General features: G+C 62.7%; 172 protein-coding genes, 20 tRNA genes and 1 pseudogene. 97 read left to right on the top strand and 96 right to left on the bottom strand.

Going from position 1 to position 187694, the window contains the following annotated elements:
- Positions 1-151: 151 nt before the first annotated feature.
- Together AC1DY9_RS15490 and AC1DY9_RS15485 are read left to right on the top strand one after the other, a co-directional pair.
- A complete protein-coding gene (locus tag AC1DY9_RS15490; protein WP_457282447.1) occupies positions 152-1885 on the top strand; it encodes a PglL family O-oligosaccharyltransferase in 1734 nt (577 codons plus the stop codon).
- 119 nt (positions 1886-2004) lie between these two features.
- On the top strand, positions 2005-3627 hold the full coding sequence (locus AC1DY9_RS15485) for a PglL family O-oligosaccharyltransferase (RefSeq protein WP_477666967.1): 1623 nt from the start codon (positions 2005-2007) through the stop codon (positions 3625-3627).
- 8 nt (positions 3628-3635) lie between these two features.
- Here the strand turns inward: AC1DY9_RS15485 and moaC are convergent, their stop codons facing one another.
- Positions 3636-4160: a cyclic pyranopterin monophosphate synthase MoaC gene (gene moaC, locus AC1DY9_RS15480; protein WP_477666966.1), complete on the bottom strand. Its 525-nt coding sequence runs from the start codon at positions 4158-4160 to the stop codon at positions 3636-3638.
- A 6-nt stretch (positions 4161-4166) separates the two neighbouring features.
- On the opposite strand from moaC, the gene tfpZ reads away from it, so the two are divergent.
- Positions 4167-4946 carry a TfpX/TfpZ family type IV pilin accessory protein gene (gene tfpZ / locus AC1DY9_RS15475; RefSeq protein ID WP_457282445.1) on the top strand — a complete coding sequence of 260 codons (780 nt, stop codon included), beginning with the start codon at positions 4167-4169 and terminating at the stop codon, positions 4944-4946.
- A 13-nt stretch (positions 4947-4959) separates the two neighbouring features.
- Positions 4960-6564 carry a M48 family metalloprotease gene (locus AC1DY9_RS15470; protein WP_477666965.1) on the top strand — a complete coding sequence of 535 codons (1605 nt, stop codon included), beginning with the start codon at positions 4960-4962 and terminating at the stop codon, positions 6562-6564.
- On the opposite strand, the gene AC1DY9_RS15465 is transcribed toward AC1DY9_RS15470, so the two are convergent.
- The 3 genes from AC1DY9_RS15465 to AC1DY9_RS15455 form a co-directional block, all read right to left on the bottom strand.
- Positions 6520-6873, bottom strand: a complete 354-nt coding sequence (locus tag AC1DY9_RS15465; RefSeq protein WP_457282444.1) for a phage holin family protein — start codon at positions 6871-6873, stop codon at positions 6520-6522. The two genes, AC1DY9_RS15470 and AC1DY9_RS15465, sit on opposite strands and share 45 nt — an antisense overlap.
- A 164-nt stretch (positions 6874-7037) precedes the next feature.
- Positions 7038-7487, bottom strand: coding sequence for a hypothetical protein (locus AC1DY9_RS15460; protein WP_457282443.1), 450 nt, complete (start codon positions 7485-7487; stop codon positions 7038-7040).
- A gap of 79 nt (positions 7488-7566) precedes the next feature.
- Complete coding sequence (locus tag AC1DY9_RS15455) at positions 7567-8295, bottom strand: TerC family protein (protein WP_457282442.1); 729 nt, start codon at positions 8293-8295, stop codon at positions 7567-7569.
- Positions 8296-8810: 515 nt separating this feature from the next.
- On the opposite strand from AC1DY9_RS15455, the gene AC1DY9_RS15450 reads away from it, so the two are divergent.
- Both AC1DY9_RS15450 and AC1DY9_RS15445 read left to right on the top strand, forming a co-directional pair.
- Complete coding sequence (locus AC1DY9_RS15450) at positions 8811-9278, top strand: DUF3717 domain-containing protein (RefSeq protein ID WP_477666964.1); 468 nt, start codon at positions 8811-8813, stop codon at positions 9276-9278.
- Between the two features lie 77 nt (positions 9279-9355).
- Positions 9356-9661 carry a DUF2007 domain-containing protein gene (locus AC1DY9_RS15445; RefSeq protein ID WP_457282440.1) on the top strand — a complete coding sequence of 102 codons (306 nt, stop codon included), beginning with the start codon at positions 9356-9358 and terminating at the stop codon, positions 9659-9661.
- Between the two features lie 294 nt (positions 9662-9955).
- Here AC1DY9_RS15445 and purB read toward each other — a convergent pair whose 3' ends face one another.
- Positions 9956-11347 carry an adenylosuccinate lyase gene (gene purB, locus AC1DY9_RS15440; protein ID WP_457282439.1) on the bottom strand — a complete coding sequence of 464 codons (1392 nt, stop codon included), beginning with the start codon at positions 11345-11347 and terminating at the stop codon, positions 9956-9958.
- Between the two features lie 176 nt (positions 11348-11523).
- Between purB and AC1DY9_RS15435 the strand changes: the two genes are divergently transcribed.
- The gene (locus AC1DY9_RS15435) at positions 11524-12141 is read left to right on the top strand and encodes a glutathione S-transferase family protein (RefSeq protein ID WP_457282438.1); all 618 of its coding nucleotides are present in this window, start codon (positions 11524-11526) and stop codon (positions 12139-12141) included.
- Positions 12142-12781: 640 nt separating this feature from the next.
- Here the strand turns inward: AC1DY9_RS15435 and AC1DY9_RS15430 are convergent.
- Entirely contained in the window at positions 12782-13366 is a 585-nt protein-coding gene (locus tag AC1DY9_RS15430; RefSeq protein WP_477666977.1) for a glutathione peroxidase, read from the bottom strand.
- 415 nt (positions 13367-13781) lie between these two features.
- On the opposite strand from AC1DY9_RS15430, the gene AC1DY9_RS15425 reads away from it, so the two are divergent.
- Positions 13782-14651: a ferritin family protein gene (locus AC1DY9_RS15425; protein WP_457282437.1), complete on the top strand. Its 870-nt coding sequence runs from the start codon at positions 13782-13784 to the stop codon at positions 14649-14651.
- A gap of 77 nt (positions 14652-14728) precedes the next feature.
- Positions 14729-15235 carry a D-glycero-beta-D-manno-heptose 1-phosphate adenylyltransferase gene (rfaE2, locus tag AC1DY9_RS15420; protein ID WP_457282436.1) on the top strand — a complete coding sequence of 169 codons (507 nt, stop codon included), beginning with the start codon at positions 14729-14731 and terminating at the stop codon, positions 15233-15235.
- A 66-nt stretch (positions 15236-15301) separates the two neighbouring features.
- On the opposite strand, the gene AC1DY9_RS15415 is transcribed toward rfaE2, so the two are convergent.
- From AC1DY9_RS15415 to glnE, 8 genes are all read right to left on the bottom strand, one after another.
- The gene (locus AC1DY9_RS15415) at positions 15302-16534 is read right to left on the bottom strand and encodes a beta-ketoacyl-[acyl-carrier-protein] synthase family protein (protein ID WP_457282435.1); all 1233 of its coding nucleotides are present in this window, start codon (positions 16532-16534) and stop codon (positions 15302-15304) included.
- A 26-nt stretch (positions 16535-16560) separates the two neighbouring features.
- Positions 16561-16800, bottom strand: a complete 240-nt coding sequence (locus AC1DY9_RS15410; protein WP_457282434.1) for an acyl carrier protein — start codon at positions 16798-16800, stop codon at positions 16561-16563.
- A gap of 114 nt (positions 16801-16914) precedes the next feature.
- Entirely contained in the window at positions 16915-17961 is a 1047-nt protein-coding gene (locus AC1DY9_RS15405; RefSeq protein WP_457282433.1) for an SDR family oxidoreductase, read from the bottom strand.
- 156 nt (positions 17962-18117) lie between these two features.
- Positions 18118-21240, bottom strand: coding sequence for an efflux RND transporter permease subunit (locus AC1DY9_RS15400; protein WP_477666963.1), 3123 nt, complete (start codon positions 21238-21240; stop codon positions 18118-18120).
- An 11-nt stretch (positions 21241-21251) separates the two neighbouring features.
- Positions 21252-22430: an efflux RND transporter periplasmic adaptor subunit gene (locus tag AC1DY9_RS15395; protein WP_457282431.1), complete on the bottom strand. Its 1179-nt coding sequence runs from the start codon at positions 22428-22430 to the stop codon at positions 21252-21254.
- Positions 22431-22480: 50 nt separating this feature from the next.
- The gene (locus tag AC1DY9_RS15390; RefSeq protein WP_477666962.1) at positions 22481-24007 is read right to left on the bottom strand and encodes an efflux transporter outer membrane subunit; all 1527 of its coding nucleotides are present in this window, start codon (positions 24005-24007) and stop codon (positions 22481-22483) included.
- On the bottom strand, positions 23994-24752 hold the full coding sequence (locus AC1DY9_RS15385) for a CerR family C-terminal domain-containing protein (protein ID WP_477666961.1): 759 nt from the start codon (positions 24750-24752) through the stop codon (positions 23994-23996). Before AC1DY9_RS15385 ends, AC1DY9_RS15390 begins: the two co-directional genes overlap by 14 nt.
- A gap of 45 nt (positions 24753-24797) precedes the next feature.
- The gene (glnE, locus tag AC1DY9_RS15380) at positions 24798-27620 is read right to left on the bottom strand and encodes a bifunctional [glutamate--ammonia ligase]-adenylyl-L-tyrosine phosphorylase/[glutamate--ammonia-ligase] adenylyltransferase (RefSeq protein WP_477666960.1); all 2823 of its coding nucleotides are present in this window, start codon (positions 27618-27620) and stop codon (positions 24798-24800) included.
- Positions 27621-27693: 73 nt separating this feature from the next.
- On the opposite strand from glnE, the gene AC1DY9_RS15375 reads away from it, so the two are divergent.
- The 6 genes from AC1DY9_RS15375 to AC1DY9_RS15350 all read left to right on the top strand — a co-directional run bounded on the left by AC1DY9_RS15375 (position 27694) and on the right by AC1DY9_RS15350 (position 37181).
- Positions 27694-31899, top strand: a complete 4206-nt coding sequence (locus AC1DY9_RS15375; protein ID WP_477666976.1) for a YhdP family protein — start codon at positions 27694-27696, stop codon at positions 31897-31899.
- 2 nt (positions 31900-31901) lie between these two features.
- Complete coding sequence (locus tag AC1DY9_RS15370; RefSeq protein WP_477666959.1) at positions 31902-32708, top strand: carbon-nitrogen hydrolase family protein; 807 nt, start codon at positions 31902-31904, stop codon at positions 32706-32708.
- Positions 32709-32718: 10 nt separating this feature from the next.
- Positions 32719-34812: a two-component system sensor histidine kinase NtrB gene (locus AC1DY9_RS15365; protein WP_477666958.1), complete on the top strand. Its 2094-nt coding sequence runs from the start codon at positions 32719-32721 to the stop codon at positions 34810-34812.
- A 10-nt stretch (positions 34813-34822) separates the two neighbouring features.
- Entirely contained in the window at positions 34823-35449 is a 627-nt protein-coding gene (locus AC1DY9_RS15360) for a response regulator transcription factor (protein WP_477666957.1), read from the top strand.
- 110 nt (positions 35450-35559) lie between these two features.
- Positions 35560-36807, top strand: coding sequence for a murein transglycosylase A (mltA, locus tag AC1DY9_RS15355; protein ID WP_477666956.1), 1248 nt, complete (start codon positions 35560-35562; stop codon positions 36805-36807).
- Positions 36808-36842: 35 nt separating this feature from the next.
- The gene (locus tag AC1DY9_RS15350; RefSeq protein ID WP_457282421.1) at positions 36843-37181 is read left to right on the top strand and encodes a hypothetical protein; all 339 of its coding nucleotides are present in this window, start codon (positions 36843-36845) and stop codon (positions 37179-37181) included.
- Between the two features lie 80 nt (positions 37182-37261).
- On the opposite strand, the gene AC1DY9_RS15345 is transcribed toward AC1DY9_RS15350, so the two are convergent.
- Together AC1DY9_RS15345 and AC1DY9_RS15340 are read right to left on the bottom strand one after the other, a co-directional pair.
- Entirely contained in the window at positions 37262-37918 is a 657-nt protein-coding gene (locus AC1DY9_RS15345; protein ID WP_477666955.1) for a hypothetical protein, read from the bottom strand.
- A 136-nt stretch (positions 37919-38054) separates the two neighbouring features.
- Positions 38055-38540, bottom strand: coding sequence for an Lrp/AsnC family transcriptional regulator (locus AC1DY9_RS15340; RefSeq protein WP_457282419.1), 486 nt, complete (start codon positions 38538-38540; stop codon positions 38055-38057).
- Between the two features lie 185 nt (positions 38541-38725).
- On the opposite strand from AC1DY9_RS15340, the gene AC1DY9_RS15335 reads away from it, so the two are divergent.
- From AC1DY9_RS15335 to AC1DY9_RS15315, 5 genes are all read left to right on the top strand, one after another.
- Positions 38726-42292, top strand: coding sequence for an indolepyruvate ferredoxin oxidoreductase family protein (locus AC1DY9_RS15335; RefSeq protein ID WP_477666954.1), 3567 nt, complete (start codon positions 38726-38728; stop codon positions 42290-42292).
- A gap of 229 nt (positions 42293-42521) precedes the next feature.
- Complete coding sequence (gene yajC, locus AC1DY9_RS15330; RefSeq protein WP_457282417.1) at positions 42522-42863, top strand: preprotein translocase subunit YajC; 342 nt, start codon at positions 42522-42524, stop codon at positions 42861-42863.
- A 68-nt stretch (positions 42864-42931) separates the two neighbouring features.
- Entirely contained in the window at positions 42932-44806 is a 1875-nt protein-coding gene (gene secD, locus AC1DY9_RS15325) for a protein translocase subunit SecD (protein ID WP_477666953.1), read from the top strand.
- Positions 44807-44848: 42 nt separating this feature from the next.
- On the top strand, positions 44849-45802 hold the full coding sequence (secF, locus tag AC1DY9_RS15320) for a protein translocase subunit SecF (RefSeq protein ID WP_477666952.1): 954 nt from the start codon (positions 44849-44851) through the stop codon (positions 45800-45802).
- A 28-nt stretch (positions 45803-45830) separates the two neighbouring features.
- A complete protein-coding gene (locus AC1DY9_RS15315) occupies positions 45831-48293 on the top strand; it encodes a DUF1631 family protein (RefSeq protein WP_477666951.1) in 2463 nt (820 codons plus the stop codon).
- Positions 48294-48359: 66 nt separating this feature from the next.
- Here AC1DY9_RS15315 and AC1DY9_RS15310 read toward each other — a convergent pair whose 3' ends face one another.
- The 3 genes from AC1DY9_RS15310 to AC1DY9_RS15300 all read right to left on the bottom strand — a co-directional run bounded on the left by AC1DY9_RS15310 (position 48360) and on the right by AC1DY9_RS15300 (position 51409).
- On the bottom strand, positions 48360-48872 hold the full coding sequence (locus tag AC1DY9_RS15310; protein WP_457282413.1) for a Smg family protein: 513 nt from the start codon (positions 48870-48872) through the stop codon (positions 48360-48362).
- Positions 48873-48931: 59 nt separating this feature from the next.
- Positions 48932-50080, bottom strand: a complete 1149-nt coding sequence (gene dprA / locus AC1DY9_RS15305) for a DNA-processing protein DprA (protein ID WP_457282412.1) — start codon at positions 50078-50080, stop codon at positions 48932-48934.
- Between the two features lie 105 nt (positions 50081-50185).
- On the bottom strand, positions 50186-51409 hold the full coding sequence (locus AC1DY9_RS15300; RefSeq protein WP_457282459.1) for a LysM peptidoglycan-binding domain-containing protein: 1224 nt from the start codon (positions 51407-51409) through the stop codon (positions 50186-50188).
- Positions 51410-51626: 217 nt separating this feature from the next.
- On the opposite strand from AC1DY9_RS15300, the gene def reads away from it, so the two are divergent.
- From def to AC1DY9_RS15255, 9 genes are all read left to right on the top strand, one after another.
- Entirely contained in the window at positions 51627-52148 is a 522-nt protein-coding gene (gene def / locus AC1DY9_RS15295; protein WP_477666950.1) for a peptide deformylase, read from the top strand.
- Between the two features lie 84 nt (positions 52149-52232).
- Positions 52233-53219: a methionyl-tRNA formyltransferase gene (gene fmt / locus AC1DY9_RS15290; RefSeq protein ID WP_477666949.1), complete on the top strand. Its 987-nt coding sequence runs from the start codon at positions 52233-52235 to the stop codon at positions 53217-53219.
- A gap of 34 nt (positions 53220-53253) precedes the next feature.
- The gene (locus tag AC1DY9_RS15285; protein WP_477666948.1) at positions 53254-54000 is read left to right on the top strand and encodes an AzlC family ABC transporter permease; all 747 of its coding nucleotides are present in this window, start codon (positions 53254-53256) and stop codon (positions 53998-54000) included.
- A complete protein-coding gene (locus AC1DY9_RS15280; RefSeq protein ID WP_477647217.1) occupies positions 53997-54332 on the top strand; it encodes an AzlD domain-containing protein in 336 nt (111 codons plus the stop codon). Before AC1DY9_RS15285 ends, AC1DY9_RS15280 begins: the two co-directional genes overlap by 4 nt.
- A gap of 323 nt (positions 54333-54655) precedes the next feature.
- Positions 54656-55849, top strand: coding sequence for a phosphoglycerate kinase (locus AC1DY9_RS15275; protein ID WP_477666947.1), 1194 nt, complete (start codon positions 54656-54658; stop codon positions 55847-55849).
- A 179-nt stretch (positions 55850-56028) separates the two neighbouring features.
- On the top strand, positions 56029-57462 hold the full coding sequence (pyk, locus tag AC1DY9_RS15270) for a pyruvate kinase (protein ID WP_457282458.1): 1434 nt from the start codon (positions 56029-56031) through the stop codon (positions 57460-57462).
- 500 nt (positions 57463-57962) lie between these two features.
- Positions 57963-59027, top strand: coding sequence for a class II fructose-bisphosphate aldolase (fba, locus tag AC1DY9_RS15265; protein ID WP_477666946.1), 1065 nt, complete (start codon positions 57963-57965; stop codon positions 59025-59027).
- Between the two features lie 127 nt (positions 59028-59154).
- Positions 59155-60063 carry a phosphoribosylaminoimidazolesuccinocarboxamide synthase gene (locus tag AC1DY9_RS15260; protein WP_457282405.1) on the top strand — a complete coding sequence of 303 codons (909 nt, stop codon included), beginning with the start codon at positions 59155-59157 and terminating at the stop codon, positions 60061-60063.
- 28 nt (positions 60064-60091) lie between these two features.
- On the top strand, positions 60092-60481 hold the full coding sequence (locus AC1DY9_RS15255; RefSeq protein WP_457282404.1) for a hypothetical protein: 390 nt from the start codon (positions 60092-60094) through the stop codon (positions 60479-60481).
- 3 nt (positions 60482-60484) lie between these two features.
- On the opposite strand, the gene trxA is transcribed toward AC1DY9_RS15255, so the two are convergent.
- Positions 60485-61384 carry a thioredoxin gene (gene trxA, locus AC1DY9_RS15250; RefSeq protein ID WP_457282403.1) on the bottom strand — a complete coding sequence of 300 codons (900 nt, stop codon included), beginning with the start codon at positions 61382-61384 and terminating at the stop codon, positions 60485-60487.
- A gap of 160 nt (positions 61385-61544) precedes the next feature.
- Between trxA and purE the strand changes: the two genes are divergently transcribed.
- The 4 genes from purE (at position 61545) to AC1DY9_RS15230 (ending at position 65311) form a co-directional block, all read left to right on the top strand.
- Positions 61545-62054: a 5-(carboxyamino)imidazole ribonucleotide mutase gene (gene purE, locus AC1DY9_RS15245; protein WP_457282402.1), complete on the top strand. Its 510-nt coding sequence runs from the start codon at positions 61545-61547 to the stop codon at positions 62052-62054.
- Positions 62051-63319 carry a 5-(carboxyamino)imidazole ribonucleotide synthase gene (locus tag AC1DY9_RS15240; RefSeq protein ID WP_477666945.1) on the top strand — a complete coding sequence of 423 codons (1269 nt, stop codon included), beginning with the start codon at positions 62051-62053 and terminating at the stop codon, positions 63317-63319. The genes purE and AC1DY9_RS15240 overlap by 4 nt, the downstream gene beginning before the upstream one ends.
- Positions 63319-64308, top strand: coding sequence for an L-threonylcarbamoyladenylate synthase (locus AC1DY9_RS15235; protein WP_477666944.1), 990 nt, complete (start codon positions 63319-63321; stop codon positions 64306-64308). The genes AC1DY9_RS15240 and AC1DY9_RS15235 overlap by 1 nt, the downstream gene beginning before the upstream one ends.
- A 379-nt stretch (positions 64309-64687) precedes the next feature.
- A complete protein-coding gene (locus tag AC1DY9_RS15230; RefSeq protein ID WP_477666943.1) occupies positions 64688-65311 on the top strand; it encodes a LysE family translocator in 624 nt (207 codons plus the stop codon).
- A 226-nt stretch (positions 65312-65537) separates the two neighbouring features.
- On the opposite strand, the gene AC1DY9_RS15225 is transcribed toward AC1DY9_RS15230, so the two are convergent.
- The gene (locus tag AC1DY9_RS15225) at positions 65538-65801 is read right to left on the bottom strand and encodes a SemiSWEET transporter (protein ID WP_457282398.1); all 264 of its coding nucleotides are present in this window, start codon (positions 65799-65801) and stop codon (positions 65538-65540) included.
- On the bottom strand, positions 65798-67303 hold the full coding sequence (gene dacB, locus AC1DY9_RS15220) for a D-alanyl-D-alanine carboxypeptidase/D-alanyl-D-alanine endopeptidase (RefSeq protein WP_477666942.1): 1506 nt from the start codon (positions 67301-67303) through the stop codon (positions 65798-65800). Before dacB ends, AC1DY9_RS15225 begins: the two co-directional genes overlap by 4 nt.
- 176 nt (positions 67304-67479) lie before the next feature.
- Between dacB and tsaB the strand changes: the two genes are divergently transcribed.
- From tsaB to AC1DY9_RS15205, 3 genes are read left to right on the top strand one after another with little or no spacing between them, the layout of a single operon-like run.
- Entirely contained in the window at positions 67480-68235 is a 756-nt protein-coding gene (tsaB, locus tag AC1DY9_RS15215; protein WP_477666941.1) for a tRNA (adenosine(37)-N6)-threonylcarbamoyltransferase complex dimerization subunit type 1 TsaB, read from the top strand.
- Positions 68232-68711, top strand: a complete 480-nt coding sequence (rimI, locus tag AC1DY9_RS15210; RefSeq protein ID WP_457282395.1) for a ribosomal protein S18-alanine N-acetyltransferase — start codon at positions 68232-68234, stop codon at positions 68709-68711. The genes tsaB and rimI overlap by 4 nt, the downstream gene beginning before the upstream one ends.
- Entirely contained in the window at positions 68708-69490 is a 783-nt protein-coding gene (locus AC1DY9_RS15205) for a uracil-DNA glycosylase family protein (RefSeq protein WP_477666940.1), read from the top strand. Before rimI ends, AC1DY9_RS15205 begins: the two co-directional genes overlap by 4 nt.
- A gap of 7 nt (positions 69491-69497) precedes the next feature.
- Here the strand turns inward: AC1DY9_RS15205 and AC1DY9_RS15200 are convergent, their stop codons facing one another.
- The 3 genes from AC1DY9_RS15200 to AC1DY9_RS15190 form a co-directional block, all read right to left on the bottom strand.
- On the bottom strand, positions 69498-70388 hold the full coding sequence (locus tag AC1DY9_RS15200) for a DMT family transporter (protein WP_477666939.1): 891 nt from the start codon (positions 70386-70388) through the stop codon (positions 69498-69500).
- 235 nt (positions 70389-70623) lie between these two features.
- Positions 70624-71403, bottom strand: coding sequence for a hypothetical protein (locus tag AC1DY9_RS15195; RefSeq protein WP_477666938.1), 780 nt, complete (start codon positions 71401-71403; stop codon positions 70624-70626).
- Positions 71404-71424: 21 nt separating this feature from the next.
- Complete coding sequence (locus AC1DY9_RS15190) at positions 71425-72249, bottom strand: cupin-like domain-containing protein (RefSeq protein ID WP_457282457.1); 825 nt, start codon at positions 72247-72249, stop codon at positions 71425-71427.
- 271 nt (positions 72250-72520) lie between these two features.
- On the opposite strand from AC1DY9_RS15190, the gene pyrF reads away from it, so the two are divergent.
- Positions 72521-73360 (top strand): orotidine-5'-phosphate decarboxylase, encoded by an 840-nt coding sequence (gene pyrF, locus AC1DY9_RS15185; protein WP_477666937.1) that lies wholly within the window; start codon positions 72521-72523, stop codon positions 73358-73360.
- Positions 73361-74067: 707 nt separating this feature from the next.
- Here the strand turns inward: pyrF and AC1DY9_RS15180 are convergent.
- Complete coding sequence (locus AC1DY9_RS15180) at positions 74068-74712, bottom strand: NAD(P)-dependent oxidoreductase (RefSeq protein ID WP_477666936.1); 645 nt, start codon at positions 74710-74712, stop codon at positions 74068-74070.
- 97 nt (positions 74713-74809) lie between these two features.
- Here AC1DY9_RS15180 and AC1DY9_RS15175 point away from each other — a divergent pair, with 97 nt between their 5' ends.
- Positions 74810-75736: a LysR family transcriptional regulator gene (locus AC1DY9_RS15175; RefSeq protein WP_477666935.1), complete on the top strand. Its 927-nt coding sequence runs from the start codon at positions 74810-74812 to the stop codon at positions 75734-75736.
- A gap of 94 nt (positions 75737-75830) precedes the next feature.
- Here AC1DY9_RS15175 and AC1DY9_RS15170 read toward each other — a convergent pair whose 3' ends face one another.
- From AC1DY9_RS15170 to AC1DY9_RS15135, 8 genes are all read right to left on the bottom strand, one after another.
- Entirely contained in the window at positions 75831-76277 is a 447-nt protein-coding gene (locus AC1DY9_RS15170; protein ID WP_457282388.1) for an acyl-CoA thioesterase, read from the bottom strand.
- Positions 76278-76304: 27 nt separating this feature from the next.
- Entirely contained in the window at positions 76305-77276 is a 972-nt protein-coding gene (locus tag AC1DY9_RS15165) for a dipeptidase (protein ID WP_477666934.1), read from the bottom strand.
- A 73-nt stretch (positions 77277-77349) separates the two neighbouring features.
- Entirely contained in the window at positions 77350-78114 is a 765-nt protein-coding gene (locus tag AC1DY9_RS15160) for an ABC transporter ATP-binding protein (protein WP_457282456.1), read from the bottom strand.
- A gap of 23 nt (positions 78115-78137) precedes the next feature.
- The gene (locus tag AC1DY9_RS15155; protein ID WP_477666933.1) at positions 78138-78986 is read right to left on the bottom strand and encodes an ABC transporter ATP-binding protein; all 849 of its coding nucleotides are present in this window, start codon (positions 78984-78986) and stop codon (positions 78138-78140) included.
- Positions 78983-79897: a nickel transporter permease gene (gene nikC, locus AC1DY9_RS15150; RefSeq protein WP_477666932.1), complete on the bottom strand. Its 915-nt coding sequence runs from the start codon at positions 79895-79897 to the stop codon at positions 78983-78985. Before nikC ends, AC1DY9_RS15155 begins: the two co-directional genes overlap by 4 nt.
- Positions 79894-80988: an ABC transporter permease gene (locus AC1DY9_RS15145; protein WP_477666931.1), complete on the bottom strand. Its 1095-nt coding sequence runs from the start codon at positions 80986-80988 to the stop codon at positions 79894-79896. The genes nikC and AC1DY9_RS15145 overlap by 4 nt, the downstream gene beginning before the upstream one ends.
- Before the next feature lie 13 nt (positions 80989-81001).
- On the bottom strand, positions 81002-82606 hold the full coding sequence (locus tag AC1DY9_RS15140; RefSeq protein WP_477666975.1) for an ABC transporter substrate-binding protein: 1605 nt from the start codon (positions 82604-82606) through the stop codon (positions 81002-81004).
- Positions 82607-83288: 682 nt separating this feature from the next.
- Positions 83289-84119 carry a YecA/YgfB family protein gene (locus AC1DY9_RS15135; protein WP_477666930.1) on the bottom strand — a complete coding sequence of 277 codons (831 nt, stop codon included), beginning with the start codon at positions 84117-84119 and terminating at the stop codon, positions 83289-83291.
- Between the two features lie 118 nt (positions 84120-84237).
- On the opposite strand from AC1DY9_RS15135, the gene AC1DY9_RS15130 reads away from it, so the two are divergent.
- On the top strand, positions 84238-85965 hold the full coding sequence (locus tag AC1DY9_RS15130; protein ID WP_477666929.1) for an FMN-binding glutamate synthase family protein: 1728 nt from the start codon (positions 84238-84240) through the stop codon (positions 85963-85965).
- Here AC1DY9_RS15130 and AC1DY9_RS15125 read toward each other — a convergent pair.
- Positions 85939-86334 (bottom strand): tautomerase family protein, encoded by a 396-nt coding sequence (locus AC1DY9_RS15125; RefSeq protein ID WP_457282381.1) that lies wholly within the window; start codon positions 86332-86334, stop codon positions 85939-85941. The genes AC1DY9_RS15130 and AC1DY9_RS15125 overlap by 27 nt on opposite strands.
- Before the next feature lie 105 nt (positions 86335-86439).
- Between AC1DY9_RS15125 and AC1DY9_RS15120 the strand changes: the two genes are divergently transcribed.
- Positions 86440-87345 (top strand): LysR family transcriptional regulator, encoded by a 906-nt coding sequence (locus AC1DY9_RS15120; protein WP_477666928.1) that lies wholly within the window; start codon positions 86440-86442, stop codon positions 87343-87345.
- Here the strand turns inward: AC1DY9_RS15120 and AC1DY9_RS15115 are convergent.
- From AC1DY9_RS15115 to argS, 8 genes are all read right to left on the bottom strand, one after another.
- Positions 87296-87742, bottom strand: a complete 447-nt coding sequence (locus AC1DY9_RS15115; protein WP_477666927.1) for a putative toxin-antitoxin system toxin component, PIN family — start codon at positions 87740-87742, stop codon at positions 87296-87298. The genes AC1DY9_RS15120 and AC1DY9_RS15115 overlap by 50 nt on opposite strands.
- Positions 87739-89169: a THUMP domain-containing class I SAM-dependent RNA methyltransferase gene (locus tag AC1DY9_RS15110; protein ID WP_457282378.1), complete on the bottom strand. Its 1431-nt coding sequence runs from the start codon at positions 89167-89169 to the stop codon at positions 87739-87741. Before AC1DY9_RS15110 ends, AC1DY9_RS15115 begins: the two co-directional genes overlap by 4 nt.
- 41 nt (positions 89170-89210) lie before the next feature.
- Positions 89211-90746, bottom strand: a complete 1536-nt coding sequence (locus tag AC1DY9_RS15105) for an RNA polymerase factor sigma-54 (protein WP_457282377.1) — start codon at positions 90744-90746, stop codon at positions 89211-89213.
- 145 nt (positions 90747-90891) lie between these two features.
- Complete coding sequence (gene lptB / locus AC1DY9_RS15100; RefSeq protein ID WP_457282376.1) at positions 90892-91683, bottom strand: LPS export ABC transporter ATP-binding protein; 792 nt, start codon at positions 91681-91683, stop codon at positions 90892-90894.
- A gap of 14 nt (positions 91684-91697) precedes the next feature.
- Positions 91698-92324 carry a lipopolysaccharide transport periplasmic protein LptA gene (gene lptA / locus AC1DY9_RS15095; protein ID WP_457282375.1) on the bottom strand — a complete coding sequence of 209 codons (627 nt, stop codon included), beginning with the start codon at positions 92322-92324 and terminating at the stop codon, positions 91698-91700.
- A gap of 159 nt (positions 92325-92483) precedes the next feature.
- Positions 92484-93131: a thiol:disulfide interchange protein DsbA/DsbL gene (locus tag AC1DY9_RS15090; RefSeq protein WP_477666926.1), complete on the bottom strand. Its 648-nt coding sequence runs from the start codon at positions 93129-93131 to the stop codon at positions 92484-92486.
- A 128-nt stretch (positions 93132-93259) separates the two neighbouring features.
- A complete protein-coding gene (locus tag AC1DY9_RS15085) occupies positions 93260-93892 on the bottom strand; it encodes an SPOR domain-containing protein (protein ID WP_457282373.1) in 633 nt (210 codons plus the stop codon).
- A 54-nt stretch (positions 93893-93946) separates the two neighbouring features.
- Positions 93947-95632 (bottom strand): arginine--tRNA ligase, encoded by a 1686-nt coding sequence (gene argS, locus AC1DY9_RS15080; protein ID WP_477666925.1) that lies wholly within the window; start codon positions 95630-95632, stop codon positions 93947-93949.
- A 134-nt stretch (positions 95633-95766) separates the two neighbouring features.
- Between argS and AC1DY9_RS15075 the strand changes: the two genes are divergently transcribed.
- Positions 95767-96063: a PsiF family protein gene (locus tag AC1DY9_RS15075; protein WP_457282371.1), complete on the top strand. Its 297-nt coding sequence runs from the start codon at positions 95767-95769 to the stop codon at positions 96061-96063.
- Between the two features lie 147 nt (positions 96064-96210).
- On the opposite strand, the gene AC1DY9_RS15070 is transcribed toward AC1DY9_RS15075, so the two are convergent.
- Entirely contained in the window at positions 96211-97131 is a 921-nt protein-coding gene (locus tag AC1DY9_RS15070; protein WP_457282370.1) for an HTH-type transcriptional regulator ArgP, read from the bottom strand.
- 96 nt (positions 97132-97227) lie between these two features.
- On the opposite strand from AC1DY9_RS15070, the gene AC1DY9_RS15065 reads away from it, so the two are divergent.
- Positions 97228-97869 (top strand): LysE/ArgO family amino acid transporter, encoded by a 642-nt coding sequence (locus AC1DY9_RS15065; protein ID WP_457282369.1) that lies wholly within the window; start codon positions 97228-97230, stop codon positions 97867-97869.
- Between the two features lie 21 nt (positions 97870-97890).
- On the opposite strand, the gene AC1DY9_RS15060 is transcribed toward AC1DY9_RS15065, so the two are convergent.
- The 15 genes and pseudogenes from AC1DY9_RS15060 to AC1DY9_RS14990 all read right to left on the bottom strand — a co-directional run.
- A complete protein-coding gene (locus AC1DY9_RS15060; RefSeq protein WP_477666924.1) occupies positions 97891-98340 on the bottom strand; it encodes a DUF2214 family protein in 450 nt (149 codons plus the stop codon).
- A gap of 18 nt (positions 98341-98358) precedes the next feature.
- Positions 98359-99291, bottom strand: coding sequence for a LysR family transcriptional regulator (locus AC1DY9_RS15055; protein ID WP_457282367.1), 933 nt, complete (start codon positions 99289-99291; stop codon positions 98359-98361).
- Positions 99292-99391: 100 nt separating this feature from the next.
- Positions 99392-100225, bottom strand: a complete 834-nt coding sequence (locus AC1DY9_RS15050) for a shikimate dehydrogenase family protein (protein WP_477666923.1) — start codon at positions 100223-100225, stop codon at positions 99392-99394.
- A 98-nt stretch (positions 100226-100323) separates the two neighbouring features.
- A complete protein-coding gene (locus AC1DY9_RS15045) occupies positions 100324-101112 on the bottom strand; it encodes an SDR family oxidoreductase (protein WP_457282365.1) in 789 nt (262 codons plus the stop codon).
- Positions 101113-101133: 21 nt separating this feature from the next.
- Positions 101134-101583 carry a type II 3-dehydroquinate dehydratase gene (gene aroQ / locus AC1DY9_RS15040; RefSeq protein ID WP_477647179.1) on the bottom strand — a complete coding sequence of 150 codons (450 nt, stop codon included), beginning with the start codon at positions 101581-101583 and terminating at the stop codon, positions 101134-101136.
- 69 nt (positions 101584-101652) lie between these two features.
- Positions 101653-102705, bottom strand: a complete 1053-nt coding sequence (locus AC1DY9_RS15035; protein WP_477666922.1) for a Gfo/Idh/MocA family protein — start codon at positions 102703-102705, stop codon at positions 101653-101655.
- Between the two features lie 82 nt (positions 102706-102787).
- Positions 102788-103795 (bottom strand): TRAP transporter substrate-binding protein, encoded by a 1008-nt coding sequence (locus tag AC1DY9_RS15030; protein ID WP_457282362.1) that lies wholly within the window; start codon positions 103793-103795, stop codon positions 102788-102790.
- Between the two features lie 99 nt (positions 103796-103894).
- Entirely contained in the window at positions 103895-105178 is a 1284-nt protein-coding gene (locus AC1DY9_RS15025) for a TRAP transporter large permease subunit (protein WP_477666921.1), read from the bottom strand.
- Positions 105175-105705 (bottom strand): TRAP transporter small permease, encoded by a 531-nt coding sequence (locus tag AC1DY9_RS15020; RefSeq protein WP_457282360.1) that lies wholly within the window; start codon positions 105703-105705, stop codon positions 105175-105177. The genes AC1DY9_RS15025 and AC1DY9_RS15020 overlap by 4 nt, the downstream gene beginning before the upstream one ends.
- A 150-nt stretch (positions 105706-105855) precedes the next feature.
- Positions 105856-106554 carry a TetR family transcriptional regulator gene (locus tag AC1DY9_RS15015; protein WP_457282359.1) on the bottom strand — a complete coding sequence of 233 codons (699 nt, stop codon included), beginning with the start codon at positions 106552-106554 and terminating at the stop codon, positions 105856-105858.
- A gap of 32 nt (positions 106555-106586) precedes the next feature.
- Positions 106587-107408 carry a shikimate dehydrogenase gene (aroE, locus tag AC1DY9_RS15010; RefSeq protein ID WP_457282358.1) on the bottom strand — a complete coding sequence of 274 codons (822 nt, stop codon included), beginning with the start codon at positions 107406-107408 and terminating at the stop codon, positions 106587-106589.
- Positions 107405-108628: a CaiB/BaiF CoA transferase family protein gene (locus AC1DY9_RS15005; protein WP_477666920.1), complete on the bottom strand. Its 1224-nt coding sequence runs from the start codon at positions 108626-108628 to the stop codon at positions 107405-107407. Before AC1DY9_RS15005 ends, aroE begins: the two co-directional genes overlap by 4 nt.
- Before the next feature lie 58 nt (positions 108629-108686).
- Positions 108687-109169 (bottom strand): MaoC family dehydratase, encoded by a 483-nt coding sequence (locus tag AC1DY9_RS15000; protein WP_477666919.1) that lies wholly within the window; start codon positions 109167-109169, stop codon positions 108687-108689.
- A 10-nt stretch (positions 109170-109179) separates the two neighbouring features.
- Entirely contained in the window at positions 109180-109590 is a 411-nt protein-coding gene (locus AC1DY9_RS14995; protein ID WP_457282454.1) for a VOC family protein, read from the bottom strand.
- A gap of 18 nt (positions 109591-109608) precedes the next feature.
- Positions 109609-110550: pseudogene (locus AC1DY9_RS14990) on the bottom strand (ketopantoate reductase family protein); the annotation flags it as partial.
- A gap of 101 nt (positions 110551-110651) precedes the next feature.
- Between AC1DY9_RS14990 and AC1DY9_RS14985 the strand changes: the two are divergent.
- Positions 110652-111584 carry a LysR family transcriptional regulator gene (locus AC1DY9_RS14985; protein WP_477666918.1) on the top strand — a complete coding sequence of 311 codons (933 nt, stop codon included), beginning with the start codon at positions 110652-110654 and terminating at the stop codon, positions 111582-111584.
- Positions 111585-111622: 38 nt separating this feature from the next.
- Here AC1DY9_RS14985 and AC1DY9_RS14980 read toward each other — a convergent pair whose 3' ends face one another.
- Together AC1DY9_RS14980 and AC1DY9_RS14975 are read right to left on the bottom strand one after the other, a co-directional pair.
- Positions 111623-112834: a CaiB/BaiF CoA transferase family protein gene (locus AC1DY9_RS14980; RefSeq protein WP_477666917.1), complete on the bottom strand. Its 1212-nt coding sequence runs from the start codon at positions 112832-112834 to the stop codon at positions 111623-111625.
- Positions 112827-113771, bottom strand: a complete 945-nt coding sequence (locus AC1DY9_RS14975; protein ID WP_477666916.1) for a hydroxymethylglutaryl-CoA lyase — start codon at positions 113769-113771, stop codon at positions 112827-112829. The genes AC1DY9_RS14980 and AC1DY9_RS14975 overlap by 8 nt, the downstream gene beginning before the upstream one ends.
- Before the next feature lie 107 nt (positions 113772-113878).
- Here AC1DY9_RS14975 and AC1DY9_RS14970 point away from each other — a divergent pair, with 107 nt between their 5' ends.
- Positions 113879-114607, top strand: coding sequence for an IclR family transcriptional regulator (locus tag AC1DY9_RS14970; RefSeq protein ID WP_477666915.1), 729 nt, complete (start codon positions 113879-113881; stop codon positions 114605-114607).
- Between the two features lie 14 nt (positions 114608-114621).
- On the opposite strand, the gene AC1DY9_RS14965 is transcribed toward AC1DY9_RS14970, so the two are convergent.
- Both AC1DY9_RS14965 and AC1DY9_RS14960 read right to left on the bottom strand, forming a co-directional pair.
- The gene (locus AC1DY9_RS14965) at positions 114622-115548 is read right to left on the bottom strand and encodes an aldose 1-epimerase (protein WP_477666914.1); all 927 of its coding nucleotides are present in this window, start codon (positions 115546-115548) and stop codon (positions 114622-114624) included.
- Between the two features lie 49 nt (positions 115549-115597).
- On the bottom strand, positions 115598-116488 hold the full coding sequence (locus AC1DY9_RS14960; protein WP_477666974.1) for an SMP-30/gluconolactonase/LRE family protein: 891 nt from the start codon (positions 116486-116488) through the stop codon (positions 115598-115600).
- Positions 116489-116679: 191 nt separating this feature from the next.
- Between AC1DY9_RS14960 and AC1DY9_RS14955 the strand changes: the two genes are divergently transcribed.
- The gene (locus AC1DY9_RS14955) at positions 116680-117465 is read left to right on the top strand and encodes an SDR family NAD(P)-dependent oxidoreductase (RefSeq protein WP_477666913.1); all 786 of its coding nucleotides are present in this window, start codon (positions 116680-116682) and stop codon (positions 117463-117465) included.
- A gap of 105 nt (positions 117466-117570) precedes the next feature.
- On the opposite strand, the gene AC1DY9_RS14950 is transcribed toward AC1DY9_RS14955, so the two are convergent.
- Entirely contained in the window at positions 117571-118530 is a 960-nt protein-coding gene (locus tag AC1DY9_RS14950) for a LysR family transcriptional regulator (protein ID WP_457282349.1), read from the bottom strand.
- Positions 118531-118640: 110 nt separating this feature from the next.
- Between AC1DY9_RS14950 and AC1DY9_RS14945 the strand changes: the two genes are divergently transcribed.
- The 10 genes from AC1DY9_RS14945 to AC1DY9_RS14900 all read left to right on the top strand — a co-directional run bounded on the left by AC1DY9_RS14945 (position 118641) and on the right by AC1DY9_RS14900 (position 131497).
- Positions 118641-120092: an aldehyde dehydrogenase family protein gene (locus AC1DY9_RS14945; RefSeq protein WP_457282348.1), complete on the top strand. Its 1452-nt coding sequence runs from the start codon at positions 118641-118643 to the stop codon at positions 120090-120092.
- A gap of 53 nt (positions 120093-120145) precedes the next feature.
- The gene (locus tag AC1DY9_RS14940; RefSeq protein ID WP_457282347.1) at positions 120146-121111 is read left to right on the top strand and encodes an ABC transporter substrate-binding protein; all 966 of its coding nucleotides are present in this window, start codon (positions 120146-120148) and stop codon (positions 121109-121111) included.
- A 65-nt stretch (positions 121112-121176) separates the two neighbouring features.
- Positions 121177-122247 (top strand): multiple monosaccharide ABC transporter substrate-binding protein, encoded by a 1071-nt coding sequence (chvE, locus tag AC1DY9_RS14935; RefSeq protein ID WP_457282346.1) that lies wholly within the window; start codon positions 121177-121179, stop codon positions 122245-122247.
- A gap of 129 nt (positions 122248-122376) precedes the next feature.
- Entirely contained in the window at positions 122377-123882 is a 1506-nt protein-coding gene (gene mmsA, locus AC1DY9_RS14930; protein WP_457282452.1) for a multiple monosaccharide ABC transporter ATP-binding protein, read from the top strand.
- A gap of 1 nt (position 123883) precedes the next feature.
- The gene (gene mmsB, locus AC1DY9_RS14925) at positions 123884-125101 is read left to right on the top strand and encodes a multiple monosaccharide ABC transporter permease (protein WP_457282345.1); all 1218 of its coding nucleotides are present in this window, start codon (positions 123884-123886) and stop codon (positions 125099-125101) included.
- A 55-nt stretch (positions 125102-125156) separates the two neighbouring features.
- Positions 125157-126683 carry a sugar ABC transporter ATP-binding protein gene (locus AC1DY9_RS14920; protein WP_477666912.1) on the top strand — a complete coding sequence of 509 codons (1527 nt, stop codon included), beginning with the start codon at positions 125157-125159 and terminating at the stop codon, positions 126681-126683.
- Complete coding sequence (locus AC1DY9_RS14915; protein WP_477666911.1) at positions 126676-127731, top strand: ABC transporter permease; 1056 nt, start codon at positions 126676-126678, stop codon at positions 127729-127731. Before AC1DY9_RS14920 ends, AC1DY9_RS14915 begins: the two co-directional genes overlap by 8 nt.
- Positions 127728-128762 carry a galactofuranose ABC transporter, permease protein YjfF gene (gene yjfF / locus AC1DY9_RS14910; protein ID WP_477666910.1) on the top strand — a complete coding sequence of 345 codons (1035 nt, stop codon included), beginning with the start codon at positions 127728-127730 and terminating at the stop codon, positions 128760-128762. Before AC1DY9_RS14915 ends, yjfF begins: the two co-directional genes overlap by 4 nt.
- Positions 128763-128783: 21 nt before the next feature.
- On the top strand, positions 128784-130517 hold the full coding sequence (locus AC1DY9_RS14905) for an IlvD/Edd family dehydratase (protein ID WP_457282341.1): 1734 nt from the start codon (positions 128784-128786) through the stop codon (positions 130515-130517).
- A 50-nt stretch (positions 130518-130567) separates the two neighbouring features.
- Entirely contained in the window at positions 130568-131497 is a 930-nt protein-coding gene (locus tag AC1DY9_RS14900; RefSeq protein WP_457282340.1) for a dihydrodipicolinate synthase family protein, read from the top strand.
- Between the two features lie 141 nt (positions 131498-131638).
- Here AC1DY9_RS14900 and AC1DY9_RS14895 read toward each other — a convergent pair whose 3' ends face one another.
- The 14 genes from AC1DY9_RS14895 to atzF form a co-directional block, all read right to left on the bottom strand.
- Positions 131639-132370 carry a GntR family transcriptional regulator gene (locus AC1DY9_RS14895; protein WP_457282339.1) on the bottom strand — a complete coding sequence of 244 codons (732 nt, stop codon included), beginning with the start codon at positions 132368-132370 and terminating at the stop codon, positions 131639-131641.
- A gap of 9 nt (positions 132371-132379) precedes the next feature.
- Positions 132380-133057, bottom strand: coding sequence for a cysteine hydrolase family protein (locus AC1DY9_RS14890; RefSeq protein ID WP_477666909.1), 678 nt, complete (start codon positions 133055-133057; stop codon positions 132380-132382).
- 100 nt (positions 133058-133157) lie between these two features.
- Positions 133158-134747: an ABC transporter ATP-binding protein gene (locus AC1DY9_RS14885; protein WP_457282337.1), complete on the bottom strand. Its 1590-nt coding sequence runs from the start codon at positions 134745-134747 to the stop codon at positions 133158-133160.
- Entirely contained in the window at positions 134744-135439 is a 696-nt protein-coding gene (gene biuH, locus AC1DY9_RS14880) for a biuret amidohydrolase (protein WP_477666973.1), read from the bottom strand. The genes AC1DY9_RS14885 and biuH overlap by 4 nt, the downstream gene beginning before the upstream one ends.
- Before the next feature lie 32 nt (positions 135440-135471).
- Complete coding sequence (locus AC1DY9_RS14875; protein ID WP_457282336.1) at positions 135472-136392, bottom strand: ABC transporter permease; 921 nt, start codon at positions 136390-136392, stop codon at positions 135472-135474.
- Positions 136389-137480 (bottom strand): ABC transporter permease, encoded by a 1092-nt coding sequence (locus AC1DY9_RS14870; RefSeq protein WP_457282335.1) that lies wholly within the window; start codon positions 137478-137480, stop codon positions 136389-136391. The genes AC1DY9_RS14875 and AC1DY9_RS14870 overlap by 4 nt, the downstream gene beginning before the upstream one ends.
- A gap of 40 nt (positions 137481-137520) precedes the next feature.
- Positions 137521-138624: a BMP family ABC transporter substrate-binding protein gene (locus tag AC1DY9_RS14865; RefSeq protein WP_477666908.1), complete on the bottom strand. Its 1104-nt coding sequence runs from the start codon at positions 138622-138624 to the stop codon at positions 137521-137523.
- A 40-nt stretch (positions 138625-138664) separates the two neighbouring features.
- Positions 138665-139051 carry an oxalurate catabolism protein HpxZ gene (hpxZ, locus tag AC1DY9_RS14860; protein ID WP_457282333.1) on the bottom strand — a complete coding sequence of 129 codons (387 nt, stop codon included), beginning with the start codon at positions 139049-139051 and terminating at the stop codon, positions 138665-138667.
- Complete coding sequence (locus AC1DY9_RS14855) at positions 139048-140445, bottom strand: AtzE family amidohydrolase (RefSeq protein ID WP_477666972.1); 1398 nt, start codon at positions 140443-140445, stop codon at positions 139048-139050. The genes hpxZ and AC1DY9_RS14855 overlap by 4 nt, the downstream gene beginning before the upstream one ends.
- A gap of 5 nt (positions 140446-140450) precedes the next feature.
- Entirely contained in the window at positions 140451-140675 is a 225-nt protein-coding gene (locus AC1DY9_RS14850) for an AtzG-like protein (RefSeq protein ID WP_457282332.1), read from the bottom strand.
- A 13-nt stretch (positions 140676-140688) separates the two neighbouring features.
- Positions 140689-141510 (bottom strand): ABC transporter ATP-binding protein, encoded by an 822-nt coding sequence (locus AC1DY9_RS14845; RefSeq protein ID WP_477666907.1) that lies wholly within the window; start codon positions 141508-141510, stop codon positions 140689-140691.
- Between the two features lie 158 nt (positions 141511-141668).
- A complete protein-coding gene (locus AC1DY9_RS14840) occupies positions 141669-142505 on the bottom strand; it encodes an ABC transporter permease (RefSeq protein ID WP_457282330.1) in 837 nt (278 codons plus the stop codon).
- A gap of 5 nt (positions 142506-142510) precedes the next feature.
- A complete protein-coding gene (locus AC1DY9_RS14835; RefSeq protein ID WP_477666906.1) occupies positions 142511-143530 on the bottom strand; it encodes an ABC transporter substrate-binding protein in 1020 nt (339 codons plus the stop codon).
- Between the two features lie 64 nt (positions 143531-143594).
- Positions 143595-145292, bottom strand: a complete 1698-nt coding sequence (gene atzF, locus AC1DY9_RS14830; protein WP_457282328.1) for an allophanate hydrolase — start codon at positions 145290-145292, stop codon at positions 143595-143597.
- Positions 145293-145540: 248 nt separating this feature from the next.
- On the opposite strand from atzF, the gene AC1DY9_RS14825 reads away from it, so the two are divergent.
- From AC1DY9_RS14825 to AC1DY9_RS14800, 6 genes are all read left to right on the top strand, one after another.
- Positions 145541-146248, top strand: coding sequence for a haloacid dehalogenase type II (locus tag AC1DY9_RS14825; protein WP_457282327.1), 708 nt, complete (start codon positions 145541-145543; stop codon positions 146246-146248).
- Between the two features lie 76 nt (positions 146249-146324).
- Positions 146325-148553, top strand: a complete 2229-nt coding sequence (locus AC1DY9_RS14820; RefSeq protein WP_477666905.1) for a malate synthase G — start codon at positions 146325-146327, stop codon at positions 148551-148553.
- A gap of 494 nt (positions 148554-149047) precedes the next feature.
- Positions 149048-151591, top strand: coding sequence for a DUF1631 family protein (locus AC1DY9_RS14815; protein WP_477666904.1), 2544 nt, complete (start codon positions 149048-149050; stop codon positions 151589-151591).
- A gap of 76 nt (positions 151592-151667) precedes the next feature.
- Positions 151668-152486, top strand: coding sequence for a fused MFS/spermidine synthase (locus AC1DY9_RS14810; RefSeq protein WP_477666903.1), 819 nt, complete (start codon positions 151668-151670; stop codon positions 152484-152486).
- 172 nt (positions 152487-152658) lie between these two features.
- Positions 152659-153096, top strand: coding sequence for an OsmC family protein (locus AC1DY9_RS14805; protein WP_457282323.1), 438 nt, complete (start codon positions 152659-152661; stop codon positions 153094-153096).
- 29 nt (positions 153097-153125) lie between these two features.
- Entirely contained in the window at positions 153126-153404 is a 279-nt protein-coding gene (locus tag AC1DY9_RS14800; protein ID WP_457282322.1) for a hypothetical protein, read from the top strand.
- Between the two features lie 21 nt (positions 153405-153425).
- Here the strand turns inward: AC1DY9_RS14800 and AC1DY9_RS14795 are convergent, their stop codons facing one another.
- Both AC1DY9_RS14795 and AC1DY9_RS14790 read right to left on the bottom strand, forming a co-directional pair.
- A complete protein-coding gene (locus AC1DY9_RS14795; RefSeq protein WP_457282321.1) occupies positions 153426-153761 on the bottom strand; it encodes a hypothetical protein in 336 nt (111 codons plus the stop codon).
- A gap of 133 nt (positions 153762-153894) precedes the next feature.
- Positions 153895-155274, bottom strand: coding sequence for a zinc-binding metallopeptidase family protein (locus AC1DY9_RS14790; RefSeq protein ID WP_477666902.1), 1380 nt, complete (start codon positions 155272-155274; stop codon positions 153895-153897).
- 277 nt (positions 155275-155551) lie between these two features.
- On the opposite strand from AC1DY9_RS14790, the gene AC1DY9_RS14785 reads away from it, so the two are divergent.
- Genes AC1DY9_RS14785 through AC1DY9_RS14775 form a run of 3 tightly spaced genes read left to right on the top strand, consistent with a single transcriptional unit; the run spans position 155552 to position 158044 of the window.
- On the top strand, positions 155552-155743 hold the full coding sequence (locus tag AC1DY9_RS14785) for a 4-oxalocrotonate tautomerase (RefSeq protein WP_411881369.1): 192 nt from the start codon (positions 155552-155554) through the stop codon (positions 155741-155743).
- A gap of 17 nt (positions 155744-155760) precedes the next feature.
- Positions 155761-157248, top strand: coding sequence for an MFS transporter (locus AC1DY9_RS14780; protein ID WP_457282319.1), 1488 nt, complete (start codon positions 155761-155763; stop codon positions 157246-157248).
- Position 157249: 1 nt separating this feature from the next.
- Positions 157250-158044, top strand: coding sequence for a class II glutamine amidotransferase (locus AC1DY9_RS14775; RefSeq protein ID WP_457282318.1), 795 nt, complete (start codon positions 157250-157252; stop codon positions 158042-158044).
- Between the two features lie 19 nt (positions 158045-158063).
- Here AC1DY9_RS14775 and gshB read toward each other — a convergent pair whose 3' ends face one another.
- The 9 genes from gshB to AC1DY9_RS14730 all read right to left on the bottom strand — a co-directional run bounded on the left by gshB (position 158064) and on the right by AC1DY9_RS14730 (position 165022).
- Positions 158064-159029, bottom strand: a complete 966-nt coding sequence (gene gshB, locus AC1DY9_RS14770) for a glutathione synthase (protein ID WP_457282317.1) — start codon at positions 159027-159029, stop codon at positions 158064-158066.
- Positions 159026-160273 carry a benzoate/H(+) symporter BenE family transporter gene (locus tag AC1DY9_RS14765; RefSeq protein WP_477666901.1) on the bottom strand — a complete coding sequence of 416 codons (1248 nt, stop codon included), beginning with the start codon at positions 160271-160273 and terminating at the stop codon, positions 159026-159028. Before AC1DY9_RS14765 ends, gshB begins: the two co-directional genes overlap by 4 nt.
- A gap of 136 nt (positions 160274-160409) precedes the next feature.
- Positions 160410-161027 carry a DUF2238 domain-containing protein gene (locus AC1DY9_RS14760; RefSeq protein WP_477666900.1) on the bottom strand — a complete coding sequence of 206 codons (618 nt, stop codon included), beginning with the start codon at positions 161025-161027 and terminating at the stop codon, positions 160410-160412.
- Complete coding sequence (locus AC1DY9_RS14755) at positions 161024-161497, bottom strand: OsmC family protein (protein WP_477666899.1); 474 nt, start codon at positions 161495-161497, stop codon at positions 161024-161026. Before AC1DY9_RS14755 ends, AC1DY9_RS14760 begins: the two co-directional genes overlap by 4 nt.
- A gap of 15 nt (positions 161498-161512) precedes the next feature.
- Positions 161513-162445 carry an alpha/beta hydrolase gene (locus AC1DY9_RS14750; protein ID WP_457282313.1) on the bottom strand — a complete coding sequence of 311 codons (933 nt, stop codon included), beginning with the start codon at positions 162443-162445 and terminating at the stop codon, positions 161513-161515.
- A 34-nt stretch (positions 162446-162479) separates the two neighbouring features.
- Complete coding sequence (locus AC1DY9_RS14745) at positions 162480-162968, bottom strand: nuclear transport factor 2 family protein (protein WP_457282312.1); 489 nt, start codon at positions 162966-162968, stop codon at positions 162480-162482.
- A gap of 85 nt (positions 162969-163053) precedes the next feature.
- A complete protein-coding gene (locus AC1DY9_RS14740; RefSeq protein ID WP_477666898.1) occupies positions 163054-163569 on the bottom strand; it encodes a CinA family protein in 516 nt (171 codons plus the stop codon).
- Positions 163566-164102: a phosphatidylglycerophosphatase A family protein gene (locus AC1DY9_RS14735; RefSeq protein ID WP_477666897.1), complete on the bottom strand. Its 537-nt coding sequence runs from the start codon at positions 164100-164102 to the stop codon at positions 163566-163568. Before AC1DY9_RS14735 ends, AC1DY9_RS14740 begins: the two co-directional genes overlap by 4 nt.
- Before the next feature lie 5 nt (positions 164103-164107).
- The gene (locus AC1DY9_RS14730; RefSeq protein WP_457282309.1) at positions 164108-165022 is read right to left on the bottom strand and encodes a LysR family transcriptional regulator; all 915 of its coding nucleotides are present in this window, start codon (positions 165020-165022) and stop codon (positions 164108-164110) included.
- A 147-nt stretch (positions 165023-165169) separates the two neighbouring features.
- Here AC1DY9_RS14730 and AC1DY9_RS14725 point away from each other — a divergent pair, with 147 nt between their 5' ends.
- Positions 165170-165361, top strand: coding sequence for a hypothetical protein (locus tag AC1DY9_RS14725; protein ID WP_457282308.1), 192 nt, complete (start codon positions 165170-165172; stop codon positions 165359-165361).
- 78 nt (positions 165362-165439) lie between these two features.
- A complete protein-coding gene (locus AC1DY9_RS14720) occupies positions 165440-166837 on the top strand; it encodes an esterase-like activity of phytase family protein (protein ID WP_457282307.1) in 1398 nt (465 codons plus the stop codon).
- A 28-nt stretch (positions 166838-166865) separates the two neighbouring features.
- Here AC1DY9_RS14720 and thiL read toward each other — a convergent pair whose 3' ends face one another.
- From thiL to apaG, 5 genes are all read right to left on the bottom strand, one after another.
- The gene (thiL, locus tag AC1DY9_RS14715) at positions 166866-167858 is read right to left on the bottom strand and encodes a thiamine-phosphate kinase (protein ID WP_457282306.1); all 993 of its coding nucleotides are present in this window, start codon (positions 167856-167858) and stop codon (positions 166866-166868) included.
- Between the two features lie 35 nt (positions 167859-167893).
- Positions 167894-169033: a YbdK family carboxylate-amine ligase gene (locus AC1DY9_RS14710; RefSeq protein WP_457282305.1), complete on the bottom strand. Its 1140-nt coding sequence runs from the start codon at positions 169031-169033 to the stop codon at positions 167894-167896.
- The gene (locus AC1DY9_RS14705; protein ID WP_457282304.1) at positions 169023-170282 is read right to left on the bottom strand and encodes a cation:proton antiporter; all 1260 of its coding nucleotides are present in this window, start codon (positions 170280-170282) and stop codon (positions 169023-169025) included. Before AC1DY9_RS14705 ends, AC1DY9_RS14710 begins: the two co-directional genes overlap by 11 nt.
- A 398-nt stretch (positions 170283-170680) precedes the next feature.
- Positions 170681-172642, bottom strand: a complete 1962-nt coding sequence (locus AC1DY9_RS14700) for a site-specific recombinase (RefSeq protein ID WP_457282303.1) — start codon at positions 172640-172642, stop codon at positions 170681-170683.
- A gap of 21 nt (positions 172643-172663) precedes the next feature.
- Positions 172664-173059 carry a Co2+/Mg2+ efflux protein ApaG gene (gene apaG, locus AC1DY9_RS14695; protein WP_457282449.1) on the bottom strand — a complete coding sequence of 132 codons (396 nt, stop codon included), beginning with the start codon at positions 173057-173059 and terminating at the stop codon, positions 172664-172666.
- A gap of 97 nt (positions 173060-173156) precedes the next feature.
- Between apaG and rpe the strand changes: the two genes are divergently transcribed.
- The 4 genes from rpe (at position 173157) to AC1DY9_RS14675 (ending at position 178980) form a co-directional block, all read left to right on the top strand.
- Positions 173157-173852 carry a ribulose-phosphate 3-epimerase gene (gene rpe / locus AC1DY9_RS14690; protein ID WP_457282302.1) on the top strand — a complete coding sequence of 232 codons (696 nt, stop codon included), beginning with the start codon at positions 173157-173159 and terminating at the stop codon, positions 173850-173852.
- 97 nt (positions 173853-173949) lie between these two features.
- On the top strand, positions 173950-175530 hold the full coding sequence (locus AC1DY9_RS14685; protein ID WP_457282301.1) for an adenylate/guanylate cyclase domain-containing protein: 1581 nt from the start codon (positions 173950-173952) through the stop codon (positions 175528-175530).
- 126 nt (positions 175531-175656) lie between these two features.
- Positions 175657-176409 (top strand): response regulator, encoded by a 753-nt coding sequence (locus AC1DY9_RS14680; protein ID WP_457282300.1) that lies wholly within the window; start codon positions 175657-175659, stop codon positions 176407-176409.
- A gap of 42 nt (positions 176410-176451) precedes the next feature.
- A complete protein-coding gene (locus AC1DY9_RS14675; RefSeq protein WP_477666896.1) occupies positions 176452-178980 on the top strand; it encodes a PAS domain S-box protein in 2529 nt (842 codons plus the stop codon).
- A gap of 157 nt (positions 178981-179137) precedes the next feature.
- Here the strand turns inward: AC1DY9_RS14675 and AC1DY9_RS14670 are convergent, their stop codons facing one another.
- Entirely contained in the window at positions 179138-179569 is a 432-nt protein-coding gene (locus tag AC1DY9_RS14670) for a hypothetical protein (protein WP_457282298.1), read from the bottom strand.
- A gap of 5 nt (positions 179570-179574) precedes the next feature.
- Between AC1DY9_RS14670 and AC1DY9_RS14665 the strand changes: the two genes are divergently transcribed.
- The 24 genes from AC1DY9_RS14665 (at position 179575) to gph (ending at position 184157) form a co-directional block, all read left to right on the top strand.
- Entirely contained in the window at positions 179575-179871 is a 297-nt protein-coding gene (locus AC1DY9_RS14665) for a hypothetical protein (protein ID WP_457306609.1), read from the top strand.
- A 173-nt stretch (positions 179872-180044) separates the two neighbouring features.
- A tRNA-Gly gene (locus AC1DY9_RS14660) sits at positions 180045-180120 on the top strand.
- Between the two features lie 174 nt (positions 180121-180294).
- Positions 180295-180379, top strand: a tRNA-Thr gene (locus AC1DY9_RS14655).
- An 8-nt stretch (positions 180380-180387) separates the two neighbouring features.
- Positions 180388-180465, top strand: a tRNA-Glu gene (locus tag AC1DY9_RS14650).
- Positions 180466-180595: 130 nt separating this feature from the next.
- A tRNA-Ser gene (locus AC1DY9_RS14645) sits at positions 180596-180686 on the top strand.
- Between the two features lie 10 nt (positions 180687-180696).
- Positions 180697-180775: transfer RNA gene (locus tag AC1DY9_RS14640), tRNA-Gln, on the top strand.
- A gap of 9 nt (positions 180776-180784) precedes the next feature.
- Positions 180785-180859 (top strand) — tRNA-Ile (locus AC1DY9_RS14635).
- A gap of 21 nt (positions 180860-180880) precedes the next feature.
- Positions 180881-180959 (top strand) — tRNA-Arg (locus AC1DY9_RS14630).
- A gap of 21 nt (positions 180960-180980) precedes the next feature.
- Positions 180981-181060, top strand: a tRNA-Arg gene (locus AC1DY9_RS14625).
- 27 nt (positions 181061-181087) lie between these two features.
- A tRNA-Pro gene (locus AC1DY9_RS14620) sits at positions 181088-181163 on the top strand.
- A 28-nt stretch (positions 181164-181191) separates the two neighbouring features.
- Positions 181192-181267: transfer RNA gene (locus AC1DY9_RS14615), tRNA-Asp, on the top strand.
- Positions 181268-181347: 80 nt separating this feature from the next.
- A tRNA-Leu gene (locus AC1DY9_RS14610) sits at positions 181348-181425 on the top strand.
- An 11-nt stretch (positions 181426-181436) separates the two neighbouring features.
- Positions 181437-181521: transfer RNA gene (locus AC1DY9_RS14605), tRNA-Leu, on the top strand.
- Positions 181522-181598: 77 nt separating this feature from the next.
- A tRNA-Trp gene (locus AC1DY9_RS14600) sits at positions 181599-181675 on the top strand.
- A gap of 9 nt (positions 181676-181684) precedes the next feature.
- Positions 181685-181770 (top strand) — tRNA-Cys (locus tag AC1DY9_RS14595).
- 14 nt (positions 181771-181784) lie between these two features.
- Positions 181785-181863, top strand: a tRNA-Arg gene (locus tag AC1DY9_RS14590).
- A gap of 35 nt (positions 181864-181898) precedes the next feature.
- Positions 181899-182084: a hypothetical protein gene (locus AC1DY9_RS14585; protein ID WP_457282297.1), complete on the top strand. Its 186-nt coding sequence runs from the start codon at positions 181899-181901 to the stop codon at positions 182082-182084.
- 27 nt (positions 182085-182111) lie between these two features.
- A tRNA-Asn gene (locus tag AC1DY9_RS14580) sits at positions 182112-182187 on the top strand.
- Positions 182188-182200: 13 nt separating this feature from the next.
- Positions 182201-182275: transfer RNA gene (locus AC1DY9_RS14575), tRNA-Ile, on the top strand.
- Positions 182276-182290: 15 nt separating this feature from the next.
- A tRNA-His gene (locus AC1DY9_RS14570) sits at positions 182291-182366 on the top strand.
- 7 nt (positions 182367-182373) lie between these two features.
- Positions 182374-182448 (top strand) — tRNA-Lys (locus tag AC1DY9_RS14565).
- 27 nt (positions 182449-182475) lie between these two features.
- Positions 182476-182551: transfer RNA gene (locus AC1DY9_RS14560), tRNA-Val, on the top strand.
- A gap of 31 nt (positions 182552-182582) precedes the next feature.
- On the top strand, positions 182583-183143 hold the full coding sequence (locus AC1DY9_RS14555) for an HNH endonuclease (RefSeq protein ID WP_477666895.1): 561 nt from the start codon (positions 182583-182585) through the stop codon (positions 183141-183143).
- 303 nt (positions 183144-183446) lie between these two features.
- The gene (gph, locus tag AC1DY9_RS14550; RefSeq protein WP_477666894.1) at positions 183447-184157 is read left to right on the top strand and encodes a phosphoglycolate phosphatase; all 711 of its coding nucleotides are present in this window, start codon (positions 183447-183449) and stop codon (positions 184155-184157) included.
- A gap of 46 nt (positions 184158-184203) precedes the next feature.
- On the opposite strand, the gene AC1DY9_RS14545 is transcribed toward gph, so the two are convergent.
- The gene (locus AC1DY9_RS14545; protein WP_477666893.1) at positions 184204-184791 is read right to left on the bottom strand and encodes a chalcone isomerase family protein; all 588 of its coding nucleotides are present in this window, start codon (positions 184789-184791) and stop codon (positions 184204-184206) included.
- A gap of 464 nt (positions 184792-185255) precedes the next feature.
- Here AC1DY9_RS14545 and trpE point away from each other — a divergent pair, with 464 nt between their 5' ends.
- The 3 genes from trpE to AC1DY9_RS14530 are packed head-to-tail and all read left to right on the top strand — an operon-like array spanning position 185256 to position 187657.
- On the top strand, positions 185256-186755 hold the full coding sequence (gene trpE / locus AC1DY9_RS14540; protein ID WP_457282293.1) for an anthranilate synthase component I: 1500 nt from the start codon (positions 185256-185258) through the stop codon (positions 186753-186755).
- Positions 186752-187072 carry a chorismate mutase gene (locus AC1DY9_RS14535; protein ID WP_477666892.1) on the top strand — a complete coding sequence of 107 codons (321 nt, stop codon included), beginning with the start codon at positions 186752-186754 and terminating at the stop codon, positions 187070-187072. Before trpE ends, AC1DY9_RS14535 begins: the two co-directional genes overlap by 4 nt.
- A 3-nt stretch (positions 187073-187075) precedes the next feature.
- A complete protein-coding gene (locus AC1DY9_RS14530) occupies positions 187076-187657 on the top strand; it encodes an aminodeoxychorismate/anthranilate synthase component II (RefSeq protein ID WP_457282291.1) in 582 nt (193 codons plus the stop codon).
- Positions 187658-187694: the final 37 nt, after the last annotated feature.

The raw sequence follows: 187694 nt of genomic DNA, 5'->3' as shown, positions 1-187694 counted from the left end.
GGGTACCGCAATGCCTACGAAATACCTCCCAGGTTCTTGCCGGGGCTAAAACCTGATTGCTGCGTAACGCAGCAATTCATGGGTTAACAAGCGGCGCGTCTTTGACGCGCCGCTTTTATTTGGGCAAAAGTTGTCCGATGGAGTCCGACAGTTGATTTCTGAAACTTCAGTGCGAGTCAGGCTATTTGCATGGTTGTCTGTGTTGGCATTCCTTGCGTATCTGTTGCCGAATCATTACTCTCCCTGGCTCTCTGCGCATCAGGAATCGGCGATGGCGGTGGCTTTTTTGCCTCTGGTTATGTGGGTGGCCTTTTACAGAACAGTGAATGTGCCAATACTGGCGGTGGCCGCTTGGGCCCTGGCAGTAGTTCCATTTTTTCAATTGGGTACGGGGCTGATTGTTTATCGGAGTGATGCCCTGATGGCGTTCCTCTACCTGTCTGGGTTCGGGCTGGTCGTTTTGACGGGTTTTCGCTACGCAAGGTCGAGCGATAAAGATTTAATCGACCTCACCCGCATTACGGCGTTGTGGGTCGCCATTCTGCTGGCTGGAATTGTTTCCATGGGAATTGCATTTCACCAGTGGCTGGACCTTCGGTTGCTGGGACTCTTTTTGATCGAACTCCCCCCGAATGCCCGTGTTTACGCGAATTTGGCGCAACCTAACCATTTCGCAACGCTCCTGCTCCTCAGCCTTACAGGGCTTCTGTTTCTATTCGAAGCCGGGAAAATTCGCCCATCTATAGGTCTGATAGCTGCTTTCCTGCTGGCATTTGGGCTTGTCATGACTGGCTCTCGCTCCGTGTTATTGGCGTGGTGCTGGTTTCTGCTTCTGTTCATAACGCTACGACGACGATGTCAATTGCGCGTCAAGTGGGAGGGCATTGCTGCGGTCGCTTCGTTTTACCTGGTTATCTCTTTGATGTGGTCTTCGATTAACGAATGGCTACTGCTAGGCGATGGAGTGACCAGTGCGGTGGATCGGCTTAACCCCGGCGTAAGAACCATTTACTGGGAGTCCATGCTGAAAGCAATTTCTCTGGCGCCATGGCAGGGGTATGGTTGGGGGCAGATACCTGCGGCGCAACAAGCTACCGCATTGGCCTATCCGCCAACACACACCTTTTTTGAGAGCTCTCACAATCTTTTTCTTGACTTGATATTGTGGAATGGACTACCTATAGGGCTCGCTGTTGTGCTGTTGCTCTCGGGCTGGTTTTTTTTGCAATATCGCAAAGTTCATGACGCCTTGTCTTGGTGTCTTTTGCTCGGTGTGGGTTTTGTGTTCAGTCACGCCATGGTTGAATTGCCCTTGAACTACGCTTACTTTCTGTTTCCTGTCGGCTTTTGGATGGGAGTTTTGAATGCTAACTCCGGTTGGGTCCTGCGTGATTGGCGCCCGTGGGCTGCCAAGCGGATAGTACGTCCGGCATTGATTTCTATCGTTATCGCGACGGCGGTCCTCTTTATTCTTGTTTTAAGGGAATATCCGGCATTTGAAGAGGACTGGCAAAACATGCGCTATGAGGAAGCGCGCATTGGGAACAATGTATCCCCGCCGGCACGGGCGCTATTGTTAAACCAACTGGAGGAATTACTCCGCTTTACGCGAACCCAGGCTAGCCCCGGTATGACAGCAGAGCAGTTGAACTGGATGCGAGAAGTATCAAGGCGATATGCATATTCCTCCGCATTGTTTCGCTATGCTACGGCTGCGGGTTTGAATGGAGATAAAGTGGAAGCAAAACGTGCGCTGCAACTTCTTTGCAGCCTGCATCCGGTTGCAACATGTTCTGAGGCAAGAATGTCGTGGACGGAGCTATCCAAAAGTAAATGGCCACAACTTTCGGATATCCAGTTTCCTGCGATGCCCCCGGAAAAATGAATTTACCATCAGCTGTACCAGTTAAAAAAACAACGAGATATGCCAGAGAAGCTGACCTATCCAGTGCAAGTGAACGCGTGCTATAGAGCTAAATCGCCTGTGATGGATTGCGACAGGTGATGGTGACAGGAAAAGGGAAGCTTCTTGCTGGCACATGGAAGGGGCTCGTTACCTTACTCATCACGTTGCCCTGGCTTAATCCAATCGCGGGAGGGCCCTCCCCCAATGTTGTTCCGTTGCTGATGAGTCTCGCCGCTGGTGCTGGCCTGATGTTTCTTCACTCCTTCTTGCCGAATATATATAAGGATAAGGCGACGAGCGAGGCTCCGTTTTGCGGGTACTGGACAGCCCCGGTTTCCCTGGCATGGCTTCTGGCGGGGACGATCAGCAGCATCTTTGCCTTGTTGCAATACTCCGGGCATGCCGATGCCCTCGCCCCCTGGGTGGCCAATGCCGGACTGGGTGAGGCCTTCGCAAACTTGCGCCAGCGCAATCAATTTGCCACCCTTAGCAATATTTCCCTGGCTGCCGTGATTTGGTGGGTGACGAAGGATACGGGGCCCCGTGGCCCCGCTGTGAAGGCCTACAGCTGGCGGTTACTTGCACTTGTCTCGGCTGCGGGAGTACTTGCGTTGGGAAATGCCGCTTCTTCCTCCCGCACGGGAATGGTTCAGCTATTTTTCGTAGCTGGATTGTGGTGGTACTGGGGGGCGATGCGACTACCCCGCGTTCGCCGGCTGCTATGGGTATCAGTGGCTGTGTACGTGTTGGGCATACTCTTCCTCCCATGGATGGCCGGGCTGGATCCCTTGTTGTACGGGGCGGCAGCCCGATTTCTGGCCGGCGATGAACTCTGCGTTAGCCGCTGGACGCTCTGGTCGAACGTGTTGAATCTGATTGCCCAAAAACCGTGGTTTGGCTGGGGATGGGGTGAACTGGATTACGCGCATTACATCACCCTTTACAACGGTCCCCGGTTCTGTCAAATACTCGACAACGCGCACAACTTACCTCTGCAACTGGCTGTTGAGCTAGGGCTTCCCGCGTCGCTATTCGTTTGCGGTGCCTTTGCGTATTGGACAATCCGCCGTGCACCATGGCGCGAAACTAATCCGACACGCCAGCTCGCATGGACCGTGCTTCTAGTGATTCTGCTCCACAGCATGCTCGAATATCCGCTATGGTATGGCCCATTTCAGATGGCTTTCTGTCTTTGCATCGCAATGCTCTGGAGGCGGGAGAATGCGGCCCCGATGGCGGCGAATCTGCCAAAACCTGTATTAGCCCGCCGTGTATCGGTCATAGGCATGCCTTTGCTGGGAGGTGCTCTGGCAATAGCCGTTGTCTATGCTGCGTGGGACTATCGCCGCGTCAGCCAGATCTATCTTCCCGTGGACGAACGATCTACCGTCTATCGCAGCGACACGCTTGCCAAAATTGAGGGCTCGTGGCTATTCGCCGATCAAGTGCGCTTTGCCCAGATATCTCTCACGCCTCTGACTCCGGCAAACGCCCAATGGACATTTAATACCGCAAGCGCATTGCTGCATTATTCGCCGGAGCCACGAGTTATCGAAAAGCTCATTGAAAGTGCAGTGATGCTCGGCTCTGATGATGTAGCTGTCGAGCATCTGGCGCGTTACAAGGCCGCTTTCCCGACGGAATACGCACAATGGACGCGGCAAAACAGCAAATTTGTACCGGGGCAGGCGCCACCGACGGGAGCGGCGGCCGCCAGATGAGGACGGTACTACAAGGGCTCGTGGACGAAACTGCCTGATTTACCGCCGTGTTTCTCAAGCACATGCACGTCGGTGATGGTCATGCTTCGATCTACGGCCTTGCACATGTCATAGATCGTCAAGAGAGAAATTTGCACCGCAGTCAGTGCTTCCATTTCGACGCCCGTTGGACCAACGGTCTCTACTGTTGCGGAACAGGCGATGCAGGAGACTTTCTCATCCGGGGTGAATTTGATGGTTACCCGTGTCAGAGCCAAAGGATGACATAGCGGTATCAGGTCGCTGGTTCTTTTGGCCGCCATGATCCCGGCGACGCGAGCAATGCCCAGCACATCCCCTTTTTTTGCGCTACCGGCAAGGATGATGGACAGCGTCGCTGAATTCATTACTATACGGCCCTGCGCGATGGCCACACGGTGCGTGGCAGTTTTGCCGGATACATCCACCATATGGGCCTGGCCCTGAGCGTCAAAATGAGTGAGTGTTGGGTCGGACATCTTGCGGCAAGAACCTTTACATGTATCCATCATCATAAGACCATGTTCAAAAATCCAAAGTTTTGGAGGAGCCGGCTTAAGGCTTCCGGTATTCATCTAGGTGTTAGCCTGGCAATAGCCTTGTGCGCGGCTTTGCTGGTTTTTATCATTTGGTATCCCTATCCCTATCGCGAGATATCCGGGGGGCGCGAGCTCTTCCTGTTGGTCATTGTGGTGGATGTGATCATGGGCCCGCTGATGACCCTTGCCGTGTTCAACACCGCCAAGCCGCGTAAGGAGTTGTGTCTGGATTTGTGTGTGATCGGGCTGTTGCAGTTGGCCGCGCTTGCTTACGGTCTCTGGACGGTTGCAGTGGCCCGTCCTGTGCATCTGGTTTTTGAATTCGACCGTTTTCGGGTGGTTCATGCCATTGAAGTTGACCCGGGGCTTCTTTCTCTTGCGCCTGAAGGGCTGCGGCAACTGCCGTTGACCGGGCCGACACTGTTGTCAGTGCGGGAGTTCAAGGACGCCAAGGAAAGTTTCGACGCAACCATGGCGGCGCTGGACGGCGCGCCTCTGGGTGCTCGTCCCGATCTATGGCAAAACTATGAAATGGCCAAGCCCCAGATCCTGAGACAGGCCAAGCCTCTTGCAGAACTCAAAACCCGTTTTCCTGCGGACATTGTTGGTATCGATAACGCATTGGCATCAGCGTTGGCATCGGGTCGCAAGATTAGCGATATTGGCTATATTCCAATGATCGGGCGCAAGACTTTTTGGACTGTCCTCATCGATACCAAAACCGCAGAGGTAATTGCATTTGTACCCATTGACTCCTTCTAGGCGAACTGTGTCCGTGAAGCCGCGTCCGGCCCTGAACCGCCTTGCTCTGGCCTGCATTGTTTTCATGGCTTTGGGCGGTTCCTCGCTGGCTCAGGCGCCCGTCGGTACGACCGGAGGCTCAACGGGTTCATTGCCATCGCTGGGTGAAACTTCCGACCTCGCAGCGGCAGCAGAGCGCCGTATTGGAGACCGCATCGCCGTCAGCATCTACCGCGACCCTGACTACATTGATGATCCGGTGCTCGGCGATTACCTCCAGAGTATCTGGTTGCCGCTGGTAGCCGCCGCAAGGACCCGGGGCGAGCTCAATGCCGAACTTGAAGAGCGTTTTGCCTGGCAGGTTTTTCTGATCCGGGACCGCAGCATCAATGCCTTTGCATTGCCCGGGGGCTACTTTGGCGTACACCTGGGCCTGCTGGCCGCGGTGAGCAGTTCCGATGAGGTGGCCGCAGTGATGGGCCATGAACTCAGCCATGTGACCCAGCGGCACATTGCGCGCATGCTGACGCAACAGTCGCGCCAGACCCCCTGGATGATTGCCGCCATGATTCTTGGCGTGCTGGCTGCCGGGAAGAGCAGCAATGCCGGCAGCGCCGCCGTGGTCGGCGGGCAGGCGGTCGCGATGCAGAACCAGCTCAACTTTTCCAGGGACATGGAGCGGGAGGCCGACCGCGTGGGTTTCGGGGTCATGACCGATGCGGGTTTTGAAAGCCGCGGTGTTTCGGCCATGTTCGAAAAGCTGCAGCAGGCCTCGCGCCTGAACGACAACGGCTCCTTTCCCTATTTGAGATCCCATCCGTTGACGACCGAGCGAATTGCCGAAGCGCGGGCGCGCGTGCAACTGTCTTCAACGGACGCGGCAAAACCCTCGCGCGAAAAAGAAACCGAGGCCGGCAGAGCCCGCGTGTTACACGCCATGATGGCATCGCGGGCGCGTATCCTGGCAGCCCCGGGGGTTGATGTTCTGCGCTCCATGGTGGCGGAGGCCCAGCGCCAGACAGGCCCTGTTGCCGCACTGCAACCGCTTCCCACGGCCGACAATGTGCGTGATGCTGGAGTTGTGTATGGTGGCGCTTTTGCGGCGGCCCGGCTGCGCGATTTCACCACGGCGAAAAGCTTGCTGGAACGGTTGAAACCGCTTGCTGTGGGTGCGCCGCATGCCGCCAATGCGGTGGATCTGCTGGCCGTTGAAATTGACTTGATGGCCGGCTTGGTTCCCCCGACAGCGGCATCTGCCGACATTTCCAGGGCGACATCTCGCGCTGAGGTACTGCTGCAGTCCCAGTCGTTGATGGCCGCGAACCGTGCGCAGGACGTTTCGGGCCGGCTACAAAGCTGGGTGACGCTGCATCCCAAGGACGCGATGGCCTGGCAGCTGCTTGCGGTCGCGTACGGCAAGCAAAACAAGCAGGTTCAGGCGATTCGCGCTGATGCGGAAAGCCGCGCCGCCCAGCTGGACTACCCGGCGGCGCTGGACCGCTTCAAGGCGGCGCAGGGCTTGATGCGCAGCAACCCCGGCAACGCAGATTACGTGGAGGGTTCGATCATCGACACACGAACCCGTCAGACCGAACTACTTGTTAAAGAGCAGGCGCTCCAGGACAAAGTCGATCGCTAGCTGCAGCACCGAATAAATCAGTGAGCCTATCAGCGCTGCGGCAAAACCCGTGACGTTCAGACTGCTGATCAGGCTGGCCGCGGCCCAGAACATCAGCGCGTTGATGACAAACAGGAACAAGCCCAGCGTCACCAGCGTGACGGGCAGCGTCAGCAGAACCAGGATCGGGCGCACCACCATGTTGAGCGCACCGAGCACCGCCGCGGCAATCAGCGCGCCGGTGAAGCTGGTCACCACGACCCCGGGGTAGAGATAGGCAACGGCCAGCAAGGCCGCTGCGCTTAAAAGCCATTTGAGGATAAGTTTCATGGGCAAAGAATACCACCGGCCTGCCCGATTCGGCCCCCATCCCTCTGGCAAGCAGAAGCCGCGTGCCCGGGGTTGTACACGGTCTTTTGTGTCCGTGTGCAACCCGATTCAGCGGATCAAGCCGGGGAGGTGGCCCTCCCGACTTCAGCACGAAGTGAAAGCCGTCAGTCGCTTGCGACCAGCAGCCCGGCACCTGCCAGTGCCGTGGCATAACCCAGGATGCCGTGGCTTTCCTGGGCCTGCGTTGCCGTGACCGGTTGCATGTCCTGGCCGAATTTCGGCCGCCGGGCATCCAGCACGCGTGCAACGCCATACTGCTTGATGAGGCCCTCGGTCTGGGTGATCAGGGTGGCCTGCGCCAGCTGGGTCAACACGGTGTTGCCTTCTTTTTGAAGAAGAGGCGTCAACTGTGCGAACACCTTTTCGGCCCACTTGCCGCGCCAGCTTTCCCGCGCACTGTGTGTTACCCATTTGCTGACGCGGTGCGTCACGCGGGGTGCGCAGCCGACCACGATCCAGCGAGTAGGGCTGTGGGCCTCGCCGGCCGGCAGCATGGGTTGCAGCATCTGCAGGGCATATGCGGCATCGTCAATGTACACAATGATGTTGTCCATAAAGTTCTCCTTGAGTTGTCGTCGTTTTAGAAGCTTGCTGGCTGAAAGAGGGGCATACGCCCCCCACGGGTTGCTGGTTTCAATGTGGAATCAGGTCGGCATCCTGCGCGGACCGTGAGCGTCGTGTGGCCCACCACCCTGCGCCCAGCACGCCCGCCACCGCAAGGGCGTAGGTTGCCCACTGCGCTGCAAGGTGCAGGGTTTCAGCCGAAGGCATGGTGCCCGGGCCGCCGTAGATCGGGTCGAGCAGCTGCTCGCTCACAATCATCTTCGCGGCGGTAAAGGCCAGAACGGCGGCGCCGATATTGATGATGATGGGGAAACGCTCCACCAGCTTGAGCACCATGGTGCTGCCAAACACCACGATCGGGATGCTGACCAGCAGGCCGATGACCACCAGGTCAAACGAGCCGTGCGCAGCACCGGCCACGCCCAGCACGTTGTCGATGCCCATCAGGGCGTCGGCCACCACGATGGTTTTCATGGCGCCCCAGAAGGTGTGGGCAACCGGGCCGTCGTGCTCCTTGTCGCCCTGGTCGGCCAGCAGCTTGTAGGCAATCCACAGCAGCCCCAGGCCGCCCACCAGCATCAGGCCGGGAATTTTCAGCAGCCACACTACGCCAACCGTCATGGCAGAGCGGACCACAATGGCGCCGACCGTACCCCAGACGATGGCTTTTTTCTGCAGGTGGGATGGCAGGTTGCGCGCGGCCAGTGCGATCACGATGGCGTTGTCGCCGGCGAGCACCAGGTCAATGAGGATGATCGCCAGCAGGGCGGACCACCAGGGGGTAGTAAATAGTTCCACGTCACACTCCATGTCAAGTTTCGACTTGGAAATCCGCGCGACGGCGCACGACGGATTCCCGGCTTCGTGAAACCGGAACGGGTGTGATGGGTGGCTGGGGTCGGCGCCAATGGACGCCGCAGATACCTCGATCAAACCTGTTCAGGTTTCAATCGAAGGTCTGGCTCGACATGCAGTGTCGCTGCATGCCCAACAAGCCGGAAGTGTCAACTTCGTAATGACGACTTGTTGTTAGCGATTTTGCTGTGGTGTCTGTTTTCGTATATTGCAGCAAAACGAGGGAGTTACTCCCCTTCGTCTGGGTATTTGACAATAAAAAAAGATTTTTTGCAACCCGGTCTTTGCCGCGCAGCGGCGCGATGCGGGGACATGCCCCAATTTCCCCCATAGGCGGCTGGCCCGCCCGTCTGGCCGATAATGAACGGCCCGGCGCTGCCTCTTTGCTTCCTCGCCTTTCTTCGCCTCCTTGCGCTCGCTCCATCCGCTCAGCGGCAGCCCCTTAGACCCACCGTTCCATGCCCGGCATCCACATCACCGATATTGAAGCCGCCATCAATTACTGGCGTGACAAAAAACCTTCGCCCGACGGGGTGACGCTGGCGCCCGAGTTGCGTGCGCTCGCCGAGGTCTACGCGCTCCTGGTTTTTTACCATGAGGACGAGGCCGACGAAAAAAGCTTTCCGCCCAAGGCACTGGCGGCGTGGCGGACCTGGTATGACACAACCGCCGACACGCCCTGCATTGCCATTTGTTCAACCAGCCAGGGAGATGCCCTGTGCAAGGGTTGCGGCCGCACGTTTGACGAAGTACAGCACTGGCCCGAGATGACGCCCGCCGAGAAACGCGGTACCTGGCGGCGCATCACGCAGGAAGCAACTGCCTGGCGGTTTGGCCGCTACGCTGACCGCGCCCTTGAAAACAAGGACAAGGACGCACAGAAAGATGCCACCGCGGAGGCGCCGGCAGTCGCGCCAAAAAAATAAGCCTTTTTGGCTCCTGGCCCATACACAGCAAGCGCAAGCAGCTATGAATTTGATAGTGATCCCGCTACACTGACGGCATGCTCCGACTGACGCGCGCCCCTAATATCGCCATCGCCGCGCTGTGGGTCGACGTGTTGCAGCAGGCCGGTATTGCCGCCAGCGTGCAGCGCTATTTTTTGGGCAGCGTCGCCGGGGAGCTTCCACCCGACCAATGCCAGCCCGAAGTCTGGCTCACCCACCACGAAGAAGAACCCCGCGCGCGCGAGTTGCTCGACCACCTGCAAAATATGCCGCAGCGGCGCTGGCTGTGCGTCTGCGGTGAAGTCGTTGAAGGTGGCTTTGAGCAGTGCTGGAATTGTGGATTAGCCCCCACGGTGGGGTAAGCACCCCCACGCTCCCCCACTTCGTGTGGGTCGCTGCCCCCGGAGGGGGCCGCCCGCCTGTGGCCCGGCAAAGCCGAACAATGGGCACACCCCTATCGGGCTCACTGCGTGTAGCCCTTTTCCCCTTGCAGGGGACGGTGCCTGCGGCCCGGCAAAGCCGGTTCCGCGGCCCCTGCTTGCTCGAAGAGTTCTGTGGGCACAACCAGTGGTGCCGCGGGACTGGCTTTGCCAGACCGCAGGCGCCGCCCCCTTGCAAGGGGGGAACAGGCTACACGCAGTGAGCCTGGACGGGGGTTAGACCCTCTTGGCCAGTTCGGCAGCCATGCCGACATAGCTGCCGGGCGTCATCTTCAGCAGGCGTTCCTTCTCCGCTGCAGGAATTTCCAGCGAACGGATCAACGCGTGCAGGTCTTCGGCCTTCACGGTTTTGCCGCGCGTGACTTCCTTCAACTTCTCGTAAGCGCCCTGCACGCCGTAACGGCGCATCACCGTCTGGATCGGTTCGGCCAGCACTTCCCAGGAGGCGTTCAGGTCGTCGCCCAGCGCTTCGCGGTTGAGTTCGAGCTTGTTCAGCCCCACACCCATTGAGTTGTAGGCCAGCACGGCGTAGCCCAGCGCCACGCCCATGTTGCGCAGCACGGTCGAGTCGGTCAGGTCGCGCTGCCAGCGGGAAATCGGCAGCTTTTCGCTCAGGTGGCGCAGCAACGCGTTGGCCAGGCCCAGGTTGCCCTCGGCGTTTTCGAAGTCAATCGGGTTGACCTTGTGCGGCATGGTCGAGGAACCGATCTCGCCGTCTTTCAGGCGCTGCTTGAAGTAGCCCACGCTCACGTAGCCCCAGATGTCGCGGGCCAGGTCGATCAGGATGGTGTTGGTGCGGGCTACCGCGTCAAACAGCTCGGCCATGTAGTCGTGCGGCTCGATCTGGATGCTGTAGGGCTGGAAGGTCAGGCCCAGGCCCAGTGGTTCCGGCGTTTCGATCACGTTGCGGCTGAAGGCCTCCCAGTCGAAGTCGGGCCAGGCCGAGAGATGCGCGTTGTAGTTGCCCACCGCGCCGTTCATCTTGGCCATCAGCTTGATGCCGGCGATCTTGTCACGCGCATTGGCCAGGCGCACCACCACGTTGGCGATTTCCTTGCCGACCGTGGTCGGGCTGGCCGTCTGGCCGTGCGTGCGGCTCAGCATGGGTTCTTCGGCATAGATGTGGGCCATTTCGCGCAGCTGCGCAATGACCTTGTCCAGCGCCGGCAACACCACCAGGTCGCGGCTGCTTTTAAGCTGCAGCGCGTGGCTGGTGTTGTTGATGTCTTCGCTGGTGCAGGCAAAGTGCACAAATTCGCTGGCGCCCTGCAGCTCCGGCCGGGCTTCGAATTTCGACTTGATCCAGTACTCGACGGCTTTCACGTCATGGTTGGTGGTTTTTTCGATTTCCTTGATGGCCGACGCATCGGCCTCCGAGAAGTTTTTGACCAGACCCAGCAAATAAGTGCGGGCGCCCGGGCTCAGCGGCTTGAATTCGGCGAATTTGGCATCGGAAAGCGCGATGAACCACGCCACTTCGACCTGAACGCGGCGGTGCATATAGCCCTGTTCGGACATCAGGGGACGTAACTGGTTCAGTTTGTTCGCATAGCGGCCGTCCAGCGGGGACAGGGCGTTGATCGTGGAAAAGGGGGGGGAAGAGCTCATGGCCCAATTGTAGGCCGGGTGCCTGCCGCGCCAGCCGTGCCGGGAGCCGCTGCCGCGAGCCCGAAAAGATGTGCATATTTGCGAATCTTCTTGCCCGGCGCGTTACACCCCCGTCAGCCCGGCTGCCGGCTTACTCGATAGAATGCTCTTCCCCCGGACCACGATCTCACACCATCATGAAACTCATCGGATCCGCTACCAGCCCCTATGTGCGCAAAGTGCGCATAGTGATGGCCGAGAAAAAGCTCGACTACCAGTTTGTCCTGGAAGATGTCTGGGCAGCCAACACCACCATCCAGGCCTCCAACCCGCTCGGCAAGGTGCCCTGCCTGGTCATGGAAGGCGGCGAAGCCGTATTTGATTCCCGCGTGATCGTCGAATACCTCGACACCCTGTCACCTGTCGGCAAGCTCATCCCCAGCCAGGGCCGCGAGCGCGCTGAAGTCAAAACCTGGGAAGCCCTGGCCGACGGCCTGATCGACGCCGCCATCCTGGCGCGCCTCGAAGCCACCTGGGCCGGCCGCAGCGTCAAGCAACGCAGCGACGCCTGGATCGACCGCCAGATGGGCAAGATCGAAGCCACCCTCAAGGCCATGAGCACCGGCCTGGGCGACAAGTCGTTCTGCAGCGGCATTCACTTCAGCCTGTCCGACGTCGCGGTCGGCTGCGCGCTCGGCTACCTCGACCTGCGGTTTGCGCAAATCAACTGGCGTGAGATGTATCCGAACCTGACCAAGCTGCAGGACAAGCTGATGCAACGGCCCAGCTTTGCGGAAAGCATTCCGCCGGGCTGATGCGGTGCTGAATGGTGGAGGCGACAACATTTCTCGCTGACGCCAAATCACCAAATCGCATACAAACTCCAGACGCCGCCGGATATTGCTATGTATTTAATAGCTGCTTGCGCCCATCTTTATTGGGCTCTGGCTACTATTGGCGTTTGAAAGCAGTTCAAAAACAGGCTCAAGGCCTCTTTCAACGCCTCTTTGGGCGGTCCTTTTCAGGTGTTTTGAGGTCGAGACAGCCTGATTTCAGGCATCAAAATGGCTCCTGACCCAATCAGAACAAGCGCAAGCAGCTATCAAAATAATAGCTCTTGCGGGGGCTTCACGGGTTTCACGCTCATCACGGTGAAAGTCCACCAGGCCATCGGCGGTGAACTTCAGGCGGGCGCAACGCATGCGTTGGCCCTGGCCCGGCAAGGGGGCCGGAATATAAAAATGCTGCGAAGCGCCCCGGCGCGAACGAGGGAGGGAGGGAGGAGGAGGAGCGCCCCGGGATTGCAGCTGAACCTGGACGGCTCAGAAGGCTTCGCAACAATGAAACTGTTCTCTTGCCAGCGCTACCGGTGAAGGCAAATCGCGCTTGCAGAAGTATGAGAGCACAAGTGCGGGGTAGTTCCCGCAAATAAAAGATCCCTCAGGTAAATTTTTGTTAACGGGCCGCGGGCTTGATGGCCAGCTGTTTTTCGATTTCTTTGACCAGCGCGCCGCCGGCCGGGTCAGCCATGGAGTTGAAGCTGGTGACGCCGACACCATCGCGTGCAATGACGTATTTGTAAAAATTCCAGCGCGGTGTGGTGCCTGTTGTGGCCGCCAGCTTCTGGAACAGGGGGTTGGCGTCCTTCCCGGTCACGCTGGTCTTGGTGAACATGGGGAACTTCACGCCGAAGGTGTTTTCGCAGAAGTCCGCGATCTCCTTGTTGCTGCCCGTTTCCTGCGAAAAATCATTGGACGGAAAACCCAGCACCACCAGGCCCTGGTCCTTGTATTTGGCATAGAGCGCTTCAAGCCCCTGGTACTGCGGGGTAAAGCCGCAAAAGCTGGCGGTGTTGACCACGACCACCACTTTTCCACTGTATTGGCAAAGCGTCTGGGGCTTTTCATCCTGCAGCCGAAAAAACGTCTGCTGCAGCAGCGCGGGGCAGGTTGCCGGTGCGGAGCCGGCGGGCGCTACGGCAGGTGCCGGTGGCGCTGCCAGCGCGCCGCGGGAGGCCAGCAGCGCAGGGGCAGCCAGCATGATCAGCAAAAGGAACTGGGCCGCCTGACGAGGGGCGCAAAAAGAGGCAGTGGCAGTCATTGGCTAAACTCGCGGGCTGGTGATCGGGCCGATTCAGGTTTATTTGGCGCTGTCATACATGTTTCACAACATGCCCTGACGATACGCCCGTATCGCGGTGAATGGATTCAGCGGGAATTCAGCCCCGGACTATCCGGGGTCTGCATGGCTTTATTTGGCACAATGCAGTCCGAAAAAGAGCACTTGTGTGGTCCAACACGCCGGAATGGGGTCCGAATTACCCTGATTTGCCGGTAAATAGCGCATAAGTCGCCCGTTGTCACATTAGCCGCCTAAAATCGTTACAAGTACCCAGGATGCTCCCGCAGGACATCCGAGGCAGATATATCTGCATATCCCTTGCGAAGGAGTTCTCATGCTTTATCCCGAACTGTTCAAACAACTTGAATCCGTCCGCTGGGACATGGACAAGGACATTCCATGGGCAAGTTTTGACGCGTCCAAGCTGACCGACGAGCAGGCCCAGACCATCAAGATGAATGCCATCACGGAATGGTCTGCGCTGCCCGCCACGGAAATGTTCCTGCGCGACAACAAGGACGACAGCGATTTCTCGGCCTTCATGTCCATCTGGTTCTTTGAAGAGCAAAAACACTCGCTGGTGTTGATGGAATACCTCAAGCGCTTCCGCCCGGACCTCGCTCCCACGGAAAAAGAATTGCACGAAGTGCGTTTCGAGTTCGAACCCGCACCCGCGCTGGAAACGCTGATGCTGCATTTCTGCGGCGAGATCCGCCTGAACCACTGGTACCGCCGCGCCAGCGAATGGCATACCGAACCCGTCATCAAGCAGATCTATACCCAGCTGAGCCAGGACGAAGCCCGCCATGGTGGCGCTTACCTGCGCTACATGAAGCGCGCCATCAACAACTTCGGCAATGAAGCCAAGTCCGCCTTCACCAAGGTGGGCGTGCTGATGGCCAGCGCACGGCGTACCGCCCAGGCGCTGCACCCGACCAACCTGCATGTGAACAAAAGCCTCTTTCCGCGCGACACCATCCAGAGCCGCCTGCCCAACCCCGAGTGGCTGGAGCACTGGCTCGACACGCAGATCAAGTTTGACGCGGTGTGGGAGGGCAAGGTGGTCGAACGCATCCTGCACAACCTGAGCCTGCTGTTGAACCAGAGCTTCAAGACCGTGCAGGAACTGAACCGCTACCGCAAGGAAGTCGCCAAGGAACTGGCGGAGTCCATCGCCGCCAAGCCGGCACCTGCCGGCGCCTGATGCACGACGTCCGCTGGCCGGGTGCCTCGGGCGGCAGAAGCCGGGTGGTGGTCCAGGCCTTCCGTTAAAGTGGCGGGATGCCCAGCGAGCCCCCTACCCCCTCCTCTACCCACTTCCTGCAAAAAATAGTCCCCCGCGAAGAAGCGCGGCAGCGGCTTGCTTCAATGCCGCATCCCGTTGTCTTTACCAATGGGGTGTTTGATGTCTTGCACCGCGGGCATGTCACCTACCTGGCCGACGCACGCGCGCTGGGCGCAAGCCTGGTGGTGGCGCTGAACACCGATGCCTCGGCGCGGCGGCTGGGCAAGGGCCCTGACCGGCCGCTCAACAACGAACACGACCGCGCCGCCATGATGGCTGCGCTGGAGTCGGTGAGCCTGGTCACCTGGTTTGACGAAGACACGCCGCTTGAACTGATCCGTGAGCTCCAGCCGGATCTGCTGGTGAAGGGCGGAGACTACGACATGGACAAACTGGCAGAGACCGCGGTGGTCAAGGCGTATGGCGGCAGTGCCCGGGCGATCCCGTTTGTGGATGGCTATTCGACGACGGCCCTGGTGAAAAAAATCCGCGCCACGCGCTGATCCGCTGATATCAGCCGGTATCTGGGAGAGCCCGGCCGGCTCTTCTTCGGAGGGTGATGATCGCCCTCAGGCGGACTTCGCCACCAGCACGGCGTTGGAGCCGCCAAAGGCAAACGAGTTGGACATCACCGCGCGCAGGCCGTTCGCATCGCGCGCTTCCAGCGGTATGTAGTCCAGGTCACAACGCGGATCGGGGTTCACCAGGAATGCTGTTGGCGGCAGCTGCCCCGCGCGCAGTGCCATCACACTCGCAATGAATTCCATGGCGCCCGCAGCGCCCATGGCGTGGCCGTGCACCCCTTTGCTGGAGCTGATGGGCAGGCGCCCGGCCAGGTCCTTGAAGGCCAGCTTGATGGCGCTGGTTTCGATGACATCACCGACATCGGTGGCGGTTCCGTGGGCATTGAGGTAACCGATGTCGGCGGCCTGCAGTCCCGCGTCTTTCAGCGCCAGCGTCATGGCGAGTGATTGCCCCTGGGCGTCGGGCTGCGTCAGGTGATGGGCGTCGGTGGTGGATGCGTAGCCGCAAAGTTCGGCCAGGATATTGGCGCCGCGCCGTTTGGCGCTTTCCCATTCTTCCAGGACCAGCATGGCGGCGCCTTCGGCCAGCACCAGACCGGAGCGGTCAACCGAAAATGGACGGCACGAGGTTTCGGCGCCTTCGGCATGGGGCTTGGCCAGCGTGTGCATGGCTTGCCAGGCCTTGATGGTGCCGCGGTTCAGCAATGCCTCGGAACCTCCGGCCAGCATGGCGTCGGCATAACCGTGGCGGATCTGCCGGAAAGCTTCGCCAATGGAGGTGGCCGACGATGCGCAGGCATTGGAAACTGTGCTGCTGGGGCCCTTCAACCCGAACTCCATGGACACATGGGCGGCAATGGCGTTGTGCATGGCCAGCACGACCGTCATGGGGCGCAGCCGCGCCACTTTTTGCTCCAGCAATGCCGTGTAAGCCACATCCGTCGATCCTGCGCCGCCGCTGCCTGTGCCCAGCGAGACGCCGAAACGCTCGGGTGCGAAGCCGCCCTCAGGGCCCCATCCAGCCTGCGCCATGGCTTCGCGGCCAGCCACCACTGCGAGCTGGCTGACCCGGTCCATGGTCAGGAGACGGGCGCGAGGGAAATGCTGGTCCGGGTCGAACTGGACGGCGCCGGCCAGCACGCTTTCGCTGCCGGTGGGAAAGCCAATGTCAATGCCCCGGATGCCGGAGCGGGCGGAAAGCAGGGACCCGAAGAATGCGGGAGTGCCGGTTCCAACGGCGGAAACAACGCCAAGACCCGTGATGGCTACGCGACGCATGGGCGGTCTGGCGGGCCCGGCAGGGCTCAGGCGGCAGGCTTGCCTGATGGCAGCAGGGGCTCAATCAGCTGGACCATTTCGGCGAGGGTGCGCGGCGGGCTGGCCTGGTCCGGAATCTGGATGCCAAACTGGTCTTCAATCTGGAACAGAAATTCGATGACGGCGAGGGAGTCAAGACCCAGGCTCTCCAGCGTGGCATCCGGCAGCAGTTTTTCTTCGCTGATGCCAAATGTCTCGGCAAAAAGATTAATCAAATCAGAATTCATCACGAACCAGTAAATATGTAATGCGAACCGCCATTGTCCCACCATCGATATGACGGCCGGCCTCTTCGGGCCTGTAGGGGCATTTTACAAAAGCAGCCGCGTTGTTTTCGTACCTCAGGGCGTGTACATCTGCCTGACGGCGTCCGACAGGCTGAAGGTCCCCAACAATTCACCCAGATAACTAATGGGCGCAGGCGCGACAGCTGCCGCGCCAATTTCCGCCCGCAGGCGCGCATTGCTGAACACCGCATCTGCCGTAAGGAAAGGCAAATACGGCTGCAATGCTTCAAACATCCAGCGTTGGCGGGCAAACTTCGGCGTGGGCACGAAATCCCTGCCGCGCATCACCATCTTGCCGATGCCGGGCATGCTGGCTTTCAATTCTTCGGCCAGCGCTGCGAAGGTCATGGAGTCTTCGCCCGTGGACACGTGGTAGCAATCGTGCCGGAGCTCGTCCTTGAGCAGCATTTCGGCAAAGGCGCCCGCGATGAAATCCACCGGCGCGAAATCGAGTTTGCCCAGGGAATCCAGCGGCACATCACCGAGTTCGGCCATGACCGGGATGGACCACAACATGTTGCGGGCCAGTTTGGCGTCGTCAATCCCGCGCGACAGCACAATGCCCGGGCGCAAACTTACAAAAGGATGGCCTTTGCCGCGCAGCAGTGTTTCGGCATCGCGTTTGGAGCGGATGTAGTCGTTGGCATAGCCGGCAAACGGCATGTCTTCGGTAATGACGCCGCGCGGCTCGGTGGTCACTGCCGCCGTCCCGACAAAAAAACCGCGTTGTGAGGGCCGCAGGTCTTTCAGGATGCCGGAAAAATGCTCGGCGGCCCTGAGATTGATGGGATAAACCCCGGCACCGGGCTTGAACGAGGTACTGGCCGCCGAATGCAGGATGACATCGGCCGATTGGAGAACTGCCGCGCTGAGGCCAAAACCGGGCTCGACCACATCGCCGGCCTCGGCAGACACCATGTCGGCAAATTCGGGCTTCCAGAGGATGCTCTTTTTCAGGCGATCCAGCAGACGGTCACGGGCCTGGTTCGAATCGGCAGCGCGCACCACAGCAGTGCTGTAAACGCCGCGCGCAGCCAAAAGAAGCATTAATTCGCCGCCAATCAGGCCTGTTGCGCCCGAAAGCAGTACGCGTTTTGACATGTTAAGAAATGTAAAGCTGAACCTGCAAGTATAAGCGAGGGGTATTGGACGGTCAGCCCTAATTCACTCGGACGGACCTGTCCAAATCAGCAAAATTACACGTCTGATCCGCCTTTTACAAAGCGGTACGCGGCTGTATGTGCATTACTTTGCAGCTTATGGGGCACCTGATTCAGCGGCGGGCCGGCCGTTTTCAGGCTTTTCACTGCCGTGGCCGCGCAATCTTGCCGCCATGCGCTTGATCAGCCGCTCCAGGTCGTCGATATAGGTAAACACGGCAGGCACCACCAGCAGGCTGAGCACGGTGGAGGTGATCAGGCCGCCGATCACCGCGATCGACATCGGTGAGCGAAAGCTGGAGTCGGCCGCGCCGAAGCCCAGGGCAATCGGCATCATGCCCGCCCCCATGGCCAGCGTGGTCATGATGATGGGCCGCGCCCGCTTGTGGCAGGCGTCCAGCAGGGCGTCCCAGCGCGACAGGTTGTGGTCGCGCCGCGCGACGATGGCGTATTCCACCAGCAGGATGGAATTCTTGGTCGCGATCCCCATCAGCATGATCAGCCCGATCAGCGAGGGCATGGAAAAACTCTTCTGCGCGATCAGCAGGCCGACAAAGGCGCCGCCCAGGGAAAGGGGTAGAGCGGCAAGAATGGTCACCGGGTGCAGGAAATCCTTGAACAGCAGCACCAGCACGATGTAAATGCAGAGCACGCCTGTCAGCATGGCCAGGCCGAAGCTGGCAAACAGCTCGCCCATGACCTCGGCATCGCCGACCTCCACCACCTTGACGCCGGCCGGCAGGTTCTTGACGGACGGCAGCAGTTTCACGGCTTCGGTGATGTCCCCCAGCGCCCGGCCCGACAGCTCGATCTCGAACTTGACATTTCGGGAACGGTCGTAGCGGTCAATCACGGCCGGGCCGGCTGTGATTTCCAGGCTCGCCACCTGACCCAGCATGACGGGCCCGACACCCGGCTTGACGCTTGGAACCGCGAGGCGCTCCAGCACGCTGAGGTCCTTGCGTGCTGCTTCGTCCAGCTTGACGACGATAGGCACCTGTCGCTGCGAAAGGTTGAGCTTGGGAAGCGACTCTTCGTAGTCGCCTACCGTGGCGATGCGCAGGGTTTCACCCATGGCTGAACTGGTGACACCCAGGTCTGCTGCCCGGGCGAAATCCGGCTTGATGGCAATCTCGGGGCGCACCAGGCTGGCGCTGGACGAGATATTGCCCAGGCCGGGAATGGTTCGCAGGTCTTTTTCAATCGCGAGCGCCGCAGTTTGCAGGGCATTGGAGTCTTCGGCGGTCAGCATGAGGATGTACGCCTCTCCTGAGCCGCCCAGCCCCACCTTGCTGCGTACGCCCGGAAGGGTTTCCAGCGCCGTCCGCATCTTGCTTTCAATGCCCTGCTTGCGCGGCCGTTCGCTGCGCTCGTCCAGCAGTACGGTGAGCGTGGCTTTGCGGGTTTCTGCCGCGCCCTGCATGGCAAACGGGTCTGTACCAGCTGATCCGCCGCCGATGGTGGTGTAGACGCTCTTGACGTGCTCGACCTTGCTGATCAGCAGGCGTGCATGCTCAGCCGAGGCTTTGGTCTGCGCCAGCGAAGCGCCCGGGGGAAGCTCAAGGTAGACCTGGGTTTGCGAATTGTCATCGGGCGGGATGAAGCCGGTCGGCAGCAACGGGATCAGCATGACCGAACCGAAGAAAAATACCGTGGCCGCCGCCATGGTCGCCACGCGGTGCTTCATGCACCAGGCCGCTGCGCGCATATAGGTGTTCATCCACTTCGGGTCGGAATGAGCGCCGACCACGGGCTTGAGGATGTAGGCCGCCATCATGGGAGTCAGTACGCGCGCCACCACCAGCGAAGCAAACACCGCCAGCGAGGCCGTCCAGCCGAACTGCTTGAAGAATTTTCCCGCTACGCCGCTCATGAAGGCGGTGGGCAGGAACACGGCGATCAGCGTGAACGTGGTGGCCACCACGGCCAGGCCGATTTCGTCGGCCGCCTCCATGGCGGCTTCGTACGGCGACTTGCCCATGCGCAGGTGCCGCACGATGTTTTCGACCTCCACAATGGCATCGTCGACCAGGATACCGATCACCAGCGACAGCGCGAGCAGGGTGATGACGTTGATCGAAAAGCCGAGCAGGTGCATGCCGATGAAAGCCGGGATCACCGACAGCGGCAACGCAACGGCTGACACAAAGGTGGCGCGCCAGTCCCGCAGGAACAGCCACACCACCAGCACCGCCAGAATGCCGCCTTCGTACAGCAGGTGCATGGAGCCGTCATATTCCTCCTGCACTGGCGTGACGAAATTGAAGGCTTCGTGGACTTCCACTTCAGGGTACTGCTGCTTCAGTTCGGCCAGCGCCGCCTGCACGGCCGCGCCGACCGCCACTTCGCTTTCGCCCCGGCTGCGGGACACCTCAAAGCCAACGACAGGCTTGCCGTCGAGCAGCGCGGCGGCGCGCGGTTCGGCGGTCGTGTCGCTCACGGTGGCGACCTCGCTGAGGCGGATACGCCGTCCGTCGCTGAGCGCCAGCTCAAGCTGGGCCAGCTCCTGCGCGGACTTGACCGTCGCCAGCGTGCGCATGGGTTGTTCGCTGCCGCCCAGGTCGGCGCGCCCACCTGCGCTTTCGGTTTGCACCTGCCGCAACTGGCGGGAAATGTCGGAAGCTGTCGCGCCCAAGGCCTGCAGCTTGGAGGGATCCAGCGCGATGCGGACTTCGCGTGAGACGCCGCCCACGCGGTTCACCGCACCGACGCCGCGCACCGCCAGCAGCTTGCGCGAGATGTCGTTGTCGACAAACCACGACAGCGCCTCCTCGTCCATGCGCGGTGAGCGGATGGTGAAAGCCAGCACCGGCTGGCTGGCCAGGTCCATCTTGCTGACCACCGGATCGCGCACGTCGCCGGGCAATTCGCTGCGCACTTTCGACACGGCCGCGCGCACATCGTCCACGGCTTCCTGTACCGGCTTTTCAAGCCGGAATTCGGCGGTCACGGTCACGCCGCCGTCCTGCACCTTGGTGTAGATGTGCTTGAGGCCCTGCACGGTGGCAATGGAATTTTCAAGCTTGCGGGCCACTTCCGTCTCGAGCTGGGCGGGGGCGGCGCCCGGCAGCGATGCCGCAACCGTCACGGTCGGCAGGTCGATGTCGGGAAAGTTCTGCACCTTCATCGCCTTGAACGACAGCATGCCGGCGAATGTCAGCAGCACAAACAGCATGACGGCGGGTATCGGGTTCTTGATTGACCAGGAGGAGACGTTCATCGAGTCGCTCCTTATTTGATAGCTGCTTGCGCACGACTGGCGGGCGCTACGGCTGGATTTACCGTAATTCCAGGGGTGGCGTCGCTGACCCGGACCAGGTCGCCGTCATTGAGGAAGCCCGCCCCGCTGACGATCACCCTGGTATCGGCGGTGAGGCCGGAGGTAATTTCGACCCGGTCGCCCGCAAGCCGGCCGGTCTGCACCTTGAGCTGGCTGATGCGGTTGTCCGGGTTGAGGCGAAAGACGTAGTTGAACCCGTCGCGCACGACCAGCGCAGGTTGCGGGATGGTCAGCGCGGAGGTGCTGCCCAGATCGAATTCGCCGCGGGCAAACATGCCGGCCTTGGCCGGAGAGGCCATGCCGGCCGAAACCGGAAGGTCCACATAGACCAGCGCCGCGCGGGTCTGCGGGTCCACGCTCGGAGCGATCATGCGCACCCGGCCCTTGAGTTCGGCGCCGCTGGCCGCCACCACGCTGGCAACCGTGCCGGCCTTGATCCTGCCCAGCTCAGCCGAGGTGACTTCCGCGCGCCATTCGAGGCGGCCGCCCCGGATCAGGCGGAACAGCTCGGTGCCTGCCGGCACCACCGAGCCTACCGTTGCGGTGCGTGCGGAGATCACGCCGTTGTCGGGCGCCAGCACCTGCGTGTTTTTACCGCGTACCTGCTGCACCTCAAGGAGTGCCCTGGCTGCCTCGACACGTGCCTTGGCGGTTTGCTCGGCGGTGTTGTACTGGTTGATCTGCTGCTCGCTTAAAGCGCCCGAACTCGCCAGCGTGCGCGCACGCGCGGCGTTGTCCGCCGCATCGGCCGCGTTGGCCTGGGCCTCGATCAGGCTGGCTCTGGCTTGGGCCGTGTCCGCCTGCACGCTGTCGCCCGAGAACACCGCCAGCACTTGCCCGGCCTTGACCTGGTCGCCCACATTGGCCTGCACCTGCACCAGCCGCAAGCCGTTCGATTCGGAGCCGATCACGGCCTCCTGCCAGGCGGTGATATTGCCGTTGGCGCTGAGTTTCACCGGCAAGGTCACTTGAGACGGCAGCGCGGTGGCGACAGTCAGTGCCGGCTTTGCGGTGACTGCCTTGTCTTCTTTTGCGTTGGCCTTCAGAAGAAAAAAAGCTGCGGCCCCGGCAACGAGCACGGCACCGGCGATCACAGCGAGAGCGACGGGTTTTAGTTTGAAGTTTGGCATGGTGTTCAAAGGATCTGTCAATAGGTGTGGCAGGGTCGGCAAACCGCGCCTCAGGGGGCAGTGAGGGCAGCAGGGGTGAAAGGTGCCGGCACATCGGAGACCAGCGGCGGCACAGGGGGTTCGGCGGTGGTCCAGCCGCCGCCGAGCGCCCGGTACAGCGCAACCCAGGCGCTGCGCCGGTCACGTTGCAGCGTGACCAGGGCGCTTTGTGCGGCCAGCAGGGTGCGACGGGCGTCTTCAAGTTCGACCAGGCTCGCCAGCCCGCTCTTGTAACGGGCTTCGGTGCCGACGAATGACGCGCGGTAGCCTTGTGTGGCGACCAATGCATCCTGGCTGCGCTCGGCCGTACTTTGTAGATTGACCAGCGCTTCCTCGACTTCCCGCACGGCCTTTCGCACGCTGCCGCGGTATTGGGCGGCGGCGTCCTCGTAGCGCGCCTTGGCGGCTTCTACATTGGCCTCACTGGCGCCGCCGTCAAAGATCGGGATGGTCAGCTGCAGTGGCCCGACGGTCCAGGTGTCAAAGCGTTGCGTGGTGCTGGCCGTGTATGACTTGTTGGCCGCAACCGAGCCGCTCAGGTTGAGCCTTGGAAAGCGCTGCGCGCGTGCACTGCCGACTTCCAGGTGGGCGGCGTCCACTTCGCGTGCCGCATTGAAGATATCGGGCCGCTGGGCCAGCACTTCCGCCGGCACGCTGATGACAGGCGCTACCGATTCCAGTGTCAGGTCGACCGGTGTGCTGGCCAGTTTTTGCCGCAGTGCGGGTTCATCGATGGCAGTCAGGGCCACCAGTGCCTTGACATCCAGGTCGCACAGTGCGCGCTGCTGGATGGCGTTGCTGTTGCCTTCGGCCGCGCTGGCCCTGGCCAATGCCGCGGTGGCGGGCGCCTGAAAACCTGCCTTGGTGCTGAGTTCCGCCAAACGCGCAGTTTCACCCCGGGATGTGGCATCGGAGCGCGCTACCTCGAGCAGCTTTTCGCAAGCGCGCAGGCTGTAGTACTGGGTGGCGACCTCGGCGGCGACCGATACGCGTGCCGAATGCCACAGCGCCTGGGAGCCTTCCAGCCGCCGCTGATCGGCATCCCGGCTCGCGGCGTACTGACCGAAGAGGTCGATTTCCCAGGAGGTCTGCAAACCCGCCTGGGCGGTTGTGGAAATAGGTGGCGCTGCACGGTTCACGGGCGCCGAGCGTCCGCGGCTGACGCTGGCGGTGCCATCGAGTGTGGGCAGCATGGCCGCGCCCGAGGCCACGCGTGAAGCCCGCGCCTGTTCGATGTTGGAGCGTGCGGTGGAAACAGTCGGACTGACCGATTCCGCCGCCATGATCAGTTCCACCAGCAAGGGATCATTTTGCTGCTGCCACCATTGCGACAGCCCTTTCAGGCTGCCGCCGTGGGGCAATGCGGCTGTGGTGCCCGCCGCCGGCAAGGGTGTTTGCCAATGCGCGGGAATCGAGACAGAAGGTGGCGTGTGCGGATTGTCGGAAGCGCAGCCGCCCAGCAACAGCGCGCATGCGCCGAACAGCGGCGCCGCTGTCAGCAAGCGCAAGCGTTCGCGTCCGGAGTCAGTTTTTTTCATGGTGTGCTGTTTTCAATCGCGGCGTGGCGGCCACGGGGTAATCGGAAAGGTGATTTCGGCGTGCCATTTCGACGCCCACCATGGCTTCGGCATACGCCACCAGGCTGACAGCCCACTGCTCCAGGGCTTCAGGTGTTCCGAACAGCTGGGGCCGGATCGCTTCCACGACCTCGCGGCTGAGGAACATCTGAAGTGCCAGACCGGTGATGGAAAACGCCAGCCTGTGCACCTCGTCGTCGGCTTTTGTGACGTCTAAATGGCGGCACAGCACAATAACCAGCGCGGTATGCGCCGGCTTGATGCCCTGGTCGATTTCTTCGGCCCACAGGCCTGTGGGTTCCAGCATCTCGCGAAAGTGGAGCTTCATGCACAACTGCACCAGTTCACCCTGGCGCAAAGGTTCGAGGAAGCTCGAAAAAAAGCCTTCAAGGGACTGCCGCAAGGTGAAATGGGGCTGGTTGTACAGCGCAATGTCATCGCGCGCGCTGCCCAGCGGTTCGGTGAAAACGGCCCGGTACAAGCCGGCCTTGTCGCCAAAGTAATAGCTGATCGCCGCCACGTTGGCCCCTGCAGCATGGGCGATATCGCGAATCGAGGTTTTGGCAAATCCTTTTTCGGAAAACAGCCTGAGTGCCGCGAGCAACAGGTGCGCCCTGGCATGCGCGCCGTCGGAGCGCTGTTTTCGGCTTTCGCCTTCAGGCTTGGCTGAGCGCGAAGGTGTTTGAGAGGGCAGGTCGGGTGTCATGTGCCCGGATTAGAGCACATTAATCAAACAGTCGATTGAATTAAATCAATTGTTTGATTTGAAGGTGGCGACCCACAGTTGCTGGATCGCGCCGCGCTCTGCCTCAAGCGCAGGCGGGTTGACCTGGGTGGGTTCTTCGTTGAGGCGTGCGCGGTGCTGCACACGCCGCAGTTCGCGGTAGGCGCTTGCCGCCCGCTGGCCGACGCCGGTCGGCAGCAGGCCGGCCGTTTCTGCGCGTTGCAGGAGCGAGATGTTGCCGACGTTGTCCCTCAGTTCCGGGTGCCGGGCTGATTGGGAAAGCACCAGGAACTGCACGGCGAACTCGGCGTCCACCATGCCGCCCGCACTGTGCTTGACGTCAAATTTTTCAGCCTTGAGCGGAGGCGGGCCTGAGACGGATCCGCCTGTGGGGCTTGGCGTTGCGTGGAGGCTTTTGATCGGATGGGCGTCGCGAACCTTTTCGCGCATGGCCACAATTTCGTTGCGCAGCGCAACGATGTCGCGCGGGGCGGTGATGACGGTCTGCCGGACTTCGTCAAACCGCAGGCGCAGCGACTCGTCACCCAACACGAAGCGCGCACGTGTCATGGCCTGGTGTTCCCAGGTCCAGGCGGTATTGCTGCCGCGCTGCTGCTGGTAGCGGGTATAGGCCTCAAAACTGGTGACCAGCAAGCCTGAATTGCCGTTGGGGCGCAAAGCGGTATCGATTTCAAACAGGTCGCCTTCGCCGGTCTTGATGGTCAACCAGTTGATCAGCTTGCGCACAAATGCCGCATAGACTTCGGGGGCCCGCTCGTCGTCGTCCTCATAGACGAACACGATGTCGAGATCGCTGCCGTAACCCAGTTCTTTGCCGCCCAGCTTGCCGTAGGCAATGATGGCGAACTGCGGTGTTTCACGGTGCCGGTTCTTCAGGCGCTGCCAGCACCAGTCGGTGGTGATGCTCAGCACCGCTTCGGCGAGAGCCGTCAGATCATCGGCCACCTGCTCGACGGTGAGTACATCTTCCAGGTCGCGCGCCAGGGTGCGGAACACTTCCGCATGGTGGGCGCGGCGCAGCAGGTTCAGGCAGGTTTCCTCGTCGTCCTCGCCGGTGCTCCTGAGTGCGGCCAGGCGCTGTTGCAGGTCACGCGCGAAGGCTGTGCCGTCAAAGCGTTCCCTGAGCAGCTCGTCGCTGGCCAGTTCATCAATGACGCCGGGGTGCTGCAGCAGGTAGCGTGCGGGCCATTTGGCGGCCCCCAGCAGGCGCAGCAGGCGCTCATGCACCGCAGGCCGTTCCAGCAGCAGCGCCAGGTAGCTCTCCCGCCTCAGGAGCGGCTCTATCCAGTCGATGATGCGCACCGCCGCTTCCTCGGTGACCGTGCCTTCCGCCAGCCAGGCGGCGGTGCGCTGCACCAGCCGCGCCAGGCGGGCGCGGGAATCTTCGCGCAAGGCCAGCACCCGCGGATGCTGGCGCCACAGCGCCAGGCGCGCGCGAAACTGTTCCGGCCATTGTTCCGACAATTGCTCCAGCAAGTCTTCGAGCTGCTGCGGCGCTGCCTTGGCCGTTTTTCCGCAGCCTTTGCAGTCGGGCTTGCCGCCCAGCAATTTGTCGAATTCCCCGGCCACCAGCTCCCGGTGGGTGTCCAGTTCGCTGAGGAAAAGGCAGCAATTGCTGTAGCCCAGCGTTTCTGCGATCCACGCCAGGTCGTCATCACGCGTGGGCAGGACATGGGTCTGCTGGTCATCGAGGTACTGGATGCGATGCTCCACGCGGCGAAGAAAATCATAGGCCCGTGCCAGCGCATCGGCGGTTTCCTGCAGCATCAGGCCCGCGCGCGCCACACGCTGCAAGGCGTCGACCGTGGGGCGGGTGCGCAGCTCGGGAAACTGCCCGCCGCGCACCACCTGGAGCAATTGCACGGTGAATTCAATTTCGCGAATGCCGCCGCGCGACATCTTCACGTCGTTGGCCCGCTCCGGGTGGCCGGCGCAGCGCTTGGCGGCATGCTCGCGGATTTGCCGGTGCAAGGTGCGCAGCGCATCGAAGACGTTGTAGTCAAGGTAGCGCCTGAAGACGAAGGGCAGCACGGAGCCGCGCAGGGCCTGCGCCGAGCCGTCCTGCACGCATTCAAGCGGCGCCACCACCCGGCTCTTGAGCCAGGCAAAGCGTTCCCATTCACGACCCTGTGCCTGGAAATACTCCTCAAGCGCGCTCAGCGAAATGGCCGCCGGCCCGGAGCTTCCGTTGGGCCGGAGCGCCAGGTCCACCCGAAACACAAAACCATGCTCCGTGGCATCACCAATCAGGCTGAAGACGGCCTTGACCTGGTGCGCGAAGTACTCGTGGTTGGATATCTGCCCGCGGCCATCGCTGCGCCCCCGGGTTTCGCCGTCGTGGTCGTAGACATAAATGAGGTCGATGTCGCTGGAAACGTTGAGTTCGCGCGCACCCAGCTTGCCCATGCCTACGACCCACATGCGGGCACGCTCCCCGTCGGGGCCTTGCGGTGCGCCATGCAGCCCGTCAAGTTCGGCGCCCGACTCGCGCATGGCGACATCCAGGGCCAGCTCGGCCAGCTCGGTCATGGCGCAGGTCACCACGGCAAGCGGGGCCTGGCTTTCGAGGGCACCGTCACAGTCGAGCACCACCAGCCTTTCCATGACCAGCTGGCGAAGCACCCGCAGCGCCGCGCCTGTCGCCATGCCCTGCGCCAGCAGCGCGTCCAGCGCGACCTGCATGGCGGCGCGCACGGGGGCGCCCGCAGGCAGGAGGAAAAGTTGATCGGCGTAGCGGCGGCGGATGCGCTGAACGAACCGTGAATAGTCCGACGCGGCCGGCCCGGCGGCGAGTAAGGTATCAGGGCAGGCGGTTTGGGCGACGGTCATCACACTACTTCACAAAACTTCATGGTTCACCGCCGGGCGAACACTGGCCCCGGCGGTCATAATTCTCATGTCAATGGAGCCAACGATCCCCAGCCTGCCTACCCCGCCGCCGCAACGACTGCGATGGCTTGCTCTTACCCTGCGCGTGTTGCTGTGGCTTGTTGCCACGGCCTGGGTGCTCTTTGGCCTGACCTGGTTCGTGCTGCATGGCTGGATTGTGCCGCGAATCGGGGAGTTTCGTCCGCGCCTGGAAATAGAGGCCAGCAAGGCTTTGGGGGTGCCTGTTCGCATTGGCGGAATCACCGCATATTCCCAGGGGATGATTCCGTCGTTCGAGTTGCGCGACGTGACCCTGCTCGACGCCCAAGGGCGCGAGGCCCTGCGGCTGCCGGTGATTCTCGGCGCCCTGTCTGCCTCTTCGATCTGGGGGTTGGGCTTTGAGCAGCTTTACATCGACAAGCCCGAGCTGGACATACGCCGAACCGCTGACGGGAAGATCTATGTCGGCGGCCTCGATGTTTCGCAGGACCGGGCGGCCGGCGAGAGCGCCGCTGCCGACTGGTTCTTCTCGCAGACCGAGTTTGTCATGCGAGGCGGCACCGTGCGCTGGACAGATGAAATGAATCCGGCCCCCCCCCTGGCGTTGACGCAGGTTGACTGGGTGATGCGCAATACGCGGCGGCGCCACCTCATGCGCCTGGATGCCACACCCCCTGCAGAATGGGGTGACCGCTTCACTGTCAGGGGCATATTCCGCCAATCGCTGCTATCAAGCAGCGCCGGTGATTTTGATGCCTGGACAGGCCAGCTATTTGCCGGGTTCGACCGGGTGGATGCGTCCCGCATCAGGCCGTACCTCAATCTGGACGCACTGGGCATTGAGCTGACCCGCGGGAATGGCGCGCTCCGCGCATGGGCAGATATTTCCCAGGGCCGGGTGACCGGCGGCACGGCCGATGTGGCACTGCAGGATGTAGATGCTCGCCTGGGTGCCAAGCTGCAGCCTTTGGCCTTTGATTTTGTCGCCGGGCGTGTGGGCGGCGGCCAGCGTACCAATGGGTTTGATTTCAATACCGAAGGCCTGCGCTTTCGCACCCGCGATGGCCTGCAGTGGCCGGGCGGCAATGTGGCGCTGGTGCATACGGGGGACGAGGCCGGCGTTGCGCAGCACACTGAACTCAAGGCAGACAAGCTCGATCTTGCAGCGCTCGCGCAGATTGCCAATCGCCTGCCGCTCGATGCTCCCGTCCATGGGCTGATCACTTCTTTTGCCCCGAAGGGACTGGTCGAAAGCGTAGAGGCCCGCTGGCAGGGACCGCTGGATGCCCCCACCACCTATGCCGCAAAGGGACGCGTTGCCGGGCTGAGTATTGCTGCCCTGCCCGCGCCGCCCAGTCCGGCGTCAGCGCATCCCAAGCCCGGCAGGCCGGGAATCAGCGGCGCCACCATTGACTTTGACCTGACGCAAGCGGGTGGACGGGCCGGCGTCAAGATACTCAACGGCTCGCTCGACCTGCCGGGGGTGTTTGAGGATTCGCTGGTGCCGTTTGACCAGCTTTCCGCCGAGACGCAATGGAAGTTTGCGGGCCGGAAAATCGAAGCGCAGCTGAACAACCTGCGATTTGCCAATGCCGACGCGCAGGGAGAAGCGCAAGCCGCATGGCATACCGACGACGTGGTTTCCAGCAAGCCGCATGCTGCAGATGCAGCAGACCCCAGATTCCCGGGTGTGCTGGATCTGCAGGGCGTTTTGAGCCGCGGTGATGGCGAGCGGGTACACCGTTATTTGCCGCTGGTATTGCCGGACCGGGTGCGCCACTATGTGCGTGACGCGGTCGTGCAAGGCCAGGTCAGCGACGTGAAGTTCAAGGTCAAGGGGCCGCTGGCGCAATTGCCTTTCACCAACCCGGCACAAGGGGACTTCCGGGTGACCGCCAAGGTGCGGAACGGGCACTATGCCTATGTGCCCAAATCCATACAGCCGGCCGGAGCCGCGGGGTGGCCGGCCTTGACTGAACTCAACGGCGAACTGGTGTTTAACCATGCGGCACTTGAGGTCAACGACGTCACCGGCAAGGTCAATGGCCTGCCGGGTTTGCAGCTGGTCAAGGGTAATGCGCGCATCCCTGACCTGACCCATGACACCACTGTCGAGGTGAACACACACCTCAAGGGGCCGCTTGCTGATGCGCTGGGGTTCGTCAACCAGTCCCCGGTTGCCGGCATGACGAACCATGTGCTGGCCAAGGCGGTTGCGGCCGGGCCGGGCGAATACCGGTTCCGGCTGGACTTGCCTATCCACACCATCGATAAATCCCGGGTGGACGGAACCGTCACGCTGCCCGGCAATGACGTGCAGTTTGGTGCGGATACTCCAGCGTTGACAAAACTCAAGGGTGTAGTGACCGTGAACGAGCGCGGCTTCACCGTGGCAGGTGCCCAGGCGCGGCTGCTCGGCGGTGACGTCCGTTTTGACGGTGGCACGCGGGTGCAGGCGCGATCATCCGGCAATGCTGAACAGGAAAGCCAGGTAGCGTTCAAAGCGCAAGGCGTCGTCACCGCGGAAGGGCTGCGCCAGGCCAGGGAGCTCGGCGCGCTTTCGCGCATGGCCCAAAATGCCACGGGCAGCGCGGCTTACACCGCCTCGTTGGGTTTTCGCCGTGGCGTGCCTGAGCTGGTTGTCGCCAGCAGCCTGCAAGGCATGGCGCTCAACCTCCCCGCGCCCCTGAGCAAGACCGCAGAAGCGGCATTACCACTGCGGTTTGAGAATTCGCTTTTGCCGGCGTCCATGGGGCCAGGGCAAAAACTGGAGGACCAGTTATCGGTAACCATTGGCCGTGTGGCGTCCATCATGTATGTGCGGGACGTCAGCGGCAGCGAACCTCGTGTGATACGGGGCGGAATCGGCGTCGGGCTTGAGCCCGGGGAGACGGTGCCTGTGCAGGAAGCCGGTGTGGCGGCCAATATCAACCTGGCCCACGTGGACCTCGATGCCTGGCAAAAAATACTGGCGGATTCTTCTTCCGGCAGCGCGCTCCAGACACCTCCGCCGGTGGCTGCCACTGCGGCGACCAATCGGGCGGCCGCGAACGCGTCCCTGACTTATCTGCCGACCTCCATGGCCATTCGCGCAAAGGAGCTGGTGGTTGAAGGGCGCAAGCTGAACAACGTGGTGGTGGGCGGCTCCCGTGAAGGCCTGACATGGCGTGCGAATATCGACGCCTCGGAGCTCAACGGATACGTCGAATTCCGGCAGCCTGGCGGCATAGGCGCGGGGCGGGTCTATGCGCGGCTTTCCCGTTTGAGTCTGGCCCCAGGTACGGCCAGTGACGTGGAAGCGATCCTGAACGAGCAGCCCGCCAGCATCCCTGCCCTGGACATCGTGGTGGAAGACCTGGAACTGCGCGGCAAAAAACTGGGGCGGGTCGAGATCGACGCCGTCAACCGCGGAGCGTCTGCCGCGGCCCGCGAGGGCGTGCGCGAATGGCGCCTGAACAAGTTCAATGTGATCCTTCCCGAGGCGGTGCTGACGGCAACGGGCAACTGGGTGGCGATCAATGCCCAGAGCGTTGCGGCAAATGCGCCGCGTGCCGCGCGCGCGGTTGCCGAGCGCCGCCGCACCGTGATGAATTTCAAGCTGGACATCGCCGACTCGGGTGAGCTGCTCAAGCGCTTTGGCATGGGTGAGGTCATTCGCCGCGGCAAGGGCAAACTGGAGGGGCAGGTCGCGTGGATGGGGTCACCTCTCAGCCTGGACTATCCCAGCATGAGCGGACAGTTCAATGTCAATGTGGAGTCGGGGCAGTTTGTCAAGGCTGACCCGGGCATCACAAAACTGCTGGGCGTGCTGAGCCTGCAGTCTTTGCCCAGGCGGCTGACCCTGGATTTCCGGGACGTTTTTTCCGAAGGCTTTGCCTTTGACTTTGTCCGCGGCGACATCAATATCAACCAGGGCGTTGCCTATACCAACAACCTGCAGATGAAGGGCGTGAATGCGGCCGTGCTGATGGAAGGCAGTGCCGATATTGCCAAGGAGACGCAGAACATCAAGGCGGTCGTGGTGCCGGAAATCAATGCCGGTACGGCTTCCCTGATTGCCACAGTCATCAATCCGGCCATCGGCCTGGGCAGCTTCCTTGCCCAGATGTTCCTGCGCCGGCCTTTGATGCAGGCGGCGACCCAGGAATTCCACATTGAAGGAACCTGGTCTGACCCGAAAATCATCAAGGTGGATCGCAAGGCACAGGCTGCAGCAGAGCCTGTTCAGGAGGTTCGTTAACCATGAAGATAGCTGCCATCCAGATGGTCTCAGGTACGCGCGTGCAGGACAACCTTGCCGCAGCCCGCAGCCTGCTTGAGCAGGCTGCGGCGCAGGGCGCCGAACTGGCCGTGCTGCCGGAGTATTTCTGCATCATGGGCTTCAAGGACACCGACAAGCTGAAAGTCCAGGAGAGCGCCGGGACGGGCTTGATACAGGACTTCCTGGGCCGGTCGGCGCGTGAGCTCGGCTTGTGGATCGTGGGCGGCACGCTGCCCATGGCCACGTCTGATCCGGCGCGCGCGCGCAACTGTTCGCTGGCCTATGCGCCGACGGGCCAATGCATCGCGCGGTACGACAAGATCCATCTTTTTCGCTTTGCGCAGGGAAAGGAAGACTATGACGAGACGCGTGTGCTGGAGCCTGGCGCGCAGCCCGTCCGGTTTGATCTGGCTTCCCGCGATGGCCATGTCTACGCTGTCGGCATGAGCATTTGTTATGACCTGCGTTTCCCGGAGCTTTACCGCGCGCTGAAGGCCGATGTGCTGCTGGTGCCCAGCGCGTTTACCTACACCACCGGGCAGGCGCATTGGGAAGTGCTGCTGCGTGCACGCGCCATTGAAAACCAGGCCTATGTCATTGCGGCGGCGCAGGGCGGCACGCATGAAAACGGCCGCCGTACCTGGGGCCACAGCATGCTGGTGGATCCCTGGGGTGAGGTGATGGCTCAGCAGGGTGAAGGCGCAGGCGTTGTTCTGGGTGAAATCTCCAGCACTCACACGGAAGGTGTGCGAAGCCGTTTGCCTGCATTGAACCATCGTTTCCTATGAGGCCGGCCGCGTGAGGCTTCCGTTTGCAAACGGCGTCAGCCGCGCCAGCAAGCGCTGGTCCCTGTGGGCGCTGCTGGTGGCGCTGCTGGTGGCGCTGCTGGGCATTCTGGTGTGGCTGGCGGGACGTTATGAGTCCAGCATGGTGCAAAGCCGGCTGGAGCATGACGCAGCGGAAGCCGTAACAGACATCCGCTCGGGGCTGACGCGCAATATCCAGACCTTGCAGGCGCTGCAGTCCAGCGACCGCACGCCGGAGCCGTGGCATTCATCCGCCGCCGAGCTGCTTCGCGAGCGCCGTGAAATCATGCGGCTTGAATGGCGCAACGAAGCGCTCGATGTGCTCGGGTTTGTGGAGACGCCCTATCGCACCTCGGTGTTCGAGCGGCTCGGGCGGGGCAGTTTGCAAACCGACGTGGGCCTGACCTGCACCACGGCCCGGCGCCTGAGCGGTGCGGCTTACTCCATCAGTTATTTCATGCCGCAGCGCGATGGCCTGGGCCTGGAAGTGCTCGACATGTGCCTGCCCGTCGTGGTGGCGGGGCGACTCACGGGGTATAGCGTGGTCACCTATTCGCTGCAGGACATTCTGGGGGAACTGGTTGGCCGCCAGCTCGCCCGGGGCATCGGCCTGTCTTTTACCGAAGCTGACGGCACGCGCCTGGCCCTGCAAGGCGTGCCTTCGCGCGGCAGCCGTATCTATATTGCGCAACAGCTGCTGGACCTGCCCGGCAATACGCTGGTGGTCAGGATGGAAAGCCGGCTGGGCACGCCGGCCCTTTTCCCCAATGTGCTCACCGCGCTGGTCACGGCCATGTCACTGGCGCTGCTTGCCGTGCTGTACCTCCTCGCCAGGGATATGCGCCGCAGGCTGAAAGTCGAGCATGACCTCGGCGAGGCCCTGGCTTTTCGCAAGGCCATGGAGGACTCCGTGCTGACCGGCCTGCGCGCGCGCGACCTGCAAGGGCGCATCACTTACGTGAACCCGGCGTTTTGCAAGATGGTTGGCGTGGACGCCAAGGACCTGCTCAACCAGAGCTTTCCCTCACCCTACTGGCCACCCGAACTGGCCGGCGTGTACCAGCAGCGCCAGGAAATCCGGCTGGCAGGTAACAGCCTGCCCAGGGAGGGCCACGAGTCGGTGTTCATGCGGCGCGATGGCACGCGGTTCCCGGTGCTGATCATGGAGGCCCCGCTGATCAATGCCGTGGGCAAGCACACCGGCTGGATGAGCGCGATTCTGGACGTCAGTGAACAGCGCCGGGTGGAAGAGCTTTCCCGTGCCAGCCAGGACCGCCTGCAGGCCACCGCACGGCTGGCGATGGTTGGCGAGATGGCCTCGCTGCTCAGCCACGAACTCAACCAGCCGCTGGCCGCCATTTCAAGCTACGCCACCGGCTCACTCAACCTGCTGCAGGATGGCATGGACCATGACAAGCCGCTGGCAGCGAACGCCAGCTCAGCGGTGGCGCCGTTGTCGGAAGATTTGCAGCTGGCCATGCGCCGCATTGCGGAGCAGGCCGAACGCGCGGGAAAGGTCATCAAGAGCGTGCATGACTTCGTGAGGCGCCGCGATCAGGTGCGCGAAGCCGTGCAGCCTCGCGCCCTGCTGGACGCCATCATGCCGCTGGTGACCCTTCAGGCACGCAAGCTCGGCGTGCGCGTGGTGATCGAGGTCGACGAGACCTGCACGCCCGTGCTGTGTGACCGCACCATGGTTGAGCAAGTGCTTCTCAACCTCTCGCGCAACGGCATGCAGGCCATGCAGGCTGTGACCCATGAAGGCGGGGCGGCGGAGGCGGCTTCGCGGGAAAAAGTGCTGACGCTGCGTATCCGTCCGGCCGCATCGAACGCGCAGAGCCGCTGGGTGGAATTTTCGGTGACGGATTGCGGTGAAGGCATTCCCAGTGAAGTGGCCGAGCAGCTCTTCACGCCATTTTTCACCACCAAGGAAGAGGGCATGGGGCTGGGCCTGAGCCTGTGCCGCACGGTGATTGAGCAGCACGGCGGCTTCCTGGGGTTTGAGCCCGGCCAGCCGCGGGGTACGATTTTCAGTTTCACCTTGCCGGCGGCCCTGCCGCATGATGCAGGTGCGGATACAGCCTGAAGGACACAGCATGGAACCCATTCAAAATGCCACGGTATATATCGTCGACGACGATGCCAGCGTGCGCGACGCGCTGGCCTGGCTGCTGCGCTCGCGCCGCCTGTTGAGCGAAACCTTCGACAGTGCAGAGGCGTTCGATGCGCGCGTATCCCAGCAATTCGCGGTCAAGTCGCCTTCATGTGTGCTGCTGGATGTACGCATGGCGGGCCTGAGCGGTCTGGCCATGTTTGAGAAGCTGATTGCTTACGGCTTGCTGCCCACGCTGCCGGTGATCTTTTTGACGGGCCATGCGGACGTTCCAACGGCGGTCGACGCGGTCAAGCGCGGTGCTTTTGATTTTTGCGAAAAGCCCTTTTCAGACAACGCATTGGTAGACCGCATTGAACAGGCGCTGAACCATTCCGCCGGGGCCCTGGCGCAGCACAGCGAGTCGAYGGGCCTGCAGGCCCGTCTCGACGGCCTGACAGACCGTGAGCGTGACGTGATGAAGCTGGTGGTGGGTGGGTTGCCCAACAAGCTGGTGGCGGACCAGCTTGACATCAGCGTGCGCACGGTGGAGGTCCACCGAGCCCGGGTTTTTGACAAAATGGGTGTCAAGTCGGCGGTGGAACTGGCCAATCTGCTGCGTAACCTGTAATTGCAGCGCTGCGCAGGGCTTATTTTTTTTCGGACTTTGCAGGGGTCTCTGAGTGGACAGATTCCTTCAGTTCGCCATTTTTACGGCCCGAAAACATCGTCCACCACACAATGAACACCAGCAGCAGCAACGCCCCCAGGGCTTCGAGCAAAAGTAGGGCCATGACATTTCCTTGGATTTCAAAAGAGGCTTCGATGCCTGTGCTGCCGTCAATGCGTTCCATGCGGCTTGTCCCAATTATCGCCATGGCGGCGCTGCTTGCTTCCTGCGCAAGCCCGCCCCGGCCGCCTTCGACCGTCCCTGCGGGCGAGCCCACAGCCCCGGGCGTGCGCGCCGGCGATACCGGCCCATTGCCTGCGCCCATGGTGCAGGGGAAAAGCCGCTGGGTCGCGGTCCGCTGGGCCGAGTTGCCCGGCTTCGAGGAAGACGCGCTGTTTGAGGCCTGGAACGCCTGGCTCAAAAGCTGCGAGCGTCCCGGCCCGGGTTTTGCGCCGCTATGCGGCGATATCCGGCGCCTCAGCATTGCGTCTGCCGATGAGCAGCGCAACTGGATGGTCAGGCGGCTGCAGCCCTACCGGGTGGAGAGCCTGCAAGGCGTAACCGAGGGGCTGTTGACCAGTTACTACGAGCCTGTGCTCAGGGCCAGCCGGCAGCCCGTTGCGGGTTACGAGGTGCCGCTGTACCGTCCTCCCGCATCGCTGGGCAGCCGCAAACCGTGGTTCTCCCGGCAGGAAATCGACACCCTTGCTGAAGCCAAAGCGGCGCTGCGCGGCCGCGAGATCGCCTGGCTGGCCGACCCGGTTGAGGCGATGTCGCTGCACATACAAGGCTCGGGCCGGCTGAACATCACCGAAGCCGACGGCTCGCAGCGTGTCGTGCGCGTGGCCTACGCAGGCACGAACGAGCAGCCGTTTCGCAGCGTGACCCAGTGGCTGCTGGAGCAGGGCGAAGGCCGCATGACGGCGCCCTGGGTGGAGTCCACCAAGGCATGGGTTGCGAAAAATCCGCAGCGCGCCCAGCAAATGCTCTGGAGCAACCCGCGCTACACTTTTTTCCAGGAGCAGCCGCTGAGTGAACTGGATACCGCCTTTGGACCCAAAGGTGCGCAGGGCGTGGCGCTGACACCGGGCCGTTCCATTGCAGTTGACCCGGGAAGCATTCCCTACGGCACGCCGGTGTGGCTGGCGTCCCGTGGCGGTGCGGCCAACCTGCAGAAGCTGGTGCTGGCGCAGGACACCGGCAGCGCCATTGTGGGTGCGGTCAGGGCCGATTATTTTGCCGGAACCGGCCCCGAAGCCGGCCTGCTGGCGGCACGTGTCAACCAGCCGCTGCGGCTCTGGGTGCTCTGGCCGAAGTGAGTGCTCAAAACGTTGGGCAAGCTGAAGGAGATTCCATGAAACAACTGTCGGCCCGAACCGGGATGGCCTTGGTGGGGGTGACCGGAGCGCTTGTGCTGGCAGCCTGCGCGGCGGGTGGCGGGCCTTCGCCTGCCGCGCAGTACCGCTGCGAACACGGCGCTGACTTCAAGGTGAAGTTTGTGGACGACACCGCCGTGCTGGATAGCGCCGGCGGCTCGGACCTGCTGTTTCGTGACGCAGGCGGCCAGGGTGCGCAGCAGACGGTGTACAGCAATCCGCGGATGCGCGCCGAGTTTGGCCTGGGCGCCAGCGGCCGCGAGGCGGTGCTGCGTTATCCGCTGCTGCCGCTGACGGCACACTGCGTGCGCGACTGATTCCCTGTAAAACCTCTTTGCGTTGTTGTGCGGACCTGCCGTGCCAAAACCGCTTCACCGCGATTTGTGGGCGGCTTCTTCTAGCGCACGGAGAGGCGGACTTCCACCCTCATACCGTCCCGACGGGTCGATTGCCGGCTGTCGGCGATGCCGCTGCTGCTGCCGGCGCTCGCATCGTCCGACTCGGCCACGGTGACCCATTCCCCGAGGCGAACGGTCAGCGAGGTGCTGGTGGACGATGAGGACAGGGGAGCCTGCGGCGACGAGCCTGTGCGGCTGGCCTGCCCCGCGGCCAGTTCCAGCTCCACGCTGTCGCCGCCGTACCAGGTGGGCCTGGCTGAAAAGCCGCTGTTAGCCTCGATGAACACGGTGCCGGCCTGGCGCGCCTGTACCAGCCGCAGCGGCTGGCTGTTGCCCAGGTTGATGTTGGCGTTGCGGCCATTGAGTACCAGCACGCGCTGCACCAGGTCGCGTGAATCGCTGCGCTGGCTGTCCTGGGCTGTGATCTGGGCATTGAGGCCCGAGCGGCCCGGTTGCAGCACAACACCGCCCTGCGCGCCCAAGGCACTCTGGGAGCGCAGGCTGCTACCGGCCTGCCGCACTTCGATCTGCAGGTTGCGCATGGGTAGCGCCTCCGGACTTGCTCCTGAATTGATAGCGGGTTGCGCTTGCAGGGCGGGTGCCAGGGCCATAAAAAGCATAAAGGCCAAAGAGGCGGGGCTGGAAGATGGTTTCATGCGGGGCTCCTTGAAGCGTTGTCTTGCAGGTGTTTCATGCGCTGGCTGTTGTGAACAGTGAGCGAATTTGGTGCTATTAAATCAATAGCTGATTGCGCCCGTCAGTAAAGGGTTGCAAGCACTATTTACTTGAATTTTAGACTGTAACCCGCGTCAGGTGCCCGAGCGGCAGTGCGCTGCTCGCCTTGACCTCACCCAGCGAAAAACTGGTGTGCAGGTCTTTCACATTGGGCAGGTTGATCAGGTTTTGCAGCGCAAACTTGCTGAAAGCCTCCAGGTCTTGCGCCACCACCTGCAGCTCGAAAGTGCCGGTGCCGCTGATGTAGTGGCAAGAGACGATCTCCGGCAGCTTCTTGATGGCCTCTTCCAGCTGGCGCGTTGCGTCGCCACTGTTGCGGTCAGCGTCCAGCCGCACAAAGGCCAGAACGCCCAGCCCGATCTTGTGGCGGTTGATCTCGGCACGGTAGCCGGTGATGAAGCCCGATTCTTCCAGCGCCCGCACCCGCCGCCAGCAGGGCGCGGCCGACAGGCCCACACGGGAGGCCAATTCCGTGTTCGTCAACCGGGCGTCGAGTTGCAACTCATTCAGGATCGCGATGTCAAACTTGTCTAATGTTTCCATGTTTGCCACTTTACAGCAATATCCTTTCTAGAAGTGCCCTAAATCGGGCAAACAAAGCAAAGACATATCACGGCTGGCGGCATACACTTTGCATGCAACTAGAGGGCGCCCCCTATCCGGGGGTGACCCTTCTGCCGGCCTGCCCACAAGGCGGTACTAAAAAACAGTCCTGGAGACCCACGAACATGAACGCGCCCCTACCTGAACACATCCGCAAAGCGCTAGAGACCGTCACGCTTGACGATAAATATTCTTTAGGCCACGGCCGCGCTTTCATGAGCGGTGTCCAGGCGCTGGTCCGCCTGCCCATGCTGCAGCGCACGCGCGATGCGATCGAAGGGTTGAACACGGCGGGTTTTATCAGTGGCTACCGCGGCTCGCCGCTGGGCGGCTATGACCAGGCCCTGTGGGCCGCCAAAAAGCACCTGGCTGCACAAAACATCGTGTTCCAGCCCGGTGTCAATGAAGAGCTGGGTGCCACGGCCGTCTGGGGCACGCAGCAACTCGACCTGTACCCGCAAAGCAAAAAATTCGACGGCGTATTCGGCATCTGGTACGGCAAGGGCCCAGGCGTGGACCGCTGCTCCGACGTCTTCAAGCATGCCAACATGGCGGGCACGGCCAAACACGGCGGCGTGATCGCCATTGCCGGCGACGACCATGTCTCCAAGAGTTCCACCGCCGCCCACCAGAGCGACCACATCTTCAAGGCCYGCGGCCTGCCGGTGTTCTTTCCTTCCAATGTGCAGGACATCCTCGACATGGGGCTGCATGCGTTTGCCATGAGCCGCTTTTCCGGCGTCTGGTCGGGCATGAAAACCATCCAGGAAGTTGTCGAGTCGTCCAGCTCCATCCTGGTCGATCCGGACCGCGTGAAGATCATCATCCCCGAAGATTTCGAGATGCCGGCCGGCGGCCTGCACATCCGCTGGCCCGACGCGCCGCTGGAGCAGGAAGCGCGGCTGATGGACTACAAGTGGTACGCGGCGCTCGCGTACATTCGCGCCAACAAGCTGAACTACAACGTCATCGCCGGCCCCAAAGACCGGTTCGGCCTGATCGCCAGCGGCAAGGCCTTCAACGACACGCGCCAGGCCCTGGCCGACCTGGGCCTGGACGAAGAGACCTGCCACCAGCTCGGCATTCGCCTGCACAAGGTCAACGTTGTCTGGCCGCTGGAGGCCACCATCACGCGCGACTTCGCCGAAGGCCTGCAGGAAATCCTGGTGGTCGAGGAAAAACGCCAGGTCATCGAATACCAGATCAAGGAAGAGCTCTACAACTGGCGTGCCGATGTGCGCCCCAATGTGCTGGGCAAGTTCGATGAACCTGAAGGCGACCAGTCGGGCGGCGAATGGGGCCGTTCCAACCCGAGCGACAACTGGCTGCTGCGCGCCAAGGCCGACCTGACGCCGGCCATCATCGCCAAGGCGATTGCCAAGCGGTTGAAGAAACTGGGCGTGCCCGCAGACATCATCTCCCGCATGGACGAGCGCCTGGCCGTCATCGAAGGGCGCGAGCGCGCCCTGGCCGCCGGCAAAGCCGACACCGGCGAGCGCGCGCCCTGGTTTTGCAGCGGCTGCCCGCACAACACCAGCACGCGCGTGCCCGAAGGCTCGCGCGCCGTGGCCGGCATCGGCTGCCACTACATGGCAACCTGGATGGACCGATCCACCTCCACCTTCACCCAGATGGGCGGCGAGGGCGTGACATGGGTGGGCCAGGCGGCTTTTACGACCGACGAACACATCTTTGCCAACCTGGGCGACGGCACCTACTTCCACAGCGGGCTGCTGGCGATCCGCCAGGCCATCGCCTCGGGTGTGAACATCACTTACAAGATCCTCTACAACGACGCGGTCGCCATGACGGGCGGCCAGCAGGTCGGCGAGCGGCCCGAAGGCCATTCGGTGCTTCAGATCATGCAAAGCCTGCGTGCCGAAGGCGTGGCCAAACTGGTCATCGTGACCGATGAGCCGCAGAAATACGACGGCGCGCCGCTGCTCGAAGGCGTGACGGTGCACCACCGCGACGAGCTGGACCGCATCCAGCGCGAGTTCCGCGAGATCAAGGGCACGACCGCGATCATTTACGACCAGACCTGCGCGACCGAAAAGCGCCGCCGCCGCAAACGCGGCACCCTGGTGGACCCTGAAAAGCGCGTGGTGATCAACGAGCTTGTCTGCGAAGGCTGCGGCGATTGCTCAGTGCAGTCCAACTGCCTGTCAGTGGAGCCGCTGGAAACCGAGTTCGGCCGCAAACGCCGCATCAACCAGAACACCTGCAACAAGGATTACTCCTGCGTGAAGGGCTTTTGCCCCAGCTTTGTCACTGTCGAAGGCGGGCAGCTGAAGAAGCCAAAAAAAGACAAGAAAGGCGCACCCAGCAGCCTGTTTGTGGTTCCCGAGCCCGTGTTGCCGGTGGCGGAAAACGCCTGGGGTATCGTGGTAGGCGGCGTGGGAGGCACCGGCGTCATCACCATCGGCCAATTGCTGGGCATGGCAGCCCACATTGAGGGCAAGGGTGTGGTCACGCAGGATGCGGGCGGCCTGGCGCAAAAAGGCGGCGCCACCTGGAGCCACATCCAGATCGCCAACCGGCCGGAAGCCATCTACACCACCAAGGTCGACACCGCCAAGGCCGACCTGGTGATTGGCTGCGACCCGATCGTGGCGGCCAGCAAGTACACGCTCACCGTCATGCAGCCGGGCCGCACCTATGTGGCGATGAACTCGCACGGTACGCCGACGGCTGCCTTTGTGACCAACCCCGCCTGGCAGTTCCCTGGCGGCAACTGCGAGACGGCCGTGACTGCTGCAGTGGGCGCTGACTTGCTCGGTAGCTTCGATGCAGAGCAGGTGGCGGTGCAATTGGTCGGTGACTCGATCTATACCAACCCGCTCATGCTCGGCTTTGCCTGGCAAAAAGGCCGGGTGCCGCTGTCGCATGCTGCGTTGATGCGGGCCATTGAACTCAATGGCGTGCAAATCGACAACAACAAGGCAGCTTTTGAGTGGGGCCGGCGCTGCGCGCACGACCTGGCTGCTGTGCAGGCCTTGTTCAAGGCAGCCCAGGTGATCGAGTTCGTCAAACGGCCCGCACTGGCCGACATGCTGGCCAAGCGGGTTGACTTCCTGACGGCCTACCAGAATGCGGCTTATGCGCAGACCTACCAGGCCTTCGTCGAGAAGGTGCGCGCCGCGGAAGCGCCGCTGGGCAAGACGCTGCTGACCGAGGCGGTGGCTCGCTACCTCTTCAAATTGATGGCCTACAAAGACGAGTATGAAGTGGCGCGCCTGCACACCGACACTGGTTTCCTGAACAAAGTCAACGGCATGTTTGAAGGCGACTTCAAGCTCAATTACCACCTGGCGCCGCCCATGATTGCGTCCAAAAACGACAAGGGCGAGCTGCAGAAGAAGCAGTTCGGCCCCTGGATGCTGGGCGCATTCAAGGTGTTGGCTCGCCTGAAAGGTCTGCGCGGCACGCCGCTGGATGTCTTTGGCCGCACGGAGGAGCGGCGCACCGAGCGGGCCCTGATTGAGGAATACAAGGCGAGCCTGCAGGACGTGATGGCAGGCCTGACGGCCGAAAACCACGCCACGGCGCTGGAAATTGCCCGGATTCCGGAAATGATCAAGGGTTATGGCCATGTCAAGGCACGCCACCTGGCCGCAGCGCGGCCCCAGTGGGCCGCGTTGATGGAATCCTTTCGTACCCCCGGATCTACCGTTCAGCGGGAAGCGGCTTAAAGCCTGGACCGGCGCCGGCCTCGCCGCCGGTCCGGTGTTTCCTTCATGGAGCGGCTTTGCTGCGGAGCTTGCAGCGGCCCTTTGCGCGCAACCCGGCTTGAAAAGCCCCTGGCGCGCGCCAGTTACCCCCTTCTGCGGATGCCCCGCCGCATACAATCGTGAACTCTGTGCGCTGTCCGTGCCGGATGGCGCGCGCCAGTGTGTCTTTTAAATCGTTGTGGAGTTAGCCGTGTTCATTTCTTCTGCCTTTGCCCAAACCGCTCCCGCTGCTGCCGCCGGCGGCGACATGATGTCCTCGCTGACGGGCATGCTGCCTCTGGTGCTGATGTTCGTAGTCCTGTACTTCGTCATGATCCGCCCGCAGATGAAAAAGCAGAAAGAGCATCGCGCCATGATTGAGGCGCTGGCCAAGGGCGATGAAGTCGCCACCGCTGGCGGCCTGCTGGGCAAGGTGACCAAGCTGGGCGACGTGTACCTGACCCTCGAACTGGCGCCAGGCGTCGAAGTCCAGCTGCAGCGCAGCGCGATCATTCAGGTGCTGCCCAAAGGCGCTATCACCCCAGCCAAATAAGGCTTTCGCCGGCCGCAACGGCCGGCAGGCCTGACTTTGTTCATCCGTCCACCAGGAACAGCCCTCTCATGAATCGTTATCCGGCCTGGAAGTACGCCATCATTGTGATTGCGCTCATCGTCGCAGCCCTGTACACGCTGCCCAACTTTTTCGGCGAAGCGCCTGCGGTCCAGGTTTCCAGCGCCAAGTCCACCGTCAAGATCGACAGTACGACGATGGCGAAAGTGGAGCAAATATTGAAGGAAGCCGGCGTTACGGCGGATGTCATCGCCCTGGACGGCAATTCCGTCAAGGCGCGGTTTGGCGATACCGACACGCAACTCAAGGCCAAGGACGCGATTCAGAAAGCGCTGGCCCCTGATGCGGGGGACTCCGGTTATGTGGTGGCGCTTAACCTGTTGTCCCGATCGCCTGCATGGCTGACATCGTTGCATGCAAACCCCATGTATCTGGGGCTGGATTTGCGTGGAGGCGTGCACTTCATGCTGCAGGTAGACATGCAGGCCGCGCTGGCCAAGCGTGCCGAGTCCCTGGCCGGAGATGTCCGGATGTCGTTGCGCGAAAAAAATATCCGGCACGGTGGCATCGCCCGCAACGGCCAGGCTATTGACATCAAGGTGCGTGACTCGGCCACGCTGGCATCTGCCAAAGGCCTGATTCAGGACCAGTTTCCAGACCTGCAGACGGTGGAGGTGCCGGAAGGAACCGAGTACAAACTGACGGCCACGATCAAGCCCGAGGCTGCGCGCCGCATCCAGGACCAGGCCCTCAAGCAGAACATGGTGACGCTGCACAACCGGATCAACGAGCTTGGGGTGGCTGAGCCGGTGATCCAGCAACAGGGCGCAGACCGCATTGTGGTGCAGCTGCCGGGCGTGCAGGACACGGCCAAGGCCAAGGATATTCTGGGGCGCACGGCGACCCTGGAAATGCGTCTGGTGGATGACAGCGCTGAGGCCCGTGCAGCCATGACCGGGGGAGGCATGGTTCCCTTCGGCTCGGAAAAATTCCCTGATATCAGCGGCAATCCGGTGATTGTGAAGAAGCAGGTCCTTGTCACCGGCGAGAGCCTGACGGATGCCCAGGCCGGCTTCGATTCGCAAAAGCAGGAACCCAATGTATCCCTGACGCTGGATGCCAAGGGTGGACGGGTGATGCGCGAAACAAGCCGCGAGAACATGGACAAGCCGATGGCCATCCTGCTGTTCGAAAAGGGCAAAGGGCAGGCTATTTCGGTGGCAACCATTCGCGGGGAATTGGGTACACGGTTCAGCATCTCGGGTGCCATGAATATCAACGCAGCCAACGATCTCGCCCTGTTGCTGCGTGCGGGCTCGCTGGCCGCTCCCATGGAAATCATTGAAGAGCGCACCATTGGCCCGACGCTGGGCGCCGATAACATTGCCAAGGGCTTTCACAGCGTGTCGTGGGGCTTTGTCGTGATCGTGGCGTTTATGGCGATCTACTACATGCTTTTTGGCCTGTTTTCCGGCCTGGCGCTTGCCGTCAACCTGCTGTTGCTGGTCGCGGTGCTGTCCATGCTGCAGGCTACCTTGACCTTGCCTGGCATGGCGGCGATGGCGCTTGCGCTGGGCATGGCCATCGACTCCAATGTGCTGATCAATGAGCGTGTGCGCGAAGAATTGCGAAACGGTGCCTCCGCGCAAGCGGCGATTCATGCAGGCTATGAGCGGGCCTGGGCAACCATTCTGGATTCCAACACCTCGACATTGATTGTGGGTCTTGCGTTGCTGGCTTTTGGGTCCGGCCCGGTCCGCGGCTTCGCCGTGGTGCATTGCATCGGTATCCTGACCAGCATGTTCTCGGCGGTGTTTTTCTCGCGCGGCCTGGTCAACCTCTGGTATGGCCGCCAGAAGAAGCTCAAGACGGTTTCCATTGGCACTGTGTGGCGGCCCACCACTTCGGGTGCGGTGGCGAAGTAAGCCCACGCCCGGCCCTTTTCCTGAATTTCCCAAGGACTCCAGATGGAATTTTTCAAAATCCAGCGTGACATTCCGTTTATGCGGCACGCCCTGATCTTCAATGCCATCAGCTTTGCCACGTTCGCTTTGGCCGTATTCTTCCTGTTCTCGCGCGGCTTGCACCTGTCCGTCGAATTCACCGGCGGCACCCTGATGGAGGTGAACTACACCCAGGCTGCCGACGTCGGGAAAATCCGCGATACGGTGGCAGGGCTGGGCTTCGCCGATGTGCAGGTCCAGAATTTCGGCACCTCACGCGACGTGATGATTCGCTTGCCGGCACAAAAGGGCGTAAGCACTGCGCAGCAAAGCGACAAGGTGCTTGCGGCCCTGAAGGCTGCCAGCCCGGATGTGACGCTGCGGCGCACTGAATTCGTCGGCCCACAGGTGGGCGAGGAGCTTGCCCACGACGGGCTGAAGGCGCTCGCCATGGTGGTCTTCGGCATCATGGTCTATCTGGCTTTCCGCTTTGAATGGAAATATGCCGTGGCGGCCATCATCGCCAATTTGCACGACGTCGTGATCATTTTGGGGTTCTTCGCTTTCTTCCAGTGGGAGTTTTCACTGGCTGTGCTGGCTGCTGTGCTGGCGGTGCTGGGCTACTCCGTCAATGAGTCGGTAGTGATCTTTGACCGGATTCGCGAGAACTTTCGACGCTATCGCAAGATGAATACCACCGAGATCATCGACAACGCGATCACGTCCACCATCAGCCGTACCATCATTACCCACGGTTCCACCCAGATCATGGTGCTGTCCATGCTTCTCTTTGGCGGGCCGACCCTGTTTTACTTTGCCCTGGCGTTGACCATCGGCATCCTGTTCGGGATCTATTCGTCGGTGTTTGTTGCCGCTGCAATCGCCATGTGGCTTGGCATTCGGCGTGAGGACCTGATGAAAGGGCCGGCCAAAAAAGACGAGGATCCCAACGACCCCAACGCCGGGGCCACGGTGTAAGCTATGACTTAATCATCCTAGGGCGGCTGTGGCTCCAAGTAACAAAAATAGCAGGGTTCTGGTCGAGCAGGCACGTGCGCTGTTTGCGGAGCGTGCTGTACGCGTACTGCCTGCACTGGCGAAAACCATTCAAGACAGGCTCACTGCCGCAGTTGATCAGCCCGGCGGTGTCCGGGAAATGCAGGACCGGCGTGATGCCTGGATGGCTTTCCAGAAAAGTGGTGCCACCTGGGTTCGTGGCACAACCGCCGCATGGACCACTGCCCAGACGATTCCTGCGCCAAACTCGCCCTCGAGGTTTGCCGACAGCGGCAAATTTGAATTGATGGGTAACGACGTGATGGAGGACAAAATCCTTGCTTCGCGGCTCGCGCTTCGGTTGCTGGACTTCGCAAGCTGGGAGTTGAACGACCTCCGGTTGCGCATCCAAAACCTGGAGGCCGTCACGGAATTGCACAAGCAGGACATTCTTCGCCCCGAGGTGCTTGCCCAGCACATGGTTGAGCAATGGAGTCTTGCATCGCTGCCACGGGATGTCTGGCTCGTTGTCCAGGATGTCATCCAGAAGGACATGGGCACACACCTGCTAGAGACTTACCATGCCACCAACGAGTTTTTGGTGCAGCAGGGGGTGATGGCGGAAATCGACTTACGGCCGCTGGTCAAACGCACTCCCTCCGCTGCGGATGCCGGAGCGTCTGCCAGGAAAGCCTCCACTTCCGAGAAGGAACGCGGCAAATTCGGCGGCGAAACCGGCTCCAGGACCGGCGGGTCTGAAGGCGGTGGCGCACGTGGTTTTGGCGGAGGCCAGGGCGATGGGCCTGATAGCCGGGTTCAGGGTGTGGGTGGCGGGCGATCTTCAGCTTCTGCCGGCCGTCAGGGTGCAGCTTCTCCAGGTGCGGCGTCCGAAGGAGCAGGGTCGCAGCCAGGCGTATCCAGGCAAGGCGGCGCAGTCTACGATGAAACCCGCATGCAAACGGCGACGACGCCGCTCGCCAGGGCACGCATGAGGGCCCAGGGTGTGATGGGGCACCTCAAGCGTTTGCTGTCGAACCAGGTCGCAGGCTTCGACGATACCCACCCCACACAGGCGTCGCCTCAGCTCGCGCAGGCCATGGTGAGTGTGCAGAAGCAGGAAGAAACCGGTGCAGAGCGTACCTTGCTCGCAGATGCGCAAGGGCAGATCTATGGCCAGGTGCATGTCGACAATGCTGCTACTGCCTTGCGGGAACGAACCAATACGCTCAAGCAGGCGGCGTCCACCTCATCCGAGAAGGCGACGATTGAAATCGTCGCCCTGATGTTCCAGAGCATTCTTGCCGAAGACCGCATTCCGCCTGTGATCCGGGTCTGGTTTGCCCGTTTGCAGATGCCGGTATTGCGTGTGGCGATTTCCGAGCCAGAGTTCTTTGAGTCGCTGCAGCATCCTGCACGCCGGTTGATCGACCGCATGGGCTCCTGCGTATTGGGCTTTGACGTCACGGTGGCCGGCGGCGCCATGGAATCTGAAGTCAAGCGCATTGTGCAAGTGATAGAGCAGTATCCCGAAACAGGGCGCCGGGTGTTTCAGCTGGTTTATGACGAGTTCGAAAAGTTTTTATCCAAATTCCTTTCCGAGCATGGCAGCGCCGCCCGTGTTGTGAGCGTCGCGCAACAGGTCGAACAAAAAGAGACCATGACGATCCAGTACACCATTGAGATGCGGAACATGCTCAATGACATGCCGGTTCGTGACGAGATCCGCGAATTCCTCTTCAAGGTATGGGCCGAAGTACTGGCCATCGCCGCGATGAAGAACGGGCCGCAGCACGAGGAAACCATCACGCTCAAGCGGGCTGCCGCTGATCTGGTGTGGGCCGCGAGCGCCAAACCGAACCGCAATGATCGCGCCCGTGTGATTGCAGACCTGCCGAAATTGCTGCAGCTGCTGCGCCTGGGCATGTCCATGCTGGGCTTGGGTGTGTCTGACCAGGACGGGCACCTGAAGACCATCAGCGATACGCTGGCCGATGCATTCATGTCCAAAACCGACACCATTTCCCAGGAGCGGGTGGAGATCATGGCCAAACGGCTGATGAACCTGGAAGACTATCTTTCCGATGAGGACGTCGGCGACCTGCCGCTAGATACTGACAGCCTGGTCACCATGATCGGGATCGATGCTACCGACATTGAAGTGATCGCCGATGGTGGCAGCCAGCCCACGGAAGCCATGCGCGCATGGGCCCGGGAGCTCCAGGTAGGTACATGGTTCAGCCTGGACCACAACGGCAAGATCAGTCATGTGCAGTTTGCCTGGTGCAGTGATCGCAAGCAGTTGCACCTGTTTGCTTCTGCCGATGGCCGGAACTTCCTGATCCAGGCTCGTCGGCTCGCGGCCTACCTGCAGTCGGGTTTGCTGGTGCCTACGGAAGAGGAAGCGCTCACGGTACGTGCCACGCGCGACGCGCTTGCCAAGCTGGATGCAAATCCCGAGCGGTTGCTCGGCTAAGGGCCTCGTTGTCCGGCGTGCCCGGGCAACCGGTTCAAAAATGTCGTTTTTGTGCCGCAGTGCTATTCAGTGAGCAAGGCGACCTTCCGCGTCGTCGCACAATTCGTCCAGAACCAGCGCATCGGGTTCTTCGCCGAAGCTCCAATAGACCATCAATACGATGATTTTCAGGTCATCCAGCGTGACGGGGTCGCCCGGTGCCGCCATGGCACGGTCAATCACAATCTCGCGCATGTGCGGAGGCAATACGCCGGACGACTCAAGGAAGCTCACAAATCCCAGGCTCTGTGCGCCGAGTTGTGTTTGCTCGGCAACCGAATAAACGCGAAGGCTGTCGGGGGATTGGGGCTGAATGACCGGATGCGCACCGGGCTCGGTGAGCTCTGACGGGGCACTGGCCGGCAGACTGATTTGCGTGCCTTGGGCGGCGATATTCAAGCCGTCGAGCCAGACGAGGGCCGCTTGGATTTCTTCCGCCTCAAAACCCGCTGCTGTCAGTTTGCGGCCGAGCCGCTGAAGTTCGGGGCAAGCGTCACCTTGCCAGTAATTTTCGTAGACGTACACGAGTACTTCGAACATGCGTCCAATATAACGCAGTTGGCGGCAGCATTGTCAAGCCGGTGAAAAGAGTGCGGTGTTTATGCGTCAGCGCGTCGCTGGAACAGGCCGCCGGGAAGCCTGAACACCTGTCCGTCGAGTTCCAGCTCAAGTAGCTGTGCCTGCAGCATGGCTGTTTCGATCCCGGTTCGCGCCTGTAGTGTGTCCAGGCTCACCACGTCGAATCCCAGTGCGGCGATCAGGGCGGTAGATGAGGGGGACTCGACCAGGAGACCGGTTTCTTTCTCTGTTGACGTATATGCCGCTGCACCCGGCGCCACACCCCGCGCAGGGAGATTTAATTCCTCCAATATGTCCTGCGCAGTTTCCACCAGCTTGGCTCCCTGCTTGATCAGTGCGTGGCAGCCGCGTGACTGGGGCGAATGGATGGAGCCGGGTATGGCAAACACCTCTTTGCCCTGTTCGGCCGCCAGCCGCGCGGTGATCAGCGAGCCGGATTGCAGAGCCGCCTCGATGACCAGAGTGCCCAGCGACAGGCCGGAAATGATGCGGTTGCGTCTCGGGAAGTTCGCGGTCAGCGGTGGCGTGCCGAGCGGGAATTCGCTGATGATCATGCCTTGCTGCGCAATACGGTGCGCCAGCTCGAGATGTTTTTTGGGATAGACACGGTCTAGTCCGGTACCCACCACGGCAATGGTATCTCCGCCGGCTTGCATGGCGCCGTCGTGCGCCGCACCGTCGATACCCAAGGCCAGGCCTGACACAACGCAGAGTTTGGCACCGGCCAGGGCCTTGGCGAATTGGCGCGCATTAGCTTCGCCCTGCGGCGTCGGGTTGCGGCTGCCTACGATGGCTATATGGGCCACGGGGGATGGCGATAACGCCTGCGGCTGGGGTGCATGCTTGCCGAGCATGTAGAGCATCAGCGGGGGATCGGCGATGTCGAGCAAGGCCGCGGGGTAGGCCGCGTCTCCAATCGCGACCACCCGCCGGTGCTCGCCGGCCTGCAACCAGTCCAGCGTCATTTGCAGCTGGGCTGCCAGATTTGGAGGCTCTGCCCTGAGTGCGCGGGCCAATTTCTCCGAACCCAACTGTTCCAGCGCGGCTGAACTCTGGTCAAAAATCGCCTGCACTGATCCAAAAGCGGCTAGCAGCTTGCGGGAATTCTCATTTCCTACGCCCGTTGAGAGGGTCAGGCGCAACCAGGCCTGGAGCTCATGTTTTTCCACGTGATAGCCAGAGCTGAAAGGAAGAAAGGGTCAACGACTTCGAGAACTTGCCCCGAATGTAGGTGGGCTCGGATTACCGACGCCGGTGCGTTGCTTGTCCGCCGGTTAATTGGGGTTGGCGAAACGGTCCCCTACCTTCACGCCGTCAGTCACCTGAAGGACGAGAGCATAGGAAACGGCATCAAAAGTGCGAAACACCATCAACAGGCCATTTCGTTCGTTGGGCAACTTGATCTGCGTGCGGTTACTGTCGGTTTTGTCTTTCAGTCGTTCCCCGTCCTTGAGAATGGCCATGACATGGCCACGTTCCAGGCCATCCCTGGCGCCACGATTGATGACCACGACCTGGTTCTCCGCAGCATTGGTCACGGCACTTCCATAGATAGACACAATCTGTCCGGCAACGGCAGAAGAAGGCGCGTGCGGTATGTAATTCAGCAACTCGCGTGGCGGTTCAACCAACAGCCGGTCACCCACACGCATCTCTTCTTTGGTAGCAACGATGTCGATCGTCGCCGGCACGATTTCGGATTGCAGCTTGCCGTCTTTACCGGCTATTTCCGCAACCGATTCGCCGCGTGCTATTTCCGCCTTGCCGACGTATTGCGCCTCGTAGCCCAGAATCGCCTGGGTCGTCGGATCTTTCAGCGGCGTTGCGTTGCGAAACACCCGGTAATTGACCGGTTCGCCTTTTTCAATGCTCAGGGGTTTGCCGGTGGTGCTGCCGGTGCCGTATTGGCTACGCGCATAGGCGCGATCTCCGCGGCTAAGCAGAACGCGGCCTTCCTGGGCCGCCACAATGCGGGGCGCATTGGAAAGCATGGCCTCGTCGACGATCAAGGCCTCATTCAGGAAGGGCTCGATCAGGTTGGGCGCGATCGTGGGAATGGAGGTGTCTGCCAGGGTTTCAAAGCGGGTGCGCGGAGAAACTCGTACGGTGTCTGTCGGCGGGCCATCGGTTTGGGCCTGGCGGGTTCGCAAAACGGCACGCCCATCGGATTTCTCCAGATAGAGCTGTTGCCCCGGGTAAATGCGGTGAGGGTTGCGGATGTCCTGGAGGTTCATGCCCCATAGCTCGGGCCAGCGCCAGGCGTTTTTCAGAAATAAACCGGAAATTGCCCACAAGGTGTCGCCGCGCTTCACGGTGTAGGTATCGGGCGCATTGGGAGCCAGATCGCCCAGGGGAACGCCTGTCTGGGCCACTTGGGCTGCCGTGGCTTTTTGGTCGGCCGTGATGGGGAAGTTCTGAGCATGCAAGCCGACCGAAATGCCCAAAAGAGCTGCAGCGGCTATTGAAATTTGACTGAAACGACCAGAAATTGTTTGCATCTTGTAGGCCTTCGGCGCTTTTATGGGGCTAGGACGGCGTTTTCGGGGTGCAACCCCGCGAAAAAAACCGTGTTTATATCTTGATAAATCACTAACGATTTTGTACCTAAGCCCTTGATTAAGCAACGAATACACGATTCTGGGAATATCAGGATGCCGAAAAACAGAGAAAAGTGGCGAAAATAGCGACATCTCACCCATTGCCCAGCCTTCCTCCATGAGCCAGTTAACCATTCTTCGTTACCCCGACCCCCGCCTCCACACCGTTGCCAAGCCTGTGGCGGCCGTTGATGCGCGCCTGCGCAAGCTGGTCGACGACATGCTCGAAACCATGCACGAAGCGGCGGGCATCGGCCTGGCGGCAACCCAGGTGGATGTGCATGAGCGCCTGGTCGTGATTGATGTCAGCGAAGACCGGACCCAGCCCCTGGTGCTGATCAATCCCGAGATTGTCTGGGCCAGCGAAGAAACACGCGTGGGCGACGAAGGCTGCCTGTCGGTGCCTGGTATTTATGACGGCGTGGAACGCTCTACCGCCATCAAGGTACAGGCGCTGGATCTAGACGGGAAGCTGCAGGTGCACGCAGCCGAAGGCATGCTGGCGGTTTGCATCCAGCATGAAATGGATCATCTGATGGGCAAGGTGTTTGTGGAGTACCTGTCCCCGCTGAAACGCAACCGCATCAAAACCAAGATGATCAAGCAGAAAAAGGACGAGGAGCGCGACTCGCCCCGTTAACCTGTCCGTACGTACGGACGTCGGCCGTCAGTACCGCGTGCCGGAACCACGGGATTTCCCTAGGAGTCTTTAGAATCGGACTCCATGCGTGTCATTTTTGCCGGTACCCCTGAGTTCGCCCGTGTGGCCCTTGAAAAGCTGCATGCAGCCGGTTTTGAGATTCCCCTCGTACTGAGCCAGCCTGACCGCCCCGCAGGCCGCGGCATGAAACTGCAGGCTTCGCCCGTCAAGCAATGGGCCGAAACCTCACACACGCCCATCGCCCAACCCAGAAGCTTGCGGCTGGACGGCAAATTCCCTGACGATGCCGCCGCGGCGCGCGAAGCCATCACCGCAGCACGCGCGGACGTCATGGTGGTGGCGGCCTACGGACTCATTCTTCCGCTGTGGGTTCTGGATGTACCGCGGTTGGGCTGCCTCAATATCCACGCGTCGCTGTTGCCGAGATGGCGCGGTGCCGCGCCGATTCACCGGGCCATCGAAGCCGGTGATCCGGAAACCGGCGTCACCATCATGCAAATGGATGCCGGGCTGGACACGGGCGACATGCTCCTGACGGAAAAGCTGCGCATCGCACCCGGCGACACCACGGCTTCGCTGCACGACAGGCTGGCCAATCTGGGCGGGCGGCTCATCGTGGAGGCCCTCGAGATCGCTGCGTGCGGAGGCCTGCAGGCGGTCTCTCAGCCCGCAGAGGGCATCACTTACGCACACAAAATTGAAAAACATGAAGCATTGCTGGATTGGTCGCAAAGCGCTGCCGTACTCGAGCGGCGCATCCGGGCGTTCAACCCGTTTCCCGGCGCGGCCGGTGTTGTAGACGGGCAAACCCTCAAGTTCTGGCGTGCCGAAGTTCTGGCGGATGTGCGCCGGCCGGGTGGGGCCGAGGCCGGTGAAGTCCTTGCCGCAGGGCCACAAGGTGTGGACATTTGTGCCGCCGATGGCGTTCTGCGCATGAGCCGGCTTCAAAAAGCCGGCGGCAAGGCGCTGGATGCATCCGAATTTTTGCGGGGATTTGAGATCCGTCCCGGCATGGTCTTCATTCAACCGGATATCGCCAGACAGGGGTGAAAAAAATGACGGGACAGAAAAGGGTGGGGTTTTTGTGAAGACATTCTTCAAGCATCCGGACTTCCGGCTCGGGGTGAGTGAGCTCGCCACCGTCGCGCCGGGTATCGCCGCCTGGGGCCTGATGACAGGCGTGGCGATGGTCAAGTCGGGCATGAGTCTTATCGAGGTGCTGCTGATGGCGGTGCTGGTTTTTGCCGGCAGTTCCCAACTGGCAGCCTTGCCACTTATCGTGGCTGGCGCACCCATGTGGGTGATTCTGGCCACCTCGTTTTGCGTCAACCTGCGCTTCATGGTCTTCAGCGCCCACCTGCGCCCCTATGTGATGCACCAGAGCTTGTGGCGCCGCATGGCTTTTGGCTACGGCATGGCCGACCTGAACTATGTGCTTTTTACCAAACGCTTCCCGCACCCGGCCGCCGATGCTGCCGGCATTGAAGCCCAGGACGCCTACTGGGTAGGCAGCTGCGGCATGAGCTGGGTCAGCTGGGTGGGCGCCACGCTGGTGGGAATCGCGCTGGCCAATTCCATTCCGCTGTCCTGGGGCCTGGGCTTTGCCGGCATCCTGGCGCTGCTGGGCATCATGTGGTCGCTGGCCACCACCCGACTGCGCGCGGTGTCTGCAGCCATCGCGGGTGCCGCCGCTGTCGCCACCTTCGCCTTGCCGCTCAAGCTCAATATCCTGGTGGGCATTGCCGTGGCCGTCATCGTCTGCCTGGTGCTGGAAAAATCAGCGCCGGCCAAGCCTGCGGTATCCACTCCCGGAACCGGAGACGCAGCATGAACCAGACGGATCTCTGGACGGTGGTGACCATCATCGGCATGACGCTGATGACCGTCCTCACGCGCTCCTTCTTTTTTCTCTCCAGCAAGCCCTGGACGCTGCCCGGCTGGGCGCAGCGCGGCCTGCATTACGCGCCCATTGCTGCGCTGGCCGCAGTGATCGTGCCGGAAATGGTGATGACGCAGGGCCACTTCATCGCAACCTGGAAAGACGCGCGGCTCTTTGCAGTAGTCGCCGGCACCGCCTGGTATTACTGGCGTCACGGCGTGCTGGGCACCATCCTGGCCGGCATGGCGGTGTATTTGCCGTTGCATATGGGGTTGGGCTGGTAGCCCCACGGTAAAAATTAGCACACCCCTATCGGGCTCACTGCGTGTAGCCCTTTTCCCCTTGCAGGGGACGGCGCCTGCGGCCCGGCAAAGCCGGTTCCGCGGCCCCCGCTGGCCTTGGCGTTACTCGCTTCGCATCGTGTTTGGTGTCGACTGCTATCAAATCAGTAGCTGTTTGCGCTGGTTCTGCGCGGGCTGGAGGCCGATTTGATGCCTAAATTTACGCTTTCCCGGCTTTGTCTGACGCGCCCAGGTACATGCGGCAACCTACAATTTGGGGCTTTGGGCGCTGTGGCCCAAAGCCTTTTTTCATTTGTGAGCCCTCCATGAACTTCATCCGTTTCTCCGACCTGTGCGCTAGCGGCAAAGTTGCCGGCAAGCGCGTGTTCATCCGTGCCGACCTCAACGTGCCGCAGGATGACAGCGGCAACATCACCGAAGACACGCGCATCCGCGCCTCGATTCCCTGCATCCAGATGGCGCTGGATGCCGGCGCCGCCGTGATGGTGACTTCCCACCTCGGTCGGCCGGTGGAGGGTGAATTCAAGCCGGCCGATTCGCTGGCGCCTGTGGCCAAACGCATGGGCGAGTTGATGAAGCGCGACATTCCCCTGGCCTCCGGCTGGGTAGACGGTGTGGATGTCAAACCCGGCCAGCTGGTGATGCTGGAGAACTGCCGGCTCAACAAGGGCGAGAAGAAAAACAGCGAAGAGCTGGCGCGCAAGATGGCTGCGCTCTGCGATATTTTTGTGCACGATGCGTTCGGCACGGCGCACCGCGCTGAAGCCTCCACCTATGGCATTGCGCAGTACGCGCCCGTCGCCAGCGCCGGCCCGCTGCTGGCCGCCGAGATGGACGCCATCTCCAAAGCCCTTTCCAGCCCGCGCAGGCCGCTGGTTGCCATCGTGGCCGGCAGCAAGGTCTCGACCAAACTCACCATCCTCAAGTCGCTCGCCGCCAATGTTGACCAGCTCATCGTGGGCGGCGGTATTGCCAACACCTTCATGCTGGCCGCCGGTTTGAAAATCGGCAAAAGCCTGGCCGAAGCCGATCTGCTGGCCGAAGCCAAAGCCGTGATTGACGCCATGAAGGCGCGCGGCGCCGAGGTGCCCATTCCGACGGACGTTGTCACCGCCAAAACCTTTGCCGCTGACGCGCCGGCCACCGTCAAGGCGGCCACTGATGTCGCCGATGACGACCTGATTCTTGATATCGGCCCGCAAACCACCGCGAGACTTGCGGCGCAGCTCAAGGCGGCCGGCACCATCGTGTGGAACGGCCCGGTCGGCGTGTTTGAGTTTGACGCGTTCGCCAAAGGCACCGAAGGCATTGCGCGCGCCGTTGCGGACAGCAGCGGGTTCTCTATCGCCGGAGGCGGGGACACGCTGGCCGCCATTGCCAAATACGGCATTGAAAAGCAGGTCGACTACATCTCGACCGGCGGCGGCGCTTTTCTGGAGGTGCTGGAAGGCAAGACGCTTCCGGCCTTTGAAATCCTGCAAAAGCGCGCGGGCCATTGAGGCGCTACTTGCAAAATACGGCAAACCGCGGTTTGCAGGTTCAGGGCGCGACACGCTGCATGCAGCGGGCCACCCTCCGGCTTCTGGCCAATACCCCGGCTGCGGCGATGGCTTGGTAACCGCTACGTAACTCATTCGTGTAAAAATAAGAAACTAAATTACAGGAGACAGACATGAAGATGCAGCGCCGCGGCACCAAAATCGTTGCCACCCTTGGCCCCGCCTCCAGCGATCCGGCCTTGCTGGAGCAGATGATTCGCGCTGGCGTCAATTGCGTGCGGCTGAATTTCAGCCACGGCACGGCGCAAGACCACATCGACCGTGCCAGGCTGGTGCGGGAGGCCGCCACCCGCGCCGGGCGTGAGGTCGCCATCATGGCCGACCTGCAGGGCCCGAAAATCCGTGTCGGTAAATTTGCCGAGGGCAAGGTGCAGCTCGAGCAAGGCATGAAGTTTGTGCTCGACGCGTCCCGCACCGAGCTGGGTGACATCAACGGCGTGGGCCTGGACTACAAGGAACTGCCGCGCGACGTCAAGGCCGGCGACACCCTGCTGCTCAACGACGGCCTGATCGTCATGACCGTGGACAAAGTAAAGGGCGAGCAGGTCCATGCGACGGTCAAGATCGGCGGCGTGTTGTCCAACAACAAGGGCATCAACAAGCAGGGCGGCGGCCTGACGGCGCCGGCGCTGACGGCCAAGGACATGGAAGACATTCGCACTGCGATGAGTTTCCAGGCCGACTATGTTGCGGTGAGCTTTCCGCAGAACGCCAGCGACATGGAAATGGCGCGCCAGCTGTGCAACGTGGCCGGTGCCGAGCACCGCCACAAGCCGGGCTTGATCGCCAAGATCGAGCGTGCTGAGGCGATCCCCAATCTGGAAGCCATCTGCAGGGCCAGCGACGGCATCATGGTCGCGCGCGGCGACCTGGCCATCGAGGTCGGCAATGCCGCTGTGCCGGCGCTGCAAAAACGCATGATCCGCATGGCCCGTGAGCTGGACAAGGTGGTCATCACCGCGACCCACATGATGGAATCCATGATCACCAACCCGGTGCCTACGCGCGCCGAGGTCAGCGACGTGGCCAACGCGGTGCTCGACGGCACCGACGCCGTCATGACCTCGGCCGAGACCGCCGCCGGCCGTTATCCGCTGGAGACCATTGTCGAGATGGCCAATATCTGCGCCGAAGCCGAAAAAGCCGAGGACGTGAAACTGGATGCCGACTTCACCGGCATGACCTTTGACCGCATTGACCAGTCCATCGCCATGGGCGCCCTGTTCACGGCCCACCACCTGGGTTGCAAGGCCATTGTGGCGCTGACCGACTCGGGCTCTACGGCGCTGTGGATGAGCCGCCACCGTATCCATATCCCCATCTACGCACTGACGCCCAAACTGGCGACCCAGCGCAAGATGGCGCTGTACCGCAATGTCAGGCCGCTGCTGATGGACCAGAGTGTCGAGCGCGACACTGCGCTCGGCGATGCCGAGGCCCACCTGAAAAAACGCGGCATCGTCGAAAGCGGTGACATTTATGCCATCACCTGCGGCGAACCCATGGGCGCGCCAGGCGGCACCAATATGCTGAAGATTTGCAGGGTAGCTTGAGCCCCCACGCTTTTCACTTCGTGTAATGCGCTGCCCCCCGAGGGGGCCGCCCGCCCTACGGCCCGGCAAAGCCGAAAAATTGGCACACCCCTATCGGGCTCACTGCGTGTAGCCCTTTTCCCCTTGCAGGGGACCGCGCCTGCGGCCCGGCAAAGCCGGTTCCGCGGCCCATGCTGGCATGAAGAATCAGTAGCGTAACCAGCGGGGGTTTTCACCAGTGGGGGCCAAGGGTCCGGCTTCGCCGGCCCAAGGCGCCGCCCCCTCGAGGGGGGAACAGGCTACACGCAGTGAGCCTGGACGGGGGTGGACGATGTTTACACGCCGTTACGGCATGCATTCAGACACAAGTTCGGTTATCCCACCCTATTCGGGTAAACGTTAGAATCAAGGCTTCGGTTACTTCGTGGTTACGGGCGTTTCCAGGCGGCTTTTACGCCGCACGGCCCTCGCGAGGAACCCGCCTTTTGGCAGTGTTTTTCTAACTTCTGGGGATATCACACATGGCACTCGTTTCTATGCGCGAGCTGCTGGACCATGCGGCAGTCAACGGCTACGGCATTCCGGCTTTTAACGTCAACAACCTTGAGCAGGTGCAAGCCGTGATGGAAGCGGCCAAAGAGACCGGCGCGCCCGTCATCCTGCAGGCCAGCGCAGGCGCCCGCAAGTACGCCGGTGAACCCTTCATCAAACACCTGATCGAGGCGGCTATCGAGATGTATCCCAACATCCCGCTGGTCATGCATCAGGACCACGGCCAGAACCCTGCCGTTTGCCAGGGCGCCATCGACCTTGGTTTTTCGTCCGTGATGATGGACGGCTCGCTCGAAGCCGACGGCAAGACCATCGCCAGCTATGAATACAACGTCGAGGTGACGAAGAAGGTCTCGCAGCTGGCCCACAAATACGGAGTTACCGTCGAAGGTGAGCTCGGCTGCCTGGGTTCGCTGGAGACCATGAAGGGCGACAAGGAAGACGGCCACGGCACCGACGCCACCATGACGCGCGAGCAGCTGTTGACCGACCCCGAGCAGGCCGCCGACTTCGTCAAGCGCACGCAAATTGACGCGCTGGCGATTGCCATCGGCACCAGCCACGGCGCCTATAAATTCACCCGCAAGCCCACCGGCGACATCCTGGCGATTGACCGCATCAAGGAAATCCACAAGCGCATCCCGAGCACCCACCTGGTGATGCACGGCTCGTCCTCGGTGCCGCAGGAAATGCTGGCTGTCATTCGCCAGTACGGCGGCCAGATGAAGGAAACCTACGGCGTGCCCGTCGAGGAAATCCAGGAAGCCATCAAGCACGGCGTGCGCAAGATCAACATCGATACCGACATCCGCCTGGCCATGACCGGCGCGGTGCGCAAGTTCCTGGCTGAAAACCCCGAGAAATTCGACGCCCGCGAATGGCTCAAGCCCGCCCGTGAAGCCGCCAAGGCTCTGTGCAAGCAGCGCTACATCGAATTTGGCTGTGAAGGCCAGGGCGCCAAGATCAAGGGTGACGCCCTGCAGGTCGTGGCCGCCAAGTACGCCAAGGGCGAGCTCGCCCAGGTCGTGCATTAAAAAGCACCGAAAATTCCCGCCGCCCGCCCGCGCGGATTGGCGATAATTCAAAGCCCGTGGACTCTTTCGAGTCGCGCGGGCTTTTTACTTTGACTCCCTCTGCCACCCTGTCATCCTGCCTCCCACCATGACCCAAGCACTCCATACCTCCGCCCTGACCTCCCTGCCCCTGCTGGCGCGCGGCAAAGTGCGCGACAACTACGCTGTGGGCAAGAACAGGCTGCTGATGGTGGCCAGCGACCGGCTGAGTGCATTCGATGTCATCCTGGGTGAGCCAATCCCCGGCAAGGGCGCGCTGCTCACGCAGATGGCGCTGTTCTGGTTTGGCAAGCTCGGCCACATTTGCCCCAACCACCTGACCGGCGAGACACCCGAAAGCGTGGTCACCCCGGCCGAGGTGCCGCAGGTCGTCAACCGCTCCATGCTGGTCAAGCGCCTCAAGCCCATCCCGGTCGAGGCCGTGGTGCGCGGTTACCTGGCCGGCAGCGGCTGGAAAGAATACCAGGAGAGCCAGGCCGTCTGCGGCGTACCGCTACCCGCGGGCCTGAAGAACGCAGGCAAACTGCCGGAGCCCATCTTCACACCGGCCGCCAAAGCCGAAGCCGGCGAGCACGACGAAAACATCAGCTACGAGCAGGTGGTGAAAGTAGTTGGCGCCGACATGGCCGCGCAGATCAAAAAGATCAGCATCGAGATCTATAGCACCGCCGCCGCCTTCGCCCTGACCAAGGGCATCATCATTGCCGACACCAAATTCGAATTCGGCCTTGATGAGAATGGCGTGCTTACGCTGATGGACGAGGTGCTGACGCCCGACTCCTCACGCTATTGGCCGATCGAAGGCTATGAAGCGGCGTATGCCGCCGGCCAGAACCCGCCCAGTTACGACAAGCAGTTTGTGCGCGACTGGCTTGAAAGCGTGCGCATCAACGGCAAGCCCTGGGACAAAACCCCGCCTGCGCCGCACCTGCCGGCCGATGTGGTTGCCAAGACTGCTGCCAAGTACCAGGAAGCCTTGGCCCGCCTGACGGCCTGAGGCACGGCAGCAGTCGCCGGCGCCCTCCATGGAGTTCCTGCTCGAGTTGCTGTTCGAATTTTTCGGTGAACTGTTTTTGCAGCTCTTCGGTGAGTTTTTTGGCGGTGTTTTCAAGGCGGCCTGGTACAAGCTGCACGGACGCGACCATGAGCTCACTCCCGTGCAGGAAGCTGCCTGGTCTGTGGCTACAGGTGTTGGCGCCGGCCTCCTCACCGTGCTGGTGGTGCCTCATCTGGCGATTCGCCTGCACTGGCTGCAAATTCTCAATCTGCTGCTTGCCCCTTTGCTGGCGGGGCTGCTGGTCGAAAGGGCTCGTGCGTGGCGCGAATCGCGCCGTGAATTCAGCGTTGAGGTGGCAGGCTATGCCGCGCTGTTCGGGTTTGCTTTTGCCTTGACGCGCTGGCTGTTTGGCCAATAAGCCCTAGCTCAAGACGACGCTGCTGAGGCGCCGACGATACGTCGCCACGGTCGCATCTTCCGGCGGGATTTGCCCATCAGCCACCTTGGGCTTGGGCGCTTCCATGACGTCGAGCACGGCGATGTAGGTCTTGCGTGCCAGGTCTTCGTTCCAGGCCTTGTCGCGCATCAGGATTTCCAGCAACTCGTCCAGCGCCTCAGTCCAGCGCTGCTGCGCCATGAGCCAGCGGGCTTTGTCAAAACGTGCTTCGAAATCGCGTTTGTTGGCCGTAATCCTTGCATCAAAACCGGCTGCAGCACCCACTCCATGAGCGCCGGTAGCTACAAAATCCATAGCATCCATCCAGCGCTTGAGCGAGTCAAAGCGCCGCACCACGGTGGTCTGGGCGATCACAGGCGCAAACGCCACCTTGGCGTCGTCTTCGCGGCCCAGCTGCAGCAGCAGCTTCACATAGTCAAAGCGGGCGTTGTCGTCGGCCGGGTTGGCGGCGACGGCATGCTGGAGTTTTTCCAGCACGGCAGTGGGGTCCGTGTTTTCTTCTTCGAGCGCGAGTTCCTGCTCTTCGGGCTGCTCTTCAGCCGGCGGCAAATGCTTGTCGAGGAATTCCTTGACCTTGCCTTCGGGCAGGGCGCCGGCAAAACCGTCCACCGGCTGGCCGTTCATCATCAATATGCAGGTGGGGATGCTCCGGATGCCGAAAGCGGCACCCAGTTGCTGCTCCTGGTCGGAGTCGATCTTGACCAGCTTGAAGCGCCCGGCATATTCCACTTCCACTTTTTCAAGGATGGGCCCGAGCGACTTGCAGGGGCCGCACCAGGGCGCCCAGAAGTCGATCAGCACAGGCGTGGTCATGGATGCGGCAACGACTTCCGCTTCAAAGTTGGCAATGGTGACGTCGATCATGGTCTGGCAGAGTTGGGGTATCGGGGCCGGTTTTCAACCGGGTCGGCGCAGCTGGACGCCTGAGAGGCAAGAGCGTAGCACGCACGGCACGGCCCTTGCGGTGGCCTGCCCTTAAAATCATGGGGTTAGAACCTGCAACCCCGGCCTTGAAGGTCCCCGCATGACAACAAGCAACAATTCGGCAAAACCCCTGGTGGGTGTGGTGATGGGCTCCAGCAGCGACTGGGAGACCATGCAGCACGCCGTGCAGATCCTGACGCAATTCGGCATTGCGCACGAAGCCCGGGTGGTGTCGGCCCACCGCATGCCCGACGAGCTGTTTGCCTATGCCGAAGGTGCCGGCGGTCGCGGCTTGCAGGCCATCATTGCCGGCGCCGGCGGCGCAGCGCACCTGCCCGGCATGCTGGCCGCCAAAACCACCGTGCCGGTGCTGGGTGTTCCCGTGGCCAGCAAGCATTTGCAGGGCGTGGACTCGCTGCACAGCATCGTGCAGATGCCCAAGGGCATTCCGGTCGCCACCTTTGCCATCGGCAACGCCGGCGCAGCCAATGCAGCCCTGTTCGCGGTGGCCATGCTGGCCCTGCACAACCCGGCGCTGGCCGCCCAATTGCAGGCTTTCCGTGCAGAGCAAACCGCTGCCGCGCACGCCATGACGCTGCCGCCCGCATGACCGCCTCCACCTCTTCCCGGGCCGCCTCCAGCCTGCCGGAGTTGCCTATTTTTCCCGGCACGGCCTCGGCCTTCGGCCAGCCCGCTACCCTCGGCGTGATGGGCGGCGGCCAGCTGGGCCGCATGTTTGTGCATGCCGCGCAGCGCCTGGGTTATTTCACGGCGGTGCTGGACCCCGATCCGCAAAGCCCCGCGGGCCTGGTGAGCCATCACCACATCCAGGCCGGCTACAGCGATGAAAAAGGGCTGACCCAACTGGCCGCACTGTGCGCCGCCGTCACCACCGAATTTGAAAACGTGCCCGCCGGCGCGCTGCAGGCGCTGGCCGCCAGCCGCCCCGTGGCACCCGGCGCTGCCGCCGTGGCCATCGCGCAAAACCGCATCGAGGAAAAATCCCACTTCACCGCCAGCGCCGCCGAATCCGGCGTGCTGGCCGGCGTTACCTGCGCACCCTACGCCGTGATTGAAACAGCCGGGCAGCTGAAGGCGGTGCCCGCCGGTTTGCTGCCCGGCATCCTCAAGACCGCGCGCATGGGCTACGACGGCAAGGGCCAGGTCCGCGTCAAGAATGCGGACGAACTGGCCACCGCCTGGGCCGGCCTGAAGCAGGTGCCCTGTGTGCTCGAAAAAATGCTGCCACTCAAGGCCGAGTGCTCGGTCATCGTGGCGCGCGGCTGGGACGGCAGCGTCGTGAGTTTTGCGCCCCAGCTGAATGTGCATGTCGACGGCATTCTCGCGGTGACGCAGGCTTATGAAGGAAATATGCCTGCAGCGCTTGCTGGTCGTGCGCAAGCAGCTACCAAAACCATAGCAAAACACATTGACTATGTCGGCGTGCTCTGCGTCGAGTTTTTCCTGGTGGACGACGGCAGCGCCGATGGCGCGCTCATCGTCAATGAAATGGCGCCACGCCCGCACAACAGCGGCCACTACACGATGGACGCCTGTGACGTGTCGCAGTTCGACCTGCAGGTGCATGCCATGGCCGGCCTGCCGCTGCCGCAGCCGCGCCAGCATTCACCGGCCATCATGCTCAACCTGCTGGGAGATGTGTGGTTTGACACCCATGGAAAGATGCGCACACCCGACTGGCAGGCCGTGCTGGCACTGCCCGGCACGCACCTGCATCTCTACGGCAAAACCGAAGCCCGCATCGGCCGCAAGATGGGCCATCTCAACATCACGGGCCCCGACGTCGCTTCAGTCAAGGCCACGGCACGCCAGGTTGCATCCATCCTGGGCCTGCCCGGCCTGGACGCCCTCTGATGATTCTTCCCGGTACGGACCCTGAAGCCATTCTTGAAGCCGCACGCCGCATCCGGGCCGGTGGGCTGGTGGGCTTCCCGACGGAGACGGTGTACGGCCTGGGCGCCGACGCTTCCAGCGATCAAGCCGTCGCCGGAATTTTTGAAGCCAAGGGCCGTCCGTCCGACCATCCGCTCATCGTGCACGTGGCCGATGCGGCGCACGTAGACGCTTACGCCAGCAGCGTGCCGCCGTTTGCCGCGCGCCTGATGAAAGCCTTCTGGCCCGGGCCGCTCACCGTGATCCTGCCGCGCAAGGAAGGCGTGGCAGCGGCCGCGGCCGGCGGCCAGGATTCGATCGGCCTGCGCTGCCCCTCACACCCTGTCGCGCTGGCTTTTTTGAAAGCATGTGACACGGGTGTTGCCGGCCCCAGCGCCAACCGTTTCGGCCGCGTCAGCCCCACCACTGCGCAGCATGTGCAGCAGGAGTTTGGCGACAGCCTGCTGGTGCTCGACGGCGGGCCCTGCGATGTCGGCATCGAATCCAGCATCGTCGACTGCACGCGCGGGCGGCCTGTGTTGCTGCGCCCGGGCATCCTCACGCGCGCGCAACTCGAAGCCGCGTGCGGCGAGGCCGTGCTGGGGAAAGACGAATTCGAGCAAGAGGCTCCGGGCGATGCGCCGCGCGCTTCCGGCACGCTCGAAGCGCACTACGCGCCCGACGCCAAGGTGCGCCTGATGGACGCCGGCCCCATACAAACCGCACTCGATTTGCTGGGCGCCGAGGCCGCCCACATCGCCGTTTACGCGCGCAGCATCGTGCGCATCAAGTCAGAAAAAGTGTTGTACCGCCGCATGCCCGACGACGCGCTGGCCACCGCGCAGCAACTGTTTGCCGTGTTGCGCGACTTTGATGCCAAAGGCGTCAAGCTGATCTGGATTGAAAACCCACCGGCGGCCGCCGAGTGGGATGGCGTGCGCGACCGGCTGCAACGGGCTGCCGCGAGCTGAAGCGTCAAGAATCGGCTGCCATGTTGGATGGAACCATCGCTTGTCTCCTCATCGGTGCCGCCGTCGGGTTGTGGATGATGTGGCGCGAGCGCAGGAGCGACCGGCGGAACACTGGCGGGTGTTGCTACCAATGCGGAAGAGCGCTTGGCTTTGACTTCAAGACCGTCACGCGAAGGTACGAAGGAGGGTCAACCAAGCGCGTTGACTTCTGCGCGAAGTGTGCACGCCACCGGCTTGTCTGGGGCTGGCTCGTCCTTGGGCTCGTGATCATTTTTGTTGGGCTAATGTGGTATCACTTGCATCACTCGGGCTGATGCATACCGGCGCATCACATCGAATTTGTCCCCATGTACCTGGGACATCAGGAAAGAGGTAACCCATGCTCTCCATCCTCCTCACCATCTGGTTCCTCCACGTCGCGGCCATGATGAGCCCCGGCGCCAATGTGCTGCTGGTCTCGCAACTCGCTGCCAGCGATAGGGCGCGTAGCGCGGTGTTCGCGGCGCTGGGTGTGACGGCCGGGGCTGCCATCTGGGCGCTGTGCGCGGTGCTGGGCGTCAACGCCATCTTCCAAATTTTTCCGGGGCTGCGCCTGGTGCTGCAGGTGGCCGGTGGCCTGTATCTGCTCTATGTGGCGAGCCGGCTCTGGCGCTCGGGCGGCCTTGCACTGGGCGATGGCGGCCCGGCGGTGTCATCGGCAGCGGCGTTTCGCCTGGGGTTTCTCACCAATATCACCAACCCCAAGTCGGCGCTCTTTTTCGGCAGCGTGTTTGCCGCCTCGTTTCCGGCCGCTCCCAGCCCGGCATTGCAGGCCGCGGCCGTGGCCATGATCGTGGTCAACGCGCTGTGCTGGCACACGCTGCTGGCCTATTTGTTTTCGCGCGAGCGGGTGCGGTTTGCGTATGCCCGTACGCGGGGCACGGCGGACCGCATCGCCTCGGTGGCTGTCGGCGCATTGGGCCTGGGGCTGCTGGCGGCATCATTGCGCGAAGCGCGCTCCTAGAGCCGGTTCTCAGGGCAGCGCGAATTGCCCGTCAGGCTCCGTGACGGGCCAGGCAGGCAGTTGCCCAAATTTCGGGCATTGTGGCGCAATGCCGCGCCAAGTGGTGTTTTCGTCCACAAGTCCCGCCGCCATCAACAGCCTTGTCCACAGGCGGCAGGGATAACTTGCAGGCACATTGATGAAGCATCCGTGCCTGCCGCGCTGGGCGTCTGTGGTACCGGGCTATTCAGTCGCCGCGCCCGTATACCAGCTTCATCACCAGAATGGCCAGCGCCAGGCCCAGCGTGACCGCGTTCGCCAGCACGATGGGCCAGGCGCCCGCCAGCACACCGTAGGCCAGCCACAGTGCCACGCCAACCGTAAAGGCGCTGTACATCGCCAGTGAAATGCCGCTGACATCGCGGCTGCGAAAGGTCAACCAGGCCTGCGGCGCAAAGCTCGCCGTGGTCAGCACGGCCGCCAGAAAGCCCACGATGTCTGTTGCGTTCATCGCTTGCCCTCCTTGACGGCCCATTCCAGCATCGCATCCAGTGCCGGGCGCGCAGCGGGCGCGTTCGCGTGGTTGATCAGCCCCACCACGATGTAGCGTGCGCCGCTGTCGCCATTGGCATAACCGGCAACCGCGGTCACGTCGCGCAGCGAGCCGGTCTTGACGAAAGCCAGCCCGGCCACCGGCCTGGCGCGTTCGCGCATGGTGGCGTCGGTGCCGGCCACCGGCAGCGAATCGGCGAGATCGGCGGCAAAAGGGCTTTTGGCGGCATGCTGCAGCAGGGCCGACAGGCTGGCAGCACTGATGCGCTCCTCGCGGCTCAGGCCCGAGCCGTTGTCCATCAGCGGGGGTGTGCTGCCGGGCAGGCTTTTGCGCCACCAGGCGGTGAGCGCTGCGCGGGCGGATTCAAGCGTGCCGGCTTTGGGCTGGCCCAGGCCGGCCCAAAGCCCGAGTGTCAAAAAGAGGTGTTGGGCCATGATGTTGTTGGAGTATTTGTTGACGTCGCGCACCATTTCCAGCAACGGCGGCGACTGGTATTCAAACCGCACCGCGGCCTTTTCGCCCGAGAGGGTACCGGTCCTGCGCAGCATGGCCAGCTCTGCCGGCGTGGCGTCGCGCACTGTGCCCGTCAGCAGGCCACCCAGTTGCCGCCACGACCCTTCGATGGCGCGCGCCGCAAAACTCGCGGGGTCGGCATAGGCGCTGGGCCACACTTTTTCGCCGCAGGCCGAAGAATAGGTACCCAGGAATTCGATGTTGACGGGGTTTTCAACGCTGGCACGCAGCTCGCTGCGCCAGTCGCCGCAGCGCGCCACACGCACGATCGGTACCGTCGCGCCCACCTGCACACCCGCCAGCGGCGGCTCATAGCGCACCAGCGCACGGCCATTTGGAAGGTCCGGCGTGAATGTCATCACAATGGTTTTGAAATTGATCAGCAACGCATCGGGCCGGGCGTTGTAGGGCCGCAGCGGCTCGCCGTCAAATTCGCCCGGATCGGTGGGCGGCACGCTGAAGGCGCTGCGGTCCAGCACGATGTCGCCGCGGATCGCCCGCGCCCCTCCGGCCTGCACCTCGGCCAGCAAGGCCTGCAGGCGTTCAACGACCAGCTTGGGGTCGCCGCCGCCCTGCACCACCATGTTGCCGTTGAGCAGGCCGCCCGAGGCGCTGCCGTCCAGTATCACCTTCGTCTTCCAGGTGAAGTCGCGGCCCAACGCGTCGAGCGCCGAGTACGTGGTCACCAGTTTCATGACGGAGGCAGGGTTCATTGGCACATCGGCGCGCCAGCTCAGGCGCGGCACCGGTTTGCCGCTGCCGGCTTCCACCACCAGCATGGACACCGCATCGCGCGGCACCCTGGCGCGCGACAGGGCTTTTTCAATCGGGGCCGGCAGGCGTGCGGTTTGTGCCAGGCCGGGGCTTGCGGCCAGGGCTGCCATGGCCGCCAGGGCAGCCAGCGCAACAGTGTGTGTCGTGCGCGGGCGCAGCAAGTCGTGGGTCATGCGGGGATTATCGCGGTTGAGCGTTCTGCAAGGCGCTGCCGGTGGGCGCCGGGGTGGCCGGCCATTGGCGCGGATAATCAGGGCTTACCCATCGGCCCCAGCCTCCGGGTACTCGCAGATTGCTATGAATTTAATAGCTGCTTGCGCCTGATATATAAGGGCTTGAGCCCGATTTAATGCCTGAACTTGTGAAATTCCTCGCTTTTGACACCAGCACCGACCGCATGTCCGTGGCGCTGACCGACGGTGCGCACGTCTGGCAGCACAACGGCCCAGGCGGCGCGCAGGCTTCCACCACGCTGATCCCCGCCATCCTGGCGTTGCTGGCCGAGGCTGGCCTGGCGCTGGGCGAGCTGGATGCCATCGCCTTCGGGCGCGGCCCCGGCTCCTTTACCGGCCTGCGCACCGCCTGCGCGGTGGCGCAAGGCCTGGCCCTGGGCGCCAACCAGGGTGCCGGTATTCCCGTGCTGCCTGTCGACACGCTGATGGCTGTGGTCGAAGAAGCGCGCTTTCAGCAGCAGGGTGATGGCGAAGCGTCCCTGCGCGTCACCGCGCTGCTGGATGCGCGCATGGACGAAATGTATGTGCAGGGTTTTGAGTTCAGCGGCGGGCACTGCCGGGCGCTCGGCGAATGCGTGCTGGTCCGGCCTGAAAACCTGGTGCCGGACACTGCGGCCGGTTTGTTCGCGGGCAATGTTTTTGCGGTGTACGCCGGGCGTTTGCCGGGCAGCCTTGCGGCATTTGCGCAGGCCGAGGCCTTGCCCACAGCCACCGCCATGCTGCGCCTGGCGCCGCAACTGGCTGCTGCCGGGCAATACGTCAGCGCCGACCTCGCCCTGCCACTCTACGTTCGCGATAAAGTAGCGCTGACCACCGAAGAGCGCGACCAGGTCAGGGCCGCCAAGCTGGCCGCCGCTCCACCCCTTTCATGAACGCCATCCTCAAGCCCCTCGAAGCCCAGTTCGAAGCCATGACACCTGCATGGCTGGATGAGGTGGTGCGCGTGGAAAAAACCGCGTATGGCCACCCCTGGACGCACGGCAATTTCAACGATTCGCTCAATGCCGGCTACCAGGCACAACTGCTCACCGCCGGCAATGCGCCCGACGCCGTGCTACTGGGCTATTTCGTGGCCATGAAGGGCGTTGACGAAGTGCACCTGCTCAACATCACCGTGGCCCCCGAACACCAGCGCCAGGGCTGGGCCCGCATCATGCTGGATGCGCTGGCCCTCTGGTCGCGCGGGCAGGGCGCGCAGTGGCTGTGGCTGGAAGTGCGCGTGAGCAATGTGCGGGCCAAGGCCATCTACGAACGATACGGCTTTCGCCATGTTGGCACGCGCCGCAACTACTACCCGGACGGCGCTTCCACGCGCGAAGATGCGGTCGTCATGAGCCTGGCGCTATGAGCCTGGACCTCGACAAACGCCAGCGCGCCATGCTGCGCGAAATGGGTGTGCGCGTGTGGCTGCCGGTTGCCGCTGCGCCTGTTGAAACTGCCACTGCTACTGATTTGGTAGCTGCTGGCGCACGGTCAGTAACGCCTGCAAGTGAAGTTGATCAAAAAGTCAGTGCGCCTTCCACGTCCGCTGCACCGCGAGAGGCTGCGCCGCTCGTGCGGCCTGTGCAGGCGCCGGTTCGCCCGCAGGTCGAAGTGCGCGAAACCGCTGTACCCGGCACAACGGCTGCGTGGCGGATGGGCGACGCGCAAGCCCTGTACGCTGACGCCGCCCATGCCGAAGGCGCGCGCTGGCTGGTGCTGGCCGAAACGCCGGCGGCTGCGCTGCAGCGGCAGTCTTTCAACCCCTTTGAAGGCGATGCCGGCAAGCTGCTCGACAACATGCTGCGCGCTACGCGCCTGCACAAGGCCGGCATGGTGCTGCTGGCCCCGCTGGTCCGGCAGGCGGCATCCGGTGCGGGCGCCGGCCTGCCTGAAGCGCTGCCCGCCCTGGTGGCCAGCGCGCAACCCGATGTCGTGCTCGTCATGGGCCGCCTGGCCGCGCAGGCGGTGTTGCAATCGACAGAGCCTTTCGGCAAACAGCGCGGCCAATTGCACAGCCTGCATGGAGCCCGCATGGTCGTGACCTACGACGCCACCTATTTACTGCGCAACCCGGCCGACAAGGGCAAGGCCTGGGACGACCTGTGCCTGGCCATGAGCTTGGTCGTTACTCCCGGCGTCGCCTGATTTTCCTTCAGGCCTTTTCAGGTACTGTGCGGCTGGGCGCCAGCACTGAAGCAATCGCCACCACCATCAGCACCACGGCAGCCCAGTCTTGCCAGTGCAGCACTTCGCCCAGGCCCAGAGCGCCTGAAAACACCCCGAGGACGGGAATCATCATCACGCTCAGCGTGGAAGCCACCGGCGGCAGCGCGCGCGCCAGCGTGAACCACGCCGCATGCGCGAAACCGAAGATCAGCACCGCGTTGTAAAGAATCGCGCCCCAGGTCGTGGGCGAAGGTGCCTTCCACTGCGGCATCTCAAACACGACACCCAACATGGTCAGCATCACGGCAGTCATCACCGTCATCCAGAACGACAACGTCAGCGTCGCGGCCGGTATCGTGGTCTTGCGCAGCAGCTGCGTGCCCAGCGCCCACACCGCGGCCGCCACCAGCGCGCACAGCACACCCAGGGGGCTGCCCGACAGGTTGGTCATTTCATTCCATAGCAGCAGCGCCACGCCCAGTGCAGCAGCTGCCACACCCAGCCAGTTGCGGGGCTTGAGCTTCGCGCCAAAAAACCACGCGCCCAGCAGCGCCGAAAAAATCGGCATGGTGTAGCCCAGAATCGCCGCGCGCCCGCTGCTGAGGTTTTTCACGGCGAGGATGATCAGTGCATGCCAGACAAACATGTTGGCCGCAGCCAGCCAGAAGAGCTCACGCCACTTGCCCCGCGGCACCCCAAACGGCACCTTCAGCACCACCATGGCAATGCCCAGCACCGGAATGCCCAGCCAGATCGACATCGCCCGGAACGTCAAGGGTGGAAAGTCCGCAATCCCCAGTTTCATCACCGGCCAGTTCAGGCCCCAGACGAGGGTGAGCAGAACCAGCAGGATGAGTTGGCGTTGCGAGAGTTGCATGGAACTATTGTGCCCCCACGGTCGCTCACTTCGTGTAGCTTCCTGCCCCCCGAGGGGGCCGCCCGCCTGCGGTCTGGCAAAGCCAGTCCCGCGGCTCATGCTGGCTTGAAGAATTCTGTGAGTACGGCCAGTGATGGAGGTATTTCACCAGCGGGCAGCTGTGGGACTGGCTTGCGCCGGGCCGGCATAGCGTGCGCCCAAAGTCTGGCTGGGTTGCGCAACACGGGTTGAATTGCTACGCCGCTTCTGGCTCAGCGGCAGACTCTGTTCGTGCTGGCACCCTGTCGTCTTCTGGAATGGCGTAGCGCGGCGCCAGTGCGGCAAGCGACCTCAACACTGGGACGGGTGTCCAGCGAAATAGCGGCGTGAGCCATGGATACGGCACCCTGGATTTCAGAATGGCGCCGTAATCACACGAGGCTTCGTGGGGGAAGTAGTTCTCACGCACGGCCACAAGCTCACAAAAGCCCTTGCCGTGGTAGTAGCGCAGCTGTGGATCAACCGGCAAACCGGCCCGCGTAGCCTGTGCATAGGCCTCTACCGATGCGCCTGGTTTGCGCTGCAAATGACGCCTGAGCCCGGGCATGGGAGAGCCCAGAAACACTTCGCGATTGCCGCATTTCACCGCATACAGATAGTTAAAGGCGATCAGCTGCAAGGCCGCGCCGGCATCCACGCTGGTCAGGCTGATGCCGAACAGGCAGCGGGAGGCGTGCTTGTTCGTTGGCACCTTGCCGTCCAGAGCGGCACTCTTTTGCCAGTCGCCCGGGTTGACCCACTCTGCCTCCGTGGTGGGCTTGCAAAAGAGCGACGCCAGCAATTCACCCGTTTCTGCGCAAAATGCACCCCCGCTCAAATCGGGATGCGCGGCAATGCGTGATCGAAAGTCTTCTGCGGTGGCTTGCTGCTCTTGCGTCCATTGCTTGCGCTCCAGATCCAGCAAGGCTGGAATATCGCCAATACGCAAATTGCGGGTGATGTAGCTGCGCTTTTTGATGGTCGGTTTGGTTGTCATGGGTAACGGTATGCGTGGGTGTTAAAGGAGTTGACTGCCCGGAACGTCGGGGACTGGTGGCGGGTGTGCGGTACCCGAATGGCAGGCGCAATTGCGAGTGCCCAAGGGCTGGAAGTCATGCATCAGCTGCACAGCACCTGTGGTGAGCCACAGCCGGGTGACCCGGGCCTTGTTGCCGAAAAATCCGCTCAGAAAAATGCTGGCTTGCAAATTCACCACCTCATGCCACCAGCCATGAGGCACGTAGATGGCATCACCCGGATACAGATCGACGGCAAACAGTGCGTCTGTTGGCACATCGCTTTGTGCCAGGTCGCGCATGCCCACCGATGCCAGCTTGGCCCAGCGGTCATACTTAGTTGACAACGCACCCAGGTGTTCCACGGTGCCGGGGCGTGCCAGGTAAAAGCGTTTGACTCCGCGCGTGAGCACCGCCAGGTTGTCCAGCAAGTCGTAATGCAAACCCGTGTGTGCACCTTGCGGGCCAATCCATGCGCTGCTGGAGACGATGTTGCCTGGCGGGAATAATGCGTCTTGCTGCACGTCCTGGCGCAATGAGGGTATCTCCTTGAGCAGATCAAACTCTTTGAGGTAGCCGATATGCGAGCCTTCTTCCTGCGCGGCTGTCTGCAACTCCAGCTGTGCCACATAGCGGTCAAGTGTGGACGTCACAAACCGGGTACTGGACCTCTCCCGATTCCCCACTACCAAGGTCACAGGCCTGGCCCCGCCCAGATGGGCAAGGTGCTGAAACGTCCAACGCTCCAGCGCGGCCCAGTTGCGCCCCATGCCCCGCAAAACAACAGGGCCATGACCTATCCACTCATGCCCCCGGGGGGACACCATCTCTGGCACAGCCCCGAGCCTGGAGCGAGGTATTCCTAGCGGGCATTCGCCTTGGGTAATCCACAAATTCACAACGACCTTCAGCACTTGCAATGCGGTGATCGTAAAAATCCACTGTGAAATCCTGATGACGCTAGCGCTTGTTTTTTTGTTGCATCGTGTAAAACGCCGGACAGGTAGCCGCTGGAGACAATCGCGCGTTTGGCATACAGGGGGTTTTCCATCGGGGCCCGGTGCAAGCTGCGGAGATGGTGGGAGCTTAAAATGGGACATGACTTTTCTCGACATGCTGGGCGCCGCAGAACGCCAGAACCGCTCCATGCTCTGCGTCGGCCTGGACCCTGAACCTACGAAATTCCCCGGCAAGCTCAAGGGCGATGCCAACAAGATCTACGATTTCTGCGCGGCGATTGTTGACGCCACCGCCGACCTGGTGATTTCCTTCAAGCCGCAAATCGCCTACTTCGCCGCGCACCGCGCCGAAGGCCAGCTTGAACGCCTGATGGAACACATGCGCCGCGTGGCGCCGCAAGTGCCCATCATCCTGGACGCCAAGCGCGGCGATATCGGCAGCACGGCGGAGCAATATGCCAAGGAAGCCTTTGAGCGCTACGGTGCCGACGCGGTGACGCTCTCGCCCTTCATGGGGTTTGATTCGGTCGCACCATATTTGAAGTACGAAGGCAAGGGCGCATTTTTGCTGTGCCGCACCTCCAACCCCGGCGGCGACGATCTGCAGAACCAGCGCTTCGCCTCGATTGAAGGCCAGCCGCTGTTGTACGAGCATGTGGCGCGTCTGGCGCAAGGTCCCTGGAACCTCAATGGCCAGTTGGGCCTGGTGGTGGGGGCGACTTATCCGGCCGAGATCGAGCGTGTGCGTTCGGTGGCGCCGACCTTGCCGCTGCTGATTCCGGGTGTGGGGGCGCAGGGTGGCGATGCCGTCGCGACCGTCAAAGCGGGCTGGCGGGCCGGCGCGCCAATCATCGTGAACTCGTCGCGTGCGATTATCTATGCCTCTTCGGCGGATGATTTTGCGGAGGCTGCGCGGCGCGAGGCGGTGAAGACTCGGGATATGTTGGAAGCGGCTCGGGGTGAGGCTCTGAAGCTGTAGTCTTTCTTGTTCCAGCGCTTTTTGCTGAGGGTTGCTGGCCGGGGGTTGCCCGGCATGCAACTCACTTTTCTTTGCTTCGCCAAAGAAAAGTAAGCAAAAGAAAGGCGACCCTGGTTCCTGCGTCCCTTCGCCGCGCTACGGGCAACCTGCGGTGCTCGGTCCAGCCGGGGTCAAAAACAACTCGCTTCGCTCAAACAAGTTTTTGCCCTGATCCGTCTGGCCCTGCGCTCCTCGGCGCATCCACAAGGGCCAATCGGGAGCGGGGACAAAAATACAAAAYCAACACAAATACCAACAAGGACTCGCCACGGCGAGTCCTTGTTTCTTCAGGYATTCGGATTCCTGTCTTCGGCTGTTGGTATTCCTTCTCCCCATCCCTTCTGTMTGCGCCGAGGAGCGCAGGKYCAGGCGGATCAGGGATCGCGATTGTCTGAGCGAAGCGAGTTCGAGCGAGACCCCGCCTGRACCGAGCACCGCAGGTTGCCCGTAGCGAAGCGGAGGGTCGCAGACAGCAGGGTCGCCTTTTCTTTTGCTTACTTTTCTTTTGGCGAAGCAAAAGAAAAGTGAGTAGCCGCCGGGCTACCCCCGGCCAGCAACCCTCAGCAAAGACCGCAAACACCGAAACAACAACAACCAAAAAAGAAAATAGCTATTAATTTAGGAGCTGCCTGCGCCCGTCCCTATTGGGCGTAAGGCCAATAAGACGATTAATTGGCAACCGTGAACCGGCGCCGAACATGCCGCGCGTTTTCAATCTCGTCCACGATGGCCACAGCCAGGTCAGGCACCGAAATACCGGCCGGCTTGTCACCCTGGCCAGGCAGCAGGTCGTCCGCACCCAGCCGGTATTTGCCGGTGCGCTCACCGGGTGCCAGGCCAATGGGAGGCGAGACAAAGCTCCAGTCCAGTGAGGTTTCGAGCTTGAGCTGGTTCAGCGCCTCGCGTGCGGCGAGCGCGCCCTGCTTGTATTGCGCGGGAAACTCCGGCGTGTCCACGAGTTGCAGGCCGGGCGCCACATACAGGCTGCCGGCGCCACCCACCACGAGCAGGCGTTTGACGCCCGCCTGCTTGACGCCATTCACGATGGCTTTGCTGGCCTCAAGGTGCAGGTCGTGGATTTTCGGCTCGCTCCAGCCGGGGTTGTAGGCGCTGATGACGGCATCGTGGCCCGCCACGGCTTTGGCCACCTGGCCGGCATTCAGTGCGTCGGCGGCGACCACGGTCAGGCCGGTTTGCGGGTTGACCTTGCCAGGGTTGCGGGCCAGTACGGTGACCTTGTGGCCGCGGCTCAGCAGTTCGGAAAGAATGGGTGCGCCGATAAAACCTGTGGCGCCGATCAGTGCGATGTTCATAAAAACTCCTATGGGTAAAAGAGTCTCTAGTTTCATTACTTCACAACGGCCTGAATAGACGGCAAAATTCGCTAACACTGTGAAGTAGAGCTAACTAATGAGCGATAAATCCATGGACCAGCTCAAGCGCATGGCCATTTTTGCCGAGGTGGTTGCCAAAGGGTCCCTGACCGCGGCTGCTCGGCAGCTGGGCATGACGCCTTCGGCCGTGAGCCAGCATTTGCGGCAGCTTGAGCAGTCGCTCGGCCTGGCCCTGCTGCACCGGTCCACGCGGCGCCTGACGCTGACAGAAGCGGGGGAGCGCTACCACGCCGGTTGTGCCGCCATGGTGGCGGCTGCGCGCTCGGCGGAACAGGCGCTGGTGCGGCTGCGCGACGAACCCGAAGGCGAGCTGCGCCTGGCCGCGCCGGCCGGCTTTGGCAGCCTGCTGGCAGCGGCGCTGGCGCCGCTGCGCGGCTACCCCCGGCTCACGCTGCGTCTGCTGCTGGACGACAAGCTGGTGGACCTGATCGGCGAACGCGTGGATATCGCGGTGCGCGTGGGGGAGTTGGCCGACTCCAGCCTGGTGGCACGCAAGCTGGGCGATATGACGCGCCAGCTCTGCGCCTCGCCGGCCTACCTGGCCGAACGCGGCTGGCCCGCCACGCCGCAGGATTTGCTGCGCCACGACTGGCTGGCCAGCAAACCCAACAGCAGCAACAGCGCGGACATGCTGGAGCTGCTGGGCCCGTCCGGCGAACGCGAAACCCTGAGGCTGGAAGGCCGGGTGCAGGCCTCGCAGGTCACGGCGCTGCATGCGCTGGCCATAGCCGGCTGGGGCATCAGCATGGGTGTGAGCGAGGACGACCGCAAAGCGATGGCCGAAGGCCGCTTGCTGCCGATACTGCCGGGCTGGCGCATGGCGGATGTTCCGGTCTACGCCGTCACGCCGCGGCGCGGCGAGCAGCCGGCCAAGGTGCGGTACACGCTGGAGTTGCTGGCGGCCTGGTTCGTAGGTGTCAGGCCTGTTACGGACGCGGCCTGAGCACCAGCCCGCCCAGCATCACACAAGCCAGTGCGGCCGTCAGGTCAAGGCGCATCAGGCGTTGCTTCGCATCCGGTAGCGTTGTGCGGCGGGCTCAGGTCAGTTGCATGGAGCGCGCGGCATCCAGGTGCGCCTTCACACGCTGGGCCAGTGCGACGTCGCCGGGGGTCTCCGGCCGCCATTCCTGGGCGGGCAAGGCCTTGCCGTCCAGGTCCACCGCGACAAACACCACCAGGCATTCGGTGATGACCTGCATCTGCCCGACTTTCATGTCGCCGGCGCGCACTTCCACCGAGATGTTCAGGCTGGTCGTGCCGGTGTAGGCCAGGCGGGCTTCGACTTCGACCAGGTCGCCGATCATGATGGGACGCTGAAAACGTATGCTGCCCACCGACACGGTGACGCAATAGCGCTTGGCCCAGCTGGTGGCGCAGGCGTAGCCGGCTTCGTCAATCCATTTCATGACGGTGCCGCCGTGCACTTTGCCGCCGAAGTTGACGGTACTGGGTTCGGCCAGGAAGCGGAGGGTGATGGAGGACATGGGGGCTGCCGGTGTGTTGTGGGTTGTTCAGGCGTGCTGCCAGGCGACGGCGGCGACACGCATCATATTGTCGCCCATCACGCCCTCTACCTCAGTTGCGCTCAGGCCCACCCGGCGCAGCGCTTCGGGCAGCAGTTGCCAGGTTTCAACCGGCGTGTAAGTCATGCGCTGCACGGCGCGGTCGTAGCCGGCCGACCTGGGCCACCAGTAGGTGGGGTCATAGTCGCCCGGCGGGTTGTCATTGAGCTCATCCTGCCGGAAGCTGATGTCCAGGCCGATGCCCGCATGCTGCGCGCCGACCAGGCCCGCCACATGGGCCACATGCCGCGCCATATCGTCAGCCGTAGGAGTGCGCGTACCCAGGAATGCAGAGACGCCCGAGACGCACACCACCCCGCCGGTTGCGGCGCAGGCGCGTATTTGCTCGTCGGTGATGTTGCGCCCGTGCTCGACCAGCGCCAGCGGGTTGGCGTGGCTGAAGATCACCGGCTTGGCCGAGGCGGCCATGATGTCGAGGCTGCAGCGGCGGCCGGTATGGGAGCAGTCCATCAAGAGGCCCGCCTCATTCACGGCCTGCACCATGCGCACACCCAGCGGCATGAGGCCGCGTGCTTCGTCGTGGCAGCCGTCGGCCACGCTGTTGTTGCGGTTGTAGGCGAAATGGATTTGCCGCACGCCGAGTTCGCGGTACAGGGTCACCATCTCGGGCCGCTCCTGCAAGGGCATCGCACCTTCCAGGTCAAAGCCGATGGCAAGCTGGCTCGCCGCCGCGGCTTCGCGGATCTCGTCCACGCTGGATACCAGCCGGTAGCGCCCGGGGTTCGCGGCGATCTTCGCGCGGAAGGCCGCAATGACCGCCATGATTTGCGCCACCGGGTTCATGTCCATGCCGACATTGACGGATACATAGTTCACGCCCGCGGCGCGCAACGCGTCCATCGGCGAAAAATCGGCTGCCGGGTGCAATGGCAGGCAGGCGTGGGCTTCCCAGTGGATCATGGCGTGGCGTGTGGTGTTGAAGAGAAATTAAAGCATGCGGCGCTGCGGCGCGCCAGACCTGCCTGGTAACGATTTACGCCGTAGCGGACACGTCGTCCGCTGCGCGGCGTTTGAACCCGGTGGAAGCCTCCATCAGGCTCAGCGTATAGGCATTCGTGACTTTGTGTGCCGCCAGGTCGGCCGCAGGCAGCATCTCCACCGTCTGGCCGCGCTGCATCACCATGAGCCGCTCGCACAGGTGGGTGACGACGGCCAGGTCGTGGCTCACCATGATGAAGGTCAGGCCGCGCCGGCGGCGCAGTTCCTCGAGCAGGTTGAGCACCTCGGCCTGCACTGAGGCGTCCAGTGCCGAAGTGGGCTCGTCCAGCAACAGGATTTGCGGCTCGAGGATCAAAGCGCGCGCAATTGCGATGCGCTGGCGCTGCCCACCCGAGAGTTGGTGCGGGTAACGGAAGCGAAAACCCGTGCCCAGGCCGACTTCTTCCAGCGCACGTTCGATGCGCGCTTCCGCATCGCTGATGCCGTGGATGGCCAGCGGCTCGGCGAGGATGCGGTCTACGGTGTGGCGCGGGTGCAGCGAGCCGTACGGGTCCTGGAACACCATCTGCACCTGCCGCCTGAAGGCCTTGCTGCCGGGCGCGCTGTCCTGGCCCAGCAACCTGACCGTGCCGGCCGTGCGCGGCGCGAGCCCGCAGATGGCGCGTAGCACGGTGGATTTGCCGGAACCCGATTCGCCGACGATGCCGAAGCTTTCGCCGGGGTTCACGATGAAGGAGGTATCGGCGACGGCGACAAAGCTGTCGTACACCACGCGCAGGCTGCTGACTTCCAGGCCCAGCGATGCGGATGAAGCCACTGGGTTCACAGCGCCCACTCCGGTTGCCTGTCCAGCGTCGCCAGCGGATGCGTGGACGCGCCCAGCTGCGGCAGACAAGCCATCAGGCCGCGTGTGTACGGGTGCTGCGCATTCGCCAGGCCGCCGGCGGCCAGCTCTTCCACCACCCGGCCGGCATACATCACCAGGATGCGGTCGCAAAAGGTGGACACCAGCCGCAGGTCGTGCGAGACCAAAATCAAGCCCATGCCGCGCTCGGCCACCAGCGTGTCGAGGATGGACAGCACCTGTAGCTGCACCGTCACGTCCAGCGCCGAGGTCGGCTCGTCGGCGATCAGCAGGTCCGGGTCGGCAATCAGCATCATCGCGATCATCGCGCGCTGACCCATGCCGCCCGACACCTCATGCGGATACAACTTGTAGACGCGCGCCGGGTCGTCGATGCGCACGGATTCGAGCGCGGCCAGTGCGCGCTTTTTGGCTTCGGCCGACGAGACGCGGGTGTGGGCCTGCAGCGTTTCCACGATCTGTGCGCCTATCGTCATGACGGGGTTCAGCGAAAACTTCGGGTCCTGCAGCACCATGGCAACACGGCCGCCGCGCAGCGCACGGCGTTGGGCGGGCGGGCAGTTGAGCAAGTCCACACCGGAAAATTCGAGACGCTTGGCGCTGATGCGGCCTTCGGGTGCGGTCAGGCCCATGATGGCGCGGCCGGTTTGTGATTTGCCCGAACCCGACTCGCCCACGATGCCCAGGCGCTCACGGCCCAGCGTGAAGGACACGCCGCGCACCGCCTCCGTCATGCCGCCGTCACGGCGCGGAAAGCTGACGCGCAGGTCGTCAACCACCAGCAGGGGAGCGTTGGCGCCCGTCATTTGGCGGCCTTCGGGTCCAGCGCATCGCGCAGGCCGTCACCCAGCAGGTTGAAGGCCAGGCTCACGACAAAAATCGCCGCACCGGGCGCGGCCGCCACCCACCACTGGTCCAGCACATAGAGGCGGCCGTTGGCGATCATCGCGCCCCACTCCGGCATGGGCGGCTGCGCGCCCAGGCCCAGAAAACCCAGCCCGGCGGCGGTCAGGATGATGCCGGCCATGTCCAGCGTGACGCGCACGATCACCGACGACACGCACAACGGCATGATGTGGCTGAGCACGATGCGCCAGGGGGAGGCGCCCAGCAATTGCACGGCCGCGATGTAGTCGGTCTGGCGTATCGTCAGCGTCTCGGCCCGCGCCATGCGCGCATAGGGCGGCCAGGAGGTGATGGCGATGGCAATCACCGCGTTCTGGATGCCGGGCCCCAGCGCCGCGACAAACGCCAGCGCCAGGATAAGGCGCGGAAACGCCAGAAAAATATCAGTGATGCGCATCAGCACTGCGTCGATCCAGCCGCCGGCATAACCGGCCACAGTGCCGACGATGAGGCCGAGCGGCGCGGCCAGCACCGCCACCAGAATCACCACCATCAGCGTGATGCGCGAGCCGATGATGATGCGTGAGAGGATGTCCCGCCCCTGGTCGTCGGTGCCGAACCAGTGTGCCCACGAGGGCGGCAGCAGCCGTGTGGTGCGCAGGTCGCCGGTGTAGGCCGAATACGGCGCGAGCAGGTCGGCAAAAATCGCCACGAGGACCAGACCCAGCACGATGAAGAGGCCCAGCATCGCCAGCCGGTTGCGCGAAAAATCGTGGCAGCCGTGGTACATGCGGCCCATGAAAGCCTGGCGGCGCGAGGCAGGGCGGTCGGTGTTCAGCCAGTCGCGCAAAGATGCAACCTTTGAAGTCATCGGATTCGCGTCCTTGGGTCGAGCAGCTTGTACAAGACATCTGACAATAAATTCAAACCGACAAAGATCGACCCCACCACAATCGTGCCGCCCAACACCGCGTTCATGTCGGCGTTCTGCAGCGAGTTGGTGATGTACAGGCCCAGCCCCGGCCAGGCAAAGACGGTTTCGGTCAGTACCGAGCCCTCGAGCAGACCCGCGTACGACAGCGCGATCACCGTGACCAGCGGCACCATGGCGTTGCGCAGCGCATGGCGCCAGATAATGCGCGACTCCGACAGGCCCTTGGCGCGCGCAGCAATCACGTATTCCTGGGCGAGTTCGTTGAGCATGAAGGAACGCGTCATGCGGCTGATATAGGCCAGCGCGAAATAGCCGAGCAGCGAAGCCGGCAGGATGAGGTGCGAAAACACATTGCGAAAAGCCTCCCACTCGCCGGTCATGGCCGTGTCGAGCAGCAACAACCCGGTGATGGGCTTGAGTGTGTATTCATAACTCACGTCAATGCGGCCCGGCCCGGAGACCCAGCCCAGTCGCGCATAAAACACCACCAGCGCCATCAGCCCCAGCCAGAAGATGGGCACCGAATAGCCCACCAGGCCGATCACGCGCACCACCTGGTCCACCAGCTTGCCGCGCCGCACTGCGGCCCAGACGCCCAGCGGCACGCCCAGGCCCGCGCCTATCAGGATGCCCAGGCTCGCCAGCTCCAGCGTGGCCGGAAAGGCGCGCTTGATGTCCGTCATCACCGGGTTGRCTGTCAGCACCGAGACGCCGAAGTCGCCCTTGAGCACCTTGCCGATGTAGATGTAGAACTGCTCATACAGCGGCTTGTCCAGCCCCAGCTCCTGGCGCGCCCGCTCGATCACATGCGCCGGCGCGCGGTCGCCCACGATGGCCAGCACCGGGTCGATCGGGATCACGCGGCCGATAAAAAACGTGACCGCGAGCAGGCCCAGGTAGGTGAGCAAAATCACCACCAGGAAGTTGCCAAAGCTTTTGGCGTGCGGCGTCAAGCGCTGGCCTGCCGTGCGTGTGGCTACCGCGCTGAGCGGTGCCACGCCGGCAGCCGTGGGGTCGGGGATGGCCAAAGTCGTGGAGCTATCAGCGCTTGGAGGCGTTGAACATGTAGTTGGTGTCGAAGGTGGGGCCCAGCTTCAGGCCGTCCACGTTGGTGCGATAAGCCGCCACCTCGGTCTGCTGGTAGAGCATGACAAAGGGGCTGGTCTTGCGGAACTCGGCCTGCAGGTCCTCGTACATCTTCTTGCGCTTGCCGGCGTCGCGCTCCAGCACGGCGGCATCCGACTGCTTGGTCAGCTCAGGAATCGCCCAGGCATTGCGCCAGGCCAGCGGCTTGGCCTTGGCATCGTCGGCGTTGTCGGGGTTGCGCGTGAAGGTGTCGGCGTTCGAATGCGGGTCCCAGTAGTCGGCGCCCCACTGGCCGATGTACATGTCGTGGGTGCGGGCACGGTACTTGGTCAATGTTTGCTTGCCGTCACCGGGAATGATCTCGACGTCAATGCCGGCCTGCTTGGCTGTTTGCTGGAAGGCCTCGGTGATGCCTTGCACCGGCTGGATGGTGCGCATGTCGATGGTGACCTTGAAGCCGTTGGCCAGGCCCGCTTTGGCCAGCAGCGCCTTGGCCTTGGCCACGTCGAGCTTGTACGGCTTGACGGTGCTGGCGCCCAGCAGGCCCTGCGGCAAGAAGTTCTGGTTGATCACGCCGATGTTCTTGACCAGCGTGTCGCCGATCGCGTCGTAGTCGACCAGGTATTTCAGGGCCTCGCGCACCTCGGGCTTGGCCAGGTTGGCGTTCTTCTGGTTCAGGCTGATGTAGTAGACCGTGCCTTTGGGCGTGGAGGTCATCTTCACGTCCTTGTTGGCCGAGAGCGCCGCGATGTCCTGCGGGCTCAGGTTGCGGGCGATGTCGATGTCGCCTTTTTCCAGCAGCAGGCGCTGCGTGGCCGATTCCTTCACGTGGCGGTAGATCACGCGGGCCAGTTTGGGCTTGGCGCCGTAGTAGTTGTCGTTGCGTTCCAGCGCCACGATTTCATTGGCACGCCATTCGCGCAGCTTGAGCGGGCCGGAGCCGGCGTAATTGGTTTTCAGCCAGGCGTAACCCCAGTCACCGTTGACCTCTTTCGATTGCACCAGCTTCATGTCGACAATGCCGGCCACGTTGGCCGTCAGGCAGTTGAAGACAAAGGTGGGTGCATAAGCCTTGTCGGTTTCCAGGGTCACCACGGTCGGGCTGGTGGCCTTGATCTTGTCCTTGACGTTGGTCTTGGAGAAACCGAACTGGGTCAGGATGAAAGCGGGGGACTTGTCGAGCATCACGGCGCGCTGCAGCGAATACGCCACTTCTTCAGCCGTGAGCGGATTGCCGGAGGCGAACTTGATCCCGGGCTTGAGCTCGAAGGTATAGGTCTTGCCGTCGGCCGAGACGGTCCAGGATTTGGCCACGTCGCCCACCAGTTTGGACGGGTCGTTCACATCCAGGCGCAGCAGGCGGTCATAGGTGTTGCCCATGATTTCGCCGGCGGACAGCTCAAAGGCCTCGGCCGGGTCCATGGTGATGATGTCATCGAAACCGAAGGCCAGCACCAGGGTGTCTTTGGGCGTGGCGGCCAGCACGGCGCCGGCGCTGCAGGCCAGCATGGCGGCTGCGGCAGTGGCGCAAAGAACGCGGCGGCTGAGGTGGGGAAGCATGTGGTTCAAGATGATTTCCTTCGGTTGGACAGTCAAACAAACATTGCGCCTGACCGCTTGTGGCGGCCGCGCCCGGGGGTCTCAGGGGTGAGCAGGAATCATGCCCATACCGCTGGTGGTTGCCGCCGGTAACTTGTACATACAAGTCAGGGACCTGTTCACGGTCCAGGGCGACTGATGCATTCTGCGCCGCCGACCGCGCGCGTCAAGACCCGGGTTTTCCGCGATTGCTGACCTCATGAAAACCGGCGGTCCGGCGGCGGACCGCTTGGCCGTCGCCTATGTAGCCAACACCGTTGCCCCAAAAAAGTGTCCAGAAGCCGCCTTCCAGGGTGAAGCGTTACGACCTGCTGCTCGGCGGAATATCCTGGTGGACAACCGGCTGGACTCTGCGGGTTTTACCGGTGTTTGTTGTTGCTATTAAAAGCATAGCTGCTGGCGCCCATCCATATTGGGCTTAAGGCCGAAACCTCCCCTGAAAACAGCCTGAACCGGGTCTGGTTTCAGTTTGGGGGGAAGTCCCTTCTTCTGGCGTGCGTTCGGGGGGGGCGTGGGCCTTGTTTTTTCGGGTCAAAAGTGGCTAGAGGCCAATTAAATCGGGCGCGACAAGCTATGAAATTGATAGCGATTATTCAATGCGCCCGAATCCGGCAAAGGACACATGCCGTCAGATCACCGGCCTTTACCCCGCCCCGTGACATTTCTTGTATTTCTTCCCGCTACCGCAATAACACAGGTCGTTGCGCCCGGGCGTGGCCTCCACCCGCACCGTCTCGACCTTGGGGCCCATGGTCTTCCACAGCTCACGCAAGTCATACACCGCCCAGATGGCCTCGCCAAACGCGTTGAGCCTGGCAATGCTGGTGCTGGGCGTGCCGTCTTCGCTCAGGGGTGACACCTCGGGCGGGGCGTTGTCGTCTTCGGTCATGGCGACCACGGCCTGCAGGGCACCATCGAGCCATTTGGCGGCGTCTTTGTCACGCGGCGCCATCCACTCGTCGGGCCAGCTTTCGACGGCAAACATGAAACCCAGCGCCCAGACCTGCGCGAATGCGGGCAGGTCTTCACCCTTGAAGGCGGCACGTTCGTCGGGCGGCATGTCGGCCACGGCGCCGCGTATGTCCATGACCTCGGGGTGGTAGCAGTTGTCGTCTTCAAGCGAGTCCACTTCGGCGTCCAGCGCCGTTTCGACTTCCTGCCAGCGCTGGTTCAAGAGCATGAGAAAGCGTTCACGTTGCGCCTCGCTGGCGAACGAGCCGCCTTCCGGATCTGGCGCCTCGCCCTCAGCGGGGACGGCGAGCAGCACGGGCAGGTATTCGGCTGCCTCGATGGGCCGGCGCGAGCAGATCACGGCGGCCATGAAGCCTTCGCAGAATTCCCACTGCGGTGTTTCGTCGTAACGGATGCGCAGGTCGTCGAGGATGGCATCGAGCTCGTCGAACGCCTCGACTTCCAGGAAAACCGGCTCCGGCGAGGGCTTAGAGGGGATGACGGATTTGGGGGTGGGCTTCATGAAAAAAACAGTTCTGAGCGTCACGTGAGGCTCTTATGATGCAAAGTGTATCTGGCGCGTCGCGGCTGCATGCCTGTGTTTTGTGCCCTTTTGTGACCCCTCCCACGGAAGCCCCGTCATGTTTCTTCAGCGCCTGGATGCCTGGTTCCCCGTCCGTTACACCTTTATGGCCCTGTGCGGGCTTGCCGCGCTGCTGGGCTTGCTCGGCCTGATGGTTTTTGGCGTCGGGAAGCTGGCCCTGGTATCCCTGGTGGCCGGCGTGGTGCTGGTTTGTGTCGGTGTGCGCGACCTGCGGCAAACGCGCCATGCCGTGCTGCGCAACTACCCGGTCATCGGCCACATGCGTTTCCTGTTTGAGTACATCCGGCCCGAAATGCGCCAGTACTTCATCGAAAGCGACAGCGAGGCCACGCCATTTTCACGCGCCCAGCGCTCGCTGGTGTACCAGCGCGCCAAGGGCGAACCCGATAACCGGCCGTTCGGTACGCAGCTCGACGTGGGCGCGCAGGGTTATGAATGGGTCAACCATTCGATGTCGCCGACCAAACTGCCAACCCACGACTTCCGCGTCTGGATAGGCGGCACGCCCGATCACCCGTCGCCCTCGGTGGAGCCCTGCACGCAGCCTTACCACGCCAGCGTGTTCAACATCTCGGCGCTGAGCTTCGGATCGCTCTCGGCCAATGCCATCATGGCGCTGAACAAGGGCGCCAAGCTCGGCGGCTTCGCGCACGACACGGGCGAGGGCTCGATCTCGCAGCACCACCGGCTGCATGGCGGTGACCTGATCTGGGAAATCGGCTCGGGTTACTTTGGTTGCCGCAACGAGGACGGCACGTTCAGCGAAAAGCGCTTCGCCGCCAACGCACGCGACCCGCAGGTCAAGCTGATCGAGCTCAAGATGAGCCAGGGCGCCAAGCCCGGCCACGGCGGCATTCTGCCCGGCCCCAAGGTCACCGAGGAAATCTCGGCGGCGCGCGGTGTACCGCAGGGCAAGGACTGCATTTCGCCCTCCAGTCACAGCGCATTTTCCACGCCGGTCGAGATGATGCATTTCATCGCCAAACTGCGAAAGCTGTCGGGCGGCAAGCCGACGGGCTTCAAGTTCTGCATCGGACACCCGTGGGAATGGTTTGCGATTGTGAAAGCCATGCTGGAGACCGGCATCACGCCGGATTTCATCGTGGTGGACGGCGCCGAGGGCGGCACGGGCGCTGCGCCCGTCGAGTTCACCGACCACGTGGGCGCACCGCTGCAAGAGGGCCTGCTGCTGGTGCACAACACGCTGATCGGCGTGAACCTGCGCAGCCGCGTGTCCATCGGTGCCGCCGGCAAGGTGGTGAGCGCTTTTGACATGGTGCGGCTGATGGCGCTGGGCGCCGACTGGTGCAATGCCGGGCGCGGCTTCATGATGGCGCTGGGCTGCATCCAGGCGCAAAGCTGCCACACCGGCAAATGCCCGACGGGCGTCACCACACAAGACCCGGTGCGCCAGCAGGCACTGGTGGTGCCCGACAAGGCCGAACGCGTGCGCAACTTTCACCGCAGCACGCTGCATGCGCTGCAAGAACTGGTGCAGGCCGCGGGCCTGTGCCACCCGCGCGAAGTCAACGCGCATCACATCGTGCGGCGCCTGACCGATACCGAGGTGCGGCTGCTGAGCAACCTCATCATGCAAGTCGAGCCCGGTGCGCTGCTGGGCTCGCTGGAAAAGCAGAACACGGTCTTCAGCTACTACTGGCCACTGGCCAGCGCGCACAGTTTTCGCGCCAACGGCGCCGCGATGCAGGCACCCGCCGGACCCGATGGCGCCGCGACTTCAGGCACCCGCGTCGCAGTGGCCTGAATACGCCTGGCCACGGCCAAGCGACCAGTCGATCGGCGAATTTTCCGTCAGCGCGATCATGATGTCGTCCGGCGAAAAGCCGGCGGCGACCGCCTTAGCGACCACGCGGGCGTAGAGCTCACGCTTGCGCGCGTCGTTGCGGCCACCCAGAAAAGTGATTTCCACAATGCAGGCGCCGGCCGAGCGGCTCACGTCCGGAAACGTCGGATCCAGGATCATCGCGTCGGGCTGGAAACGCGAAACCAGTTGAAACCGGTCACCGGGCGGCACACCGCATGTCTCAACCAACCCCTGGTGAACAGCATCAGCAAGGGCCATGATGAACTCCTGCGAAAGGTGCGCGGGCACCGAAATACGGGCGAGTGGCATGGTCAGGACTCCTTGAAAATGTGGAAATCCGACTTTATAGAGACCAAAAATTAGATAAAGATGCGCATTGGTCAGTCATTGCGACTGAAAACGACATAATGAGGGATGCAGTGCACCGATGACATCGCCATCTTTGTTCGCACGGTGGATTTAGGGGCATTTGCTGCGGCCGGCAAAGAGGCGGGGCTCACCGCTTCGGCGGTCGCGCGTATCGTGTCGCGGCTCGAAAGCCGGCTTGGCGCCAAGCTATTGCATCGTTCAACACGGCGGCTTGTACTCACGCAGGAAGGCGAAACCTATCTCCACCATGCCCGCGCGATCATTGCTCGGGTTGAAGAAGCACAGGCCCAGATCGGGGCGGTCAAGGGCCGCCCGCAGGGCTTGATTCGCATCAATACCGGTACCGCTTTTGCGAAACACAAGCTGGTGCGCCTGCTGCCGGAGTTTCAGGCCCTATACCCGGATATTTCTGTCGCACTAACCGTCGGTGATCAGCGCATAGACCCCCTGCTCGACCAGACCGATGTCACCATCCGGGTAGGCCCCTTGCAGGATTCCGGACTTGTGCTGCTGCGGCTGGGAACTGTTCATCGCGTCATGGTCGCCAGCCCAGGCTACCTGGCCAGGCACGGAGTTCCGCAGCATCCCCGTGAGCTTCTCGCGCACAACTGCCTGCAATTAAGTGGATTCACGCGTCTGGCGGAATGGCCGGTGCTGGAGGACGGCAAGCGTGTCATGCTGCCGGTCAAAGGTTCCATCACATGCGACAGCGCCGACCTGCTGCTTGACCTGGCCCTGGCCGGCGTTGGCATTGTCCGCCTCGGTGATTTCCTGGGGGAACAGGCGCTCGCTGACGGACGGCTGGTGCCGCTACTGACGACGCTCCACGACAGCGACCCGACGCCCCTGTCAGCCCTGGTTCTTCCCGGCCGGCAGAACATTCCTCGCGTACGCGCCTTCCTCACCTTCCTGAAGGCTGCTTGCCGTCAGACATCGAGCGCTGCACCCTGACGCCGAGGTTGCCGAGCCGTTTGGTCATGGAAAGCACATGCCGGTCCTTGCTGAGCAGCAAGGCCTTGCCGGCCACCGCCAGGTCGATGAACTTCTGGTCGTCGGGGTCGCTGCAAGTGACACCGGCCTTGGCTGCCACATCCGTCAGGCGAGCATGCCGGTCAAAGGCAGCGAGCACGTCACCGGCGCTTAATTCGTAAAACGCCAGGCGGGGAATGATTTGCGGATAAGCCAGCACGCGCTCAAGTTCGTCGCGCATGGCCCGCGTGGCCAGCCAGTCGAGCTCGCCGGCCTCCAGCGCTTTTTTCAGTGGCTGCGCTGCCGCATCGTTGAAAACAAACACGTCGAGGACGATGTTGGTGTCCAGCACGACAGGCTGGCGCACTGAGGCCGTCACGCCGCCGGCTCGTTCGGTGGAGTGGGGGTGGCTGCGCCGGGCTTGCCGCGTGCGGAGCCCGCCACCATGTCAAAGCGGAACAGGCGGCATTCGATGGGACCATTCCACATCGGCACGCGCCGCGATTCTTTCAGGCGCATCTTGCCCGGCAGTTTGAGGTCGGGCGTGAGCACGTGAGCGGTCCAGCCGGCGTAGTTTTTCTTCCAGTGCGCGGCCAGTTGCGGAAAAAACTCCGTCGCTTCTTCGCCCCAGGCGTTTTGTGCCTGTTCGCGGCCGGGATTGGCAGAACGGTCGCGCGAAGTCTCGAAGGCGGGCTCTTCACGCGTGTCGCCCCGATCGCCGCTGTCCCGGTTCAGCGGCTGGCCAAATTCATCGATGGGTTGGTTGCGGTGGTCCTGCTGCACGCGTCCTTCGGCATGTCCTTGCTGGCGGCGCTGGTCGCGTCCCTGCAGGCCGGTGATGCCGGCCACGCCTGCCACATCGATCCGTTCGCCGTAAGGCGGGTTCACCAGCATCACGCCCGAAGGCGCAGGTGGCATACGCTGCAGCGCGTCGCCGCCGCGGAATTCCACCGCATTGGCCACACCGGCACGTTCGGCATTGCGCTCGGCAAAGTCAACCATGCGGAAAGACACGTCGCTGCCGAACACCGGCGCGGTAGGTTCGGTGATGGCGGCTTCGGCCTGGTCGAGCAGACCGTCCCAGACATGGCCCTGGAAAGGCAGGTACTTCTGGAAGGCAAAACGGCGGTTGATGCCGGGTGCGATGTTGCACGCGATCTGCGCGGCTTCAATCGCGATGGTGCCCGAGCCGCAGCAGGGGTCATAGAGCGGCACGCCTTCTTTGCAGAGCTGGTCCCAGCCGCTGGCGGCAATCATGGCGGCGGCCAGGGTTTCCTTCAGCGGGGCATCACCCTTGTCTTCACGCCAGCCGCGCTTGAAGAGCGGCTCACCCGAGGTGTCGATGTAGACCGTGACGGTGTCCGTCGTCAGGTGCACGTAGACGCGCACGTCGGGCCAGCGCGTGTCGACGCTGGGGCGCACGTCGTCGAACTTGGCGCGAAAGCGGTCGGCGATCGCGTCCTTGATCTTCAGCGCCGCGAAGTTCAGGCTTTGCAGCGGGCTGTGCTGGGCGGTGATCTCGACCTTGAAGGTCTGCTTGGGCGTGAACCAGATTTCCCAGGCCACGTTGGCAGCAGCGTTGTAGAGGTCTTGCTCACTGCGGTACTGGTTATGCTGCAGTTCGATCAGTACACGCTGCGCCAGCCGGCTGTGCAGGTTGAGCTGCAACGCGTCGCGCCACGACGCCTGCAGCTGCACGCCGGCGCGCCAGGCTTTGCCGTCGATCCCGGTGACACGCTTGACCTCGGTGGCCAGCAGGGTTTCGACGCCTGCGGCGCACGGTAAAAACAATTGGAGTTGATTCATGACTGACTTTGAGGGACGGGCAGCGCGGCCTGATTGGGCGGCTAGAGTGATTTGCGCAGGTTGGCGGGCGCTATGCGCAGGGCTTCGCGGTACTTGGCCACGGTGCGGCGTGCGCATTCAATGCCCTGCTCCTTGAGCATTTCGGAAATCTGGTTGTCGCTGAGCGGTTTCTTGAGGCTTTCGGACGAGACAAATTGTTTGATGAGCGCGCGTACCGCCGTGCTGGAAGCATTGCCGCCGGTTTCGGTGCCGAGCGCGGAGCCGAAGAAATACTTGAGCTCAAAGGTGCCGAAAGGGGTGCCCATGTACTTGGCCGTGGTCACGCGGGAGATGGTGGACTCATGCAGGCCCAGCTCGTCGGCGATTTCGCGCAGCACCAGCGGGCGCATGGCGAGTTCACCGTGCGTGAAGAAATTTTTCTGCCGTTCCACAATCGCACTGCTCACGCGCAGGATGGTGTCAAAGCGCTGCTGGATGTTCTTGATGAACCAGCGGGCCTCCTGCAGGCGCTGCTGCAGCGCCTGGCCGCCCTGGCCCTTGTGCTGCTTGAGGGCATTGGCATAAATGTCGTGCACGCGCAGGCGCGGCATGACGTCGCCATTGAGCGAAACCTTGAAGCCCCGGCCCGACTTGATGACGATGACGTCGGGCACGATCAGGTTGCGCTCCACGTTCACGAAGCGGCGCCCGGGCTTGGGATCGAGCCGGCCTATCACCGTGATCGCGCCCTTGATGGCGGCTTCGGTGAAACCGCACAGGTGCGACAGGCGTTTCACGTCGCGCTTGGCCAGCAGCTCCATCGGTTGCTTGCACATGGCAATGGCTGCGCGGGTTTCTTCGCAGTCCTTGCAGTCCAGCAGCTGCAGGCTCAGGCATTCCGCCAGGTTGCGCGCACCGACACCGGCAGGCTCCATGTGGTGCAGCAGCTTGAGCGCCATCGCAAAACGCTGCTCCAGTTCTTCCGCCTGCGCCATGTCATCTCTTGCAAGACCGGCCGCGAGCGACGCCAGGCTGTCTTCAAGGTAGCCGTCGTCGTTGAGCGATTCAATGAGGAAGTGCAGCGCGGCACGGTCTTCCTCCGACAGGCGCAAGCTCAGCGATTGCCGGTGCAGGTGGTCCTGCAGCGACTCATGGCTGCCCGTGAGGTCGGAGGCCTCGGCTTCGCTCTCTTCATTGTTGTTCTTGCGCGCCGGTGCGTCGCTTCCCCACTCGCTGTCGTCGGGCGTGGTTTCTACCGTGCCATCGCCTTCCCAGCTTTCCTCGAGCTTGGGCTCCGCACTGACTTCTGCGTCATTCGGGGCTGTAGCGCTAGTCTCGTCTGCGCCGCCAGCTATCGAATCCGTAGCAGATTCAAACTCGCGGCTGTCCTGGCTTACCGGCGTGTTGATGTGCTCCAGCCCAAACTCTTCGCGCACCGCCGTCTCTTCCGACACTTCCAGAAACGGGTTTTCGTCGAGCATCTGCTCGACCTCCTGGCTCAACTCAAGCGTCGACAGCTGCAACAGCCGGATCGACTGCTGTAGTTGAGGTGTCAGCGCAAGATGCTGCGAGACGCGGAGTGACAGACCTTGTTTCACTGGATTTTCAAACTTGCGGAAGGTTGAGGCAATACGTCTTTAACCAGCGGGCGCCGCGGAACTGGCTTTGCCAGGCCGCAGGCGCCGTCCCCGGAGGGGGAGAGGGAGCTACACGAAGTGAGCGACAACAGGGGGGAACCATGTTCTACATCTTGAAGTGTTCGCCGAGATAGACGCGGCGCACATCGGCGTTATTCACGATCTCGGACGGTGTGCCTTGCGCCAGCACGTGGCCGTCGCTGATGATGTAGGCGTGGTCGCAAATGCCCAGTGTTTCACGCACGTTGTGGTCGGTGATCAGCACGCCGATGCCGCGCGATTTGAGGAAACCGATGATGCGCTGGATTTCGATCACGGCAATGGGGTCGATACCGGCAAAGGGCTCATCCAGCAGGATGAAGCGCGGCTGGGTTGCCAGCGCCCGCGCGATTTCGACCCGGCGGCGCTCGCCGCCCGAGAGCGCCGGTGCCGGTGAATTGCGCAAATGATCTACCCGCAAATCCTGCAGCAGGGCGTCGAGCCGCGACTCGATGTCTGCGCGCCCCAGCGGTTTTCCGGTTTTGTCGAGCTGCAGCTCCAGCACGGCACGCACGTTTTCTTCCACCGTGAGCTTGCGGAAAATCGACGCTTCCTGCGGCAGGTAGCTCAGGCCCAGGCGGGCACGCAGGTGAATCGGCATGTGCTCGACCGACTCGCCGTCGATGGAAATTTCGCCTGCATCGGCGCGCACCAGGCCCACGATCATGTAGAACGAGGTCGTTTTGCCCGCGCCGTTGGGGCCCAGCAGGCCCACGACTTCGCCTTTTTGCACGGACAGCGAAACGTCCTGCACCACCTTGCGGCTGCCGTACGATTTTTGCAGACCTTGCGCAACAAGGCGGCTGGGGGTCAGGGCAGGAGCGGCCGGGGCCGCTGAAGTGTCAGTCACCACATCCATCTGTGCAGGTCTTTCTAGTTCTTTTCATTGCCCAGCGTCGTGCTGGGGCGCAGAACCGGGGCTGGGCCCGCGGGCGGTGCCGCAACGGGTGCCGAGGCTGTCGCGCGGGGTGACAGCATGGCGCGAACCCGCCCCGTGGGGTTGCTGGCCGTACGGTTTTGCGCGCCCCCATCCACGGTGAAGACGTCGGTGTTGTTGTCATAAACAATCAGGCTGCCGGTGGTTTCGTCCACCAGGGTGGCACCGTTGTAGCGGCGCACCACCGCCCGCTTGATGAACTTCACCAGGTCGGCGCGGCTGTCATATTCAATGCGTTCGCCTTCGCCTTCGATGTACTCGTCTACGCCGTCACGCTTTTTCCGGTAAAACGCCAGCTTGCCGGGCGCCGCGACGGACACCGCCTGCTGGTAGCCCTCGGGATCCTGCATGACGTCAACGCGCTCGCCGCGCACGATGGTCGTGCCCTTGGTGATCACCACATTGCCGGTAAAAACGCTGGTTTGCTTCAGGTCGTCATAACGCAGGGCATCTGCCTCCGCGTTCATGGGTTTGTCCCGATCAGCTTTTTCGGCAGCGGCCGGGAAAGCCGACCCCAGCGCCAGGATGACCGGCAGGATGAGGGAAAAAATGGGGTGTTTCATAAGGCACGAATCTTGCTGCTTGGTGTTGGGTCATTGTAGCCATGCCAGCTGCGGGAATGGCTTGCACGGGGAATATTAGGGGCATAAAAAAACCCGCCGGAAATCGGGCGGGTTTTTTGAGCCGGTGTTTGGCGCGGCGCACGGCCGCGGGCGCTTTCTTTATTTGGCCTTGCGGGATTGGGCGATCAGGTGATCTGTGACCTGCAGCGCGCGGGTCATGGTTTGGGTCTGGTCCGACGAGGTGTAATAACGCCCGGCGATACCCAGCGACGGCACGCCGGCCACTTTGTAGCTGTCCTGCAGCTGTGTGGCCTTGCGCGCCTTGGAGGCGACCGAAAAGGAGTTGTAGAACTCAACGAATTTGGCCTTGTTGAGGCCCTGCTTTTCAGCCCATGCAGCTATCAGCTCGGGCGTGTTAAGCGGTTGTTTTTCCACATGAATCGTGGCAAACACCTTCTTGTGAAGTTCCTCAATTTTTCCCATGGCCTCAAGCACGTAATACAGGCGCTGCTGAGGTTCGAAATCGGGCCGGAAGGACACTGGAACACGCCGCACGGACACGTCCTTGGGGATCTGCTTCATCCAGGCTTCGAATTGCGGCTCGAAGGCGTTGCAATGGGGGCAGTTGTACCAGAAGAATTCCACCACCTCGACCCGGCCGGCGGCGGCTTCGGTCGGCGCCGGCTTGTCCAGCGTCAGGTAATCCTCGCCGTCCTTGAAGGCCTTGGCCTGGGCTTGTGCCAGGGTGGGCAGGGCGGCGATGCCGCCCAGGGCGGCGGCTGAAAACGAAAACTCACGGCGTTGCATCAGATTTTTCTCCTGGAATGACAGAAATAGCCCGGAAACCGCCCCTCTGGCGGATGCCTCGTGGCGCGGGGTATAGGGGTTTGTACACCAGCCTCGTGAAAAGTTCAGCCTATCGTTGGACGAGGGCTTCAGCGCTGGACCCGGACCAGCGCGGTTTCAATGGAATTGTTGTCCAGGCGCTCCTTGGCCTTGTCGGCATCTTCCTTCTTGTCGAAAGGGCCAAGACGCACGCGGTACACGGTGCGGCCAGCCTGCTCGCGTTCCGTCACTTTGGCCTGCATGCCCAGCAGCAGCAACTTGGCGCGTTGCTGTTCCGCATCTTCCGGCGTGCGAAAGGCACCGGCCTGAATGAAATAGCTGAAGGGATCCGCTCCCGGACCGGATGACAGGCCTTCGACCTTGGCCTTTGCCAGATCGCCCAGCGGATCGGCAGGCGCTGGTTTGGCCACTTTGGCCGGCGCTGAAGCGGCGGCCTTGGGGGTGGCTCCGGCGGAGGGGTCGGGTACTGGAACACCAGGCACCTCAACCGCTGCCGGAGGAGGCGGCTTGGGCTGGTTTTTGCCGGCCAGCGGGGCGTTCGGGTTCCAGTCCTTGTTTTTCTTGGCTTCAACAGCGTCGCTGTCGGGGTTGCGTGCCTGGCTCTTGTTCATGAAAGGAACCGGCACCTTGGTGATGTAAACCGCTACCGCCAGCGCCGCGCCCAGGCCGATCAGCGCGCCAATGATCAACCCCAACAGGGTTCCGCCTCGTTGTGTATTCATACCTTGCCCACGTTCATTGCCTTGTCCTGAAATTCGCATGGTTTTCGCCACGGTTTACATCTTGCGCGGGGCGCTCACGCCCAGCACTGCGAGGCCATTGTGCAACACCTGCGCAGTCGCGGCGACCAGCGCCAGACGGGCAAGCTTCACAGCTTCGTCGTCCACCAGGATGCGCTCGGCATCGTAATAGCTGTGATAACTGGCCGCCAGCTCACGAAGGTAAAAAGCCACGTCGTGCGGTGCAAATCCGTCAGCCGCGTTGGTCAGCATGTCGGGGTACTTGGCCAGCAGCAGCATCAATGACTGCGCCTGCGGGCTGTCCAGCGCCGAGAGGTCGACAGCTTTGAGGCTGGCTTCGTCGCCACCCTGGCCGGCCCAGGTGGTGAGGATGGAGCAGATGCGCGCATGCGCGTACTGCACGTAATACACCGGGTTTTCATTGTTTTTGGCCAGCGCCAGGTCAATGTCGAAGATGTATTCGGTGTCCGGCTTGCGGCTGAGCAAAAAGAAGCGCACGGCGTCGGCGCTGGTCCATTCGATCAGGTCGCGCAAGGTGACGTAGCTTCCGGCGCGCTTGGAAATTTTGACCTCTTCGCCGTTGCGCACCACGCGCACCATGGTGTGCAGGACGTAGTCGGGGTAGCCCTGGGGAATGCCTTCGCCGGCGGCCTGCAGCCCGGCGCGCACGCGGGCAATGGTGCCGTGGTGGTCCATGCCCTGGATGTTGATGGCCTTGCCGAAGCCGCGCTCCCACTTGGCCAGGTGGTAGGCCACGTCGGGGACGAAGTAGGTGTAGCTGCCGTCGCTCTTTTTCATCACGCGGTCTTTGTCGTCGCCGTAGTCGGTCGACTTCAGCCACAGCGCGCCATCCTGCTCGTAGGTCTTGCCGGCCTCTTTCAGTCTGGCCACGGCGCTATCGACACGGCCCGAGCTGTACAGGCTGGACTCAAGGTAGTAGTTGTCGAACTTCACCGAGAAGGCCTTCAAGTCCAGGTCCTGCTCGTGGCGCAGATAGGCCACGGCGAACTGGCGTATCGAGTCCATGTCTTCCACGTCGCCCGAGGCGGTGTATTCGCGGTCGTCCGACTTGACGGTCTTTTTGGCCAGAAAGTCGGCCGCGATGTCGGCGATGTAGTCGCCGTTGTAGGCCGACTCGGGCCAGCCGGCGTCACCGGGCTTGATGCCTTTGGCGCGCGCCTGTGTGCTGGTGGCCAGGGTCTGGATCTGCACGCCCGCGTCGTTGTAATAAAACTCGCGCCAGACCTTGGCGCCTTGCGTGGCGAACAGGTTGCAGATCGCATCGCCCAGCGCGGCCTGGCGGCCGTGGCCCACATGCAGCGGGCCGGTCGGGTTGGCCGAGACGAACTCGACGATCATCTTGCGGGCCGGGTCGGCCGGCTGCACGCCGAACTGCGCGCCGGCGGCCAGCACTTCGCGCACGGTCTCCTGCTTGGCGGCGGGCTTCAGGCGGATGTTGATGAAACCGGGGCCGGCGATTTCGATGGCGTCTACCCAGCGTTCAAACGCGGGCTTCTTGAGCAGGTTGGCGCGCAGGCTTTCGGCCACCTGGCGCGGGTTGAGCTTGAGCGGCTTGGCCAGCTGCATGGCGGCCGTGCAGGCGAAGTCGCCATGGGCCGCCACCTTGGGGGATTCAAAGGCAGCTTTGTCGCCTGCGCCGGGGGAAAGTTCATCCAGCCCCGCGGCCAGAGCCGCGAGCAGGTCTTTTTTAATCGAGAGCATGGTCTGATTTTACGGTTAAGCCATCTGCCGTTCGGACCCCTCAGATACCCGGTCATCGAATTTGCCCGGCGCGGCGTTATGTGTTGGAATTCCAGCCGGAACTCAAACCTGTTTCCCAACCCAATGGAGCCACCATGAAAAAGCTGTTATCCCTGATCGCCGCCGTTTTTGCCGTCTCGATGGCCTTGTCTCCGGTGGCGCACGCCGCGGACGCTCCAGCCAAAACCGCACAGCAAACCAAAATGGGCGCCTGCAACAAGGACGCTGAAGGCAAGAAGGGCGATGAGCGCAAGGCATTCATGAAAGAGTGCCTGAGCGCCAAGAAAGAAGCACCAACGCAGCAAACCAAAATGAAAACCTGCAACGTCGACGCCAAGGGCAAAAAAGGCGACGAACGCAAAGCCTTCATGAAAGAGTGCCTGAGCAAGTAAGCCGGTCTTTTCAGATCAAACCAGCCCGCCATGAATGTCATGGCGGGCTTTTTTTGTGCCAATATTCCTCCTGGGCGCTATTAATTCGATAGCTGTTTGCGCTTGTCTACAAAGCGCTAGCGGTACTTTTCATCTATAAACGCACCGTCACACCTGCAGCAGCTGCCCCTGCGCCGCCTGCTTGACCGCCTGTGTCAATCGCTGCGCCGCAACGGATTCACGTGCCCAGTGCTGCCAGTACAGCCGCACGTCGACCGTGCTGCCCGGCAGCACTTCCTGCAGCGGCGGCTTGCGGGTGCGCGCGGCCAGCAACAGGTCGGGCACCATGCCCCAGCCCATGCCAAGCTCCAGCGCAAGCTCGAACGCATCCACCGCCGGCACGAAGTGGCGCGGGTACAGCGCGTCGCGCAGCCCGAAATGCTGTTCAAGAAAAGTATCCTGCAGCGCGTCCTTGCGGTTGAAGATCACGGCAGGGCTGGCCAGCAGGCGATGGGCCAGCCGGTTCGGTGCGGCCTTGCCACCCGCCGCGGGCTCGTTCCACTGCGCCACCAGCGCGGGCGAGGCCATGCAGCGGTAACGCATCACGCCCAGCGGTTCAGCCACGCAGCCCCGCATGGCCTGCGCCAATGCGGTGACGCAGCCCGTGACATCCCCGCTTTTCAGGGCTTCCTGGGTGTGGTCCTGATCGTCCACCACGACATCGAGCAGCAGGCCGTTAGCGTGCAGGGCTGAGGCCACGCCCGGCAAGAACCACGTGCTCAGGGAGTCGGCGTTCACCGCCACGCTGAGGCTTTGCAGGCGAGCGGGCTTTCCCCCGCCCTGCAGCCCGGCCAGCAGATCACCCTCCATGAGGCGAACCTGCCGGGTGTGCCCGAGCAAAGCCTGGCCGGCCGACGTGGCGCGTACCTGTTTGCCGCGCACCAGAAGCCGCTGCCCCAGTGCGTTTTCAAGTGACTTGATGCGCAGGGACACGGCAGCCAGCGTCAGGCTCAGGGCCTTGGCGGCTTCGCCGAAACTGCCGTGCTCAATCACGGCGGCCAATGCTTCAAGTTGTCGGGCATCGAGCATGTTGTTAGGCGCCTACTAAATCAATTAATAATTGACTAAAGCTAATTTTAGTTAATTCTATTTAACTATTATGAGCCCTGGCACACACTTGCGGCCATGAACCCGCTCACCGCCCCCGCCTTCCTGACTGGCATGGTCCTCAGCCTCTCGCTCATCATGGCCATAGGCCCGCAGAACGCTCACGTGATCCGAATGGGCCTGCTACGCCAGCATCTCTGGCTCACCGTCGCCGTCTGTGTGCTGACCGATGTGGCCCTGATCGCCGCAGGCGTTGCCGGCCTTGCGCAACTGGGCGGTCTTTCCGACAAGCTGCTGGGCGCCATGACCGGCGCGGGCGCGCTGGTGCTGCTGGTGTATGGCGCCCAGGCCATGCGGCGCTTTCTGCAGCCTGCGCACGCGTCTGCCCAGAACCCCGATATGGCCGGCGCAGAGGCCATGCCGCGCCGCAAGGCCATCGGGCTGGCACTGGCGCTGTCGTGGCTCAACCCCCATGCATGGCTGGACACCGCCGTGGTCATCGGCACCGCATCACTGGCTTACGCCCGGCCGGACAACGCCGTCTTCGGCCTGGGCGCCATCACGGGTTCATTGCTGTGGTTTACCGGCCTGGGTGTGGCGCTGTGGTGCGTGGGGCGCAGGCTCAACACACCGGCCATATGGCGCGCGATGGACCTGTTGGTAGCGCTGATGATGTGGGGCACCGCCTTCTGGCTGGTGCATGGCCTGTTTTCAGCCTGACGCTGCAGCGCGGGTGTGTGCCTAACCAAAGCCTCGGGCCAGAAAGACGGCGGCCAGCGGAATGAACGGCAGGATGTGCGCCTGCACCATCACCAGCCGCCGCGCTTGTTTGACTTCCAGCGCATCGGGCAGGGCGCCGCTGGCGCGCAACTCACGGCGCCAGCGCAAAAACATCATGGTCGGCTTGATGGAAATCAGCCCAATCGCCAGGAACATGACGAGCTTGACGTACAGCAAGGGGTTGTGGACGTACCAGGCCGCGCCCTTGCTGCCCAGAAACACGCGCGCCAGGCCGGTCAGGAAAACCGCGCCGGCCGAGATGCCGTAGACCATGTCGATCTTGCCGAGCCTCTCGATCACGGCGGCGTTCAGCCACTCGGTGCGGCACAGCGCCGCCTCGCTCGCCAGAAAAACCACCATGGTGAGAATCGCCAGCAGGTGGGCATAGGCCAAAAGAGATTCGAGAACCATCGTCGGGATCCTTTCCAGTCAGGGTTTTGTGGTGGTGGCGGCTGGCGACGAGCACCAGAACTCCGGTTGGCTGTAATGGTGTTTCAGAAAATCCAGCCAAAGGCGAACCCGCAGCGGCAAGTGTTTGCGTTGCGGAAATACGGCGTAAATACCGTTGGGCGGCGCGGCAAAATCCTCCAGCACCGCCACCAGCTGGCCGGCGGCAATTTCTGCCTCGACCTCCCAGGTGCTGCGCCAGGCAATGCCGTACCCTCCCAGGCACCAGTCATGCAGGACCTGGCCGTCCGAGCAGTCGAGCGGCCCGCCCGGCTTGAGATGGATCAATTCGTCCTGGACCCGGAACGCCCAGCCCCGCGTTTGCGAGGCGTCGCTGGACAGCGTCAGGCAGTCGAATTTCGCCAGCTCGCTGGGGTGCTGGGGCGTGCCGTGGCGGGCCAGGTAGACCGGCGTGGCCACGCACAGCCGGCGGTTGTCAGCCATGCGCACGCTCACCAGCGAAGAGTCCGGCATGTCGCCGACGCGCACTGCGCAGTCAAAACCCTCGCCGGCCAGGTCAACTACCCGGTCGCTCAGGTTCAGCGAGATCGTGACATCGGCATGCACTTCGCGAAAGCGTGTGACCAGTGGCGCCACGTGGCGGCGGCCAAAGCCGGCCGGCGCGGTGATGCGCAGATGCCCGCTGGCCTTGACGCCGCCGGCCGAAACGCTGGCTTCGGCGTTGGCAAAATCAATCAGCAGGCGCTGGCAGTCTTCAAGAAAGGCGCTGCCTTCGTGTGTGAGCGTGATGCGCCGGGTGGTGCGTACCAACAGCTTGACGCCCAGGCGGCCTTCCAGTGCATCAAGCCGACGCCCCATGATGGCCGGCGCCACGCCTTCGGCGTTCGCGGCAGCGGTCAGGCTGCCGCGTGTCGCAACCGACACGAACGATTCAAGCTGCTTGAGTTTGTCCATGCTGGATTATGTCCATGAACGTCTGAAATCAGCCGTTTTTAGCATTGATTCCAACACTTCCCACCCAGGACGCACGGTGCGCGCGTCCTCTTACACTTTTTTAATAACTCAGCCGGGCCACCGATCGCAAGACGTCCGGTGTGGTGGTCGGCAGGCCAAAAAACTCGAGGTAGGCCGGGATCTGCTCGAACAGCATGTCGGACCCCACTTGCACCGTACAGCCACGCGCCTTGGCCGCTGCCAGAAACGCGGTCATCTCCGACTTCATGACCACTTCGCCCACAAAACTGTTGGCGGCGATACGTGAAACGTCCATGGGCAGCGGATCGCCTTCGTTCATGCCCATGGGCGTGGCGTTGACCACCAGGTCGTAACCCGCCGGGTCGTTTGAGCCTGTGAGGAGTTCCAGCGTTGCGTAATGCTGGCGCAGCCGCCCAGCCAGCGCCTGCGCGGAGGCCGCATTGACGTCGCACAGCCCTAGCGCGCGCGCGCCGGCCTTGGCCAGCGAAGCAGCGATTGCCGAGCCCACGCCGCCGCTGCCGACGACCAGGGCACGCTTGCCGCGCGGATCAAAGCCCTTGCGTTGCACGCCGCGCACAAACCCTTCCCCGTCGAACATGTCGCCCACGAGCTTGTCATTGGCGTCGCGTTTGACGGCATTGCAGGCGCCGGCGATGCGTACTGTGGGTGTGGCTTCGTCCAGCAAATCGACAGTCGTAACCTTGTGCGGCATGGTGATCAGCGCGCCGCGGAAATTCTCCAGGCAAGACACCGACCGCAGAAAGGCCGGGTAGTCTTCGGTCTTGCAACCCATGGGCACGACCACCGCGTTCACTCCCGCCTGTTCAAAGTAGGGGTTGTAGATCATCGGCGCCTTGAAAGAATGCGTCGGGTAGCCGATGTGGGCGATGAGTTCGGTATGGCCGTTGATCATGGAGGTTCCAGAAATTTGCAGTTAAAACCGCTGTTGAAAATAATGCCGAATGATCAGTGCTGACGGTCATTCGCCTGCAACAAAGATGCCTTTGACGATCAATACAGGCCAGGGGTGCCACCGCCGTCCACAGCGATGGCCGTGCCTTGAATGTGGCGGGCACTCTCCGAACACAGGAATATCGCAAGTGCGGCGACATCCTCGGGTGTCCCCAGCCGGCTGAGTCCCTCGCGTGCGATTTGTGCCTGTCGTTCTTCTTCGACGGGCTTTCCACTTGCGGCTGCACGCTGCTGAAACAGTTGCGCTACACGGCCGGTTTCAGTCAAGCCCGGAAGAATGGCGTTGACATTGACGCCGTCCCGCTTTCCAAGACCGGACAGGCCCTTGGTGAAGTTGTGCATCGCAGCGTTGACCGACCCACCGATCAGGAAGCCCGGGTCGGGCGTACGGGCAGCGCCGCCAATGATGTTGACAACGTGCCCACCCGCAGTTTTCAGCATCGGCCAAAACAGGCGGCACAAGTTCACACAGCCGAAGAACTTCAATGCAAAGCCGTCATGCCATGCGTCCTCCGGAAGGTCCAGAAACGCACCGGCGCGCGTGGCACCCGCGGAATTAACCAACACGTCACAGCGTCCAAATTTTTCGGACACCAGGGTGAATACCGCTTTGCAACCTTCTTCGCCTCGAAGATCCGCAGCACATACCTCAGGGCGGAGTGCTCCAGTGCCTGCAATTGCATCTGCTGCAGTCTTCAGGTTCTCAATGGACGATGCGGCCAAAACGGTTTGCGCACCGCGTGCGGCAAACGCAGCGGCGATGCCATGGCCGATGCCCCGGCTGGCGCCACTTATAACGATGACTTTTCCAGCGAACTCCTGTGACATGGCCGCTCTCTTTCTGATGATTTACGAAACCCTTGCGGCATTGATCGCCGAAACAGCGGCGCGCAAAGCCAGCAGGTAGCTGTCAGCGCCAAAGCCGCAGATCTGCCCCTTGACGATTTCAGCGAACACCGACACATGGCGGAAAGGCTCGCGGGCATGGATGTTCGACATGTGAAGCTCGACAACCGGCACCGTGAGGATGGCCAGGGCGTCGCGGATGCCGTAGCTGTAATGCGTCCAGGCACCGGCGTTGATCAGCACGGCGTCGACCTTGTCGGTGAATGCCTGGTGAATCCGTTCGCACATGTCACATTCGCTGTTGGTCTGGAAATGTTCCACCTCGGCGCCGAGCTCCCGGCCCAAAGCCTGCAGGCTGGTGTTGATCTCGTCCAGCGTGATGGTGCCGTACTGCGCCGGGTCGCGTTTGCCGAACATGTTGTGGTTGATGCCGTGAAGCATGAGCACTTTCATGGTGATTTCTTTCCTGGTTGTTGACGTTGTTTGTCGTGGTTTGATTTGTATGTGGGAGGGTCGAGCTGCTTAACCAACGGGCAACTCGATCACCTGGCCGGTTTGGGCGGCCTGCGCGATGGCTTCGGTGATGCGCAGGTTCAGCAGGCCGTCGCGGGCACTGACCAGCGGCGGTGCTTCACCACGAATGACGGCGCCGAAGTGCTCCAGCTGGTGCTTGAGGGGATCGTCGCGCACCATGTCGGCCACGCTCTCGTCAAACGGCTTCCACCAGGAGCGATCTTCCGGCCTGGCGTAGGTTTTCAGGCGCATGGTCGGAACCGACAGGCTTCCGTTGGTGCCCGAAATCACGTAGCAGTCTTCGTCGCCATAGCTTGGGTAGGCCTTGTTTTCCTGGGAGGTCTGCTCCCAGCTGCGCGCGCATGCGGCGGTGTCCGACAGCATGAAGCTGCCCAGCGCACCGTTGGCAAAACGCAGATTGATGGCCACCGTGTCTTCCACCGGAAAACCGCGTGTGGCATTGGAGGCAAAGGCCTGCACTGCCACGATGTCACCGCACAGCATGCGCAGGTTATGCACCTCGTGAATCATGTTCAGGAGGATGGGGCCGCCGCCGATCTCGCGGCGCCATGACGCGTCTTCGTAGTAGCGGTCGGGCTTGAAGAATGTGGCACTGCCCGTCACGGCAACCAGCTTGCCGAGTTTTCCCGAATCCACGATTTCTTTCGCTTTGGCCATGATGGGGCTGTGCGCGCGATGGTGGCCGATCAGTACCTTGGCGCCCGTCTCAGCGACCGCCTTGACCAGCTGCTCGCCTTCGGCCAGCGTGGGTGCAATGGGCTTTTCCAGCAGGATGGGCACCCCGGCCTTGATGCATTGCAGGGCCTGCGGCACATGCAGCTGGTTCGGCGTCGCAAGGATCACGCCGTCAGGGCGGTCCTTGCTGAGCAGCTCATCCAGCGATGGGTACAGCGGAACACCCGCCCTGGCGGCGATAGCCTTTGCCGCCGGCGCAGGATCGACAATGGCCGAAAGGACGCAGGTTGGGCTCTCTTGAGCCACATCCATGTGGGCCAGGCCGATGTAGCCGGCCCCTGCGACAGCGATGCGGATTTTGCTCATGAAGGAAAGATACCCGGAACCGGAATGAAAGAACAGGCCAGCCCGGCGCTCCGGTGCGCTGGGCCGGCCGGGGCGTGAAATCCTATTTACGCAGTTTGGCGAGCTCTGCCTGCAGTGCGCCGACCACATCGGCACCCACGATGGCCGAGTGCTTCTCGATAACGGGCTTCATCTTCTCGCGGAATTTGGCCATTTCTGCGGGGCTGAACTCGCTGACCTGCATGCCGTTCTTCTTCAGGTTTTCGAGCGCGGTGCCGGACTGTTCACGCGAGGCCTTGCGCTGGTACGCAGCAGCTTCGGCGGCCGCATCCGAGAAGATTTTTTTCTCATCATTGCTCAGGGTGTCCCACAGCTTTTTGCTGACGATGACGGTTTGCGGGTTGTACTGGTGGTTGGTCACCGCCAGGTACTTTTGCACTTCGTAGAACTTGTTCGCGTTGATGACCGTGAACGGGTTTTCATGGCCATCAATGGCTTTCTGTTCCATCGCGGCATAAACCTCGGGAAAAGCCATGGGCGTCGGGTTGGCGCCCAGTGCGGTCACCCAGTCGATGTTGATGGCGTTCGGAATCACGCGCAGTTTCAGGCCGGCAATGTCGTCCACCTTGGTGATGAGGCGCTTGCTGTTTGTGATGTTGCGAAAGCCGAGTTCCCAGTAGGCCAGCCCATGGATGTTTTTGGCATCGAGCTTGGTGAGCATCATTTTCCCGAAAGGCCCATCCACCACGGCATCGGCTTCCTGCGAGCTTGCAAACATGAACGGAAAATCGAAAACGGCAAATTCCTTGGCCTGGCTGGCCAGGATGCCGGAATTCATCACCACCATTTCCAGCGTGCCGCCTTGCAGCGCGGAGATGTTCGGTGCATCGCCGCCCAGCACACCGCCGGGGAAGAGGTTGACCTTGATCTTGCCGCCCGATTTCGCTGCCACGGTTTCAGCGAATTTTTTCATGCCCAGCACAATCGGGTGGCCGTCCGGGTTTTGCGTGGCGAACTTGACGGTGCGTTCCTTGATGTCCTGGGCTGAGGCCATGCCGAAGGCCGCCAGGGCGACGGTAGCGAGGACGGATTTGATAAACAGGCGTTTCATGGTTGTCTCCGGTTTTTTGAGGGGATGAGGTGTCACGGTACGCTTTGACGTGGCTGCCGGCCGTGGCGTACCCAGCACGCCCGGCAGCGCGGAAAGTTGTCAGCCGCCGTAAAACCAGCGCGCCGGGATGATGACGATTTGCGGAAAAGCCACCATCAGGAACATGATGGCGAACTGGGCCCACATAAAGGGCAACACGCCCTTGGTGACTTCGTCCATGCTCACCTTGCCCACCCCGGCCACCGTGTTCAGCACCGTGCCCACCGGCGGGGTGATCAGCCCGATGGCGTTGTTGATGATGAACAACACGCCAAAGTACACCGGGTCAATGCCGGCGGCCTTGACGACCGGCATGAGCACCGGCGTCAGCAGCAAGATGGTGGGTGTCATGTCCAGCGCGGTTCCCACCACCATCACCAGCACCATGATGGCCAGCATCAGCAACTTCGGGCTGTCCAGAAGCGGCTGCAGCAGGGCAACCACCTGGCCCGGTATCTGCGCCACCGTGATCAGCCAGGCCGACACCATGGCCGCGGCCACCAGGAACATCACGATCGCGCTGGTCTTGGCGGCGCCCACGAACAGCGGATAGAGCTTCCTCAGCGTGAGCTCCTTGTAGATTAGTACGGAAACCAGCGTTGCGTACACCGCGGCAACCACAGCGGCCTCGGTCGGCGTGAAGATGCCGAACTTCAGGCCGAACACCACAATCAGCGGCAGCACCAGCGCCCAGGTCGACTCCTTCAACGCCACCAGGACTTCTGCACGGCTCTTGCGCGGCGGGGCTTTCACCACTTCCTTGCGCACCAGCCACCACCAGGTGAGCCACAGCGACAACCCCAGCAAGAGACCGGGAAAGATGCCGGCCAGGAACAATTTGGAAATTGACACATTGGCTGCCACACCGAAGATGACAAAGGCAATCGAAGGCGGGATGACCGGCGCGATAATGCCCGCCGATGCGATCAGCCCTGCGGAGCGCGCCTTGTCATGGCCGGCGGCCACCATCATGGGCAGCAAAAGCGACGCCAGCGCAGCCGCATCGGCCACGGCAGAGCCCGACAGCGCCGCCATGATGACTGCCGCCACAATCGTGACATAGCCCAGGCCGCCCTTGATGTGGCCGACCAGGGCCATGGCGAGGTTGACGATGCGGCGCGACAGGCCACCTGCGTTCATGACCTCGCCGGCGAGCATGAAAAAGGGCACGGCCAGCAGCGGAAAGCTGTCGGCGCCGTTCACGACGTTCTGTGCCAGGATCTGCGCGTCAAACATGTCGAGGTGCCACATCAGCGCCGCGCCGCACAGCAGCAATGAAAACGCGATCGGGATGCCCAGCGCCATGGCGGCAAGCAGCGATCCGAGGAATATAGCGATGGTCATGCCGGACCTCCTTCATGCGGCTGGTCTTCGGATTCCCTGATCATCATCAGCTCACCGTCCCCGGTCTTGCCGCTGAGCAGCCGGACCAGGTCCCGCAGCAGCAACAGGCCGCCGAGCACGGCGAACACCATGCCCGAGCCGTAGAACCAGCTCATGGACACTTCCATCACGGCACTGGTGGTGGTCCAGTTGATCTTGACCTGCTCCCACGCACCACGGAACATCAGCCAACAGGCAAAAAGCATGAGCAGGTAACTGATGCCGAGGCAAATTTTCTTGCCCCTGGGGCCCAGGCGACCCACCAGCATGTCGGTGCCCAGATGCCCGCGCTCGTTGATCGCCACCACGGCACCGAGAAAGGTCAGCCAGACGAACAGCCAGCGAGACAGCTCCTCTGACAGATTGATGCCCGAGTTGAAGCCATAGCGCAACACCACGTTGCCGAACACCAGCACCACCATCAGCGCCAGGAACAGCGCAATCACGCCGTCCAGCACCCGGCAAAACCGGTCTATCCACTTGTCCATGTTGTCTCCTTTTTATGCGTGGCTGCGCGCGCAGCCGTCCAGCCCTGAGCCTGTTGAAGATTGCTTTAATCCATAATGTACGAACTAGTTAGTTTTAAACGAATCGGTAGAAACCCGACATGCCGGCCCCTGGCCGGCGCGATCCGGAAGTTACTTGCGCACGAAGCGCACGATCATTTCGATGATGCTGTCGCGCCGCGCCGTCATGGCGCGCCCCGACTGGGTGTCGCTCTTGAAGATCAGTCCGAAGGTGTGCTGGTTGGAGACATTGAAGAATGTCAGCGCAGAAATCGACGCATGGATGTCGATCGGGTCCAGGCCTATGCGAAATATGCCCGCCGCCACGCCGCGCTCGTAAAGCTTGCGGATGGCATCGATGGCCGGCACATTGAGCTGCTGGATGATCTTGCTTTGGGCCAGGTAGCTGCCGCGCTCCATGTTCTCGGACATCACCAGCCGGATATAGCCCGGATTGCTGTGGTGATGGTCGAAGGTAAAGCCCACCAGGCGGCGCAGCGCATCTTCCGGCAGCAGGTCTTCCAGGTGCAGTTCCGCCTCGATGCTGCGCATGCGCCGGTACGACTCCTCCAGCACGGCGAGGTACAGCCCCTCTTTGCTGCCGAAGTAGTAATAGATCATGCGCTTGCTGGTCTTGGTGGCCGCCGCGATCTCGTCGATGCGCGCGCCGCTCAGGCCCTTCTCGGCGAATTCGGCCGTTGCCACTTCGAGGATGCCGGCCATCGTGCGTGCCGGGTCGTTGGTGCGCGTGGCCGTCTGCACAGCCGGGGCCTTGCTTTTGCGCCCACGCACCTTGGTCGAAGCTGCCTGCGAATGTACTGTTTCGTCCATTCGCGCAGTATAGGGGGCAGGCTGAGGTCATGTCATACCAGCGCAATGGTGATGCGTTCAATCGCAGCGCGTGTATCGGGCCGCACGCCGCGCCACCATGCAAAGGCTTCGGCTGCCTGCTCCACCAGCATGCCCACGCCATCGGCCAGCCGCCGGGTTCCCGCGTTTTGCGCCAGGCGCAAAAACGGCGTGAGCCCTTTTCCGTACGCCAGTTCGTAGGCCAGGCAACCAGGAGCAAACACGCTTGCCGGCACCGGCGGCAGTTCGGCGCGCAGGCTTGCCGAGGTGGCATTGAACACCACGTCAAAGGTTTGCCCCGCCAGATCCGGATAGCCGCAGCCGCGGACGTTTGCCTGGGCCGCGCCCATGGCCTGCAGTTCATGTGCCCGGGCAACCGTGCGGTTGGCAATCACCAGTTCGGCCGGAGCCTGCGCCAGAAACGGCAGCAACGCGCCCCGGGCCGCTCCGCCGGCGCCCAGCAGCAGCACGCGTTTGCCTTGCAGCTGGCAGCCCAGGTTGTGCGTGACGTCGCGCACCAGGCCCACGCCGTCGAAGTTTTCGGCAATCACGCGTGTGCCTTCAAACCTCATGGCATTGGCCGCCCCCGCGAGCTGCGCCCGCTCCGAGCGTTCGGTGGCATAGGCAAAGGCGTCGAGCTTGAATGGCGCGGTAATGTTCATGCCTTTGCCGCCCAGGGCGCGGAAGGCATCAACGGCCCCGGTGAATCCGCCTGGCGGCCCTTCGATAGCCGTGTATTCCATGTCCTGCCCGGTAGCCTGCGCGAACATGCCGTGGATCAGCGGCGATTTGCTGAACCCTATCGGGTTGCCGATGACGGCATAGCGGTCGGTCATGGCTGCACCTCTGCATACAGCACGCCGTCGTGCTCCATCGCCTCAATGTCGGCAGCGCTATAACCAACGCTCGCGGCGATCTCGCGGTTGTGTTGACCCATGCCGGGTGCAACGCAGGCAGGTGAGGTGTCGCACTCCGAAAACCTGAAAGGCAGGTTGGGCAGGCGGATCTTGCCCAGCACCGGGTGGTCCTGCTCAATCACCATGTTGCGCGCCTGAATTTGCGGATCGTTCAGCACTTCCTCGATGTTCTGCACCTTGGCGCAGGGCACGTCAATCGCATCCAGCGCAGCCAGGCACTCGGCCACAGTACGGCCCGCTACCCAGGCTTTCGCCAGGGCAAGTATTTCGGTGCGGTTTTCGTTGCGCCCTGCGGCGCTGTGAAAGCGCGCGTCAAGCGCCAGAGCTTCGCCGCCTATCAGCAAAGCAAAACGCTTCCATGCGTCGTCGACCTGCGCGGCAATCACGAGGTAACCGTTGCTGGCGGCAAATACGCCGTACAACGTGCTTTGAGGCATGTCGTGGCCGGTTTGCTGCGGAATTTCCTTGCCGCCTGAGAGGGTGTAACACTGCACCGCATAGTCATGCATGGACACCAGGCAGTCGTAGAGGGACAAGTCAATATGCTGACCCCTGCCCGACTTGATGCGGCCCAGCAGTGCGGCACATACCGCCGCCACGCCGTGGATGCCGGTGTACATGTCGCCCAGTGAAACGCGCAGCAGCGGCGGCACGCCGCCGGGCTCGCCGACCATGGCCATGATGCCGCTCTTGGCCTCGGCAATCAGGCCGAAGCCGGCACGGTGCGCGTCGGGGCCGGTATGGCCATAGGCGGAGATCGAGCAGTACACCAGGCCAGGGTTGCGCCGGGACAGCTCTTCGTAGCCCAGGCCGAGCTTTTTCAACGCACCGGGGCGGTAGTTCTCGACGAACACGTCAGCTGTGTCGGTGAGCTTGTGCATCATTTCCAGGCCGCGCGGGTCCTTGAGGTTGATGCACAAGCCCTTCTTGCCCATGTTCTGCTGCAAAAAGTAGCCGCTTTGTCCCTTGATGAAGTAAGCGTGAGCGCGTCCCGCATCCCCGTCCCTGGGCCGCTCGACCTTGATGACGTCTGCACCCATCGCTGCCAGGCAGCGCGACAAATAGGGCCCGGCCAGGAAATGGCTGTAATCGACGACGCGGATGCCCGCCAGCGGCAGCGCTTGGGTAGCTTTATTCATAAAAACCTGAATTCATCTTTGTATATCGGGCGCAAGCAGCTATGTTTTTGATAGCAAATCATTTTTCAGACGATGGCCGGCGCGGCACCATCAGGCGGTGCTCGCCCTTTTGCACCACCTGCCCGGCCTGGTTGATCAGCTCGGCCGGCAGCACCACGATGCCCCAGCCCGGCTTGCTTTTGGAGGGCCGCATGCTGGCCACACGAAATTTCACGTGCAGCGTGTCATTGATCTTGATCGGCAGCAGGAAGTCCCAGGTCCAGCCCAGCGACATGCCGGGCAGGAAGCGGTATTCGCTCTGGGTTTTCAGGCCGTCGGCAACCGACAGCCCCATCAGGCCGTGCGCAACACGGCAGCCGAAGTGCGAGGCATTGGCGTAGGCTTCATCCACATGCACGGGCGTGAAGTCGCCCGTGAGTTCGGCGTAGGCATCGATGCGCGCGGCGGTGAAGGTATAGGACGGGCTGGTGCACTCGTCGCCGACCTGGGCGTCGTCCCAGTATTTTTCCGGCGTGGCGAACTGGATGTTGGGGTTGGGCATGAGGCGCCTTTCAGGCAGTGGTGGCTCTGGGATTGACTGCCAATACAGCAGACACGCAGCCGGTGCTGGCCTGGATCAGCTCGACGGCCAGGCCATCGGGCAGTTGCAGCCAGTTGCGGCCCTGGGGCAGTTGCTTCACGCCCCATGTCTTCGCCCCGGCCAAGGCGGCCTCCAGGTCGTCCACCATGATGCCCAGATGCGCCAGCCAGCCGGCGTCGTTCGACGGCGGCGCTGCAAAGCCTGGCGTACTCATGAGCTGCAGGCCGCCGATCGTCCAGTACTGGTGCGGTGCATCGGCGGGTCCGTCGATCTCGCGCACATCCATGCCCAGCACCTCCAGGAAGAAGTTGATATGCCACCGGATGTCTTTGACGCGCACCGCAACGTGTTCTACATAGGATTTTTGTTTGTGGGGGGCCAAGGTGTGCTCTTTTGAATCGCGTTGACGCGGCTGTGCGCGCTCAATACCCTTGATGCAGGCCACCAGGGCCTGGTTGACGGGTGTGGGTACGCCGCATTTCGCGCCCTGGCGCACCACCGCGCCGTTCACAAAGTCGATCTCGGTGATGGAGCCCTTCTCCAGGCTTTGCAGCATCGAGGTCTTGAACGCGTAGGGCAGGCCTTCGCCCGCCTTGACCCACGGCTGGCGCGGGTCAGTGGTGGCGAGCGTGATGCCGCTGGCTTGTGCCACCGCCATCGCTTCGGCCACGGCCGCAATGCCGCAGGCCTCAAGCTCAGGCACCTGGTACATATCGCCGTAGGTCAGGCGCGTGATGGCGCTCACGGCGCCGGTGGCCACATTGACCAGCAGCTTGTCCCAGATGGTGCCGATGATGTTGCGGCTGACGATGGTGTCGAGCCCGGCGGCGTTGAAGGCGGCGGCGATGCGCTGCACGCGCTCCGTGATGCGGCCATCCAGTTCACCCAGGTGGGTGTCCTTGCCGCGCGTTCCAATCAGCACATGCCCGGCGCCGAGCTGCGTGCCGCCCGCATAGGTTTTGCCGGCCAGCACGCGCTCGCGGCCCACGATGCTGCCCAGGATGTCTTCGTGTCCCAGCCCGTTTTGCAGTGACAGCACCACCGTGTCCGGCCCCAGCAGCGACAGGGCTGCCTCCATGGCCGGGCGGGTGTCGAAGGACTTGACCAGCACGATCACCAGGTCCACCGCACCGGTGTTCATGGCCACGCCTGCGGCGGAGGTCGCGGCATGCACCTGCACGCAGCGGTCTACACCGCCGTCGCGCAGGATCAGCCCGCGGCTGTTCATGGCCTCGACCTGGGCAGCATTGCGGTTGATGAGCCAGACCTCGTGACCAGCCTCCGTCAGCACGCCGCCTAGTGCACAGCCCAGCGCGCCGGCGCCCAGAACACAAATCTTCACTGCACAACTCCTTCGTGATTCAGGAGCGAATTCTGGGTGGGTCCGACCATGTCGTCCATGCAATGAGGGCAATACCAATCATTGCGTATCACAATAGAGGTATGGAAAAGGACCTGGATCTGCTGGACATCAAGCTGCTGCGGCTGCTGGACCAGCTCTACACCACCCGCAGCGTCACCCGGTCGGCCGAGGCCTTGGGGCAAAGCCAGCCCACGGTCAGCATCTGGCTGGCGCGCCTGCGCAAGCAGCTTGGCGACCCGCTGTTTGTGCGTACGGCAGGCGGCATGCTGCCCACGCCGCGCACCGATATGCTGATTGCCACGGTGCGCGAGGTGCTGGGCGGATTGCAGCGACTGGCCCAGTCAGAGGCTGCCTTTGAACCGTCTACGGCGCAGCGGCGCTTTCGCATCTGTATGACCGACGCCAGCCACGTCACGCTGTTGCCCCGGCTGCTGTCCCACGTGCGGGCGGTGGCGCCGGGCGTGGCGCTGGAAGCCGCGCGTATCGATGCCGGCCTGGCGCATGCCCTGCAAGCAGGTGAGGCCGATCTTGCCGTCGGCTTTCTGCCCTGGCTCGACACGGGCTTCTACCAGCAGACGCTGTACGGCCAGGACTGGATTTGCCTGGCCAATGCCCGGCATCCGCGGGTGGGCAGCGAATTGGGTGCCGACTGGAGCCTGGCTGTCTACCAGGCCGAGGCGCACATCGGCATCAGTTCCGGCACCGGCTACCAGCTGCTGGACAGCGCCCTGGCGTCACAAAACATCTCGCGCCGCGTGTTGCTGGAGCTGCCGGGCTTTCTGGGCCTCTCGGCCATTTTGTCCACCACCGACCTGATCGCCACGCTGCCGCGCCACATCGGCGAAACCCTGGCCCGCGCCGTCGGCCTCCAGGTGCTGCCCTGCCCGCTGGCGATTCCCGGATTTACCGTGAAGCAACACTGGCATGCCCGCTACCACCACGACCCGGCCTCCCGCTGGCTGCGCAGCGTGTGTGCCGAGTTGTTTATGAAAAGTGCCACCAGCCCTTTATAGCTGTGCGCGAGCAGCTACATTTTTTATAGCAACAAAACTCAGCGCGTCACCCGGTTGGCTTGCAGAGCCTGGATGGCGTCGTCGTCATAACCGAGCTCCCGCAGCAGTTCGCGCGTGTGCTCGCCCAGCCTGGGCGGGTTCAGGCGCACCCCGGGACGTTTGCCGCCCAGGGTCAGCGGCAGCAGGACGGTGGCGCTTGTTTGCCCGGTGCGGGCGCCGTCGGTCAAGGTGATGGGCGCCAGCCCGCCCGTGGCCTTGAGATGCGGGTCGTCAAACAAATCCTGCGGCCGGGTGATGGGCGCAAACGGCAATGCATGTTTTTCGAACACGGCACCCAATTCGGCCGCGCTGTGCCCAGCCAGATGTGAGCGCAGCAGGGGCATCAGCCACTCGCGCGCAAGTACCCGGTCGTTGTTGGTCAGCAGCCGCGGGTCGGCCCGCAGGTCTTGCAGCCCAAAAGCCCCGCAAAAAATGGCCCACTGCGTGTCGCTGACCACGGCCAGGAAAATCTGCTCACCGTCCCTGACCGTGAACACGTCGTAAATCGCCCACGCCGAAATGCGGCTCGGCATGGGCGCGGCAGGCTGCCCCGTCACCGCGAACTGCATCATGTGCTGGGCGACCAGGAAAACATTGTTTTCAAACAGCGCGGCCTGCACTTCCTGGCCCTTGCCGGTTTTTTCGCGCGCGGCCAGCGCGGCCATGGCGCCGATGGCGCCGAACATGCCGCCCATGATGTCGTTGACACTGCTGCCGGCGCGCAGCGGATCGCCGGCCCGGCCTGTCATATACGCCAGCCCGCCCATCATCTGCACCACTTCATCGAGCGCAGTGCGATGGTCGTAAGGGCCGGGCAAAAAGCCTTTGTGGCTTACATAGATCAAGCGCTCGTTGAGCTGCGAGAGGCTGGCGTAATCCAGGCCAAGCTTCTTCATGGTGCCGGGCTTGAAGTTCTCGCTCACGATGTCGGCGGTGGCAACCAGCTTGAGCACCAGCTCGCGGCCCTCGGGGGTCTGCAGGTCGACGGCGATGCTTTTTTTGTTGCGATTGAACAGGGGGAAAAATCCCGCACCGGAGCCGAGCAGCTTGCGGGTGTTGTCCCCCGAGATCGGCTCGACCTTGATGACCTCGGCCCCCAGGTCGGCCAGCAGCATGCCGCAGGTCGGCCCCATGACCATATGGGTGAATTCGACGACACGCAGCCCTGCATAGGGCAGGCTTTGTTCGCCGGATACGCTGGCTTCAGGCATGCAAACGTCCTTGTACAAAATCTTTGGGGAGGCCCGCCTCGGGTGTCATGCCATAAAGCGGTTCGCCCGGCAATCCGGCCTTGAGCGGCTCGCGCGCAGCCATCAACTTGACGAGATCCACTCCCGTGGAAATACCCATGGCCTCAAACATGAAAACCAGGTCTTCAGTGACCACATTGCCTGACGCCCCCGGTGCATAGGGGCAGCCGCCGAGACCGCCCTGCGAAGCATCGAAGGTGCGCACGCCTTCTTCATACGCAGCCAGGCAGTTGGCCAGGCCCAGTCCGCGTGTGTTGTGCATGTGTGCAGCACCGGCCTTGTCGCCAAGCTCGGCGCGCAGGCGCCTGAAGAGGCGGCGCACCTGCACGGGGTTGGCATAACCCACGGTGTCCGATAAACCTGATTCATCAGCACCGGCAGTGATGCATTGCGCGGCCAGCCAGATCACATCGTCCTCCGGTACTTCGCCCTGCAGCGTGCAGCCGAAAGCGGTTGAAATGGCGGCTTCAAGTTTGACATGCGGTGCCAATTCGCGGCGCAGGCCGGCAATGGCCCGCACTTCTTCGACCATCTCTTCGCGCGTCTTGCGCACATTGGCCAGCGAATGCGCCGCGCTGGCCGACACCGGCATGGTCAGCTTGTGCACGCCGGCCTGCAGTGCTGCTTCAGCGCCGCGGCGGTTGGGCACCAGCGCCATCACGGTGAGGCCGGGCAAGGTGAGCGCATGCCGTACCACCTCCGCCACGTCGGCCATTTGCGGCAACAGTTTGGCGGGGACGAACGAACCCACCTCGATTTCGCGCAGGCCGGCCGCGTGCAGGGCGGTGATCCAGCGCAATTTGTCGGCGGTCGCCATCGTGCGGGAAACACTTTGAAGACCATCGCGTGGGCCGACTTCACTGATCAGCACCTGGCTGGGCTGGGTGGTTTGCATCATTCCCGATATTCTGTAAGATAGAACTATATTCTCTCTAATGAAATGATGAAGCAGGTTGCCGGCACTGTCAAGCAGGCAATCGACACGAAAGCCCAGGAGATCGAGCCATGCCGCGCAAAGCCCAGACCGAATCCGTTGCAGACGCCCATGCCGCTCCCGGCGGTGCCGCGGCAGTGGACCGCGCCCTGTCGCTGCTGTCGGCGTTCAGGGCGGGTGACATCTCACTGGGCCTGAGCGAACTGGCGGAACGCACGCAGCTTTACAAGAGCACGGTGCTGCGGCTGCTGGCTTCGCTGGAGCATGCGCGACTGGTCCAGAAACTCGGCGACGGCCGCTACGCGCTGGGCGCCGAGGTGGCGCGCCTGCATGGTGTGTACGCCGCCTCGTTTTCGCTGGACCGGGTGGTGCTGCCGGTGCTGCGCGAGCTGGTTGCGGCCACTGGCGAGAGCGCGGCCTACCATGTGCGCCAGGGCGAGGCCCGCCTGTGCCTGTACCGCGTGGACTCGCCGCACCCGATCCGCGACCACATCAAGGCCGGCGATCTGCTACCCGCCGACCGCGGCACGGGCGCTCGCATTTTGATAGCGTTCGGCGCAGGACAGCTAAGGGTTGGAGGCCAAAAAGACCGTCAGCTATACGCCAAAATCCGCGAACAGGGTTACTACACGGCTGTGGGCGACCGGCTGGCCGAGGTGGCCGGCATTTCGGCCCCGGTGTTTGGGGCCGATGGCGCACTGGCGGGCGCACTGACGCTGACCATGCCCGGCAACCGTTACAGCCAACGCCATGTCAAGCCGGTACTGGAAGCGGCCCGCCGCCTGACAGGCCGGGTTTAAAGGCTTCCCCCGGTTCAGCCTTGCGCCGAAGTGGGCTCGATGCGCCACTGGATGTTGAGCGAAAACTGTTCCCCTGGGCCCAGCACACGCAAGCCGGGCTGCCCTGGCAAATGAAAGGCATCGATAGGCTGCGTGATGGGCTCAAAACAAAACGCGGGCCCTTGCGGTGGGCGGTAAACCAGGCAGAAGTGCTGCGCAGCACCGCCGTCACGCGCAAAGTCCGGCATGCTGGCCGTGACCTGCAGGCCCAGCTCGGGCCAGGCAACGAAGGCCTTGCCGCCCCAGCCGGTGTAGCCGTTGTCGATGAGCGGGCCGTTGGCCGGCGCACCCTTGTTCAGGTCCCAGCCCGCCGGAAAGTCGGTCGTGTGCGCAACCGGCAGCGGGTCGTCGCCGCAGAGCCAAAGGCCCTCCACCGGCGCGGTAATCCGTGTTTGCGGGGTGCGGGGAAACCAGGGATGCACGCCCAAGCCATATGGCAGCGGCTTGACGCCCAGGTGGCGCACCTGCACCTGCTGGTCCAGCCCGCCTTCGACCAGCCGGAAGGTCTGCACGGCTTCGTAGTCATAAGGATTGCCGTCGAACCCGTATGACACCAGCGTCATCACCAGCGTATCGCCCTGCGGTTGCGAAATTTGCCAGGGCTGCAGCCAGCCGTCGCCATGAATGGGATAGGGTTCGCCCGCGCGATTCGGGCGCATGGCGTGGAATTGCCCCTCATGCGTGAAGCCTCCGCCGCTGATACGGTTGGACCACGGCACCATGGCAAATGAAGCGGTCTGGTAGAGATCGTCTGTTTTGCCGTCCCAAGGCCGCCAGAGGTCCAGCGGCCCTTGCGGACGGTCAAGCTGCCAGGCGGCCACACTGCCGCCGAGCGAGGGAACCAGTCCCAGGCGCTGGCCGGAATGGCGCAGCCAGACTACAGGATGTGCGGAATCGGTCATTGAAGGTCTTTCACGGTGAGGGCAGGTAGATGGTGCTTTGTCCGTGGCATCAGCCGGCGAACAAACCGGCAGGCACACCTGGGCTGTCAATCGCCACCGCGAACAGGCCGCCGGCCAGCGGCTGGTCTGCGAGCTGCCCGGGCGTGAGCCCGGTGCGTGCCGTGCTGATAAAAAGCGTGCGCATGTCCGGCCCGCCAAAGGCGCAGTTGGTCACATGGCCTGTCGGCAGCGGCACGCGGCACAGCTCCAGTGCAGTGACCGGGTCATGGCAGCTGATGCAGGCACCGCCCCAATGGGCAATCCACAGGCGGCCAGCGGCGTCGGTGGTCATGCCGTCGGGTACGCCGTCGCCAGCCGCAAAGGCCAGCCACAGCCGCTTGCCTGACAAGGTTCCCGCCGCGCTGTCGAAGTCATACGCATGGATGCGGCCATTGACGGTATCGTTGAAATACAGGGTGCGTCCGTCGGCGGACCAGGTGGGGCCGTTGGTCACCGCAAAACCTTCTTCATGGCGCGTGCAGCGGCCATCAGGGTCATAGCGATACAGCGAGCCGGTGGGGGCCACGCAGTCAAAGTCCATCGTCCCCGCCCAAAAGCGGCCTTGCCTGTCGCACTTGCCATCGTTGAAGCGATTGCCCGGCAACGCAGCCTCGGGTTGGTGCAGGTAGCGTGGTTCGCCGCCCAAAGCGGGGTCAAACAGCGCGAAGCCGCGCCGCAGGGTCACGATCAGACCGGGCGCATGCGCCCGCTCGGCCAGCGCGGAAATTTCCTCGTCAAAGGCCCAGCTGCTGCGCGCGCCGGTAGCGGGGTGAAAGCGGTGCAGGCGACAGCCAAGAATGTCCACCCAATACAGGGATTGCTCCCGCGGCGACCACAAGGTACCCTCACCCAGCAGGGCCCCCGCCGGATGGACGCAATGCACCTTGCCAGGGACCGGCATGGCCAGCCGCTGCTGATACACGCCTGCGGGCGTGTCTGGAATCAATGTCACTAATGTCTCCGTATTGCGGGGCTGTGCGGTGGCCTCTTGACGCGGTGGATGATATCAATGCATAGTGATGTTGGAAACTTATTCTTTTTATATTAATTGATACACAACTTGCAATGTCAAACATTTCCAGCTCTGCCCCCATGCGTGCCGCTCCCGCAAGCGAGACCCTCTCCGTCTTTCCCAGCCTGAACAAGCGGTCGGTGTTTGTCACCGGCGGAGGCAGCGGCATAGGCGCCGCCATCGTGACAGCCTTTGCGCAGCAGGGCGCGCGCGTTGCCTTCATCGATGTCGCGAAGGAGGCCAGTGAAGCGCTTGCGCAGGAACTGGCGGATGCGGGGCACGCCCGCCCATGGTGGCGCGCCTGTGATGTGCGGGACGTGGCCGCGCTGCAGTCGGCAATCACCGACGCGGCAAGCGCGCTGGGCGACTTCTCGGTGCTGGTCAACAATGTGGCCAGCGATGACCGCCACAGCCTGGAGTCTGTAACGCCCGCCTACTACGATGACCGCATCGCGATCAATGAACGGCCCGCTTTTTTTGCAATCCAGTCGGTGGTGCCGGGCATGCAACGCCTCGGTGCCGGCTCCATCATCAACCTGGGTTCCACCGGCTGGCAAGGCAAGGGCGCAGGCTACCCCTGTTATGCCATCGCCAAATCGTCGGTGAACGGCCTGACGCGTGGACTCGCGAAAACGCTGGGCCGGGACCGCATCCGCATCAACACCGTGTCGCCGGGCTGGGTCATGACCGAGCGGCAGATCAAGCTCTGGCTGGATGCCGAAGGCGAGAAGGAGCTCCAGCGTAACCAGTGCCTGCCCGACAAGCTGCTGCCCCACGACATCGCGCGCATGGTGCTGTTCCTGGCATCCGACGACGCCGCCATGTGCACCGCGCAGGAGTTCACGGTGGATGCCGGCTGGGTGTAGACCTCCCCCCCGAAGCGCCTCCGGCGCCTCCCCCCTCAGGGGGCGACACTGGCGGCCCGGCAAAGCCGGTTCCGCGGTGTCTCTGGCCTAAGTCCGCTGGGGCTCTCAGTCCATCTCGAGTTTCCGCCCGTAGAGTGTGAGACTTGCAGTCTTCAGGGCCTTCATCATGACCTTGGCGGCTGGCGATGGCAGCCGGTCGGTACGGGTGATGATGCCGAAGGCGTCCATGTGGCAGGGCATGTCCAGCGGCAGCACCGAGACGATACCGTGCGCGGCGTAATACCGCGCCACATCGGCGGCGACCACGGCCACCATGTCGCTTTGCTGCAGCATGCGCGTGATGAAAAGCAGGGCTGAAGACTCCACCACGTTGATCGGCGGTGCAAGCCCATCCTCCCGGAACATCAGCTCGAACCGGTGCCGCAGGACACTGCCCGCGGGCGGCACAATCCAGGCGGCCGCCACCACGTCGCGCAGGGTGAGGCCAGACACACCCAGCAGCGGGTGCCCCGGCCTCGCCATGGCGCACACCGGCTCCTCGACCAGGGGCTCATAGCGCAAATTGGTCTTGTCATGTTCGGCAAAGAGGCGTGCCACCAGGATGTCGAGCTTGCCCTGCTCCAGGCGCTCGAGCAGTACCGGGCTGGTTTCGATGTCCAGCGAAATGCGCAGGCTCGGGTGCTCCTGTTTGACCACGGCCACCGCAGACGGCAACAAGGCCAGCCCCGGCGACGTGATGGCGCCGATGCCGACCTGGCCGAAGTGCCCGGTTTTGAGGGCGGTGAGCTCGTCATGTGCCTGGTTCAGGCTGGCCAGTGCCATGCGCGCGTGCCGGATCATGGTTTCGCCATACCAGGTTGGCCGCATGCCGCGGGGCAAGCGCTCAAAAAGCTGTACCTCCAAGACATCTTCCAGATCCTTGAGCAACTTGGACGCCGCCGGCTGGGTCATGCTGAGAACCTGTGCTGCGCGATGAATATTGCCTTCTTCGGCCAGTGCAACCAGCAACAGCAATTGCCGTGTTTTGAGCCGTGCGCGTATGAACCAGTGGTTGTAGGTGCTCATCGGGTTTTCCAGAATGCGTAGAACGATATCTATTTTGTCAAAAAAACGATTGGATTGATATCAAAATTAATTCTAGACTGCAGCGCTATGAAGACGAGGCTCTCACTCTCATGAAATTCGGCGAACTGCAACAAAACGCCCGGCATTACATCAATGGGCGCTGGGAAACCGGCACCACCACCGGCACCAGCACCAACCCCTCGGATACCCGGGAGGTGGTCAGCGAGTACGCACGTGCCGACCGCAACCAGACCGAACTTGCGATCCGGGCCGCGGCCGAGGCATTGCCGCACTGGAGCCACAGTACGCCGCAACGCCGGGCCGATGTGCTTGACCAGATCGGCAGCGAGATCCTGGCGCGCAAGGATGAGCTGGGCATGCTGCTGGCACGGGAAGAAGGAAAAACCTTGCCCGAAGGCGTGGGCGAAGCGGCACGGGCCGGCCAGATATTCAAGTTTTTCGCAGGCGAAGCATTGCGTGTTCAGGGGGAGACCATGGCATCGGTCCGGCCCGGCATCCAGGTCGACGTGACGCGTGAGCCTGTCGGCGTGGTGGGAATCATCGCGCCATGGAATTTCCCGTTGGCGATTCCGGCCTGGAAAATCGCGCCGGCACTGGCCTATGGGAACACGGTGATTTTCAAACCGGCCGAGCTGGTGCCCACCTGTGGTTGGGCTCTGGCCGAAATCATCAGCCGCTGCGGGCTGCCTGCGGGCGTCTTCAACCTTGTCATGGGAAGCGGCCGGGAAGTCGGGCAAACGCTGGTCGACCATCCCCTGGTCAATGCGCTGAGCTTCACGGGCTCGGTGACAACCGGCGAACGCATCCTTCAGTCGGCTTCCGCGCGCCGCGCGAAAGTGCAGCTTGAAATGGGTGGCAAAAATCCGCTGGTGATACTGGCTGATGCCGATCTTGACCAGGCCGTCGAATGCGCCGTGCAAGGCTCGTACTTTTCGACCGGCCAGCGCTGCACCGCGTCAAGCCGGCTCATCGTGGAAGCGCCTGTACACGATGCATTCGTTGCGCGCCTGCGCCACCGCATTGCCGGGCTCAAGGTGGGCCACGCGCTGGAGCGGGGCATCGATATGGGTCCGGTGGTTGACCGCAGCCAGCTCGAACAGAACCAGTCGTATCTGGACATAGGGCGCAACGAGGGCGCCGAGCATGTCTGGGGCGGCGAATTGCTGGAGCGCCCGACACCGGGGCATTACATGAATCCGGCGCTCTTCCTGGCCCGGCCGGAACACCGCATTGCGCGCGAAGAGATTTTTGGACCCATAGCGTGTGTGTTGCAGGCCGATGACTTTGAACACGCGCTGGCCCTGGCCAACGACACCCCCTTCGGCCTCTGTGCAGGCATCTGCACGACGTCCCTCAAGCACGCCATGCACTTCAAGCGTCACGCAGAAGTCGGCATGACCATGGTGAACCTGCCTACTGCGGGTGTCGACTTCCACGTTCCGTTCGGCGGGCGCAAAGGGTCGAGTTATGGCTCACGCGAACAAGGCCGCTACGCTGCCGAGTTCTACACCACCGTCAAGACCGGTTACGTGCTAGCCTGAGCCATTGAAGATCACCAGAGAGCTGTCAGTTCCATTTCAACCAAGGAGACAAAATGAAAATCCATCGCCGCACCCTCGCCGTCGCACTCGCCTGCGCCCCCCTTGCCGGCCTGTTGCCGGTTTCAGCATGGGCACAAAAGCCCATCGTGCTGGGCTTTAGCCAGGTCGGCGCAGAGAGCGAATGGCGCACCGCCAATACCGAATCCATCAAATCGGCCGCCAAGGACGCGGGTATCGAACTCAAATTCTCCGATGCCCAGCAGAAGCAGGAAAACCAGATCAAGGCGATTCGCTCCTTCATTGCCCAAAAGGTGGACGTGATCGCGTTCTCGCCCGTGGTCGAGTCGGGCTGGGAAACCGTTTTGCGTGAAGCCAAGGCCGCCAAAATTCCGGTGGTGCTGACTGACCGCTCCGTGAACGTCAAAGACACCTCTCTGTATGTTTCCTTCATGGGCTCGGACTTTGTGGAGGAAGGCCGCAAGGCAGGCCGCTGGCTTGTCGAAAAAATGAAGGGTACAAGCGGCCAGGTCAACATCGTTGAGTTGCAGGGAACCGTGGGTTCCGCACCGGCGATTGACCGGAAAAAAGGATTTGAAGAAATCATCAAGGCCGACCCGAAGTTCAAAATCATCCGCTCGCAGACGGGTGATTTCACCCGGGCCAAGGGCAAGGAAGTGATGGAAGCCTTTCTCAAGGCCGAAGGCAAGAAGATCAATGTGCTTTTCGCGCACAACGACGACATGGCTATCGGTGCGATCCAGGCGATTGAAGAGGCTGGCATGAAGCCGGCCAAGGACATCACCATCATCTCGATCGATGCCGTCAAGGGCGCTTTCGAAGCCATGATGGCCGGCAAGCTTAACGTCTCCGTGGAGTGCAGCCCCTTGCTGGGCCCGCAACTGATGGCGGCAGTCAAGGATATCAAGGCCGGCAAGTCCGTTCAGAAACGTATCGTTACCGAAGAGGGTATTTTCCCGATGGAAGTAGCCGCCAAGGAATTCCCCAAGCGTAAATACTGATCAGCATCCGGGCCGGCGCCTCGATACTGGGGCGCTCTTTCAAACCTCCAGAAGGAAACTATTTCATGAAGCGTACATTTCTCCAGACTCTGCTCGCCGGCCTCGTGCTGGGAACCCTCGGTATTGCACCGTCAGTCCAGGCGCAGGACAAAGGCAGCATCGGCATTTCGATGCCCACCAAATCCTCTGCCCGCTGGATCGCCGACGGCGACAACATGGTCAAGGTACTCAAGGAGCGCGGCTACAAAACCGACCTGCAATATGCCGATGACGACATCCCGAACCAGCTTGCCCAGATCGAGAACATGATCACCAAGGGCGCGAAGGTGCTGGTGATCGCCTCCATCGACGGCACCACGCTGTCCAAGGCGTTGCAGAACGCGGCCGACAAGGGTGTCAAGGTCATCGCCTACGACCGTCTCATCAAGGGTTCGAAGAACGTGGATTACTACGCCACCTTCGACAACTTCCAGGTTGGCGTGCTGCAGGCTACTTCCATCGTCGACAAGCTGGGCCTGAAGCAGGGCAAGGGCCCTTTCAACATTGAACTCTTCGGCGGCTCCCCGGACGACAACAATGCATTTTTCTTCTACGACGGTGCCATGAGCGTGCTCAAGCCCTACATCGACAGCGGCAAGCTGGTGGTGCGCAGCAAGCAAATGGGCATGAACAAGGTCGGCACGCTGCGCTGGGACGGTGCGGTGGCCCAGGCACGCATGGACAACCTGCTCTCGGCCTACTACGGCAAGGAAAAAGTCCACGCAGTCCTGTCGCCATATGACGGCCTGTCCATCGGCATTCTGTCCTCGCTCAAAGGTGTCGGCTACTGCACGGCGCAGCAGCCTTGCCCGGTGGTCAGCGGGCAGGACGCCGAAATTCCTTCGGTCAAGTCCATCCTGAAAGGCGAGCAGTACTCGACGGTGTTCAAGGACACGCGCGAGCTGGCCAAGGTGACGGCCAACATGGTGGACGCCACCCTCTCTGGCAAGCAGCCCGAGATCAATGACACCAAGACCTACAACAACGGCGTGAAAGTGGTGCCCTCCTACCTGCTCAAACCGGTGGCTGTGGATGCCTCTAACTGGAACCAGGTTCTGATTGGCAGCGGTTACTACAAAGAGTCACAAATCAAGTAACCCCGGCTGAAGGGTGAAAGCACGACGGTCCCGTGCCGGGGAGGCGCGGGACTGTTTACGCCCATCGGTGTCAGTCGCCGTCGGAGCGATTTTTGTACCAAAGGACAGGCATTGGAAACGATTCTCGAGATGCGCGACATCCGCAAAACCTTCCCAGGGGTGGTCGCGCTGAACAAGGTCAACCTGCGCGTGCGCGCGGGTGAGATTCATGCCATCGTCGGTGAAAACGGCGCCGGAAAATCGACCTTGATGAAAGTGCTCTCGGGGGTCTATCCGCACGGCTCCTACAGCGGGGACATCGTCTACGAAGGCCAGGAGCGCCAGTTCCTCGGAATCCACGACAGCGAGCAGCTGGGCGTCATCATCATCCACCAGGAACTGGCGCTGGTGCCGCTGCTATCCATTGCCGAGAACATTTTCCTCGGCAACGAGACTGCACAGCGCGGCGTGATCGACTGGATGGCTGCGCACAGCAAGACGCAGGACCTGCTGAAAAAAGTGGGCCTCAAGGAATCGCCCGCCACGCTGATCACGGACATCGGCGTGGGCAAGCAGCAACTGGTGGAAATTGCCAAGGCCTTGTCCAGGCAGGTCAAGTTGCTGATCCTTGACGAGCCGACGGCGAGCCTCAACGAAAACGACAGCCAGGCCTTGCTGGACCTGTTGCTGGAACTCAAGGGGCAGGGCATTACCTGCATCCTTATTTCACACAAGCTCAACGAAATTTCACGCGTGGCGGACGCCATCACCATCCTGCGCGACGGCAGCACCGTCGAAACACTGGACTGCCGTGCCGAAGCCATCAGCGAAGACCGCGTCATTCGCGGCATGGTGGGCCGCGAGATGGCTGACCGATATCCGCCGCGCCAGCCGAAAATTGGCGAGACCGTGTTTGAAGTGCGCGACTGGAACGTCTACCACCCGCTGCACACGGACAGGAAATTCATCAAAGGCGTCAGCCTGCAGGTGCGGCGCGGTGAAATCGTCGGCATTGCCGGGCTGATGGGGGCGGGGCGCACGGAACTTGCCATGAGCATCTTTGGCCGTTCGTGGGGGCGCCGCATCAGCGGCCAGGTCCTTCTGAACGGCCAGCCTGTTGATGTCGGCACGGTAGAGAAAGCCGTTCGCCATGGTCTGGCCTATGTGACCGAAGACCGCAAGGGCAACGGGCTGATATTGAACGAAGACATCCAGTTCAACGTCTCGCTGGCCAACCTCAAGGGCGTTTCAAGTGCCTCCGTCATCGACAGCGGCCGCGAATACCAGGTCGCGCAGAGCTACCGCGAAAAACTCCGCATCCGGTGCTCAAGCGTCGGCCAGAAAGTCCTCAACCTCTCGGGCGGGAACCAGCAGAAAGTGGTGCTCGGGAAATGGCTGTTCACCAGTCCCGAAGTGCTCATCCTCGACGAGCCCACGCGCGGCATCGACGTGGGCGCCAAGTACGAGATTTACACCCTGATGGCCCAGCTCGCGGCAGAAGGGAAATGCATCATCATGATTTCCTCGGAAATGCCGGAATTGCTGGGCATGACGGACCGGATCTACGTCATGAACGAAGGCCGCTTCATCGCCGAGATGCCGACGGCCGAAGCCTCCCAGGAAAAGATCATGCGCGCGATCATGAAAGCAAGCTGAAATGAACAACGAGTCCTCCAACGCCACCGCGATTGCGGCAAAAACCGCCGCTGCCAGCGGCAAATCGCCGCTCGACTACCTGAAGCACAACTTCCGCGAGTACGGCATGCTGATCACGCTGGTGGCCATCATGGGCTTCTTCCAGTACATGACCGAGGGCACGCTCATGCAGCCCCTCAACCTCACCAACCTGGTCCTGCAGAACAGCTACATCGTCATCATGGCGCTGGGTATGCTGATGGTGATCGTGGCCGGGCATATCGACCTGTCGGTCGGTTCGGTGTGCGGCTTCATCGGCGCGCTGGCGGCCGTGCTGATGGTGGAGTACGGCTGGCATTTCGTGCCGGCCTCGCTGGTGTGCCTGCTCTGCGGCGCGCTGATAGGCGGGGTTCAGGGCTGGTTTGTCGCGTTCTTCCGCATCCCTTCTTTTATCGTCACGCTGGCCGGCATGCTGGTGTTCAAAGGGCTGGCGTTGGCACTGCTGCAAGGCCAGTCGGTCGGCCCCTTCCCCGATTCATTCCAGATGCTCAGCTCGGGTTTCATGCCCGACCTGCTGAGCAGCGAAGGCCTGCGCATGACTTCGCTGCTGCTGGGCGTGGCGCTGGCCGCCGTGCTCGCCGTGGCCGGCATACGCGCGCGGGCCAAGCAGCTCAAGCACGGCATCCAGGCCGAGCCCGCCGCCATTTTCTTCGTCAAAACGGCGATGTTCTCGGCGCTGCTGATCTATTTCAGCTACCTGCTGGCTTCCTACAGGGGGCTGCCGAATGTGCTGATCGTGATGGCCGCGCTGATTTTCCTGTTCCACTTCATCACGGGTCGCACCACTATCGGGCGGCGCGTCTATGCGCTGGGCGGCAACGAAAAGGCCGCCAAGCTGTCGGGCATCAAGACCGAGCGCCTGGCCTTCTATACCTTCGTGAACATGGGCGTGCTGGCGGCGCTGGCAGGCTTGGTGTTCGCCGCGCGCCTGAATACCGCGACGCCCAAGGCCGGCCTGGGCTTTGAGCTCGACGTCATCGCCGCCTGCTTTATCGGCGGGGCCTCGGCCTCGGGCGGTGTCGGCAAGGTCATGGGCGCGGTGATCGGTGCGTTTGTGATGGGCGTGATGAACAACGGCATGTCCATCCTGGGCATCGGCATCGACTACCAGCAGGTCATCAAGGGCGTGGTGTTGCTGGCCGCCGTGTTTGTCGACGTCTACAACAAGAACAAGGCATGAACCTCCTGGCCGTTCTGAAGGCGAATATCGTGGCGCGTGGCGCGAAGGCCGCTCCATGACCGTGGCCGACGCCGCCCCCGTGCTGGAGCTTGCGGGCATCCACAAACAGTTCGCGGGTATTCCGGCCTTGCAGGATGTGCGTTTGCGCCTGTATCCCGGTGAAATCCATGCCTTGATGGGGCAAAACGGCGCCGGCAAGTCCACGCTCATCAAGGTGTTGACAGGCGTGCTGGAAGCCAGCGGCGGTCAGATGCAACTTGCCGGAAAACCGGTATGGCCGGACTCTCCCCTGGCCGCGCAGCGGCTGGGTATCAGCACGGTCTACCAGGAAGTCAATCTCTGCCCCAACCTGTCGGTAGCGGAAAACATCTTTGCGGGCCGCTATCCGCGGTACGGCTTTGCGCAGGGGTCTCGCATCGATTGGACCACCGTGAACCGCCGTGCGCGCGAACTGGTCGCGCGCATGGGCCTGGACATCGACGTCACGCGCCTGTTGTCCAGCTACCCGGTCGCCGTGCAGCAACTGGTGGCCATCGCGCGCGCCATCGGCATTGAATCCAAAGTGCTGATCCTCGACGAGCCGACCTCCAGCCTCGACGATGACGAGGTGCAAAAACTCTTTGAGGTGCTGCGTCGCTTGCGTGGCGAGGGGCTGGCCATTGTTTTTGTCACTCATTTCCTCAACCAGGTGTATGCGGTGTCGGATCGCATCACCGTTCTGCGCAACGGCAGTTGGGTCGGCGAGTGGCGTGCCAGTGAACTGGGGCCGCAGGCACTGATCGCGGCCATGCTGGGCCGGGAACTGGCCGCGCAATCCGCCACCGCCGCCGTGCCTCCGGAATTTGACGATGCTGCGCCGGCGCTTTTGCAAGCTGAAGGTCTGGGCCAGACCGGTCAGTTGCAGCCTGTGGACCTGCGCGTGCGTGCCGGCGAGGTCGTGGGCCTGGMCGGGCTGCTGGGCTCGGGCCGCACTGAACTGGCGCGCCTGCTGTTCGGCCTGGAGACGCCGGACCGCGGCATGCTCAGAATCGACGGCGAGGCGGTCACGTTTTCCAATCCCGCCGAGGCGATCCGGCAGGGCCTCGCCCTATGTCCCGAGGAGCGCAAGACCGATGGCATCGTGGCCGAGCTCTCAGTCCGGGAAAACATCGTACTGGCGCTGCAGGCCCGCATGGGCATGCGCCGTTTTTTATCGCGTGCCGAACAAACCGCATTGGCCGAACGCTTTGTCCAGGCGATGGGTATCAAGACCGCGAGTGTGGACACCCCCATAGGCCTGCTGTCGGGCGGCAACCAGCAAAAGGCCATGATCGCGCGCTGGCTCGCGACCGAGCCGCGCCTGCTGATCCTGGACGAACCCACGCGCGGCGTCGACGTGGCCGCGAAGCAGGAAATCATGGAGCAGATCCTGCGCCTGGCTGAGGCTGGCATGGCGGTGATTTTCATCTCTTCTGAAATGAGCGAGGTGGTTCGTGTGGCGCACCGCATCGTGGTGCTGCGTGACCGCCGCAAGGTGGGTGAGTTGCCGGCAGGCAGCAGCGAAGACACCGTCTATGAACTGATTGCGGCTGAACATGCCTGAAGAGAAACACCACCCCTCGCCTCTGGCCACTGCCATGAGGCACCGCCTGGCCTGGCCGCTCATCACACTGTTCCTGCTGCTGGCTGTGAACACAGTGTTTAACGCCAGTTTCCTGCACGTCGAGTGGCGTGACGGTCATTTGTACGGCAGCCTGATCGATATTCTCAACCGTGCCGCGCCGCTGGTGCTGGTGTCGCTCGGCATGACGTTGGTGATCGCCACCCGCGGCATCGACATTTCCGTGGGCGCCGTGGTGGCCATTGCTGCCGCAGTGGCCGCCTGGATGATTGGCGGGTCGGTGGCAGGGAGCGTGAGCCGTTTCCCGATGCCGCTGGCAATTCTGGCGGCATTGGCCATCGCGCTGCTGTGCGGACTGTGGAACGGGCTGCTGGTCGCCAGGGTAGGCATGCAACCCATCATCGCCACACTGATCCTCATGGTGGCGGGTCGCGGCATCGCGCAGCTGATCACCGGCGGGCAGATCATCACCATCTACTACGCGCCATTTTTCTTCCTGGGCAGCGGTTACCTGCTGGGCCTGCCGTTCTCGCTCTCTATCGTGGCCGTGGTCTTTGCGCTGCTGTACCTGGCGGTGACGCGCACCGCCCTCGGGCTGTTCATACAGGCTGTGGGCATTAATCCAACCGCAGCACGCGTCGCGGGCGTGCAGGCCAGGCGCCTGATGGTTGCCGCCTACGGCTTCTGTGGCTTGTGCGCGGGCATTGCGGGCTTGCTGATCAGCTCCAACGTCAAAAGCGCCGATGGCAACAACGCGGGTCAGTTGCTCGAGCTGGATGCCATCCTGGCCGTGACGCTGGGCGGCACCGCCCTCACCGGTGGGCGGTTCAGCCTCGTGGGCAGCGTGATCGGCGCGCTGATCATCCAGACGCTGACTTATGCCATTTACTCGCTGGGTGTGCCGCCTGAGATCAACCTGGTGGTCAAAGCTGTGGTGGTATTTGTGGTCATGCTGCTGCAATCGGCTGAATTCCGGGCCGAGATCGGTATCTGGATGCGGCGGCCGGCCGCGCGGGGGATGCGGCCATGAACACAACCGTCACCCGGCCTCCCGTAGAGGCCGCCTCCAGCCAACGGGCACCTGCTGCGCCGGCTTCAGGTTTTAATCCCAAATACCTGCCGCTGGCGGCCACCATATCGCTGTTCGTTGCCATGGCCACCATGGGTTCGGTGCTCTACAGCGGGTTCTTTTCGGCTCAGGTGTTTCTCAACCTGCTGATTGACAACGCCTTTCTGGTCATCATCGCCGTGGGCATGACGTTTGTCATCCTGTCGGGCGGCATTGACCTGTCCGTCGGCTCCGTGGTCGCACTCACCACCATGGTGTCTGCCGCGCTGGTGGAGCACCATGGCTGGAGTCCGGCCGCGGTGATTCCGCTGGTGCTCCTCATGGGCACGGCGTTCGGCGCCTTCATGGGGTTTCTGATTGAGCGTTTTCGCCTGCAGCCTTTCATCGTGACGCTGGCCGGCATGTTTCTGGCGCGCGGCCTGTGTTACCTGATCAGCGTCGACTCCATCAGCATCACCAACGAGTTTTATTCAGAGGTTTCGCAGCTGCGCATTCCCTTGTGGGAAGACGCCTCGCTCTCGATCAGTGCCGTGATCGCCATCGCGGTGCTGCTGGCGGCGGTGTTCATTGCACACTGCACTCCCTTTGGCCGCGCGGTGTATGCCGTCGGCGGCAACGAGCAATCGGCACTGCTGATGGGTCTGCCGGTGCGTCGCACGCTGGTGGGGGTTTACACGCTGTCGGGTTTTTGCTCGGCGCTGGCCGGTGTGGTCTTCACTTTCTACATGCTTTCGGGCTACGGCTTGCACGCCACCGGCATGGAGCTTGACGCCATTGCCGCCGTGGTCATTGGCGGCACCTTGCTCAGCGGCGGCGTGGGTTATGTGGCCGGCACCCTGTTCGGGGTGTTGATGCTCGGAATCATCCAGACCCTGATCTCTTTTGACGGCACTTTGAGCTCCTGGTGGACGCGCATTGTCGTCGGCGCGTTGCTGTTTGTTTTTTGCCTCCTGCAACGGCTGCTGGCAAATCGCACACCCAAATCTTCCTGAAACCTTAATGGCCAGACCATCATGACAAGCACCAAACGAAAACTACGTTCCACCGAGTGGTTCGGCACGGCCGACAAAAACGGCTTTATGTACCGCAGCTGGATGAAGAACCAGGGCATTCCCGACCATGAGTTCGACGGCCGCCCCATCATCGGCATCTGCAATACCTGGTCGGAGCTCACGCCTTGCAATGCCCACTTCCGCAAGATTGCCGAGCATGTGAAGCGCGGCATCTCAGAGGCGGGCGGCTTTCCGGTCGAGTTTCCGGTGTTCTCGAACGGCGAGTCGAACCTGCGTCCCACCGCCATGCTCACACGCAACCTTGCCAGCATGGACGTGGAAGAAGCGATTCGCGGCAACCCGATTGACGCCGTGGTGCTGCTCACCGGCTGCGACAAGACCACGCCCGCCTTGCTGATGGGTGCGGCGAGCTGCGACATTCCGGCCATTGTGGTGACCGGCGGGCCCATGCTCAACGGCAAGCTTGAAGGCAAAAACATCGGCTCGGGCACGGCGGTGTGGCAACTTCACGAGTCGTTAAAAGCGGGCGAAATCCAGCTGCACCAGTTCCTGGCAGCCGAGGGCGGCATGTCGCGTTCCGCCGGCACCTGCAACACCATGGGCACGGCCTCCACCATGGCCTGCATGGCCGAAGCGCTGGGTACTTCGCTGCCGCACAACGCCGCCATTCCCGCGGTGGATGCACGCCGTTATGTGCTGGCGCAAATGTCGGGCGCGCGGGCTGTCGAGATGGCGCGCGAGGGCCTCACGCTGTCGAAAATTCTCACACGCGAAGCCTTCGAAAATGCGATTCGGGTCAACGCCGCCATTGGCGGCTCCACCAACGCAGTGATTCACCTCAAGGCGATTGCGGGCCGCATCGGTGTGCAGCTGGACCTGGAAGACTGGACGCGGATTGGCCGCAACACCCCCACCCTCGTCGACTTGCAGCCTTCCGGCCGTTTTCTGATGGAAGAGTTTTACTATGCCGGCGGCCTGCCCGCCGTGTTGCGCCGGCTGGGTGAAAACAGCTTGCTGCCGCATCCCAATGCGCTCACCGTCAATGGCCGGTCGATATGGGACAACGTGCGCGAGGCGCCGCAGTACAACGACGAGGTGATCCGCCCTCTCGACAACCCCTTGATCGCCGACGGCGGTATCTGCATCCTGCGCGGCAACCTGGCGCCGCGCGGCGCCGTGCTCAAGCCCTCCGCGGCCTCGCCCGAACTGCTCAAGCACCGCGGCCGCGCGGTCGTATTCGAGAACCTCGAGCACTACAAGGAACGCATCGTCGACGAGAACCTCGACATCGATGCCAGCTGCGTGATGGTGATGAAGAACTGCGGGCCCAAGGGCTACCCCGGCATGGCCGAAGTCGGCAACATGGGCCTGCCGCCCAAGCTGCTGCGCCAGGGCGTCAAGGACATGGTGCGCATCTCGGACGCACGAATGAGCGGCACCGCTTACGGCACCGTTGTGCTGCATGTGGCGCCAGAAGCAGCGGCCGGCGGGCCGCTGGCCGCGGTACGCGACGGCGACTGGATCGAGCTCGACTGCGATGCGGGCCGCCTGCACCTGGACATCAGCGATGCCGAACTGGCTGAACGCCTTGCCGCCCTGCAGAAGGCCCCTGCAGGCATGCGTGGCGGCTACCAGCGCCTGTATGTCGACCACGTGCTGCAGGCCGACGAGGGCTGTGATTTCGATTTTCTGGTCGGCTGCCGCGGCTCCGAAGTTCCCCGGCACTCCCATTAAACCGCTCAAGCAGTGAACTACTGAACTTTATCCAACCTGATCCAGTCCCCATGAACACGCTCCGCCAGCCGCGTTACCGCGGTATCTTCCCCGTTGCCCCCACCACCTTCACCGAAACCGGCGAGCTTGACCTTGAAAGCCAGAAGCGCTGCGTCGACTTCATGATCGACGCCGGCTCAGACGGCATCTGCATCCTGGCCAACTTCTCCGAGCAATTCGTGCTTTCGGACGAAGAACGTGAAACCCTGACCCGTACCGTCCTCGAACATGTGGCCGGCCGCGTGCCGGTGATCGTGACCACCACCCACTACGGCACGAAGGTTTGCGCCGAACGCAGCCGCCGGGCGCAAGACATGGGCGCCGCCATGCTGATGGTCATGCCGCCGTATCACGGGGCCACCTTTCGCGTGAGCGAGCCGCAGATTTACGAGTTTTATGCGCGGCTGTCGGACGCGGTCAACATTCCCATCATGATCCAGGATGCGCCCGCCAGCGGCACCGTGCTTTCAGCCTGCTTCCTCGCGCGTATGGCCCGTGAGATTGAACACGTCGCCTATTTCAAGATCGAAACCGCCGGTGCAGCATCCAAACTGCGCGAACTGATCCGTTTGGGAGGCGACGCGGTGGAAGGGCCCTGGGACGGCGAAGAGGCCATCACACTGCTGCCCGACCTTGATGCCGGTGCCACCGGCTCCATGACCGGCGGCGGTTACCCCGATGGCATTCGTCCGATCATCGAGGCGCACCGCGCCGGTGATCACGACAAGGCCTATGCCCTTTACCAGCAGTGGCTGCCACTGATCAATTACGAGAATCGCCAGGCAGGGCTGCTGGCCGCCAAGACCTTGATGAAGGAAGGCGGCGTGATCGCCTGCGAGGCGCCGCGTCATCCTTTTCCGGCCATGCACCCGGACACGCGCGCTGGGCTGCTGGCGACCGCCAGGCGGCTTGATCCGCTTGTGCTGCGCTGGGCGCGGTAGACGGCGGGAACAACTTAGGCGGCATGGCGCGCGCCGCACGGCCTCTGCCGCATCGGTATTTGCGCTTTCCGCCTGAGTTTTTGCTTCTTTTTTGATAGCAGCTTGCGCTTATATCTGTTGGGCTGCACGCCTATGAGGCCATTAACGAGGCGTTCCAGACCCGATCTGGCGCGCCAGGTGCATTTGGTGCAGGGTGATCTTGCGCACCTCGGCCTGGCTGGTTTCGATGTGGGCGCGCAGCAGCATGGCGGCCTGGTCGCCACGCTTGGCGCGCACCGCCTTGAGAATCTTGGCGTGCTCTTCATAGGTGGCCTCAATGCGCGGCTGCTTGATGAAGTCAAGCCGGCGAATGATGCGGATGCGGTCGGTCACGTCGCGGTGCACACGCGCCATCTCGGCATTGCCGGCAGCCGCCACCAGCGCGCAATGAAAAGCTTCGTCCCACTGGGCGACCCGAACATGATCGGTGCTGCGCTCGCCCACCGGAACCAGCCAGATGGCCGCCAGTTCATCGAGCAGCGCCGTGTCAATCGTCTGGCTACCGGCGCACAGCCGCTGCACGGCCGTGGTTTCCAGCACCATGCGCAGGTCGTAGAGCTGTTCAAACTTGTCGAAATCAAAGGGCAGCACACGCCAGCCACTGCGAAACAGCACCTCGACGAAACCTTCCTGCTGCAAGCGAAACAGGGCCTGGCGCACGGGCGTGCGCGAGACGCCAAGACGTTCGCTGATTTCGGTTTCGGTGAAGCGGTCGCCCGGCACCAGCTTGAACTCGGAGACGTCGCGCTTGAGTTCGTCGTACACCTCGTTGGCCCGCGAACGGTGGACGAGCGCAGCGGCAAGGCTCGCGGGAGGGTTGGAGGCAGTGTGCATGGTGAAACTCTAGCAGTGTTGGGGCTGTGCCGGCAGTGCCGCCAGCAACTCGCCGCTGGTGGCGGTCCAGCCGACGATGGCGCCCTGGGCGCGGATCATCGCCACGGCCGCCGACTTGAAGACGGGGAAATAACTTTCAGTGCAGTCTTCCAGCAGCAGGCTGTCATAGCCGCGGTCGTTGGCTTCTCGCATGGAGGTCTGCACGCAGACTTCCGTGGTCACGCCCATGAACAGCAGGTGCGTGATACCGGCATGCTGCAGCCGCTCGTGCAGGCCGGTGGCATAGAAGGCGCCTTTGCCGGGCTTGTCGATGGCGATCTCGCCGGGCAGCGGCGCCAGCTCGGGGATGATCTGGTTTCCCGGTTCACCGGCTATCAGGATGCGGCCCATCGCTCCCATGTCGCCGATACGCAGGGTCGGGTTGCCGCGGCTGCGCTTGGCGGGCGGGCAATCGGCCAGGTCGGCCCCGTGCGCCTCGCGGGTGTGCACCACAAGCCCGCCCGCGCGGCGCCAGGCCTCCAGCACGGCCTTGCAGGCCGGCACGATGGCCTGCAACAGCGAGACGTCATTGCCCAGCGTTTCACCGAAGCCGCCGGGCTCGATGAAGTCGCGCTGCATGTCGATGATGACCAGCGCGGTGTGCGCCAGCTCGAACTCGTAGGCGAAAGGAGCCGCTGCGATTTTCATAGGAGTGCTCCTTCGTGGGCCACCGCGGAACCGGCTTTGCCGGGCTGCTGGTGGCGTCCCCTTGAGGGGGGAGCGGCTGCAGGCCGCTTCGGGGGGGAACTCATCGTCCCCCGCCCATGTGCGCACCCAGCACCTGCCGCTGGGCCCCGGAGGCCGCGGTCTCGAAGACGATGCGCCCCTCGCTCATCACCACGATGCGGTCGGCCAGTTCAAGCAGTTCGTCCAGGTCTTCGCTGACCAGCAGCACTGCCGCGCCCTGCTGCGCCACGCCCCGCAGGCGGGTGTGGATTTCCTTCACGGCGGCGAAGTCCAGGCCGAACACCGGGTTGGCGGCGATCAGCACCTTGATCTCGCCATGCAGCTCGCGCGCCAGCACGGCACGTTGCACGTTGCCGCCAGAGAGGCTGCGAATGGGTGCGTTCTCCCCCTGCGTCTTGATGCCGTAGCCCTTGATCCATTCGCGCGCGCGGCTGCGCCAGAGCCCGAATCGCAAGCGTCCCGCGGCGCATAGCGGCGGCCGGTCGAAGTCGCGCAGCGCCATGTTTTCGGCCACGCTGAAGTCACCCACACAGGCATTGCGCAGCGGCTCCTCAGGCAGGCTGCGCACCTTCAGGCGGTGGTTCTCGCCCCGCGTAGCAGCGTAAGGCTCGCCGCCCACCCGCACCATGCCGGCGGCGCGCGCCCGCTGGCCGACCAACGCTTCGACCAGCTCGCGCTGGCCGTTGCCGGATACGCCGGCGACGCCGAGGATCTCGCCCGCGAGCACCGACAGGCTCAGGTCGCGCACCGCTAGCGTGCCGCGGTCGCCCATGACCTGCAGGCCGTGAACATCAAGGGATGCGGTTTGTGCCGCAACATCGACAGCCCGCACGGCGCTGGTGGCAGGCACCTTGGGTTCCGTGGCCTGGTTTTCGGGGTGGGCCGCGGCCGCATCACCCACCATGGCCTGCGCGAGCCGCGCCGGGTCGGTCGCCGGCACCGATGTGACGTGTACCGCCTTGCCGCGGCGCAAGACGGTCACGTCGTCGGCATAGGCCATGACTTCGCGGAACTTGTGGGTGATGATGAGCACCGTGCAGTGGCCGGCACGTGCGAAGTCGCGCACATGGCCCAGCACTTCGTCGGCCTCCTGCGGCGTCAGCACCGAAGTCGGCTCGTCCAGGATCAGCAGGCGCGGCTTGAGATAGAGCTGCTTGAGCAGTTCGAGCTTTTGTTTCTCGCCGGCGGCCATGTCCAGCGGACGCGTGTCCAGGTCCAGCCGGAAGGGCGTGGTTTGCACAAAGGCCTCCAGCTCCGCGCGTTTTTGCGTCCAGTCGATCAGCGCCGGCGTCTTGCCGCCGGCCAGCAGCAGGTTTTCGGCGACCGTCATGCCGGGCGCCAGCGTGAAATGCTGGTAGACCATGCCAATGCCCAGCGCGCGAGCCACCACCGGATTGGCGATCGTCTGCTCACGGTCGTCGATGACGATGCTGCCTTCCGAGGGCCGCTGGAATCCCGCCACGCACTTGACCAGTGTGCTTTTGCCCGCGCCGTTTTCACCGAGAAGCGCATGCACGGTTCCCGGCGCCACCTTCATGTTGACACCGTCGAGCGCCGTGAAGCTGCCGAACCGCATGCTCATGCGGTAGATGTCCAGCGCCAGCGCGCCGGTGGCGGGCGGCAGGCTGCCGATGGTGATGCCTGGACTCATGGCGTGGCCAGTGCGTCCAGCACCGCCGCCGATGAAGCATGCGCGCCGAACACGCCGCCCTGCATGGTGATCATCTTCAGCGCTGCCTCATGGTTGCCGCGGTCGGTGGCGGCGGTGCAGTCCGACAGCAACAGGCATTCGAAGCCGCGGTCGTTGGCGTCGCGCATGGTGGTGTGCACGCAAACGTCGGTGGTGATGCCGGTGAGAATCAGGTTCTCGATGCCGCGCGTTCGCAGCACCATCTCCAGATCGGTGGCGTGGAACGAGCCTTTGCCGGGCTTGTCGATCACCACCTCGCCGGGCAGCGGTGCCAATTCGGGAATGATCTCCCAGCCCGGTTCGCCGCGCACCAGGATGCGCCCGCAAGGGCCGTCGTCGCCGATGCCCGCGCCGTGGGCGCCGATACGGCGCGAGCGCCAGCGCTTGTTGGCCGGCAGGTCCGACAGGTCGGGCCGGTGGCCTTCGCGCGTGTGGATCACGTGGTAGCCCGCGGCACGCATGCCGGCCATCAGGGCGCTGAGCGGTTCAATCGGCGCGCGCGTCAGCGAGATGTCATAGCCCATCTTGTCCACGTAGCCGCCTTCACCGCAGAAGTCGGTCTGCATGTCGATAACGATAAGCGCGGTGTTGCCGGGCCGCAGGTCGCCGTTGTACGGCCATGGGTAGGGGTTGGCGTTGACGAAGCGTTCCATCTGGATGTTTTCCTTGTCAGTGCTTGCAGTCACTAGCGGGTGGCGGAAAGCTCGCCCGGGCTGCCACTCACGGTGCTGCCTGGCCGGCAGGTGATGACCAGGATCAGCAGGGTGAGCACATAGGGAACAATGTTGAAAAGGTGGTATCCCCAGTTGATGCCGACGGACTGCAGGGCCGGGCCGATGGCGCCGGCGCCGCCGAACAGCAGCGAGGCGTACACGCAGCGCAGGGGGCTCCAGCGCGCGAAGATCACCAGCGCCACCGCGATCAGGCCCTGGCCGCTGGAGATGCCTTCGTTCCAGCTGCCGGGATAAAACAGGGTGAGCGAAGCGCCGCCCAGGCCGGCAACCAGGCCGCCGGCGGCGGTCGCGGCAATGCGGATGGCGGACACCGAATAACCGAGCGAGCGAGCGGCGTTGGCCGAATCCCCCGCCATGCGTACCATCAGGCCAGCGCGTGTGTTGGCAAAGGCCCACCACAAGGCCACGGCCAGCGCCAGCCCGATCGGCACCAGCACATTGATCTGCAGCGCCGAGCGGACGGCGGCCGAGCTGCTCCAGCCGCCCAGCGCGATGGCGGGCAGTTGCGGCGCCTGCGGCTGGATCAGCGGCTTGCCCAGGTAGAAGGCCAGGCCCGTGCCCAGCAGCATCAACGCAATGCCGGTGGCAATGTCGTTGACCCGCGGTAGCGAGCAGAGAATGCCATGCAGTGCGGCCAGCAGCGCGCCGGTGGCCGCCGCCGCCAGCACACCGACCCAGGGCGAGCCCGAGAGCCAGGAGGCGCCGAAGGCCGACATGGCCGACAGCACCAGCACGCCCTCCAGCCCCAGGTTAATGCGGCCGGATTTTTCGGTGATGCATTCGCCCAGGCTGACAAAGAGGAAGGGCGCGCCGACGCGCAGCGCGCCGCCGACGATACCGGCGAAAAAGATCAGGAGCTGGTCGGTGGTCATGGCTTTTCCTCCGGCAAAGGAATCGGGCTCGGCTCCGAAGGGCCGAAGCGGCTGATACGCTCAAAAAAAGTTTTCCAGTCCACATCGCGCAGAGCCTCGCTGGCCAGGATCAGCACAAAGGCGATGCCCTGCAGCACCAGCACCGAGGCATCGGGCAGGCCCAGGCGGCGCTGCAGCAGGCTGCCGGCCGCGCCAAAGCCGCCGAACAGGATGGCCACCGGGATGATGGCCACGGGATGCTGGCGTGCGATGAAAGCCACCAGGATGCCGGCGTAGCCGTAGCCCGCGATCAGGGCGGCGTTGGCATTGGTGTGCACGGCCGCGACCTCGATGGCGCCGGCCAGGCCGGCGCAGGCCCCGCCCAGCGCACAGGCCAGCAGGATCAGCCTGGAGGCCGGTAGCCCGACGAGTTGCGCCGCACGCGGGTTGCCGCCGACCACGCGCACCGCGAAGCCCGAGGGCGTCATTCGAAACCACAGGCCCGCCGCCAGGCAGGCCAGCACGCCGATCACCAGCCCCCAGTGCACATCGGAGCCGGCGATGCCGCCGATGCGCAGGCCTTCGGCCAGCGAAAAAGTCGACGGCTTGTTGAGGCTGGACGGATCGCGCAGCGGCCCTTCGACCAGGTGCTTGAACAGGCCGACGGCCACATAGGCCAGCAACAGGCTGCTGATGGTTTCGTTGATGCCGCGGTATTGCCGCAGCCAGCCAGCCAACCCAATCCACAAGGCACCGGCCAGCGCGGCGGCGAGGCAGACCATCACCGTGCCTGCCATGTTCGCGGGCAGGGGCAGGCTTTGCGCGAGGCCGGCGCAGGCCAGTCCGCCCAGCACCACCGCGCCCTCGCCGCCTATGACTGTCAAGCCCGCGCGCGCCGGAATGGCGACACACAGGGCTGTGAGCATCAGCGGCGCGGCGCGCTGCAGCGTGTTCTGCCAGGAATACCAGTCGCCGAACGCGCCCTTGAACAGCAGCAGCCAGACCTCCAGGGGGCTGACACCGGCGAACCAGGCGAAAACCCCGAACACCCCCAGTGCCGCGATGATGGCGCTGCCCGGCAGCAGGAAGTTGGCGAGGGAGTGGCGCATGGATAAGGAAAGTCTCAGGCCCGCAAGGTCAGCCGCCGGCTCACACGGAGCCGATCACGCCTTCGACCAGGTAGTTCATCTTCTCGAGCTCAAGGTCGGTCTGCTTGAAGACCTTGCCGGAAGGCACGATGGTGCCGCCCTTGTTGTCCTTGAGCGGACCCTTGAAGATGTCGAAACTGCCCGCCATCATCTGCGCCTTGACACCGTCGGCCTGCTTTTTCGCCGCCTCGGTCACGGTGGGTCCGTAAGCCGACATCTTCACGTAGCCCTCCTTCAGGCCGCCACGGATGAAGTTGGGGTGCGGCTTGCCGCTGCGTGCCGCCTCGATGAAGGTGGTGTAGGCCGTGAGCCAGTTCCACTCGGCACCGGTCAGGTAGGCCTGCGGAGCCAGCTTGGCCTGGCTGGCGTGGTAGCCGCAGACCATCTTGCCGCGCTTGGCGGCTGTTTCCACGATGACCTTGGGGCCGTCCACGTGCATGGTGAAGACGTCCACACCCTGGTCGGCCAGGCTGTTGGTGGCTTCAGCCTCCTTCACGGGCATGGACCAGTCGCCGGTGAAGATCACGCTGGTGGTGATGCCGGGCTTGACCGAACGCGCGCCCATGGTGAAGGCATTGATGTTGCGCAGCACTTGCGGGATCGGCTTGGCGGCGATGAAACCGATCTTGTTGCTCTTGGTCATGTGGCCGGCGATCACGCCGTTGAGGTATTGGCACTCATCGATGTAACCAAAAAAGCTGGCGGTGTTTTTCGGGTGCTTGCCTTCCGTCCACATGCCGCCGCAATGCGCAAAACGCGCCGCGGGAAACTTGGCCGCCACCGCCAGCATGTGCGGATCGAAGTAGCCGAAGGAGGTGGGAAACACCAGGCTGGCGCCGTCCTGCGCGATCATGCCGGTCATGGTCTTCTGCACGGCCGCGGTTTCGGGAACGTTTTCTTCTTCCACCACCTTGATGCCCGGCATCTTCTTGAGCTCGGCCGCCGCTTGCGCCTGGGCCTGGTTGTAGCCGTAGTCGTCACGCGGGCCGACGTAGATCACGCCCACGGTCAGGGGCTTTTGCGCGAAGGCAAACGGGCCGGTTGCCGCGGCGCCGAGCGCGGCCAGGGTCTTGATCGAATCGCGGCGATTGAGGAAGTTGCTCATGGTCAATGCTCCAGGGGTTATGAGGTCAAGGAAATGAAACTCAGGCAAGAAGACTCACGTGCGCGGCGACCACGCGCCAGCCCTCGGGCGTGCGCATCCAGGTCTGGCTCTGCCGGCCGGTTCTGGCGCTGCCGGCGCGCTGGAATTCAGTATTGGCGGTCGCCATGTCGCGGCCATAGGTTGTGATCACGGTTTTCAGCAACCGCCGCTCCAGGCCCTGCGCCGGCCGTCCTGCCCGGAAGGCCTGGATGTCGGCGTAGCCGTAAAGGTTTTCCGTCGCGCCGTAGCGCAGGGTGTGCGGGCTGTTCCAGAACAGCTCGTCCAGCACGTCCACCTTGTTGTTGACCAGCGCATCCTCATAACGCGCAAACACCGCCGTGACTTCGGCCAGGACGTCGGGGAGGTTGATGGCAAGGCTGGGGTTCATGCTTGTGTCACCAGTGTGGCGGGCCGGATATGGGCGTCGCCGGCGTCGCCGAGCACCTGTGCGACCCGCAAGGCCAGGTCTTCGCGCCAGGGCGCGGCGATGACCTGCACGCCTATCGGCATGCCGCCGGCTGCCGGCCACATGGGCGCGGTGACCACGGGGCAGCCGGAAAAAGAGATGGGCTGGGTGAGCAGGCCCATCGCGGCGCGGCAGGGCTGGCGCACGCCGTTGATGTCCAGCCACTCGGTGCCGATGACCGTGGCGCCGACCGGTGTGGCAGGCGTGAGCAGCACGTCCCAGTCCTGGAACAGGGCGTTGACCTTGTCGCGGTAGCTGCGGCGAAAGCGCTGTGCGCGCACATACCAATCAGCGGGCTGCAGCGCGCCGGCGATGAAACGGTCCACCGACAGCGGTTCGAATTCGTCGGCACGCGTGCGCAGGTCGCCCAGGTGCAGGCTGCCGCCTTCGCTCGCGGTGATGATGAAGGCCGCCGCGCGCGCCAGTGCAGCATCCGGCCACACCACGTCGGCTTGCGCACCCAGGGTGCGGGCGGCCAGCGCCACCACCTCGCGCGCTTCGGGCCCGGCATTGTCGTGAAAGTACCCGCCCAACACACCGATGCGCAGGCCGCTTGCACCCTTGCCCAGGACCGGAGAGACCGGCTGCACACGCAGCGCATGGCAGCCCGGGTCCAGCGGGTCGGGCAACTGCAGCGCATCGTAGGCCAGCACCAGCCCGCCCAGGCTGCTGGCGAGCGGACCCAGGTGGTCGATGCTGTGCACGAAGGGATAACTGCCGCGGCGCGATAGCCGGCCGAAGGTCGGCTTCAGGCCCCAGACACCGCACAGCGACGACGGCACGCGGATGGAACCGTTGGTGTCCGAGCCCAGGGTGAGGGGAACCTGCCCGGCCGCGACCGCCGCGCCGGAGCCGCCCGACGAACCGCCGGCGATGCGCGTCAGGTCGTGCGGGTTGCGGCAGGGGCCGTAGTGTGTGTTTTCCGTGGTGAAGCCGTAGGCGTATTCGTCCATGTTCAGCGCGCCGACGAGCACGGCGCCGGCCGCCTTCATCTGCGTGACGAGGACCGCATCGGCCGAAGCCGCGGGCAGGCCGCGGTTGATTTTTGAGCCGGCCAGTGTGGTCAGCCCTTCGATGTCGAACAGGTTCTTGACCGCGTACGGCACGCCAGCCAGCGGTCCCAGGGGTTCGCCGCGCGCCCGCTGCGCGTCCACCGCGTCGGCCTCAGCGCGGGCCCGGGTGCGGGTTGTTTCGGTGAAGGCATTGACCCGGCCGTCCGTGCTGTCAATGCATGCCAGGCTGGCATCGAGCAGTTCGCGCGCGCTGACCTGCCCCGCCGCAACGGCGGCGGCCATGGCGGACGCATCAAACACCATGCTTTTCATGACTGCTCGCGCCCGCCGTCGCTGGACGGGAAAACCGCCGGGCAGTAAATTTCGGCCGGCTCGTCGTGCGGGGCCAGCGGCGCCGCGTCCAGCAGCGCGGCCATGACGGTGGTGCGCTGCAGGTGGGCGGCCACGCGTGCCGCGCGGTCCGGCGGCAGCGGCAGGCCCAGCACCGCGCCGGCGCTTGCGACATAACTTGCAATGCTTGCTTCGTCCATCATGGCTGCAGCTTTCTCAACGCCTGACTTCGCGCTGGAAGATTTCCAGGCTGAGTTTCTTGGTGCTGATGAAGCTGGCCTCAGACAAGGTCTCCACCGTGCGCGGACGCGCATCGCCGTAGGGCAGGATTTCGGCTACGCGCGTCGGGCGCTTGGTCAGCAGCAGTACCTGGTCGGCGAGGTACACGGCTTCTTCCAGGTCATGCGACACCAGCAGCATGGTCGTGCCGGTCTGCATGAACACCTCCTGCAGTTTTTCGCGGATGAACAGCGTCATCTCGAAGTCCAGCGCCGAGAACGGCTCGTCCAGGAACAGCACCTCGGGATTGGGCGCCAGCGCCCGCATGATGGAGGCTGTCTGTTGCTGCCCGCCCGAGAGTTCATAGGGGTAGCGGTTCAGGTCGAACTTCACGTCGAAGGAGGCCACGAGTTCGGCCATGCGCCTGTCGACTTCCGCCTTGGATCTGCCTTCAAGCTTGAGCGGATAGGCGATGTTGTCGATGGTGCGCATCCACGGGAACATGGCCTCGCGGTAGTTCTGGAAGACGTAGCCGATCTTGGTGTCTTTGAGCGACTTGCCGTCAAACAGGATTTCGCCCGCGTCTATGGGGATCAGGCCCGCGATCATGTTGATCAGCGTGGACTTGCCGCAGCCGTTGGGCCCGAACACCGAGACGATCTTGTGCTTGGGGATGTCCAGGTTGAAGTCTTCGTACAGCGGCCAGCCGGCGAAGTACTTGGTCAGGCCGCGTATGGTGATGTGCGTGCCGGCCGGGCCGGGCTGGAATTCACGCACCGGGACGTCGGCGAATACGGGAGCATTAATTACAGCGGACATGTCGGACTCCGGTGGGATCCATGGGTAAACACAGCGGTGAGTGACCGCAGGCCTCTCACCTTCAAGCAGGGGCCGCGGAACCGGCTTTGCCGGGCCGCAGGCGCAGCGGCCCCCTCGGGGGGAAGCGCATTACACGAAGTGAAAAGCGTGGGGGCCATTTATCTTCCGCTCCAATGCACGATGCGTCGCTCTGCGACGAGAAAAAGGATATTCAGCGCATAACCCAGGGCGCCGGCAGCCAGGATGGACGCGTACATGTCCTTCACGTTCATGACCTGCTGCGAGTTGATGATGCGGTTGCCCAGGCCGGTGTCGGCGCCGATGAACATCTCGGCGACGATCACGATGACGAGTGCCATGGACACCGCTGAACGCAGGCCGACAAAGCTCGGCTGCAGGCTTTCCCAGATCAGCACGTCCTTGAACACTTGCCAGCGCGAGGCGCCCATGACCCTGGCCGCCATGACACGCTGCTTGCGCGCGTTGATCACGCCGTAAGCGCTATTGAACACCACGATCAGCAGCGCGCCGAAGGCGGCAATCGCTACCTTGTTGATGTCCGACACGCCGAAAATCATCAGGAACAGCGGGATCAGCGCCGAAGACGGTGTGGAGCGAAAGAAGTCGATCAGGAATTCGACGCTGCGGTAGGCTTTTTCATTGCTGCCCAGCAGCACGCCCAGCGGCATGCCGACCGCAGCGGCGATCATGAAGGCCTGCACCGTGCGCCATACGGTGACCGCAAAGTCCTTGAGCAGCGGTCCGCCGGCCAGGCCGCTGAGCAGCGCGCCCAGCGCATCGATGGGTGGCGGCAGCAGGATGGCCTTGATGAAGCCCAGGCGCACGGCCAGGTCCCAGATGATGAAGAGCGCCACCGGGCCGATGAAGGGCAGGGCCTTGTCCAGCGCCGGCTTGCGCTGCACGACGGCCGCCGGCGCGGCCGGAGGCGTCCAGGGTTTGGCGGGCGTTGCCGTCACGGGAGAGGTGGTACTCATGGTGTTCAACCCTTGTAGAGCATGGTGTCCACGATGAGGCGCGAGCTGAAGATGCCTTTTTCGGAGAACAGGTCGAAGAATTTCTGGAAGTGCGCCACGTCGGCCGGGGTGAACTCGTTGTACATGGTGTAGGCGGCCAGCGGTACCTCGCCGGTGAGCGGGCCTTCGATGGCGGTGTAGCCCTTGAGGTACTGGCGTGCCTCGACCGATTTGCTGCGCACGTAAGCCACGCCCTTGCCATAGGCAGCGACGAATTTTTTTGCCGCGTCGGGATTCTTCTTGATGAAGTCGGAAGACAGCGAGGCCGAGCCGCCGAACCACGGCGCCATCGGGTCGCCCAGTACATAGCGCGCAATCACGCCGGCTTCAAGCACACGGGTGGTGCCATTCATGCGGCCTATGGTGCCGGTGGGCTCCAGCGTGTAGGCGCCGTCGATCTGGCCGGCGGCAAGCGCGGCCACATGCTGGCCGATGGGCAGCTCGACCACGGTCGCGCCGGTAGCGCCGCCGCGCTCCAGCACGGTCTTGGCCAGTGTCACGTTCTGGATGCCGGGGCCGGAGCCGACGCGCTTGCCTTTGAGGTCGGCCATCACCTTGGCCGGACTGGCCGCCGGCACGATCACCTCGTCGAGCACATTCTTCACGTTGCTGGGGTTGGAGCAGAAGATCTTGAAGGTGCCGGGCTGGGCGATCTCGCCGATGGCGATGTTGGCCGAACCGGTGCCGTTGGCGGTACCGTCGGCGCGGCCCGAGAGCACCGCCTCCATCACCTGCTGCGCACCGGCGAATTTGAGCGGCTCCACGTCAAGGCCGGCCTCTTTGAAGTAGCCCAGCTCGATGGCTGAGTAGAACGGCAGGCCGGCGGCGATGGGCCAGTAGCCGATGCGGATTTTCGGCCCGCCCTGCGCATGCAGGAAGGCGGGCATGCCCAGCAGCCCCAAAGTGGCGCCGGCGGCCGTGGCCTTGAGCAGCGAGCGGCGTGCCGGGCCGTGGGGGGCGGATGACGGTGTGGGAACGGGCTTCATGAAATGCTCCTGCTGGTGATGGGTAAACGGTGGATGAACGGGTTGGTAAAGGGTGATGAAAGCTTCAGGCCGGTGCGCTGGACTTCAGTGATTCGAGGTAGGCGCGCCAGCCACCCAGATGCGTGATGTCCTCGGCGCCTTGCAGCGCGTGCGCCTCGCAAACAAAACCCTGGACGCTGCCGCCGCCCTCCAGCGCCAGCGTGCCTATGCCCAGGGGCGCGGGGATCAGCGCAACGAAAGAGCCGTAGTGCTGCACCGGCATTTCCCAGATTTCCAGCGCGATGCCCGCGCCCTCGTTGGGGGCCACACGCAGCAGCCCCGGCTTGGGCGGCACCGTACCCGGCAGCGCGTAGAAGCGATAGTCAGGCGCGGTGCGTGCGGGGCCCACCAGCGTGGCGCCGCGCGTTGTCAGCTGGCTGTTCAGCGGCATGCCCGAAAGATGTGCGCCCACCACGGCCAGCCTGACCGTGGCCGCCGGCTGGATGCCTGGCAACGCTGCGGGTGCGGGCAGCGCTTCGTTCAATGCTCCCAGCGGCAAACCAGTGGCATGGTGATAGCGCTGTCCCAACTCAGCCAGTTGCCAGTCGCTGCCCGCCAGCCCCACCAGCGTGATGCCGAAAGGCAGGCCGTCAGGACGCAGGCTGCTGGGCACGGAAAGGGCCGCGTAGTCCAGCAGGTTGACGAAGTTGGTGTAGGTGCCCAGGTTGCGGTTCAGCGTGATGGGGTCGCGCTGCATGGCCTGCAGCGTGTAGTGCGTGGGCGCGGTCGGCAGGAGCAGCACGTCAATGTCGCGCCACATTGCGCCCGCCTGCTGGCCCAGCGCGCGCAACTTTGTTTGGGCTGCATACAGGTCGGCGGCGCTGTATTGGCGGCCTGCGCCGATGATGCTGCGGACCGGTTCGATCACTGCGTCTTCATGTGTGTCGAAAAAATCGCGTACGGCGGTGTAGCGTTCAGCCACCAGCGCGCTTTCATAGAGCAGCGCGGCCGCCTCGGCCAGCGGCGCGAAATTGATGGGCACCGGCACGCCGCCCAGGGCCTGCATGCGGGTGACAGCTTCGCCAAAAGCCTGCTCGGCCAGCGCGTCGCCGCAGAAGCCCAGTGTTGAAGGCACACCGAAACGAAAGCCTGCGGGCAAGGCGGTGTCGGCCATCGCCAGCACGCGCGAGTAGGGATCCAGCGGGTCGTAGCCCATGGCCGCTTCGAGCACGCGGGCGGCCGTGGCCACGGTGCGCGCGAAGATGGAGACGCAGTCCACGCTCTGCGCGGCCGGCACCACGCCGCGCGCGCTGACCAGACCCCTGGACGGCTTCAATCCCACGATGTTGTTCAGGCCGGCTGGTACGCGCCCCGAGCCGGCCGTGTCTGTACCCAGTGCAAAGTCGGCTTGCCCGGTCGCTACTACATAGGCGGAGCCGGAGCTCGATCCGCCTGATACATAGTCGGGGTTGATGGCGTTGGGCACCGCGCCATACGGCGAACGCGTGCCGTTCAAGCCGCAGGCGAACTGGTCCAGGTTGGTCTTGCCCAGCAGTTGCGCACCCGCATCGAGCAGCTTTTGCACCACGGCGGCGTGCGCCGTCGGCGTGTAGGCGAAAGCGGGGCAGGCGGCGGTGGTTGGCACGCCCGCTACATCAATATTGTCTTTGGCCGCAAATGAGAGCCCGGCCAGCGCGCCGCCGCGGCCGGTCGGGAAAGACGATGTCCTGGTAATCCAGGCCTCGGGAGCCCAGCCGGCGTCCGTGCCCGCAGATGTCGTCACCTGCTCAGGTGCAGCAAGCGATTGAGGAGAGTTCGGCGATGAAGAGATGTGCACCAATTGAAGGCATCCATACTTGTGTACAAGATGAGATGCAAGAGCTGTGCCAATCCGTAGAGCCGTCCCAGCACTGCCAGTGACGAAAAGGACTTTGATGTCTGCTTGTTATCCGATTAGGCGTATGAATGTCATGGATAAAGCGATTCTTGGGTAATTAATCACGCTCGATGTATCAAATACAGTAGAGGCTTATGGAAAAGTCCCGCTCCAACCCACAGCCCAAGCTTCGTGCTGTGCTGTTTGACGCCTACGGCACGCTGTTTGACGTGTACAGCGTGGGCTTGCTGGCGGAGCAGTTCTTTCCGGGCAAAGGCGAAGTGCTGGGCGTGCTGTGGCGCGACAAGCAGATTGAGTACACGCGCCTGGTGACCATCAGCAACGGCGGCGCGCATTACCGGCCGTTCTGGGACCTCACACGCGCAGGCCTGCGTTATGCGTGCAAACGCCTGGGGCTGGATTTGAATGCCGCCCGTGAGGAGCAGCTCATGAACCAGTACCGCCACCTGTCGGCGTTTCCCGAAAACCGGGAGGTGCTGCAGGCGCTGAAGGCGCGTGGCATCACCACCGGCATCCTGTCCAACGGCGACCCCTCCATGCTGGATGTGGCCGTCAAGTCGGCCGGGCTTGAAGGTCTGCTGGACCACATCATCAGCGTGGACAGCATTCGCAAATACAAGACCGCGCCCGAAGCCTATGCGCTCGGGCTGAAAGCCACCGGGCTGGAGGCGAAACAGATCGCCTTCGTGAGCTGCAACAGCTGGGACGCACTGGCGGCCACCTGGTATGGCTACCAGACGCTGTGGGTTAATCGTTACCAACTGCCGTTTGAAGAGCTGGGCACGCAGCCCCTGTACACCGGCAGCAGCCTGCGTGAAGTGCTCTCGCTGCCGCTGCACTGATTTCGCAGGCTCGTTCTATTTTTTGTCTTTTAGTTTTTTTGATTCTTCTGATGCTTTTGAGAAAAGGGACCGCACCATGAACACAACAACCAACACACGCACCTCCAGCCACCGTCTGCAGGTCGCCACCGGGCTTTACCGTTTCGTCGAAGACGAGGTGTTGCCTGGCACCGGTGTGGCCAGCGGCGCTTTCTGGAAGGGCTTTGACGCCATCGTGGCCGATCTGGCGCCCAAGAACCTCTCCCTGCTGGCAGAGCGCGACCGCCTGCAGGCCGAGATGGACGCCTGGCACAAGGCCCACCCCGGCCCCATTGCGGACATGAAGGCTTACCGCGCTTTCCTCGAAAAAACCGGCTACCTCGTGCCTTCGCCGAAGAAGGTCACCATCACCACTGCCAACGTGGACGCCGAACTCGCCAGACAGGCCGGCCCGCAACTTGTGGTGCCCATCCTGAACGCGCGCTATGCGCTTAATGCCGCCAATGCGCGCTGGGGCAGCCTGTATGACGCGCTCTACGGCACCGACGCCCTTTCCGAGGATGACGGCGCCACCAAAGGCAAAGGCTACAACCCCGTGCGCGGCGCCAAGGTGATCGAGTACGCACGTTATGTGCTGGATCGCACCGCGCCGCTGAAAAAGGGCTCGCACATCGATTCGATCGCCTATGCGGTCAAGGGCGGCAAGCTCGTCGTTACCCTGAAAGGCGGCAAGACAACGGCGCTGGAAGACGCCAGCCAGTTCATCGGCTACCAGGGCAAAGCCTCCGCGCCGTCGTCGGTGCTGCTGCAGCATAACGGCCTGCACATCGACATCCGCATTGACCGCGGCACGCCCATCGGCAAGACGGATCCGGCCGGCGTGAGCGACCTGGTGATAGAGGCTGCGCTGTCGACCATCATGGACCTGGAAGACTCTGTGGCCGTGGTGGACGCCGACGACAAGGTGCTGGCCTATCGCAACTGGCTGGGCATCCTGCAGGGCACACTGACCGAAAGCGTGACTAAGGATGGCAAGACCTTCACCCGCGGCCTGAACCCGGACCGTGAATACACCTCGCCGAAAGGACCCAAGGGCAAAGCAGTGGTACTGCACGGCCGTTCGCTGATGTTCGTGCGCAATGTGGGCCACCTGATGACCAACCCGGCCGTGCTGTACACCGCCGCGGATGGCAGCACGAAGGAAATTCCGGAAGGCATCCTGGACGCCGTGATCACGACCACGATCGCCATCCACGACCTCAAGCGCAAGGGCAAGCCCGGCATCAGGAACTCGCGCAAGGGCTCGGTCTACATCGTCAAGCCCAAGATGCACGGCCCCGCTGAAGTGGCATTCGCCGCCGAACTTTTCAGCCGCGTCGAAAAGATGCTCGGCCTGCCGGGCAGCACGGTCAAGCTCGGCATCATGGACGAAGAGCGCCGCACCAGCGTCAACCTCAAGGCCTGCATCGCCGCCGCTTCCAGCCGCGTGGCCTTCATCAACACCGGTTTCCTGGACCGCACCGGCGACGAAATGCACACGGCCATGCAGGCCGGCCCGATGATCCGCAAGGGCAACATGAAGATCAGCCCCTGGCTCAGCGCCTACGAACGCAGCAACGTGCTGGTCGGTCTGGCCTGCGGCCTGCGCGGCCGCGCCCAGATCGGCAAGGGCATGTGGGCCATGCCCGACCTGATGGCCGACATGCTCAAGGCCAAAATCTCGCACCCGCAGGCCGGCGCCAACACCGCCTGGGTCCCCTCGCCCACGGCCGCCACGCTGCACGCGCTGCACTACCACCAGGTCAATGTGGCGGCGGTGCAAAAAGACATCGAGAAGACGGTCGACCTGAAGTCCGAAATCGCCCGCCTGCTGCCCGAGCTGCTGCTGGTGCCGGTCTCGCCCGACGCTCAATGGACGCCTGCCGAGAAGCAGCAGGAGCTGGACAACAACGCCCAGGGCATCCTCGGCTACGTGGTCCGCTGGATCGACCAGGGTGTGGGTTGCTCCAAGGTGCCCGACATCCACAACGTCGGCCTGATGGAAGACCGCGCCACGCTGCGTATTTCCAGTCAGCACATCGCCAACTGGCTGCTGCATGGCGTGGTCACGAAAGCGCAGGTCAAGGAAACCTTTGAACGGATGGCCGCCGTGGTCGACGGCCAGAACGCGGGCGATCCGCTGTACAAAAAGATGGCGGGCAACTTCGAGGCGTCAGCGGCCTACAAGGCAGCGTGCGACCTGGTCTTCAAGGGCCTGGAGCAACCCAGTGGCTACACCGAGCCGCTGCTTCACGCCTGGCGGCTGAAGGTAAAAGCCGGCTTGTGAGCTGTTAAGTCTGCGGCAGGGGTGCGGACGGGGCTTGCGCCTGCTGAAGCCTGTGCCTGACAGAGCCAACTTGCTACTGAATTGATAGCTGTTAGCGCAGGCTGCTATTGGCCTGCAGGCCAAATACTCTTGGAAATCTGGGTTCGGCCCGCTGGCGCCGGTGCGCCCCCCATGGCGGATGACAGCCGGTCAGGCGTTGATAACCCCTGAGCTTGCGGAGGTGTTGCGCCAAACTGACCTTTACAGAGAGCCGCCGATCTTGCAAAACCGGCCGCTCATCGCCATTCGCGGGATTTAAAGGCCGGTTACGGACCGTTCCGTGACAAAAACCCTGTAATTCATATGTATGCGTTGGAAACCAAGTGAAACACTTTGCAAGTACTTCAATGAAATCGCGGTTGGCCCTTACGCTAGCGTCTCCCCCTTCTCCGGCCACAGATCGGTTGCAAGCCGGCCGGCAAATGTGATTAATACCAATTTTCCCGAACTCCTCGATGGCTTCGCAACCTGACGTCCTTCAATCCTGTCTTCAGGCGGCTGCCAAAGCAGCCCGGCCTGCGCTGGAACGGTGCATTGATGACGCCGTGGCGGGGCTGCAGATTGCCGAGTCACAAAGCCCAAAAGTGGCCGAGCGCGACGAACTCGCGGCGGCCTGGCGGGGACTTCAACAAAACAAGCCCGTCTGGGTCGTGCAATACCCGGCAGACCTGCTGGTGCATTTCAAGGCGAATGTGGCTGTTGCGGTGCAGGCGGTGCGCACCCCGGCAGCATCGCCAGACCAGCTCGCTGCTTCAGCCGCCGCCGCATCCAGCACCTTTGCCGCCCTGTCTTATGCCAGTTTCGCCCTCGTCGACGACGAGGACGTGTCCCAGGCCATTGAATCGTCACGGCTGCTCCAGCTGGTGCTGCCGGCGGTCGACCACGTCCTCGCCGAACTCAACAAGCTGATCAGCACCGTGCAGGGGCTGCCGAATGTGCGCCCGGAGCTCAATCCGCTGCGCCCTGAAGTGTTTGCACAGACCCTGCGCGAAATGATCACCGCAAGCAATGCGGGCCCGGCCGTCGTTTCGCTGTGGCTCAGGTATCTTGCCGAGCCTCTGGGGCGCGAACTCGGGCAGGTCTACGAACGCCTGGTTAACCAGCTGGAACTTGCCAACGTGCAGGGTGCCAGCTACCGCGTATTGCAAACCCCCGCGGGCGCAGCCCCCGGCCGGGCCAGGGGTACCGGCGGCGCAGGTTCCGGGTCGGGTGCCGGTACCGCAGGCGCCGGCGGCGGTGAGGGCGGAAGCGGTGGGGGCTCCGGCGAATCCGGCCGCCCCCAGCCGCCCCCGCAATATGCCGACCTCTCCAACTATGAGATCCGGGACGAGTTGTTCCAGGATTTCCTGTTCCATGGCGGCAGCAACGCCCATCACGGGCTGGCGCCGTCCTATTACGAAACGGTGGAGGAAGAGCTGGTCGCCCTGCAGGAAGCGCCTGACTCTTCCGGCGCGCCGTTGGCTGAGTCGCAAGCCGCGCCCTCGCATGAATACCAAAACCTGCCGGCGGTAGACCGTCCGCAGCGGATGGTCGATGAGCGCAGCCAGCTCAGCCCGCAGGTTTGGGGCTCGTACGCCCGACCCCGCGAGCGCGCCATCGTCCGGACCCAGCTGAAGAAAGAGGCCAAGCAGGTCGGTCAGGTGCTGGGCCTGGAAGTGGTGCGCAAGCTGGTCAAACAGGTCGCGCAAGACCCGCGCCTGCTGGTGCCGGTGCGGGAAGCCATCGTGGCGCTGGAGCCTGCGCTGCTGCGTCTGGCCATGGTGGACCCGCGCTTTTTCAGCGACGAAGGCCACGCCGGGCGCCGTGTCATGGAGCGCGTGGCGCAGCGCAGCTTCAAGTACAACGACGAATTCAGCCCTGAGTTCCTGGCGTTTTTTGAGCCGGTCACGCGCGCTTTCAACGGGCTGAACAGCCTGACGATCGAAGATGCCCAGCCTTTCGCGATGGCACTGGCCGAGCTCGAATACGGCTGGGACGAGCAGGACCAGCTCGAAGCGGAAAACCGCAACAACGTGCTGCAGGCCCTGCGTTTCGCCGAAGAGCGCCAGACGCAAGCGGACCAGATCGCCTTTGAGCTGAGCACACGCTCAGACCTGGACAAGGTGCCGGGCCTGGTGCTGGACTTCCTGTTCGGCCCCTGGGCGCTGGCCATGGCGCACGCCAGACTCTCCGATACACGCAACCAGGTTGATCCGATGGGCTTCGGTTCGGTGGTGCCTGACCTGCTCTGGAGCGTCAAGCGGGAAGTCACCCTGAAACGCCCGGCCAAACTGATCGAGATGATTCCCAGCCTTTTGGGCAAGCTGCATGAGGGGCTGGAGTTGCTGGGGCAGGACCCGCGCGAAAGTGAGCCTTTCTTCGAGGGCCTGATGATGCTGCACCGGCCCGTGCTCAAGCTGCGACGCCTGAAAAGCCGGCGTGACGCCGAAGAGTCTGGCGCCGTGCCACTGGAGGCCGAAGAAGATTCGGCCACGCCTGAACAGCGTCTTGCCAAGGCCGCCGCGCACCCCTGGCTTGCGCGCGACGACCTGGACGCCGCAGGGTTTGAAGACACCCTGCCGACTGTGCCCGGAGAACTTGCTCCGATCGAGGAAGACGAACCGCCGCCGATAGAACCCATGCAAGCGGCAAATGAGCCCGACTCCAGCCATCCGGAATACCTTGCCGCGGCGGCAGCCTCCGCAAATGCAGTACCGGCCATGGCTCAAAGTGAAGCCGAGCGCCTGTTGCTCAGCCTGCGTTCCGGCCACTGGGTGGATATGTACTCCAGGCGCCGCTGGCTGCGAGCCCAGCTGATCTGGGCCAGCACCAAGGGCACGCTGTTCATGTTCGTGAGCCACGGCGGCCAGCCCCACTCGATGACCAAGCGCAGCTGCGAACGGCTGATCCGTGAACGCCTGCTCCGGCCGGTCGACAGCCAGGGTGTGGTGGCGCAGGCCCTGGATGCGGTCGCTTCGGAAGTCGCAACCACAGCGCAGCCGGAATCCCAGCCGGTCTGAAGGGGGAGGCCGCACGAGGCGGCAGTTACCTGCCGCCGGATACATGGCGGAACCCACCCGTACCGCTTAAAGCCTCATGACCTCCTGGCCTGACCTCAATCAATTTCCTGCCGCCGCTGTACCTGCTGGCCCGGCTGAATTGCAGCAGCCAGCGCATGCCCAGCCCTTTGTGCATGACGACGGAAGCACCCGGTCGCTTCACTTCACGATGGGTGAACTGCAAAGCCGCATGCTGATGCACAGCCCCTGGCACCTGGAAGTGGACTACACGCTGACGATGATGGGTTTCCTGCTCTTTCGGCCCGTGCCCCTGCACATCGGAATGATCGGCCTCGGAGGCGGCTCCCTGGCCAAGTTCTGCCACCGGCAGCTGCCGTCCAGCCAGATGACCGTGCTGGAGATCAACCCGCAGGTGGTGGCGCTGCGGCGCGAATTCCGCGTGCCCGACGATGATGCGCGGTTCCGCGTCATCGCCGCTGACGGGGCCGATTTTCTGCAGGCCGGTACCTCCCGGTTCGACGTGCTGCTGATCGACGGGTTTGACCACCAGGGGCAACCGCCGGCCCTCTGTTCGCAACGCTTTTATGACGACTGTTTTGCCGCGCTGTCGCCGGGCGGCGTACTGGCGGTGAACCTGCACTACGATGACCCGGACTATCCGCTGCTGGCGGGCCGCATTGCGCGCAGTTTCGATGACAATTCCGCAGAAATTCTTGCCCAGGAAAAAACCAACAGCATCGTGTTTGCCTACCGCGGGAAGCCCGTTTCCGCGCGCAGGCTCTCGGTTGCGCAAGCTCTTTCCGCACTGGCGGACGACGAGGGCCGGGCCCAGCTCAGGGCCGAGTTTGGGCGGATCACCTGGCACATGAAAGACCCGGGCGCAGACGACGCCTGACCGGTGCATCCCGGCTCACACCGGATCCGGCCACGGCGGGAAGGCCTTACCCCGACGTGCGGTGCTGTCCGACGGCCAGCCCCCAAAAAAACAGGCACGCTGGAACGTTCAACATTTCATTTCACTGTCCTGCACGGATATACCCTGCACGCGCACAAACCTGGAGAACCCCATGACCGAAAAAACCGCATCTGTTCACTGGGAAGGCCGAGGCAAAAAGGGCCAGGGCCAGATCAGCACCGACACCGCTGCACTCAAGTCGTATCCCTACGGCTTTGGCAGCCGCTTTGAGGACGACCGCAGCGGCACCAATCCTGAAGAGTTGCTGGGCGCCGCGCATGCAGCCTGTTTCACCATGGCATTTTCTTTTGCCTGCGACAAGGCTGGGTTCGGCACCAGCTCGGTGGACACCCGCGCCAGGGTCCGTCTGGTGCCGCAGGGTGATGGCTTCCTCATCGACCGCATTGCGCTGACCCTGGAGGCCGTGATTCCGGATATCGATGAAGCGAAATTCCAGGAACTCGCCGAAGGCGCCAAAAAGGCCTGCCCGCTCTCCAGGGCCCTGGCCAGCGTTCCCGAAATCACCCTCGCAGCGACATTACGCCGGTAGCTTTTTCCGCACCCAGAAAGAAACCCGATATGAATCCCAGGACGAATTTTTCTTTTGAGGTTCAATATGCCGCACAGTCAGGCGCCGCGCAGGACGAGCGCGACGGCCTGATGGGGTCGCTGGGCCCTTCGCTGCAGAAGCTGTTTGCCGCAGACGACCCTTCGGCCACCGTGACGGTGAGCGACAGCCACAAGGGTGACGGCAACAAGATCATTGAATTGACGACCACCCTGCAGGATCCCCAGGTCGCCGCAACACTCCAGGCGTTTTCGAAGCAGCACGGCGTGGCCGTGAGTGCACTCGAATAGCCGGCCCTGGTGCGGCCTCGCTCAGGCTTGCCACACACCGTAACCCGCTTCGCGCAGGGCAATACCCAGTTCGACTTCCATGTCGCGCGCGGCGTCGTAGGGCATGGGGTTGTACATCTCGTACAGCTTGGGTAAAAGCCGCACGCCGAAATCACGGGCGAAACGGTTGGACTGAATGCCGGCCTTGTGTTTGTCAAAACGCACATCCGGGTCCAGCCCGGTCATGCCCACATACACAAAAGGCTTGCCCAGCTGGTAGTCCGGATTGGCGCGGCGAAAGCGTGCCACGTTCCACACTTCGGGCCCAAGCTCGATCACATAGACGCTGTAGTGATGGCCTCTGGGTCGGGTGGGCATGAATGGGTGGGCGTGAAGGGTGGGCGTTGTGCCGACTTTAACGCATCGCAATCCATTCAGGCGCTATCAAAAAAATAGCTGCTTGCGCCCGTCCTTATTGGCCTGCAACTTCTTTCTGCCTGAAAATTACGCGCTAGCCTTGCTGTTGCTGCTGCGATTCCTTCATTTCTCCATTTTCTTCCTCTGTTGGGCTCTGGGTCTGCGTCTGTGCCTGGGTCTCATCCGGGGCCTGCTCCTGCAGCCAGCTGCCCGACGACACCACCAGGTGAATGAAGTGCAGCTTGGCGACCGCCTCCGTTGGCAGGATGAAGGGATAAAAATCGGGCTGGCCCATGCTGCGTGACATCTCGTTGAGCATGGTGGTCAGCCGCGTCCAGTGGTTCAGAAAGGTGAGGAACTGCTCGGCATCAGGGTGTTGCGGCTGATACAAGGCATCTATCGTGAAGGGCGTGAACTCCAGGTCGAAGTGATCGACGCTCAGGCCGAAACTTAAAGCGGTGTCGATCGCATCGCGCATGTGCAGGTAATGCGCCCAGCACTCGGCCCAGTCCTCCCAGGGGTGAGTACTGGCGTAGGCGCTCACGTAATGCAGCGGCCAGTCCGCGGGCGGGCCCTCGTCGTAGTTGCGCTGCAGGCTGGCCTTGTAGTCCAGGGTTTCGTCGCCGAAGAGTGCGTGAAAGCCGTCCATCCAGGCAGTGCCGGCGAGCAGGCGGTCCCAGTAGTAGTGGCCCACTTCATGGCGGAAATGCCCAAGCAGCGTGCGATAGGGCTCGCGCATGGCCTTGCGCACCGCCTCGCGCTTGGCGTCGTCGGCCTCGTCCACGTTGAGCGTGATGAGGCCGGTGTTGTGGCCCGTCATGATGTGCGGGCCGTTCACCGGCGAACGCAGGAAGTCGAACATCAGGCCGCGCTCGGTGTCTTCGCTCATGCGGGACGCCACCGGCAGCCCGAGCAGGATCAGCGCGGACACCAGGCGGCGCTTGGCCAGCTCGACCAGCCCCCAGAGGTAACCGTTGTCGGGCAGGGCTGGGTCCGTCAGGTCCGGAATGGTCCGGTTGAGGCGGCAGGCCCGGCACATGTCGGCGGGGTCCTCCACCGGCACCAGCCAGTTGCACGATGCGGGGGTTGAGAGATTGAGGCATCGCCTGTAAAGAGGTTCGCCGTTTTCGGCAGGCTGAGCGGGCGGTGCCTGCGTCGCCTCGGCTTCCTCAACGGGTGCGGCAGGCGCAGATTCCTGGCCAGGAATTTCCTCGAGCAAAGGCGGCTGGATGTCGTCGGGCGGCGCGCCGGCCGGTGCGCCGGCGGCCTGCCATTCCTGCCAGGTGCCCTCTTGCGGCCCAGGCATCAACGGCAGCAGCAGGCCGCGCTCACAGTCATAACCCAGCGGCGTGCCGCAGGCCAGGCATTTGCTGTTGCGAAAAAAGACGGGCTGCCCGCAATGGCAACGGTAGTTGCGCCCGGCCAGCAAAGGCAGGGGTTGGTCGGTGGATCTGGATGGCGTGGTGAAAAACAAGTGGCTTGCCCGAATGAATGGTGGGCCCGCAAGGCCGAAAGCGCAAAGCACCTGGCAGGAGAACACCCGGCAGGAGAACCCGAGGGTACAGGATAGCCCCGGCGAAGCCTCCGGGGCCCGGCGCCAACACCTGTCATGCTGTCAGTGGAGGCCGACAAAACAAGGCCGGGCTCTTGCTTTTATCATCGGGTATCAGACATGTTTGCGGGCCAGTTAACCGGACACCCGTAAAACCCTGTGTTCAACCCGCATCAACCACCACACCCCAGAGGACACCATGCCCACTTACCACGTCGAAATGATGGAAGGCCGGACCATCGAGCAGAAGAAAAAGCTCGTCGAGGCCATTACCCGCGTCAGCGTCGAAATTCTCGGCGGCCAGCCTGACTCGGTGGACATCCTGATCACCGACATCAAGCGCGAAAACTGGGCGACCGGCGGCAAACTCTGGTCCGAGCCGAGAGACTGACGACGGACACCCGGGCCATGCCCGCATCCCTTGCCGGCCTGCAGGCGCGCCACGGTCCGCGTTACCGGTGGTTGCTGCTGCTGTCGGTCATGATCGGCACGATGGCTTCCATCATGTCGTCGACCATCGTGAACGTGGCGATTCCCGACATGAGCCATTACTTCACGCTGGGGCAGGAGCGCGCGCAGTGGGTGAGCTCGGGCTTTATGGTGGCCATGACGGTCTCCATGCTGACCACGCCCTGGCTGCTTTCGCGCTACGGCTATCGCCGCACCTATGTGGGCACCATGGTGCTGCTGATGGCCGGCGGCATTGTGGGCGGTCTGGCCAACAGCTTTGGGCTGGTGCTGGGTTCGCGCGTGGCCGAGGGCCTGGCGGCCGGTGTGGTGCAACCGATTCCCGCGATCATCATCATGCGGGCCTTCGGGCCACACGAGCAGGGGCGCGCCAGCGGCCTCTTCGGCATGGGCGTGGTGCTGGCGCCGGCGCTGGGCCCCAGCGTGGGCGGGGTCCTGGTCGACCTGTTTGGCTGGCGCTCGATTTTTTTCATGGTGGTGCCGCTTTGCCTGGTATCTCTGTGGATGGCTTACCGCTACGTGCCCGACACAGCGCCCGGCGGCGTGGAGCCCAACCGCAATGGCGCGATGATCGACTGGCGCGGCCTGTTGCTGGGCGCGGTGGGCACGCTGTGCCTGCTCAACGGCATGGTTGAGCTGCACGGCGCCGGGCGCGCGCATGCCTTTGTATTGCTGGGCGCCGCGCTGGTGGCGCTGGCAGCATTCATCTGGTGGCAACGTCGCCTGGCGGCTTCGGGCGGTGCACCGCTGATGAACCTGGCGCTCTTTGGCTACCGGCCTTTTGCCATGGGCAGTATCGTGGCTTTCATCTACGGCACCGCGCTGTTTGGCTCCACCTACCTGCTGCCGGTGTACCTGCAGCTGGGCTTGAATCTCTCGGCCTCGCACGTCGGCACCATCCTGCTGCCCGCGGGCCTGGTGTTGGCGGCCACGATTGCGGGCGTGGGCCGGCTGGCGGACAAACACCCGACCTGGCTGCTGGTCAGCACGGGGCTGGCTTTGCTGGCAGCCTCGTTTGCATTGATGCTCACGGTGAACCTGGCTTCGGGGCTCTGGATGCTGGTGGCGTGGGCCACGCTGGGGCGTATCGGGCTGGGTTTTATCCTGCCTTCGCTCAACCTCGGGTCACTCCGGCCACTGCATGAGCATCTGTTATCGCAGGGCGCAAGCGCCATCAACTTCCTGCGCATGCTGGGCGGCGCGATCGGTGTGAGCCTGTGCGGCATCGTGCTGGAGTGGCGGCTTGCGGCCCATGGCGATTCGCTGGCCAACGCCACCAGCAGCCCGGCGCGGCTGGCTGCTTTCAATGAAGCCTTCCTGATGCTGGCCGCCCTGTGCGTACTGGCCGTGGTGGCCGCATGGCAGCTTCGCGTGCCGCCCCCCGCCCAACCTGATAACTTACCGAATAACAAGCAGGAAGCGGACTGACATGTGCCAACTTCTCGGCATGAACTGTAATGCCCCAACGGATGTGACCTTCAGTTTCAGGGGCTTCGCGCAGCGGGGCGGCCACACCGACCACCATGCCGACGGTTGGGGCATCGCTTTTTTTGAAGGTGACGACAGCGTGGCCGGTGGCAGCGACCGCGGCCTGCGCCACTTTGTCGACCATCAACCGGCCTGCAGTTCACCGGTGGCCGAGCTGATCAGCCGCTATCCGATCAAAAGCCGCAACGTCATCTCACATATCCGCAAGGCCACACAGGGCCGTGTCGCGCTGGAGAACTGCCACCCCTTTGTGCGCGAGCTGTGGGGCCGCTACTGGGTGTTCGCCCACAACGGCGACCTGAAAGATTTTTCACCCCGCCTGCACGGCAGCTTCCGGCCCGTCGGCACCACCGACAGCGAACGCGCCTTTTGCTGGATCATGCAAGAGATGGCCAAGTCGCACGCGGGCGTTCCCAGCGTGCAGGAACTGAGCATCACGCTGCGGGAACTTGCCGCGCACATCGCCACCCACGGCACTTTCAACTTTTTGCTCAGCAACGGTCAGGCCTTGTGGGCGCACGCGTCCACCAACCTCTATTACGTGGAGCGCAAGCACCCCTTTGCGCATGCCACGCTGAGCGACGAGGACGTGAGCGTGAACTTTGCCGAGCACACCAGGCCGACCGACCGCGTCGCTGTGGTGGTCACGGCGCCGCTCACCACCAACGAAACCTGGACGTCATTTGCGCCCGGGGAACTCAAGGTGTTTGAAGGCGGTGCGCTCATCGCCGCCTGACAGCCGCAGCCCTGGGCTGTCAGGCGCCGGCTGTCGTGACAGCCTGTTCCAGTGCATCAATGAACATGGCCGCCACGTCAAAGCCTGCCTGGTCGTGGATTTCCTGGAAACAGGTCGGGCTGGTGACGTTGATCTCGGTCACATAGTCGCCGATCACGTCGACACCGGCCAGCAGCAGGCCGCGCGCGGCCAGCACCGGCCCCAGTGCTTCGGCAATTTCAAAATCCCGCTTTGAGAGCGGCTGCGCCACACCCACGCCGCCGGCCGCCAGATTGCCGCGCACTTCGCTGCCTTGGGGAATGCGCGCCAGGCTGAAAGGAACCGGTTTGCCTCCGATGACCAGCACGCGCTTGTCGCCCTTGACGATCTCGGGCAAAAATTTCTGCACCATCACGCTTTCGGCGCCGTTCCTGTTCAGTGTTTCGGTGATGCTACCCAGATTCAGGCCGTCTTCCCTCACGCGGAAGATGCCCATGCCGCCCATGCCGTCCAGCGGCTTGAGGATGATGTCCTTGTGTTCGGCATGAAAGCGCTTGATGTCGGCCGCGCTGCGCGTGACCAGCGTCGGGCCGCTGAATTGCGCGAACTCGAGGATGGCGAGCTTTTCAGGATGGTCGCGCAAGGCGGCGGGCTTGTTGAAAACCCTGGCCCCTTCGCGCTCGGCCTGCTCCAGCAGGTGCGTGCTGTAAAAGTATTCACTGTCAAAAGGCGGGTCCTTGCGCATGACCGCCGCATCAAAACCCGCAATGGCTTCGCGGCCGTCGGGCCGGGCGGCATCGGCCGTGAACCACACATCTGCGCCGCCTGTCAGCGTGATGTGGCGCACCTGGGCCGTGACTTTCGCGCCGGTCTGCCAGCTCATGTCGGCCGGTTCACACGCGCTGATGCGGTGCCCGCGCCGCTGCGCCTCCCGCATCATGGCAAAGGTGGTGTCCTTGTAAATCTTGAATGACTCGAGCGGATCGGCAACAAAAAGAAGGTTCATGGTGTGGAACGTGTCCCTGGGTTTGGCGCCGCCCCGGAGCGGGCTTCGCGGCGCTGTTGGCCATATTGTTGTACAAAGAGTGCAATCGCGCCCGCGACGACACCCCAAAAGGCCGAGCCCACACCGGCTATTGCGACGCCCGACAAGGTGACGAGAAAAGTGATAAGCGCCGCTTCCCGGTGCGATTCCTCCTTCACCGCCGCGGCCAGGCCGTTGCCGATGGTACCCAGCAGCGCCAGTCCGGCAATGGCGACGACCAGCTCCTTCGGAAAAGCTGTCAGCAGGCCGGTGATCGCTGCGCCGAATATGCCGATCACGATATAAATGGCGCCGCAGCAAACGGTCGCGGTGTAGCGCCTGGCGGGGTCCTCATGCACTTCCCGGCCCATGCAGATGGCCGCCGTGATGGCGCTCAGGTTGAGGGCAAACGCGCCAAAAGGCGCCAGCACCAGCGTGGCCAGGCCGCTCAGCGTGATGATTTTTGACACCGGAATGCCGCCGTCCGGACTGTCGGGCCCATAGCCCGCCGCATGGATGGCCGCCACGCCCGGCAGATTCTGCGAAGCCATGGTCACCACAAACAGCGGAATGGCCAGGCTGACAGTGGCGGCCAGTGTGAACTTCGGCATCACGAACACCGGCATCGCCAACGAAAAAGCGACCTCAGACCACGCCAGTTGCCCGCGCGCAGCGACAAACACAATGGCTCCGACCAGCGTCAGCACTACCGCATAGCGCGGCATCAACCGCTTGCCCAATAAGTAGATCGCCAGCATCAGCAGCACCAAAGGCAAAGCCGTTTGCGCTGCCGCAAAGGCCTGGATGCCGAAGCGCGCAAGCACACCCGCCAGCAACGCGGAGGCGATGGCCACAGGAATACGGTTCATGACTTTTTCAAACCAGCCGGTGATGCCGAACAAGGTGATGAGCGCCGCGCTGACCATAAATGCCGCAACCGCCTCTCCCATCGAGAAACCGCCAGCCAGCCCTGCAGTAGCCAGCACGGCGGCACCCGGTGTGGACCAGGCCACCATCACCGGCTTCTTCAACCACAACGACGGCACAAGAGAGCACAAACCCATGCCGATGCCGAGCGCCCACATCCACGAGGCAATCTCGGCAGGCGTGGCGTTGAAGGCAAGGGCTGCCTGAAAGACGATGGCAACCGAGCTGGTGAAGCCGACCAGTACTGCCACGAAGCCCGCGGTGAAGGCGGCGAGGTTGAGGTCTTTGAAAAATTGCATGGGGGGATTCTGGCAGGGTTGGCACGCAGGGCATGAGGTCGCAAGAGGAAGAACCGCCTTCCAGATGGATTTCATCCGTTTGCTATGAATTCAATAGCGGCTTGCGCCCGACCCAATTGCCCTGTGGCCCAAATGCCTACAAACCCGACAGCTTGCGCATTTGCCGGTCATGCCACCGGCCCAGCAACGTGATGGCCACCGCAGCTCCGATCAAGGCCATGAACATGTCCGACTGCGTGTCCCAGGGGTCCCCCTGGGTTCCCAGAAATTCATCCGCGCCCTGACCCAGCGCCAGGGCCGCCCACCACTCCACCAGCTCATACACCGCGCTGATGGCCATGGCCACGCACACCGACAGAAACCCCGCCATGCGGCGGCTGCCCAGGTAGCCGCGCTGCAGCAATACCTCGCGTGCCACCATCGCAGGCACCAGCCCCTGCATGAAGTGGCCGACCTTGTCGTAAGGGTTGCGGCCCAGGTGAAACAAATCCTGCAGCCAGAAACCCGGCGGCACCCTGGCATAGGTGTAGGCGCCACCCACGATCAGCACCAGCATGTGCAGCGCAATCAGCACGTACAGCAAGGTCGTCAGCGGGTAGCGCCGGCCCGTGGCCAGCAGCACCGGCGCGGCGATGACGGCGGGCGCCACCTCGAGCATCCAGGTGCCCCGGTCATACGGTGCCATACCCGACCACACCAGCGCGGCCAGTACCAGCAGGCCGAGAGCGATCAGCAGCGGCCTGCGGTCAGTCATGCGTCGCCATACACAGGCTCGCAGCGCACATCGGTTTTCACCGAGTTCGCGATGAAGCAGGCGTCGTGGGCCTCATGGTGCAGCTTGTCGATCTCGGCGCGTGTCGGCATGCGTTCACCGGCAAACGCCACCTCGGGCCGCAAGGTGACGGTGGTCATGGCGATTTTTCCCTCCGCGCTCTTTTCCATCACGCCGCTGGCCGCATCAAAGTAGCGTGTCACGGAAAACCTGCGCTTGGCTGCGATCGACAAAAACCACAGCATGTGGCAGCTCGACAGCGAGGCGACGAATGCCTCTTCCGGGTCCATGGCCGATGCGTCCGACATCGGCAGGGGCACCACATGTGGTGAAGAAGAGCCCGGCACTTCGAGGCCGCCGTCGAAGCGGATCAGGTGCCTGCGGCTGTAGCGGTTTCCCGGGAAATCACCGCCATTGATTTCCCACAAAACCTCTGCCGTATAAGTCGACATGGCCGTCCCTTGAAGTCAGCGAAAGAAGTTGTGCAGCGCAGTGGCCGTCGCCACGGGCTGTTCTTCGGGGATGAAGTGGCCCGCCGGTACGGCATGGCCCGAGACCTCGCCGCTGCATTGCGCCTCCCACAGCGCCAGCGGGTCGAACATCCGGTGCACCACACCGCGTTCGCCCCACAGGAGCAGCAAATCGCAGGCCACCGTCAGGTGCTGCGCGCGGCTTTCGCGGTCGTGGTCCAGGTCAATCCCGGCGCTTGCCCGGTAGTCTTCGCAGGCCGCATGCAGCGCTTCGGCGTTGCAAAAGCAGCGTTCATATTCGGCCAGGGCCTGAGGTTCGATGTAATTGAGCCCCGCGCTGCCCCAGCCGCCGAGCTTGGCGTGCAGGTAGGCTTTGGCGGTTTCGGGATGGTTGGCGCCCATCATGATTTCGGGCAGCGGCGCCGGCTGCAACATATGGAACCAGTGGTAATAGGCACGCGCAAACGCCATGTAGGGCTCCGTCATGCTGCGGCCTTCGTACATGTCCAGTGTGGGGGCGATGTCGATGATGCAGAGTTTTTGCACGCGTGCCGCATAGTCCAGCGCCAGCCGGTGCGCCACACGCCCGCCGCGGTCGTGGCCGCAGAGGTAAAAGCGGTCCACACCCAGGGCATCCATCACCCCGACCATGTCGTGCGCCATGTTGCGTTTGCTGTAGTTGCTGTGGTCGGGCAGGCCTGCGGTTTTGGAAGAGTCTCCGTAACCCCGCAGGTCGGGCATGACCAGGAAATAGTGTTTTGCCAGGCGCTGCGCCACGCGGTGCCACATCACATGCGACTGCGGAAAACCATGCAGCAGCAACAGGGCCGGGCGCAGCGGATCGCCCGGCACGACCCGGGAAAACCGCGCGTTGATGGACGCGCCGTTGACCTCAAAGCTGCGTGATTCAAAACCGTCAAACCAGGACATGAAAACTCCCGTTCAAATCAACTCTTGCGCGGGCCTAGTGTCGCGTCACCAGGTATTTTTGCAGATTCGCCGCCGCCTGTGCCCGCACCTTGTTGCGCAGGAAAGGCGTCCAGCCCAGCAGCAGGCCGGGCGCGCCCAGCGCCTGCCGCGACCAGGTCCAGAAATCAAAGTGATCACGGTGCCGCGTGATCAGGCCCTGTTCATTGAATTCAAACGCGCCGTCAATGCTGTTGTGCACCATGCGCCCAGTGGCGCTGAAGCGGTAATAGGCGTCCCAGTGTGATTTTCCCGTGCTCGCGCCGGCTTCCAGCCCGCTGTAGGTGAGTTTCCAGACATCCATGCCCTTGGCTTTTGTGGCGTCGCACAGCATGTGCCACATGCCGGTGACCTCGCGGTGCCCCCGCAGTGAAAACGCCGCGTCGTCGAAAGCGGCGTCCGGGGCGTAGCAGGTCGCCATGGTGTCGGAATCCAGCCGTGTAAAAGCGCTGTAAAACTTCTCGAGGGTGGCCTGGTTGGGGTGCATGGTGTCTCCTGGGTGGTTGTTTTCGGGTGGCCTCGTGGCTTCGCGACTCTATAGCGCTTTGGTAGGGGCCGGCGTCGCTCACGCGTCAGCCGGCTTCGCGCAGCAATTGCAGCAGCCGCTGCAGCGCATGCTGCACCGTGGCGCTGCGCACCGCGGCACGGTCGCCGTCAAAGCGCCGGACTTCAGACACCAGCCAGCCGGGCAGCGCAAAACCAAACCATACCGTACCGACAGGCTTGGCGGCACTCCCCCCTGTCGGGCCGGCCACTCCAGTGACGGCCACCGACACTTGCGCACGGGAGTGGCCCAGGGCGCCGGAGGCCATCGCACGGGCCACTTCTTCGCTGACAGCGCCATGCACGGCAATCAGCGCAGCATCTACACCCAGCAGTTCGTTTTTCGCTTCGTTGGAATAGGTGACAAAGCCGCGCTCGAACCAGGTGCTGGAGCCCGCCAGGTCGGTGCACACCGCCGAAATCATGCCGCCGGTGCAGCTTTCGGCCGTCGCAAGCATCCAGCCCTTTTTGAGCAATAAATCGGCCACCAAGCCAATAGAATCATGCGCCAGTAGCTCCTCTTTTGATAGCAATTCATTGCTCACCAGAATCTCCAGAAGGCGATCACCAGCAGGGCGCAGAACGCCGCCACGAAGTCGTCAAACAAAATCCCGAAGCCGCCGCGCCAGCCAAAGCCCTTGAAAACCTGGTCCGCCCATGCTACCGGGCCGGGCTTCACGGCGTCAAAAAAGCGGAACAGCAAAAATGCAGCAAGTTGTGCTTCGAAGCCCGCCGGCATGACCAGCCACAACACCAGCCAGAAGGCCACCACTTCGTCCCAGACGATGTTGCCGGGGTCGAGCACGTTCATGGCCTTCGCGGTGACGGTGCAGGCCCACCAGCCAATCAGCGTAGAGGCGGCAATCAGCCAGCCCATGTCGACCGGCGACAGCCATTGCTGCAGCACCAGAAAAGCCAGCCAGGCCCAGAGTGTGCCGGCCGTGCCGGGCGCCACCGGGCTCAGGCCCGAGCCGAAACCGAGGGCGATGAAATGCGCAGGGTGCGACAGCAGGAACCGGGCGTTGGGCCGGAACCGCGGTGGGCTGAGGGTTTCTGATGGGGGAGTGAGTTCGGACATGGGGATCATGAGGCTGGGGCCGCGCTGGTTTTCTCCAGCCACTCGGCCCAATGGTCGATACAGGCCTTGATTTTGGGCAGGCGGTGGCGGTTGGTAAGCGTCACGGCGTAAATCGGGCTGGGCTGGTCGTCGACAAAGTCCGCAAGCACCGGGACGAGCAAACCCTGGCGCACCAGCGGTTCGGCGACCAGTGTGGCGCAGCGTGAAATGCCCAGCCCCTGCAGCGTCAGCGTGGCGGTCATGCCGGTATTGTCGGATCGCCAGGATGCCTTGGGCACGATCACGCTGGGTTTCCCGTCAATCACGAAGGGCCAGTGGTTGAGCATGGGCACGCCGCTGTTGGTGATCAGCCGGTGGCTGTGCAGCTCATCGGGGTGCCGGGGTGTTCCGTAGGCCTGAAGATAGCCCGGCGCGGCATACAGCCGCCGGCCCAACGCACCGATTTGCCGTGCAACGACCGTGTCGGTCACCGGTGTACCGGTGCGAATCGCGATGTCGATGCCATCGCGCGCCATGTCCACCAGGCGGTCTTCCACCTGGAGGTCTACGCACAGCTTCGGGTAGCGCTGGTGAAGGCTGTCAAAACTGGGCGCCAGCAGGTACTGGGCGACCACCGTGCTGGCCGCCACACGCACCCAGCCGGTGGCCTGCCGCGACTGGCTGGCAAATTCGCCTTCCAGCTCGTCGAGCGTTCCCACGATGCGGCGGCAGTACTGCAGAAAGGTTTCGCCCTCGGCGGTGGGCGCCAGCCCGTGCGTGGAGCGATGGATAAGGCGCGTACCGCAGGCTTTTTCGATGCGGCTCAGGCTGCGCGAAACCTGGCTGACCGGCACGTCGCGTTCGCGGGCCACAGCCGAGAGGGTGCCCAGCTCGGCCACGCGGGCAAAGAGGAGCATGTCGTCGAAGCCAAGGTTGCGCATGGGTCAATGGTAACCAGTACAAGGCCTGCGGGCGGCTTTGCAGCCAGCGCAAGACCCATTTGCGGACCATGCCGTTTCCGGCGGGCCGTGCTTTTCCTACAGTGCTTTCACCCCCCGCAAACCCCGGGGACAGAAAAGGAAAACATCATGAACCGCACCCTTTCGCTTGACGAGCACAATCGCCTGATCGATCTGGCCGGGCAGCGAGCCAGGCAACTACGCCGCGAGGCCGTGGAGAATTTCGGCAATGGGGCCGCCCCGGCCGCCCTGCGGGCCGCAACCCGGTTTGTACAGAGTCTGGCGCGCCATGCCCGGCTGCGCAAACACACCGAGACCTGAACACGCGGGTGCACCCGCCTGTCACAGCCGCTTCACAGAAAGGCGTCAAAGTCCACCGCTTCAATACGGAGGATAAGCATGTCGGTTTTGACAAAGATGAATGGATTGACCCTGGCGGCGGCTTGCGCGTTGTGCCTGGCTTCAGGTGCCGGGCGCGCGCAGACACAGGCGGCCCCGGCGGTGGAGGCGGTTCTTGCCGGCCATGCAGCCCTGAGTGCCACCACGGCCGTGGCAGCGCCTCGCGATGCAGGTCCTTTTTTCGCCACGGCCGGGAAATTTGCCAATGCAAAACGTCAGCGCAATGAGCGGCTGGGCAGCGAAAGCGCCAACACTTTTGTGGGCGACCCCAAATACCCGCGTGCTTCCGGCGGCACCCTGCCCATGAAGGGGCAGTCGGTGCAGGGGTTTTCGGGTATTGTGTCCCTGGGCAAAGGCGACTTCCTGGCGCTGACCGACAACGGCTTTGGCAACAAGGTCAATTCGCAGGACGCGCTGCTGATGGTGCACCGGTTGTCGGTGGACTGGGCCAAAGGCCAGGTCCGGCGGCGCAGCACCGTCTTCCTGAGCGATCCCGACAAGCGCGTGCCTTTTCACATCCAGAACGAAAACACGCAGCGCCGTTATCTCACCGGCATCGATTTCGATCCCGAGTCCATCCAGGTGGTGGGCAACGAATGGTGGATCGGCGACGAGTATGGTCCCTACCTCTTGCGCACGGACTTTCAGGGCCGCGTGCTGGGCGTGACCGAGACGGTCATCAACGGCAAGCTGCTGGCATCGCCCGATCACTACATGCAGGGCCGTTTGCCCAACCTGCCGGGCGAGGCCCTGTTTGAGGTGCGCCGTTCCAACGGGTTTGAAGCCATGGCCCGATCGCCCGACGGCAGCAAGCTGTACCCGATGTTTGAAGGCCCGCTGTTCGATACCGCCGCCAAAAGCGTGGAAAAGGCAGGCGACAAAACCTATGTACGCATCAATGAGGTGGATGCAGCCTCGCGCAGTTTCACCGGCAAGCAGTGGAAGTACCTGCTGGAAGAAGTGGGCAACGTCGCCGCCGACTTCCAGTTGCTGGACGCCACGACCGGTCTGGTGATTGAACGCGACGACAGCACCGAAGGCCAGTCGCCGGCGTGCCCAGGCGAAGCGCGCACCGACTGCTTCACCCGGCCCGCGCGTTTCAAGCGTGTCTACAAGATCGACCTGGCGGCAAGCGATGCGGACGGCTTTGTGCGCAAGGTGGCCTATGTCGACCTGACCCGCATCGCCAATCCGCAGCGGCTGGCCAGGCTGGGGCCCAATGAAGCGGTGTTTTCATTGCCGCACCTGGGCCCTGAAGGGCTGGCGATTGTTGACGCCACGCACATCGTGCTGGTCAACGACAACAATTTCCCGTATTCGTCAGGCCGTGAAATCGGCAAGCCGGATGCCAATGAGCTGACCTTGCTGGACATTCGCACCCTGGTGGACGCGAAGTAAAGGCGCAGACGCTTTCTTCCGACGCTTCTTACTTCCGGGCAAAGTGATCAAACGAGGAAAACTGCTGCGAAACAGCTTTTCCCTGTGCGTCGATCAGGCGAAGGCCCGGCTGGGAGTCGATTTGCCCGATGCGGGTGACGGGCGTTGCGGCAAGCCGTGAAGCTGCCCGCACGGCCTCACGCGCGGAGGGCGGCGCGGTGAAGGCGAGCTCATAGTCATCCCCGCCGGCCAGTACGCATTCCAACTGCTTTTCATGGGGAATTGTGCCTTCAGGCCAATCAGGATGAGCGCAAGCAGCTATCAAATTGATAGTGGCCGAGCTGTCGATGGTGGCACCGGCGCCGGACGCCTTGAGGATGTGCTGCAAGTCACCCAGCAGGCCGTCGCTCACGTCGATGGCGGCAGAAGCAACACCCCGCAGGGCCAGGCCGAGGGCGACGCGCGGCGTGGGTTGTTCGAGCCGCTGGCGGGTCTGTGCAAGGACGCCTGGAGGCAGGGCCAGGGCGCCGCGCAGCGCCTCCAGGGCAAGCCGGGCGTCACCCAGCGTGCCGCTGATATAGATGTCGTCGCCGGGCTTTGCGCCGGAACGCAGCAATGCCTGGCTCTTGCCGCCGACCACAGGCACTTCGCCAAACACCGTGATGCAGATGTTGAGCGGACCCTGGGTGGTGTCGCCGCCCACCAGTTCACAGCCGTGCGCGTCGGCCAGCGCCAGCAGGCCCTGCGAAAACGCGGCCAGCCAGGCCTCGTCGATACGGGGCAAGGCCAGGGCCAGTGTGAATGCCAGGGGCTGGGCGCCGCAGGCGGCCAGGTCGCTAAGGTTGACGGCCAGCGCCTTGTGGCCCAGCGTAAAAGGATCCACATCCGCAAAGAAATGCCGGCCCTCGACCAGCATGTCGCTGGAGATGGCCAGCTGTGTGCCGGGCGCGGGCTGCAGCAATGCGCAGTCGTCACCGACACCCAGGACGGCCCGGCCGGTGGGGCGCGTGAAATAGCGTGCGATCAGGTCAAATTCACCCATATGCCGAGCATACAAGGGTATCCGGCAAAGCCGGATCAGGGATGTTGTTGGTGCGTGACGCCACCGCGGAAACGGTCGGCCGCCTGGCGTATGACTTCGGCCAGCAGGTGTTCCTCGCCTTGCTTTTCGCGCAGCCAGCGGGCGTCATTGTCGGCGCGCTCCACGCTGTTGCGCAGCAGGTGCAGCGACGCACCGGCACCCATGCCGGTGGCATGGCGTTCAATCTGTGCCATGGTCAGCAGGATGTGCTCGCGCAGCGGCATGTGCCCGCCCGTGGCCGGGTCGACATAGACTGCGTCCAGCCCGAAGCGGCAGGCCTGGAAGCGGTTGTAGGTGTAGACCAGGTAATCGTCTTCGACCGGCATGAAGGGCTGTTCGTGCATGAACCAGGAGGCCAGTGACTGCACAAAGCCGGCCAGCGCGGTGGCACGCTCCACGGTCAGCGGGGTGTCGAACACGCGGATCTCGATGGTGCCGAACTCCGGCTTGGGCCGGATGTCCCAGTAAAAATCCTTCATGCTCTTGACCACGCCGGTGCGCGTCATCTTGTCGAAGTAGACGGTGAAGTCGTCCCACGTCAACGCGAACGGTGCACGTCCCGACAGCGGAAAGGCAAACACGGAGTTGAGCCGCGCCGAATCAAACGCTGTGTCTTGCCCCTGCACATAAGGCGAAGACGCCGACAGGGCAATGAAGTGCGGGATATAGCGCGACATGCGGTGCAGCGTCAGCAAGGCACTGTCGGCGTCGGGGCAGCCCACGTGCACGTGCTGGCCGAAGATCGTGAACTGCTTGGAAAGGTAGCCGTACAGCTCCGACAGTTCGCGAAAGCGCGGTTTGTCGTAAATGCGGCGCTCGTGCCATTGCTGGAACGGATGCGTGCCGCCGCCCACCACCGCAATGTTGAGCTTGTCGGCGCTCTTGACGAGCGCGTCGCGAATCTGCGAAAGCTGGCCCAGCACCTCCGAGGCGTTATGGCACACGCCGGTCGAGATCTCGATCATGCTGGACGTCATCTCCGGCACCACGGCGCCGGGTAGCGGAATTTTGGCCATCAGGCGCAGCATGTCTTCGGCATACGGCGCGAGGTCGTAGTCGTGGGTATTGACGAGCTGCAGTTCAAGCTCGACACCCAGCGAGAGGGCTGCGGACTTCTGGAAAGGTTCAAGACTCATGAACAGGTCCTGTTGAAGGGCTGCGTGTGAGCGGCGCCCAGGGTTTGGAGCTTTCGCCTGAGCGGTAGATGGCCACGGTGGCGAGCACGGCACCCAGCACTTCCATCAGCAAGATCGCAGGCAGGGCCACGCTGGCAATCTGGCGCCCGGTCGCGCCTGAGGCCGCTGCAAACTGTGAGACCAGCAGCAGCGCCACCGATGACATCGGCGACATCGCGCAGCCGACCCAGAGGGCCTGCTTCCAGCTGGCGCCGCTGCCCACGTTGCCGATGGCGACACCGGCAATCTTGGCAACCATGCGGGCCACGACCATGCCGATGACGAGCCCGGCAACAGGCCCGCTCCAGTCTGCTTGCGCGGCGACGACGGAGACCAGCACAAACATCAGCATGGTCAGCATCGACGAGGCCGTGCCCATCTGCCGCGGCCATGACCAGGGGCGCGGGTTCAGTTGCTTGAGCAGCATGCCGCCCAGCAGGGCCGCCAGCGGCGCCGAGCCGCCGAAGTGGGCTGCAAGCGCCGCACCTGTGGCGATCAGTGCCAGCAGCAGGATGGCGGTGTTTTCGCTGGTGGGGCTCATCACCCGCAAGGCGATGCGCAATGTGAGGGCGAGCACAGCGCCGACCACGACAGACAGGCCCAGCACCACCAGCACTGCATAGAGCGGGCTTGACAGCGCGGCTTCGCCCCGCGGCATCAGGCCGGCGCGGGCGCTGCACAGTGTGAGGGCATACAGGGTGCCCAGCGTTGACAGCACCAGGGCGCGCTCCGTCACCGGCCCGGCGGCGCCTGTGTCGATCGCCACGCGCGAGAGAACGGCCGGTGAAGCGGCCATGGCCAGCAGCGCGAGCGACTCCGCAACGATCTCGCGCACACCCAGCTTGCTCAGGGCCCAGTGGACAAAAACATAGGTGAGGGCAGATTCAGCCAGGCTTTGCACCAGCACCATGGGGTTGTGGCGAAACCAGCGCAGCGGAATGCGCCCGCCCGCTTCAAACAGCACCACGGCAACGCCCAGCTCCAGCAGGAAAAGCCCGGTGCCCTGCAATGGCCACACGGCGCCGGTAAAACCGGCCAGGCCGGCCAGGCCGCCGACGAGTGAATAGCCGATGACCTTGGGCAGGCCGGTGTAGCGGTTGGCGAGGTGGCCGGCGGCGGCGGCTACCGCCAGCAGGATGGACCATTGCACGGTCGGCAAACCTGCCGACGGCTTGATCCACTCAGCCCATATGGCCAGGATTTCGTTCATACGGGGTTGTCTCCACTGTCGTCAGGACTTCTTCTACAAGCATGCCTGTGTCTGCGGCATGTTGCGCGTTGAGTGGCCAGCCTTGGCGGCGTGAAGCCCGATGGTGTTCTTGAAAAGAAACGTTGCATTAATTTACAGGCGCCTCGCGGCGGGGGCTGTAGGACAAGACCTGAACATGAAGCACACCCCTATCGGGCTCACCGCGTGTAGCCCTTTTCCCCTTGCAGGGGACGGCGCCTGCGGCCCGGCAAAGCCGGTTCCGCGGCCCCTGCTTGCTTGAAGAATTCAGTGGGCACTACCAGAGGTGCCGCGGGACTGGCTTTGCCAGACCGCAGGCGCCGCCCCCTCGAGGGGGGAGCAGGCTACACGCAGTGAGCCTGGACGGGGGTGCTGCTTGTTTAGGGCATGAAGAAGCTGCGCGGGTGGCTGCGCAGGCGTGCCCAGATGGCGATGCGTATGCGGGCCCGGTCCAGGTTGCTCACGTTGTGCGCCTGCAGGGCCAGGCGAAACGCCAGGTAAAAACTCACGCCGAGGTTGAGCGCGCCTATCAGGGGAATGGCAAGAATGCAGGACCAGATTTGCCAGTGCCGGAATGCTTCGAGCCCGAGAGAGGCGCCGGCCGCCGCCAGTTGTCCGGTTGACAGGGTGACGTGGCGGGCCTGGAGTTCAAGCCCGAAGAAACCGGTAAAGGCCGGTATGAGGCCGAGCATGAAACCCAGTGCGATGTTGGACGCGAAACCCGAAATGTTGTCGCGCATGAAGCCGGACCAGCGCGCAGCGCGCTCGCCCCCCAGCACGGAAGTGATGCGCGGGTTGTGGCGCATCGCCGAGTCAAGATGATGCAGTACAAACCAGTTCTCGGTCCAGCCCCCGATCATGCTGGCTGCGAACAGGATGCCGCCGGTGAACCCGGCCCATAGCAGGGCGGGGCCCATCACGGTGAGGGTTTCCAGCACGTGGTGCGCGTCGGCGACGCTGATCATGGGCCGGCCCAGAACGACCTGGATCAGCGTGTTGACGAGCAGCACGGCCGGAACGACCATGAATACATTGCCGCACACCGCCGCAACTTGCGAACGCACCAGGTGCGTCACCTCGTCGACAAACGCTTCAATGGGGCCGGTCGTATCGACCGAACCGATGTCCTTGAGCTTGGCCGCCATCGCCGGTGCGGTCATGGCAGGCTGCTTGGTGGCCAATGTGAAATGCAGCAGCTGGATGACAACAAAGCTGCCGGCATAGACGACGCTGGACCAGAAGCCGCCCCAGAAGGCAGAAAGACCAACTGCCACGACCATGAATTTCAGGAGCGTGGTGAAAGCGGTGATCGCTCCGCCGCCCATGGCCTTGCCCAGCATTTCGCGGTATTCCTCGCGGGTACGGGTGATGTAGGTTTCCCCGGTCTCTGCGCTGCGCTCAGCCATCTTGGCCGACAGCAGCGTGGAGTTGGCGCTGATCAGCGCGCCTATGCTTTTACTCTCCTGCGCCGTGATGACGCGGCGCGTCAGTAGTTTCAGCGCAGCCATGCCGGGTTTGGCCGAAAGCAGAGCGTCCAGCAGTTCGCGCACGCGCAGGATGCGTTCGCGCAACTGGCGCAGGCGAAACACCATGCCGACGGAGATACCGTGGTCTTCAAGATGCACGTAAATGCTGTTGACGGCCTGGCGGCAGGCGTCCAGTCGCTCACGGTACTGTGCGATGGCGGATTGCAGTTGGGCTTCGTTCCGGTCAGGCTTGAAGAACGCGTTGCGCAGCTCGTCGATATCAGCGGGCAAGGCATGGAAGGCCCGGGCGTGTGGCGTGGCGCGGTTCATGCGCAGACGCAGCTCCGGCGCAAAACCGGTGGCGCGAATCTGCGCGGTGCAATACGTCAGGGCGTCCATCAGGCTGTATTGCCAGTGCAGTGCATCCAGCTTTGGGCTGGCCGACAACAGCTGCGTGAGGCGGCTGATCTGGGCGTCTTCCAGTGCGCCCATCCACTGGGCATCGAAACGTGTGGGGGCGACCAGTGGGAAAAGCTCCGAAGCATCGGTGGTTTCGGGCGTTCCGGGTAGCAGCTTGCGACGCAGGCGTTCGGCCAGCTCGCTGACAAACGCCGTGCGCGGAGCAAAGCCGAAGTCGGCCAGCAAGGTGGTGATGTCAACGGTCTGCATCAGCGTTTGCCACCAGGCTTGCAGCCGTGTGCGCACTTCGGGTTGCATCTCCACGGCGTCCATCAACGCCTGTACTCGTGACACGGCCGCAGGCACGGAAGTCTGGTCGCCGCGAATCCACTCGAAAAGCTTGATCAGCCAGACGTGGCGCTGGGCCAGGTCGGCGTCGGGGTCGAGCGCCTTCAGGAGGGAAGCAAGATCCTTCATCAGCCGGTCAAACCCATCCGTTCAGTGCAGCACCCGGCCGTGCGGGGCGCTGCCGTTGTGTGCTTCCAGAACGAACATGGCAATGGGTACGTCAAAACGTTCGCCATCTTCGGCCACACAAAAATAGCTGCCGTGCATGGTGCCGGTGGGCGTGCGCAGGCGCGATCCGCTGGTGTACTGGAAGGACTCACCCGGCTTGAGCAGCGGCTGGTGACCCACAACGCCAAGCCCTTTGACTTCCTCGTTGTGACCGTTGGCGTCGCTGATGATCCAGTGGCGGGAAATCAGCTGGGCGGTCACGTCGCCGGTGTTGGTTACTGTGACGGTATAGGAAAACCCGTAGATGTGGTCTTCCGGGGCCGACTGGTCAGGCTGGTATTGCGGAACGACTTCGCAGGAGAACTGGTATTTGGGCATGGCAGGTAAACGGTTGGCGTCCATGTTAACCGCCTGCCCGGGAGGCTGCCATGCGTGCGGGCATGACGCGGCGGCGGCTTGCTGCGACAATCCGGCCATGCCTAAAAACACGCCACCCACTTACCGGATCGCTCCCTCCATTTTGTCTGCCGACTTTGCCCGGCTGGGTGACGAGATCAAAGCCGTGATTGCTGCAGGAGCCGACTGGATCCACTTCGACGTCATGGACAATCACTATGTGCCCAACCTCACCTTTGGGCCGATGATTTGCCAGGCCCTCAAGCCTCATGCAAAAAAAGCTGATGGCACTGCCGTGCCGGTGGATGTCCACCTGATGGTGCAGCCCGTCGATGCACTGGCTGCAGCCTTTGCCGATGCAGGTGCCGACTTCATCAGTTTTCACCCCGAGGCGTCGGGCCACGTGCACCGCAGCGTGCAGGCCATCAAGGCAAAAGGCTGCAAAGCGGGGCTGGTGTTCAACCCGGCTTCTCCGCTGGATGTGCTGGACTGGGTGATTGAGGATATTGATCTCATCCTGATCATGAGCGTCAATCCGGGCTTTGGCGGACAAAGCTTTATTGACTCCGCGCTGCGCAAAATAGAAGATGCGAGAAAACGCATTGATGCTTCGGGAAAAGACATTCGCCTGGAAGTCGACGGGGGCATCAAGACCGACAATATCGCGCGCGTGGCATCGGCCGGTGCCGATACCTTTGTCGCGGGCAGTGCGATTTTCGGGAAACCCGACTACAGGGCGGTGATTGACGCCATGCGGGTGGAGCTGGTGAAATAAGGCAGACTGCAACGATGCAGACCCCTGTCTCCCATATCTCTCTGCCCGAAAACCGGTAGGGCCGCAACTGGCCCGGCATTCATGGAAGAGCCGCATCATGACTGAACCTGTGAAGCCGCCGGTTAGCGAGACGCCCTCCGCGCGGAGGGCGCGCATCCTGGTGGTGGACGATACCGAGGACATACGTTATTTTCTCGCGACGCTGCTGCAGGACCGGTATGAGGTGATTGCCGCTGCGTCGGGCGAGGAGGGCCTGCAGGCGGCAACTTCAGGTGTGCGCCCCGAGATCATCCTGCTGGATGTGATGATGCCCGGCATGGACGGCTACGAGGTGATGCGGCAACTGGCGGGCGATCCGCGCACGGCTGATATCCCGGTGATCTTCCTGACGGCGCTTGCCAGTGTGGAGGAGGAGCAATATGGGCTGGACCTGGGGGCCACCGACTACATCACCAAGCCCGTCAGCCCGCCCATCCTGTTGGCGCGCGTCAGGATGCATCTTGAACGCAGCGCCAATGCCAAGCGCCTGAAGACCCTGTCAGAACAACTGTCGCGTTACCTGGCACCGCAGGTCTACCAGTCCCTCTTTGACGGGTCGCGCCAGGCTGAAATCGAGACGCAGCGCAAATGGCTCACGGTGTTTTTTTCGGACATCAAGAACTTCACCGAATCGACCGGTAAATGGCAACCGGAAGAAGTCACGTTCCTGCTGAACAGCTATTTTGAAGAGATGTCGCAAATCGCGGCCGACTATGGCGCCACGCTGGACAAATTCATCGGCGATGCCATCGTGATTTTTTTCGGGGACCCGCACACCCTTGGCCGGCAGCAGGATGCCGTGCAGTGCGTCCGGATGGCGGTGGCCATGCTGGTGCGGCTTGATGAGCTTCAGGTGCGGTGGAAAACGATGGGTATCGACAAGGCTTTTGAAATACGCATCGGCATTCATTCCGGGTTTTGCGATGTCGGAAATTTCGGCAGCAAGCTGCGTATGGACTACACCATTATTGGCCGGGAGGTGAACCTTGCCGCGCGGCTTGAGCAGGCCGCAGAGCCCGGCCAGATGCTGATCTCCCGCGAAACCCATGCACTGGTCCAGGCGGAAATCCAGGCCGAAGCACGGCCTGCCGTCACGGCCAAGGGATTTGCGGAGCCCATTCCGGTCTATGCCGTGCTGAAACCGGCGCGCTTGCCGCAGGCTGTTGCGACAGCGACCCCGCCAACGTTGCAGCCGCCGCCGCGGGATACCGTCAAAACGCCGGGTACGGGAATTCCCATGGCGGATGCCGCAGACGCCACGTTGCCTGAGAGCATTGCCGGCCTGGATCTCAGCGTCGGCCTGACCCGCGCAATGGGCATGAAGGGGTTTTATCTGTCGATGCTGCGCCGCTACCTCGACGGCCGCCGGGATACTCCCCGGCACATTCGCGAAGCGCTGGATGCGGGCGACCTGAAGAATGCCGAACTGCTCAGCCATTCCCTGCGGGGCGTTTCGGCCCAGATCGGAGCCATTCGCGTGCCGGCGGATGCGGCCGCGCTTGAGCAGGCCATCAATGAGGGCCTGCCGCGCCAAAGTCTGGACGATTTACTGGGGAAACTGGAGTCATCCCTGGGCGAGCTGATTGCTGCGCTGCAGTCAGGGTTACCACCGACGGATCCGGCCGCCGCAGGCTCTTAGCGAGGCGATCCATGAGGGGCCGGACCTGCAGGTGTATCGTTTCCTTACATCGCAAGCCACTAGAATCAGAATGCATTCAGGCTCATGCCACGACTGTTACCCGTTACCCGCGAAAGGACATCCACAGTGCATCCAAACAACATTTATGCGGTTACACCCAAAGGTCAACAGGAACTGCGCAGTGCCGCCACGTCGATTTCGCAGCCTGAGATTGAATTGCTGGTGCGCCTTGATGGCATCCTGACGGTCGCGCAGATCCGGCAGAGCATGGGTGAAGCAGGCAGTGCCACAGTAGACGGCACGCTCGATCTGCTCTATGCCAAGGGGCTCGTGGAAATGGTTCAGCCCGATCCGTTTGCGGCCTCACTGCAACTCCACCTCAGCCCGTTGGCCCTGACAGCGGCGGACGCGGAAGCCGACTCCTGTGCGGCCACGCTCAAGAAGTCCAACTATTACGTGCGTATTGCGCGCAAACGCGGAGCACCCCGTGCCCACGCAGCTGGCGAACGCCTGTCAGTTGTTATCGTGGACGACGAGGAGCACCTCGCCAAATTTCTGCAAAGTTATCTGACGTTCGAGGGGTTCGACGTTCGCACGGCCGGTTCCCGTGCCGAGATCGTGGCGGAATTTCGCAAGCAGCCGATTCCCGATCTGGTGCTTCTGGACGTGATGCTTCCGGATGCGGACGGCTTCGACATCCTGCTGCGGATTCGCTCCCATCCCGTGCTCAAGGACGTTCCGGTCATCATGCTGACCGCCAAGGCAACGCGGGAGTCCGTGCTGAAGGGCCTGGCGGGTGGTGCCGACGGGTATGTCACCAAGCCTGTAGAGACGGAATCACTGATTCAGGCCGTCCGCACCGTGCTGGGCACCCAATAGCACGCCTTTGCGGCGAACAGGCCTGAAGAAGCTCCAAGCGCCATGAAAATGCCCTTTCGCTCAAGCATCAACGTGGCCCTGTGTGCCGGAATGGTCCTGATCGCCCTGAGTATTGCGGCATCCTATGTCACCATCAATTCGCTGATTAGCGATGCGCAGAGTGAAAGTGAAGCGCGGGAAAAGGCGCTCGTTCTCCAGCGCGTGGTTTCAGGATTCAAGGCGACGGAATCCCTGCAGCGGCGTTATTTGCTGACCAATGCCCCCAGCGACCTGGCTGACTACCGGCAGTCCCTTGCACAGATCCAGCAGGCGCTCGAAAGCATGCGGCCCAGCCAGGATGTTGTCACCTCCGCTGCAGATTGGCTTGCACTGAAAGATGCGATCACGCGAACGGTCGGCTTGATGGAACAGACTGTTACGGCACGCCAGCAATCCGGTCTGGAAGCCGCTATTGCCGTCGTGGGTGGCCCCTTGAACCGCCAGCTCCACGATGAAATCGAAATCCTGGTTGGCCGTATCAAGGGGGGTGAAGAGTCAGCCCTTGAACGCACCAAGGCCGAAACCCGCCAGACTGCTCAAACCGTCAAGCAGCTGATTTTGATGGGCGGACTGCTGTCGCTCAGCATATTTGGCTGGGCGATCCAGAGGATTCTCCGGACGCAGGAAAAGCGCCGCCGTGCTGAGGCGCAGCTTTTGGACAGCGAAGCCATGAGCCGGGCCGTGACCGAGAGCATGGCCGAAGGGCTGGTCACGGCAACGGGCGAAGGCCTGATCGTCCACGCGAACAGCGCAGCACGTCATCTTTTTGGTTACCGGCTCGAAGATCTGGTTGGCCAGGAGGTCACCATGCTGCTGCCGACGCGGTACCGCATGGGGTTTAGTGCCTTTTTCTCCGGGCTGGGCGGCCGCCAGCGCGGCTTCCGGGAGTGGGACGTCAAGATCCTGGGCCAGCGCCACGACGGGACCGAATTCCCCGTCAATGTGTCCTTTGGCGATGTCAATGTGAGCGGAAAGCGGCTTTTCACGGCCATCATTCACGACATCTCCGAGAGCGTGCGCATTACCGAGGCTCTTCGCAACAGCGAGGAACAATTGCGCCAGCTGACCGATACCGTTCCGGCCCTGATTGCCTATATCGACGGAGGGCAGCGCTTTCAATTCCACAACCGCGCCTACGAAGAAGCGTTTGGTTTGAAAGCCGAACAAATCGAGAACCGGCCGATGCAGGAAGTGCTGGGGGCCGAACTGTATGACCAGGTCAGGGTGCATGTACGCGAAGCACTTTCCGGTTACTCGGTGCGTCATGAGTTCGAGTATGTGACAGCCGGCGGTGACCGCCGCGAATACGTCATGAACTACTTTCCCCGATATGGGGAAGGTGATGAGCAGGACATGGTCATCGGGTTTTCCTCGCTTGGGACGGACGTCACCGAGCTCAAGCGTATCGACCGCATGAAAACCGAATTTGTTTCAACCGTCAGCCATGAGCTGCGCACGCCGCTGACGTCAATACGCGGGTCATTGGGACTGGTATGGGGCGGTGTGGCCGGCGAAATTCCGGAAAAAGCCAAAAACCTCGTAGGCATTGCCCAAAGCAATTGCGAGCGGCTGATCCGGCTGATCAATGACATTCTCGACAGCGAGAAAATCGAATCAGGGAAGATGCGTTTCGAGCTGCAGGCGCAGGAGCTTGAGCCATTGCTGGAGCGGGCCCTGGCAGATAACGAGGGCTTTGCCGCTCAGCACGGCGTCAAACTGGCCCTGCATAGGGCCGAAAATTCCCTGCAGGTCTGCGTTGACAGCGACCGGTTGATCCAGGTGGTGACCAACCTGTTGTCCAATGCCATCAAGTTTTCTCCTCCGGAGGGGACGGTCGATGTGACTGTGCGCAAGCGTGGCCGTCGCGCCCGGGTGGAGATCTCCGATAAGGGCCCCGGGATTCCCGACGAATTCCGGCAGCGCATCTTCCAGAAGTTCTCGCAGGCCGACTCCTCCGACACCCGCCAGAAAGGCGGGACCGGACTTGGCCTGAGCATTTCCAAAGCCATTCTTGAGCGCATGGAGGGCAACATCGGTTTCACGACCGAGAGCAATGCGGGAACGACGTTTTACTTTGATTTGCCCGAATGGCGCGAAGCACCCCCTGTCACCGCACCGGTGGGGCTGTATGCACGTCCCCGCGTGCTGGTGTGCGAGGACGACCCGGATGTCGCCAAGCTTATCGGCATGATCATGGACAAGGGCGGGTACGACGCGGACATGGCGCATACCGCGGATCAGGCACGCGACTACCTCAAGATGGAGACGTATGCCGCCATGACGATGGATATCAAGCTGCCTTATGAAAACGGCCTCACCGTTGTTCGTGAGCTGCGCGCCAACAAGCGCACCGCCACGCTACCGGTGCTGGTCTTGTCGGTTATCGCTGCAGAGGCCCGGCAGCATGCCGAAAACCAGTCGCTCGGCGTCTCGGAGTGGCTTGAAAAGCCGCTGGATGAGCAGCGCTTGCTGAAGTGCATCAAGCGCGCCATCAAAAGCCGCTCCAACGGGAAACGCGGGGGCGTTCTTTGATGGCACCGGCGCTGTGCCGTCTGGACCGCGATCTGGAATGAAGAAATAAGTATCTCCAAATCGAGGCTTTGAGCGGGTAATGCAGATTTTGCGAGATGAGGTTCCGCCGGCGTTGTTGGAGTCCTCACCCCTCAGTATCCGGCCCGGCAGAAATTCGTCATTTGTCACCGGGCTTGGCCATGTGGGATAGATCATCTCCAGTCTGTCCACCAAAGCCCCGCTTCGCAAGTTGCATCAGCAGCCGCCGGCCCTTGGCATCCGTCGTCCGCCACGCAATGCGGGCGAGTTCGATAAAAGCGTTTTCTGCAGGATTGATTGCGTCTCCGCCGTGATCCGTATCCATCCAGCCTTTTGGCTTTCCGGACTTGCTCTCGATCTGCGCGGCCGCTGCATCGCCGATGTTCCGCGCGGTGCCCTTTGCGTCACCCTTGAACTGGCTCAGTCCCCCGGCGCTGAGGCCGAGCTGTCTGGCGATACGGCCCAGCATGCCGACAGGTGATTCGCCGGCGGCCAACTCCTTCTCACTGAACTCCCGAATGATGATCAGCAGGTTGTTGCGCCGGTTTCTATTGACGTTCTCGGAGTCCATGTGACGTGGTTGCAACAATCCAGATTATTTTGCATCGACCCGTTGACGACGGTGTAAAAAGATTTTACATTACCTTTCATCGCTACTTTGACATCAACCCTTTCCACGCACTCATCATGAAACCGATAGCCGCCAACGCAAGAAACAACACCCCCGTCTGGGGCGGTGCTGCCGTGCGTCGCCGTGACGTTCATCTGGGCCAATGCCGTGGGCTGAGTTCTTTTGCGTTGTCCATTTTGCGGACCGCCATGCCCAAGCAGAACCACGAGGATTCCACACAACCGGGAGAAGGAGACGCCTGAGCGTACCTTCTAAATCTCTGACACCCAGAGGCCCGGTATCCGCAAGGAACCGGGCCTTTTTGTTTTTCCCTGACGGTGATCGTGCCGTCGATGCGCTTCAAGCGCGGGAGTCTTTAAAAATTTGCAGCGGGACAGCAGCCAAACACTGGATGGCAGCGAGTCCCGCAAAAATTGCGGACATAGCTCAGTAGGTAGAGCGTGAGCCTTCCAAGCTCAATGTCGTCGGTTCGAAGCCGTCTGTCCGCTCCATTTCGGGTGTGCCTGTTTCACGTCACCTGCGCGAGACCGAGGAGACGGTCTGGTGGCGTGTGTGCTGGCAGCCGGGGTTCATGGCCCCGGATATGCAGTGCAGTGGGAGACCCTCGGTCGGTGTCATGCCGTCCGCCTACATGCAGGTACAGCCGAAATGGATTCAGTTTTTTCGCCCGCGCAGCTCAGTCGATGGAGCGGTAAGGCAGCCGCCTTGTAAGCGGCGGGTCGGCCGTTCAAATCGCGACCGTGGGCGCCAGGGTATTTGTCACGTTCGTCTAGCTGGCTCAGGACACAAGGTTTTCATCCTTGTAGACAGGGGTTCGAATCCCCTACGTGACGCCAACTCCAGCGCTGGCAGCCAGGTAATTGGCTGGCAGCTGTTCAGTAAAGAAGCGCAGTGCTTGCAAGAGCGTAGTGCGGAAACCGGCCTCAAAGATAGGGTGGCACCGGAACTCGTAACCGGGAATTTTTGGGAAGATTGGCCGAGAGGTTCAAGGCACTCGCTTGCTAAGCGAGAGCCCATGAAAGTGGGCTCATGGGTTCGAATCCCTTATCTTCCGCCATCTCTTTGATGGGCCGTTCGCCAAGCTGGTCCAAGGCATCGGGTTTTGATCCCGACATTTCGGTGGTTCGAATCCATCACGGCCTGCCATTTTTTTCGGGTTGCATAGCTCAGTGGTAGAGCAGCGGGCTCATAACCCGCCGGTCGTTGGCTCGGTCCCAACTGCAACCACCACCTGCATCACCCAAGCCATTTGCGTGCATGGCTCAGCGGGACTCAGAGCGCGACCCTCCGGAGGTCGAGGCCGGCAGTTCGAGTCTGCCTGCGTGCACCAGCAATAACCCAATAGATTTTTCTCGCGTTAGCTCAGTCCGGAATCAGAGCATCTGCCTACGAAGCAGAGGGTCGGAAGTTCAAATCTTTCACGCGAGGCCATTCAGTTTTCATTCAGCTCGATTCAATCCGTGTGTGGCGCAGTTGGTAGCGCGCGTGCTTTGGGAGCATGAGGTCGCAGGTTCGAGACCTGCTACACGGACCATCTTCATTCCGGTCTTCTTCATTCTTTTGGTCTGTTAGCTCAGCTGGTAGAGCACTTCCCTGTCCAGGATGTGGTCACGGGTTCGATTCCCGTACAGGCCGCCACCATTCATGCCGTGCTACCTCGGTCAATGGATCGATAACCCCATGCGCCGGTTCGAATCCGGGCTGGACACCAGATAAATGCTCAAGTGGCGGAATCGGAAGACGCGCCTGCTTCAAAACCAGGTCTTTTGGGAGTTCGAGTCTCCCCTTGAGTACCAGAACAGTTTTAGCCCCGGTGGTGGAATGGGAAGACACACTGGCTTTAGAAGCCAGCGCTTTCGGGCATGCCGGTTCGATGCCGGCCTGGGGCACCATTTTTTTTTAGATTTTTCGAAGGGTCGAAGGTGCGGGCATCAAAACCGTCCTGCGGCTCCGGACTCACGTTTCCTACGGGTGCGTAGCTCAACCAGGCAGAGCAGCGGCCTCCAAAGCCGAAGGTTAGAAGTTCGATTCTTCTCGCGCCCGCCAGCGATTTCCGGCGGTGTACCCCAGTGGTCGAAGGGAGCGGATTGCAAATCCGCCTGCGTCAGCACGCGTCAGTTCGAATCTGACCACCGCCTCCATCTCATTACTTTCAGCGCCTGTAGCTCAGCCAGGAAAGAGCGCTGGGCTTCTACCCCGGTTTGTCGGCCGTTCGAATCGGCCCAGGCGCGCCACATTCCCCGTTCAACCAACCTCAAGGAGATTTGCCATGACAACAAGAATCACAGCGGCCTCCCGGAGGGTGGCCAAACCCCGCGGTCGCATTGTTCGTGCCTTGCTGCGCAGCATCGTCGCCGCCGGCAGCGCGCGGCATCGTCACGTCTTGCCGAAGCGCGGAGATGCACAAGATGACCGCGACCTCGATCAGCGCGTCCGCGAATGCGGCGAGTGGTGAGCACGCCTGGTTCCCTCTCCCCGTTAGTCCACGATAGCTCAGCTGGTAGAGCGCGCGACTGTTAATCGCGTCGTCCCTGGTTCGACCCCAGGTCGTGGAGCCAATTTTTTCTTCATAGCCGCATAGCTCAGTGGTAGAGCAGTGCCTTGATAAGGCACAGGTCGCTGGTTCGATGCCAGCTGCGGCTACCAATTTTCTTTTTTCTGGTGCAAGTGGCGCAGTTGGCAGCGCAGCGGGATGTGACCCCGCGGGTCACCGGTTCGAGTCCGGTCTTGCACCCCACCCCCCTGCGGGCATAGCTCAGAGGAAGAGCAACCGGCTTTTAACCGGTAGGTCGAGATTTCGAAATTCTCTGTCCGCACCATTCGTCATTCAGCTCTTCGGTTTTTTCGGCTCTTTAGCTCAGCAGGTAGAGCAGCGCCCTTACAAGGCGATGGTCGGGGGTTCGATCCTCTCAAGAGCTACCAAATTCATTCTTTCACCTTACAGGAGGCCACGATGCATCACGTTCTGCAGCTCGACGTCCAGGGGACGCCCCAGGCCTGGATCACGGCTGAAGATGCGGCGTTGCACTATGCCACCGGTACTGTGGCGTGGGAGGAGGGCGACAGCCCCCTCGTCACGCTTCGCGGTGGGTGGAATGTGGCGCGTGGCCGGCAATCGCTGATGGTCATCCAGCCCATCATCGCCCTGCGCGGTTCGCCGCGGCGCAACCTGTTTGAGGTCACGCCGGCCGTATCGAAACCCAAGCTGTTGCGACGGGACCGCTGCACCTGTGCTTATTGCGCTCAGGTCTTCCTCGAAAAAGATCTCGAGGCCGAGCACATCATCCCCGACAGCAAGGGTGGAGCCTACAGCTGGACCAACCTGGTCAGCGCATGCCGTTCGTGCAATGCCCGAAAAGGCGCCCGCACCCCCGAGCAGGCTGGAATGCCGCTGGTCTACCTGCCTTACGTTCCGTCGCTGTGGGAAGACTTCCTGCTGCGCGGCCGCAATGTACGGGCCGATGTCCATGAGTGGCTGGCCGCCCGGCTGCCCAAGGGATCCAGGCTGAATTGAGTTCAGCAGCCGAAGCGGCGCGTCGCGAAAGTGGTGCGCCGCTTTTTTATTGCCGATAGTCCCCTGGATCATCGGCATGCCGTCCAGCATGCCTGTGCGCGGCCCACTGCCGCCGCCATATGGCAGGATCGGCCCGGAGTCACGGCGGCAGAAGGCAACAGGCTATCTGCCTTTAAGATCAACCCGATGAGGTACTGGCGGTGACTGGTCTTGGGGAGAATTCCTGTGCCAGGAATGACCCACCCGTATCATCAGTTCGGGCCGCTATCTGTTTTGAGCGTTACTGCCTTGTATTGAACCCTAATGATTTTTGACAACGACCGTTTTGACGCTGCCATCATCGACCTGGATGGCACCATGGTCGATACCCTTGGCGACTTTGTGGCTGCCCTCAACCTGATGCTGGCCGAAATGCTGCCGGGCCACCCGCCGGCGTTCGGGCTTGATGCTGCAGCAGTGGAGCGCATGGTTGGAAAAGGCTCGGAGCATCTCGTCAAGACCACGCTGAAATATGTCCAGGAGAAGATGGGTATTGCGCTGACAGCTATCGATTTAATAGCGCTTTACGATGCGGCCTACGTCGCTTACCAACGGCATTACACCCGCATCAATGGCCGGCACTCTGCGGTTTATCCGGGTGTCCTGGAGGGCTTGCATGTGTTGCAGCAGGACGGACTGCGGCTTGCCTGCCTGACCAACAAACCCCTGGCGTTTGCCCGCGAACTGCTCAAGCTCAAAGGCCTCGACAGCTTTTTTACCCAGGTTTTTGGCGGGGATTCATTCGAGCGGAAAAAGCCCGACCCGTTGCCCTTGCTGAAAACCTGCGAGAGCCTTGGCACTGCGCCAGTCCGCACGCTGATGATCGGCGACTCCAGCAACGATGCCCGGGCCGCTCGGGCAGCGGGCTGTCCGGTGTTGCTGGTGACGTATGGGTATAACCATGGCGAGCCGGTTCGCGCTGTGGATGCCGATGGCTTCATTGACTCGCTGGCGGAGCTGCGGTTTCAGAAATGACAACGGGGCTTGCGCCCCGTTGATGGTGTGGTTTGCGCCCGGTGCTTCAGGCAGGCTTGCCCAGCATGGCGTCCCTGAGTTTCCAGTCAGCCGGTTGTGGGCCCAGCCAGATGCGAACGAGGGCGTTGAAGAATTCAAGCTCCTTGAAGGGCTCGCCTTGTGGTTTGCCTTTGACGGAGATCACGGTGCCGGTGCCGGGAATCCAGTCGATGGTGAAGCCTTCGCCGGCTACCAGCTTTTTCTGGTCGGCAAAGAGCTGGCCCATCCTGATGAGGCCGGGGATCAGCTTGGACATTTCGCCTTTTGGGGTGTTCTCTGTGAAGGCGGTGGTAAAGCCTTTGCCCAGCTCATTGGAGTCAATGTCGCGCAGCAGGGTGATGCTGATGCGCTTGGGGCCGGGCATGGCGTAGACCTCTTCGGGGGTGGCGGCTTTTTTCGGCAGGTACATCGCGGCCACATAGACCTTGAACACCGCCTTGTAGCGAATGCCGGCGCCATTGAGCTGCAGCTTGGTGCCGTGGACCTCCACCGGGTCGTCGAGTTTGACGCCCGAAACCTCCATCGGTGCGGCGAGGGTGCCCAGTGAAAGCATCAAGCCGGCCAGGCCCGCAAGGCATCGCGTTGTCAAAGTCATGAGTTGTCTCCAAGGGTGTTGAAATAGAACGAGCGTTCTTTTTTTATGTCTCATTTTGAAGGCCAAGGAGGGCCTGTCGCAAGAGGGTTTGCGAGATAAGCATTAGTACCAGTCCGTAGTATTGGCGCCAATAACGCTTTTAAATGGCGCTTTATCAGGGCACGGACGGGCCGGGTTACCGCTGTCTTTGCTACACTTTGCCTCTCATGTTCATTCATCGCATCATTCAGACAGGTTGTGGCGACCGGGGAGCCTGGCCCTGGCGTACCTGTCATTTCTCGCACGCCTGAGGCGCACGCGGGCTGGCACACTGCCACTTGCCCGTGTATCTGCCGCGGTTTTTGCGACACCCCCCTTGATGCGCTCCGGCCCTGCCGGAGCATCCCGGCCCCATGCTTCGGGGTATTTTGAATGACAGGTGGTTACGCCTTTGAGCGCGTTGCCTCCTTGCGAAGGACTCATCCGTGATCACAGAACTCGAATTTAAAAGCCTGGCCGGCCAGGGCTACAACCGCATTCCCTTGATGGTCGAGGCGTTTGCCGACCTCGAAACACCTCTTTCCCTTTATCTCAAGCTTGCGCATTCCAGAGACGGCGGCAAGTTCAGCTTCCTGCTGGAATCGGTAGTGGGGGGCGAGCGGTTCGGCCGCTACAGTTTTATCGGCCTTCCCGCGCGCACGCTGGTGCGGGCATCCGGTTTTGGGCCAGATACCCTGACCGAAGTGGTGACGGACGGCAAGGTTGTGGAAACCTCCAAAGCCAATCCGCTGGACTTCATCAGCGACTACCAAAAGCGTTTCAAGGTCGCCCTGCGGCCCGGCCTGCCGCGCTTTTGCGGCGGCCTGGCGGGGTACTTCGGCTACGACACCGTGCGTTACGTCGAAAAGAAACTCGAAGCCTCCTGCCCGCCCGACACACTGGGCTGCCCCGACATCCTGTTGCTGCAGTGTGAAGAGCTCGCCGTGATCGACAACCTGTCGGGCAAGCTTTACCTGATTGTTTATGCCGACCCGGCGCGGCCGGAGGCCTACGCGAATGCCAAAAAACGCCTGCGCGAACTCAAGGACCAGCTGAAGTATTCCGTCAGCGCGCCGGTGGTGAAACCGTCGCAGAGTTATCCCGCTGAGCGTGACTTTGCCAAGGCAGACTACATCGCCGCCGTGGAACGCGCGAAGCGGTTGATCGAAGCCGGCGACTTCATGCAGGTGCAGGTCGGCCAGCGCATCAAGAAGCGTTACACCGAGTCCCCACTGAGCCTGTATCGCGCGCTGCGTTCATTGAACCCCTCGCCCTACATGTATTACTACCATTTCGGCGACTTCCACGTGGTGGGGGCGTCTCCTGAAATTCTGGTCAGGCAGGAAAAGGTCGATGAGGGGCAGAAGATCACGATCAGGCCGCTGGCCGGCACGCGGCCCCGTGCCTCTTCGCCTGAGGCCGACAAGGCCGTGGAACACGAACTGGTGAACGACCCCAAAGAGCGCGCTGAACACGTGATGTTGATCGACCTCGCCCGCAACGACATCGGCCGCATCGCCAAAACCGGCACGGTGAAGGTCACCGAAGCCTTCGCGGTCGAGCGCTACAGCCACGTGATGCACATTGTCAGCAATGTCGAGGGCACGCTGCTGGACGGCATGTCGAGCATGGACGTGCTCAAGGCCACCTTCCCGGCGGGCACGCTCACCGGCGCGCCCAAGGTCCATGCCATGGAGCTGATCGACCAGCTCGAGCCGACCAAGCGGGGCCTCTACGGCGGCGCCTGCGGCTACCTCAGCTATGCCGGCGACATGGATGTGGCGATCGCCATCCGCACGGGCATCATCAAGGACCAGACGCTGTATGTGCAGGCGGCTGCCGGTGTGGTGGCCGATTCCGTGGCCGAACTCGAATGGATGGAAACCGAAGCCAAGGCGCGCGCGCTGCTGCGGGCGTCCGAGCTGGTGGAGGAGGGCCTGGAATGAGCACGCTGTCCCACCCCGCCATTGAACACTGCGACACCATGGCCGATGTGCGCCGCCACATCGATGCGCTGGACGACCGCATCGCGCCGCTGATCGCCGAGCGCAGCGCCTATGTGGCGCAGGCCGCGCGCATCAAGCAAAGCGCCGGCCAGATTGTCGACAACGCACGCATCGAGTTCATCGTTGATCGTGTGCGTGCACAGGCCCGTGCGGCCGGCGCCCCCGAGGCCATCATGGAAGCGACCTACCGCGCCATGATCGCCGCATCCATTGATTTTGAGCGCGGCGAGTTCACACGCCTGCGCCAGGGAGACTGAACCATGAAGCGCACCAAACTCCTGATGATCGACAACTACGACAGCTTCACCTATAACATCGTCCAGTATTTTGGGGAGCTGGGCGCCGAAGTCGAAGTGTTTCGCAATGACGAGATCACGGTGGCCGAAATCGCCGCGCGCGCTCCTGACGTGCTGGTGGTGTCGCCCGGTCCGTGCTCACCGGCCGAGGCCGGTATTTCGGTGGCGGCGATCCAGCATTTCGCCGGCAAGCTGCCGATTCTGGGCGTCTGCCTGGGCCACCAGGCCATAGGCGCCGCTTTTGGCGGCAAGATCGTGCGCGCCCAGCAGCTCATGCACGGCAAGACCAGTGTCATCACCACCACACAGCAGGGCGTGTTCGCCGGGTTGCCTGAGCAGTTTGTGGTGAACCGCTACCACTCGCTGGCGATCGAAAAAGAATCGTGTCCCGACGTACTGGCCGTCACGGCGCGAACCGACGATGGCGAGATCATGGGTGTGCGCCACACGGAGTTGCCGATCCAGGGTGTGCAGTTCCATCCGGAATCCATCCTCACCGAGCACGGGCACGCCATGCTGAAAAACTTCCTGGAGCAGACGGCATGACCCAAGATGCTATTACTTTGATAGCTGGTCGCGCTTA

This window comes from Polaromonas sp. P1_F6, assembly GCF_056405695.1.
This window is presented reverse-complemented; position numbering and strand designations above follow the sequence as displayed.

What these genes read in the sequence shown, in the direction of transcription:
- AC1DY9_RS15485 (WP_477666967.1), top strand. Translation starts at nt 2,005, where the DNA reads ATGGTGACAGGAAAAGGGAAGCTTCTTGCTGGCACATGGAAGGGGCTC.
- moaC (WP_477666966.1), bottom strand. Translation starts at nt 4,160, where the DNA reads ATGATGATGGATACATGTAAAGGTTCTTGCCGCAAGATGTCCGACCCA.
- tfpZ (WP_457282445.1), top strand. Translation starts at nt 4,167, where the DNA reads ATGTTCAAAAATCCAAAGTTTTGGAGGAGCCGGCTTAAGGCTTCCGGT.
- AC1DY9_RS15465 (WP_457282444.1), bottom strand. Translation starts at nt 6,873, where the DNA reads ATGAAACTTATCCTCAAATGGCTTTTAAGCGCAGCGGCCTTGCTGGCC.
- AC1DY9_RS15460 (WP_457282443.1), bottom strand. Translation starts at nt 7,487, where the DNA reads ATGGACAACATCATTGTGTACATTGACGATGCCGCATATGCCCTGCAG.
- AC1DY9_RS15450 (WP_477666964.1), top strand. Translation starts at nt 8,811, where the DNA reads ATGCCCGGCATCCACATCACCGATATTGAAGCCGCCATCAATTACTGG.
- AC1DY9_RS15445 (WP_457282440.1), top strand. Translation starts at nt 9,356, where the DNA reads ATGCTCCGACTGACGCGCGCCCCTAATATCGCCATCGCCGCGCTGTGG.
- purB (WP_457282439.1), bottom strand. Translation starts at nt 11,347, where the DNA reads ATGAGCTCTTCCCCCCCCTTTTCCACGATCAACGCCCTGTCCCCGCTG.
- AC1DY9_RS15435 (WP_457282438.1), top strand. Translation starts at nt 11,524, where the DNA reads ATGAAACTCATCGGATCCGCTACCAGCCCCTATGTGCGCAAAGTGCGC.
- AC1DY9_RS15430 (WP_477666977.1), bottom strand. Translation starts at nt 13,366, where the DNA reads ATGCTGGCTGCCCCTGCGCTGCTGGCCTCCCGCGGCGCGCTGGCAGCG.
- AC1DY9_RS15425 (WP_457282437.1), top strand. Translation starts at nt 13,782, where the DNA reads ATGCTTTATCCCGAACTGTTCAAACAACTTGAATCCGTCCGCTGGGAC.
- rfaE2 (WP_457282436.1), top strand. Translation starts at nt 14,729, where the DNA reads ATGCCCAGCGAGCCCCCTACCCCCTCCTCTACCCACTTCCTGCAAAAA.
- AC1DY9_RS15415 (WP_457282435.1), bottom strand. Translation starts at nt 16,534, where the DNA reads ATGCGTCGCGTAGCCATCACGGGTCTTGGCGTTGTTTCCGCCGTTGGA.
- AC1DY9_RS15410 (WP_457282434.1), bottom strand. Translation starts at nt 16,800, where the DNA reads ATGAATTCTGATTTGATTAATCTTTTTGCCGAGACATTTGGCATCAGC.
- AC1DY9_RS15405 (WP_457282433.1), bottom strand. Translation starts at nt 17,961, where the DNA reads ATGTCAAAACGCGTACTGCTTTCGGGCGCAACAGGCCTGATTGGCGGC.
- AC1DY9_RS15400 (WP_477666963.1), bottom strand. Translation starts at nt 21,240, where the DNA reads ATGAACGTCTCCTCCTGGTCAATCAAGAACCCGATACCCGCCGTCATG.
- AC1DY9_RS15395 (WP_457282431.1), bottom strand. Translation starts at nt 22,430, where the DNA reads ATGCCAAACTTCAAACTAAAACCCGTCGCTCTCGCTGTGATCGCCGGT.
- AC1DY9_RS15390 (WP_477666962.1), bottom strand. Translation starts at nt 24,007, where the DNA reads ATGAAAAAAACTGACTCCGGACGCGAACGCTTGCGCTTGCTGACAGCG.
- AC1DY9_RS15385 (WP_477666961.1), bottom strand. Translation starts at nt 24,752, where the DNA reads ATGACACCCGACCTGCCCTCTCAAACACCTTCGCGCTCAGCCAAGCCT.
- glnE (WP_477666960.1), bottom strand. Translation starts at nt 27,620, where the DNA reads ATGACCGTCGCCCAAACCGCCTGCCCTGATACCTTACTCGCCGCCGGG.
- AC1DY9_RS15375 (WP_477666976.1), top strand. Translation starts at nt 27,694, where the DNA reads ATGGAGCCAACGATCCCCAGCCTGCCTACCCCGCCGCCGCAACGACTG.
- AC1DY9_RS15370 (WP_477666959.1), top strand. Translation starts at nt 31,902, where the DNA reads ATGAAGATAGCTGCCATCCAGATGGTCTCAGGTACGCGCGTGCAGGAC.
- mltA (WP_477666956.1), top strand. Translation starts at nt 35,560, where the DNA reads ATGAACACCAGCAGCAGCAACGCCCCCAGGGCTTCGAGCAAAAGTAGG.
- AC1DY9_RS15350 (WP_457282421.1), top strand. Translation starts at nt 36,843, where the DNA reads ATGAAACAACTGTCGGCCCGAACCGGGATGGCCTTGGTGGGGGTGACC.
- AC1DY9_RS15345 (WP_477666955.1), bottom strand. Translation starts at nt 37,918, where the DNA reads ATGAAACCATCTTCCAGCCCCGCCTCTTTGGCCTTTATGCTTTTTATG.
- AC1DY9_RS15340 (WP_457282419.1), bottom strand. Translation starts at nt 38,540, where the DNA reads ATGGAAACATTAGACAAGTTTGACATCGCGATCCTGAATGAGTTGCAA.
- secD (WP_477666953.1), top strand. Translation starts at nt 42,932, where the DNA reads ATGAATCGTTATCCGGCCTGGAAGTACGCCATCATTGTGATTGCGCTC.
- secF (WP_477666952.1), top strand. Translation starts at nt 44,849, where the DNA reads ATGGAATTTTTCAAAATCCAGCGTGACATTCCGTTTATGCGGCACGCC.
- AC1DY9_RS15310 (WP_457282413.1), bottom strand. Translation starts at nt 48,872, where the DNA reads ATGTTCGAAGTACTCGTGTACGTCTACGAAAATTACTGGCAAGGTGAC.
- AC1DY9_RS15300 (WP_457282459.1), bottom strand. Translation starts at nt 51,409, where the DNA reads ATGCAAACAATTTCTGGTCGTTTCAGTCAAATTTCAATAGCCGCTGCA.
- def (WP_477666950.1), top strand. Translation starts at nt 51,627, where the DNA reads ATGAGCCAGTTAACCATTCTTCGTTACCCCGACCCCCGCCTCCACACC.
- fmt (WP_477666949.1), top strand. Translation starts at nt 52,233, where the DNA reads ATGCGTGTCATTTTTGCCGGTACCCCTGAGTTCGCCCGTGTGGCCCTT.
- AC1DY9_RS15280 (WP_477647217.1), top strand. Translation starts at nt 53,997, where the DNA reads ATGAACCAGACGGATCTCTGGACGGTGGTGACCATCATCGGCATGACG.
- AC1DY9_RS15275 (WP_477666947.1), top strand. Translation starts at nt 54,656, where the DNA reads ATGAACTTCATCCGTTTCTCCGACCTGTGCGCTAGCGGCAAAGTTGCC.
- pyk (WP_457282458.1), top strand. Translation starts at nt 56,029, where the DNA reads ATGCAGCGCCGCGGCACCAAAATCGTTGCCACCCTTGGCCCCGCCTCC.
- fba (WP_477666946.1), top strand. Translation starts at nt 57,963, where the DNA reads ATGGCACTCGTTTCTATGCGCGAGCTGCTGGACCATGCGGCAGTCAAC.
- AC1DY9_RS15260 (WP_457282405.1), top strand. Translation starts at nt 59,155, where the DNA reads ATGACCCAAGCACTCCATACCTCCGCCCTGACCTCCCTGCCCCTGCTG.
- AC1DY9_RS15255 (WP_457282404.1), top strand. Translation starts at nt 60,092, where the DNA reads ATGGAGTTCCTGCTCGAGTTGCTGTTCGAATTTTTCGGTGAACTGTTT.
- trxA (WP_457282403.1), bottom strand. Translation starts at nt 61,384, where the DNA reads ATGATCGACGTCACCATTGCCAACTTTGAAGCGGAAGTCGTTGCCGCA.
- purE (WP_457282402.1), top strand. Translation starts at nt 61,545, where the DNA reads ATGACAACAAGCAACAATTCGGCAAAACCCCTGGTGGGTGTGGTGATG.
- AC1DY9_RS15240 (WP_477666945.1), top strand. Translation starts at nt 62,051, where the DNA reads ATGACCGCCTCCACCTCTTCCCGGGCCGCCTCCAGCCTGCCGGAGTTG.
- AC1DY9_RS15235 (WP_477666944.1), top strand. Translation starts at nt 63,319, where the DNA reads ATGATTCTTCCCGGTACGGACCCTGAAGCCATTCTTGAAGCCGCACGC.
- AC1DY9_RS15230 (WP_477666943.1), top strand. Translation starts at nt 64,688, where the DNA reads ATGCTCTCCATCCTCCTCACCATCTGGTTCCTCCACGTCGCGGCCATG.
- AC1DY9_RS15225 (WP_457282398.1), bottom strand. Translation starts at nt 65,801, where the DNA reads ATGAACGCAACAGACATCGTGGGCTTTCTGGCGGCCGTGCTGACCACG.
- dacB (WP_477666942.1), bottom strand. Translation starts at nt 67,303, where the DNA reads ATGACCCACGACTTGCTGCGCCCGCGCACGACACACACTGTTGCGCTG.
- tsaB (WP_477666941.1), top strand. Translation starts at nt 67,480, where the DNA reads ATGCCTGAACTTGTGAAATTCCTCGCTTTTGACACCAGCACCGACCGC.
- rimI (WP_457282395.1), top strand. Translation starts at nt 68,232, where the DNA reads ATGAACGCCATCCTCAAGCCCCTCGAAGCCCAGTTCGAAGCCATGACA.
- AC1DY9_RS15205 (WP_477666940.1), top strand. Translation starts at nt 68,708, where the DNA reads ATGAGCCTGGACCTCGACAAACGCCAGCGCGCCATGCTGCGCGAAATG.
- AC1DY9_RS15200 (WP_477666939.1), bottom strand. Translation starts at nt 70,388, where the DNA reads ATGCAACTCTCGCAACGCCAACTCATCCTGCTGGTTCTGCTCACCCTC.
- AC1DY9_RS15195 (WP_477666938.1), bottom strand. Translation starts at nt 71,403, where the DNA reads ATGACAACCAAACCGACCATCAAAAAGCGCAGCTACATCACCCGCAAT.
- AC1DY9_RS15190 (WP_457282457.1), bottom strand. Translation starts at nt 72,249, where the DNA reads ATGGTGTCCCCCCGGGGGCATGAGTGGATAGGTCATGGCCCTGTTGTT.
- pyrF (WP_477666937.1), top strand. Translation starts at nt 72,521, where the DNA reads ATGACTTTTCTCGACATGCTGGGCGCCGCAGAACGCCAGAACCGCTCC.
- AC1DY9_RS15180 (WP_477666936.1), bottom strand. Translation starts at nt 74,712, where the DNA reads ATGAACATCGCACTGATCGGCGCCACAGGTTTTATCGGCGCACCCATT.
- AC1DY9_RS15175 (WP_477666935.1), top strand. Translation starts at nt 74,810, where the DNA reads ATGAGCGATAAATCCATGGACCAGCTCAAGCGCATGGCCATTTTTGCC.
- AC1DY9_RS15170 (WP_457282388.1), bottom strand. Translation starts at nt 76,277, where the DNA reads ATGTCCTCCATCACCCTCCGCTTCCTGGCCGAACCCAGTACCGTCAAC.
- AC1DY9_RS15165 (WP_477666934.1), bottom strand. Translation starts at nt 77,276, where the DNA reads ATGATCCACTGGGAAGCCCACGCCTGCCTGCCATTGCACCCGGCAGCC.
- AC1DY9_RS15155 (WP_477666933.1), bottom strand. Translation starts at nt 78,986, where the DNA reads ATGACGGGCGCCAACGCTCCCCTGCTGGTGGTTGACGACCTGCGCGTC.
- nikC (WP_477666932.1), bottom strand. Translation starts at nt 79,897, where the DNA reads ATGACTTCAAAGGTTGCATCTTTGCGCGACTGGCTGAACACCGACCGC.
- AC1DY9_RS15140 (WP_477666975.1), bottom strand. Translation starts at nt 82,606, where the DNA reads ATGCTTCCCCACCTCAGCCGCCGCGTTCTTTGCGCCACTGCCGCAGCC.
- AC1DY9_RS15135 (WP_477666930.1), bottom strand. Translation starts at nt 84,119, where the DNA reads ATGAAGCCCACCCCCAAATCCGTCATCCCCTCTAAGCCCTCGCCGGAG.
- AC1DY9_RS15130 (WP_477666929.1), top strand. Translation starts at nt 84,238, where the DNA reads ATGTTTCTTCAGCGCCTGGATGCCTGGTTCCCCGTCCGTTACACCTTT.
- AC1DY9_RS15125 (WP_457282381.1), bottom strand. Translation starts at nt 86,334, where the DNA reads ATGCCACTCGCCCGTATTTCGGTGCCCGCGCACCTTTCGCAGGAGTTC.
- AC1DY9_RS15120 (WP_477666928.1), top strand. Translation starts at nt 86,440, where the DNA reads ATGCAGTGCACCGATGACATCGCCATCTTTGTTCGCACGGTGGATTTA.
- AC1DY9_RS15110 (WP_457282378.1), bottom strand. Translation starts at nt 89,169, where the DNA reads ATGAATCAACTCCAATTGTTTTTACCGTGCGCCGCAGGCGTCGAAACC.
- lptB (WP_457282376.1), bottom strand. Translation starts at nt 91,683, where the DNA reads ATGGATGTGGTGACTGACACTTCAGCGGCCCCGGCCGCTCCTGCCCTG.
- lptA (WP_457282375.1), bottom strand. Translation starts at nt 92,324, where the DNA reads ATGAAACACCCCATTTTTTCCCTCATCCTGCCGGTCATCCTGGCGCTG.
- AC1DY9_RS15090 (WP_477666926.1), bottom strand. Translation starts at nt 93,131, where the DNA reads ATGCAACGCCGTGAGTTTTCGTTTTCAGCCGCCGCCCTGGGCGGCATC.
- AC1DY9_RS15085 (WP_457282373.1), bottom strand. Translation starts at nt 93,892, where the DNA reads ATGAATACACAACGAGGCGGAACCCTGTTGGGGTTGATCATTGGCGCG.
- argS (WP_477666925.1), bottom strand. Translation starts at nt 95,632, where the DNA reads ATGCTCTCGATTAAAAAAGACCTGCTCGCGGCTCTGGCCGCGGGGCTG.
- AC1DY9_RS15075 (WP_457282371.1), top strand. Translation starts at nt 95,767, where the DNA reads ATGAAAAAGCTGTTATCCCTGATCGCCGCCGTTTTTGCCGTCTCGATG.
- AC1DY9_RS15070 (WP_457282370.1), bottom strand. Translation starts at nt 97,131, where the DNA reads ATGCTCGATGCCCGACAACTTGAAGCATTGGCCGCCGTGATTGAGCAC.
- AC1DY9_RS15065 (WP_457282369.1), top strand. Translation starts at nt 97,228, where the DNA reads ATGAACCCGCTCACCGCCCCCGCCTTCCTGACTGGCATGGTCCTCAGC.
- AC1DY9_RS15060 (WP_477666924.1), bottom strand. Translation starts at nt 98,340, where the DNA reads ATGGTTCTCGAATCTCTTTTGGCCTATGCCCACCTGCTGGCGATTCTC.
- AC1DY9_RS15055 (WP_457282367.1), bottom strand. Translation starts at nt 99,291, where the DNA reads ATGGACAAACTCAAGCAGCTTGAATCGTTCGTGTCGGTTGCGACACGC.
- AC1DY9_RS15050 (WP_477666923.1), bottom strand. Translation starts at nt 100,225, where the DNA reads ATGATCAACGGCCATACCGAACTCATCGCCCACATCGGCTACCCGACG.
- AC1DY9_RS15045 (WP_457282365.1), bottom strand. Translation starts at nt 101,112, where the DNA reads ATGTCACAGGAGTTCGCTGGAAAAGTCATCGTTATAAGTGGCGCCAGC.
- aroQ (WP_477647179.1), bottom strand. Translation starts at nt 101,583, where the DNA reads ATGAAAGTGCTCATGCTTCACGGCATCAACCACAACATGTTCGGCAAA.
- AC1DY9_RS15035 (WP_477666922.1), bottom strand. Translation starts at nt 102,705, where the DNA reads ATGAGCAAAATCCGCATCGCTGTCGCAGGGGCCGGCTACATCGGCCTG.
- AC1DY9_RS15030 (WP_457282362.1), bottom strand. Translation starts at nt 103,795, where the DNA reads ATGAAACGCCTGTTTATCAAATCCGTCCTCGCTACCGTCGCCCTGGCG.
- AC1DY9_RS15025 (WP_477666921.1), bottom strand. Translation starts at nt 105,178, where the DNA reads ATGACCATCGCTATATTCCTCGGATCGCTGCTTGCCGCCATGGCGCTG.
- AC1DY9_RS15020 (WP_457282360.1), bottom strand. Translation starts at nt 105,705, where the DNA reads ATGGACAAGTGGATAGACCGGTTTTGCCGGGTGCTGGACGGCGTGATT.
- AC1DY9_RS15015 (WP_457282359.1), bottom strand. Translation starts at nt 106,554, where the DNA reads ATGGACGAAACAGTACATTCGCAGGCAGCTTCGACCAAGGTGCGTGGG.
- aroE (WP_457282358.1), bottom strand. Translation starts at nt 107,408, where the DNA reads ATGACCGACCGCTATGCCGTCATCGGCAACCCGATAGGGTTCAGCAAA.
- AC1DY9_RS15005 (WP_477666920.1), bottom strand. Translation starts at nt 108,628, where the DNA reads ATGAATAAAGCTACCCAAGCGCTGCCGCTGGCGGGCATCCGCGTCGTC.
- AC1DY9_RS15000 (WP_477666919.1), bottom strand. Translation starts at nt 109,169, where the DNA reads ATGCCCAACCCCAACATCCAGTTCGCCACGCCGGAAAAATACTGGGAC.
- AC1DY9_RS14985 (WP_477666918.1), top strand. Translation starts at nt 110,652, where the DNA reads ATGGAAAAGGACCTGGATCTGCTGGACATCAAGCTGCTGCGGCTGCTG.
- AC1DY9_RS14980 (WP_477666917.1), bottom strand. Translation starts at nt 112,834, where the DNA reads ATGCCTGAAGCCAGCGTATCCGGCGAACAAAGCCTGCCCTATGCAGGG.
- AC1DY9_RS14975 (WP_477666916.1), bottom strand. Translation starts at nt 113,771, where the DNA reads ATGATGCAAACCACCCAGCCCAGCCAGGTGCTGATCAGTGAAGTCGGC.
- AC1DY9_RS14970 (WP_477666915.1), top strand. Translation starts at nt 113,879, where the DNA reads ATGCCGCGCAAAGCCCAGACCGAATCCGTTGCAGACGCCCATGCCGCT.
- AC1DY9_RS14965 (WP_477666914.1), bottom strand. Translation starts at nt 115,548, where the DNA reads ATGACCGATTCCGCACATCCTGTAGTCTGGCTGCGCCATTCCGGCCAG.
- AC1DY9_RS14960 (WP_477666974.1), bottom strand. Translation starts at nt 116,488, where the DNA reads ATGCCGGTCCCTGGCAAGGTGCATTGCGTCCATCCGGCGGGGGCCCTG.
- AC1DY9_RS14955 (WP_477666913.1), top strand. Translation starts at nt 116,680, where the DNA reads ATGCGTGCCGCTCCCGCAAGCGAGACCCTCTCCGTCTTTCCCAGCCTG.
- AC1DY9_RS14950 (WP_457282349.1), bottom strand. Translation starts at nt 118,530, where the DNA reads ATGAGCACCTACAACCACTGGTTCATACGCGCACGGCTCAAAACACGG.
- AC1DY9_RS14945 (WP_457282348.1), top strand. Translation starts at nt 118,641, where the DNA reads ATGAAATTCGGCGAACTGCAACAAAACGCCCGGCATTACATCAATGGG.
- AC1DY9_RS14940 (WP_457282347.1), top strand. Translation starts at nt 120,146, where the DNA reads ATGAAAATCCATCGCCGCACCCTCGCCGTCGCACTCGCCTGCGCCCCC.
- chvE (WP_457282346.1), top strand. Translation starts at nt 121,177, where the DNA reads ATGAAGCGTACATTTCTCCAGACTCTGCTCGCCGGCCTCGTGCTGGGA.
- mmsA (WP_457282452.1), top strand. Translation starts at nt 122,377, where the DNA reads ATGCGCGACATCCGCAAAACCTTCCCAGGGGTGGTCGCGCTGAACAAG.
- mmsB (WP_457282345.1), top strand. Translation starts at nt 123,884, where the DNA reads ATGAACAACGAGTCCTCCAACGCCACCGCGATTGCGGCAAAAACCGCC.
- AC1DY9_RS14915 (WP_477666911.1), top strand. Translation starts at nt 126,676, where the DNA reads ATGCCTGAAGAGAAACACCACCCCTCGCCTCTGGCCACTGCCATGAGG.
- yjfF (WP_477666910.1), top strand. Translation starts at nt 127,728, where the DNA reads ATGAACACAACCGTCACCCGGCCTCCCGTAGAGGCCGCCTCCAGCCAA.
- AC1DY9_RS14905 (WP_457282341.1), top strand. Translation starts at nt 128,784, where the DNA reads ATGACAAGCACCAAACGAAAACTACGTTCCACCGAGTGGTTCGGCACG.
- AC1DY9_RS14900 (WP_457282340.1), top strand. Translation starts at nt 130,568, where the DNA reads ATGAACACGCTCCGCCAGCCGCGTTACCGCGGTATCTTCCCCGTTGCC.
- AC1DY9_RS14895 (WP_457282339.1), bottom strand. Translation starts at nt 132,370, where the DNA reads ATGCACACTGCCTCCAACCCTCCCGCGAGCCTTGCCGCTGCGCTCGTC.
- AC1DY9_RS14890 (WP_477666909.1), bottom strand. Translation starts at nt 133,057, where the DNA reads ATGAAAATCGCAGCGGCTCCTTTCGCCTACGAGTTCGAGCTGGCGCAC.
- AC1DY9_RS14885 (WP_457282337.1), bottom strand. Translation starts at nt 134,747, where the DNA reads ATGAGTCCAGGCATCACCATCGGCAGCCTGCCGCCCGCCACCGGCGCG.
- biuH (WP_477666973.1), bottom strand. Translation starts at nt 135,439, where the DNA reads ATGGAACGCTTCGTCAACGCCAACCCCTACCCATGGCCGTACAACGGC.
- AC1DY9_RS14875 (WP_457282336.1), bottom strand. Translation starts at nt 136,392, where the DNA reads ATGACCACCGACCAGCTCCTGATCTTTTTCGCCGGTATCGTCGGCGGC.
- AC1DY9_RS14870 (WP_457282335.1), bottom strand. Translation starts at nt 137,480, where the DNA reads ATGCGCCACTCCCTCGCCAACTTCCTGCTGCCGGGCAGCGCCATCATC.
- AC1DY9_RS14865 (WP_477666908.1), bottom strand. Translation starts at nt 138,624, where the DNA reads ATGAGCAACTTCCTCAATCGCCGCGATTCGATCAAGACCCTGGCCGCG.
- hpxZ (WP_457282333.1), bottom strand. Translation starts at nt 139,051, where the DNA reads ATGAACCCCAGCCTTGCCATCAACCTCCCCGACGTCCTGGCCGAAGTC.
- AC1DY9_RS14855 (WP_477666972.1), bottom strand. Translation starts at nt 140,445, where the DNA reads ATGGTGTTTGATGCGTCCGCCATGGCCGCCGCCGTTGCGGCGGGGCAG.
- AC1DY9_RS14850 (WP_457282332.1), bottom strand. Translation starts at nt 140,675, where the DNA reads ATGATGGACGAAGCAAGCATTGCAAGTTATGTCGCAAGCGCCGGCGCG.
- AC1DY9_RS14845 (WP_477666907.1), bottom strand. Translation starts at nt 141,510, where the DNA reads ATGTCCGCTGTAATTAATGCTCCCGTATTCGCCGACGTCCCGGTGCGT.
- AC1DY9_RS14840 (WP_457282330.1), bottom strand. Translation starts at nt 142,505, where the DNA reads ATGAGTACCACCTCTCCCGTGACGGCAACGCCCGCCAAACCCTGGACG.
- AC1DY9_RS14835 (WP_477666906.1), bottom strand. Translation starts at nt 143,530, where the DNA reads ATGAAGCCCGTTCCCACACCGTCATCCGCCCCCCACGGCCCGGCACGC.
- AC1DY9_RS14825 (WP_457282327.1), top strand. Translation starts at nt 145,541, where the DNA reads ATGGAAAAGTCCCGCTCCAACCCACAGCCCAAGCTTCGTGCTGTGCTG.
- AC1DY9_RS14820 (WP_477666905.1), top strand. Translation starts at nt 146,325, where the DNA reads ATGAACACAACAACCAACACACGCACCTCCAGCCACCGTCTGCAGGTC.
- AC1DY9_RS14815 (WP_477666904.1), top strand. Translation starts at nt 149,048, where the DNA reads ATGGCTTCGCAACCTGACGTCCTTCAATCCTGTCTTCAGGCGGCTGCC.
- AC1DY9_RS14810 (WP_477666903.1), top strand. Translation starts at nt 151,668, where the DNA reads ATGACCTCCTGGCCTGACCTCAATCAATTTCCTGCCGCCGCTGTACCT.
- AC1DY9_RS14805 (WP_457282323.1), top strand. Translation starts at nt 152,659, where the DNA reads ATGACCGAAAAAACCGCATCTGTTCACTGGGAAGGCCGAGGCAAAAAG.
- AC1DY9_RS14800 (WP_457282322.1), top strand. Translation starts at nt 153,126, where the DNA reads ATGAATCCCAGGACGAATTTTTCTTTTGAGGTTCAATATGCCGCACAG.
- AC1DY9_RS14795 (WP_457282321.1), bottom strand. Translation starts at nt 153,761, where the DNA reads ATGCCCACCCGACCCAGAGGCCATCACTACAGCGTCTATGTGATCGAG.
- AC1DY9_RS14785 (WP_411881369.1), top strand. Translation starts at nt 155,552, where the DNA reads ATGCCCACTTACCACGTCGAAATGATGGAAGGCCGGACCATCGAGCAG.
- AC1DY9_RS14780 (WP_457282319.1), top strand. Translation starts at nt 155,761, where the DNA reads ATGCCCGCATCCCTTGCCGGCCTGCAGGCGCGCCACGGTCCGCGTTAC.
- AC1DY9_RS14775 (WP_457282318.1), top strand. Translation starts at nt 157,250, where the DNA reads ATGTGCCAACTTCTCGGCATGAACTGTAATGCCCCAACGGATGTGACC.
- gshB (WP_457282317.1), bottom strand. Translation starts at nt 159,029, where the DNA reads ATGAACCTTCTTTTTGTTGCCGATCCGCTCGAGTCATTCAAGATTTAC.
- AC1DY9_RS14765 (WP_477666901.1), bottom strand. Translation starts at nt 160,273, where the DNA reads ATGCAATTTTTCAAAGACCTCAACCTCGCCGCCTTCACCGCGGGCTTC.
- AC1DY9_RS14760 (WP_477666900.1), bottom strand. Translation starts at nt 161,027, where the DNA reads ATGACTGACCGCAGGCCGCTGCTGATCGCTCTCGGCCTGCTGGTACTG.
- AC1DY9_RS14755 (WP_477666899.1), bottom strand. Translation starts at nt 161,497, where the DNA reads ATGTCGACTTATACGGCAGAGGTTTTGTGGGAAATCAATGGCGGTGAT.
- AC1DY9_RS14750 (WP_457282313.1), bottom strand. Translation starts at nt 162,445, where the DNA reads ATGTCCTGGTTTGACGGTTTTGAATCACGCAGCTTTGAGGTCAACGGC.
- AC1DY9_RS14745 (WP_457282312.1), bottom strand. Translation starts at nt 162,968, where the DNA reads ATGCACCCCAACCAGGCCACCCTCGAGAAGTTTTACAGCGCTTTTACA.
- AC1DY9_RS14735 (WP_477666897.1), bottom strand. Translation starts at nt 164,102, where the DNA reads ATGTCCGAACTCACTCCCCCATCAGAAACCCTCAGCCCACCGCGGTTC.
- AC1DY9_RS14730 (WP_457282309.1), bottom strand. Translation starts at nt 165,022, where the DNA reads ATGCGCAACCTTGGCTTCGACGACATGCTCCTCTTTGCCCGCGTGGCC.
- AC1DY9_RS14725 (WP_457282308.1), top strand. Translation starts at nt 165,170, where the DNA reads ATGAACCGCACCCTTTCGCTTGACGAGCACAATCGCCTGATCGATCTG.
- AC1DY9_RS14720 (WP_457282307.1), top strand. Translation starts at nt 165,440, where the DNA reads ATGTCGGTTTTGACAAAGATGAATGGATTGACCCTGGCGGCGGCTTGC.
- thiL (WP_457282306.1), bottom strand. Translation starts at nt 167,858, where the DNA reads ATGGGTGAATTTGACCTGATCGCACGCTATTTCACGCGCCCCACCGGC.
- AC1DY9_RS14710 (WP_457282305.1), bottom strand. Translation starts at nt 169,033, where the DNA reads ATGAGTCTTGAACCTTTCCAGAAGTCCGCAGCCCTCTCGCTGGGTGTC.
- AC1DY9_RS14705 (WP_457282304.1), bottom strand. Translation starts at nt 170,282, where the DNA reads ATGAACGAAATCCTGGCCATATGGGCTGAGTGGATCAAGCCGTCGGCA.
- AC1DY9_RS14700 (WP_457282303.1), bottom strand. Translation starts at nt 172,642, where the DNA reads ATGAAGGATCTTGCTTCCCTCCTGAAGGCGCTCGACCCCGACGCCGAC.
- apaG (WP_457282449.1), bottom strand. Translation starts at nt 173,059, where the DNA reads ATGCCCAAATACCAGTTCTCCTGCGAAGTCGTTCCGCAATACCAGCCT.
- rpe (WP_457282302.1), top strand. Translation starts at nt 173,157, where the DNA reads ATGCCTAAAAACACGCCACCCACTTACCGGATCGCTCCCTCCATTTTG.
- AC1DY9_RS14685 (WP_457282301.1), top strand. Translation starts at nt 173,950, where the DNA reads ATGACTGAACCTGTGAAGCCGCCGGTTAGCGAGACGCCCTCCGCGCGG.
- AC1DY9_RS14675 (WP_477666896.1), top strand. Translation starts at nt 176,452, where the DNA reads ATGAAAATGCCCTTTCGCTCAAGCATCAACGTGGCCCTGTGTGCCGGA.
- AC1DY9_RS14670 (WP_457282298.1), bottom strand. Translation starts at nt 179,569, where the DNA reads ATGGACTCCGAGAACGTCAATAGAAACCGGCGCAACAACCTGCTGATC.
- AC1DY9_RS14585 (WP_457282297.1), top strand. Translation starts at nt 181,899, where the DNA reads ATGACAACAAGAATCACAGCGGCCTCCCGGAGGGTGGCCAAACCCCGC.
- AC1DY9_RS14555 (WP_477666895.1), top strand. Translation starts at nt 182,583, where the DNA reads ATGCATCACGTTCTGCAGCTCGACGTCCAGGGGACGCCCCAGGCCTGG.
- gph (WP_477666894.1), top strand. Translation starts at nt 183,447, where the DNA reads ATGATTTTTGACAACGACCGTTTTGACGCTGCCATCATCGACCTGGAT.
- AC1DY9_RS14545 (WP_477666893.1), bottom strand. Translation starts at nt 184,791, where the DNA reads ATGACTTTGACAACGCGATGCCTTGCGGGCCTGGCCGGCTTGATGCTT.
- AC1DY9_RS14535 (WP_477666892.1), top strand. Translation starts at nt 186,752, where the DNA reads ATGAGCACGCTGTCCCACCCCGCCATTGAACACTGCGACACCATGGCC.
- AC1DY9_RS14530 (WP_457282291.1), top strand. Translation starts at nt 187,076, where the DNA reads ATGAAGCGCACCAAACTCCTGATGATCGACAACTACGACAGCTTCACC.